Annotated in this window: 150 protein-coding genes, 1 tRNA gene and 1 pseudogene (1 of these 152 cut by a window edge); 74 read left to right on the top strand and 78 right to left on the bottom strand. The window is 68.7% G+C overall.

Features of this window, described 5'->3' with window-relative positions:
* Positions 1–573 precede the first annotated feature (573 nt).
* Positions 574–777 (bottom strand): hypothetical protein, encoded by a 204-nt coding sequence (locus NO900_RS03415; RefSeq protein WP_256407803.1) that lies wholly within the window; start codon positions 775–777, stop codon positions 574–576.
* A gap of 99 nt (positions 778–876) precedes the next feature.
* Positions 877–1,863, bottom strand: a complete 987-nt coding sequence (gene larE / locus NO900_RS03410) for an ATP-dependent sacrificial sulfur transferase LarE (protein WP_256407802.1) — start codon at positions 1,861–1,863, stop codon at positions 877–879.
* A gap of 195 nt (positions 1,864–2,058) precedes the next feature.
* Here larE and NO900_RS03405 point away from each other — a divergent pair, with 195 nt between their 5' ends.
* Entirely contained in the window at positions 2,059–4,089 is a 2,031-nt protein-coding gene (locus tag NO900_RS03405) for a MutS-related protein (RefSeq protein WP_256407801.1), read from the top strand.
* On the opposite strand, the gene NO900_RS03400 is transcribed toward NO900_RS03405, so the two are convergent.
* The 3 genes from NO900_RS03400 to tatC (NO900_RS03390) all read right to left on the bottom strand — a co-directional run bounded on the left by NO900_RS03400 (position 4,062) and on the right by tatC (NO900_RS03390) (position 10,003).
* Positions 4,062–4,604 (bottom strand): hypothetical protein, encoded by a 543-nt coding sequence (locus NO900_RS03400; RefSeq protein WP_256407800.1) that lies wholly within the window; start codon positions 4,602–4,604, stop codon positions 4,062–4,064. The two genes, NO900_RS03405 and NO900_RS03400, sit on opposite strands and share 28 nt — an antisense overlap.
* Before the next feature lie 101 nt (positions 4,605–4,705).
* The gene (gene uvrA, locus NO900_RS03395) at positions 4,706–7,657 is read right to left on the bottom strand and encodes an excinuclease ABC subunit UvrA (RefSeq protein WP_256407799.1); all 2,952 of its coding nucleotides are present in this window, start codon (positions 7,655–7,657) and stop codon (positions 4,706–4,708) included.
* Between the two features lie 93 nt (positions 7,658–7,750).
* Positions 7,751–10,003 carry a twin-arginine translocase subunit TatC gene (gene tatC / locus NO900_RS03390; protein ID WP_256407798.1) on the bottom strand — a complete coding sequence of 751 codons (2,253 nt, stop codon included), beginning with the start codon at positions 10,001–10,003 and terminating at the stop codon, positions 7,751–7,753.
* Positions 10,004–10,125: 122 nt separating this feature from the next.
* On the opposite strand from tatC (NO900_RS03390), the gene tatC (NO900_RS03385) reads away from it, so the two are divergent.
* On the top strand, positions 10,126–11,343 hold the full coding sequence (gene tatC / locus NO900_RS03385; RefSeq protein WP_256407797.1) for a twin-arginine translocase subunit TatC: 1,218 nt from the start codon (positions 10,126–10,128) through the stop codon (positions 11,341–11,343).
* Between the two features lie 445 nt (positions 11,344–11,788).
* On the opposite strand, the gene argF is transcribed toward tatC (NO900_RS03385), so the two are convergent.
* The 14 genes from argF to NO900_RS03315 form a co-directional block, all read right to left on the bottom strand.
* Positions 11,789–12,688 carry an ornithine carbamoyltransferase gene (gene argF, locus NO900_RS03380; protein ID WP_256407796.1) on the bottom strand — a complete coding sequence of 300 codons (900 nt, stop codon included), beginning with the start codon at positions 12,686–12,688 and terminating at the stop codon, positions 11,789–11,791.
* Positions 12,689–12,751: 63 nt separating this feature from the next.
* A complete protein-coding gene (locus tag NO900_RS03375; protein ID WP_256407795.1) occupies positions 12,752–13,969 on the bottom strand; it encodes a [LysW]-lysine hydrolase in 1,218 nt (405 codons plus the stop codon).
* Positions 13,969–15,096 (bottom strand): aspartate aminotransferase family protein, encoded by a 1,128-nt coding sequence (locus NO900_RS03370; protein ID WP_256407794.1) that lies wholly within the window; start codon positions 15,094–15,096, stop codon positions 13,969–13,971. The genes NO900_RS03375 and NO900_RS03370 overlap by 1 nt, the downstream gene beginning before the upstream one ends.
* On the bottom strand, positions 15,093–16,007 hold the full coding sequence (locus tag NO900_RS03365) for an acetylglutamate/acetylaminoadipate kinase (protein WP_256407793.1): 915 nt from the start codon (positions 16,005–16,007) through the stop codon (positions 15,093–15,095). Before NO900_RS03365 ends, NO900_RS03370 begins: the two co-directional genes overlap by 4 nt.
* A complete protein-coding gene (argC, locus tag NO900_RS03360; RefSeq protein ID WP_256407792.1) occupies positions 16,004–17,092 on the bottom strand; it encodes an N-acetyl-gamma-glutamyl-phosphate reductase in 1,089 nt (362 codons plus the stop codon). Before argC ends, NO900_RS03365 begins: the two co-directional genes overlap by 4 nt.
* Positions 17,089–17,988, bottom strand: a complete 900-nt coding sequence (lysX, locus tag NO900_RS03355) for a lysine biosynthesis protein LysX (RefSeq protein WP_256407791.1) — start codon at positions 17,986–17,988, stop codon at positions 17,089–17,091. Before lysX ends, argC begins: the two co-directional genes overlap by 4 nt.
* Before the next feature lie 41 nt (positions 17,989–18,029).
* Positions 18,030–18,218 (bottom strand): lysine biosynthesis protein LysW, encoded by a 189-nt coding sequence (gene lysW, locus NO900_RS03350; protein WP_123113496.1) that lies wholly within the window; start codon positions 18,216–18,218, stop codon positions 18,030–18,032.
* Positions 18,219–18,471: 253 nt separating this feature from the next.
* Positions 18,472–19,944: an argininosuccinate lyase gene (gene argH / locus NO900_RS03345; protein ID WP_256407790.1), complete on the bottom strand. Its 1,473-nt coding sequence runs from the start codon at positions 19,942–19,944 to the stop codon at positions 18,472–18,474.
* On the bottom strand, positions 19,945–21,174 hold the full coding sequence (locus tag NO900_RS03340) for an argininosuccinate synthase (protein ID WP_256407789.1): 1,230 nt from the start codon (positions 21,172–21,174) through the stop codon (positions 19,945–19,947).
* A gap of 666 nt (positions 21,175–21,840) precedes the next feature.
* On the bottom strand, positions 21,841–23,178 hold the full coding sequence (gene hemL / locus NO900_RS03335) for a glutamate-1-semialdehyde 2,1-aminomutase (protein WP_256407788.1): 1,338 nt from the start codon (positions 23,176–23,178) through the stop codon (positions 21,841–21,843).
* Positions 23,179–23,365: 187 nt separating this feature from the next.
* Positions 23,366–25,081: an ammonium transporter gene (locus NO900_RS03330; protein WP_256407787.1), complete on the bottom strand. Its 1,716-nt coding sequence runs from the start codon at positions 25,079–25,081 to the stop codon at positions 23,366–23,368.
* Between the two features lie 509 nt (positions 25,082–25,590).
* A complete protein-coding gene (gene radA / locus NO900_RS03325; protein WP_256407786.1) occupies positions 25,591–26,622 on the bottom strand; it encodes a DNA repair and recombination protein RadA in 1,032 nt (343 codons plus the stop codon).
* Positions 26,623–26,803: 181 nt separating this feature from the next.
* Complete coding sequence (trpY, locus tag NO900_RS03320) at positions 26,804–27,304, bottom strand: TrpY family transcription regulator (RefSeq protein WP_256407785.1); 501 nt, start codon at positions 27,302–27,304, stop codon at positions 26,804–26,806.
* 120 nt (positions 27,305–27,424) lie between these two features.
* Positions 27,425–27,904 carry a histidine kinase gene (locus tag NO900_RS03315; RefSeq protein WP_256407784.1) on the bottom strand — a complete coding sequence of 160 codons (480 nt, stop codon included), beginning with the start codon at positions 27,902–27,904 and terminating at the stop codon, positions 27,425–27,427.
* A gap of 187 nt (positions 27,905–28,091) precedes the next feature.
* Between NO900_RS03315 and NO900_RS03310 the strand changes: the two genes are divergently transcribed.
* Entirely contained in the window at positions 28,092–30,317 is a 2,226-nt protein-coding gene (locus NO900_RS03310; protein WP_256407783.1) for an ATP-dependent DNA helicase, read from the top strand.
* 3 nt (positions 30,318–30,320) lie between these two features.
* Here NO900_RS03310 and NO900_RS03305 read toward each other — a convergent pair whose 3' ends face one another.
* Both NO900_RS03305 and NO900_RS03300 read right to left on the bottom strand, forming a co-directional pair.
* Positions 30,321–30,680 (bottom strand): DUF7473 family protein, encoded by a 360-nt coding sequence (locus tag NO900_RS03305; protein ID WP_256407782.1) that lies wholly within the window; start codon positions 30,678–30,680, stop codon positions 30,321–30,323.
* 60 nt (positions 30,681–30,740) lie between these two features.
* Complete coding sequence (locus NO900_RS03300; protein WP_256407781.1) at positions 30,741–31,298, bottom strand: TATA-box-binding protein; 558 nt, start codon at positions 31,296–31,298, stop codon at positions 30,741–30,743.
* A 54-nt stretch (positions 31,299–31,352) separates the two neighbouring features.
* On the opposite strand from NO900_RS03300, the gene NO900_RS03295 reads away from it, so the two are divergent.
* The 3 genes from NO900_RS03295 to rpiA all read left to right on the top strand — a co-directional run bounded on the left by NO900_RS03295 (position 31,353) and on the right by rpiA (position 34,544).
* A complete protein-coding gene (locus tag NO900_RS03295) occupies positions 31,353–32,483 on the top strand; it encodes a THUMP domain-containing protein (RefSeq protein WP_303654645.1) in 1,131 nt (376 codons plus the stop codon).
* A gap of 168 nt (positions 32,484–32,651) precedes the next feature.
* Positions 32,652–33,779 carry an ORC1-type DNA replication protein gene (locus NO900_RS03290; protein WP_256407779.1) on the top strand — a complete coding sequence of 376 codons (1,128 nt, stop codon included), beginning with the start codon at positions 32,652–32,654 and terminating at the stop codon, positions 33,777–33,779.
* 39 nt (positions 33,780–33,818) lie between these two features.
* Complete coding sequence (gene rpiA, locus NO900_RS03285; RefSeq protein ID WP_256407778.1) at positions 33,819–34,544, top strand: ribose-5-phosphate isomerase RpiA; 726 nt, start codon at positions 33,819–33,821, stop codon at positions 34,542–34,544.
* 92 nt (positions 34,545–34,636) lie between these two features.
* On the opposite strand, the gene NO900_RS03280 is transcribed toward rpiA, so the two are convergent.
* On the bottom strand, positions 34,637–34,804 hold the full coding sequence (locus tag NO900_RS03280; RefSeq protein ID WP_004047560.1) for a DUF1931 family protein: 168 nt from the start codon (positions 34,802–34,804) through the stop codon (positions 34,637–34,639).
* A 234-nt stretch (positions 34,805–35,038) separates the two neighbouring features.
* On the opposite strand from NO900_RS03280, the gene larB reads away from it, so the two are divergent.
* From larB to NO900_RS03265, 3 genes are all read left to right on the top strand, one after another.
* A complete protein-coding gene (gene larB, locus NO900_RS03275) occupies positions 35,039–35,824 on the top strand; it encodes a nickel pincer cofactor biosynthesis protein LarB (protein WP_256407777.1) in 786 nt (261 codons plus the stop codon).
* A gap of 137 nt (positions 35,825–35,961) precedes the next feature.
* Entirely contained in the window at positions 35,962–36,114 is a 153-nt protein-coding gene (locus NO900_RS03270) for a DUF7563 family protein (RefSeq protein ID WP_176329378.1), read from the top strand.
* A 117-nt stretch (positions 36,115–36,231) separates the two neighbouring features.
* On the top strand, positions 36,232–36,504 hold the full coding sequence (locus NO900_RS03265) for a GIY-YIG nuclease family protein (RefSeq protein WP_256407776.1): 273 nt from the start codon (positions 36,232–36,234) through the stop codon (positions 36,502–36,504).
* 16 nt (positions 36,505–36,520) lie between these two features.
* Here NO900_RS03265 and hisG read toward each other — a convergent pair whose 3' ends face one another.
* Complete coding sequence (gene hisG / locus NO900_RS03260; RefSeq protein WP_256407775.1) at positions 36,521–37,411, bottom strand: ATP phosphoribosyltransferase; 891 nt, start codon at positions 37,409–37,411, stop codon at positions 36,521–36,523.
* Between the two features lie 160 nt (positions 37,412–37,571).
* Here hisG and NO900_RS03255 point away from each other — a divergent pair, with 160 nt between their 5' ends.
* From NO900_RS03255 to NO900_RS03240, 4 genes are all read left to right on the top strand, one after another.
* Positions 37,572–39,527, top strand: a complete 1,956-nt coding sequence (locus tag NO900_RS03255) for a hypothetical protein (RefSeq protein ID WP_256407774.1) — start codon at positions 37,572–37,574, stop codon at positions 39,525–39,527.
* A 239-nt stretch (positions 39,528–39,766) separates the two neighbouring features.
* The gene (uvrB, locus tag NO900_RS03250) at positions 39,767–41,821 is read left to right on the top strand and encodes an excinuclease ABC subunit UvrB (RefSeq protein ID WP_256407773.1); all 2,055 of its coding nucleotides are present in this window, start codon (positions 39,767–39,769) and stop codon (positions 41,819–41,821) included.
* Positions 41,822–41,889: 68 nt separating this feature from the next.
* On the top strand, positions 41,890–42,420 hold the full coding sequence (locus tag NO900_RS03245; protein WP_256407772.1) for a hypothetical protein: 531 nt from the start codon (positions 41,890–41,892) through the stop codon (positions 42,418–42,420).
* An 81-nt stretch (positions 42,421–42,501) separates the two neighbouring features.
* Positions 42,502–43,095 carry a hypothetical protein gene (locus tag NO900_RS03240; RefSeq protein WP_256407771.1) on the top strand — a complete coding sequence of 198 codons (594 nt, stop codon included), beginning with the start codon at positions 42,502–42,504 and terminating at the stop codon, positions 43,093–43,095.
* A gap of 49 nt (positions 43,096–43,144) precedes the next feature.
* Here NO900_RS03240 and NO900_RS03235 read toward each other — a convergent pair whose 3' ends face one another.
* A complete protein-coding gene (locus tag NO900_RS03235; RefSeq protein WP_256407769.1) occupies positions 43,145–44,374 on the bottom strand; it encodes an SPFH domain-containing protein in 1,230 nt (409 codons plus the stop codon).
* Between the two features lie 243 nt (positions 44,375–44,617).
* On the opposite strand from NO900_RS03235, the gene NO900_RS03230 reads away from it, so the two are divergent.
* The 4 genes from NO900_RS03230 (at position 44,618) to NO900_RS03215 (ending at position 50,487) form a co-directional block, all read left to right on the top strand.
* On the top strand, positions 44,618–46,531 hold the full coding sequence (locus NO900_RS03230; RefSeq protein WP_379791540.1) for a methyl-accepting chemotaxis protein: 1,914 nt from the start codon (positions 44,618–44,620) through the stop codon (positions 46,529–46,531).
* A 279-nt stretch (positions 46,532–46,810) separates the two neighbouring features.
* Entirely contained in the window at positions 46,811–48,457 is a 1,647-nt protein-coding gene (locus NO900_RS03225; protein WP_256407768.1) for an ATP-binding protein, read from the top strand.
* A gap of 153 nt (positions 48,458–48,610) precedes the next feature.
* Positions 48,611–48,970, top strand: coding sequence for an Ig-like domain-containing protein (locus NO900_RS03220; RefSeq protein ID WP_256407767.1), 360 nt, complete (start codon positions 48,611–48,613; stop codon positions 48,968–48,970).
* 212 nt (positions 48,971–49,182) lie between these two features.
* Positions 49,183–50,487, top strand: a complete 1,305-nt coding sequence (locus NO900_RS03215; RefSeq protein ID WP_256407766.1) for an O-acetylhomoserine aminocarboxypropyltransferase/cysteine synthase family protein — start codon at positions 49,183–49,185, stop codon at positions 50,485–50,487.
* A gap of 40 nt (positions 50,488–50,527) precedes the next feature.
* Here NO900_RS03215 and NO900_RS03210 read toward each other — a convergent pair whose 3' ends face one another.
* The 4 genes from NO900_RS03210 to NO900_RS03195 form a co-directional block, all read right to left on the bottom strand.
* Positions 50,528–51,358 (bottom strand): ABC transporter permease subunit, encoded by an 831-nt coding sequence (locus tag NO900_RS03210; protein WP_256407765.1) that lies wholly within the window; start codon positions 51,356–51,358, stop codon positions 50,528–50,530.
* Positions 51,355–52,353: an ABC transporter ATP-binding protein gene (locus NO900_RS03205; RefSeq protein ID WP_256407764.1), complete on the bottom strand. Its 999-nt coding sequence runs from the start codon at positions 52,351–52,353 to the stop codon at positions 51,355–51,357. Before NO900_RS03205 ends, NO900_RS03210 begins: the two co-directional genes overlap by 4 nt.
* A 76-nt stretch (positions 52,354–52,429) precedes the next feature.
* On the bottom strand, positions 52,430–54,604 hold the full coding sequence (ligA, locus tag NO900_RS03200) for an NAD-dependent DNA ligase LigA (protein ID WP_256407763.1): 2,175 nt from the start codon (positions 54,602–54,604) through the stop codon (positions 52,430–52,432).
* A gap of 509 nt (positions 54,605–55,113) precedes the next feature.
* The gene (locus NO900_RS03195) at positions 55,114–56,310 is read right to left on the bottom strand and encodes a metal-dependent hydrolase family protein (RefSeq protein ID WP_256407762.1); all 1,197 of its coding nucleotides are present in this window, start codon (positions 56,308–56,310) and stop codon (positions 55,114–55,116) included.
* A gap of 116 nt (positions 56,311–56,426) precedes the next feature.
* Between NO900_RS03195 and NO900_RS03190 the strand changes: the two are divergent.
* Positions 56,427–58,115, top strand: a pseudogene (locus NO900_RS03190) (YegP family protein).
* 38 nt (positions 58,116–58,153) lie between these two features.
* On the opposite strand, the gene NO900_RS03185 reads toward NO900_RS03190, so the two are convergent.
* Positions 58,154–58,426, bottom strand: coding sequence for a glutaredoxin family protein (locus tag NO900_RS03185; RefSeq protein ID WP_256407761.1), 273 nt, complete (start codon positions 58,424–58,426; stop codon positions 58,154–58,156).
* 43 nt (positions 58,427–58,469) lie between these two features.
* On the bottom strand, positions 58,470–59,651 hold the full coding sequence (locus NO900_RS03180; RefSeq protein WP_256407760.1) for a CBS domain-containing protein: 1,182 nt from the start codon (positions 59,649–59,651) through the stop codon (positions 58,470–58,472).
* Between the two features lie 134 nt (positions 59,652–59,785).
* On the opposite strand from NO900_RS03180, the gene NO900_RS03175 reads away from it, so the two are divergent.
* Positions 59,786–60,184 (top strand): cupin domain-containing protein, encoded by a 399-nt coding sequence (locus tag NO900_RS03175; protein WP_256407759.1) that lies wholly within the window; start codon positions 59,786–59,788, stop codon positions 60,182–60,184.
* 60 nt (positions 60,185–60,244) lie between these two features.
* On the opposite strand, the gene NO900_RS03170 is transcribed toward NO900_RS03175, so the two are convergent.
* Both NO900_RS03170 and NO900_RS03165 read right to left on the bottom strand, forming a co-directional pair.
* A complete protein-coding gene (locus tag NO900_RS03170; RefSeq protein ID WP_256407758.1) occupies positions 60,245–61,048 on the bottom strand; it encodes a M14 family metallopeptidase in 804 nt (267 codons plus the stop codon).
* A 39-nt stretch (positions 61,049–61,087) separates the two neighbouring features.
* Positions 61,088–61,630, bottom strand: coding sequence for a DUF309 domain-containing protein (locus NO900_RS03165; RefSeq protein ID WP_256407757.1), 543 nt, complete (start codon positions 61,628–61,630; stop codon positions 61,088–61,090).
* An 84-nt stretch (positions 61,631–61,714) separates the two neighbouring features.
* Between NO900_RS03165 and NO900_RS03160 the strand changes: the two genes are divergently transcribed.
* The 11 genes from NO900_RS03160 (at position 61,715) to NO900_RS03110 (ending at position 70,410) form a co-directional block, all read left to right on the top strand.
* Positions 61,715–62,632 (top strand): EamA family transporter, encoded by a 918-nt coding sequence (locus tag NO900_RS03160; protein ID WP_256407756.1) that lies wholly within the window; start codon positions 61,715–61,717, stop codon positions 62,630–62,632.
* A gap of 257 nt (positions 62,633–62,889) precedes the next feature.
* A complete protein-coding gene (locus NO900_RS03155) occupies positions 62,890–64,041 on the top strand; it encodes a tyrosine-type recombinase/integrase (RefSeq protein ID WP_256407755.1) in 1,152 nt (383 codons plus the stop codon).
* 94 nt (positions 64,042–64,135) lie between these two features.
* The gene (locus NO900_RS03150; RefSeq protein ID WP_256407754.1) at positions 64,136–64,981 is read left to right on the top strand and encodes a hypothetical protein; all 846 of its coding nucleotides are present in this window, start codon (positions 64,136–64,138) and stop codon (positions 64,979–64,981) included.
* Positions 64,982–65,472: 491 nt separating this feature from the next.
* The gene (locus NO900_RS03145; protein WP_256407753.1) at positions 65,473–65,604 is read left to right on the top strand and encodes a hypothetical protein; all 132 of its coding nucleotides are present in this window, start codon (positions 65,473–65,475) and stop codon (positions 65,602–65,604) included.
* Positions 65,605–65,748: 144 nt separating this feature from the next.
* Entirely contained in the window at positions 65,749–67,665 is a 1,917-nt protein-coding gene (locus NO900_RS03140) for a helix-turn-helix domain-containing protein (RefSeq protein ID WP_256407752.1), read from the top strand.
* 632 nt (positions 67,666–68,297) lie between these two features.
* Complete coding sequence (locus NO900_RS03135; RefSeq protein WP_256407751.1) at positions 68,298–68,792, top strand: hypothetical protein; 495 nt, start codon at positions 68,298–68,300, stop codon at positions 68,790–68,792.
* A gap of 166 nt (positions 68,793–68,958) precedes the next feature.
* Positions 68,959–69,339, top strand: a complete 381-nt coding sequence (locus NO900_RS03130; RefSeq protein ID WP_256407750.1) for an SWIM zinc finger family protein — start codon at positions 68,959–68,961, stop codon at positions 69,337–69,339.
* Positions 69,336–69,740 (top strand): DUF6166 domain-containing protein, encoded by a 405-nt coding sequence (locus NO900_RS03125; RefSeq protein WP_256407749.1) that lies wholly within the window; start codon positions 69,336–69,338, stop codon positions 69,738–69,740. The genes NO900_RS03130 and NO900_RS03125 overlap by 4 nt, the downstream gene beginning before the upstream one ends.
* Positions 69,733–69,894: a hypothetical protein gene (locus tag NO900_RS03120; protein WP_256407748.1), complete on the top strand. Its 162-nt coding sequence runs from the start codon at positions 69,733–69,735 to the stop codon at positions 69,892–69,894. Before NO900_RS03125 ends, NO900_RS03120 begins: the two co-directional genes overlap by 8 nt.
* Entirely contained in the window at positions 69,891–70,193 is a 303-nt protein-coding gene (locus NO900_RS03115) for a hypothetical protein (protein WP_256407747.1), read from the top strand. Before NO900_RS03120 ends, NO900_RS03115 begins: the two co-directional genes overlap by 4 nt.
* Positions 70,180–70,410, top strand: coding sequence for a DUF8139 family protein (locus tag NO900_RS03110; protein ID WP_256407746.1), 231 nt, complete (start codon positions 70,180–70,182; stop codon positions 70,408–70,410). Before NO900_RS03115 ends, NO900_RS03110 begins: the two co-directional genes overlap by 14 nt.
* A gap of 166 nt (positions 70,411–70,576) precedes the next feature.
* Here NO900_RS03110 and NO900_RS03105 read toward each other — a convergent pair whose 3' ends face one another.
* A complete protein-coding gene (locus NO900_RS03105; RefSeq protein ID WP_256407745.1) occupies positions 70,577–70,807 on the bottom strand; it encodes a PadR family transcriptional regulator in 231 nt (76 codons plus the stop codon).
* A 94-nt stretch (positions 70,808–70,901) separates the two neighbouring features.
* Between NO900_RS03105 and NO900_RS03100 the strand changes: the two genes are divergently transcribed.
* From NO900_RS03100 to NO900_RS03070, 7 genes are all read left to right on the top strand, one after another.
* A complete protein-coding gene (locus tag NO900_RS03100; RefSeq protein ID WP_256407744.1) occupies positions 70,902–72,014 on the top strand; it encodes a PDDEXK family nuclease in 1,113 nt (370 codons plus the stop codon).
* Positions 72,011–72,133, top strand: a complete 123-nt coding sequence (locus NO900_RS03095; protein ID WP_256407743.1) for a hypothetical protein — start codon at positions 72,011–72,013, stop codon at positions 72,131–72,133. The genes NO900_RS03100 and NO900_RS03095 overlap by 4 nt, the downstream gene beginning before the upstream one ends.
* Before the next feature lie 62 nt (positions 72,134–72,195).
* Entirely contained in the window at positions 72,196–76,110 is a 3,915-nt protein-coding gene (locus NO900_RS03090) for an Eco57I restriction-modification methylase domain-containing protein (RefSeq protein WP_256407742.1), read from the top strand.
* A gap of 508 nt (positions 76,111–76,618) precedes the next feature.
* Positions 76,619–77,611 carry a DUF7983 family protein gene (locus NO900_RS03085; protein ID WP_256407741.1) on the top strand — a complete coding sequence of 331 codons (993 nt, stop codon included), beginning with the start codon at positions 76,619–76,621 and terminating at the stop codon, positions 77,609–77,611.
* Positions 77,608–77,958, top strand: coding sequence for a calcium-binding protein (locus NO900_RS03080; protein WP_256407740.1), 351 nt, complete (start codon positions 77,608–77,610; stop codon positions 77,956–77,958). The genes NO900_RS03085 and NO900_RS03080 overlap by 4 nt, the downstream gene beginning before the upstream one ends.
* A 126-nt stretch (positions 77,959–78,084) precedes the next feature.
* Positions 78,085–78,645 (top strand): hypothetical protein, encoded by a 561-nt coding sequence (locus NO900_RS03075; RefSeq protein WP_256407739.1) that lies wholly within the window; start codon positions 78,085–78,087, stop codon positions 78,643–78,645.
* Positions 78,646–78,964: 319 nt separating this feature from the next.
* Positions 78,965–79,048 (top strand) — tRNA-Leu (locus NO900_RS03070).
* Between the two features lie 679 nt (positions 79,049–79,727).
* On the opposite strand, the gene NO900_RS03065 is transcribed toward NO900_RS03070, so the two are convergent.
* Entirely contained in the window at positions 79,728–80,108 is a 381-nt protein-coding gene (locus NO900_RS03065; RefSeq protein ID WP_256407738.1) for a hypothetical protein, read from the bottom strand.
* 186 nt (positions 80,109–80,294) lie between these two features.
* Between NO900_RS03065 and NO900_RS03060 the strand changes: the two genes are divergently transcribed.
* From NO900_RS03060 to NO900_RS03030, 7 genes are all read left to right on the top strand, one after another.
* Positions 80,295–81,623, top strand: coding sequence for an outer membrane protein assembly factor BamB family protein (locus NO900_RS03060; protein ID WP_256407737.1), 1,329 nt, complete (start codon positions 80,295–80,297; stop codon positions 81,621–81,623).
* A 116-nt stretch (positions 81,624–81,739) separates the two neighbouring features.
* Positions 81,740–83,395 (top strand): CTP synthase, encoded by a 1,656-nt coding sequence (pyrG, locus tag NO900_RS03055; protein ID WP_256407736.1) that lies wholly within the window; start codon positions 81,740–81,742, stop codon positions 83,393–83,395.
* Entirely contained in the window at positions 83,396–84,313 is a 918-nt protein-coding gene (gene guaA / locus NO900_RS03050; RefSeq protein ID WP_256407735.1) for a glutamine-hydrolyzing GMP synthase, read from the top strand. It abuts the gene before it with no gap.
* Positions 84,313–84,735, top strand: coding sequence for a DUF7126 family protein (locus NO900_RS03045; RefSeq protein WP_256407734.1), 423 nt, complete (start codon positions 84,313–84,315; stop codon positions 84,733–84,735). Before guaA ends, NO900_RS03045 begins: the two co-directional genes overlap by 1 nt.
* Positions 84,736–84,840: 105 nt before the next feature.
* The gene (locus NO900_RS03040) at positions 84,841–86,148 is read left to right on the top strand and encodes an acetamidase/formamidase family protein (RefSeq protein ID WP_256407733.1); all 1,308 of its coding nucleotides are present in this window, start codon (positions 84,841–84,843) and stop codon (positions 86,146–86,148) included.
* Positions 86,149–86,250: 102 nt separating this feature from the next.
* Complete coding sequence (lhgO, locus tag NO900_RS03035; protein WP_256407732.1) at positions 86,251–87,459, top strand: L-2-hydroxyglutarate oxidase; 1,209 nt, start codon at positions 86,251–86,253, stop codon at positions 87,457–87,459.
* A gap of 198 nt (positions 87,460–87,657) precedes the next feature.
* Positions 87,658–89,130, top strand: a complete 1,473-nt coding sequence (locus tag NO900_RS03030) for an acetyl-CoA hydrolase/transferase C-terminal domain-containing protein (protein ID WP_256407731.1) — start codon at positions 87,658–87,660, stop codon at positions 89,128–89,130.
* 85 nt (positions 89,131–89,215) lie between these two features.
* On the opposite strand, the gene NO900_RS03025 is transcribed toward NO900_RS03030, so the two are convergent.
* The 8 genes from NO900_RS03025 to NO900_RS02990 form a co-directional block, all read right to left on the bottom strand.
* Positions 89,216–89,458 (bottom strand): hypothetical protein, encoded by a 243-nt coding sequence (locus NO900_RS03025; protein WP_256407730.1) that lies wholly within the window; start codon positions 89,456–89,458, stop codon positions 89,216–89,218.
* The gene (locus tag NO900_RS03020) at positions 89,455–91,446 is read right to left on the bottom strand and encodes a TRAP transporter permease (protein ID WP_256407729.1); all 1,992 of its coding nucleotides are present in this window, start codon (positions 91,444–91,446) and stop codon (positions 89,455–89,457) included. Before NO900_RS03020 ends, NO900_RS03025 begins: the two co-directional genes overlap by 4 nt.
* A gap of 83 nt (positions 91,447–91,529) precedes the next feature.
* Positions 91,530–92,678 carry a TAXI family TRAP transporter solute-binding subunit gene (locus tag NO900_RS03015; protein ID WP_256407728.1) on the bottom strand — a complete coding sequence of 383 codons (1,149 nt, stop codon included), beginning with the start codon at positions 92,676–92,678 and terminating at the stop codon, positions 91,530–91,532.
* Between the two features lie 111 nt (positions 92,679–92,789).
* A complete protein-coding gene (locus NO900_RS03010; protein ID WP_256407727.1) occupies positions 92,790–93,221 on the bottom strand; it encodes a universal stress protein in 432 nt (143 codons plus the stop codon).
* Positions 93,222–93,282: 61 nt separating this feature from the next.
* Positions 93,283–94,104, bottom strand: a complete 822-nt coding sequence (locus tag NO900_RS03005) for a fumarylacetoacetate hydrolase family protein (RefSeq protein WP_256407726.1) — start codon at positions 94,102–94,104, stop codon at positions 93,283–93,285.
* 57 nt (positions 94,105–94,161) lie between these two features.
* Positions 94,162–94,509 carry a cupin domain-containing protein gene (locus tag NO900_RS03000; protein WP_256407725.1) on the bottom strand — a complete coding sequence of 116 codons (348 nt, stop codon included), beginning with the start codon at positions 94,507–94,509 and terminating at the stop codon, positions 94,162–94,164.
* Positions 94,506–95,294, bottom strand: a complete 789-nt coding sequence (locus NO900_RS02995) for an SDR family oxidoreductase (RefSeq protein ID WP_256407724.1) — start codon at positions 95,292–95,294, stop codon at positions 94,506–94,508. The genes NO900_RS03000 and NO900_RS02995 overlap by 4 nt, the downstream gene beginning before the upstream one ends.
* A 63-nt stretch (positions 95,295–95,357) precedes the next feature.
* Entirely contained in the window at positions 95,358–96,692 is a 1,335-nt protein-coding gene (locus NO900_RS02990) for a nickel pincer cofactor-dependent isomerase, group 22 (RefSeq protein WP_256407723.1), read from the bottom strand.
* A 126-nt stretch (positions 96,693–96,818) separates the two neighbouring features.
* Here NO900_RS02990 and NO900_RS02985 point away from each other — a divergent pair, with 126 nt between their 5' ends.
* From NO900_RS02985 to NO900_RS02970, 4 genes are all read left to right on the top strand, one after another.
* Positions 96,819–97,928, top strand: coding sequence for a mandelate racemase/muconate lactonizing enzyme family protein (locus NO900_RS02985; RefSeq protein ID WP_256407722.1), 1,110 nt, complete (start codon positions 96,819–96,821; stop codon positions 97,926–97,928).
* Positions 97,929–97,956: 28 nt separating this feature from the next.
* Complete coding sequence (locus tag NO900_RS02980; RefSeq protein ID WP_256407721.1) at positions 97,957–99,174, top strand: mandelate racemase/muconate lactonizing enzyme family protein; 1,218 nt, start codon at positions 97,957–97,959, stop codon at positions 99,172–99,174.
* Between the two features lie 81 nt (positions 99,175–99,255).
* Positions 99,256–100,119, top strand: coding sequence for a dihydrodipicolinate synthase family protein (locus NO900_RS02975; RefSeq protein WP_256407720.1), 864 nt, complete (start codon positions 99,256–99,258; stop codon positions 100,117–100,119).
* 112 nt (positions 100,120–100,231) lie between these two features.
* Positions 100,232–101,404: an acyl-CoA dehydrogenase family protein gene (locus NO900_RS02970; RefSeq protein WP_256407719.1), complete on the top strand. Its 1,173-nt coding sequence runs from the start codon at positions 100,232–100,234 to the stop codon at positions 101,402–101,404.
* Between the two features lie 33 nt (positions 101,405–101,437).
* On the opposite strand, the gene NO900_RS02965 is transcribed toward NO900_RS02970, so the two are convergent.
* The 3 genes from NO900_RS02965 to htpX form a co-directional block, all read right to left on the bottom strand.
* Positions 101,438–102,397: a D-2-hydroxyacid dehydrogenase gene (locus NO900_RS02965; RefSeq protein ID WP_256407718.1), complete on the bottom strand. Its 960-nt coding sequence runs from the start codon at positions 102,395–102,397 to the stop codon at positions 101,438–101,440.
* An 84-nt stretch (positions 102,398–102,481) separates the two neighbouring features.
* The gene (locus NO900_RS02960; protein WP_256407717.1) at positions 102,482–103,744 is read right to left on the bottom strand and encodes an MFS transporter; all 1,263 of its coding nucleotides are present in this window, start codon (positions 103,742–103,744) and stop codon (positions 102,482–102,484) included.
* 99 nt (positions 103,745–103,843) lie between these two features.
* Entirely contained in the window at positions 103,844–104,713 is an 870-nt protein-coding gene (gene htpX, locus NO900_RS02955) for a zinc metalloprotease HtpX (protein ID WP_256407716.1), read from the bottom strand.
* Between the two features lie 115 nt (positions 104,714–104,828).
* On the opposite strand from htpX, the gene NO900_RS02950 reads away from it, so the two are divergent.
* Complete coding sequence (locus NO900_RS02950; RefSeq protein ID WP_256407715.1) at positions 104,829–105,764, top strand: NAD-dependent epimerase/dehydratase family protein; 936 nt, start codon at positions 104,829–104,831, stop codon at positions 105,762–105,764.
* Between the two features lie 369 nt (positions 105,765–106,133).
* On the opposite strand, the gene flaJ is transcribed toward NO900_RS02950, so the two are convergent.
* From flaJ to cheY, 9 genes are all read right to left on the bottom strand, one after another.
* A complete protein-coding gene (flaJ, locus tag NO900_RS02945) occupies positions 106,134–107,870 on the bottom strand; it encodes an archaellar assembly protein FlaJ (RefSeq protein WP_256407714.1) in 1,737 nt (578 codons plus the stop codon).
* A 29-nt stretch (positions 107,871–107,899) separates the two neighbouring features.
* The gene (locus NO900_RS02940; protein WP_256407713.1) at positions 107,900–109,573 is read right to left on the bottom strand and encodes a type II/IV secretion system ATPase subunit; all 1,674 of its coding nucleotides are present in this window, start codon (positions 109,571–109,573) and stop codon (positions 107,900–107,902) included.
* 76 nt (positions 109,574–109,649) lie between these two features.
* Entirely contained in the window at positions 109,650–110,402 is a 753-nt protein-coding gene (arlH, locus tag NO900_RS02935; protein ID WP_256407712.1) for an archaellum protein ArlH, read from the bottom strand.
* A gap of 1 nt (position 110,403) precedes the next feature.
* A complete protein-coding gene (gene arlG / locus NO900_RS02930; protein ID WP_256407711.1) occupies positions 110,404–110,898 on the bottom strand; it encodes an archaellum stator protein ArlG in 495 nt (164 codons plus the stop codon).
* The gene (gene arlF, locus NO900_RS02925; protein ID WP_256407710.1) at positions 110,899–111,372 is read right to left on the bottom strand and encodes an archaellum stator protein ArlF; all 474 of its coding nucleotides are present in this window, start codon (positions 111,370–111,372) and stop codon (positions 110,899–110,901) included.
* On the bottom strand, positions 111,362–113,185 hold the full coding sequence (locus NO900_RS02920) for a FlaD/FlaE family flagellar protein (RefSeq protein ID WP_256407708.1): 1,824 nt from the start codon (positions 113,183–113,185) through the stop codon (positions 111,362–111,364). The genes arlF and NO900_RS02920 overlap by 11 nt, the downstream gene beginning before the upstream one ends.
* Positions 113,186–113,302: 117 nt before the next feature.
* Positions 113,303–113,869, bottom strand: a complete 567-nt coding sequence (locus NO900_RS02915) for a chemotaxis protein CheD (RefSeq protein WP_379791559.1) — start codon at positions 113,867–113,869, stop codon at positions 113,303–113,305.
* The gene (locus NO900_RS02910) at positions 113,866–115,095 is read right to left on the bottom strand and encodes a chemotaxis protein CheC (protein WP_256407707.1); all 1,230 of its coding nucleotides are present in this window, start codon (positions 115,093–115,095) and stop codon (positions 113,866–113,868) included. Before NO900_RS02910 ends, NO900_RS02915 begins: the two co-directional genes overlap by 4 nt.
* Positions 115,095–115,451 (bottom strand): chemotaxis protein CheY, encoded by a 357-nt coding sequence (gene cheY / locus NO900_RS02905; RefSeq protein WP_092566902.1) that lies wholly within the window; start codon positions 115,449–115,451, stop codon positions 115,095–115,097. The genes NO900_RS02910 and cheY overlap by 1 nt, the downstream gene beginning before the upstream one ends.
* Positions 115,452–115,716: 265 nt before the next feature.
* On the opposite strand from cheY, the gene NO900_RS02900 reads away from it, so the two are divergent.
* Entirely contained in the window at positions 115,717–116,184 is a 468-nt protein-coding gene (locus NO900_RS02900) for a zinc ribbon domain-containing protein (protein WP_256407706.1), read from the top strand.
* A gap of 720 nt (positions 116,185–116,904) precedes the next feature.
* On the opposite strand, the gene NO900_RS02895 is transcribed toward NO900_RS02900, so the two are convergent.
* The 6 genes from NO900_RS02895 to NO900_RS02870 form a co-directional block, all read right to left on the bottom strand.
* On the bottom strand, positions 116,905–117,561 hold the full coding sequence (locus tag NO900_RS02895; protein ID WP_256407704.1) for a DUF7500 family protein: 657 nt from the start codon (positions 117,559–117,561) through the stop codon (positions 116,905–116,907).
* A 72-nt stretch (positions 117,562–117,633) separates the two neighbouring features.
* Entirely contained in the window at positions 117,634–118,278 is a 645-nt protein-coding gene (locus tag NO900_RS02890) for an archaellin/type IV pilin N-terminal domain-containing protein (protein WP_256407703.1), read from the bottom strand.
* Positions 118,279–118,851 carry an archaellin/type IV pilin N-terminal domain-containing protein gene (locus tag NO900_RS02885; protein WP_256407702.1) on the bottom strand — a complete coding sequence of 191 codons (573 nt, stop codon included), beginning with the start codon at positions 118,849–118,851 and terminating at the stop codon, positions 118,279–118,281.
* Between the two features lie 2 nt (positions 118,852–118,853).
* A complete protein-coding gene (locus NO900_RS02880; protein WP_256407701.1) occupies positions 118,854–119,438 on the bottom strand; it encodes an archaellin/type IV pilin N-terminal domain-containing protein in 585 nt (194 codons plus the stop codon).
* Positions 119,439–119,440: 2 nt separating this feature from the next.
* Positions 119,441–120,019 carry an archaellin/type IV pilin N-terminal domain-containing protein gene (locus tag NO900_RS02875; protein WP_256407700.1) on the bottom strand — a complete coding sequence of 193 codons (579 nt, stop codon included), beginning with the start codon at positions 120,017–120,019 and terminating at the stop codon, positions 119,441–119,443.
* Between the two features lie 370 nt (positions 120,020–120,389).
* Positions 120,390–120,728: a hypothetical protein gene (locus NO900_RS02870; RefSeq protein ID WP_256407699.1), complete on the bottom strand. Its 339-nt coding sequence runs from the start codon at positions 120,726–120,728 to the stop codon at positions 120,390–120,392.
* A gap of 187 nt (positions 120,729–120,915) precedes the next feature.
* Between NO900_RS02870 and NO900_RS02865 the strand changes: the two genes are divergently transcribed.
* Positions 120,916–121,251, top strand: a complete 336-nt coding sequence (locus tag NO900_RS02865) for a helix-turn-helix domain-containing protein (RefSeq protein WP_256407698.1) — start codon at positions 120,916–120,918, stop codon at positions 121,249–121,251.
* 371 nt (positions 121,252–121,622) lie between these two features.
* Positions 121,623–122,897: an RNA-guided endonuclease InsQ/TnpB family protein gene (locus NO900_RS02860; protein WP_256407697.1), complete on the top strand. Its 1,275-nt coding sequence runs from the start codon at positions 121,623–121,625 to the stop codon at positions 122,895–122,897.
* Between the two features lie 11 nt (positions 122,898–122,908).
* Here the strand turns inward: NO900_RS02860 and NO900_RS02855 are convergent, their stop codons facing one another.
* Positions 122,909–123,640, bottom strand: coding sequence for an RAD55 family ATPase (locus tag NO900_RS02855; RefSeq protein ID WP_256407696.1), 732 nt, complete (start codon positions 123,638–123,640; stop codon positions 122,909–122,911).
* A gap of 145 nt (positions 123,641–123,785) precedes the next feature.
* On the opposite strand from NO900_RS02855, the gene NO900_RS02850 reads away from it, so the two are divergent.
* A complete protein-coding gene (locus NO900_RS02850; protein WP_256407695.1) occupies positions 123,786–124,349 on the top strand; it encodes a HalX domain-containing protein in 564 nt (187 codons plus the stop codon).
* A 77-nt stretch (positions 124,350–124,426) separates the two neighbouring features.
* Here the strand turns inward: NO900_RS02850 and NO900_RS02845 are convergent, their stop codons facing one another.
* Entirely contained in the window at positions 124,427–125,674 is a 1,248-nt protein-coding gene (locus tag NO900_RS02845; protein WP_256407694.1) for an RNA-guided endonuclease InsQ/TnpB family protein, read from the bottom strand.
* Positions 125,675–126,017: 343 nt separating this feature from the next.
* Between NO900_RS02845 and NO900_RS02840 the strand changes: the two genes are divergently transcribed.
* Both NO900_RS02840 and NO900_RS02835 read left to right on the top strand, forming a co-directional pair.
* Positions 126,018–126,944, top strand: a complete 927-nt coding sequence (locus tag NO900_RS02840) for a spondin domain-containing protein (protein ID WP_256407693.1) — start codon at positions 126,018–126,020, stop codon at positions 126,942–126,944.
* A gap of 3 nt (positions 126,945–126,947) precedes the next feature.
* On the top strand, positions 126,948–128,471 hold the full coding sequence (locus tag NO900_RS02835) for a molybdopterin-dependent oxidoreductase (RefSeq protein ID WP_256407692.1): 1,524 nt from the start codon (positions 126,948–126,950) through the stop codon (positions 128,469–128,471).
* A gap of 198 nt (positions 128,472–128,669) precedes the next feature.
* Here NO900_RS02835 and NO900_RS02830 read toward each other — a convergent pair whose 3' ends face one another.
* The gene (locus tag NO900_RS02830) at positions 128,670–129,893 is read right to left on the bottom strand and encodes an RNA-guided endonuclease InsQ/TnpB family protein (RefSeq protein WP_256407691.1); all 1,224 of its coding nucleotides are present in this window, start codon (positions 129,891–129,893) and stop codon (positions 128,670–128,672) included.
* A 126-nt stretch (positions 129,894–130,019) separates the two neighbouring features.
* Between NO900_RS02830 and NO900_RS17520 the strand changes: the two genes are divergently transcribed.
* Positions 130,020–130,292, top strand: a complete 273-nt coding sequence (locus NO900_RS17520; RefSeq protein ID WP_321169209.1) for an ArsR/SmtB family transcription factor — start codon at positions 130,020–130,022, stop codon at positions 130,290–130,292.
* Positions 130,289–130,588, top strand: a complete 300-nt coding sequence (locus NO900_RS02815) for a DUF8036 family membrane protein (RefSeq protein ID WP_256407689.1) — start codon at positions 130,289–130,291, stop codon at positions 130,586–130,588. The genes NO900_RS17520 and NO900_RS02815 overlap by 4 nt, the downstream gene beginning before the upstream one ends.
* 40 nt (positions 130,589–130,628) lie before the next feature.
* Here the strand turns inward: NO900_RS02815 and recJ are convergent, their stop codons facing one another.
* Complete coding sequence (gene recJ, locus NO900_RS02810) at positions 130,629–132,050, bottom strand: RecJ family nuclease (protein WP_256407688.1); 1,422 nt, start codon at positions 132,048–132,050, stop codon at positions 130,629–130,631.
* A gap of 157 nt (positions 132,051–132,207) precedes the next feature.
* Here recJ and NO900_RS02805 point away from each other — a divergent pair, with 157 nt between their 5' ends.
* The 3 genes from NO900_RS02805 (at position 132,208) to NO900_RS02795 (ending at position 136,912) form a co-directional block, all read left to right on the top strand.
* Positions 132,208–133,500, top strand: coding sequence for an O-acetylhomoserine aminocarboxypropyltransferase/cysteine synthase family protein (locus NO900_RS02805; protein ID WP_256407687.1), 1,293 nt, complete (start codon positions 132,208–132,210; stop codon positions 133,498–133,500).
* 1 nt (position 133,501) lies between these two features.
* Positions 133,502–134,785, top strand: coding sequence for a homoserine O-acetyltransferase MetX (metX, locus tag NO900_RS02800; protein ID WP_256407686.1), 1,284 nt, complete (start codon positions 133,502–133,504; stop codon positions 134,783–134,785).
* A 474-nt stretch (positions 134,786–135,259) separates the two neighbouring features.
* Positions 135,260–136,912 carry a long-chain fatty acid--CoA ligase gene (locus NO900_RS02795; protein ID WP_256407685.1) on the top strand — a complete coding sequence of 551 codons (1,653 nt, stop codon included), beginning with the start codon at positions 135,260–135,262 and terminating at the stop codon, positions 136,910–136,912.
* Between the two features lie 27 nt (positions 136,913–136,939).
* Here the strand turns inward: NO900_RS02795 and NO900_RS02790 are convergent, their stop codons facing one another.
* Positions 136,940–137,386 carry a DUF5807 family protein gene (locus NO900_RS02790; protein ID WP_256407684.1) on the bottom strand — a complete coding sequence of 149 codons (447 nt, stop codon included), beginning with the start codon at positions 137,384–137,386 and terminating at the stop codon, positions 136,940–136,942.
* Positions 137,387–137,697: 311 nt separating this feature from the next.
* On the opposite strand from NO900_RS02790, the gene NO900_RS02785 reads away from it, so the two are divergent.
* On the top strand, positions 137,698–140,136 hold the full coding sequence (locus NO900_RS02785; RefSeq protein ID WP_256407683.1) for a DEAD/DEAH box helicase: 2,439 nt from the start codon (positions 137,698–137,700) through the stop codon (positions 140,134–140,136).
* Between the two features lie 34 nt (positions 140,137–140,170).
* Here the strand turns inward: NO900_RS02785 and NO900_RS02780 are convergent, their stop codons facing one another.
* Together NO900_RS02780 and NO900_RS02775 are read right to left on the bottom strand one after the other, a co-directional pair.
* A complete protein-coding gene (locus NO900_RS02780) occupies positions 140,171–141,259 on the bottom strand; it encodes a molybdopterin-dependent oxidoreductase (protein ID WP_256407682.1) in 1,089 nt (362 codons plus the stop codon).
* A 60-nt stretch (positions 141,260–141,319) separates the two neighbouring features.
* Positions 141,320–142,147, bottom strand: coding sequence for an MBL fold metallo-hydrolase (locus NO900_RS02775; protein ID WP_256407681.1), 828 nt, complete (start codon positions 142,145–142,147; stop codon positions 141,320–141,322).
* A 215-nt stretch (positions 142,148–142,362) separates the two neighbouring features.
* Here NO900_RS02775 and NO900_RS02770 point away from each other — a divergent pair, with 215 nt between their 5' ends.
* Both NO900_RS02770 and NO900_RS02765 read left to right on the top strand, forming a co-directional pair.
* Complete coding sequence (locus tag NO900_RS02770; RefSeq protein WP_256407680.1) at positions 142,363–143,595, top strand: RNA-guided endonuclease InsQ/TnpB family protein; 1,233 nt, start codon at positions 142,363–142,365, stop codon at positions 143,593–143,595.
* A gap of 42 nt (positions 143,596–143,637) precedes the next feature.
* A complete protein-coding gene (locus tag NO900_RS02765; RefSeq protein WP_256407679.1) occupies positions 143,638–144,666 on the top strand; it encodes a succinylglutamate desuccinylase/aspartoacylase family protein in 1,029 nt (342 codons plus the stop codon).
* A gap of 36 nt (positions 144,667–144,702) precedes the next feature.
* Here NO900_RS02765 and NO900_RS02760 read toward each other — a convergent pair whose 3' ends face one another.
* From NO900_RS02760 to NO900_RS02750, 3 genes are all read right to left on the bottom strand, one after another.
* Complete coding sequence (locus tag NO900_RS02760; protein ID WP_256407678.1) at positions 144,703–145,200, bottom strand: Tfx family DNA-binding protein; 498 nt, start codon at positions 145,198–145,200, stop codon at positions 144,703–144,705.
* Between the two features lie 136 nt (positions 145,201–145,336).
* On the bottom strand, positions 145,337–145,816 hold the full coding sequence (locus tag NO900_RS02755) for a TRAM domain-containing protein (RefSeq protein WP_256407677.1): 480 nt from the start codon (positions 145,814–145,816) through the stop codon (positions 145,337–145,339).
* Between the two features lie 131 nt (positions 145,817–145,947).
* Positions 145,948–146,295 (bottom strand): hypothetical protein, encoded by a 348-nt coding sequence (locus NO900_RS02750; protein WP_256407676.1) that lies wholly within the window; start codon positions 146,293–146,295, stop codon positions 145,948–145,950.
* 97 nt (positions 146,296–146,392) lie between these two features.
* On the opposite strand from NO900_RS02750, the gene NO900_RS02745 reads away from it, so the two are divergent.
* From NO900_RS02745 to NO900_RS02735, 3 genes are all read left to right on the top strand, one after another.
* Positions 146,393–146,620 carry a hypothetical protein gene (locus tag NO900_RS02745; RefSeq protein ID WP_256407675.1) on the top strand — a complete coding sequence of 76 codons (228 nt, stop codon included), beginning with the start codon at positions 146,393–146,395 and terminating at the stop codon, positions 146,618–146,620.
* A complete protein-coding gene (locus NO900_RS02740; RefSeq protein ID WP_256407674.1) occupies positions 146,617–147,459 on the top strand; it encodes a beta-keto acid cleavage family enzyme in 843 nt (280 codons plus the stop codon). Before NO900_RS02745 ends, NO900_RS02740 begins: the two co-directional genes overlap by 4 nt.
* 604 nt (positions 147,460–148,063) lie before the next feature.
* Positions 148,064–148,492 carry an RDD family protein gene (locus NO900_RS02735; protein ID WP_256407673.1) on the top strand — a complete coding sequence of 143 codons (429 nt, stop codon included), beginning with the start codon at positions 148,064–148,066 and terminating at the stop codon, positions 148,490–148,492.
* Positions 148,493–148,656: 164 nt separating this feature from the next.
* On the opposite strand, the gene NO900_RS02730 is transcribed toward NO900_RS02735, so the two are convergent.
* On the bottom strand, positions 148,657–150,555 hold the full coding sequence (locus NO900_RS02730) for an ATP-binding protein (RefSeq protein ID WP_256407672.1): 1,899 nt from the start codon (positions 150,553–150,555) through the stop codon (positions 148,657–148,659).
* Positions 150,556–150,695: 140 nt separating this feature from the next.
* Between NO900_RS02730 and NO900_RS02725 the strand changes: the two genes are divergently transcribed.
* A complete protein-coding gene (locus tag NO900_RS02725) occupies positions 150,696–150,926 on the top strand; it encodes a DUF7987 family protein (protein WP_256407671.1) in 231 nt (76 codons plus the stop codon).
* A 214-nt stretch (positions 150,927–151,140) separates the two neighbouring features.
* On the opposite strand, the gene NO900_RS02720 is transcribed toward NO900_RS02725, so the two are convergent.
* Complete coding sequence (locus NO900_RS02720; RefSeq protein ID WP_303654643.1) at positions 151,141–151,491, bottom strand: DUF8022 family protein; 351 nt, start codon at positions 151,489–151,491, stop codon at positions 151,141–151,143.
* Positions 151,491–153,035: an acyl-CoA carboxylase subunit beta gene (locus tag NO900_RS02715; protein WP_256407670.1), complete on the bottom strand. Its 1,545-nt coding sequence runs from the start codon at positions 153,033–153,035 to the stop codon at positions 151,491–151,493. Before NO900_RS02715 ends, NO900_RS02720 begins: the two co-directional genes overlap by 1 nt.
* A gap of 350 nt (positions 153,036–153,385) precedes the next feature.
* Between NO900_RS02715 and NO900_RS02710 the strand changes: the two genes are divergently transcribed.
* The 3 genes from NO900_RS02710 to rpl12p are packed head-to-tail and all read left to right on the top strand — an operon-like array spanning position 153,386 to position 155,424.
* Positions 153,386–154,024, top strand: a complete 639-nt coding sequence (locus tag NO900_RS02710) for a 50S ribosomal protein L1 (RefSeq protein WP_256407815.1) — start codon at positions 153,386–153,388, stop codon at positions 154,022–154,024.
* A complete protein-coding gene (locus NO900_RS02705; protein ID WP_256407669.1) occupies positions 154,021–155,061 on the top strand; it encodes a 50S ribosomal protein L10 in 1,041 nt (346 codons plus the stop codon). The genes NO900_RS02710 and NO900_RS02705 overlap by 4 nt, the downstream gene beginning before the upstream one ends.
* A gap of 18 nt (positions 155,062–155,079) precedes the next feature.
* On the top strand, positions 155,080–155,424 hold the full coding sequence (gene rpl12p, locus NO900_RS02700; RefSeq protein ID WP_256407668.1) for a 50S ribosomal protein P1: 345 nt from the start codon (positions 155,080–155,082) through the stop codon (positions 155,422–155,424).
* 129 nt (positions 155,425–155,553) lie between these two features.
* On the opposite strand, the gene NO900_RS02695 is transcribed toward rpl12p, so the two are convergent.
* Together NO900_RS02695 and NO900_RS02690 are read right to left on the bottom strand one after the other, a co-directional pair.
* The gene (locus NO900_RS02695) at positions 155,554–155,823 is read right to left on the bottom strand and encodes a hypothetical protein (RefSeq protein WP_256407667.1); all 270 of its coding nucleotides are present in this window, start codon (positions 155,821–155,823) and stop codon (positions 155,554–155,556) included.
* Between the two features lie 69 nt (positions 155,824–155,892).
* Positions 155,893–156,363 (bottom strand): hypothetical protein, encoded by a 471-nt coding sequence (locus NO900_RS02690; RefSeq protein WP_256407666.1) that lies wholly within the window; start codon positions 156,361–156,363, stop codon positions 155,893–155,895.
* A 410-nt stretch (positions 156,364–156,773) separates the two neighbouring features.
* On the opposite strand from NO900_RS02690, the gene NO900_RS02685 reads away from it, so the two are divergent.
* Positions 156,774–158,474 carry an ATP-binding protein gene (locus NO900_RS02685; RefSeq protein ID WP_256407665.1) on the top strand — a complete coding sequence of 567 codons (1,701 nt, stop codon included), beginning with the start codon at positions 156,774–156,776 and terminating at the stop codon, positions 158,472–158,474.
* A 27-nt stretch (positions 158,475–158,501) separates the two neighbouring features.
* Here the strand turns inward: NO900_RS02685 and NO900_RS02680 are convergent, their stop codons facing one another.
* Positions 158,502–158,735, bottom strand: a complete 234-nt coding sequence (locus NO900_RS02680; RefSeq protein ID WP_256407664.1) for a hypothetical protein — start codon at positions 158,733–158,735, stop codon at positions 158,502–158,504.
* Between the two features lie 218 nt (positions 158,736–158,953).
* Here NO900_RS02680 and NO900_RS02675 point away from each other — a divergent pair, with 218 nt between their 5' ends.
* Positions 158,954–159,448, top strand: coding sequence for a hypothetical protein (locus NO900_RS02675; protein WP_256407663.1), 495 nt, complete (start codon positions 158,954–158,956; stop codon positions 159,446–159,448).
* 72 nt (positions 159,449–159,520) lie between these two features.
* Here NO900_RS02675 and NO900_RS02670 read toward each other — a convergent pair whose 3' ends face one another.
* Positions 159,521–160,090, bottom strand: coding sequence for a hypothetical protein (locus NO900_RS02670; protein WP_256407662.1), 570 nt, complete (start codon positions 160,088–160,090; stop codon positions 159,521–159,523).
* Between the two features lie 453 nt (positions 160,091–160,543).
* Complete coding sequence (locus NO900_RS02665) at positions 160,544–161,683, bottom strand: hypothetical protein (protein WP_256407661.1); 1,140 nt, start codon at positions 161,681–161,683, stop codon at positions 160,544–160,546.
* Positions 161,684–161,931: 248 nt separating this feature from the next.
* Here NO900_RS02665 and NO900_RS02660 point away from each other — a divergent pair, with 248 nt between their 5' ends.
* Both NO900_RS02660 and NO900_RS02655 read left to right on the top strand, forming a co-directional pair.
* Entirely contained in the window at positions 161,932–163,470 is a 1,539-nt protein-coding gene (locus NO900_RS02660; RefSeq protein ID WP_256407660.1) for a bacterio-opsin activator domain-containing protein, read from the top strand.
* A gap of 159 nt (positions 163,471–163,629) precedes the next feature.
* A protein-coding gene (locus tag NO900_RS02655; protein WP_256407659.1) for a winged helix-turn-helix domain-containing protein crosses the window boundary here: on the top strand, positions 163,630–163,768 show its 5' portion. Its footprint extends 206 nt past the window's final position; only the first 139 of its 345 coding nucleotides appear in the window; it begins with the start codon at positions 163,630–163,632; its stop codon lies beyond the right edge, outside the window.

Raw genomic sequence — 163,768 nt, 5'->3', positions numbered from 1 at the left:
CTTTGAGCAACCGGCACAACCTCCCCGATGAAGCGGGAGATTTGTGTCATAGGCAACCGAATCTTCCCGCTTCAACTCCTTTGATTTAGTGGCCTACCTCGCTGCTGTATGGCGATTCAACACAGCCTTTTTAACCGGCCCGCGGACCGTCGACTGTCGCCCCAATTTATAACCACCCCTAGATGACGGCGGCGATCGCTCGGAACTCAGGGTTGCGGTGGCGCGTGCCGACGAGCGGCCACCGGCCGCGAGTCGCACGCGCGAGGGACGCCGCGAGCGAAGCGAGCGGCGAGGCTGGGGAGGTGTGAGGCTGCGGTGCTGTGCGGGGCGGGACTCAAAGGGGCAGCCGCGAGGGCGAAGCACGGCGACGCAAGCACTGCAAGGAGCGAGCGTAGCGAGCGACTGAAGCGCGCAGCGAGCCGCGCGAGCCCTCGCGGCTGGGGCTTTGGAGATGTTCTCTGCCGATCCATAGTCATCGCTCACGTATAGCTGAGCGGCTGGGGCTTTGGAGATGTTCACCGACGATCCGCAGCTGTCTGCTTATAAACGAGCAACCCCGTGTTCCCGTCTCGCTTATTCCCCGTCGGCGTTCGCGAGGAACTCCACGTCGCCGGCGATGACGGCGCTCGCGATGACCCCGCAGCCGATCAGCAGCGCGACGACGAGCGTCGTCAGCGCCACCGAGAGCGCGCTCCCGCCGATCGCGACCCCGACGAACGCGCCGACCGCGCCGCCGACGCCGCCGGCGATGACCGCGAGCGTCTGTGCCTCGCTCATAGCTGTCGGTTTCCCAACACCGGTAATAAGCGTTCGCGTCGGGGTCTCACGGGTGATAACGCGAGCGACCCCTCACCTCGAACCGAACTCGTCGCCCCCTCAGCGCGGATACCGCCGCCCGAGGTTCGGGTCGCTCCCGCCGTCGTTACGGTCGATGTCGCCCTCTTCGTCGCCGTCGTTACGGTCGCCGTCGCCCTCTCCGTCGCCGTCGCTCTCGCGGCCGCCGTCGTCCCCCTCTCCGCCGCCCGGACTCACGCTCCCGGTCCGGTAGCCGGCCATGTCGAGGGTGACGTAGTCGAACCCCAGATCGGTGAGGTGCTCGTGGACCGCGTCGGCGAACGCCGGGTCCAGCGCGCGCTCCAGCTCGTCCGGCGCGATCTCGACGCGCGCGAGCCCGTCGTGGTCGCGGACGCGGAACCCCTCGAACCCCCACTCGCGGAGCACGCGCTCGGCCTTCTCCACGCGGGTCAGCCGCGCCTCCGTCACCTCCAGTCCGGTCGGGATCCGCGAGGAGAGGCAGGCCATCGACGGCTTGTCGGCGACCGAGAGGTCGTACGCCTCGGCGATCTCGCGCACCTCCGCCTTCGAGATCCCGGCGTCCAGCAGCGGCGAGACCACGTCCAGTTCCTCGACCGCGCGCAGCCCGGGGCGGTGGCCCTCGCCGGGGTCGTCGGCGTTCGTCCCGTCGCAGACGGTGCCGATCCCGAGCTCCTCGGCCGTCTCGTACATCCGGCCGAGCCGCATCGTCCGGCAGTGGTAACACCGGTCGCCGTCGTTGGCGACGAACTCCGGGTCGTCGAGCTCGGAGAAGGCGACCGTCTCGTGGCGGATCCCGATCTCGCCGGCGACCCGTTTCGCGTCGTCGAGCTCCGCGGCCGGCAGCGTCTCGCTCCGCGCCGTGCACGCGACCGCGTCGTCGCCGAGGGCCTCGCGCGCGAGCGCGGCGACGACCGCGGAGTCGACGCCGCCCGAGAAGGCGACGAGGACCCCGTCGCGCTCGGCGAGCGCGTCCCGCGCGGCGGCCGCCTTCGCCGCCGTCTCCGGGTCGAGACCGTCCCCGTCGGCGGCGAGGGTGTGGTGGCTCATGGCCCCGGTTCGGCGGCGGCGGGAAAAAGCGCGTCGCCCGCGACCGAGGACTCGTCGGCCGCAACGGGAAGCGCGCCGGCCGCGACGGCGGACGCGTCGGCCGGGACCCGAGGCCCGGTCGCCGTCCGAAACCCGCCGCGGCGGCGGGATCGCGACCCCCATGCTTTTGCGCGTCGCCGCGATAGCCGCGAGTAGATGGAGCTGGAGGCGATCCCCGGCGTCGGAGCGAAGACGGCCGCCGCGCTGCGCGAGCTCGACGACCCGGTCGGGACCGTCGAGTCGGGCGACGTCGCCGCCATCGCCCGCGCGCCCGGCGTCAACGAGGCCCGCGCGGCCCGCATCGCCCGCGGCGCGATCCGCCGGCGACACGGCGACGACGGCCGGGTGCTGGCGACCGACCGCGCCCGCGAGGTGTACCGGGAGGCGATCGACCTGCTGCGCGAGCGCACGGTCACCGACTACGCCGCCAAGCGCCTGGAGACGTTCTACCCGAGCGCCTCGGCCTCGCGGATCGCGGAGGCGCAGTCGTTCGTCGAGTCGGCGGTCGAGCGCGACCCGGACCCTGCGGTCCTAGAGGCGCTCGCCGGGGTCGAGCCGCTGTCCGACCCGCCGACGGTCCGGGTGCGCGACCGCTGCCTCGCGACCGCCGACGCCGAGACGCTCGCGCGGGCCGAGTCGGCGGTCCCCGAGCTCTCGGTCGAGACGGTCGAGGACGCCCGCGACGTCTCCGAGCTCGCCCGGTCGTACGCGACCGTGATCGTGCTCGATGAGGCGTTCGCCGGGCTCGACGTCGAGGGGGACGTCCACGTCCGGCCGGACGCCCTCGACGAGCCGGCGGAGACCGTCCCGGAGCGACTGCTCTCCTTCTTCGCCGCGAACCGCGAGCGGCTGGAGGCGGCCGCGGCGGTCCACGAGGCGGCCGCGTCGGCGGGCGACCCCGTCGCCGGCGGCGAGCCCGCGGCGGACCCCGACGCCCTCCGCGACGCCCTCGCGCGGCTCGACGACGACGGGACGATCGTCGGGGACGCGGAGCTGGAGCGGCTGACCGCCGCCGTCGACGACCTCGACGCCGCCGTGTCGACCGCGGAGTCGGTCGCCGACGACCGCCTCCGGGAGGCGATCCGCGAGCGCGACGTGACGATCGAGGGGACCGACTTCCTCTCCCTCGTCGAGCAGGGCGCCCGCGTCGACTCGCTCCTAGACCGCGAGCTCGCCGACGAGTACGACGAGGCGCTGGCCCGCGCCCGCGAGCACCTCGCCGACGCGCTCCGCTTGGAGCCCGAGGAGGCGGAGCTCGCCGACCGCGTCTTCGGCGGCGACCCCTCGTTTCCGGTCGATCACGACGAGAGCGCCGTCTCGCGGCTCCGAACGGAGCTCTCCGCGGCCCGCGACCGACGGGCGGCGACGCTGAAGGCCGAGCTCGCGAGCGACCTCGGCGACCTGCGCGAGCCCGTCGAGGACCTCGTCCGCGACGCCCTCGAACTCGACGTGGAGCTCGCCGTCGCGCGGTTCGCCCGCGACTTCGACTGCGTCATGCCCGAGGTGGTCGACCCGGGCGCGGCGGGTGGACCGGACGCGAAGGCCGAGAAGGGCTTCCGGATCGAGGGCGGCCGCTCGCCGCTCCTCAACGTCGACTTCGCCGACGCCGAGCCCGTCGACTACGCCGTGTCGGGCGCGACGCTCCTCTCCGGGGTCAACTCCGGCGGCAAGACCTCGACGCTCGACCTCGTGGCGCTCGTCGTTGTCCTCGCGCAGATGGGGATGCCCGTGCCGGCCGCGTCCGCGACGGTCGAGCGCTTCGAGGAGGTCCACTACTACGCGAAGTCGCAGGGGACCCTCGACGCGGGCGCCTTCGAGGCGACGCTGCGCGACTTCGGCGACCTCGTCGAGGGGGCCGACGGCCGGCTCGTCCTCGTCGACGAGCTGGAGTCGATCACGGAGCCCGGCGCCTCCGCGAAGATCATCGCGGGCATCCTGGAGGCGCTCGACGGCCAGGACGCCACCGCCGTCTTCGTCTCCCACCTCGCCCGCGAGATCCGCGACGCCGCCGACTTTGACGTCGCCGTCGACGGGATCGAGGCCGAGGGGCTCGTCGACGGCGAGCTTCGGGTGAACCGGTCGCCGCGGAAGGGCCACCTCGCGCGGTCGACGCCGGAGCTCATCGTGGAGAAGCTCGCGGACGACCGCGACACCGAGTTCTACGGCGACCTGCTGGAGAAGTTCTGAGCCGCGAGCGCGGTCGCCGCCGACCCCTCCGGCTCGTCGGGCCACACGAGCCGCCACTCGCCGCCGTCGGTCGCGACCAGCCACCGGAGCTCGAACTCGCCGCCCTCGACCCCGTCGTCCGCGACGACCGCCGAGACGACGGCGTTCTCCGCCGCGATCGATTCCACCTCCCCCTCGTCGAGCGAGGCGGCGAGGAAGCCGGAGATCGCCCGGATCCGGTCGGCCGAGACGTCCTCGGTCGCGACCGTCGCGCCCGCGAGCTCCTGTCTGACGGTGCTGTCGAACGCCATCGGAACGTCCTCGGCGAGGCGCGCGAGCGGTGACGCGCCGTGCGCGAGCGCCGCCACGTCGTCCGCGAACGCCTCGCTGTCCTCGCTCGCGCTCGCCCGTCGGTAGTACTCCTCGACGACCGCCACGGAGCCGTCCGGGCCGTCGTCGCCGCCGATGGAGGAGCAGCCGGCCGCGAACGCGAGGACCGATACGCCGCCCGCAGAGAGGAACGCTCGGCGTTCCATAGGGGCGTGCCAAGGACTACCAAAACAAAACCCCTTCGCCGGCGTTCCGACGGAGAGAGCCGGAGACGGCGTCGAACTCACTCCCGGCTCGGTCGCCCGGATCAGTCGTCGTCCGCGGCCGCGGGCTTCCGGCGGTCGTCGCGGGGCCCCGCGATGTCGACGTCGGGGAGCAGGTCGCGCAGGTACTGCCCGGTGTGCGAGTCGTCGTTCCGCGCCACCGCCTCGGGGGTCCCGCTCGCGACGAGCTCGCCGCCGCCCTCGCCGCCCTCGGGCCCGAGGTCGATGATCCGGTCGGCGTTCTTCACCAGGTCGAGCTCGTGCTCGATGACGACGACCGTGTTGCCGCCGTCGACGAGGCGGTGGAGCACGTCGATGAGCTTGCGCTCGTCCTCCTTGTGAAGCCCCGTCGTCGGCTCGTCGAGCAGGTAGAGGGTGTCGCCGGTCGCCTTCTTTCCCAGCTCCTCGGCGAGCTTCACGCGCTGCGCCTCGCCGCCCGAGAGGGTGGTGGAGGGCTGGCCGAGCTCCATGTAGCCGAGCCCGACGTCCTTGAGGAGCTTCAGGCGGCGCCGGAGCCCCTGGTGGCTCTCGAAGAAGTCGTACGCCTCGTCGACGCTCATGTCGAGCACGTCGGAGATGGTCGCGCCCTTGTACTCCACGTCGAGCGTCTCGTCGTTGTAGCGCGCGCCGCCGCACTGCTCGCAGGGGACGTACACGTCCGAGAGGAAGTTCATCTCGATCTTCACGGTCCCCTGGCCGCCGCACTCCTCGCAGCGCCCGCCCTTCACGTTGAACGAGAAGCGGCCCTTCTCGTAGCCGCGGCGCTTCGCGAGCTTCGTCTCCGCGAACAGCTCGCGGACGTAGTCGAACACGTCGGTGTACGTCGCGGGGTTCGAGCGCGGCGTCCGGCCGATCGGCGACTGGTCGATGAGCCGCACCGTCTCGATCCCGTCGATCCCCTCGATCGCGTCGTGCTCCCCGGGGTCGACCGAGGTGTTGTCGTTCATCTCGCGGGCGAGCCCCTTGTACAGGATGTCGTGGACCAGCGTCGACTTCCCGGAGCCGGAGACGCCCGTGACGGTCGTCAGCGTCCCGAGCGGAATCGACACGTCGACGTCCTTGAGGTTGTGCTGGCGGGCGCCCCGCACCGTCAGCTTCCCCTCCGGCTCGCGGCGCTCCCCCGGGACGGGGATCTCCTTCCGGCCCGCGAGGTAGTCGGCGGTGACCGACTCGTCGGCGTCGACGATGTCGTCGAAGTCGCCCTGCGCGACGACCTCGCCGCCGCGCTTGCCGGGACCGGGCCCCATGTCGATGATCTCGTCGGCGCGGCGCATCGTCTCCTCGTCGTGCTCGACGACGAGGAGGGTGTTACCCAGATCGCGGAGCCCGGTGAGCGTGTCGAGCAGGCGGTCGTTGTCGCGCTGGTGGAGCCCGATCGACGGCTCGTCGAGGACGTACAGCACGCCGACGAGCCCGGAGCCGACCTGCGTCGCGAGGCGGATGCGCTGGCTCTCCCCGCCGGAGAGCGTCGACGCCTCGCGGTCGAGCGTGAGGTACTCCAGCCCGACCTCCTCCATGAAGCCGAGCCGCGCGCGGATCTCCTTGAGGATCTCCTCGGCGATCTTCGTGTCGCGCTCGCCGAGCCGCGCCTCCATCCCCTCGAAGTGCGCGCGGGCGTCGGCGATCGACATCCGGTTCACCTCGGTGATCGGCGTCCCGTCGACGAGGACGTGCCGCGACTGCTCCTTCAGGCGGGTGCCCTCGCACTCCGGGCACGTCGTCACGGCCATGAACTCCTCGATGTGGTCGCGGGCGCGCTCGGAGTCGGTCTCGACGTGACGGCGTTCCAGGTTCGGGATGACGCCCTCGAAGCGCTCGGTCTTCTCGCGCGTGCCGTTCTTCGTGGTCCACTCGAAGTGGACGCGGTCGTCGGTGCCGTAGAGGAACTGCCGCCGGACCGACTCGTCCAGCTCCTCGAAGGGCGTCGAGAGCGAGACGCCGAAGTGCTCGGCGACGTTGTCGAGCTGGCGGGAGTAGTAGGTGCGGTCGTAGCTCCACGGCTCGAACACGTGTTTCAGCGGCTTCGAGGGGTCCTCGACGACGAGGTCCTCGTCGACCTCCTTCGTCGAGCCGATCCCCTCGCACTCGGAACAGGCGCCGTAGGGGCTGTTGAAGGAGAACGAGCGCGTCTCGACCTCGGAGAACTGGAAGTCTGAGTTGGGGTTGCCGAGCTCCTCGGAGAACTCGACGATCAGCCGGTCGTCGCCCTCGGCGTCCTCGGCGAGCGACCCGGTCGAGCGCGTGTTGGAGGCGAACGGGACGTCCTCCGGCGGGTCCGGGACGATCAGCTTGAGCGCGCCGCCGGCCTCCTCTAGGGCGGTCTCCACGGAGTCGGTGATCCGCGAGCGGGCGTCGGGCGAGACGGTGACGCGGTCGACGATCACGTCGATCGTGTGGTCGTAGTTCTGGTCGAGCTCGGGGTCGTCCAGGGTCAGGTCGACCGGTTCCCCGTCGACCTCGACGCGGGCGTACCCGTCCGAGACCAGCTCCTCGAACAGCTCCTCGAAGGCCCCCTTCTGGTCGCGGACGACCGGCGCGGCGATCTTCGCGCGGGTCCCCTCCGGGAGTTCGAGGATCTGGCTCACCATGTCCTGCGCGGACTGCTCGCCGACCTCCTCGCCGGTGACGGGGTCGTACTGGGTGCCGATCCGGGCGTACAGCAGCCGGAGGTAGTCGTGCAGCTCGGTGACGGTCCCCACGGTCGAGCGGGGGTTGTTCGCGGCGTTCTTCTGGTCGATGGAGATCGCGGGCGAGAGCCCCTCGACCGACTCCACCTGCGGCTTGTCCATCTGTCCGAGGAAGTTGCGGGCGTACGCCGACAGCGACTCGATGTACCGGCGCTGCCCCTCGGCGTACACCGTGTCGAACGCGAGCGACGACTTCCCCGACCCGGAGAGCCCGGTGACGACGGTGAACTCCTCGCGCGGGATCCGGACGTCGAGGTCCTTGAGGTTGTGTTCCTCGGCGCCGCGGACCTCGATGTAGTCCTTGCTCATTTCGTCCGCTCTTAGCGTGCGCGCGCGGGAATACTCGTCGGTCGCGGCGGTCTCACGCGAGGGATCGCGACGACCGTTCGGCGACCGTGTCCCTCACCGATCCACGACCTTCGAGGGCGGCGAGAGGTTCCGGCGCCCGCCGACGGTGACGAGGAACAGGAGCCCGACGCCGACCCCGTACGCCGCCATCAGCGGGAGCGTCGCGAGGAACATCGTGATCACGTCGGCCGGGGTGAACACCGCCGCGAACAGCATGATCCCGACGGTGACCTCGCGCCAGCGGTTCCGGAAGACCCGGTACGGGACGCCGGCGTCGTTCAGCAGGACCATCGCGATCGGGATGTCGGCGAGGAAGCCGATCCCGATCGTCGTGTAGACGACGAGCCAGAGGAAGTCGCTCACCTGGTAGGTGATCACCATGTCCGCGAGCCGCGCGTCGGTGACGAGCCAGCCGATGAGCCCCGGCGCGATGTACGCGTACCCGAGCGCGAAGCCGCCGATCAGCCCGCCGAGCAGCGCGCCCGCCCAGAGGTACACCTTGTATATCCGGCCGGCGACGAAGCCGCGATCGCGGAGGGCGGGCCACGCGTAGTAGAGCGCGACCGGGAACACCGCGACGATCCCGAGCAGGATCGAGAACTTCACCATGAAGATCAGCGCCTCGACCGGGTGGAGCGTGATGATGTTGATCCCGCCCTCGATCTCGGCCGGGACGCGCCGTTCGAGGTCGCTCCGCACCGTCGCCAGCCCGCCGAGGTACAGCCACGTGAACGCGGCCGCCATCACGCCGCCGAACACCACGAGCAGGATGAACGACTTCGAGCGCAGCGAGTCGAAGATGAACTTGAGGTCCGTGTAGTAGCCGCCGATGTCGTCCTCGGCCGCCTCCTCCTCGCCGTCGGTGAGCTCGGAGAGGAACGTCGAGCTCGCGCGGGAGGTCCGGTCCTGCACCGCGCCCACCAGTCCGCCCTGGTCGCCGCCTGCGCCGCCCCCACTCCCCGCGCCGCCGGCCCCGCCCGACCCGGTCGCGTCCGCGTCGTCGCTCCCGTCGCCGCCGGCGCCGTCGTCTCCCCCCTCGTGCGCCTCGTCGAAGCGGTCGAGGATCGCCTGCGCCTTCTCCGGATCGTCGTCGTCGATGGCGGCCTGCGCGAGCGCGAGCGACTCCTCCTCGTCCATCGCTTCGAAGGCGGCGTCGGGGGCGGCCCGGACGCCCGCGGCGTCGAGCTCGCCCACGTCGATTGCGGCCGGGTCGCCGTACCGGTACCCCGCGCTCGTCGTGTCGAGGTCGGCGTAGACGGCCCACAGCGTCGCGACGACGACGAAGACCAGCGCCCAGAGGGCGACGTAGATCCCGGCGCCGGTCGCGGGGTCGACGCCGAGTCCCGCGCCCGGTTCGAGGAACCGCCAGTCGCTCCCGGCCGCTCGGAGGAGGTCGTTGAGGAGCGTCCGCCCGCCGTACTCGTAGAAGGCGTAGACCAGGCCGCCGCCGAGGACGGCCGCGCCGCCGACGACGTTCCAGTGGTTCCGCGCCGCGCCGAGCACGTCGATGCGGTCGGAGCTCCGCTGGGCCGTCACGACGAGCTTCGCGAGGTAGAGGCTGAAGCCGTAGAGGGCGATCAGCGGGAACGCCCACATCAGCTGCGTGAACGGGTCCGGCGGCGAGAACACCGCGCCGAAGACGAAGATGGCGACGACGGCGTAGCGCCACTTGTCGCGGAACGTCTCGTACTGGACGATCCCGGAGTACGAGAGCCCGGTGATGAGGAGCGGCATCTGGCCGGCGAGCCCGAACGACAGCGAGAGGAAGACGATGAACTCCGTCCACATCACGATGGAGTAGGTGGGCTGGATCCCGGCCTCCAGCCCGAAGCCGGCCAGGAAGGAGAACATGATCGGGAAGAAGGCGTAGACGCCGTAGCCGACGCCGACGCCGAACAGCCCGCCGCCGAGGAGCCCGATCCCCGCGAGCTTCCAGCGCGGGATCGGCGACTGCGGCCACATCCCCCGGGCGCGGAGCTCGCCGCGGGAGACGTAGATCAGCGGCGGGATCGCGGTGATCGCGCCGACGATCAGCCCGATCTTCGCCTGCAGGAGGATCACCTCGAACGGGGTGGTGGCGATGACGTCGGTCTCGGCGGCGACCGCGGGGGACATGTTCGACTCCGTGACGGCCCTGAGCCGGTCCCAGATGTACACGCGGAGCGCCCAGAACGTCGCGAGGAAGCCCAGCAGGAAGACGACGAACACCTTCTGGAGGTCCTTCTGGATCGACCGGAGGAACGCCTTCGCCGACTCGCGGCCCGCCGCGAGCGACTGCTGGGTGTCCTCGTCGAGGGCACTCGCCATACGGGAGAGGAAGTCCGTCCCCGTTATCAACCTTTTCGACCCGCCGCGCGCGCCGCGAGCCCCGATCCGGCTCGGCGCTATCCGAAAAGGCCTATAGTCGCCCGGTCTCGATGGTGAACCGAATGGACGACTCGGACCGGTCGCGCGACGGGCAATCACCCCCCGAGGAGGACTCTGTCTCCGACGACGCCGCTCCCGACGGCGACGGCGACGCGGACGACGAGTCCACCGAAGACGGGGACTCGTCCGTCGAGTCCGAAGTCTCTCCGGAGGTCACGCCCGAGATCGACGGCGCCGCGGATCGCTCTCGCGACGCGAGCGAAGCGGGCAACGCGGACGACGCGGGCGACGCGGACGAAGCGGGTGACGCCGGCGACGCTGCCGCCGACTCCACCAGCGACGCCGCCGCCGACTCCAGCGCCGACGACGACGGAGCGACCGACCCCGACGACGAGACCGGCGACGCGAGCGACGTCTTCGACGTCCACGACCCCGACGACGCGCAGAGCCTCGGCGACGGCGGAACGCCGGCGACGCCGGGGGACGCGGCCGCCGCCGGAACGGTCGAGGACGCGACGGTCGTCGACGACGGCGCCGACGACTCCTTCGAGGGGTTGGAGGCGCCGGAGTCGGACGAGGAGATGCCGCTGGCGGCCCACATCGAGGAGATGATGCGGCGGCTCGCCGTCGTCTTCCTCTTCGGCGGGCTCGCGACGCTCGTCGTCGTCACCGAGTCGACGGAGCTCATCAACTACTTCTGGAGCTACCACATCCCCGCGCCGATGGAGAACCGCCCGCGGCTGTACGGCCCCCTCGAACTCCCGCTCACGCGGCTGAAGGTCGCCGGGCTCGCGGGCGTCGTCGTCGGGCTCCCGGCGTTCGTCTACCAGACCTACCGGTTCATGAAGCCCGGCCTCTACGAGAACGAGCGACGCTACTACCTCGCGGCGGTCCCGACGAGCCTCATCTTAGGCGGGATCGGCATCGCGTTCGCGCACTTCCTCGTGTTGCCCGCGATCTTCTCGTACTTCACCACCTACACCTCCGACGCCGCGACGATCGCCTTCGGACTCGCGGAGACGTTCAACCTCATCGTCATCATGCTGGCGTTCATGGCGATCGTCTTCCAGATCCCGCTGTTCATTATGCTCGCGATCATGATGAACCTCGTCACCCGCCAGTGGCTGGAGGCGAAGCGGCTGCTGTTCTGGGGGGCGTTCCTCGGGATCGCGTTCCTGTTCAGCCCCGACCCGACCGGGATGGCGCCGATCATCGTGACGCTCACCATGATCGCGTTGTACGAGGGGACGCTGGCGATACTGCGCTGGACCGGGAACTAGATCGCTGTTCGGGGCCTTATACCGGATCTGTCGCCACAGCGAACTCCACCGATGATCTGACCGTTTGTATATAAATAGCTAATAACGGATCAGCGGTAGGCGCCCTCAAAGGGGCAGTCGCGAGGACTTGCGCGACTCGCTGCGCGCTTCAGTCGCTCGCTGCGCTCGCTCCTTCCAGTGCTTGCGTCGTCGTGCTTCGTCCTCGCGACTGCCCTTTTGAGTCCCACCCGACCGCAACCGCACCGCGCCTCACGCCTCCCCAGCCTCGTCACCGGACGTAGTCCGGTTGCAAGCGAGAGCTTCGCTCTCGCCCTGTCGCTGGCGGCTGCCGCCGCCAGCGACTCCCTCGCGCGTCCGGTTCGCGGCCTGTCGGCCGCTCACCGGCACGCGCCACCGCATATCTACTTATAAATGGGTCCGCACCCGGTCGGTTCCCGCTCCGCGCTCACTCCCCGCCGAGCAGCTCGACGAGCAGCGCGTTCTGCGCGTGCATCCGGTTTTCGGCCTGGTCCCAGACGAGAGCGCGGTCGGACTCCAACACGCCGTCGGTGACCTCCTCGCCGCGGTGCGCCGGCAGGCAGTGCATCACCTTGGCGTCGGTGCCGGCGAGCAGGTCGGCGTTCACCTGGAACCCGTCGAAGGCGGCGAGCTTCTCGTCGCGCTGGTCCTCCTGGCCCATCGAGATCCACACGTCGGTGTAGACGACGTCCGCGTCGCCGACGACCGCCTCGGGGTCTGTCGTGGGTTCCACGTCCGCGCCGAACTCGGCGGCGCGGTCGAAGACGGCCGGGTCCATCCCGTACTCCGCGGGCGTGGCGACCGCGATGTCGATGCCGGCCATCGCCGCGCCGACGACGAACGACTGCCCGACGTTGTTGCCGTCGCCGACCCACGCCACCGTGGCGTCCTCGCCGACCGTCTCGCGGATGGTGAGCAGGTCGGCGAGCGTCTGGCACGGGTGCGCCTCGTCGGTGAGCCCGTTGATCACGGGGCAGTCGGCGTGCTCGGCGAGCGTCTCCACGTCCTCGTGGTCGAACAGCCGGGCCATCACCCCGTCGACGTAGCGGCCGAGCACGCGCGCGGTGTCGCGCAGTGGCTCGCCGTGCCCGAGCTGGATGTCGTCGGGACCGAGGAACATCGCGTGGCCGCCGAGGCGGGTCATCCCCGTCTCGAAGGAGACGCGGGTGCGCGTCGACGGTTTCTCGAAGATCATCCCGAGCGTCGCGTCCGGCAGTCGGGGGTCGGTCTCGCCCGCCTTCATCGCGGCGGCGCGGTCGAGCAGGGCGTCCAGTTCGGCGGGCGTCACGTCGTCGATGTCGAGGAAGTCGTCGGTGGCGAGTGGCATCGTGTGTGGTGTGTGCGGGTGCGGTGTGAGAACGGTCGTGGTCGGTGGTCGAGCGTCGGTACGCTACAGTCGCTCGCGGCAGACGTCGGTCAGGACGGTCACGGCGCGGTCGAGCTCGGAGAGCGGGAGCCGCTCGTCCGGCGCGTGGTCCAGGTCGGAGTTCCCGGGGCCGTAGGTGACCATCGGGCAGTCCCACGCGGCCGCGAAGAGGTTCATGTCGCTCGTCCCCGTCTTCCGGAGCAGGCGCACGTCGCCGCCGGTGCCCCGGATCGCGACGCGGAACGCCCGCGCGAGGTCCGTGCGAGGGCTCTCCATCACGGGCGGCATCGGGTCGCCCCAGTGGACCGAGCCGGTCGACAGCTCCGCCTCCGCGAGTTCGTGGATCTCGTCGACCGGGCGAGAGGGCGGGATCCGCAGTTGGACGCTCATCGTCGTCTCGACCGCGAGCCCGTCGTCGCTCAGGCCGCCGTCGATCGAGATCGGTTTGGTCGTCACCTGGTCGAACACCGCGGTCTCCGAGTCGTCGGGCGTGAACGTCTCCTCGACGCCGTGCCACCAGTCGATCGCGTGTTGGATCGCGTTCGGCTCCGGCCGAGAGGAGTGGCCCGATTCGCTGGTGTTCACGTACGTTCCCTCCAGCAGGCCGCGGTAGCCGAGGGTGATCCCGCGCCACCCCGACGGCTCGCCGTTGATCACCGCCTCGGGCGCGTCGCGGTCGTCGATGAGGTGCCGCGCGCCGGCGGAGTCGACCTCCTCGCGGACGACGCCGGCGAAGGAGACGCCCGTCTTCACCGCCGCGACCGCCATCGCGACCAGCGGGCCGGTGGCGTCGACCGCCCCGCGGCCCCACAGCACGGGCTCGCCGGGCTCGCCGACGCGGACGTCGGACGCGTCCGGCAGTTCGCCCTCCGGCGGCGCCGGCCGCACCTCGACCGGGATGTCGCCCGGGACCGTGTCGACGTGCGAGGTGAGGAGGACGGCGTCGTCCGCGGGCGCGCGGACGTTCCCGCCCCCGTCGATCCACGCCTCTCGGCCGTTGGCCTCGAAGAAGTCGACGAGGCGCTCGGCGGCCCGCTCCTCCTCGCCGGACGGCGACGGGATCGACACCATGTCGTACAGCAGCTTCCGGGCCGGCGTGTCGCAGTCCGCCGGGTAGCCGCCGCCGGCGACGACGTCGGTACCGGCCGGCGACGACCCCGCCGCCGCCTCCGTCTCGCCGTCCGCCTCGGGTTCCGACTCCCCGCCCGCCTCGGCCTCCTCGCGCTCCTTTCCGGCCGCCATCACCCGATCACCTCCGCGAGGGCGTCGACGACGGCGTCGGCGTGCTCGCGCTCGATCGTCAGCGGCGGGAGCAGGCGCACCACCGTGCGGCCCGCCGGCAGCGCGAGGATCCGGTGGTCGATGGCGAGGTCGCGCAGCAGCCGGTTCGACCCGCGCTTCACCTCGATGCCGATCATCAGCCCGTCGCCGCGCACGTCGCGGACGTCGTCGCCGAGGCGCTCCTCGATCTGCCCGCGGAGGTACGCGCCGACCTCGGCGGCGTGCTCGGGGAGCCCCTCGCGCTCGATGACGTCGAGGGTGGCGCCCGCGGCCGCGGAGACGACTGGGCCGCCCGAGAACGTCGAGCCGTGGTTGCCGGCGTCCTCGGCGATCCAGTCGCGGCACAGCGTGGCGCCGATCGGGAGCCCGCTGCCGAGCCCCTTCGCGGTCGTGAGGACGTCGGGCACCACGTCGTGTCTGTCGGCCGCCCACAGCGAGCCCGTGCGGCCGAGTCCGGTCTGGATCTCGTCGAGGATCATCGCCGCGCCGGACGTCGCCGTCGCGATGCGGACCGTCTGCAGGTACTTCGTGTCGGCGGGGTTGATCCCGCCCTCGCCCTGCAGCGGCTCCAGAATGACCGCGGCGGTCTCGTCGTCGACCGCCTCGCGCATCGCCTCGGCGTCGCCGTACTCGACGAACTCCACGCCGCCGGCGAGCGGCTCGAATCCCTGCTTGTACTTCTGCTTCCAGGTGGTCGCGAGCGCGCCCATCGTCCGGCCGTGGAACCCCTGAGTCGTCGCGATGATCTTCTCGCGGCCCGTGGCGTGCCGGGCGAACTTCAGCGCGGCCTCGTTGGCCTCGGTGCCGGAGTTACAGAGCCAGACGTTGTCGACGTCGACGGGGCCGACCTCGGCGAGCCGCTCGTACAGCGCCGTCCGCGCGGCGTGCGGGTACGACGCCTGCACGTACATCAGCTCCTCCAGCTGGGTCGTCGCGGCGTCGACGACCTCGGGGTGGCAGTGACCCACCGGCGTGCAGGCGTAGCTCGCGCCGAAGTCGAGGTACTCGGTGCCGTTCGTATCGGTGACGTGGACGCCGTCGCCCGAGGCGATCTCGATCGGCTTCTCCGAGAAGACGAAGCCGCTCACGCGGTCTCACCCCCCGTTTCGGCCGCCGAGCCCTCTCCCGCCTCGTCGTCCGCGTCGCCGCCGAGCGCCGACCGCTCGACCGTCGTCCCCCCGCCGCCGAGCGCGGCGACGATCGGGTCGCGGACGTTGGCGTCGGCGACGACGACGCGCCCGGACCCGGCCGAGAGCGCCTCCCTCGCGGCCATCACCTTCTTGCCCATGAACCCCTCGGCGGCGTCCTCGACCGCCGCGAGTTCCTCGGGCGTCGCCGCCGACTCGATCAGCGTGTCGGGGTCGTCCGGATCCGCGTAGACGCCGGTCACGTCGGTGAGGAGGACGAGGTCGGCGCCGAGCGCGCCGGCGACCGCGGCGGCCGCCCGGTCCGCGTCGGCGTTGACGGGGGTGACGCCGCCGTCGCTCTCTTTCCCCTCCATCGGGGGCGAGACGACGGGCGTGTAGCCGTCGGCGAGCAGCCCCGAGAGGAGGTCGGCGTTCACCGACTCGATCCGGCCGGAGTGCTCGCCGCGGCGGATCTTCCGCTTGCCGTCTTCGACCACGCGGACCGCCGACTTGCGGGGCCCCGAGAGGAGCCCGCCGTCGACGCCCGAGAGGCCGACCGCGTCGACGCCGGCCTCGCGGAACCGCGCCGTCAGCTCCGTGTTGAGCTTGCCGGCCATCGCCATCGTGAACGCCTCCATCGTCTCCGCGTCGGTGAACCGCCCGGTGACGCCGGAGGCGGACTCGACGTACTCCGGCTCCATGCCGAGCCGCTCGATCGTCTCGTCGACGACCGTCGAGCCGCCGTGGACGACGACGACCGGGCGCCCGTTGGCGGCGAGGTGGGCGACGTCGCCGACCGCGCCGGCCGGGTCGACCGCCTTCGCGCCGCCGATCTTGACGACGACCGGGGGTTCGCTCTCGGTCTCGCTCATGGCGACCCCACCGGGTGCAGCCCGTCGAACTCCAGGCCGGCGGTCTCCGGCAGTCCCAAGGCGACGTTCGCCGCGTGGACCGCCTGTCCCGCCGACCCCTTGGTCATGTTGTCGATCGCGGAGAAGACGACGACGCGCCGGTTGCCGGGGTCGAGCTCGAAGCCGACCTCGCCGTGGTTCGTCCCGGCGACCGACTTCGGCTCGGGGTAGCGGTAGACGCCGCCCCCGCCCGAGACGATCCGCATGAACGGCTCGTCGGCGTACGCGTCGCGGTACGCCGTCCACAGGTCGCCCTTCGAGACCGGCCCGTCGGGGAAGACGTGGCAGGTCGCGCTCGCGCCGCGCACCATGTCGACCGCGTGGACGGTGAACGAGACCGAGAGCCCGAGGTACGCCTCGATCTCCGCCTCGTGGCGGTGCCCGGTCGGGGCGTACGGGCGCACGACGCCCGAGCGCTCCGGGTGCGAGGAGGCCGCGCCGCCGCCGGCGCCGCCCTCCGAGGAGCCGACCTTCACGTCGACGACGACCTCGCCCGCGTCGGGGCCGAGCGCGCCGGCGTCGACCAGGGGTTTCAGCCCGAGGATCGTCGCCGTCGCGTTGCAGCCGCCGCCGGCGATCAGGTCGGCGCCGGGGAGGTTCTCGCGGTTGATCTCGGGGAGCGCGTACTCCGCGCGCTCCAGGTACTCCGGCGACTCGTGGCCGTCGTACCACTCGTCGTAGGCGTCCGCCTCGGGCAGCCGGAAGTCCGCCGAGAGGTCGACGACGGTGTCAGCGACCTCGAAGTACTCGTCGATCCGCCCCATCGAGACGCCGTGGGGCGTCGCCGAGAAGAGCACGTCGACCGACTCCAGGTCGTCCGGGTCGGAGAAGCGCAGGTCGAGCCCGCGCAGGTTCGGGTGCGACCGGCCGACGGTCATGTTGTCGGCCGACCGCGACGTGGCCTGTACCACGTCGAACGCGGGGTGACCGGCGAGGATCCGCAGCAGCTCGCCGCCGGTGAAGCCGGTGCCGCCGACGACGCTCGCGGTGTACGTCTCGGCGGGCGCCGCGTCGCCCGCGGCGGCCGCGCCGGACTCCGCCGTCACGCGCTCACCTCCGTGGCGTCGTCGGCGCCGTCGGCCGCCGCGGCCGCCTTCGCCTCCAGCCAGTCGACGACCGCCGCGGGGACGTCGACGTCAGCGGCCGCGTCGAGCGCCTTGAACTCGACCGTGTGGTTCACCTCGTGGACGGTGTACTCGCCGGAGTCGGTTCCGCCCACTTCCATCAGGTCGACGCCGAGCATCCCGCCGCCGACCGCGTCTGAGGCGCGCTCGACCAGTTCGAGGGCGCGGTCGTCGAGGTCGAACGACTCCGTCTCGCCGCCCTTCGCGGCGTTCGTGAGCCAGTGGTCCGACGAGCGCGTCATCGCGGCGATCGGCTCCCCGTCGACCGCCAGCGCGCGGATGTCGCGGCCGGGCTTGTCGACGAACTCCTGGACGTAGAACACCTTGTGCTCGTAGTGGCCGAGCGTCTCCTTGTGCTCCAAGATCGCCTCGGCCGCGTCCCGGGTGTCGATCTTCGCCATCAGCCGCCCCCACGACCCGACGACCGGCTTGAGCACGCAGGGGTAGCCGAACGACTCGATCGCCTCCAGCGCGGCCTCCTTCGTGAACGCGACCTCGGTCGCCGGGGTCGGGACGTCCGCCTCGGCGAGCGCGAGCGAGTTCTTCGCCTTGTCGGCGCAGACGTCGCCCGTCTCCGGGGAGTTGACGACGGGCACGCCGTAGCTGTCGAGGAACCGCGTCGCGTACAGCGACCGGCTCGTCGACAGGCAGCGGTCGACGACGATGTCGAGGTCCGCGACGTTCGCCGTCGTCGACTCCAGCCCGAACCGCTCCTTGCGGACGTCGATCTTCTCGACCTCGTGGTCCCGGTCGCGGAGCTCGTTGAGCAGGAGCTTCTCGTCCTTCCGGATCCGGGAGTAGAGGATCCCTACGCGCATGTCGACCACTCGGGAGTCGCGGCCGCGGCGGTCGTCGACATCTACTCGCCCCAGTCCTCCTCGAGCTCGGGCGCCTCCTCCAGCGTGACGGGGTCCAGCGAGATGACCTCGAGCTCGGTCCCGGTGACCGGGCTGTCGATGATCTCGCCGACCTCGACGTCGGCCGGAAGCTCGATCTCCTCGCCCGTGATCGGGTCCTCTGCCAGCAGCGTGTCGGTGTCGCTCGTCATCGTAGGAGACAGTCGACCGCGGACGGGCATAAAGGCTTCGAACTTATTAGATAGTTTACATAACACGGATCGGCCGCTAACGGAAGCGAATCGGCGAGATCGAGCCGTTTCGAGATCGGATATCAGATCCCGGTAGTAACTGTGTCCCCCTTACGGGGACGGTCGTCGGCGCCGATCGGGTCGGCGGTCCGACCGACGTCGCCGGCCGGACCGCCACCGATCGAGCCAGGGGGCGCCCGGCGGTCGTCGCGGCTCAGACATAGCGATCGACCTCCGCGTTTAGGGCCTCGCTCGCGTCGGCGAGCGCGTCGCGCTCGGCCGCCAGCGCGTCGTCGTCCTCACCGATCCCGGCCTCGGCGGCGGCGAGCCCGTCGGCGACCGCCGCGGGAGCCGGCCCGCCGGCGGAGTCCCGGCTCGCGACGCTGGCGGCCGGATCGAGCGCCGACTCCACGTCCTCGCGGCTCACGTGCGTCGAGAGGGGCTCGCCGGTCACGTTCCGAGCGGCCTCGTCAACTTTTGCGGCCGCCGCGGCCGGCGAGTCGCCGTCGGCGACCTCCTCAGCGGCCGTCGCGACGATCTCGTGGGCCGTCCGGAAGGGCATCCCGCTCATCGCGAGCAGGTCGGCGACGCCGGTCGCCGTCGAGAAGCCGTCGCCCGCGGCGTCCGCGAGCGCGGCCTCGTCCCAGTCGGCGGTCGCGACCGCGCCCGCGGCGACCGCGGTCGCCTCCCGCACGTCGTCGGCGACCTCGAACACGCTCGCGTGGGCGCGCTGGAGATCGCGGTTGTAGGCGCGCGGGAGCCCCTTGAGCAGGCTCAGCGTCCCCGTCGCCTCGCCGATCGCGTCGCCGGCGACGCCGCGGGTCAGCTCCAGCGTGTCGGGGTTCTTCTTCTGGGGCATGATCGAGGAGGTGGAGGCGTACGCGTCCGACAGCTCCACGAACCCCTTGTTCGAGAAGAGGACGAGGTCCTCCGCGAGCCCCGACAGCGTCGTCGCGAGCGTCGCGCACGCGGTCGCGCCCTCCGCGAGGAAGTCGCGCGCCGACGCCGCGTCGGTCGCGTTCCGGACCGTCCCGTCGAACCCGAGCAGCTCGGCGGTGCGGTCGCGGTCGATATCGAAGGGCGTCCCCGCGAACGCGGCCGCGCCGAGCGGCGACCGGTTGACCCGCTCGTACGCGTCGAGCAGGCGCGCGGTGTCGCGGGCGACCCCGCCCTCGTACGACAGCAGGTAGTGCGCGACCGTCGTCGGCTGGGCCGGCTGGAGGTGCGTGTAGCCGGGCATCACCGTCTCCGCGTGCTCGCTCGCGACCTCGACGAGCGCCTCGCGGAGCGCCAGGGTGGCCTCCGCGGCCGCGAGCAGGTCCTCGCGCAGCCGGTACCGGATACAGGTCGCCACCTCGTCGTTGCGCGAGCGGGCGGTGTGCATCCGCCCGCCGTCCGGCCCGATCCGGTCGATGACGGCCGTCTCGATCGCCTCGTGGACGTCCTCGCCGTCGGGGAGCGCGCCGTGGCCGGCGGCCTCCACGTCGTCGAGCGCGCCGAGGATCTCGCCGGCGACCGCGCCGTCGACGATCCCCTGCTCCGCGAGCATCACCACGTGCGCGCGGTCGACCGCGAGGTCGGCCTCGAAGATGGCCGCGTCGGCCGCGAGGCTCGACAGGAACTCGCGGGCGGGACCGCCGCTGAATCGGTCGCGCCGGACGGCGGTGCCGGGATCGTCGTCGGTCATCTACTCGTCCGTCCCGTCGTCTCCCGACCCGTCGGTCGCGAGCTCGGGCCGCTCCACGCCCGCGGCCACGTCGTTGGCGAGGCGCTCCTGGAGCCCGTGGTACTTCGCGACGCCGGTGGCGTCCTCCTGCGCGATGCCGGCCACGTCCTCGGTGTTGAACGAGGCCATCTCCTCGGAGTACACCGCGTACTCGGAGTCGCGGGCGACGACGCGGCAGTTGCCGCCGGAGACCTTCACCGTCGCCGTCCCGGTCACCACGTCCTGCGTCTCGTCGACGAAGGCGTCGAGCGCGTCGACGACGGGGGCGAAGACGAGCCCCTGGTACGCCTTCTCGGACCACTCCTGCTCGATCCCCTGCTTGAACGAGCGCTCGTTCTTGGTTAAGACGAGGTCTTCCAGGGCCCGGTGGGCCGTCAACAGGACGGTCGCGGCCGGGTGCTCGTAGTTCTCGCGCACCTTCAGCCCGAGCATCCGGTCCTCCATCACGTCGGTGCGGCCGATCCCGTAGCTCCCGGCGTACTCGTTGAGGTGCTGGATCAGCGGGACCGGGTCCATCGCCTCGCCGTCGACCGCGACCGGGACGCCCTCCTCGAAGGCGACCTCGATGGTGGTCTCGCCCTCCGGCTCGGCGGTCCACTCGTAGATGTCCTCCGGCGGCTCGTAGTTCGGGTCCTCCAGCTTCCCGCCCTCGACGGCGCGCGACCAGATGTTCTCGTCGATGGACCAGACGCCGCCGTCGCCGGCCTCGACGGGCAGGTCCTTCTCCGCGGCGTACTCGATCTCCCACTCGCGGGTGAGTCCGAGCTCGCGGACGGGGGCGATCACTTCGAGGTCGGAGCCGCGCCAGACGGCCTCGAACCGGAGCTGGTCGTTCCCCTTCCCGGTACAGCCGTGCGCGATGGCGTCACAGCCCTCCGCCTCGGCGACGCCCAGGATGGCCTCGGCGATCACCGGGCGCGCGAGCGCGGTCCCGAGCGGGTAGCCCTGGTACGTCGCGTTCGTCTTCACCGCGTCGAAACACAGCTCCGCGAACTCTTCCTTCGCGTCGACGACGTGGAGGTCGAGCCCCAGCGCCTCGGCGGTCTCCTCGGCCTCGTCGAACTCCTCTGTCGGCTGCCCGACGTCGACGTTGACGCCGATGACCTCGTCGTAGCCGTACTCCTCTTTCAACAGCGGGACGCAGACGGTCGTGTCGAGCCCCCCACTGAACGCGAGTGCAACGGTTGCCATTAGGGGAGTACACTGGGCTCACGCCCTTAAATTCACCGATTTAATTACCGGAAGAAATTGACGGACTCGGCGCTGTCCGACGACGTAGCTGTCACTCTCCGAGACGAAACGGCGCGAACGCGACGAGGGATGAAGATTACTGGCCCGAGGGGGCCCGTCGTCGCGCCGCGCCGGAAGCCGGTCGCGGCGGTCGGACGCCTCGTCGCGGTCGCGGGGCTCGTCGGCCTCGGACGAGGGCGGCGTCGGGACGAGCCTCCGCGATCATTACCAGTACGTAGTTTCGTTCCGGGATAAAAACGTTCCGCAACTGACCCGCGAATACGTACTGCTTCCGCTTCTGACGCTATCTCTCGTACCTGTTCGATACCGGGAGTAGGTGTATCGATACGGTTGAGTGATTTTTTATATGTGAGAGAGTAGTGTCGCTGTCGGCTGTTTATGAGTGACTGATGACGCTATGGTGAACACCTCCAAAGCCCCAGCCTTGTCGCTGGCGGCTGGCGCCGCCAGCGACTCCCTCGCACGCGCTCCTCGCGGCCGCCAGTGGCGGCCACTCGGAGGCGCGCGCCACCGCACATCTCTCTATTAGTGATTGCCGCTGCCACTCAGTGTTATTTAAATACAGTCTTGCCACCAGCGATCTGCAATACTTACTCCCGTTATCGGTCAGATCGCTTCCCGGTACGCCTCCAGCGTCCGCTCGACGTCCTCCTCCGTGTGCGCGTAGGAGGTGAACTGGCACTCGAACTGGTTCGCGGTGAGGAACACCCCCTGCTCTTTCATCTCCTGCCAGAACACGCGCTCCCAGCGGTCGGTCGCGGCGTCGGCGACGTCCGCGCCCGTCTTCGGACACGAGTCGTACCGGGCGCAGTCGGGGTCCTGCCGGCAGCCCCCGGGACAGCAGGCCTCGGGTTCGTCGGGCGCCTCGCGGGTGAACACCGTCTTGAACATCGAGTCGGTGCCGACGACGGTGTACTCGGGCGCGCGCTCCGCGCAGATCTCGGCGATTCCCTCGCGGAGCTTTCGGCCGAGCCGGTTGACGTGCTCGTACACGTCGTTCTCGGCCGCGTACTCCAGGGTCGCCTTCCCGGCGGCCATCGTCACCGGATGCCCCGAGAAGGTGCCGGACTGGAACACGTCGCCCGCGGGCGTGAACCCCTCGATCACGTCGGCGCGCCCGCCGATCGCGCCGACCGGGAACCCGCCGCCGATGATCTTGCCGAACGTCGTTACGTCCGGCGTGACGCCGAACTTCGACTGCGCGCAGCCGAGGCCGCCGACGCGGAACCCCGTGATCACCTCGTCGAAGATCAGGAGGGCGCCGTGGTCGTCGCACAGCTCGCGGAGCGTCTCGTGGTAGCCGTCGACCGGCGCCACGATCCCCATGTTCGCGAGGATCGGCTCGACGAGGACCGCGGCGATCTCGTCGCCGTGCTCCGCGAACACCGCCTTCGCGGCCTCCGGGTCGTTGAACGGGATCGGGAGCGTATGCTGCGCGAACTCCTCGGGAATGCCCGCCGTCGACGGGCGCGCGTCCCCCGGCGACCCCTCGACGAGCGTCGACTCCTGCGCGCCGTGGTAGCCGCCCTGCATCACGACGATCTTGTCGCGGTCGGTGTGACCGCGCGCGAGCCGCACCGCCGAGACGGTCGCCTCGGTCCCCGAGTTGACGAACCGGATCGACTCGACGCTCGGGACGTGCCGCGCCACGAACTCGGCGTGCTCGACCTCGACCTCCGTCGGCGCGCCGTACATCGGTCCCTCGGCGACGTGCGACTGGACCGCCGCCTCCACCGGGTCCGGCAGGTCGTGGCCGTACAGCAGCGGCCCGTACCCCATCACCCAGTCGACGTACCGGTTCCCGTCGGCGTCGATCACGTGGCCGCCGTCCCCGCGCTCGATGAAGAAGGGATGCGGCATCGTCGCCCGGACCGAGGAGTTGACCCCGCCCGGCATCACCGACAGCGCGCGGTCGTACAGCCCGCGGGAGCGCTCGTGGTTCATACCGACGGGTTGGGGCGGCGGGATGAAAGTAGTTGCCGACCCGGCGGTGAGACCGGTTACGGACCGCCGGGGCCTCCGTCGATCGGCGCCGCGGCCCGGCGGTACGGCGCCTCGAAACCCGGTCGAAAAAGCGAGTCGGAGTCGGTCGTCGGTCCGGTTCCCTCGAAGTCCGCGCGTCGCCGCCGGCTTACACCGCCTCCGGCCCGGTGGTGCCGGTGCGGACCTGCAGCGCGTCCTCGACCGGCATGACGAACACCTTGCCGTCGCCGGGCTCGCCGGTCTTGGCGGCCTCGGCGATCGCCTCCGCGACCTCGTCGGCCGGGATGTCGGCGACGACGACCTCCACCTTCACCTTCTGGTGGAGGTCGACCGTGAACTCCTCGCCGCGCCACTGGCCCTTCTTCGCGGGCTGCGAGCCGCGACCGGAGACGTTCGTCACGGTGAGCGAGGGGGCGTTGACCTCCGCGAGCGCCTGCTTGATGGCCCCGAGCTTGTCGGGGCGGACGACCGCGGTGACCATCTTGATCTGCGACCCCGCCTCCTCGCCGCCGTCGGCGCGCGGGGAGTCGTCGGTGGTGTCGACCACGGCCGGACCGCCGTCGGTCGCGACGCGGTCGCCGCCGAACTCGGGGTAGGTCTCGACGCCGTGCTCGGAGATGTCGAGGCCCTCCTGCTCGTGTTCGGGCGTGACGCGGGCCTCACCGCTCAGCTTGAGGACGTACCAGACGACCGCGGTCGCGGTGAGCGTCCAGCCGCCGATGATGACGACGCCGGTCAGCTGGGCGACGAAGTGGGCGCCGACGCCGGCGCTCAGTTCGCCGGGCGCGGCGACGAACGGGAACAGCAGCGTCCCGAGCACGCCCGCGCTGCCGTGGACCGGGAACACCGCGCAGACGTCGTCGATCTTGAGCGTGTCCGAGACGAACTCGAAGACGAGCGGGAGCTGGCCGCCGGCCAGGAGGCCGACGACCAGCGCGCCCCACCACGCCGTGGTGTCGGGGATCGCGGTGATGCCGACGAGCCCGGCGAGCAGGCCGTTGGCGACGTACAGCGTGTCGACCTTCCCGGTGCGGAGCCACACGACGAGGGCGGCGCCGATCCCGCCGGCCGCCATCGCGATCGTCGTCCCCATCGCGACCAGGTTGAGCGTCAGGGTGTTGAACATCCCGCCGCTGACCACGGAGGCCGTCCCGACGTTGAAGCCGTACCAGCCGAACGCGAGGATGAGCGTCCCGAGGACGGCGAACGTCAGCGAGTGGCCGGGGATGACGTTCGTCGAGCCGTCATCGGCGTAGCGATCCATCCGCGGGCCGAGCACGGCCGCCGCGGTGAGCCCCGCGATACCGCCCATGCCGTGGACGATCATGCCGCCGGCGAAGTCGTGGAACGCGGTGCCGGTCAGCTGCGCGACGAGGCCGTCGCCGGAGGCCGACCAGGTGAACGCGATGACCATCGGGTAGATGACCGCGGCCAGCAGGAACGTGTAGGTGACGTACGCACGGAGCTTCGCGCGGCCGGCGACCGCGCCGGAGACGATGGTCGCGGCCGTCATGGCGAACACCGCGCCGTAGAGCCAGTTGACGTACGGGCCGACCGTCCCGGCGTCGACGGCGAGTTCACCGCCGGAGAACAGCGTCCCCGCGACGGACGCGACGCCCGCCGATCCGTTCATCAGGCTCGTGAACGCCGTCCCGATCAGGAAGAACACCGTCACCCCGACGCTCCACGTCAGGAGGTTCTTCGTCAGCTGGTTCGCGACGTTCTTCGAGCGGACCTGCCCGGCTTCGAGCATGGCGAAGCCCGCGTGCATGAAGAAGATGAGGAACGTCACGACGAGGATCCACGTCCCGTTCATCGCGTCCGCGAACGTGCTCGGGTCGACCGTCGCGAGTACGTCGGTCATCACGATTCGACCACCTCAATTGAACGTACGTCTTCCGAACCGCACCGTTCGTTCGTGTTCATGTGTTGAATCACGTTTCGACAAGGAGAAATGGGAGTATATAAACGTTCGACTTGGGTTTCACAAAAAATCAACTTGATAATACGGCGGATGTCAGATATAAGGACGGATGGATGGTGTATAAGGACGTATTCCGGACGAGCTTCTGGCAATCTTTGCGATCGAATCGGACGGACGTATTATCGCTGATCTGTCAACAAGCGCCGAATCGGCCGATATCGGGGGGCGCGTCGCCGGGCGCGGCCGCCGCTGGCGATTTTTGCCGCGCCGCGTTCGGGGAGCATCCGTCGCACCGGCGTCAATCGGCCGAAATCGGGCGTTTCGGCCGTTCCGAGAGAAAGTTTACGTTCGTCAACCGGATCGGCGGCCGGGCTCCCGATCCGGGCGTCGGATCGCCGGATCGAGTCCCGATCGGACGCCGACGGTGCGGATCGCGGGTCGTTTCCCGGTTATTCCGGCTTCAGCCCCTCGCCCTGCACGCGCATCACGGCCTCGCCGTCGGCGAGGTTCGGCGCGTCGACGAGCCGGACGATCCGCTTGTCGCCCTTCGACTTCCGGAGGTAGATCCGGAAGGTGGAGGCGTGCCCGAGGATGTTGCCGCCGATGGCCTGCGTCGGGTCGCCGAAGTAGGAGTCGGGGTTCGACGCGACCTGGTTGGTGACGAGGATGGCGGTGTTGTACAGGTCGCCGAGCCGCATCAGGTCGTGGAGGTGCTTGTTGAGCTTCTGCTGTCGCTCCGCCAGCTCGCCCCGGCCGACGTACTCCGCGCGGAAGTGGGCCGTCAGCGAGTCGACGCAGACGATCCGGATAGGCCACTCCGTCTCCTCGTGCTCGCCGGCGAGCTCCTTCGCCTTCTCGGCCAGCAGGATCTGGTGGTTGGAGTTGAACGCCTTCGCGACGTGGATCTGGTCGAGGAACGCCTCGACGAGCGCTTCCAGCGCCTCCTCGTCGCTCGGCGTGCCCTCGATCTCGCGCCGCTCCATCTCGTCGGCGAGGATCTCGTCGTCGAGCCCGCGGACCATGTCGTCGATCCGCTCCGGCCGGAACGTGTCCTCAGAGTCGACGAAGATACAGCCGCCCTCCAGCCCGCCGTTCTCCTTCGAGAGCTGGACGTTGACGGCCATCTGGTGGGTCACCTGCGACTTCCCGGACCCGAACTCGCCGTACACCTCGGTGATCGACTGCGTCTCGATGCCGCCCCCGAGCAGGTCGTCGACCTCGTCGATCTGCCAGGAGAGCTTCCCGATCTCCTCGCGGCGTTCGAGCACGGTCGCGCCCGTCTCGAAGCCGCCGACGTCGGCGGCCTCCCGGGCGGCGTTGATGATGTCGCTGGCGGACGACTCGCCGATGTCCGCGGTGTTCGACATCTCGCCGGGGCTGGCGACGGCGATCGACTGGTAGCTCTCGAACCCGTTCTCGACGAGCTTGTCCGCGGTCGCTGGGCCGACTCCGGGGAGGTCCTCGAGTTCGTCTTCAGGCATGTACACGACCCTTGTTCGCCATCCCGTATAAAGACTGGTTTACACCCGAGTGAAAGTGAAATCCGCGACGGCGACGCGCTCGGTTCCGCGTCGGCTTCCCCCGCGAGGCTCCCCGCCGGAACGGATCGTCGACCGACGGGGGGAACCGGTCGCCGCCGCGTCGCGACCGCCGTCCCGGTCGTCAGAACCCCACGCGGCGGACGTATCCGAGCTCGCGGATCTCGACGAGCAGCTCGCCGGGCAGCTCCGCGTCGGTGATCACGTACAGCTTCGGATCGTCCGTGAACTCGGGGTCCTCGCTCAACACCTGTCGGATCGAGACGTCGTGGTCGGCGAGGATGCCGGTCACCTCGGCGACGATCCCGGCCTCGTCGGCGGCGGCGACCTCGATGGTGAGGACCGTGAGGTTGAGGACCGGCGCCAGGTCCATCAGGCTCGGCACCGACGAGATGTTGGTGAAGATGCGCTTCAGCTCGGGGTCGTCCAGGATCGCGTCCGTCGTCGAGTCGACCACGCGCCGGTCGACGTCGAGCTCGCGCGCGATCCCGGTGTACGGGATCTCGATGCCGCCGGAGACGACGCGGCCCTCCTCGTTGACGGAGAAGCCGCGCTCTAAGAACAGCCGGATGACGGCCTGCTGGCTCGGTGACCCCTCGAACTTCTCGAGGATCTCGTCGAACATTCGTTACTACGGCCGGTAACGGCGCGTCGGTATAAATCAGGGTGCGTCCCGGTCGGGAGCGTCTCCCCGGTATCGAGTCGCGTCCGCCGAGGACCCGGCGGGCGGAACGCCCGGCCGGCGTCAGTCGGTCAGTCCGGCGTACGCCCCGCCGAGCACGGCCCCGTACGCGAGGTGACCGATCGCGCTCATCGCGCTGACGTTGGGGAGCGGCGGGTTCGCCGGCGAGCCGACCGCGGAGAGCCAGACCGGCATCACAATCACCGCGAGCGCGACCCAGACGACGAGCCCGTACGCCGCGCCGGCGCCGAGCGACGCGCCCGCGCCCTCGCCGATCGAGGGGTTCAGTCCGACGAGCGCGGCGAAGCCGACGCCGAGCACCGCGCCGTGAGACATGTGGATCGCCCAGCCGACGAACGGCGCCGCCGGCGGCGCGAGCCCGTACATCGACGGGATCACCACCTCCAGCAGCGGGGCGGGGATCACGTACGTCATCAGGAGTCCGAAGACGGCGCTCCCGGCGAGCCCGCCGGCGACGCCCGCCTTCCAGTCGCCCGTTCCGGTCGATACGTCGCCCGTCGCTGTCGCGGTTTCGGTCGCCATGACGCCTCGATACTCGGCGAAGAAGCGGTAATATATGCTGGTTACGTGCGTTCACGGCGCACGCTCCCCGAACGTATATGTCCCCGCTGAACCAAATCCGTTCGGTCCGCTCCGTCTCGTGGCGGCGCCGAACCACTTCCGCCGCGGCACCCCACCCCTTTTAGCCGGTGGCGACGAACTCCGGCCCGTGTCAGAGTCGCCGCATCTGCGGTTCTTCCCGTACGAGGAGCCGTATCCGAACCAGCGCGAGGCGATGGACAGGATCGCCAACGCGCTGGACCGGGGCCAGGACGTGCTGTTCGAGGGCGCCCCGGGGACGGGGAAGACCCTCTCCGCGCTCGTGCCCGCCCTGGAGCACGCCCGCGAGCACGACCGCACGGTCGTGATCACGACCAACGTTCACCAACAGATGCGGCAGTTCGTCGAGGACGCTCGCGCGATAACCCGCGAAGAGCCCGTCCGCGCGGTCGTCTTCAAGGGGAAGTCGTCGATGTGTCACATCGACGTCGACTACCAGGAGTGCCAGACCCTCCGGGACACCACCCGCGAGATGGTGGAGACGGAGAACGAGGTCCGCGAGCTGGAGGCGCGCCAGCGCGAGCTGCTCGCCGAGAGCCGCGAGGGCGACGCGAGCGCCGCCGAGGCCCGCGAGGCGGTCATGGACGAGCTCGACGAGCTGGAAGCGGAAATCGACGAGTACGAGACCGCGAACGTCTGCGCGCACTACCGGAACAACCTCGTCGAGGACACCGACGAGTTCTTCGGGTGGCTGTTCGAGGACGTCCGCACCCCCGAGGACGTGTACGCGTACGCGGACGAGCGCGAGCTCTGCGGCTACGAGCTGCTCAAGGAGGGGATGGAGGGGGTCGACCTGGTCGTCTGTAACTACCACCACCTGCTCGACCCGAACATCCGCGAGCAGTTCTTCCGGTGGATCGACCGCGACCCCGCCGAGATAATCACCGTCTTCGACGAGGCCCACAACGTCGACGACGCCGCCCGTGACCACGCCACTCGCACCCTCACGGAGACCACCCTCGACGCCGCGTTAGAGGAGCTCGCCGACAGCGACGACTCCCGCGCCGAGGCCGCCGAGAACGTCGTCGGCGCGTTCCGCGACGCCCTGGTCGAGACGTACGACGACGCGCTCGGGTTCGGGGGGCGCGAGTCCGTCGGCGAGAGCTGGGAGGACCTCTCCGTCGCCAACGACGACCGGCGCGACGACCTCACGCTCGCGTTCCTCCGCAACTACGAGGGGCGGGGGATCGACGCGGAGACGGAGCTCGCGGTCCAGCTCGGCCAGGCCCTAGACGAGGAGTACGAGCGCCGCTACCGCGACGGCGAGACGACGACCCGGGCCGAGTGTCAGACCCTGCAGGTCGCCCGGTTCGTCTCGACGTGGATGGAGGAGGGGACCGAGCTCGGCCAGTACCCGGTGGTCTCCGTGCGCCGCGACGCCGCCGCCGACGAGGTGTACGGCCGCGCGGAGCTGTACACCTGCATCCCGCGTCGGGTGACCGAGGAGCTGTTCGGCGAGGTCGCCGCCTCGGTGCTGATGAGCGCCACGCTCCGCCCCTTCGACGTCACGGAGGACGTGCTCGGGCTGGAGAACGCCGCGTCGCTCGCGTACGAGATGGCCTACCCCGAGGCGAACCGCCGGACGTTCGCGGTCGACACGCCGCCGCTGTTCGCCTCCGAGCGCAACGACCCGGAGACGCAGGAGACGGTGTCGTCGGTGCTGCGCGACGCGGTCCGGTTCACCCCGGGCAACACGCTCGCCTTCTTCCCCTCGTACGCCGAGGCCGAGCGCTACCACGAGCGGCTCGGCGGCTCGGCGGGGACCGGCGCCGGAGCCGACGTCGGCGCGGGCGGCGGGCCGGCAGGCGCCGACCTCGGCTCCCTCTACCTCGACGGCCCCGGCGAGGACGAGGAGGACCTGCGCCGGCGGTTCGTCGAGAGCGACGACGCGACCCTCTTCACCTCCCTGTGGGGCACGCTCGCGGAGGGGGTGAGCTTCGACGCCGACGACGCGCGGACGGTGGTGGTCGTCGGCGTCCCGTACCCGCACCTCTCCGACCGGACGGAGGCGGTCCAAGACGCCTATAACCGGGCGTTCGCCGACCGCGACCGCGCCCGCGACCCGGGCTGGGCGTACGCCGTCGAGATCCCGACGATCCGCAAGACGCGGCAGGCGCTCGGGCGCGTGGTCCGCGGCCCCGACGACTTCGGCGTCCGGGTCCTCGCCGACCGCCGGTACACGACGGCCGACATGGGGAAGTACTCGGTCCGGAGCGCGTTCCCGCCGGAGGAGCGCGAGGAGCTGCTCGACGTCGACCCGGAGAAGCTGAAGTTCGCGATGCTGAACTTCTACGGCGACCACGACGCGTACGACGGGGCGCCGCCGGAGCCGTGACTCCTACCCCGGCATCGTCGCGAGCAGCGCCGTGACGCCGAACAGCACGATGCTGAGCAGCGTCGTGATCACGGCGTGGATCACGGTCATCGCGGCGACGATCCGGCGGGGCTGGTCGTAGCTCCACGCGAACATCGCGCCGTCGACGAGCAGCGCCGCGGGGAGGAGCAGCGCCTCGGAGACGGCGAACGCCCCGCCGACGACGCCGATCACCGCCGGGAGCGGACCGACGTAGAGCGCGCGGCGCGGGTCGACGTCGCCGAGGACGTTCCGGGCGGCGAGGTGCGCGGTCACGGAGAGGAACAGCGCGAACAGCAGGGTGGTCCCCAGCACCGTGATCGGCGTCACCGTCTGTAGGAGCATACCCGGGCTACGGGGCGACGGGTAAAAGTGGTCGCGGGATCGACCGGCGCGAGACCGCCGTCAGGCGAGCAGCCCGAGGCCGTCCAGCTCCTCGACGATCACGTCGACGGCGGCCGCGGCGTCGTCCGGGCTCGTTCCCCCCGTGACGACGAGCTTCCCGCTGCCGAACAGCAGCGCGACGACGTCCGGCTCGTCGAGCCGGTAGACGAGCCCGGGGAACTGCTCCGGCTCGTACTCGATGTGTTCGAGCCCGAGCCCGATCGCGATCGCGTTGAGGTTGAGGCTCTCGCCGAGGTCGGCGGACGTGACGATGTTCTGGACCGTGATCTCCGGGTCGCCGACCGGGATGTCGAGCGCGCGGAGCTCGTCGAACACGACGGCGAGGCTCTCGTGGACGGCGTCGATGGAGTTCGCGCCCGTGCACACGATCTTCCCGGACCGGAAGATCAGCGCGGCCGATTTCGGGTCCGTGGTGCGGTAGACGAGCCCGGGGAACTGCTCGGGGTCGTAGTCGGCGCCTTCCAGGTCCATCGCGACGCTCTGGAGGTCGAGCTCCTGCCCGATCCCCGTCGAGGCAACGACGTTCTCTATCGTGATCGTCTCCTTCGGATCGGCCATCACTACCACCACAATCGGTTGAAATATTTAAAAAGGTGCGTGGTCGGAACCGCTATGCTCTTGCGAGCGGCTCCCCGACTCCGGGGCGTGTACTGGCTGGAACTCGCCGGGGAGACGGACGCGTTCGCGGCCCGCGAGGCCGCGACCGCCGCGACCGGCGTGGAGCTGCTCGCGCCCGGGGTCGCGAGCGCCGGGAGCGTCGGGCCGAACCGAACCGAATCGGGGGCGGCCGACGGCGCGCGCGTCGGAGGCGGCGCCCCGGACGACGGCGCCGCAATCCGTCGGCTCGCCTACACCCGCGCCGCCCACGAGGCGGTCGCGCGCACCGACGCCGACCTCGACGCCGCCGTCGCCGCGCTGGAGGCGGCGCCCCTCGACCGCTCGGGCGCGGTCGCGGTGCGGGCCCGCAACGTCCGGAACACCGCGGGCGTCTCGACGACCGACGCCGAGCGCGCCCTCGGGGGCGTCCTCGTCGACCGCGGCTTCGAGGTCGACCTCGACGACCCCGACCACGTGCTGCGCGCGCTGTTCGCCGCCGGCGAGCGCGCCGCCCACGAGGCGGTCCCCGGCGCCGACGGCGGTGACGCGTCGGTCTGCGCGCTCGGCTGGGTCGCGGTAGAGGCCGCCCGCGACTTCGCCCCGAAGCCGACCGACCGCCCGTTCTTCCAGCCCGGGAGCATGGCGCCGGCCGACGCCCGCGCGTACGTCAACCTCGCCGGCGCCGCGCCCGGCCGGACCCTGCTCGACCCGATGTGCGGCACCGGCGGGCTCCCGCTCGAAGCCGGGCTCGTCGGGAGCGACGCGGTCGCCTGCGACGCCCAGCGCAAGATGGTCCGCGGGACCCGGGAGAACCTCCGCGAGTACGTGGGCGGAGGTTCCGAGTCCCCCGACTGGCACGTCGCTCGCGGCGACGCCACCGCCCTCCCGCTCCGGGACGACGCGGTCGACGGGATCGCCTTCGACGCCCCGTACGGCCGCCAGTCGAAGGTCGCCACCCACGACCTCACCGACCTCGTCTCGGGCGCGCTCGCCGAGGCCGCTCGGGTCGCGCCCCGCGCCGTCGTCGTCGCCGACCGCGACTGGCGCGGGCCGGCACGCGCGGCGGGCTGGACGGTCGACGCTGCCTTCGAGCGCCGGGTTCACCGGTCGCTCACCCGCCACGTGCTGGTGCTCGACCGGGCGTGACGGCCGTCCCTCTCGGGGCGCGATCGGTCCGAGGCCGCCGCGATCGCACCGTCCCGAGAGTGAACGTCCGGTCGGCGAGAACCGACGGTTGAGGGTCGCAGTCGACAAGTTTCAGTTTCACCGACCCCGCGGGCAACGGTTAAGTGGACGGCCTGTCGTGATGTTCACATGACCGGGGACGCCGGCGGCGACATGCTCTCGTGGGACGAGTCGGTGTTCCGCGACGAGTCGGTGTTCGAGATCGACCACGTCCCCGAGACGTTCCGCCACCGCGAGAGCCAGCTGGAGAACCTCAAATACGCGCTCCGGCCCGCGGTGCGCGGCTCCCGCCCGCTCAACACGATGGTGCGCGGCCCCCCCGGCACCGGGAAGACCACCGCGGTCCAGAAGCTGTTCGGCGAGCTCGGTGCCCGCACCGACGTCCGCACGGTCCGCGTCAACTGCCAGGTCGACTCGACGCGGTACGCCGTCTTCTCGCGGCTGTTCGAGGGGATCTTCGACTACGAACCCCCCTCCTCCGGGATCTCCTTCAAGAAGCTGTTCGGGCAGATCACCGACCGGCTCGTCGAGGAGGACGACGTGCTCGTCGTCGCCCTCGACGACGTGAACTACCTCTTCTACGAGAACGAGGCCTCCGACACCCTCTACTCCCTCCTGCGTGCCCACGAGGCGCACTCGGGCGCGAAGATCGGCGTCATCGTCGTCTCCTCCGACCTGGGGCTCGACGTGATCGACGACCTCGACACCCGGGTACAGTCGGTGTTCCGGCCCGAGGAGGTGTACTTCCCCGTCTACGACGCCACCGAGATCTACGACATCCTCTTCGAGCGCGCGAAGCGCGGCTTCCACGACGGCGTCATCGGCGACGCCGAGCTGGAGCGCGTCGCCGACCTCACCGCCGAGAGCGGCGACCTCCGGGTCGGGATCGACCTGCTCCGCCGCGCCGGGCTGAACGCGGAGATGCGCGCCTCGAAGACCATCGCCGAGGAGGACGTGGAGTCGGCGTACGAGAAGTCCAAGCACGTCCACCTCTCGCGGTCGCTCCGCGGGCTCTCGGAGTCCGAGCGCGCCCTCGTCCGCGTGCTCGCGGAGAACGACGGCGAGCGCGCCGGCGCGGTGTACGAGGCGTTCCACGAGGAGACCGACCTCGGCTACACCCGCTACTCCGAGATCATCAACAAGCTCGACCAGCTCGGCGTGATCGACGCCGAGTACGCCGACGTGGAGGGCCGCGGCCGCTCCCGCGAGCTCTCCCTCGCGTACGACGCGGAGGCGGTGTTGGACCGGCTGGAGTAGCCCGACGCCTTTTCAACGGCTCCGCACGCAGTCGACCCCATGAAGACGAGCGGCGGCAGCGACGCGGCGAAGCGACGCGCCGGCGAGTCGGCCGCGGCGGCGGTCGACGACGGCGAGGTGGTCGGGCTCGGGACGGGGTCGACCGCGGCTCACGCGATCCGGCGGCTCGGCGATCGGGTCGACGCCGGGCTGGAGGTCCGCGGCGTCCCGACCTCCTTCGCGAGCCGCGAGCTCGCCGCCGACCGCGGGATCCCCCTGCTCGACCTCGACGAGGCGGTGGGCCCCGACGCGCCCGGGGTCGACCTCGCGATCGACGGGGCGGACCAGGTCGCGGTCGGTCGCGGCGGCGAACCGACCGCGGGCCCACTCATCAAGGGCGGCGGCGCCGCCCACGCCCGCGAGAAGCTGGTCGACGCCGCGGCCGACCGCCTCCTCGTCGTCGCCGACCCCTCGAAGGAGGCGCCGGTCCTCGACCGCCCGGTCCCCGTCGAGTCGCTCCCCGCCGGCCGGACCGCGGTCGCCGAGGCGGTCCGGACGGCCGGCGGCGAGCCGACGCTCCGCCGCGCCGAGTGCAAGGACGGTCCGGTCGTCACCGACAACGGGAACCTGGTGCTCGACTGCGCGTTCGGCGAGATCGCGGAGCCGTCCGCGCTCGCGGCGACCCTCTCGGCGACGCCGGGCGTCGTCGAGCACGGGCTCTTCGTCGACCTCGCCGACGAGGTGCACGTCGGCACGGAGTCCGGAGTTCGGGTGCTCACGCGCTGACCGCGGGAGGGAGACGCCCGGTCGACGCGCCGGACGCGCCGCTCGCCGGTCGACGCGCGGTCAAAAAATCGGGGTCGGGAGTCGCGTCCGCCTTAGAGGTCGCGCGGCTGGACCGTCTTCCGGTCGTTGGCCTCGGCGCGGCGCGCGGCGTCTTCGAGCAGCTCGTCCACTTCGTCGTCCAGCGCGTCGTAGAAGTCCGAAGCGACGTTCTTGTCGTCCAGGGCTTCCTTGACGGCCGCTTTGACAATAAGGTCTGCCATGCAGACGGTGATATCCGTCGACAGTTAATAAGAGTTCCTGAATTCGCCCGCGAGGGGCTTCCTGCGGGCCGTTCGCGAGGGGTTCCTGAAACGATCCCTTATAAACTTTGTGAGAACGCCGGGGATCGGGGGGTCGGAGCCGGGCCCGCGAGCTCGCGGGTCGACCCCCGAACGGGCTCTCCCCGCGCGGCCCGGACCGATAGGTTCGACCGCTTCCGGCTCCGACGGACGGTCATGCGCGACACGCTGGAGGCGCTCCACGCCGGCGAGATCGGGGTCGCGGAGGCCGAATCGCGGCTCGCGGGCTACGCCACGACGGCGGCCGGTCGGTTCGACGCCGCCCGCGAGCACCGGCGCGGGATCCCCGAGGCGGTCCTCGCGGAGGGGAAGACGCCGGCCGAGGTCGCGGCCCTGGCGACGACCGCGGTCGAGACGACCGGCCGCGCGCTCGTGACCCGGGCCGACGCCGCGGACGCGGACGCGGTCCGGACGGCGACGGCGGACCTCGATCTCGGGACCGCGGGCGACCCCGATCCGACGGTCGACCGCGACGAGCGGGCCGGGACCGTCGTCGTCCGCGCCGCCGACTTCGACCCGCCCGCCCTCGACGCGACGGTCGCGGTCGTCGCGGCGGGCACCGCCGACGCGGCGGTCGCGGGCGAGGCGGCGGTCGTCGCCCGCGAGACCGGGGCGACCGTCGACCGCGTCGACGACGTGGGCGTCGCGAACCTCGACCGGATCTTGGACCAGCGCGACCGGGTCCGCGAGGCCGACGTCGTCGTGGTCGCGGCGGGCCGCGAGGGGGCGCTCCCGACCGTCGTCGCCGGGCTCGTCGCGGCGCCGGTGATCGCGCTTCCGGTGTCGACGGGATACGGCGTCGGCGGCGAGGGCGTCGCCGCGCTCCACGGGGCGCTCCAGTCCTGTTCGGTGCTCACGACGGTGAACGTCGACGCGGGCTTCGTCGCCGGCGCGCAGGCGGGGCTGATCGCCCGCGCGGTCGACGCGGCGCGGCGCGACTGACCGCCGGCCTCGGACCCGCGTCGGCACCCGTCTCTCGGTGGGCCTTTATACGTGGTTTTCCGGAATCTGGCGGGGGTGAGAAAGGGTATTTGTTCGTCGAACCCCTACGCGTTTTCGCCGGTGAACACCGGTACCGAATGCCACGCTGTGACCACTGCGGGTCGCACGTCTCGGACCGTTTCGCACGCGTCTTCACGGACGAGTACGGCGACCTGAACGCCTGTCCGGACTGTTCCGCGAACGCCGGGATCGCCGAGGTCTCCCGGGAGCGCGCCCGCACCGGAGACTGACTCGGCCGATCCCGTCGCACCGGCGCGACGGACCGGGTCCGCGCCCCCGACCCGTCCGGCGCTCCCGACCGCGCCGAGACCGTCAGCTATTCGTCGCGCCCGCGCCGACCGGGCGCCGTGTCGACGCCGAGTTCGGACGCGCCGCACCACGTCTACGTGATCGAGTGCGCCGACGGGACGCTCTACACCGGCTACACCACCGACGTGGAGCGCCGCGTCGCCGAGCACGACGCCGGCGAGGGCGCGAAGTACACCAGGGGGCGGACTCCCGTGACGCTCCGGCACGCCGAGTCGTTCGACTCGAAGTCCGCGGCGATGTCGCGGGAACACGAGATCAAGTCGCTCACACGCGCGGAGAAGGAGGCGCTGATCGACGCCGAGGACGACTGAGGAGACGGAATACCGGCTACTCGACCAACCGCTCGATCTCGGTGACGAGGATCCCGCTCGCCCCGACGGCCTTCAGCTCCGAGATGGTCGCGAACACGTCGCGCTCCTCGACGACGGCGTGGACCGCCACCGTCCCGTTCCCGTTCTCGTCGGCCTCCACGTCCATCACCGTCGGGCCGCCGAGCCCGGGGATCACGTCTTTCACGTCGTCGAGCCGTTCTTTGGGGGCGTTCATCATCAGGTAGCGTCGGCCGTCGGCCGCGAGCACGGACTCGAAGGCGGTCAGCACCTGTTCGACCTTCGCGTCGTCGACGACATCGGGGCGCGCGAACAGCCGCACGGAGGAGGCGAGCACCTCGTCGATCACGGCGAGGCGGTTCACCTTCAGCGTCGTCCCCGTCGAGGTGATGTCGACGATGGCGTCGGCCATGTCGACGTGGGGGGTCAGCTCGGTCGCGCCCGTGACGGTGACCACGTCGGCGTCGACCCCGACCCGGTCGAGGTAGTCGCGCGTGACGTTCGGGAACTCGGTGGCGACCGTCCCCCCGGCCAGGTCTCCGACGGTCCCGACCGCGCCGTCCTCCGGCGCCGCGAGGACGAGCCGACAGGAGCCGTACCCCAGGTCGAGCAGGTCGACGAGGTCCCCCTCGCTCGCCGCGCTCGCGGCGTCGGCGACGCCGCCGGACTCCGCGGCCTGATCGAGGCCCGTGATCCCGAGGTCGGCCGCGCCGTCCCGGACGTACTCGGGGATGTCGGCCGCCCGCGCGAACAGCACCGTCACGTCGGGGTCGACGGTGTCGGCGTACAGCTGGCGGTCGGCGGTCTCCTCGACGTGGAGCCCCGCGCGCTCCAACAGCGAGAGCGTCGGGTCGTGCAGGCGGCCCTTGTTGGGGACGGCGATGCGCATACATCACGGGTCGCGGGGGGAGGGGGAAACGTTTTCGTCCGATGGCTCGGTCGCTGTGAACCCGGTACCGACGGCGGATCCGGGTACCGGACGAACCGCGTGCGAGTTAGCGCGATAATATACTCTATCTTATATACTTATAAAACATTATGAATATCGTATGAGTACAAAACCCACCGACGCGAGACGCCGAACCGGAGGCCGTACCGACGGGCTCGGACCGACGAGACGGGCGGTTCTCGCCGCCGGCGGGGTAGTCGCGCTCGGCGGGCTCGCGGGATGTTCCGACCTCGACGGGCTGGTGGACCGCGCCGGCGAGCAGGTGCTCGGGACGACGGTCTCCACGCCGGCGGCGTTTTACGCCGGACGGCCGCCGGTAGACGAGCGAGCGGGTAGCACCACCGACGACGGAAGCAGCGGCCAGACGCAGGTCCTCCGCACCGGCCCGATCGATATCGCGTATGTGCCGGCGACAGCTCGGGCCGACTCCCGGGAAATCGAACTCGAAGGATTTTCGGTCAGCGGGACGACGAAAGCTCAGGACTACAACTCCTCGCGTTCGAACAAATACTCGTCGGTGGTCGGTCCCGACGACGACATCGTCGACGACGACGATGACGCGGACGGCATTCTGGAGGTCGAACTCGGGCTGCTGGGCCACGTCGTGACCGCACGGGACGCCGTGGAGCGACGCGCCCCGGACGAAGCGAAACGCGCCCTCGATGCGTTCATCGACGACACCGAGACTGCCCTCAGACCGAAACTCGACAAGTGCGGGACCGGCGTCTGTGAGACCGTCCGTGAGAACTCGGACATTCGGGCGCAGGGCGTTCGGATCGCACGTCGAGCCGTCGACGACGAGAACTGGGCCGTGGCGGTGCGAGAACTCGCGGGCGTCGAGGAGATCGTCCTCGGAGACATCGAGCGGCTCGACGACGTCCTCGTCGAACGGCGCCCCGGGCGACCGCGGGTCATCGACAGTATCGAGTACCTGCGAGGCACGCCGACCGTCGGCGAGCGCTTCGCCGTCTGCCTGCCCGACGCCAGTCTGCCGGGCGACCTCGGCTCGCTCGCCGGGGAACTCACGCCGGGACGCGTGCTCAGCTACTTCGCCGCGTCGCACGAGGAGGGCGGACGACACACGCCGTTCCACAATAAATACCGTCCGCAGTTCGGGATCGAATACGACGACGACGGCTGTATCCAGATCGACGGTCCCGTGTCGCTCCACCGGGACCTCGCCTGTCAGACGATTCTCTCGGCCGAACTCGACACGTACCGCACCGAGAACCGGGGTATCGTCGGCTACAGCACCGAGGGCGGCGCCGTCGTGAGCGGCGCGCCGGCGTCGGCCGACGCCGACGGGAAGTGCGTCTTCGTCGCGTCCGACGGCACCCTCCGCGAGCCCGAGACGCTCGACTCGTGGGGCGAGATCATCCTGGGCGAGGACAGGGATATGGTGATGCCGGGAGACGGCGACGTGTCGGTGAGCCCGACGCTCGTCTGTCCCGTGGCCGTGACGCCGGCAGACTGCCCGTGTCCGCTGCCCGGGCTGTTCTACGTCCGGCGGATCGTCCGCGACGATCAGCTCGTCTTCGCCGGCGGGTGGATCCTCGACGAGGGCGCGCTGTACGAGGATTCGGTGACCCTCCTGTTCGACGAGGGGCCGACCGAGATCGCGAGCGTAACCCCCGACGACATCGCGAGCGACGACTTCGACGACCGCATCGTCGAGGGATTTTCTCGCGACCGGAGCCGATACGGGTCAGCGATCGGTAGCGCTCGGGTACAGGGAACCGAGATGAACAAGGCGGAACTGATCGAGGCGATGGCGTCGCACGCGTTGACACAGACCGATAAGGGGCGGAAGGGACTCAACGCCGTGAACGTCAAGATACTCGGCAGACAGGGAGACGATGACGGCGACGAGGGGCCGACCTACGCGAGCGCAACCGCCGTAGACGCCCCGCTCGTCCATCTGGCCGGAGACGGAGCGCTATCGGTGGAAGAGAAACTCGCATCAACGGGCAGGATCGAGACGGGAGTGATAAACTCGGGCGAGGAAGTCGATATCTTGGGTATGGGTTCCGAGAAACTGAGCCTCATTCGCGCATAGCACGCGAGGAATCTCCGACGACGACGAGAATCGAGCCCATGCGAGCGCGACCGCCGTAGACGCTCCGCTCGTCCATCTGACCGGAACCGGAGAGCGATCGCCGAACGAGAATGTCGGGTTGTTGTCGCGAGGGATCGATACGAAAGACATTCGCAGAGGGATGTGACCGCTCGCACGGGACCACGTCGCCGCCGGTCCCCCGGGCCGCTCAAGTGTCTCCGTCGCCAACAACGCCTATCGTGAGCGACGCCGACTCCCCCCTCTCGGAGGACCGCCCGACCGTCGACCGCCCCCTCCGCGTCGACGCCCCGTTCGAGCCCGCGGGCGACCAGCCCGAGGCGATCGAGGAGCTGGTCGAGGGGTTCGAGTCGGGCGCCGACAAGCAGACCCTCCTCGGCGTCACCGGCTCCGGGAAGACGAACACCGTCTCGTGGGTCGCCGAGGCGCTCGACCAGCCGACCCTCGTCTTGGCCCACAACAAGACGCTCGCGGCCCAGCTGTACGAGGAGTTCCGCGAGCTGTTCCCGGACAACGCGGTGGAGTACTTCGTCTCCTACTACGACTACTACCAGCCGGAGGCGTACGTCGAGCAGACCGACACGTTCATCGACAAGGAGATGTCGATCAACGAGGAGATCGACCGCCTCCGCCACTCCGCGACGCGGTCGCTCCTGACGCGCGACGACGTGATCGTTGTCGCCTCCGTCTCGGCCATCTACGGGCTCGGCGACCCGGGGAACTACCGGGACATGGCCCTGCGGCTGGAGGTCGGCGAGGAGATCGGCCGCGAGGAGCTGCTCGCCGACCTCGTCGACCTGAACTACGAGCGCAACGACGTCGACTTCACGCAGGGCACCTTCCGCGTCCGGGGCGACACCGTCGAGGTCTACCCGATGTACGGGCGGTACGCGGTCCGGGTCGAGCTGTGGGGCGACGAGATCGACCGGATGATCAAGGTCGACCCGATGAAGGGGGAGGTCGTCTCGGAGGAGCCGGCGGTGATGCTCCACCCGGCGGAGCACTACTCGATCCCGGACGACAAGCTGGAGCAGGCGATCGCGGAGATCGAGGAGCTGATGGAGAAGCGGGTCAGCTACTTCGAGCGGCAGGGCGACCTCGTCGCCGCCCAGCGGATCGAGGAGCGCACCACCTTCGACATCGAGATGCTGCGGGAGGCGGGCTACTGCTCGGGGATCGAGAACTACTCGGTCCACATGGACGACCGCGAGTCGGGCGACGCGCCGTACACCCTGCTCGACTACTTCCCGGACGACTTCCTCACGGTGGTCGACGAGTCACACCAGACGATCCCCCAGATCAAGGGCCAGTACGAGGGCGACAAGTCGCGGAAGGACTCGCTCGTCGAGAACGGGTTCCGCCTCCCGACCGCCTACGACAACCGCCCCCTCACCTTCGAGGAGTTCGAGGAGAAGACGGACCGGACCCTCTACGTGTCGGCGACGCCGGGCGACTACGAGCGCGAGACCTCCGACCGGATCGTCGAGCAGATCGTCCGTCCCACCCACCTCGTCGACCCGAAGGTGGAGGTGACGGAGGCGACCGGACAGGTCGAGGACCTCCTCGACCGCGTCGACGAGCGGATCGAGCGCGACGAGCGCGTGCTCGTCACCACGCTCACCAAGCGGATGGCCGAGGACCTCACGGAGTACTTCGAGGAGGCCGGGGTCGACGTGGCGTACATGCACGACGAGACGGACACCCTCGAACGCCACGAGATCATCCGCGACCTCCGCCTCGGCAACATCGACGTGCTCGTCGGGATCAACCTCCTGCGGGAGGGGCTCGACATCCCGGAGGTGAGCCTCGTCGCCATCCTCGACGCCGACCAGGAGGGATTCCTCCGCTCCACCACGACCCTCGTCCAGACGATGGGCCGGGCCGCCCGCAACGTCAACGGCGAGGTCGTCCTCTACGCCGACGAGGTGACCGACTCGATGGAGGCGGCGATCGAGGAGACACAGCGCCGCCGCGAGATCCAGCTGGAGTACAACGAGGAACACGGCTACGAGGCGACCACCATCGACAAGCCGGTGGGCGAGACGAACCTCCCCGGATCGAAGACCGACACCTCGTCGGTCAGCGTCGGCGACGTGGAGAGCGAGGACGAGGCGAAAGCGCAGATCGAGGCGCTCGAAGCGCGCATGGACGAGGCCGCGAGCAACCTGGAGTTCGAGCTGGCGGCGGACATCCGCGACCGGATCGCGGAGCTCCGGCGCGCCTTCGAGCTCGACGCGGGCGACGAGGGCGTCCCCGCGCCGATGGTCGACGAGTAGCGCCTCCGATTCTCACCGCGCGTCACTGCGACGACGGGGTTTTACGCCGGTGCGTCGCAATCGCGACCGTGTACCGTCGCGGGATCGTCGCCGGCGCGCTCGCGCTCGCCACCGCCGGGTGCGTCGATCGCCTCCACGACGTCGCCGCCGCGACCCCCGCCGACCTCGCCGTCCGGAGCCGGTACGTCGACGGCAACCCGCTGGTCGACGGCCGCAGCGTCCTCGCCCGTCCGGAAGGGCTGTCGACCCACGCGACCTCCTTCCGCTCGGCCGCCGCGGCCCGCGGCGCGCTCAAGGCGAACGCCGCCGCGTCCCGGGAGTTCGTCGGTCGCACCGACTTCGCCGACGGCGGCGGCGACGCGGTCCTCGTGATCGCCCAGCGGCTCACGGCGCCCGCGGTCAGGCTCCGCCTCGGGGGAGTCAGCCGCATCGGCGACCGCTCCCTCCGGATCGCGGTCGATCGGGGCGGCGTCCGCGGGGAGATCGAGACCGACGACCCGGTCGTGAAGACGCTCCTGCTCCGGCTCTCGGACGAGCGCGGCCCCCCGGAGCGCGTGATCGTCGCCGTCGGCGGCGAGCGAGCCGGTATCACGGTGTGACGAGCGCATGACGGGCCGGCCGACCGTCGACGCCCGCCCGGTCCCGCGATCGTTTTGTGTCCGGGCGGTGTCCGATCGCCCATGCCAACGCTCCGCAGTCGCCTCCTCGGACCGGTCCTCATCCTTCTCGGCGTCGCCGCGCTCGGCTACGCGGGGACGTTCGCACCGGCCGTCGTCCCCTCGCCGTCGGCCGACGGGGTCGCGTCCGCGGTGGTCTCGCCGCTCTCGCTCCTGGCGACGCCCCCGCTCCTCGCGGCCGGTTCGGTCCTGCTCGTCGGCGGCGCGGCCGCCGCGGCCGGCGCAGACCGCTCGGCCCGCCCCGCGCTGGTCGCGCCGGTCTTCGGCGCGGGCGCCGCGCTCGCGTTCGGCGTCGGCCTCGTCGTCGATCCCGGGTCCGTCCCCGCGACGGCGACGACCCCGGCGGCCTACGACGCCCTCGCCTCCGGCCCGCCGGCACGGATCGCCGCCGGAGCCGTCGTCGGCGGCGCCGTGGCCCCGGTGGTTCAGGCGACGGTCGCCGAGGACACCCCGGCGCTCCTCGCCGGGTCGGTCCTGCTGCTCGCGGCGCTCGTGGTCGGGGCGTCCGAGCCCCCGTCGCTCGTCACCGGCGGCGTCGGCGGCGCCGCCGCCGTCGGGCTCCTCTGGGCGGTCGACCCCGAGCGCTGGCGGCCCTGAGTCGGGTCCGCCGTCGCCTCCCGCCGCGTCCGTCGCGTCGCCGCGCCGATCAGTCGCTCGGTCGCTCGCTCTCCGTCTCCAGTTCGATGTCGCGGTCGGCCTCGCGGGTCCCGTCCCCCTGCCGATCGAGGTCGACGTCGCGGGCCGCGTCCGCGTCCCGGGTCTCGTCGGTCCGGAGGTCGCTGTCGGCCACGGTGTCGAGCTGTTCCAAGGCGCTCTCGATGTCCTCCAGCCCGAGCAGCTTCTCCGTCTCCTCGTCGAACTCCTTCCCCTCCAACCCCTCCATCTGTTGCACGTCCGAGCCGGACAGCGCCTTCCCGTAGCGCCCCACCAGACTCGTGAGTTCCTGCGGGAGGACGAACGTCGTGGACTCGCCTTTCCCGATCTCTTCGAGGGTCTCCATGCCGCGCTCGATGATGGCGCGCTCGCCCATCGATTCCGCGGAGCGCGCGCGCAGCACCGTCGAGATCGCGTCCCCCTGCGCCTCGAGGATCTGGCTCTGCTTCTCGCCCTGCGCGCGGATGATGTTCGACTGCTTGTCGCCCTCCGCCTGCTCGATCGCCGAGCGGCGTTCCCCCTGCGCTTCGAGGATCATCGCGCGGCGGCGGCGCTCGGCGCCGGTCTGCTGCTCCATCGCGCGCTGGACCTCCTGCGACGGGCTGACCTCGCGGACCTCGACCGCCTCGACGCGGATCCCCCACTCGTCCGTCGGCTCGTCTAACTCCTCGTTGATGCGGTCGTTGATCTGGTCGCGCCGGGAGAGCGTGTCGTCGAGCTCCATGTCGCCGAGGACGGCCCGGAGCGTGGTCTGTGCGAGGTTCGAGACGGCGTTCTTGTAGTCGTCGACCTCTAAGAACGCCTTCTTCGCGTCCATCACCTTGATGTAGACGACCGCGTCGGCCGTCACCGGCGAGTTGTCCCGCGTGATCGCCGACTGGCTCGGCACGTCGATCGTCTGGGTCCGCATGTCGAACGCGTACGTCCGCGAGACGAACGGCGGGATGAGGTGGACGCCGGGCTCCAACAGCTTCCGGAACTCGCCGAACACCGTGAGCGCCTCCTTGTCGTAGGCGTCGACGATCTCCACCGCGCTGACGACCGTGACCGCCGCCAGCAACACCGCGAGCGCGCCGACGCCGAAGACGAGGCTCTGACTGAGGAGGGCGAGGCCGACGAGCAGCGCGGCGCCGAGCGCCGTGTACTGCCAGACGGCGTCCGGGATGCCGCCGACCGCGTCCTCGAATTCGAGGGTGTCGTCGCGCGGACCTTGAGTTCCCATAACCCGGGTTACGCTTCGACGCTGTTAACGGTTCGCACGAGCCGTCCCGTACGTCGCGTCCGGCCGGGCCGTCGACGGTGCCGGGTGAATCGCTACCGGACGAGCGCTGTGACCGCCCCTCGCGTCACGGTTCGTCGCACTCCGACTCGAACACCTCGACGTCCGACACTCGCCGCCCCGATTATTAGATGTGCAAACGGGCGCGAAAGCGCTTTTACAGGAAGCGATCGACGGCGAGTCGATATGGCTGCATACGGCGTGGACGACGGCGCGGCAGGGGGCGGTGACGACACCGGCGGATCGCTCCGGGAGGTTCTCCGATACGTCCCGGACGGCACGTCGATCCCCGCCGAAATGTGGGACCGGCGCCACCGCAACATCCTCGTCACGATCGCGGTACAGGTCCCGCTTCTGTTCGGCCTCGGGCTGTACCAGGGCACGCTCCCGGTCTTCGAGGCCGAAATTCCGGCGATCCCGACGTGGATGCTCCTGGCGATGGCCGGCGGCGTCGGCGTGCCCGCGGTCGTCGCGGCGCTCCCGTGGCTCGGCCGGCGCCAGCGGACGACCGCCGCGGCGTTCAGCGGGATGACGATCTCGATGGCCCTGGTGAAGTTCTCCGGCGGATACATCGAGGCTCACTTCCACTTCTTCGTCTTCGTCGCGGTGCTGGCGCTCTACGAGGACTGGCTCCCGTTCGCGGTCGGGATGGGGTACGTCGCGGTCGGCCACGGGACGTTCAGCCTGATCGATTCGAGCCTCGTCTACAACCACGCCGCCGCGATCCAGAACCCGATCGCGTGGGGCGGCGTCCACGCCGGGTTCATCACGCTGCTCGCGGCGACGCTGATGGTGAACTGGTACTCGATCGAGAAGTCGCGCGAGGAGGCCGAGGCGAAGCTCGCGTTGGCGGAGGCCAAACAGGAGGAAGTCGAGGACGCCGAGGCGGCCAAGGCGACCGCCGAGGAACGGAAACGGGAGGTGGAGTCGCTCAACGCCCACTTGGAGTCGAAGGCCGACGACTACAGCGCGGCGATGAACCGCGCGGCGGAGGGCGACCTCACGGTCCGGCTCGACGCCGACAGCGAGAGCGAGGCGATGGAGCGGATCGGGACCGCGTTCAACGAGATGTTGGACGAGATCGGCGCGACGATGGGTCGGGTTCAGTCGTTCGCCGACGACGTCTCGCGGGCGAGCGAGACCGTTCGCGAGGGCACCGCCGACGCGGAGGCGATGAGCGAGGACGTCACGGAGTCGGTCGAGGAGATCGCCGCCGACGCCGACGAGCAGCGCGAGATGCTGACCGAGGTGTCGGGCGAAATGTCGAACCTCTCGGCGACGATCGAGGAGGTCGCGTCGTCGACGGAGACGGTCGCGGAGGCGGCCGAGGAGACGTCGGACGTGGCCGAGGCCGGGAAGCGGTCGGCCGAAGGGGCGATGGACCGGGTCGAGGACTCACAGGAGGCGACGGAAACGACGGTCGCGAAGGTCCGGTCGCTCGACGAGCGGATGAGCGACATCGGCGAGATCGTCGATCTGATCGCCGACATCGCGGAGCAGACCAACATCCTCGCGCTGAACGCGAACATCGAGGCCGCACGCACCGGGTCGGGCGACGGGGCGGCCGGGGGCGACGGGTTCGCCGTGGTCGCCGACGAGGTGAAACAGCTGGCCGAGGAGACCCAGGACGCGGCCAAAGAGATCGAGGAGCTCATCGCGGCGACGCAGTCGGAGACGACCGAAACGGTCGAAACGGTGCGCGAGGCCGAACGGCACATGTCCGACAGCGCGACCGCCGTCCGAGACGCGGTGGAGGCGTTCGGGTCGGTCGCGACCCACGCGGCCGACACCGACGACGGGATTCAGGAGATCAGCCACGCGACCGACGAGCAGGCGGCCAGCACCGAGGAGGCGGTCACGATGGTCGAGGAAGTCGAGGGCATCAGCCGGTCGACGGCCACCGAAGCGAACGACGTCGTCGACACGGCGGCGGAGCAGCACGCGGCGATGAGCGCCGTGACGGAGGAGGCGGGCGCGCTCTCGTCGGAGGCCGACCGACTCCAGGACCTCCTCGACGGGTTCACCGTCGAGCGGAGCGGCGGGGCGAGCCCCGCCGCGACGGGCGGTCACGACCGCGCCGTCGGCGACGGGGGACTTTAGCGGTTCTCCCGCGGCCGCACGCTCCGGATAAGCTCGACACGCGAACCGCTCCCTTTCCCGGTTCGCGATCCGCTCGTTCCACGCGACGGCGAATAGGACCCCTCCGCACAACTCGCCACGAGAAGCGGTCTCGGTTCGTCGCTCACGACTCCGAGAAAAGGCGGGGTCGCACACGGAACAGTTCAGTCAAGAATTATGTGACAGCGAGTAGTATACGCGGATAATTCCCCGCGAGCCCGTCTCATGCTCCCTCAATTCGGTAGCGTACTCTTCTGGCACGTGCTCGGATTCGGCCTCTCGTGTGTCCTCAGCCTCGGGAGCGCCGTCTGGACGTACCGCCGACGAGACCGATACGCCGCGCGGGCGCTGTTCGCGTTCCTCGCCGTCACCGTCGCGTGGAACGCGACCGTCCTGCTCAGGATCGTCGGTCCGCTCTCGCTCGCCTGGGAGCTCCATCTCGTCGAGCAGTTCTTTCAGGTGCTGATGACGCTGGTCTGGCTCTACTTCGCCGCCGTGTACGTGGGCTATCGCGACGCGCTCGCTCGACCGCTGGTCGCGTACCCGCTCGGCGCCGTCGCCGCGGGGATGCTCGCCGTGGAGTCGTTCCCGCCCGTCGCGGCCGTCACGAACACCGACCCGACGACGGTCGAGGACCCGTTCACGTTCGTCACGTGGACCGATACCGAGCTCGCTGGGGTCGTCGAACTGCTCGCGTTGGCGGCGTTCGCCGTCGGCTCCGGGCTGATCCTGTACAAGCTGTTGACCACGAACTACGTCCAGGCGTGGCAGGTCGCGCTCGTGTTCCTCGCCACGTCCGGAGCGGTCTTGGTCGAGGTGTTCGAGTCGGCGATCCCGCACGCCGTGTCCGGCGTCGACTACCCCGCGCTGGCCGTGACGGTCGTGGGCGTCTCGTACGTGGTCGGCCTGTACCGGTACGACCTCTTCGGATACACGCCGGTCGACACGTCCGACGTGATCGACGGGATCACTGCCCCGGTGATCGTGTTGAACCCGGAACGGCGGGTCGTGGACTTCAACGCACCGGCGAGCGCGACGTTCGACGGCCTCGCTTCCGGCCGGAAGGCCGACGCGGCGCTCCCCGAGGCCGTCGTCGACGCCGTGCCGCTGGACGACCCCGAGACGAGCCGGACCGAGGTCACGCTCGCCCGGGACGGCGAGGACCGGATCTATCGGCTGTACGCCGCGTCGCTCGACTCGTTCGGGGACAGTCGGGGGCTCGCGATCACGGCCCGCGATCTGACGACCCGGCGGCGGCAACAGGAGAACCTCGACCTGCTCAACCAGATCCTCACCCGCGCGCTCAGACACAACATCCGCAACAAGGTCGACGTCGTGAAGGCGAACAACCGGGCGTTGGTCGATCGGCTCGACGGCGAGGCGCGGGACCGAGCGCACGACGCCGCCGCCGCGGCCGACGACCTCCTCTCGGTCAGCGCGAAGAGCCGCGTGATGAAAGAGATCGTCGAGCATCGCGGACGGACGACGTCGGTCGAGCTGACGGGGCTCATCGCCGATATCGTCGACGAGTACGACCGGGCGTACCCGGATACGTCCTTCGTCACCGACTGTCCCGCGTCGTGCTCGGTCACCGTGACGCCGGACGTCTCACACGCGCTCGAAAACCTCGTCGAAAACGCCGCCGAGCACAACCCCCGCGACGACGCCGCGGTCCGGGTCGCGCTCGAAGCGACCGCCGACGGCGCGGTGATCACGGTCGAGGACAACGGCCGCGGCATCCCGGAGAGCGAGCTGGCGGTGCTCGAACGCGGGTCCGAGGACGTGCTCAACCACGGGAGCGGCATCGGCCTCTGGATCGTCACCATGGTGGTCGACGAGATCGACGGGACGATCGAGTACGACGCCGGCGACGACGGAACCGAGATCACGCTTCGAATCGAGGACTGATCCCCGCCCGTTCGCCCGCGGCGTCGCCGGTCGCGAGACGGACCGATCGGCCGCCACCGGCCCTCGACTCTCACCCGCATCGGGAGGGACGGTCGTTTCCGAGTCGGAAACCGGGCTGTAGTATATATGAGTTAACGAGCCGTTATCCCACACATGCAAGTCCTTCAGACGAAGAGCGAACCCCCCGCCTCGGACCGACCCGATCGCCGGACGCCGAGCTCCGAGAGCCTCTCGGTCCGGAACTACGACGCCGCGACGGTCAACACGCTCTCCGTGAGGCTCGTCGACTCGCGCGACGAGGTCGTCGTCGACCGCTCCGTGAGCGTCGAGCCGTCGGAGACCGCGAGCGTGCGGCTCCCGGTCGACCGCGCGACGTACCGCGTGGAGGCGACGTTGGATGAAGATGCGAGCGACAGCGCCGAGTGCCTGGTCGGCGATACCCCCGAGGAGCGCGCGGTGGTCGAATGCGGGAACGGAGTCGTCACCGTCACCGCGGGCCGTCACACGCGCTAGGGTCGAGACGGGCGTCACGGTTGGTCGGTGATATCGGTCGAACCGACGCCGTCCTCGACGGCGACGAGCGACCGGCGCGCCGCCGGCGTCTCGGAGGGACTGGCCGACATCTCGGAGGGATCTGCCCCCACCAGAAACCGGCGTCTCCGAGAAACCGGTAACGCCCGACCGCTCCGACCGTTTTTAAATATAAGGCGCGCGCACGTCGATCCATGCCATCCGACGAGGACGACGCGGACCGCGAGTTCAGCACCCGAAGCGTCCACGCGGGGTCGAACCCGGACCCGGCGACCGGCGCCCGCGCGACGCCCATCTACCAGACGACCTCCTACGAGTTCGAGGACGCCGACCACGCCGCCCGGCTGTTCGCGTTAGAGGAGGCGGGCAACGTCTACTCCCGGATCATGAACCCGACGAACGCCGCCTTGGAGGAGCGGATCGCCTCCCTCGAAAACGGCGTGGGCGCGGTCGCCACGTCGTCGGGGATGGCGTCGCTCGACCTAGCGACGTTCATGCTCGCGTCGGCCGGCGACAACGTCGTCTCCTCGTCGGCGCTGTACGGCGGTACCTACACCTACCTCACGCACTCCGTCGAGCGCCGCGGGGTCTCGACGCGGTTCGTCGACCCGCTCGACTACGAGGGGTACGCGGAGGCCATCGACGGGGACACGGCGTACGTCCACCTCGAAACGATCGGGAACCCGGCCCTCGTCACGCCGGACATCGAGCGGATCGCCGACATCGCCCACGAGCGCGGCGTCCCGCTGTTCGTCGACAACACGTTCGCGACGCCGTACCTCTGCCGGCCGCTCGACCACGGCGCGGACCTCGTCTGGGAGTCGACGACGAAGTGGCTCACCGGCAACGGCACCACCGTCGGCGGCGTCCTCGTCGACGGCGGCTCCTTCCCGTGGGGCGAGTACCCCGAGAAGTTCCCGGAGATCGCACAGGACAACCCGGCGTACCACGGGATCAACTTCGTCGACGAGTTCGGTGACGCGGCGTTCACGTTCGCGGCGGTGACCCGCGGGCTCCGCGACCTCGGCGACCAGCAGTCGCCGTTCGACGCGTGGAACACGCTCCAGCAGACGGAGTCGCTCCCGCTCCGGATGGAGCGCCACTGCGAGAACGCCGGGATCGTCGCCGAGTACCTCGACGACCACGACGACGTGGCGTGGGTGAACTACCCCGGGCTGGAGAGCCACGAGACCCACGCGGAGGCGACGGAGTACCTGGAGGGCGGCTACGGCGGGATGATCACCTTCGGACTGGAGGGCGGCTACGAGGCCGCGAAGGGCACCGTCGAGAACGCCGACCTCGCGTCGCTGCTCGCGAACGTCGGCGACGCGAAGACGCTCGTCATCCACCCGGCGTCGACGACCCACCAGCAGCTGACCGAGGCGGAACAGGAGGCGGCCGGCGTCACCGGCGACATGGTCCGGCTCTCGGTCGGCATCGAGGACCCCGCCGACATCGTCGCCGACCTCGAAGCGGCGATCGAGCGCGCGACGGCGTAGGTCGTCGGGGTGAGGCCCCGGTCGTCGCCGCCGTCCCCTCCTACAGGTCGTCGGCGTCGAACTTCCAGAGCCCGACCAGCGGCGGCGCGACCGTCCAGAACACGAGCATCGACGCCGCGGAGATCTGCCGGTTCACGTTCTCGCCGGCGAACAGCCGCTCGGCGAGGAACGCGTTCGACAGGATCTCGACGCCGGTCGTCGGGTTTGACACGCGGAGGAACGTCCGGACCTGCTCCGTCGACACCGGCAGGGGGTCGACGATCCCGCCCGCGGCGCCGAGGAACTGCCCGGTGACGGCGCTCCACAGCAGCACGAACAGGACGTAGACCGAGACGCCGCCGATCAGCGCGCGGCGCTGCGTCGACGCGGCGGCCGAGCAGCCGACCGCGATCGCGACGAAGACGACCCCGAGCACCGCGGCGAAGACGGTGAACCCGAAGTACGAGCCGGCGTTGAACGCCGCCAGCCCTCCGGTCTGCGCGAGCACGGCCAGCACGGCGGCGGGCAGCAGGAAGCCGGCGAACACCGCGACGGACAGCGCGACGCCGCGCCCGACGACCTTCCCGAAGACGACGTCGGCCCGCGAGTGCGGCAGCGAGAGGAGCAGCTTCAGGGAGCCGGACTCGCGCTCGCCGCTCACGGCGTTGTAGCCGATCACGACGGCGACGAGCGGGACGAGCGTCGTCACGAGGAACGGTCTCACGAAGAATCGCAGGAGGAGCTCCGTCGCGAACTGCTCGCCCTGTCCCGTCGGCCTGATGACGAACGCGAAGACGGCGACGAGCAGCGAGAACAGCGCCACGAGGGCGATCATCCCGCGCGAGCGCACCGCGTCCTGGAAGTCCTTCTCCGCGATGGCGGCGAGGCTCATCGGTCCACCTCCTCGTCGGCGGTGTCGTCACCGGGCGGATCCGAACCCGATTCGTCCCCGTCGGCCGTCGGCGTGTCACCCTCCGTGTACGCCAGGAAGAGGTCCTCCAGCGACGCCTCGCGCGTGTGGAAGTCGTCGACGGCGACCCCGGCGTCCTCCAGCGCGGCGATGACGCGGGTCTTCGCGCCGTCGGCGCAGCTCACGACGAGCGCGTCGCCGTCGCGGTCGACGCGGCTGACGCCGTCGACGGCGCGCACGGCCGCGACGGCCGCGTCGTCCGCGCCGTTCGCCCCGGTCGCGTCGCCGACCGCGATCTCCAGCGTCTCCTCGCCGCCGACGGCCTCGCGGAGCCCCTCCACGGAGTCCTCGGCGACGAGCTCGCCGTCGCGCAGGATGCCGACCCGGTCGCAGACGGCGTCGACCTGTTCGAGGATGTGCGAGGAGAAGAAGACGGTCGCGCCGCGGTCGGCCTCGCGCTCGACGATCTCCCGCATCTCCTTCGCGCCCGCGGGGTCGAGCCCGGAGGAGGGCTCGTCGAGGACGAGCAGGTCGGGCTCGCCGGCGAGCGCCATCGCCAGGGCGAGCCGCTGGCGCATCCCCTTCGAGTAGCCGCCGGCCTTGCGGTCGGCGTCGTCGAGGAGGCCGACGCGCTCCAAGAGGTCGTCCGGATCGTCGTCGGCCTCCTTCGACCGGACCGCGAACTCGACGTGCTTCCGGCCGGAGAGCCGGTCGTACACCGAGAACCCGTCCGGGAGCACCCCCGTCCGCCGTCGGATCGCGACCCCGTCGCCCGTGGCGTCCCGCCCGAGCACGCGCACCGTCCCCGCGGTCGGGCGGACGAGGTCGAGCAGCATGTCGATCGTCGTCGACTTGCCGGCGCCGTTCGGGCCGAGGAACCCGTACACCTCGCCCTCCGCCACGGTGAGGTCGAGGTCGCGGACGGCCGTGACGTCGCCGAACTCCTTCCGCACGCCGCGCAGCTCGATGGCGGTCATACCCCTCCGTTCCCGCGTCTCCGGATAAAGGGTTGCGGGTCGCGCCGACCCCGACGGACGGCGTTGGGGGCGCTCTCTACTCCTCGGGGGGCCACGCCACGCCGCGCTCCGCGAGGAGGTCGGCGAACTCGTCCTCGTCGAGCACCGGAACGCCCTCGTCCTCGGCGTCGTCCCGCTTCGACCGCCCGGGGTTCTCGCCGGCGACGAGGTAGTCGGTGTTGCCCGACACGCTCGACGTGGCGTCCGCGCCGTGCGCCTCCACGTGCGCCTGCGCCTCGCTCCGCGTCGTCGACAGCGACCCGGTGAAGACGAACGTGAGCCCGTCGAGCGCGTCGCCGGACTCGACCTCGACCGACTCGGGCTCGACGCCGCGCTCGCGGAGCCCTTCGATGGCTGCCCGGTTCTCCTCGTTGTCGAGGAACGTCCGGATCGAGTCGGCCACCTCGGGACCGACGTCGTCGACCGCTCGGAGCGCCTCCTCGTCGGCGTCGAGGATCGCGTCGAGGTCGCCGAACTCCGCCGCGAGCGCGCGGGCGGTCGTCGCCCCCACGTCGGGGATCCCGAGCCCGGCGAGGAAGGCGTCGAGCGGCGGCTCCCGCGTCGCCTCCAGCTCGGCGACGAGGTTCTCGGCGCTCGTCTCGCCCCACCCCTCCAGCGCGGCGAGCTCCTCGACCGTCAGGTCGTAGAGGTCCGGCAGCGACTCCACGAGCCCGGCCTCGCGGAGCTGCTCGACGCGCTCGGGACCCAGCCCCTCGACGTCGAGCGCGTCCCGCCGCGCCCAGTGTTCGACCGCCCGCTCCAGCTGCGCCGGGCAGCCGAGCCCGCCGGTACAGAACGCGAGCGGGCCGTCGCGCTCGACGGGAGCGTCGCAGACGGGGCACCGCTCGGGGAATTCGTAGGCGCCCTCGGAGCGCTTCTCGACGACCTCGGGGACGTACGGGATCACGTCGCCGGCGCGGTAGATCCGCACGCGGTCGCCGACGTTCACGCCCAGCGCCTCGATCTCGGCGGGGTTGTGCAGCGTCGCCCGCGACACCGTGACCCCGCCGACGTCGACGGGGTCGAGCTCGGCGACGGGCGTGAGCCGCCCGGTGCGGCCCACCTGGACCGTGACGCCCTCGACGGTCGTCGTCGCGGTCCGGGGCGGGAACTTGTGGGCGAACGCCCAGCGCGGCGCCCGCGACGTCGACCCGAGCGCCTCGCGGTGCGCCCGGTCGTCGACCGCGATCACGACGCCGTCGATCTCGTAGTTCAGGTCGTCGCGCTCGGCCATGAGGCGGTCGCGGTAGTCGATCGCCGCCTCGACGTCGCCGACGCGTTCCACCCGGTCGGTCCGGCGGAGCCCGAAGGCGTCGAACGCGTCGAACTCGGCCCAGTGGGCGTCCGGGCGCCGCGGGGCGTCGGACTCGTCACCGCCCTCGTCTCCGGCCGCCCGCTCCTCGCCGGTCTCCCACGCCAACACGTCGAAGAAGAAGACGTCGAGCGGGCGCTCGGCGACGACCGCGGGGTCGAGCTGGCGGAGCGTCCCGGCCGCGGCGTTGCGGGGGTTCGCGAACGGCTCCTCGCCGCGCTCGACCAGCTCCTCGTTGTACGCCTCGAAGGCGTCGCGGGGCATGTAGACCTCGCCGCGGACCGCCAGCGTCGCCGGCGGGTCGCCCCGGAGCCGCCCCGGGACCGACCGGATCGTCCGCACCTGTTCCGTGACGTCGTCGCCCTCGGTCCCGTCGCCGCGGGTGGCGGCCCGCGCGTAGACGCCGTCCTCGTACACGACTTCGACGGAGAGCCCGTCGAACTTCGGCTCGCAGACGTACGCGACGTCGTCGGGGTCGAACCCCTCGTCGTCGAGCCCGCTCCGGACCCGCTCGTCGAACTCCCGGACCGCGTCGGCGTCGGTCGCGTTGTCGATGGAGCGCATCGGCGCGACGTGCTCGACGGTCTCCAGCTCGTCGAGCGGCTCGCCGCCGACGCGACGGGTCGGGGAGCCCTCCGTCGGGAGGTCGAACGCGTCCTCCAGCGCCTCCAGTCGGGCGAACAGCCGGTCGTACGTCTCGTCCGGGATCAGGGGGTCCGCCTCCACGTAGTACCGGTGGTCGTGCTCCCGGACCGCCGCCCGGAGCAGCGACGCCTGCTCGGCGGCCTCGCCCTCCGAGAGCTCCTCGACCGGCTCGAAGTCGGTCGGCGGCGCCTCGACGTAGGGGTTCTCGTCCGGGTCCGCGTGCCGGGGCGACGACCCGGATTGCGCGCTCGTCATCGGGCGATCCTTGCGGCGGCTCGGGTTAATAATACAGGTTCGGCTTCCGTTCGGACTTCGCGGTGAAGGCCTCAGGAGTCCCGGCCGCTCGCTTATAAATACCTGATTGCGGATCGGCGGTGAAGGCTGTCAAAGCCCCAGCCGCTCGTTTATAAGCAGATAATGATGGATCAGCAGTGAACATCTCCAAAGCCCCAGCCGCGAGGACTCGCGCGGCTTGTTGCGCGCTTCAGTCGCTCGTTTCACTCGCTCCTTCCAGTGCTTACTGCGCCGGGCTTCGTCCTCGCGGCTGCCCCTTTGAATCCCACCCGACCGCAACGGCCCCGCACCTCGCACCTCCCCAGCCTCGTCGCGGGGGGGCGGAGCCGCCCCCCCCCCCCACCCCCCCCCCCCCCCCCCCCCCCCCCCGCTGGGGGGGGGGGGGTTTTCCCCCCCCGCGACTCCCTCGCGCGAGCGACTCGCGGCCTCCGGCCGCTCGTCGGCACGCGCCGACCGAGAAAGATTCTCTTTTACACCATCCGCTCGCCGCGAGCGAACACCGCCTCCGGCTCCCGCCACGCCTCGACGTCCTCTGTCGGGTCGGCGTCGAGGACGAGGAGGTCGGCGCGGTACCCCTCTTCGATCACCCCCACGTCGTCGAGCCCGAGCAGGTCGGCGGCGTCGACGGTGGCGGCCTCCAGCGCCGCTTCGGGCGAGAGACCGTAGTCGACCATGTGCGCGAGTTCCTGCGGGACGTCCGCGAAGAAATTGAACGGCGTGCCGGCGTCGGTGCCCATCGCGATCGGCACGCCGGCGTCGAGCGCGTGGTCCCAGGCGTCGTCGAAGCGGTCGGCGGCGTCCTCGGCCTTCGCGACGGCGTCCTCGGGGATCCCGGCCTCGACGCCGTTGTCGACGATGCCGCGGAGCGCGCTCGCGGTCGGGACCCAGTAGACCCCCCGGTCGGCCATCATCTCGGCGGCCTCGCGGTCCATGAAGGTGCCGTGCTCGACGCTCGAAATGCCGGCCTCGACCGCGTTCTTGATCCCCGCCTCGCCGTGGGCGTGGGCCGCGGTCGGCGTGTCCGTCGGCGCGGCCGCGTCGGTGAACGCGTCGAGTTCCTCGGGCGTCAGCTCGGGGGCGCCGGTCACCGCGCCCTCGGTGAGGACGCCGCCGGTCGCCATGCACTTGAGCACGTCCGCGCCCGCCTTCAGCTGCTCGCGGGCCGCCTTCCGGACCTCGGCCGGCCCGTCGGCCTCGCGCCCGAACCAGTTGCCGTGGCCGCCGGTCATGATCACGTTCCGACCGCAGGCGAGGACGCGGGGACCGTCGATGTCGCCGGCCGCGACGGCCTCGCCCGCGTCGAGCGCGAGGGTCCCCCGGCTCCCGAGGTCGCGGACCGTCGTGACCCCTGCCTCGACCGCCGCTTCGAGGTTGCTCGCGGCCCGGTAGCTCGCGGCGTAGTCGCTGTCGGCGACCGCCGTCGAGACGTCCGGGCGCCCGTCCATCATGAGGTGGACGTGCGCGTCGATCAGCCCCGGCGCGACGATCTTCCCGTCGGCGTCGACCTCGGTGACCGCGTCGCTCCCGTCGCCGTCGCCGATCCCCGCGACCGCCTCGTCGACGCGCTCCGCGTCGCCGACCGCGACGATCTCGCCGCCCGCGACCGCCACGTCGGCCTCGCGACTTCCCGCCGCGTCGACGACTCGCCCGCCTCTGAGCGCGTACATGCCCGTACGAGGGACCGTTCGACGGGTAAACGCTCGGGTCGCGGTAGCCCGGCGGAGCGCCAGAGGACCGCCGCCGCGACCCCTATTTATAACCGGATGGCCGGAGAGGCCTTCGTATGGGAACGACTGACAAACGGGATCGGAACGGCGGCCTGTACGAACGGCGAATCGGCACGCCGCGGACGACCGACGAGGTGAACGGCTACTGGCTGTTCGGGTTCGGCGTGCTGCTCGGCCTGGCCGGGGTGGCGGTGTTCTTCCTCACCGAATCGGCGACGGCCGCCCGCGGCATCGGGTACGCGCTCGCGGCGCTCGCGCCCCCGTTCGTCATGCTCGGGGCCGTGATCCGCTTCCCGCTGCGGCGGACCGGGACGTTTCTCGGCTACCTCGGCACGGCGGTGAGCGTCCTCGGCGTCGTCTGGTTCGTGAACATCTTCCCGGACGGCTGGTTCACCGCGTCCGGCGACCCGACCGTGATCGCGCTGTACGGCGTCGGACTGCTCCTCGTCGGGCTCGCGGGGACGGTCGTCCCGCTGCTCTCCGACCCGGTGTACGAGGACTACGAGCGGATGCGGGGCGAGGCGGCCGCGGCGACCGCCGAGCGCGACGAGACGAGCGCCGACTTGGAGGCGGCCCGGGAGGAGTTGGCGTCCACGGAGGACGAACTGGCCGCGACCCGCGAGGAGCTGGCCGCCGCCGAGGAGCGCGCGGACGAGCTCGACGCCGACGTCGCGGCCGCGCGCGACGAGATAGCGTCGCTCCGCGAGAGCAAGGCCCGGTTCGAGCTGTTCGAGGACGCGAGCGGGAGGCCGCGCTGGCGGCTCCGCCACCGCAACGGCAACGTCATCGCGACCGCCGGCCAGGGGTACAGCAGCCGCGGGAAGGCCCAGCAGGGGCTCCACAGCGTCCGGCGGAACGCGCGCGGCGCCGGGCTCCTCCGGATCGAGACCGCGGTCGAGGAGGCCGAGCCCGTCGCCGACGACGACGGGCCGGAGCCAGAGGACGCCGCGGAGCCGGCGGTGGCGGTCCCGAGCGACGACGAGCCGGAGAGCGCGGCGACGTTCGAGCTGTTCGAGGACGCGGCCGAGGAGTGGCGCTGGCGGCTCCGCCACGACAACGGCAACGTCGTCGGCGACTCCGGGGAGGGGTACGCCTCGAAGTCGAACGCGAAGCGCGCGCTCGCGACGGTCCGCGACCACGTCGCCGCCGCGGACTACCTCCGCGTCGATCCGACCGCCTTCGAGCTGTTCCGCGACGCGGCCGGGAAGTGACGCTGGCGGCTGGTCCACGAGAACGGGAACGTGCTCGCCGACTCCGGCCAGGGGTACTCGTCGCGCTCGAAGGCCCGCCAGGGGCTCGACAGCGTCCGGTCGAACGCCGCCGACGCCGCCGTCGCCGACCTCGACGCCGACGAGGCGGCCGACGCCGCGGGCGACGCGAACGCGACCTTCGAGTTGTACGCGGACGAGGGCGGCGACTACCGCTGGCGGCTCCGCCACCGCAACGGCAACGTCATCGCCGACTCGGGCGAGGGGTACGCCTCGAAGTCGAACGCGACGGACGCGATCGAGCGCGTCCGCGCCCACGTCCCGGACGCGGACGTGCTGGAGGTCGGCGACGCGGCCTTCGAGGTCTACGAGGACGCGGCCGAGGAGTGGCGCTGGCGGCTCCGCCACCGCAACGGCAACGTGCTCGCCGACTCCGGGGAGGGGTACGCCTCCCGGTCGAACGCGGTCGAGGCCGTCACGAAGGTGAAGGCGAACGCCCCCGGCGCGGAGACCGAGACGGTCGACGCCGCCGAGTAAGGAGTCGAGCGGCCAGTCCCGTTTTTTCAAACCGCGGATTACGACGCCGCGAGCAGCTTCAGCCGCAGCTCGCGCTCGTCGACCTCGTACTTGAACGCCGGGTGGCCGTCGATCAGCACGTAGGGGACGCGCTCCCCGTACTCCTCGGCGAGCTCGGGGTCCTCGTCGACGTCGACCATGTCGAGGTCGATCGCCACGTCGAGCCCGGCAGCGGTCTCCTCGATGGTCTCGCGGGCGGCGTCACAGAGGGCGCAGTCCTCGCGGGTGTACACCGTGACCGGGACCGTCGACGCCGCGTCCGACTCGCTCATGCTCGGTCGTTCGGCCGGCGGCGAGGAGTCGCTTTCGGTCGCTTCAGAACACGTCGGGGTCGTCGCCGATCTGCCGCCGCCCGCTGATGACGCTCGGCGTGCCGCCCGTCTGGATGATGTTGAACGCGGTCATCAGGTCGGAGCGGGAGATGATCCCGACGAGCCGCTCCTGGCGGTCGACGACGGGCAGCCGGCCGACGCCGTTCTCCTGCATCGTCTGGAGCGCGGTCATCGCGTCCGTTTCCGGGCCGACCGCGACCACGTTCGTCGCCATCACGTCGTCGACGCGGTAGGCGTCGCGCTCGACCTCCCGGACCGACCGCGCGTCCTCCAGCGTCACCATCCCGACGAGGTCGTCGCCGCGGAGCACGGGATAGCCCGTGTGGCGCTCCTCGAACATCCGGCTCATCAGCTCGGCGACCGAGGTGTCCTCGCTGACGGTGTGGAGGTCCTCGCGGCCGGTCATCACGTCGCCGACGGTGACGTCCTCGAAGGCGGCCTTCAGGGTGGTCTGCTGGGCCTCGCCGGAGGCGGCGATGTAGATGAAGAAGGCGAGCACGATCAGCAGCAGCTGGAAGCCGAGCAGCCCGACGATCCCCATCACGAAGGCGAACGCCTTCCCGACCGCGGCGGCGCGCTGGGTCGCCTGCGCGTGCGGCTGGTTCCGCGCCAGCAGCGCCCGGAGGACCCGCCCGCCGTCCATCGGGAACGCCGGGAGCATGTTGAAGACGGCCAGCACCACGTTCAGCAGCGCGAGGTAGCCGAAGACGAACAGCACGGCGTTCGACCCGACCGGCGCGAGGGCGAACACGGCGTAACACGCGACGCCGACCGCGACGCTGACGATCGGCCCCGCGACCGCGATCCAGAACTCGTGTTTCCAGTCCTCGGGGAACTCGGCGAAGCTGGCGAGCCCGCCGAGCAGCCACAGCGTGATCGACTCGATCTCGTAGCCGTACCGCATGGCGACGACCGAGTGGCCGAACTCGTGGAGGAGGACGCCGACGAACAGCCCCACGGCCGCCGCCAGCCCGAGGACCCACGGCGTGAGCCCGCCGGCGAGCGCGGCCGGGTCGATCCCGGCGCCGAGCGCGTCGTTCATCACCTCGGCGATCATCCCGACCTGCGAGCCGATGAGGTAGGCGAACAGCGGCAACACGATCAGGAACGTCCAGTTGAGCCTGACCGGGATCCCCAGCGCCGTCCCGATCTTGAGTCCTCGCATGTCCCCGCGTTGGTCGGGTGTGGGGTTAAACGTCCGGGGGCGAGGGACCGGAACGCATGACGGCCGCTCCGACCGACGGACCCCGACCGCGTCCCGCCGTCGTTTATAAGCCTCCTCGCCGCCGATCGGTCGGTATGGAGGATTCCACCACCGACGAGGCGACGACCGCCGCGGACGCGGTCCTGAAGCGCGCCGACGAGGTCGGCTACGAGGCGGTCGACGCCGCCGACGGGCTCCGGAAGGGCGTGCTCGTCGACGAGGCGGACGGCGCCCCGCACTTCGCGATGCGGCGGTTCGAGCTCGCGCCCGGCGCCGCGGTCCCCCGCCACACGAACGCGGTCGAGCACGAGCAGTACGTACTCGCCGGCGAGTACGTCGTGGGGATCGGCGACGAGGAGCGCGTCGTCGCCCCCGGCGACGCGCTCCTCATCCCGGCGGGCGTCGAGCACTGGTACCGGAACGACGGCGAGGAGACGGGCGCGTTCGTCTGCGTGGTCCCGAACGGCGACGACGAGATCGAACTCGTCGAGTAGGCGCCTCGTCCCGTCCGATCGCGGTTCGATCGCCCGGCGGTCGCTCGGCCGCCGGCGCGCTCACTCGATCGTCCCGACCCGGTCGGCGACGTAGCCGAACTGGTCGCGGTAGCCGTACGACGACAGCAACACGGGATAGAAGGGCTCGTCGGCGCGGAGCTGCTCGTCGCCGGCGGCCGCGAACGCCTCGCCGACCTCGACGCGCTCGAAGTTGCGCGCGAACACCTCGTACGTCTCTGCCTCCGGCTTCGGGATCCGGTCGCGGAGGCGGAACACCTCGACCGCGTCGCGGCCGCCCGCGTCGACGGCGCCGTCGGCGCCCGGGGCCGGGAGCGCGCCGGTCGCGGCCAGGAACGCCCGCGTCAGCCAGTAGGCGTTGTCGGCGGCCCCGTCGGAGCCCTGCAGGCCGGCCTCCACCTCCAGCGTGTGGGGGTGCTCGATGAGCCGGCCCTCGGTGAACGCGTCGGTCTGGATCACCACGTCGACCGGGAGGTGGGGCGCGACCGCGCGGGCGACCTCGTCCATCGAGTCGATCACCGCGAACGGCTCGGCCGAGGACTGCGTCGAGTGGATCGAGAGGGTGGTACAGTCCCCGATCTCGTCGAGGAGCTCGGCGGCGAGCCGCTCCTCGTGGGCGTCGGCGTCGGGGTCGCCGGGGAACGCCCGGTTGAGGTCGGCGTCGAGGTAGCGCACCCCGGCGTCGAGCGCCGCCTCGTTGGCGACGATCAGCCGCACCGGGCGCTCGACGTCGGGGTCGCTGTCGAGGAGCCGTCGGACCGCGCGGGCGCCGCAGGGCTCGTCGCCGTGGATCGCGCCGACGACCGCGACCTCCGGCTCGCCCTCGCCCAGGTCGTACACGTCCATACCCGTGACACGCGCTCGGCGGGTAAGTCGCGTTCGGATTTACTGCGCCCCGTCGATCCGCTCGGCGTACTCGTAGTCGGCCGGGTACGCCTCCGGGCGCGCGCCGTCGAGGGCGATCCGCCACCCGTCGATCGCCGCGGGGTCGTCGAGCGCGGCCCGCAGGGTCTCGCGCACCTCGCCCACGTCGACCCCGTAGAAGTCGTCCGGGACGCCCCGGAGGTACTCCAGCGCGGTCTCGAACAGCGACCGCATCCCCTCGTCGCTCTCGAAGTCGACCCGCTTGTACGCGCCGGCGGCGACCTGTACCATCCCGTGGAGGAAGGCGCTCTCCGTCGTCCCGCTCCCGTAGTTGTACCACTCGTCCTCGAAGCAGTCGTGCGACTCGTGGTACTCGCCCGCGTTGAACAGCCGCACCCCGTGCTCGGTCGCCCGCCGGAGCGTGGCGTGCTCCCAGTGCCCGCCGGCGAGCCGGGCGTCGTCGGGGGCCGAACCGCCTTCCCCCTCGCCCTCGCCGGCGGCGTGCCACCCGGTCGGGTTCCCGAGCGGCGGGGCGACGCCGGGGTCCCGGGTGTGTTCGTCCATGCGGGTGCGTCTCGGGGCCAGCGACCTAACCGTTTCGCGACCGGATCGAACGCTTCTTTCCGCGACCGGGCGTCGGGCCGATCGATGGATCTCGGTCTCCTCTCCGCGATCGGGGCCGCGGTCGTCTGGGGAACCTACGTCTTCGCGCTCAAGCGCTCCTTCTCCGGCTACCCGCCGGCGGGGCTCACGGTGCTCATCAACGCGTCGGCGATCGCCTGGTTCCTCCCGGTGACCGTCGCGACGAACGACCTCGGCGCGGGGGCGCTCGCGAGCGACCCGCTCGGCGCGCCCGGGGCGATCGCGCGGTCGCTGGCGGCGGTCAACCCCGCGGCGGCGGCCGTCGTCGCCGGCACCGCGGCGGCGACCGCGGCCGCGTTCGTGCTCTTCCTGCGGGCGATCGAGGACGGCGACGTCTCCTACGTCGCGCCGATCAACAAGGTGGTCCCGATGTTCGTGCTCCCGCTGGAGGTGCTGCTGCTCGGGCAGGTGCTCGCGCCGGTCCAGGTCGCCGGGGTCGTCGTCACCACGGCGGCCGTCTACGTCGCGAACTACGAGCCGGGGAGCCTGCTCGCGCCCCTGGCGAGCGCGGCCCGCTCCCGGCCCGCCCAGCTCGCCTTAGTGAGCGCGGCGTGCTACGCGGTCGCCGACCTCGGGAAGCGCGTGGCGCTCCAGGAGCTCGCGATCCCCGGCACGCTGTGGGTGCCCCTGCTCCTCGCCGGGGCCGGGCTCATCCTGCTCCCCGCCGCGGTCCGGACCCCGCCGGCCGTCTCCCGAGGCGACGCGCCGAAGTTCGTCGCGGCCGGGGCGCTCGTCGCGCTCGGCGAGCACCTGACGACCGTCGCGTTCGCGTCGCTCCCCGCGAGCGTCGCCTCGCCCGTGATCAACACGCAGGCGATCGTCGCCGTCGTGCTCGGCGGGGTCCTCCTCGGCGAGCGCTACTTCCGCGTCCGCCTCGTCGCCGCCCTCCTCGCCGTCGTCGGCGTCGCGATGATCGCGCTGTGAGCGGCCGCGGCCGCGCACGGCTGGACCGTGGACCTCGGCGAGTCGCCGTCTGGCGGGTTCGAGGCGCGGCTGGTCGGCGCCGAACCGACGGGATAAAGACCTGCGGAACCGAACGCCGGGTCGCGTGCGAGGGTAGCCAAGCCCGGAAACGGCGGCGGACTCAAGAAGAGCCACTCTAAGCGCCGCTAAGCCAGTAATCCACTCTCGCAAATTCCCGTTCCGTCCCTCGGTTTTGATGGACTCGTGACCTACCAACCATGCAAAACGAGTCCGACGACGATTTGAGTCCATTCGAGCAACGCACCGTAGAGATAACCTTCCCGCTCGTCCCGAAGGCCGCCTCGCGGATGCTCGACTCCAAACAGGAGTTCGACTACCGAGAGCGCCGAGAGGAGTTCGCCAAGTGGCTCCTCCTCGAAGGCAAAGACACGCGAGACATCGAGGGATACTCGCAGGCGACGGCCAAGCGGACGATGTATCGCGTCAGCTACTTCGAACGCGCCGTCTGGGAGAAAAAAGACGAGTACGTGCCCGTAATGACCATCGAGCACGCTAATCAGTACATCGAGGGACTGGCGTACTCCGACAAGAGCCAGTCACACAAGCACCATACGCTCCACGCGCTGAAACGCTACTTCAAGTGGCGTCACCACGAGTTCGGAGAGCCGGAGTGGGAGCCGGACAGGGCTTTCACCGTCTCGAACTCGCAGAAGCCCCAAGACTTCTTCAAGGAAGACGAACGCCGCAAGCTACGCCAAACTGCGCTGGAGTACGGAACGATTCCCTCCTACAAGACTGTCCAAACCGACGAGGAACGCCGAGAGCGCCTCAAACCACTGGTAGCGGAGTATCACGAGAAAGATGTCGACGATGTTGGCACCGACGACTGGGCGGACATCCCATCGTGGAAGGTCACCTCACTCGTCTGGACCAGCCTTGATGCCGGTCTACGTCCGGTCGAAGTAGGGAACGCTCGAACCGGATGGGTGGACAGTGACAACGCCGTCCTCCGCATCCCGAAAGACGAGTCAGCGAAAAACGAGGCCAACTGGGAGGTGTCTCTCCGCCGGAAAACAGCGAAGGCACTCAACCGCTGGATTCAGGAACGAGAGCACTATCCCGAGTACGATGGCACAGACGCACTCTGGCTTACGCAAAAGAAGAAGCCGTACGACTCCAAGCAACTCGGGAGGCTTCTCCGAAAACTCTGTGACATCGCTGGGATTGACACTGCTCGTCGTGACGTTAGTTGGTACTCTATCCGTCACTCAGTCGGGACGTACATGACTCGGGAAGAAGACCTCGCGGCTACGCAAGCTCAACTCCGGCATCTGCGTCCAGAGACCACGATGAAATACGATGCTGCGCCAGTGAGTGACCGGCGAGATGCACTCGACAGGATGGGGTGATTGTAGACGGAAAGAGTAGTTTCAGCCGCCTCAGAAGTCCATAACTCCCATCAAACCCTATTTTTAATCGGGTTCTCAGGCCCCCAGAAGACCGATGAGTGGCAACAACGACCAGTACCGGTTCGGCGATGACGGCGAACTCGAAGAACCGGACGACGACGAGAACGACGAGGAACAGTTAGTCGACGACTGGGGGAACGAACGGCCTTGGTACCTCACCCGTGGCCGCTACCGCCGCGACATCGTTACCAGCCTACTGCAAAAAGGGGTGAGGCGTAGCGCAGAGGAAGAAACAGCATGGGCCGCGTGGGAGTTGGCCCGGTCCGGGCTGACAGAGTACGTCTTCGAGCGGTTGAACCTGTTCGTCATCGAAGACCTGCGAGCGGGTCACGAGGTCGCGCTCTTGATTGAGCGGTACGAGGAACTGGCGACGGAACGTTGGGACCCCGACTCGTGGCGCGGTCGCATCTGTACCATTCACGCGGCGCTTGCAGCCGCCCGAGCACCATCCTCGCGCGAGAGTACGTATGCCAATGGGGCGTTCGACTCCGTGGCACAAGACCGCGTCAGGGCTGACCAAGAAGAGGACCACGAGACGGTGTTCGACCCGGTTGTATCCGAAGCAGAACTCGACCCAGACGGCAGAATCGGCAGGGTCGTCGCAGACCGCCACTCCTACCCGGGGTCGGCGAGGGGGAGGGATTGGCATCATTTCAGGATTCATGGCTCACGAACGGGACCGAACGAGGATACCGAGGTCGGTGACAGATGGCGACGACAGGTGCTTCGAGCAGAGCAGTACGGCTACCGTGAGGACCAAATCGAGTTCACAGACAAAGAGATAGACCACGCGACGGAACCGACAGACGCCGACGACCCCTGGCGGTGCGACCTCGATGACGACGATGCGGGACTCGACCAGTTCAACGACGAGGCGTGACGAAGCCACCGCCTACCCCCTGACGAGGCTCCTCTTTCCGGAGGCGTCACACCTCCCCACCCCTCCTGGGTTCACTCTCTACACGGGACCTGTGTTGCAGACGGTGCTGGAGTTGTGTCGCGCTCTGATTTTCCCGCTGATAGCATCCGACCGGAGTCTTGCGATTTGAATCTCGATACGTGCCACGCAGACCACGACCCATCACCGGTGAATCTGTCAGACCAACCTGTCTGATGACTCTACCAGTACGACTTAAATAGCTCAGTCTGGTCGTGTCTCGCGGTTATTTATATTTTAATTAGTCACAAGAATAATTGATGAATCTGTCAGAGAGACGGGGTTCGGAGGCCGCAGAGCAGACTTACAGGTCGTATCTACTACAGGTCTCGCCACACTGGGACGGATGCGCCTACCTATGACGGCCTCGATAGAAAGAGGCGACCCGGAAAAACTGGTATAAAGGGAGTAGCCCGTCTTATTAATACAGAATCATGGACATAACGACCGTCAGCTTGGACAAGAGCACGCGGGACGCGCTCGCCTCGCTCAAAGAGCAGGAGTCCCACCCCCACTACGACGCGACGGTGTCATGGCTCATCGAGGAGGTGGAGAGCAGTAACTAACGGGTGGGAAGTGCCGAGCAAAAGGGGCCTGCTCGGCAATGGAAGCCGTCGGATGGGCCGGGCCTTCCGTGTAATCATTGTACGCGGTCGGGCTTGGTTGTTTCGCTCCGGCGGGTGCCCACCTTAGACGGTCCCGTAGGACACATGAACGAGAATCCCTCAACGACGAAGGAATCACTACCGCCTGAGGTTCCCGAGCGTCATACGATAACCGTCAGCGATGACCGTGACGATGTCGCGGAGTACCTCAGTAAGCAAGTTGCCGAGCGTCTTATTCGATACTCCGAAGCATGGTCGCAGGATACCCCCTTCGTCGTTCACGTTAAAACGATTCAAGGCACCGGGAAGACGCTCGGTGGGATGGAGACCTCAGCCCATCATATCAACCCGACTGCGCTTTTCGGACCGCGACACACGGATATCAAAGAGGATGCGGCCATCAAGCCCTTCGAGGGAATCTTCAGGATTCATTTCGAGGGAAAAGACCAGGTGTGTGACCACCCGGACTATCAGGGTCGTCACGCCAATGTACATCCCGATGTAAGTTCCGAGTGGTGCGATGGATGTGAGTATCGGGAGGACTGTCAATACTGGGAGAGCTATCGTCGAATCAGAGGGCAGGGGGCCCAAAACTTCACCGCCGTCCACCAGCATCTCCTCTACCTCCCGAAAGTGCTCGACGAGTGGAAGGGTATCAACAGTGTGCTTATCGACGAGTCGCCCTGGGACACAATCGTCGAGCAGACCGAGACGTTCTCACCGGAGGCCATTAGCGTTTCTCGAAGGACCGTTCACGCACTGTTAAGCCGCGACACTCCTCCCGTAGAGGAGCGCCTACTAACGAAGGTAGATGAAGCGTTGTCGCAGTTGAAGTCCGCGATGAAAGACGGTACTTCGCGGGACGAGTTCGACGCATGGAAAATCGCGTACGAGGCGTGCCGGGATGAGGACGTGGTCAACACGCTCACTCGTGAACTCAGCAAGGTCCACGCCGACCGAGACGATTCGAGCCACACCGAAGTCGTCCGGAAACTTTTCGGGGCCATCCCCCACGTCAAACAGGCGTGGGAACACGTCGAGCAAGCGGACGAGCACCTTCCCGTTGAGAACCCCCCTGAGTCGTTCTGGCACATCACCGACGACGGGTATCTCCGGATTCGATGGATGCGGACACAAACGCTCCGTGAAGTCGCCCGCGAGAAACCAGTATTCGTGCTGGCCACCGAGATGGAAACCGAGGTAGTCGAAGCGATATTCGACCTTCCGGTGGTTACGATATCCGACGACTACGCGCCCCCCGTGGACGTTCTTCAGTTGAAGACTCGCTCCGCAGGTGTCACTCAACTTCGCAAGAGGGGACGGCTGTGGGAGAACCTGTTGGAGCTGACCAGCCTGGCTATCCAGCGCGAACGCCTCGCTGGGGTCAAAACGTTTGTCGCAGTAAAAAAGGACCTCAAGGACGACGTACGCCAGTTCCTGGAAGACGAGGGATACACGGAGGGCGAGGACTTCGAAGTCGGCCACTATTTCGGACTGACGGGGAGTAACCGATTCGAGGATTGTGATTCCGTCGTGTTGTTCGGGATGGCTCGCCTCCGGAACGAGGACGCAATAGCAAAGGCTCTCCTGGCTGGTCTCGATAAGGAGGCGTTCCAGAACGAGAAGAGCGTGGGAGAGCTTAGAGACGCGCTCCATCGGATTCGGCCCTCACGAAAGGATGGCGTCCGGGCATACATCCTGACGAGGAAGGTGAATTTCGAGGATGAGTTCACTGGAGACTACGAGCCGCTGAGTGTACCGGACTTGCGAAATGAGTTGAACCAAGCCATCGCTCGTGAACGGGAGGCGAAGGAGATTCGGGAGACCCTGCTGGAGTTCGTTAAGAACCGGGAGACTCCTCCCACAGCGAGCGACTTCAAGGACGAGTTTGGGAGGGAGTACTCGAAGGTCAAGCGCCACCGGGAGAAACTGGTAGAAGCAGGACGGCTTGAGGTACGGAAGGAATCGGAGGGACGAGGACGACCAGCAGAGAGATACTTCGTTTCTGAGCCCTCAAACTAATTAATTCGACGAAATTGGATTCCCCCATGTTACAACAGTATAATGGGGAAAGGAGTATTTGCTCGAATTAAATGCTTTCAGACGTTCTAAACAAACTTTTGAGAGTAAGCGTCCTCTCCGAGTGTTGGGAATCGTTACCGGTTAGGCCGGAGCGGGCTTCCGATGACAATTACTGGTGAGCATTAGACCGGAGCGTACTGCTATCAGCGACGAAATATGAAGTACCGTAGTAACGCTTTCTCCGCAGAATTAGCTGGTTAAAGATATTTTATACTTCTATCCCTTCTACTACTACATAGGGAACCCACAGAGCAACAGCTATCGGACATAGTCCGGAGCAAGAACCGGTGGTAGGAGCACCGGTCTGTGGCTTCCCTGGGAGCCAAGGAAGCAATGTCAGATACGAGTTCCAGAGTGGAAACGCTGTCGAACAGACATCCGGATGCGGAGCGAGTCGGCCCGCATCTGGTAATCGACAAGACGGAGTGGGTGCCCGGCAAGCATCCCGACCCTCACCGACGACGCGAGGGTCAGACGGAGTACTGCGAACGCTACGTCAAGTGCCTTCGGTGTCGGGTAGAGGTCCTGCGTGAGCGCGACCTCCCCGAGACGTGCGAACCGGAGGGCCAGCGATGAAGCTGAAGGATGCCCAGGTCGACTGGCGCGAAGATGTGGGCAACGACCCTCGGCTGGAGGTGCTCGTCGACGAGATACCGGACCGTTCCGAGCTCCGGTTCGAGCACGAGGACGGTATCTGGTGTGGCATCAAGGACGGTTTCGTGTCCTACTTCGCCTGGAGTGGTGACGGCAACGATGGTGGCTACAGCGGTCGGTCGTTCGAGGTCACTACGGTCGACGGCGAGCAGGTCACGCTCAAAGGCCCGTGGAGTTCCCGCGCTGGGTGCGTGAATAAGCGGCAGTTCGGTCCGGTCGTGGACGTGCGACTGACGACCGACCCCAGCGTCCTCGAACAGGGCTACACGTTCAAGAGCGGAACCCTGACGCTCTCGGCGGCGAAGCAGGCCATTGACCTCGCGGATGCGGACGCCCACTTCGAGCGCGTCGTCAAGTTCGATTCCGACGAGCCGTACTGGGTTCCCGTTCGGGACAGCGGAGGTGACGCGTGATGGCGACGTGTCGGGAACTCGGGTGTAACCGCGAGGCCACCCACACAGTCGTCGTCAACGCGCCGGGTCGCGGGTATGCGGAGGACCCCTGCTGTACTGAGCACGCCGAGAGGGCACGTGGTCGGGTCTACGTTCGAGACGTGCGACAGCGAGGGGGTGAAGCCTGATGTCCTCAGAATCGGTCCAGCCCGACATCGAGCCGCGAACCCTCCGGGCCGCGACCGAACACATGACGGTCATCGAGGAGGCGGATGCGCTGTTCTCAGTCACGACGCAAAGTGGCTCCGAGTACACCGTCGACCTCCGCGAGCCAGCGTGTACGTGCCCGGACTTCGAGTATCGAGACGGTGTCGACGAGTGCAAGCACATTCGGCGTGTCCGTATCGAAGTGGGTCAGGTCGACACCGACGCGCTTGAAGCCCGGCTCGCGGAGACGGCTGACGACTTCGACGCGAACGCCGCCAACCTCGAACAGCAGGCCCAGGAACTTGCCCGGACCGCCGACGAACTTCGTGACGCACTGGACCGGCTGGAGGAGGTGGCATGATGTCGCGTCAACCCCTGGGTTCGACCGGTGGAAACACCCGTCCACGACCCTCGGACGAAGGGGAACAGTCCGGGATTTCGACGGAACACGTCTACCAAGGAAGCCGGGACCCGACCGCACCAGTCGGCCAGGAGTGTACAGTCACGGTCGATGGTGAACCGCTGGACTGTCGGTATGACCTCCTTTCAGCATCTCCGAGTGGCTTCGAGTGGGGATATGGTGGAAGCGGTCCTGCAACCCTGGCGATAGCGATACTCGCACACGCCTTCGACGACGACTTCGCCACGACCCACTACCAGCAATTCAAGCGCGAAGTCATAGCGAATCTCCCCGAGGACAGGTGGACACTCAGAACGTCAGACCTCGATGCGTGGCGTCGGGAGGTGGTCAGTGATGCTTAACCGGTACTTCCGCCTGATGCGGTGGTGGCTCAGGCGCTGGTATCCTGTGTTCCGGTGGTTCGGACGAGTCACCGGTCAAGAGGAGTACGTCGAGCGGGCTATCGACGTGACGGAGGACAACTTCGAGCGGATTCTGGAGGGCGACGACGAATGAGCCGTCCTGACCCTGCGGCGGCGATGAACGGTGTCGGTACTGGCCACATTTGCGATAGGTGCTCCGCTCGCATCCAGCACGGGGACAAGGCTGGGATGTACGTGACCTGGTACGACGAAGGCGGCTGGACACCCAGACGCACTTGGTGTCTCGACTGCTGTCCCGAGGAGGTCGACCCCGCCACCGACGACGCCGACGAAGCAGTTCTCCTCGGCGTGTTCTTCGCGCACCGGTTAGTGTCGGTAACCGTCAGAGACAGGAGCCTACCCCGTCAGGAGGCAAACGATGAGACGGTTTGAGCCGGGCGACTGGGTGAGGGTCGACATCCCTGACACCGAGGACCCCGACTTCGACCAGTTCCACGGTCGGCATGGCGAGGTCGTGGACGTGCTGGAGGATGATGCGGGTCAGGAGACGGGCGACGAGCGTGACGCGCACCTGTTCACCGTGGAGTTCGAGGACGGGTCGACGCACGGCTTTCGCTGGCGGGACCTTCGCCCAGCACCGGAGGGGTGAGTCCCGTGCCCATCGCTCGGAAGGTCGAAGAAGCGTGTCCCCAGTGCGGCGACGATAGTGACGTATGGATGTTCGAGAAACCCGAGGGGTCAGTCACGAAGGAGTGCTATACCTGCGAGACGTGCGGGTGTGAGTGGTCAGAAATCGTCGACTGCTGACCACCTTCTTATTCACCGAGCGCGTCAAGCAACTGTTCTCCGTTCTCGGTTAGACGGTAGTACTTCGTGTCGTCTTCGACTCGGTCAACCTCAATCATTCCAGCCTCGCGGAGTTCATCCAGATGGACGTAGACAGTCCCGCGATTCAGGCCCAGTTCACGTTGTAGTTCGTAGCCATAACTGGGCTCCTCGCGGAGAGTCAAGAGGATGTTCAGCTTTGCCTCGCCGATTAGACTCACGTCGGGAAATCCGGCACAGCGACCCATCAACGCCGTATTGGAAACTTCCAAGACTTGGAAAAATCCAATATACTATGGCCCCGTTGAAGCCGCCATGCGCCTTTTCGAGTTCGACCGCGACCGGGACGAACCGCGCACGCTGGAGCTGGACCGCGAAGCAGTCGAGACCGAATGGCAACTGGAGTCATGGCTCCACGCCAACCCCGAAGTCATCCTGAACGAGCCACTGCTGATTTTTGGTCGGCAGTACAGTCTCAGTACCGGCCTCCCTGACCTGCTCGCGCTCGACCAGTGGGGCAACGTCGTCGTGGTTGAACTCAAGAAAGGCCAGAGCGGCTCCGGGAGTGCCAGCGAGGAGACGATTCTCAGCCAGCCCCAGAATTACGCCTCCGACCTCAGCAACTACGAGTACGCGGACCTGGAGGACATCTACCGCGAGTACAAAGCCAACGTCCGGGACGAGTGGGAGGTCAGCGAGTCGGCGGTTGTCGAGGACACGCTCAAGGAAGCCCACGAGACCGCGCTCGGTGGTGATGTCGAGGAGTCCGAGTTCAACACCCACCAACGAATGGTCATCCTCGCCGAGGAAATCACCTCGCGCACCGAGAACAACGCCCGGTACCTGCTTGAGCAGGGGTTGGCCGTCCAGTGCGTTGCAGTGCAGCGATTCGAGACAGACGATGAACGGGAGTTTCTGGTAGCTTCGACGGTCGTCGATTATCCCCTGTCGAGGGTTCAGCCCGAGGACAGCAAGGTCGACTACTCCCACCTGATTCGAAACGTTCGTGACCGGGTTTTTGCCGAAGTCTCGGATGTAACGCGCCACGAGAGGCCGGGAGATATGAGCGGGGCAGCGTCCCGGCGGCTCGGCTTCCATTCACAGCATCCGGAGCATCCTGATTCGGTTCTCTATCGATTCACGCCGCGTATGGTGGAACAGGGACGGGCTACCGTGAGTATCGGCCTCTTTGGGTCGGATACCGACGAGAAGGACCAGGTTCGGGAGGTCGTCGCGGCACACGCTGGCGAACTGGAGGGCTACAAAACGAGCGACGAACACCGCCCGAACAGTAATCTGGTGTACCTGGAGTTTGAGATGCTGGACCGCGAGCCAGACGAGGAGTTCGTTGAAGCCGTGGCTGAGGAGATGACCCGCCTGATACAGCACTACCATCCGTTACTCGTCGAGGAGGTCGGTTCCGAGTGATTGGGTTCATTATCGGCTTCGTGCTCACGATACTGGTGATACTGGGACTGGTGATGTTCGGGCAAGCGATGGTAGGCGACCCGAACGATGTCGTGCCGGAGGAAGAGGATGGCACGTAGCTACGCCATGTACGTCAGCCATTCACTTGCTTTTTTGATGGGTGGCTGAGTTAGCGGGCACAATGGCAGATTCTACGGCACTCTACGAGTCTCTCCATCGCATCGCCGAACGGACAGACGATGATATGAGCGAGCGCGATGTCGAGAATCTGTTTCTGGAGACCGGATTCTACGATGCACTCGGGTACGAGGGAACCGGAACCGACCTCCGCAGTGAGTTTACGCTCCCCGATGACCGCCGTCCAGATTACATCACGCTCGACTCGAACGAGGCAGTAACGGCTGTCTACGAGTTCAAGACGACTGGCCGGTCTCTCCCCGACCACGAATCGCAGTTGTTCCACTACATGGAGCATCTCCGTTCAGAGTACGGGATGCTAACGAACGGAGAGGAACTCCGGCTCTACCGGCGAGACCAGGACGCGCCGATGCTCACGGTTGCTCTTGACGCTGTGACCGAGAGCCATGCCCGCGACCTCGTGAGCGCCCTCGAAAAGCGGGAGTTCGACCTGACAGACCCCGAGGACGTGAACCAGTTCCTTGCCGACTTGGAGCCCATCCCGCTGGACGAGCAGGCAGAACTCGGCCAAGAACACTTCTTCGACACCTTCCGATTAGAGGACGGCAGTCCGTTCGCTGACCTCGTCACTGGGATGATGGATGTGCTGCACGAACTCCGCGACGAGCAGGACGCCAAGTTCGTGAAGGGTGCCTACGATTTCTGGGAGGCAACCTACGCCGACGAGCCCGATGAAGTCCCCAACTCGTGGGACCCGTTCATCAACGGCAAGCAGTCGCTCCGGGACTTCATGTTCTGTCTGGAGAGTGGTCACGCCCTGCTCGCCCGGCTCCTCTTGGCGAAGGCCACTGAGGACCACGACTTTTTCGCTGGCACTGGCTACGAGGGGATGGACGACTACTTCCGGGGCTTGCAGGGCTTCGGCGACACCATCAACCTCGACGCCTTCCCCGTCGCGGCGGACAACCTCATCGACGACATGCAAGAGCAGTTGGTCGAGGGGCTGTTCCAGGACGACATCTTCATCTGGTGGACTGATGGCTACGCTGAACAACTCTCACGCGGGCACGAGACCGGTGCAAACCAGTTCGAGGATGTCGCCCGAGGAACGGGCGACGTGGAGCGGGTAAGTGAGGCCACGCGAAACCGCTTCAGCCGCGCCGTCGCGGAGGTGTTCTTCAACGTCCTACGGTTCGACTTCGAGGACGTGGAGGGCGACCTGCTGGGGGACCTCTACCAGCGATACTTCGACCCGGAGACGCGCAAGGCACTGGGTGAGTTCTACACGCCTCAGCCCGTCATCGACTACATTATGGACGGTGTCGAGTACGAGCGTGGTGTCTCAAACGAGCGGCTCATCGACCCGTCGTGCGGGTCCGGCACGTTCCTCGTGGAAGCCGTCGAGCGATATATCGAGGACGTAGAGACATTTGAAGACGACCCGGACTGGGAGGAACACCTGCGGGACCTCTGTACCCGCCCGCGCATCGTCGGACTGGACATCCACCCGTTCGCGGTGCTGATGGCCCAGATTCGGTTCGTGGTCGCTATCCTCCCAGCCTACCGCGAGGCCAAGACCCAGAACCCGGGATTCACGCTTCGGCGGCTCCCAATCTACCGGACGGACACGCTCCGGAATGAGCGGGAGCTGACCGGCGCGGACCTCGGCGACGACGGCACCCGGCAGATGACCTTCGACGCGATGACCGAGGACGACCAGGACGTGCGGATTCCCGTGCCGCTTCCGGTCGAGGTAGACGAGGAGGAGGCCGCAGAGACGGAGGACGGGTTCCTGGTGCGTCGGGTGCGGATGCCGCTGTTCGACACCATCCAGTTGGAGACGGGGGTGAGCAACTTCGACGAGTACTTTGCGGCTCTGCAAGGCGTGTTGGACACTGTTAAGGACCACATGGCGCTGGCTGAGGAGTTCGGAGGCGACTTCGATTGGACCTACCAGAGCGGGCTGGAAGAGCGGATAAATGCCCACACGTCACAGGAGTACTCCGGCGTCGAGGAGTTCTTCGCGCCCTACGTCGACGACATGTTGGAGAACGTTCGGTACCTTCAGGAGGAGCACAACGACGGGCGGCTATTCAAGATGTTCGAGGACACCGTGCTCGCGCTCGTCGTGAAGAATTACATGACCTACGATTACGTCGTGGGGAATCCGCCCTATGTCCGTACCCAGAATCTCCCAGATAGGCAGAAAGAGATGCTGGACCGGCTGTATGATTCCACAACGGGGAACTACGACATTTACTGTCCGTTCTACGAGCGGGGCCTCGACTGGCTCCGTGAAGGAACCGGAAAACTCGGATTCATCACCCCGAACCAGTTCATGGTAACTGACTACGGCGAGGGTCTGCGGCGTGTCCTGCTTGAGGAGGCGCGCATCGAGGAGGTCTATGATTTCCGTGACTCCGGCGTGTTTGAAGACGCGAAGAACTACCCTGCTATCGTTATGCTGGAAGACGAGCCGGACTCCGATGAGCGTGAAGCGAACGAAATCCGGTGTGTCAGAGTCAAGGCTGATACGAAAGCGCCTACGAACCGCGACCTCGATACGGCGGTCATCGAGGCCGTCCGCGAGCATCGCGGTGAGCCGGGATACGAGGACGAACTGATTAACGTGTTCGACTATCCGCAGGGGGACTTGGATGACGGGTATTGGTCGTTGATGCCGCCCGAGGAGTTGAAAATCATCCACAAGATGGAGTCCGCAAGTGATGCGACCGTAGGCGACGTTACGGACTCTGTGTTCGCTGGAACTCAAACCAGTGCCAACAACGTGTTTCTGGTGACACCCGTTGATGCCGACCGTGTCTCTGCTGACGATACTGGCGATACAGTGACAGTGGTGCCGAAAGGTGAGTCCCGTGAGTACGAAATCGAGACGGATGCGCTCCGCCCGTGGTTACAGGGTCGTGACATTAATCGCTGGCGTGGGGATTGGTCAGGCGAGCACGCTATCGTGCCGTATGTTCTTGAGGAGGATGACGACGGCAATCTTACGTCGAACCTCATCGAACAAGAGCGGTTGGAGAGTGAGTTACCGCTGACGTGGGAGTACCTGACCGAGCATCGAGACACCTTAGAGAGTCGAGAAGGTGGCCGATTCGAGGGTCGTGACGACTGGTACGGGTTCGGATACCCCAAGAGTATGACTCGGTTTGAAGACCCGAAGCTCATCTGTTCTGAAATCGCGGCAGAAGCGACGTTCATGCTGGATGACGTTGGGACGTGGTATTTCAAGGCCGCTTACGGTGTCCAGCTTGAAGATAAGTTCAAAGACCGGACAGATACGTTCGCTGGGCTGTTGAACTCTAACGCGCTGGACTTCTATCTCAAGCACTACACGACGCTGAAAGTCGATGGGTACTACAAATACACTACAAACTATCTGACTCCCCTCCCGATTGCCTGGGGTGACGACAGCGACCGTGCCGAGATATGTAATCACATATCAGAGATTACGACGGCGTTAGATACGGAAAGCAAGACCGAACGGTTTCCGGAGGCGTACCTCGGAGAGTTTGATGGCGAACTCGATTACATCAACTACGAATGGCAGACCCGCCGTTATCCGGTGAACGCCGAGGTGCAGGGTGACGTAGATGGGAACTTTACAGTCCAGGCTGGCCGGTCCGATATCATCAACGACCCAGCGATGTACGCAGACGACCGCGAATCCCGGAAGCGCCGCGCTGAGTACGTTCATGCGGCTGTTGATGGACGTAATGTTAAGAGCGGTGAGACAACTACTATCCCCATTCCACGTAGCGACAGTGGTGTTGAGACACTGCTGGAAGCCCTGCGTTCAGACGAGGCAACTGTGACTGAAACCAATCTTGAAGAGTTAGAAGAGAAGGTGAATGAAATGATATACCGTATGTTCGGTATTACAGCTGAAGAACAGGACGTGATTGAGGAGTACTTAGAGACGTTTCGGGTGTACTGAGACTATCGAACACTCGGCTGATAACCCGGTTTCTCGTCTCGGTCGAGGTTCTTCGCCTACCGTGACGTAGTTATCCTGTGGTTTTAGCTGTGTCATGAGCAGAGATTGTTACCCACTACGGTACGACTGTTGAGTGCTACCAGTTTAGATAACCATAGGTAATTCTGACCTCCTGAAGGCGACTCTGCTATCAGAAACGCCAGACACCGCGCCGTTGACCCGGGTCCCGAAACCGGCACGGGTCTACACGTCGGAGTCGGCAACCCGGAGCCGTACTTGACGGCGCTGGTAGCAGGGTCGGTCTGCATAATCTCTACTCTCAGACGCTAAAACGAATTAATTCGAGCGAATCAGCATTTCTCTATTATATTGTGTTAAGACGCCGGACCCGTATCCCTCGAATTAAATCGGTAAAGGGACTGTATTGCCTGATTAGGGGCACATCCGTTCGCTTCGGTAGTCCTGACTCGGAGCAAGGTTTAGCGTGCTTCCCCCGCGAACACGACGTATGCCTTTCAGTGTCACCTGGCACACGCTCTTGGACGAACTCGACGACCTCCCCGAGGGGTCGACACTCATCACGCCGCTATCGAATGACCGCTTTCGCGTCAACGACGTACAAGAACAACGGGTCATCATCGAGTTTCTCGACCGCGACATCGACGAAACGCGTCCACTTCAGCGCGACCAGTTCGAAACGCTATACCGGCATATAACCGACGAGCCGGGGGGTTTCGAGCTTGACCGCCTGCCGCCCGACGGTGACCCGTATCCCGCCGTGCTGAGTCTTCATCCGCGCTTCGAGGTCGACGAAGACGCCGGGGTCATCACCAAAACCGAGGGACCAACCTCGACGCAACTGCTCGACGGTGAGCCAGACACCGACGAGGAACGAACCGAACCCGAGGGGCTGGACGTGTATGCGGACGCTCTCCTACTCATCGACGCGCTTGAACGCCACGACGTGGCCGACCTCCCCGAGATGGAGACGGACGCGCTGGTGAATCTCTACACCCTGCTCTCGGACGTACAGCGGGACGCCAACGACCTCCGCAAGGACGTGGCTGACGTACTGTTGAATCGCCTCCACCACGACCGTCCGGTAAGTGGGCCGTTCGGCTCCGTCCAGCGCACGACACGGCGGAACCGCTCGCTCAAGGACGACGAGGAAGTGCTGGCGGTCCTCGAAGACGCGGGTATCGACCGCGAGCGCGTGCTGGGAGTCGACCGCGACAAAGTAGACGACGCACTCGACGTGACGGAACTCTCCGAAAGCGACGTGTACGACATCGAGGAGAGTGAGTACGTCCGCAAGGCGGAGGTTGACGAGGAACGCAAGGAGACGCGCCTCCAAGGTCTCAAAGACCAACTCGCGGCCACCGAAGGCGAGGAAGCCGAGGAACTCCGCGACGAGATAGAAGAGCTTGAGAGTCGCATCGAGGAGTTGACCGAGTTCAAATCGGGGGCGTCGTTCCACACGCGGGCTGGCGGTGAGCCATGACCGAGCGAGACGAGGAACGCGAGGAGCGCATCGAGATGCGAGTCATCGTCGATGCCTACACCGTCGAGGAGCAAGCCTACGGCTGGCACGCCTACCTGGACGACTTGATTGACTTCCCCTTCGAGGCGCGGTGTACCACCGAACGGGAGGAATCACCGCTGAAGGAAGGTGAGACAGTACGCGTCGTCGGAATGTCGTCGACGGAGCCGACGCTCAGCCAGCAGTACGTAACCGTCGAGTGGATGGACCGCGAACTCGGCGTTCCACTGGAGCAACTGGAACCCGTGAATGTCGATGACGACACGAAGCAAGCCATCGAGGACTGGTATTACTGGCTCGAACGTTGACTGGGATGCCGGTTTCTCGCCCGGCCCGTGTAACTACGTTCCGTGAGACTGATGGGATTCACCGGAGCCGACCTGCCGTCAACTCCGTCGAAACCGTTGTGACCGCGTAGGCCCTGGTTTCATCTAATGCCGGTCAGCGTCGAGGTGACGCCGCGTTACGTCCGCCGTGCTCGACAAATCAGTCAGGAGCGGATGGGCTCGTTCGAGGATAATGATGAGTGGTATAGTGACGCGGGCGAACAGGGGTGGGGACATGAAGCTCACAAGCGCCACTTCATCGGTGCTCTGGGAGAAATGGCGTTTGCCATCTACTACGACCTTCAGGTCGACACAGAAACGTTCTCTCGGACAGACGGTGGTTCAGACTTCCGGGTTCGGTTTGCTGAGCGGGACGCCTCCGATGAAACGGTAGAAGTCGATGTCAAGTGCTCACCGGCTGAGAATCCCGACCTGATTGTGGAGACGGATAGCGTCGATGCTGACTACTACGTACAGTGTCGTCTTCCGCATGGACCCCCAGAGAACGACGAGCGAACCACTGTCGAGATGTTGGGCGGAGCGACCAAGGAGATGCTACTCAACCGAGAGCCACGGAGGTCACTGAAGTATGGGCACTACAACTACCACGTCGGTCCAGAGTATCTCCTGGAGTTACCCCCACCCGGTGCTGTTCAACCGATAGAGTAGTCGCGCAGGACTGCTCGACGCTGTACTGATTCACCCCTCAAAACGTCGATTTTGCAGGTCCGTCATTTTCGTTCGACCCCGCTCAACCCTCAAAATGTCCGGTCGAAATCCGTCCCCGACGGCACCGGGTTGGGACCCTGCTGAGGCCCCAAAACGTCAGTCTCACTTGGTCCGTGGACGTGGAATCTTTATTACAGCATGACCCAAAACGTCGGTCGCGGGTCCGTCAAAACCTGACGGTGGAACGAGGACATATCGCCTCCGTATGGCGATTCAATCCGAAAGGGCTTACACAGACAACCATCAAGAAAACACGCGTGCGAGGGTAGCCAAGCCTGGAAACGGCGGCGGACTCAAGATCCGCTCCTGTAGAGGTCCGTGGGTTCAAATCCCTCCCCTCGCATGAGCGCGTCACAGCGCGCGAATGCACAAGCGGGAGGATTCGAATCAGGGAGCGCCTCCGGCGCGACCGTGGTTCAAATCCCTCCCCTCCCCTCGCATCGCCGGGGTCCACCCCCCGTGATGCGGGAAGACGCTCTCGGAGCGCTCTTCCCTCGCAAAACTTCATCCGAAACCCGAACAGTGACGGCTAGGAAGCCGGATGATACACGATGCGGTGGCGCGCGCCTCCGAGCGGCCGCCGGTGGCGGCCGCGAAGGAGCGCGTGCGAGGGAGTCGGTCGTCCGAAGCAACGCGGAAGACGACCGACGAGGCTGGGGAGGCGTGAGGCTTCGGTTGTGGTGCGGTCGGGTGAGACTCAAAGGGGCAGTCGCGAGGGCGACTTAGGCGACGAAAGCACCGCAAGGAGCGAGCAGCGCGAGCGACTGAGGAGCGCAGCGAGCGTAAGTCGCCCTCGCGGCTGGGGCTTTGGAGGGTTTCACCGGTAATCCGGTGTCAATCGCGTCTGGCCGAGCGGCTGGGGCTTTGGAGGGTTTCACCGGTAATCCGGTGTCAATCGCGTCTGGCCGAGCGGCTGGGGCTTTGGAGGGTTTCACCGTCGGTCCGTGCTCATCTATCTATAACCAAGCGGTCGTGATCTCGGAGCCGTTCACTGCCGATCCGCAACCGTCTACTCAGACATCCTATACCCGCTCCGAAAGCGCGAGTCCGGCGAAGGCGACGACGGCCAACCGGACGCCGACGCCGACGGCGGAGCCGACCCCGGCGACCGCGTTCACGAGGACGGGCCTCGGATCGAGGACGAACAGCAGCGCGGCGCTCGCGCCGAGGTACGCGACCGCGGCGACGACGCCCGTCGCGAGCACGGTCGCTCCGTCGCCCTCGGTCGAGCCCCGTCGCCCGACCGCGACGGTGACGCCGAGCAGGAGGCCGTAGATCAGGACGAACGAGACGAACCGTCCGCCGACCGCGTACAGCGCGACGCTCTCCGGCGACGGGTTCGGTATCGACGACCCGACGATCAGGGGCGGGAGGCGATGCGTCACGGCGACCGCGACCGCCACGACCGCGGCGACCGCGGGCGGGACCGGGACCAGTTCATACCGACCGAGCGGTGCGGCCGCGACCCACGAGTGCCTTTCGCTCCGGGCGCGCTCTCCCGCCCCCTCGTCGCCGCACCGCCCCCCGTCGCCGCACCGCCGCGCCGCCGAGCGACACGGCTTTTTACCCTCACCCGCGAATCGCTACCCATGACCGAACGAACGCGTCGCGACTGGCTCCGGATCGCCGGCGGCGTCGGCGTCGCGGGGCTCGCCGGATGCAGCTCGCTCGGAGACGACCGGTCGACCGACGGGACCGACTCGCCCGACGGCGACGTCGAGTCCGACTTCGAGGGCGTCGACCTCCCGCTGGCCCTCGACGACCGCCCGCAGTCGCCGGACGGCCTCGCGACCCAGTTCCGGCAGGGGCTCCGGAACCACGGCCACATCGACGCGACGATCCCCGAGGCCGTCGAGGTGGCGTGGAGCGTGCCGGCGAACCGCGGCGACCACACCGCCTCGAAGGGGAGTCCGATACGGGCGCCGTCGGGCGACGTCCTCCTCGCCGACGACACGGGCCGGATCCAGTCGATCGCGTCCGACGGGACCGTGACCTGGTCGACCTCGATCTCCGACGACGACCGCGGGAGCCACGGCACCCCCGCGGTCGCCGACGGCACGGCCTACGTGGGGACCTACGACGGCGTCGTCTCCGCGGTCTCTGTCGCGGACGGCGAGGTCCTGTGGCAGACCGAGGTCGGCGACGCGGCGGCCGCCAGCCCGACCTACCACGAGGGCCGGCTGTACGTCGCCGTCGAGTACGCGACGCCGAGCGGGACCGTCGTGATCATGGACGCCGAGAGCGGCGAGGTGGAGTGGCGCGACGACCGGCCGACCGACCACCCGCACTCGACGGTCGCCGTCGACCTGGAGCGCGACCGCTTCCTCTTCGGCTCGAACGACGGCCACGTCTACGCGTGGTCGCTCTCCGACCGCGAGCGGGCGTGGACGTTCGACACCGGCGGCGACGTCAAGGCCCCGATCGCGGTCTGCCGCGGGATCGCGGTCGTCCCGTCGTGGGCCGGCACCGTCACCGCCGTCGACGTCGCGGACGGCACGGGGCTCTGGGAGTTCGAGACCGACGAGAGCGTCTCGCCGACGGACGACCCCGACCCGGGCCGGACGGGCGGGGTCATGTGCGCGCCCGCCGTCCACGACGGGACGGTCTACGTCGGGAGCCACGACAGCAGCGCCTACGCGATCGACCTGGCGACCGGCGAGGAGCTGTGGTCGACCCCGACGGGCGGGTGGATCACGGGGAGCGTGACCGCGACGAACGACCACGTGCTCGTCGGCTCGTACGACGCGAACCTCTACGCGCTCGACCGGGCGGACGGCTCGGTGACCTGGTCCGTCGAGGGTCGGGGCGACGTGAGCAGCGCGCCGCTCGTCGCCGACGGCGCGATATACTACGCCGAGCGCGCCCCGGAGGAGTCGGACGAGGCCGGGCTGTGCTACAAGCTCGTCGCGGCCGACTGACGCGGCCGGCTCGGCGCTCGGGTCCCCGGGCTGCCGACCCCCGCGAGAACGTCACGAACGTCCAGTCGAAACGGTGGGTCCGAAACGGTTTTGCCGGCCCCTGACGGACGGTCGATATGCCAACGGATCCCGACACAGGGTACGACCCGTCGCTGGGTCGGAAGTTCGTGTTCGTCACCGGCGGCGTCATGTCCGGGCTGGGGAAGGGGATCACCGCCGCCAGCACCGGGCGGCTCCTCGCGAACGCGGGCTTCGACGTCACCGCGGTGAAGGTCGACCCCTATCTCAACGTCGACGCCGGGACGATGAACCCCTACGAGCACGGCGAGGTGTACGTGCTCAAGGACGGCGGCGAGGTCGACCTCGACCTGGGCAACTACGAGCGCTTCCTCGGGACCGACATGACGTTCGACCACAACGTCACCACGGGGAAGACGTACCAGCACGTCATCGAGCGCGAGCGCGCCGGCGACTACCTCGGCAAGACCGTCCAGATCATCCCCCACGTCACCGACGACATCAAGCGACGGATCCGCGAGGCGGCCGAGGGCTCCGACGTCTGTCTCGTCGAGATCGGCGGGACGGTCGGCGACATCGAGTCGATGCCGTTCCTCGAAGCCCTGCGCCAGTTCGCCCACGAGGAGGACGACGAGGACATCCTCTTCACCCACGTCACCCTCGTCCCCTACTCGAAGAACGGCGAGCAGAAGACGAAGCCGACCCAGCACTCGGTGAAGGAGCTGCGGTCGATCGGCCTCCAGCCCGACGTCCTCGTCGGGCGCTGCGAGGACCGGCTGGACCCCGCGACGAAGGAGAAGATCGCCCTCTTCTGTGACGTGCCCACCGACGCCGTCTTCTCGAACCCCGACGTCGAGGACATCTACCACGTCCCGCTGATGGTGGAAGACGAGGGGTTGGACGAGTACGTGATGGAGCGGCTCGGCCTCGCCGACGAGGCGCTCCCGAAGGCGGAGCGCTCGACCGAGTGGCGCGAGCTGGTCACCCGCGACCGGGACCGCGAGCTCGACGTCGCCCTCGTCGGCAAGTACGCCCTCGAAGACGCCTACATGTCGATCCACGAGGCGCTGAAACACGCCGGGATCCAGACCGGCACCGAGGTGAACGTCCTGTGGGTCGACGCCGACGAGACCCGCGAGGAGCACGAGGCGCGGCTCGCGTCGGCGGACGCGGTCGTCGTCCCCGGCGGCTTCGGCTCCCGCGGCACGGACGGGAAGATCGAGGCGGTCCGGTACGCCCGCGAGAACGACGTGCCCTTCCTCGGGCTCTGTCTCGGCTTCCAGATGGCGGTCGTCGAACACGCGCGCAACGTCCTCGGCCTCGACGGGGCACACTCCGCCGAGATCGACCCCGACACGCCACACCCCGTCATCGATCTCCTCCCCGACCAGTACGAGACGGAGGACATGGGCGGGACGATGCGGCTCGGCGCCCACGAGACCGACATCGAGCCCGGCACGCTCGCGGCGCGGGTGTACGACGCCGACGCCTGCACGGAGCGCCACCGCCACCGCTACGAGGTGAACCCCGAGTACATCGACGCGCTGGAGGCCGACGGGCTGACCTTCTCCGGGCGCGCCGACAACCGGATGGAGATCCTCGAACGCCCGGACCACCCGTTCTTCTTCGGGACGCAGGCGCATCCCGAGTTCCGCTCGCGCCCCGACCGCGCGAGCCCGCCGTTCGTCGCGCTCGTGGAGGCGGCGCTGGGATCGACGGACACAACCGAGCGGAACGCGGACGTGAGGCTATAGATGGTCGAGACGGAGGCGTTCATCGACGAGGCGATAGCGGAGATCCGGGCGGCGATCGGCGACGCGAACGCCGTGATCGCCCTGTCGGGCGGCGTCGACTCCTCGGTCGCGGCGACGCTCGCGTACGAGGCGGTCGGCGACCAGCTCACCCCCGTCTACGTCGACACGGGGCTGATGCGCAAAGGGGAGACCGAGGAGATCCGCGACACGTTCTCGTTCATGGAGTCGCTGCGGGTGATCGAGGCGCAGGACCGCTTCTTCGACCGACTGGCGGGCGTCACCGACCCCGAGGAGAAGCGCCACGTCATCGGCGAGGGGTTCATCGACGAGTTCGAGACGGTCGCGCGCGACGTCGACGCCGACTACCTCGTGCAGGGGACGATCTACCCCGACCGCATCGAGTCGGAGGGGAACATCAAGTCGCACCACAACGTCGGCGGGCTCCCCGAGGTCGTCGACTTCGAGGGGATCGTCGAGCCCGTGCGCGACCTCTACAAGGACGAGGTCCGCGAGGTCGCCCGCGAGCTCGGCCTCGAAGCGATCATCTCCGAGCGCATGCCGTTCCCCGGCCCCGGGCTCGCCGTCCGCATCGTCGGCGAGGTGACGCCCGAGAAGGCCGACGTCGCCCGCGAGGCGACGCACGTCGTCGAGGAGGAACTGGTGGAGTACGACCCGTGGCAGGCGTTCGCCGCGGTCCTCGGGAAGGCGACGGGCGTCAAGGGCGACAACCGCGTCCACGGCTGGGTCGTCGCCGTGCGCTCGGTCGAGAGCCGCGACGGGATGACCGCCCGCGCACAGGAGCTCGACTGGAGCACGCTCCAGCGGATCCAGAGTCGGATCACCGGCGAGAACGAGGACGTCGCCCGCGTCGTCTACGACGTGACCCACAAGCCGCCCGCGACGATCGAGTACGAGTGATGGCGGGCCAGTCACTCCCCCGCCCCGACGGCGGTCGCACCGAGGGCGACCGCGCCGCCGAGCCCGCCACCGACGGGGGCGCGCTCGCCGTCGTCGCCGGCCCCGACGAGCACGGCCTCGGCGAGGAGCTCGCCGCGCTCGGCGTCGCGGTCCGCCGGATCGACGGGCTCGTCACCGCCGACGCGCTCGCCGACGCTGGCATCGCCGAGGCCGCCTACTTCGTCCTCACCGACGTCGAGGAGGCGACCGGGATCCCGATCGCCAAGGAGCTGAACCCGGACGCCCTCGCCGTCACGTACGCCGAGCGGTCGCTGCCGGAGTTCGTCGCCGGCGTCGCCGACCTCGCGGTCGACCCCGCCCTGATGGACGCCGCGACGGTCGCCGAGGAGCTGGTCGACGGCGCCGCCGACCGCGCGGCGTAGCCGGCCTGACCGGTCGCGTTCGCCCGGTCTGAGACCGGTCGCACGCTCACCGCTCCTTCCGCGAGCAGTAGCGTTATTTCGGTCTCGCACGTAGGATGATATGGTATGTCACAGCAGGAAGTGAGCGAGGAGCTGTACGTCGATCAGTACACGCTCGGGCTGGTGGGGCCCGACCAGGAGTGGGCCGGAACCGTCGCCGACGGCGGGACGATACGGACGTACACGCCGCCGGGGTGTTGGGGGCCGATGGTCACCCCCTCGTTCCGGGGCGGCCACGAGGTGACGCGGCCGATCCGCGTCGAGGGCGCCGAGGTCGGCGACGCCGTCGCGATCCGCATCCGCGACGTGGAGGTGACGAGCATGGCGACGAGCACGGGGTCGATGGCCGAGCGCGAGGAGGCGTTCCGCGACGACCCGTTCGTCGACCACCGCTGTCCCGAGTGCGGGACGACGTGGCCCGACTCGGTCGTCGAGGGGACCGGCGAGGACGCGATCCGCTGTGCCGAGTGCGGCGCCAACGCCTCCTCGTTCGGCTTCGAGTACGGTTACACCGTCGCGTTCGACCACGAGAACGCGGTCGGCGTCACGCTCGACAAGGAGGGCGCCCACGAGCTCGCGACCGACGCCGACGAGGTGATGGACATCCCCGAGAACTCCCGCCAACACCCGATCCTCCTCTACGAGCCCGACGGGATGCCCGGCACGCTCGGTCGCCTCCGGCCCTTTATCGGCAACATCGGGACGACGCCGCCCGTGACGATGCCCGACTCGCACAACGCGGGCGACTTCGGCCAGAGCCTGATCGGCGCCGACCACGACTACGGGGTCGAGACGGAGGCGGACCTCGAACAACGCACCGACGGCCACATGGACATCCCGGAGGTCCGGCCGGGCGCCACCCTGATCTGCCCCGTCGCCGTCGACGGCGCGGGGATCTACGTCGGCGACCTCCACGCGAACCAGGGGGACGGCGAGCTCTCGCTCCACACCACCGACGTGAGCGGCACCGTCACCATGGACGTCGAGGTGATCGAGGGGCTCGACCTCGACGGCCCCGTCCTGCTCCCGAACGAGGCGGACCTCCCGTTCATCAGCGCGCCGTACACCGAGGCGGAGCGCGAGGCCGGCCGCGAGCTCGGCGCCGAACACGGCGTCGAGACCGAGACGGAGATGGCGCCGATCCAGGTGGTCGGCTCCGGCGCCACCGTCAACGACGCCACCCAGAACGCCTTCGACCGCGCGACGAAGCTGCTGGACATGAGCGAGGGCGAGGTCCGGGGGCGCTGCACGTTCACCGGCGGCGTCCAGATCGGGCGGCTCCCGGGCGTCGTCCAGCTCGACATGCTGGCGCCCCTCGATGTCCTCGAAGCGCGCGGCCTCGACGACCTGGTCCGCGAGCAGTACGACCTGTAGCGTCGTCGGCGGGTCGCCGGCGGGTCGCCCGTCTCCGACGCCGCCCTCGCCTGCCCCGAACGGCACCTATATCACACCGCTCCCGGATCCGTCGGACGACCAATGATGCGCCACGACGTCGCCATCGTCGGCGGCGGCTGCGTCGGACTGTCGGTCGCCAAACACCTCGCCGAGCGCACCGACCTCGACGTCGCCGTCTTGGAGAAGGAGCACCACCTCGCCTCCCACCAGAGCGGCCGGAACTCCGGCGTGCTCCACCCGGGGTTCAACTACCCGCCGGGCTCGAAGAAGGCGCGGTTCGCCACGGAGGGGACCGCCCGCATGAAGGCGTACTGCGAGGAGCACGACGTCCCCTGCGAGGAGCTGGGCGTCCTCGTCGTCGCGACGGACGACGAGGAGGCGGCGCGGCTTGACGACCTCGCCGAGCAGGCCGAGGCCAACGGCGTCGCCTACGAGCGGCTCGACTCCCGCGAGGCGATCCGCGCGCACGAGCCGCACGCGGAGGGTCAGGCGGCGTTCCGCGCCCCGGAGGCCGCCTCCGTCGACTCGGAGCAGTACGTCTACGCGCTCGCCCGCGAGGCCCGCGACCTCGGGGTCACGATCTACACCGGCTACGAGGTCTCCCGGATCGAGGAGGCGGCCGAGGGGTACCGGCTCGCGACGAGCAACGGTCGGTTCGAGGTCCCGTACCTCGTCAACGCCGCGGGGCTCCACGCCGACACGCTGGCCCACCAGGTCGGCGTCGGCGAGGAGTACCAGGTGGTCCCGTTCCGCGGCGAGTACTACGAGGTGCGGCCCGAGCGCGCCGACCTCTGCGAGACGATGATCTACCCGACGCCGAACCCCGAGCTCCCCTTCCTCGGCGTCCACTACACCCGCCGCACCGACGGGAAGGTGATCGTCGGCCCGAACGCGGTGCTCGCGTTCGGCCGCGAGGCGTACGACAACACCGACGTGAACCCCCGCGAGCTGCTGGAGACGCTCACCTACGGCGGCTTCCGGCGCCTGCTCGCCTCGCCGCTGATGCTTTCGGTCGCGTGGGCGGAGCTGAACAAGTCGTACCGCAAGGAGAAGTTCGCGACGGCGTCACAGAAGCTCGTGCCCGACGTGCGCGCCGAGGACCTTCAGAAGAGCTACGCCGGGATCCGCGCCCAGCTCGTGAGCGAGGACGGCGACCTGGTGAAAGAGCCGCTGTTCGTCGAGCGCGAGGACGCCGTCCACGTCCTCAACGCCGTCTCCCCCGGGCTCACCTCCTCGCTGCCGTTCGGCGAGCACATCGCGGAGCGGCTCGCGGCGAAGGTGACGGTTTAAGTCCCGGCCGTCCGACGTTGCGACCGCCACTCGCCGGGCGCCGCCGTCGGGCTCACCGCTCCCGCGCGGCGCGTCCCTCGCGTTCGACACCATGACACCCCACGCGTTCACCCCGACTCGCGGCGGCCGCATTCGGGCCGCCACCGACGGTCGCACCGCCCCGAGCCAGCGCCCGACGTCGCCGCCGCGAGGGCGCCGATGAGCCGCGGGCCCGACCGGCGGCCGGTCGAGGACCGGCTCCGCGGCGACCTCCCGATCGTCGACGCGGAGACCGCCGCCGCCGCGCTCGACGCCGACGCGACGGTGCTCACGAGCGGCTTCGGCAGCGTCGGCTACCCGAAGGCGATCCCGCTGGCGCTGGCGTCGTCGCCCCGCGACCTGTCGCTCACGCTCGTCGCCAGCGGGAAGGTCGGCGACGAGATCGACGTCGAGCTGGTCGGCTCCGGGGGGGTCGAGCGCCGCTTCTCCTACCAGTCGTCGCGGGTCGCCCGCGAGAAGACCGACGCCCGCGAGGTCGCCTTCAGCGACCGCAACGCCTCCTCGATCGGCGACGAGGTCCAGTACGGCGGGCTCGTCGACCCCGACGTGGCGGTCGTCGAGGCGGTCGCGGTCGGCGAGGGCTGGTTCGTCCCGTCCACGTCGCTCGGGCAGGTCCCCGCGTTCGTCGAGGCCGCCGACGAGCTGTACGTCGAGCTGAACCGCCACCAGCCGCTCGAACTCCAGGCGCTCCACGACGTGTACCGGCCGGACGCGCCGCCGGACCGCGAGCCGATCCCCCTCACCGACCCCGGCGAGCGCATCGGGACCGCACACGTCGCGTTCGACCCCGCGAAGCTCGCCGGGGTCGTCGAGACGGAGCGGCCCGACTCGACGTACACCTTCCGGGACCCGACCGACGACGACCTCGCGATCGCCGCCAACCTGGGTGAGTTCCTCCGGGGGGAACTGGAGCGCTCCCCGGTCTTCGACGACGCCGTCCACCTCCAGTTCGGCGTCGGCTCGCTCGGCAACGCGCTGATGGGCGAGCTGCAGGCGCTCGACTTCGGCGACCGCGACGTGGTGTACTTCGGCGAGCTCATCCAGGACGGCCTCTTCGACATGCTCGACGCCGGGGGACTGGAAGCCGCGAGCGCGACGTCGCTCGCGCTCACCGACGAGGGCCAGGAGCGCCTCTTCGACGACGTCGAGCGCTACGCCGAGGACGTGGTGCTCCGGCCGGCCGACGTCTCGAACCACCCGGGACTCATCGACCAGTTCGGCGTGATCGGCGTGAACAGCGCGATCGAGGTCGACCTCTACGGGAACGTCAACTCCACGCACGTCCGCGGCGAGCGCATGATAAACGGCGTCGGCGGCTCGGCCGACTTCAACCGGAACTCCCTGATCACGGTGTGCGCGCTCCCCTCGACGCTGAACGACGGCGCCGTCTCGCGGGTCGTCCCGCAGACGTTCCACGTCGACCACACCGAGCACGACGTCGACGTCTTCGTCACCGAGCAGGGCGTCGCCGACGTGCGCGGGCTCTCGCCGGTCGAGCGCGCGGAGCTGATAATCGAGCGCTGCGCGCACCCCGAGTTCGCGCCGGAGCTGCGGTCGTACCTCGACGACGTCTGCGAGCGCGAGTACCACATCCCGCAGGACGTCGAGCGCGCGGCGGAGTGGTTCGAGTGAGCTCGGCCCCACCGGTTTCCGCGGTCGCGTCCGCAGTGAGCAGCGCCGCGAGCGAGCGGGGGAGCGTCGACCGGTCGGCCGGCGGCTACAGGCTGACGCCGCCGCCGGCGAAGTAGAGTAGCACCCACCAGCCGTACCCGACGGCCAGCGCGATCGCCGTCAGTATCTCCAAGGCCGTGACGTAGGTGTCGCTGTGGGTTCTGCGGAACTCCTGAATCAGCTCGATGCGGCGCCAGACCGGCAGCAGCGGATCCGGAATCACCTCTGCGAGGCCGCCCACGTCGGACGTGTCGACCTGGTCTTCGGGCGCCTCTCTGCTCGGGCTCATTGTTTCACCTCTCTGGTGAACGGGTTCTTGAGCCCGCGGACCATCACCTTCTCAGCGAGGAAGACGGCGGTGAAGACGACGATGCCCGCGACCTTCGCGAGCACCATCGGGTACGTCATGACGAGCACGCCGAGCACCGCGAGCGCGCTCCGGGTGAGGATCACGCGCCCGACGGACATCTCGAACGGGTAGTTCAGCCCGTAGATGATGGAGATGGCGCCCATCACGACCAGGAGACCGGTGAAGAGCGTGTTGAGGCCCGGGGACATCGAGATCAGGGCGGGGTTGTAGACGAACGCGACGGGGAGGACGAACAGCGGCGCGGCGATTTTCAGCGCCGCTCCGCAGGTCCGCCAGAAGTTCGCCTCCGCGATGCCCGCCGCGACGACGGCCGCCGTCGCCACCGGCGGCGTGATGCCCGCCAAGATGGCCGCGTAGAACATCGTGTAATGAGCGGTGATCTCCGCGACGCCGAACTCGGAGACGAACGTGGGGACGATGAGGATAGCCACGATGACGTAGGCGGCCACCGTCGGCATCCCGACGCCCATCACGATGGCGACGGCCATCCCGAGCAACACCGCGAACAGCAGGACGCCGCCGGAGAGGTTGATCATCAACAGCGCGATCTTCGCGGGCACGCCGGTCGTCGAGAACAGGTTCACGACGCCGCTGATGACCACGAGGATGATGGCGATGGGCGCGAGGATGATGGCGCCTCGCCGGAAGCCGTGAATCGTGTTCTTGATCTGCGTGACGAACTCCGAGACCGGCGAGACGTCCGACCCGTCGACGAGCCGCTGGAGCGGCGGCATCAGAACGCCCGTGAGCATCATCGCGAACACGGTGTACATCGCCGACGTCATCACCGTGTACTGGGCGAAGCCGAGGTAGTAGATCAGGACGCCGAACGGGATGCCGAATCGGAGCGCCTCGGCGACCTTCTCGTTGCGCGAGAGCGTCTCGTCGAAGAACTCCGAGAACTCCATGTCCTGGTCGCTGGAGTCGCTGATCGCGGTGTAGTGGACCGCGATGGCGATCGACGCGACCAGGATCGCCGCGGGAACCAGCCCCGCGACGACGATGTTGAGGTACGCCACGCCGAGGTACGACGCCATCACGAACGCGGAGGCGCCCATGACCGGCGGGAGCACCTGTCCCGCGGTCGAGGCGACGGCCTCGATGCCGGCCGCGCGGTGGCCGGACATCCCGCTCTCTTGCATCGTCGGAATCGTGAACGACCCCGTCATGGCGGCGTTAGCCGTGTACGAGCCGTTGATAGAGCCGATGACCGCCGAGGAGAGCACGGCCGTCTGTGCCACGCCCGAGCGGATGCGGCCGGCCGCGACGATGGCGAGCCGGAGGATCAGGTCGAACGCGCCGTACGCGAACAGCAGCCCGGCGTACAGGAGGAACGGCGCGATCCAGGACGCGGTCAGCTGCGTGAGCGAGCCGTAGAACCCGTACAGGTCCGTGACCGTCGCCTGGAGGAGGGTCAGCTGGTTCATTCCGGCGTGCCCGAGGACGCCCGGAACGGTGTCGCCGAACATCGCGTACAGCATCACGCCGATGACGAGCCCGAGGAACAGGTTCCCGAACTCGCGCCAGGTGAGATACAGCAGCGAGATGATGATGAGCCGCGCGAGCATGTACTCGTGCTCGCTGGCGAACCCCTGACGGAGGAGATACACCATCTCGAAGTTCAAGAAGAAGTAGAACGACGCCGTGATGAGCACGCCGGCCGACGGCAGCAACACTAATGCGTCTATCCGGCTGCCTTCTTCAAGCGATTCGCGGGTCTCGTTGAGGGCGTACACCGTCATGATGCCGCCGACGAACAGCACGCCGTACCTGACCGTCGACCACTGCTGGGTTGACGCCCACCAGAGGACGACCGTCCAGAACAGGACGGCCGTGAGCGTGACGCTGACGTCGAGACCTCGTATCCATCCCGCGGGACCGGTCTGCCGTTCGGATTGTGTAGCCATGTTTGGGTATCGGTTTGTTTGTCGTAAAATATTAATATTAGTTGGATCCCGGTTCGCCGGTCAGAACGACGCCTCGGGAGGGGTTACGCCGTGTCGCCCTCTTGGAGGCTGTCGTCCCAGGCGTCGTTGTCCCTGTAGTACTGGACGGCACCGGGGTGGACCGGGATGCGCTCCTGCGCGTAGCCGAGCATCTCCTCGGCGGAGTCGTAGTTGTTGAACTGCTCTTCACCGTTGTTGACGACGTCGTTGTGCTCGTGAACGACGCGGCAGAGCTCGTAGACGGCGTCCGGGTTGGCCTCGGGGTTGAACGTGTAGTTGACCTCGAGGTCCCAGGTGAACACCTCGTCGGTGCCGATGTCCGTGCCCGCGATCTGCCAGTCGCTGTAGGACGTCCGGGTCGTGCCGGCGCCGGCGTACGACTCCGCGGACTCGATGAGCGCGTCCGTCGGCTCGACGTAGGTGAGATCGACGCGGGAGGCCATCTCCTGAACGAAGCCGGTGTACCGAACACCGGGTGCGCCGTACGCGATGGACGCGTCGATGGTGCCCTCCTCCATCGCGCCGGGCGCGTCGCCGACGCCCATGTTCTGGATGTTCATCTGGTCGTACACGTCCGCGGTCGGGTCTTGCGACCAGACGTCGAGGGTCGTCGCGCGCGTCGAGTACCCCGGCTCGGCGGGGTAGACGTTCGCGCCGGCGAGGTCGTCGAACGTCTCGATGTCCGTGTCGGCGCGGGCGACGACGTAGATGCTGTACGGGAACGCGCCGAACCCGTACTGTGGAATTCGGGACACCGACTGCTCGGAGAACCGGCCGCGGTCGTCGAGCGCCTTGTTGAGGGAGTTGTTGTCGGTGATGCCGGCGTTGAACTGGTTCTGCGCCATCCGATAGATGGTCCCGATGTAGCCCGGACTCTCGATGGTCGAGTAGTCGAGAATGTCGCTCTCCTGGCTCACCGCGCGCTCGACCGCGAGGCCGACGTCCTGTGTCCCCCCGGCCGATGTCCCCACGCGCAGCGAGAGGTTCTGGCTTCCGTCGTCGCCGTCCTCGCCGTCGGAGCCGTCGTCGCCGTCCATTCCGTCGCCGCCGTCGCCGCCGTCGGAGCCGTCCGATCCGTCGGAGCCGTCGGATCCGTCGCCGCCGTCGCCGCCGCTACAGCCGGCGAGTCCGGCGATACCTACCGCGCCCGTACCGTACAGGAACCTGCGTCGATTAACTGAGTTATCTGCCATGCTCAATCCTGACATTGCGGTCGATGATTAACAAGGTATCTGTTTGTTTCAGTTTAAACCGAAGGAATACTCCACCTCGTGAAAACCGTCGAACACGTTGCGTGCGTCGGTCTACTCTTCGAGGATCACCGTCACGGGTCGGTCGGCCGCGAGCAGCACCGACTGGGTCGTGCTCCCGAACAGCATCTTCCCGGTCGGGCTCCGACGGCGACCGCTCATCGTGATATTGTCGACGTCGAGCTCGGCCGCGACCTCGATGATCGTCTCCGCGGGGTCGTCGCCGTGCTCGCGCCGCCTGGTCGTCTCCACGCCGGCCTCGGTCAGTCGGTCTTCGACCGCGTCGACGCTCTCGGGGTAGTTCTCCTCGTTCCACACGTCCTCGGAGTCGACGCGCCCGCCCTCGCCGCTGACCTCGAACCCCTCGTAGACGTTGAGGATCACCGCCTCGACCTCGTCGGCGGCGTTCGGCAGCGAGGCGACGGCGTCCGCCGCGGCCAGCACGTGGTCGACGTCTCCGCCGACGGGGAGCAGTACGCGGTACATACCGGCACCTAACCGAACAACGGGTAATAAAGATGCCTGCCGGCGCCGGGAGCCGAGCCCCCTACCGGGTCACGGGCGCCTCGGCGGTCCCGATCGACTCGACGACCGCTCGCACCTCGTCGCCGGGGTCGATGGGCGCTGCGCCGGGCGTCCCCGTGCTGAACAGGTCGCCGGGTTCCAAGGTCATCACGTCGGCGTGGAACGAGACGATCTCCGCCGGCGGGAACAGCATGTTCCGGACCTCGTTCTCGGCCCGCACCTCGCCGTTGACCTCGGTCCGCACCGAGAGCGGTTCGAGGTCGAGCGGCCCCTCGGGCACCGCGAGCGCGGCGCCCGGCACGAGGAACGTGTCGTAGCTCTTCGCCCGCGTGAGGAAGCGCGGGTTCCGCTGGAGCACGTCCTCGGCCGTCATGTCGATCACGGGGAGGAACCCCGCGACCACGCTATCCACGTCGGCCTCGTCGACGCCGCGGCACGTCCGCCCCATCACGACGGCCAGCTCCGCCTCGGCGGTCACCCGCTCGCTCTGCGAGACCGGCGGCAGGCGGATCGGCCCGCCCGGCCCCGTCAGGACCGACGACGGCTTCATGAAGCTCGCCGGCTCCTCCGGACGCCGCTCGTCGAGGTCGCCCGCGTGCGCCTCGTAGTTCAGCCCGATCCCCCACAGCTTCCCGAACGATTCGAGGGGCGCGCCGAACGACAGGTCCGCGGCCGGCACGGGGTCGGCGGTCGCGTCGGCGACGTCGCCCAGGTCGCCCGCGGCCGCCCGGGGCAGCGCGTCGCGGACGGCGTCCAGGTCGGGTTCGACCGCGCCGAGGGGGACGTACCCCTCGTCGCCGCCGAGCAGTGGGTCGCCGGTCGCCGTGCGCGCGAGGTACTTCATCGCTCGCTCGCCCCGCGTTCCGCGCTCGCTCCGCGTCCCGCGTTCGCTCCGGTCATCTCACTCCTCGCGGTCCGTCCAGAAGTCGAACGAGCGCCCGGGCGCGAACACGTCGAGCCCGACCGCGCGCTCGTCGCCGGTGTTCTCCACCCGGTGGGTCTCGTCGGACTCCAGGAGCACGGAGTCGTTCTTCTCCAGCGTGACCTCGCCGTCCTCGGTCGCGACCGTGAGCTCGCCCTGCAGGCAGAGGCACACCTGCTCGTTCTCGTGGTCGTGCATCGGCGAGCTGTGGCCCGGCGGCTTCTCGAACCACTCGAAGGAGAACCGATCGCTGCCCGCCATCGACACGCGCCGCCACCCCTCCTCGGGCTCGTACGTCTCCGCCTCGTCGAACGCGACCGGCCTCATAGGTTCGCTCCGGTCGAGCCCCCGTCGATCGGGAGGGCCGTCCCGTTGATGTACCCCGACTTCGGCGACGAGAGGTACGCGACGGTGTCGCCGAGCTCCATCGGGTCGCCGATGCGCTCCAGCGGATTCTGCGCCCAGTCGTCGAGCCCCTCGTCGTAGGAGTCGTAGTCGCCGCGCTCGACGGCGGCCTCGACGAGGTCGCGGATCCGGCTCGTCTCGTGGGGGCCGGGCAGGACGGCGTTCGCGCGTACCTCCGGCGCGAACTCCTTCGAGAGCGTCTTCTCCAGCCCGATGACGCCCATCCGGACGGCGTTCGACAGCACGAGGCTGTCGATGGCCTCCTTCACGCTCCGCGAGGTGATGTTGACGATCGTGCCGCCGTCGCCCTCCTTGAGGTGGGGGTACGACTCCCGCGCCAGCCGGACGACGCTCATCACGAGCAGGTCGTAGGCGTGCTGCCAGTCCTCGTCGTCGGTGTCGAGGAAGGCGCCCGAGGGCGGGCCGCCCGCGCTCGTCACGAGGTGGTCGATCGTCCCGAACTCGTCGACCGTCGCCTCGACTAGGGCCGCGACCTCGTCGGCGTCGGTCAGGTCGGCGGGCTGCGCGACGACCTCGCCCGTCGCGACCGCCTCGACCTCCTCTTTCGCGGCCGCGAGTCGCTCCTCGTCGCGGCCGTTGATGACGACGTCCGCGCCCTCTCGGGCCAGCGCCTTCGCCGATGCCTTGCCGAGTCCGCTGGACGACGCCGTGACGAGGGCCGCGTTCCCGTCGATCTGTAGGTCCATGTCTCACCCATCCCCAGTGCGGCGTGAAAACGTTTCCCTACAGGCAAGGGGACGGCCCCGTCCTCAGGCGTCCGGATCGCTCGCGTCCGGACCGTCCGCCGATTCCGTCTCGAACCCGGCCGTCCCGTCCTCGAACCCGACCGCCTCGCGGCCGACGACCGTCGCCGCCTCGGGGAGGTCGTCGACGACGGCGTCGGAGACGCGGAGCTCCCCGAGGTCCTGCGTGTTCCGGATCCAGACGATCCGGACGGTCTCGGGGTCGTAGCCGCCGAGCGCCGCCAGCGCGGTCCGGAGCGCGAACTCGTCGTCGGGCGCCACCACCGGGAGCTTCGACTTCGCGAGCGACCCGCTCGTGAGCGCGTTCGCGTACGTCTTCTTCAGGTCCAGCTGGTCGACCGCGCTCTTCCGGGTGAGGTCGGCGAGCCCGATCCCGTTGCCGTTCCCCTTCGTCGCCTCGGTCAGCCCTCGGACGTAGATGAGGTCGATATCGGGGGTCTCGGGGTCGGGCGCGTTGAGGACGCGGTAGCGACCGATGACGTTCGTGTCCATCCCGGCGCCCGAGACCTCCTTGCCGATCTCGTCGACGACGAGGAGGTCGACGTCGTCGACCGGGAGCGTCGGCATCTCGTCGTAGGCGCGCTCCAACAGCTCCGGCTCGCGGTCGAGGAACGACCCCGCGGGGACGGACTCCAGGTGGCCGATCTCCTCCTCGAAGTTCTCGACCAAGGCGATCCCGCCGACCAGCGCGGTCTCGCGCTCGATCACGTCGAGCGCGGCCGTCAGCGCCTCGACGTACCCCTCGGCGATCGCCGTCGAGTGGAACGACTTCGCGCCGCGCTGCTTGCCGAGCCCGACGACGGTCATCTTCGCGAGCCCGCTCTCGACCGGCCCGGTGAAGTTGGTGTGGGCCTTCACGCGGTTGATCACGAGGACGGCGTCGGCCGCGAGCGCCGCCTCCGAGAAGTACACCGGGAGGTCGGCGTCGCCCACCGGGACCGTCGCCAGCTCCGCGGCCGCCATTCGGGCGTCGATCGGCGCGCCGACCGTCGCCTCCGTGATCCCGAGCGCCTCCAACACCTCGCGCTGCCCCTCGGGGGTCGCGCCGCCGTGGCTGCCCATCGCCGGCACCACCACGGGGTCGAGGCCGCGCTCGGCGACCCGGTCGACGACCGCCGCCGCGACCTCGTCGATCCGGTCGATCCCGCGGCTACCGACCCCGACGGCCACGGTCGCGCCCGCGGGGAGGCCGCCGAGGTCGAGGCCGTCGAGCGCCTCGCGCGCCGCCCCGACGGGGTCGTCGAGGCGCTCGGTCGCCGGCTCGTACCGCACTCGCGCGAACCCCGGGAGCGGCTGCGAGTCGATGAGCCCGTCGACGTCGGATCGGTCGGGGAACTCCATGTGGGGGCCCTCGCGCCGCCGACACAAAAGCTGCCGGTGGCCGGGCGCGTCGGGACCGGTGTCGCCGCGGTCGAGAGCATTGCCGATACAGCGGCCTACTTGTAGCCGTATCACGCCGCACCACCCATGGAGATCACCGAGGTCGAGTCGTTCCCGATCAAGCTGCCGCTGGAGTCGCCCGTCTCCTTCTCCAACCGGACGCTCACCTATCGGGACCACGCGATCACGTACGTGCGGACGGACACCGGCCACGAGGGGGTCGGCTACTCGCTGGGGTACGAGGGGGCCGGTCTCATCGCCGACGCGGTCGAGTCGCTGCTCGAACCGATCCTGGTCGGCGAGGACCCCCGCGACACCGAGCGCCTGTGGCACGAGATGTACGAGGGGAACGTCCAGATCGGCCGGACCGGGCTCTTCTTGCGCGCCATCTCCACCGTCGACATCGCGCTCTGGGACGTGAAGGCGAAGGCCGCGGGGATGCCGCTCCACAAGCTGCTCGGCGGGCACTCCGAGTCGGTCCCGTCGTACGCCAGCGGCGGCTACTACCGCGACGACAAGGGCCACGAGGCGCTCCGCGGCGAGATGCGGCGCTACCTCGACGAGGGCCACGACGTCGTGAAGATGAAGGTCGGACGCCTCTCGGCCGCGGAGGAGGCCGAGCGCGTCGCGGCCGTGCGCGACGAGATCGGCGACGACCGGACCCTCCTGCTCGACGCCAACGGCGTCTGGGAGTCGACCACGGAGGCGCTCCGCAACTGCCGCGAGTTCGCGCCGTACGACCCGTACTTCATCGAAGAACCCGTGATGATCGACCGCGTCGACACGATGGCCGAGGTGAACGACGGGATCGACTACCCCGTCGCCACCGGCGAGCTGGAGGGGACGCGGCACAGCTTCGCCCGACTCGCGGACACCGGCGCGGCGACGATCCTCCAGCCCGACGTCACCGTCTGCGGCGGGGTCACGGAGTGGCTGAAGATCGCGAACCACGCCTCGGCGTACGACGTCCCGATCGCGCCCCACTACAACTGGAACATCCACGCCTCCCTGCTCGGCGCCATCGAGAACGGCCTCTGGGTGGAGTACTTCTACCGGGACATGGACGTGAAGGCGTTCGACGACGTCGTCGCGGACCCCGTGAAACCCGGCGACGACGGCACCATCGAACTCCCCGACCGCCCCGGCCACGGCGTCCCGCTCGACAAAGACGCGCTGGAGCGGTTCAGAGACGACTGACCACGACGAATACCATTCAACGACACACATGCGAGACTACTCAGACCAGATCGACACCCGCGACCCGGACCGAGACGTACAGATCACCGGCCTCGACGCCTGCGTCGTCGAGGGGAACTTCGAGTGGAACCTGATCAGAGTGGAGACCGACGCCGGCGTCACCGGGATCGGCGAGGCGTACCGCGGCGGCGGCGTCCCGGAGCTCGTCGAGTACACGAACCGGTTCCTCGTCGGCGAGAACCCGCTCGACGTCGAGCGGCTGGTGCGGTACATCTTCCAGGAGATGTCGGGCCACGGCGGCACGACCGGGAAGGTCGTCACCGCGGCCTCCGGCATCGAGATCGCGCTGCTGGACGCGGCCGGGAAGATCCTCGGGCTCCCCGTCTACCAGCTGCTCGGGTCGAAGTACCGCGACGAGGTCCGGCTCTACTGCGACTGCCACGCCGGCGAGGCGTACGCGGTCGAGGACGGGGCGACCGCCTACGCCGACGCCGAGGCGTACTCCCCGGAGGCGTACGCCGCCGAGGCCGCCCGCGTCACCGACATGGGATTCGACGCGCTGAAGTTCGACCTCGACCTCCCCGCCGACAACGAGAACGACCCGTACAACGGGCGCCTGACGAACGCGGCGATCCGGGAGAAGCGGGAGATCGTCGCGGCGGTGCGCGACGAGATCGGCTACGACGTCGACCTCGCGTTCGACTGCCACTGGGACTACTCCGTCGAGAGCGCGAAGCGGCTCGCCCACGAGCTGGAGGCGTTCGACCTGATGTGGTTGGAGGACCTCATCCCGCCGGAGAACACCGACGCGCAGAAGGAGGTGACGAGGGCGACCCGGACGCCGGTGGCGACCGGCGAGAACCGGTTCCGCGTCTTCGAGCTGTCGGACCTGATCTACGAGCACGGCGTCGACGTGGTCACCCCCGACCCGACGACGGTCGGCGGGCTCACGGAGACGATGCGGATCGCCGACCGCGCCGAGGAGAACTACATGCCGATGTCCCCGCACAACGTCTGTAGCCCGGTGGGGACGATGGCCTGCGTCCACCTCGGCGCGGCCACGCCGAACTTCGACCTGCTGGAGTACCACGCGCTGGAGGTCGACTGGTGGGACGACCTGCTGGCGCGCGACGAGCCGCTGATCGAGGACGGTCGCATCGCGGTCCCCGAGGCGCCCGGGCTCGGGATCGAGCTCGACGAGTCGGTCGTCGAGGCGCACCTGCTCGACGGGACGACCGGGTTCTGACCGGCCGGGGCTCCCGGGTCCTCGATCGACCGCCCGCGCTCCGTCCTGTGAATATATACGTCCGGTCTGCGAGGCGTGCGTATGGACGGGATCGCACCCCCGCTCGTCACGCCGTTCGACGAGGACGGCGACGTCGATCACGAGCGGCTCCGCGAACTGGTCGCATGGGTCGAAGACCGGGGCGTCGATTTCATCGCGCCCTGCGGGTCCAACAGCGAGGCCGAACTGATGACGGCGGCCGAGCGCGCGGCCGTGGTCGAGACGGTCGCCGACGCGGCCTCGGTTCCCGTGGTCGCTGGAACCGGAAGTCCGGGGCTGAAGGAGACGCTTCAGGCGACGGAGAGCGCCGCGTCGGTCGGCGCCGACGCCGCGCTGGTCGTCACGCCGTTCTACTACTCGTTCGACCAGTCCGAACTGGAGGCGTACTTCACCGAGGTGGCGGACGCGTCACCGATCCCGATCTACCTCTACTCGGTCCCGGCGTACACCGACACGGTGATCGAGCCCGAAACGGTCGGGCGGATCGCGACCCACCCGAACGTCGCCGGGATGAAGGACTCGCAGGCGGACATCGCGGAGTTCGTCCGGACCCGCAGACGCGTCGAGGACGCGGCGTTCGACCTGTTGATCGGTAGCGCGAGCGTCCTCTCGCAGGCGCTCGACGCCGGCGGCACCGGCGGGATCAACGCCCTCGCGAACCTCTATCCGGAGCACCTCGCGGACGTCTACGAGACCCACCGGGACGACCCGGCGGCGGCGCGGGCGCTGAACGCGAGGCTCGTCGAGCTCAACACGGCCGTCACCGCGACGTACGGAATTCCCGGACTCAAGTGGGCGATGCGCTACCGCGGCGCGCCGGCCGGGCACAGTCGAACCCCCCACAGCCCCCCGTCCGACGACGCGCGCGACCACCTCGAAGCGCTCGTCGACGACTTACGGACGTGAGGCCCCGCGCGTTCTCGGCCGCGATCGGGTGGACCGCCCGGGCGCTTCGGGTCGAGGACGGGTGCCCCTCGATAACGATCACGATTATTATCGACCCCGTTCAAGCGCCCGTATGCTCGACTACTTCGACATGGAGTCGACCCTGACCGAGGAGGAGCGCCTGCTCGTCGACTCCGCCCGCTCGTTCATCGACGGCGAGGTCGACGACGTGGGCGACCACTGGATCGACGGGACGTTCCCCACGGATCTCATCCCGAAGATGGGCGAGATGGGGTTCTACGCGCCGAACCTCGACGGGTACGGCCTGCCGAACGTCAGCGAGCGGGCCTACGGCCTGCTGATGCGCGAGCTGGAGGCGTGCGACTCCGGGCTCCGGTCGATGGCGAGCGTGCAGGGCGCGCTGGTGATGTACCCGATCCACGCGTTCGGCAGCGACGAACAGAAGGAGGAGTGGCTGCCGAAGCTCGGCGCCGGCGAGGCGGTCGGCTGCTTCGGGCTCACCGAGCCGGAGCACGGGTCGAACCCCTCCGCGATGGAGACGCGCGCCGAGGCCGCCGGCGGGCGCGCGGGCGACGGCTACGTGCTGAACGGCTCGAAGACGTGGATCACGAACTCCCCGATCGCGGACGTCGCCGTCGTCTGGGCGAAGGACCGCACCGAGGACGGGGACCCCGTGCGCGGCTTCCTCGTCGAGACCGACCGCGACGGCGTCACGACGAACGAGATCGACGAGAAGCTCAGCCTGCGCGCGTCGATCACGGGCGAGATCGGCCTCCGGGACGTCCGCGTTCCCGCCGAGAACCGCCTCCCCGGCGTCGAGGGCATGAAGGGGCCGCTGTCGTGTCTGACCCAGGCCCGCTACGGCATCGCGTGGGGCGCGGTCGGGGCGGCGGCGGACTGCTTCGAGGTCGCCCGCGAGTACGCCACCGACCGCGAGCAGTTCGGCAGGCCGATCGGCGGCTTCCAGCTGCAACAGGAGAAGCTCGCCGAGATGGCGACGCAGATCACGCTCGCGCAGCTGCTCGCCCACCGGCTCGCCGACCTCAAGGAGGCGGGCGAGATGCGGCCGCAACACGTCTCCATGGCCAAGCGCAACAACGTCCGCACCGCCCGCGACCAGTCGCGGATCGCCCGCGAGATGCTCGGCGGCAACGGGATCACGGCCGACTACTCGCCGATGCGTCACATGGCGAACATGGAGACGGTGTACACCTACGAGGGCACCCACGACATCCACTCGCTGATCCTCGGCGAGGACCTCACCGGGCTGCAGGCGTTTCAGTAGCGCGGCTCGCTCCGTCTCCTCGGCGACGACCCCTCAGGCCACCTGATTCCGCAGCCCCTCGTACTCGCCGGTCTCGTCGATCCGTTCGAGGTTCTCGACGAGGACCTCCGCGCGCCGCTCCCAGTACCTCGGCGTGTGGCCCGCGACGTGGGGGGTCAGGAAGACGTTCTCGAACCCCCACAGGTCGTGGTCGCTCGGGAGCGGCTCCGGGTCGGTGACGTCGAGCGCGGCCCCGTGGAGCGCGTTCGACCGGAGCGCGTCCGTCAGCGCGGGCGTGTCGACCACGCCCCCGCGAGCGACGTTGACGACGATCGCGTCCGTCGGCAGCGCGTCGAGCTCGGCCTCGCCGACGAGCCCCTCGGTCGCCTCCGTCAGCGGGCACGCGAGGACGAGCACGTCGGTCCGCGGCAGCACCTCGGCGAGGTCGCCGTAGCCGACCACCTCGTCGGTCGGACCGCCCTTTTCGGGCGAGTGGCGGGCGCCGATCGCCTCGACGTCGAACCCCTCGAACCGCTCGACGACCGCCTCGCCGATGGACCCCAGCCCGACGACGGTGACGGTACTGCCGGCGAGCTCGGTGAACGACTGGAAGCGGCGCCACTCCCGGCGCTCCTGGCGGCGGCGCCCCTCGTCGAGCCGCCGCGCGAACGTCAGCACCCAGCCGAGCACGTGCTCGGCGACGTTCGGGCCGTGGACCCCGGAGGCGTTCGTCACCGCGACGCCGCGCTCGGCCAGCGCGTCCAGCGGGAGGTGGTCGACGCCGGCGGCGTTACACGCGAACAGCCGGAGGTTCGCTGCGGCTTCGACCGCCTCGGCGTCGATCCGCTTGCCGGCGACGACGGTCGCCTCCCGCAGGGAGCGCTCGCGCTCGGCGGGCGTCGCCGCGAGGCGAACCTCGCGGTCGGGGAGTCGCCGTCGGAGTATCTCCGCGTAGTCGGCGGCCGGGATCCCGTGCGCGTCGTGGTCGAGCACCGCGACGTCGATGGCGGACATGCTCGACGCGTCGCGGTCGGTCGACAAAGTACCCGGGGATGGCGGGCATCGACCTGAGAGGCCGCGCGGTGGACGGGGGCCGCCTTACTTCCCCATCCGGATCGGCGGCGACGCGCTCATCAGGAGGAGGCAGGCGACCCCGACGCCCCCGCCGAGGAGCCCGGTGCCGACCCCGACGGCGCGGACCGCCGCCTCGAACCCGAGCGGGCGGGTCGCGAGCGCGACGGCGACGCCCATGATCACCGGAGTCGCCGTCGCCGCCGCGCGCCCGCTCCCCTCGCCGAGGCTGACGAGCCCGCCGCGCAGCTCCGCGGGCGGGAGCGTGGTGATGACGCTCCGGTAGATCGAGAGCACGAGCCCGAACCCGATCCCCATGAACGCGACGCCGACGGCGGCGACCGCGAGCGACGGGGCGAGGAACGTTAACGCGAGCCCCGCGCCCATCGAGAGGTTCGTGGCGACGAGCGGGTAGAGCCGGTCGTCGAAGACGTCCGCGATCCGGCCGGCCTGCGTCGCCGCGAGCGCGTACGTGAGGCTCGCGATCGCCGCGAGCGCCCCCGCCGCCGCCGGCGTCCCGCCGAGCACGTCGACGACGAGGATCGAGTTGTACGTGAGGAAGCCGAACCACGCCACGTTCGCGCTCCCGCGCGCGACGACCATCGTCCACGCCCGGCGGTGCGCGACCAGCGCGCGCATCTCGCCGAGCTGCGCCCGGAGCCCCGCCGACGACTCCCCGCCTCCCGCCTCGCCCCTCGCCTCGTCGAGCGGCTCCTCGAAGTACAGGTAGACGACGGCGGCGATCGGGAAGGCGACGGCGTACAGCAGGAACGGGTACTGCCACGCCATCCCGACGAGGACGCCCGCGGCCAGCGGGAACGCCGTCTGCGAGAGCCCCGAGCCCGTGAACCGGAGCCCCTGCGCGGTCGCCTCCTTCGTTCCCGCGTACAGGTCGCCGAGGCTGGTGATGATGATCGGCGTGAGCGCGGCGAAGCCGATCCCCTGGAGCGCGCGCAGGGCGAGCGCCGCGGCGAAGGTGGAGACGAGGGCGATCGCGGTGCCGGTGAGCCCGAACCAGACGAGCCCGAAGAGCAGCACCGGGCGCCGGCCGTACCGGTCGGAGACGACGCCCGCGATCGGGATGACGACGATGGACGGCGCCGTGAACGCCGACATCATGAGTCCGATGTTCGCCGTCGACGCCCCCAGCGGCTCGACGAGCGAGCCGAGCACCGGCGAGAGGAGCGCGGTGCCGAGCGGCGGGAGCACGTTGATGAGGAGGAGCAGCTGGAAGGGCCGCTCCCTGACGATCCCGGAGTCGGCTCCCGCTATCGACGGTAGCGATACCACGGCTGGCCGCAGGCGGTCGACCGAAGTAAAGCTACGCGTCGAGGCAGTCCGTCGCGTCTCGGCGCGGTCGTGCGTCCGGCGACGAGGGGTCGGCCGCGATCAGGCGGTCTCCATCTCGCGTTCCAGCTCGCGGAGCCGCTCGATGCGGTTCTCGGTCGACGGGTGCGTCGAGGCGATCTTGCCGACGAAGCCGGCCTTGATCGGGATGATGAAGAACGCGTTCATCTCCGCCTCCTCGCGCAGGTCCTCCTCCGGGACGCGGTCCATCCGCCCGTCGATCGTCATCAGCGCGGACGCGAGCGCTCCGGGCTTCCCCGTGATGAGCGCGGCGCCGCGGTCGGCGGAGTACTCGCGGTACCGCGAGAGCGCCCGGATCAGGAGGAACGAGATCACCCACACCAGGAGCGACACGAGGATCGCGACGATGACGGGCGCGCCCTGGCGGTTGTCGCCGCTGAACAGCCACCCCCACCGCACGATGAAGAAGGCGATGGTGGAGAGGAACGACGCGATGGTCATCACCATCACGTCGCGGTTCTTCACGTGCGCGAGCTCGTGGGCGAGCACGCCGTCGAGCTCGTCCTCGTCGAGCGACCGGAGCAGTCCGGTCGTCACCGCGACGGTCGCGTTCTTCTTGTTCCGACCGGTCGCGAAGGCGTTCGGCACCTGCGTGTCGGCGACGGCGACCGTCGGCTTCGGGAGGTCCGCCTGCTGGCTCAGGCGCTCGATCCGCCGGTGGAGGTCCGGGTACTCGTCGGCGCTCACCTCGCGGGCGCCCATGCTCCGCAGGGCGAGCTTGTCGCTGAAGAAGTACTGGGCGAGCGAGAACCCGCCGAGCATGATCAGCGGGAACAGGAAGTTCCCGAAGTACGTGGTCAGCACCCCGACGAACACGACGTAGAGGGCGAAGAGGAGGAACATCGTGAACGCCATCCGTCCACGTAATCCCCAGTCGGTCTTCCATTCCATACCCGAGTTTTACCGTTCGCCGGATTAAAGCCTGCCGGGGCACCGAGAGCGTCGTCGAGAGCGCGCGGTCGCCCGACGACGGTGCGCTTTTGCACCGCCGCGGCCACCCCCACGCATGGAGACCGTCCTCGTCACCGGCGGCCGCGGCGCCTCCGGGCGCTGGGTCGTCGACCGACTCGCCGGCGACTACGAGGTCGTCGTCGTCGACTACGAGCACCCGGGCCTCGACGCCGACCCGGCCACGAACGTCTCGTTCCGCGCCGCCGACCTCGCCGACCGCGGCGAGGCGCTCGACGTCGTCCACGCGGTCGACCCCGACGCCGTCGTCCACTGGGCGGCGATCCCGGTCGCGGGCACCCACCCCGACGGGAGAGTGTTCGAGACGAACGTGCACGCCGCGAAGAACGTCCTCGACGCCGCCGGCCGCGCCGACGCCCGGATCGTTCAGGCGTCGAGCGACGGCGCCTACGGCTTCTTCTTCGCGGAGCCGACCCCGTTCCCGGACGAGCTGCCGATCACCGAGGCCCATCCGCTCCGCCCGGAGGACCCCTACGGGCTCTCGAAGGTGACGGCGGAGGCAGCCGCGGGCGCGGTCGCGCGTCGCGAGGGCGTCCCCGCGGTTTCGATCCGACCCTCGTGGATCCAGTACCCCGGCGCGTACGCCTGCCGGAGCGACGACTACGTCGACGACCTCGCCGCCGGCGCCGGCAACTTCTGGTCGTACGTCGACGCCCGCGACGTCGCCGACCTCGTCGCCGCCGCGCTCGCGGGGACCGCGGGGTCGGACCCCGCCGTAGTGCCCGGGACCCACGAGGCCGTCAACTGCGTCGCGGCCGACAACGCGCTCGGTCGCCCCCTGCTCGACCTCCTGCGCGAGTCGTACGGCGAGGTCCCGGACGACTGCGCGGTCGACCCGAGCGCGGTCGCCGAGGGCGACGACCGGGGCGCCTACGCCATCGAGAAGGCCGAGCGGCTGTTCGGGTGGAAACCGAGCCGGTCGTGGCGCGGGGCGGCCGACGAGGACGTTCCCGAGCCGGTCCTGCTCGAATGACTGTCTCGCGGTGGCGCGCGCCTGCGAGTGGCCGCCCCCGGCGGCCACGAGGAGCGCGTGCGAGGGAGTCGGTGGTCCGGAGCGAAGCGGAGGACCACCGACGAGGCTGGGGAGGCGTGAGGTGCGGTCGCTGTGCGGGGTGGGACTCAAAGGGGCAGCCGGGAGGTCGAAGCACGGCGACGCGAGGACCGCAGGAGTGAGTGAAACGAGCGACGAGGACCGCAGCGAGCCGCGCGAGTCCTCCCGGCTGGGGCTTTGGCGGTATCCCCCGGAGAGTCGTCAGTCACGTACAGCCGAGCGGCTGGGACTTTGCGACCGCTCCGGACGCGAGAGCGCTATTCACAAGCGACCGATCGACCGACATATTGCTTAAATCGACAGGATCGCGTTCACCAGCGTCCGGGTCCCGATCGCCGTCACCGCGCCGAGCCACGTCAGCAGGACGAAGTGGATGTACCCGTTCGCGGGGTTCCCGCCGTCGATCCGCCGGATCATCTGCGAGGAGAGGGCGGCGTTGAACAGCACCACGGTGAGCAGCAGGTACTCGATCAGCGGGATGTCGTACGCGCCGGGGTAGACGATCTGCCCGATGTCCATCTGTTGGAGTCCGAAGTCGGCCGTCAGGTCCGCCAGGATCGCGACGATCTCCAGCCCGATGAAGAAAGCGAACGTCGCCGCCGCCGTGATCCCGTACAGCAGCCCGATGAACGTCACCGCCGCCTGCCGCCGCTGCTCGCGCAGCTGGTTCACGGCGTTCATGTTCTTCGAGATCAGCTCGCCGAGCATCTTCGGGTCCCCGCCCATCCGCCGGCCGACGAGGTACATCTCGGAGAACTTCTGGATGAGGTACGACCGCGTGTCGTACGTGAACGCCTCCCAGGCCCCCTCGGTGCTGATCCGCATGTTGAGCCGGCGGTAGAGCCGCTCGATGGCGGGCGAGAGGTCGCCGAAGTTCTTGTCGCGCAGCGTGGTCAACACGTCTGTCGTCGTCGACTGCTTGGCGCTCTCGGTCGCGCCGAGCGCCCGGACGAACGAGGGGAACTCGCCGTCCCGCGCCGTGATCTGCTGTTCCTCTTTCCGGAGGACGATGCCAGGAATGAACAGCGGCGAGACGGGGACCGCGAGGTATAACGGGAGCCGGACGTCGTCGATGAAGAAGAGCAGCCCGGGGAGCCCGGGACCGTAGCCGAACATGCCGGCCGCGGTGATCCCGATGAGCACGAACGAGAGCCCGCCGCCGACCCCCAGCGACGCCCACAGCTTCAGGTCGCCCGGCGCGCGCTCGTCCGGGTGGAACCAGATCGGGTCGTACGGCGAGGTCGCCCGGATCATCGCGTAGAAGCCGAGCTGGACGAAGACGAACAGGACGATGACGGCCGCCACCGTCGCCGTCGGGTTGTTCCCGGTGAGGATCGGGAGGACGATGGCGAAGACGAGGGCAAACGTCATCGAGAGGATCATCGACATGTACAGGTCCTTCATCACCTCCAGGTTCGCCAGCGAGGACTCGTACACCGTCTCGTACTTCGCGAGCATGACGTCCTGCTCGGAGACGAGGAACTCCTCTAACGACTGGCCCGCTCCCATCGTGTAGCCGAGCCGGTCGAAGAAGTCGGCCATCGCGTCGGAGGGGACCTCCTCGGCCCGCCGGCGACACGCGTCGTCGAGGCTCTGGTTCCAGGTGTCGACGAGGTGGACGACGCGGCCGATCTCCTCGGCCGCGGCCCCGTACTCCTCCTCTGTCGCGAGCGTCCGGAACACCTCCATGCGGTCGATGTTCGTCGTCGACAGCACGGTCATATGCGTCATCACGAGGTGGAGCTGGTTGTCGATCTGGTTCTCTAGGCCGGAGAGGTAGATCTTCGGGTAGATGACGGCCGCCACCAAGACGAGCCCGCCGAACATCGGGACCGGGACCCGCGCCGCGAACGGCAGCGGGAGGACGAACAGGCCGACGACGCTCGCGGCGAACACGAGGACCGCCGGGACCAACACGAGCCCGACGTACTTCCGCTTCGAGATGTCGAGCTTGTCGTACGACTCCACGACGGCCGAGGTCAGCTCGGCCGCGGTCGCGAGCCCGTTGCCGACCTCTTTCACCGCCATGTTACCGCGTGTCCCCCGTCATCGTCCGATCACCTGACGTTCCGGTGCATGTCGAAGGGGAGCCCCTCGACGCCGTCGCGCTGGAAAGAGTTGATCGCGTCGTTCACCTCGTGGTAGCCTAAGATCCCCTCCTGGATCATCCGCTCGATGAGCTCCGCGCGGAACTCCAGGTCGTCGTAGATGTCGCGGGTGTCGGCGTACCCGAGCAGCGTCGCGATCTGCTCTTCGAGCACGTAGGAGTTGTTCATCCCCTGGAAGACGATCTCGTCTTCGACGGGGTCCCAGCTGAACACCTCGCGGGTGACGACCCCCTCCATCTCCTTGGAGTACCCCTCGATCTCCTGGACGCTCGTCACCCGCCGGAGCACGTCGTCGCCCTGCTTCACCCGGTTCTGGAACAGCGCCACGTCGGCGTTGTCCATGAACGTCTCCGGGACGTTGATCGGCTCGGACGTGAACCGCTGGATCATCGAGACGATGTCGGACGCGTGGAACGTCAGCATGACGGGGTGGCCGGTCTGGGCGGCCTGGAACGCCATCCGCCCCTCGGCGCCCCGGACCTCGCCCACGATGATGTAGTCGGGCCGCGACCGCAGCGCGGCGGCGACTAGGTCGAACATGTCGACGTCGGAGGAGCCCTCGCCGCCGCCCTCCCGAGTGAGCAGCTGCTGCCAGGTGCTGTGGGGCGGGACCACCTCGGCGGTGTCCTCCGCGGTGTAGATCTTCGAGTCGTCCGGGATGTACGAGAGGATCGCGTTCAGCGTCGTCGTCTTCCCGGACGCGGTCTCCCCGACGACGAACACGGTCTGCTCGTTCTCCAGGCAGAGCCAGAGGTACGCCGCGAGCTGCGGCGAGAGCGTCCCCCAGTTGGTGATCTGGTTGATCGACAGCGGCACTTCCTCGCCCTGCCGGATCGTGAGCGAGGAGCCCTTCAGCGACACGTCGTCGGAGTAGATGATGTTGATACGCGACCCGTCCGGCAGCGTGGAGTCGACGATGGGGTCGGAGTCGGAGAGGGGGTCGCCGATCCGCTCGCCCATGTTGCGGAGCCAGCTGTCGAACTCCTGGGGCGTGCCGAAGTCGACGGTCGTCTCCAACATGCCGAACGTCCCGTGGTCGACGTGACACTCCTTCGGGCCGATAACGTGGATGTCCTCGTTGGCCGGGTCGCGCATCACCGGTTCGAGCGGCCCGAGCCCGACGATGTCGCGGTTGAGCCGGTAGCGGATGTTCTCGTACGTCTCCTCCGTGACGGAGAGCCGGCCGAAGTTCCGGAGCTTCGAGAGTCCCCGGCGCCAGCCGGTCGCCCCCTCGTCGACGTGGGTCACCTCCTCTAACAGCTCCTCGATGAGGTCGTCGTACTCCGTCTCCGAGTCGGGCGCGCTGTGCTGGCCGCTGACCGTGAGTAGCCGGCTCTTGACCTGTTTGAGGATCTCGGCCTGGGGCCCGGACACCTCCGGCTCGATGGCGTAGTACTTCGTGTCCTGCCCGAGGTCGCCGTAGATGTGGCTGTAGATCGGCCCGCCGACGGGGTAGATGACGTTCGGGCGGTTCGACTCGTACTCGGACTTCGGCTCCTCGATGAACTGTGGGAACTCCCCGGTAATCTGTTTGAACTCCCGGAGGTGCTCCCGGAGGTGGGGCCGCCGCATGGCCGCCTTCCGGAGCTCTTCCGATGGTTTCGCGGTGCCGTGTTCGGTCATGATCTACTCCGTGCCTCCCGCCGGACCGGTCGCGTCCCGGCCGCCGGGACGGCGCTGCGTCGGCTCGGCCATCGGCTCAGGCGACGCTCCGGCTCTCGATGACGATCCCGGTGCCCGACCGGACCGAGAACCCGATCGTGTCGCCGACCTGTTCGCCCATCCCCGCGAAGCGCTTCACGTTGATCTGCCGGCGGATGTCGTTGCCGACCTCGATCATCTCCAGTTCGAGGAACACGTCGGCGATCGACCGGAACGGCCCGATCGCGTCGTCGTCGACCGCCGAGGGGTCGACGGTGAGCACGACGACTTTCCCCTGCGAGATGATCTCGCGGAAGAAGGAGATGATCTCCAAGGCGGCCTGCCGCTCCTCGTTCTTCCGGACGAGCGCCTCGAACGTCGGGTCGTTCCGGAAGATGGCGTCGAACGTGTCGAGGAAGATCACGTCGGAGTTCCACATCGCCTCCGCGTCCATCAGCCGCTTGAGCAGCTCCTTGCGCTCGCCGTCGCCGTCGGAGAACGCGCCGCCCGAGTCGAAGTCGGCGTGGAGGAAGAGCAGCTCCTCGTTTAAGAGCGGCTTCACCATGTCGTACTCCAGCGAGTGCATCTGGTCGATGAACCCGCGGACGGTGAGCTCCGTCGACATCAGCGTGACGGACGCCCCCTCCTCGACGAGCCCGTAGGCGAACCGCTGGGAGATGGCGCTCTTCCCGGCCCCGTAGTCGCCCTCCATGAGGACGATGCTCCCGCGGGGGATCCCCCCGCCGAGCTCCTTGTTCAGCCGGTCGCGCTCGCCCAGTCCGATCGAGAGCAGGTTGTCGGCGCGGGGCATCTCAGCTCCCCTCCGTCCGGAACTGGAACAGCTCCTCGTCGCCGTTCACCGTGAGGTACACCCGGTGGTCCGTGCCCGGGTCGAGCGTCCCCCCCGTCCCGTCCACCTGGCTGACGTCGATCGTGAGCCGCAGCACGTCCCCGCGGTCCCACGCCGCGCCGTCGCCGGCAGAGACGAGCTCGCCGTCGGTCGCGTCCGGCGGGACGTAGGCGCCGTCGAAGACGACGTCGAGGCCGGAGCCGTCGGGGTTGAGCCGCTGCGTCCCGGTGTTCTTTATCAACAGCGTCACGTTCTCGCTGCTCTCGTTGTACACCCCGGCGCTCGCGTCGGAGATGACCGTCACGTCGGTCCGGAGCTGTTCGGTCGCGTCGATCCCGGCGTCCTCGACGGCCGCGCTCACCCGGTCGACGCCGGTCGTGACCGTGCCGACGACGCCGGCGGCGATCACGAGGCTCGCGATGAACAGGATGAGGTGCGAGACGGGGACGCTGGCCATCTACGCGCTCACCTCCGCGGCGTCGCGGACGCCGGACTCGACCACGAGGACGACGCGAGTGGGGTCGCTCCCGGTCGCGATCGCGGTGTCGACGGCCGTCGTGTCGACCGTCACCGTCAGCGTCTCGCCGCCGAGCCAGAGCTCGGTGTCGGCGTCGCCGTCGACGGTCGTGTCCGCGTTCGCCCCGCCGACGTCGACGTACTCGTTGCCGACGACGAGCGTCGCGTCGCTCGCGACCAGCCCGACCGAGCCGTCGTTGACGGCGTCGATCGTGAGGGTCTCGGCCCCGCCGTCGTACGTCGCGTTCGTCACGGCGAAGTCGGTGTTCTGCCGCTCCAGCGAGCGCTCCTGGATCCCCTGTTGCGCGTCGGTGACGCGGTCGAAGCCGTTGGCCGCGACGGGGTAGAAGGCGGTGAACGCGAAGAACAGGCCCGCGACGATGATAGCCGTCGACGCGGAGACGCTAACGCCCATCGCCCCACCCTCCGTCGGCCGGGTCGGCGCGGTCGGAACGCGGGTCCGGGTCGTTCATGGGTCGCGTGGAGCCGCTGTTCCGATTGCGTTTCTCAGAGTCGCCGCCCCGGTTCGCCTGCTCTTCGTCGCGTCTCAAACCCCTGTTACGCCCCGACCGCTCGTTTCGCCGTCGCGCGTCGCTGTGGCCGTTTGCCCGGGGCTCTGTGGAGCCGTCGGCGCGACGACCGTTGCGCTCGTCGCGTCGCCGGCCGTCGCGGTCCTCGCGTCGGCTGCGCGGCTGATTGTGGCCGCGGCCACCGACTGGTGGTGGCTCACCGCCGACCAGCGAGCCGCCGGCGAGGTCGTCCCACCGGTCGAGCAGGAGTCCGTGACCACCAACCCCGTTAAGCTGGGTCACGTACCGGAGACTGCGTGTGTGGTGTTCCCGGTTCAGTCGGTTGGTTCCTGGCCGGTCGACGAGGTTGCGGTCGATCGTGCCGAACCCGGAGAGGAAGTCGCGGAGCCGCGCCGCGGCCTCGGGGCCGACCCACTCAATCCGTTCGTAGTAGTTGATCGCACGGACCGCGTCGGTGACGTTGCTCGCGGAGACGAGAAATTCCAGCCACTCCATCACCAGAAGATCGCCGACGTAGTCGCCGGGGAGCTCCGTGAGGTACGGCTTTTCTCGATTCCCCGAGAGGTCATTTTCCCTGACGTACTCGAAGCCGTCGCCGTTCGCCTCGGCCGGGTCGCCGCCGGGGCGCGGGCCGCGCGTGCGGTCCGCCGCCGGCTCCGGTTCGGGCTCAGGCTCATGGCCCTCCGCCCCGGCGTCGGCGTCGTCCGCGGCTCCCCCGCCGAAGTTGTCCGTCCCCTCGTCGAACGACTCGACGCCGTCGTCGAAGGGGTCCGTCTCGTCGCCGAGGTCGTCGTCGAACGAGTCGTCCCCGTCGTCGAACGGGTCCTCGTCCGCGGGAGCCCCGGCGTCGCCGTTGTCCCCCGCCTCGTCGGCCCAGTCGGCTTCCCCGGCGTCGTACTCCTCTTTCAGTTCGCTGAAGCTCTTTCCATCGTCGTTCATATCGTCTCCCTCGTCCGCCGCCGCGGTCTCGGACGTGGCGTCGGCGGCGTCGCCGTCGTCCGTGTGATTGTCGTCCAGTTCCCCGTCCAGCTCGCTGAACTCGTCGTCCCCGTCGTCGAACTCGTCGTCGAGCATCTCGTCGTCGAAGAAGCCGTCGGCGTCGGCGTTCGCGACATCCTCGTCAAGATCGTCGGCGTCGTCTTCCTCGCCCTCATCGTTGAAGAGCCCGAACGACCCCTCGCCCCCGCCGCCGACGCTGTCGAAACCGCTGTCTTCATCGACAAAGGGATTGATCCCGCGGGTGACCATCTCATAGATGTCGAGCAGGTTCCGAACATCCTCCCCGATGTCGTCGATTGCAGTTGAGATCTCCTCGTTTTCCGACCGCACTGTGGACACCGTTGAGGAAAGCGAGGCGACCTCGTTTTCTAAGTCATCGAGCCGGTTTTCGAGCTCGTCGGTGTCGGCGCCGGCAGCAGCGACGCTGCCACCGTCGTCGAAGTCGTCCATCCCGTCGAAGTCGTCGAAGCCGTCCCCCATCCCACCGCCGCTGCCGCCGCCGTCCCCCATTTCACCACCGAAGGGATCACTGTCGCCCATCCCGCCGCCGAACGGATCATCGCCACCCATCCCTCCGGAGTCGTCATCGGAGCCGTCGTCGTCGAGGAAGCGGTCGAGGACGCTCGCACCGACGAGCCCCAGCGTGGCGACTGCCCAGGCGGCCGTTGGAGCTCCCAACACCGGTAGTTCGAGGCCCATTACCGAGTACGACCCGCAGAACACACTTCAATTCACCCCTCAAAATATCAGCAGTGAGAAGAGGGCTCGCTCCCAGGCGGCGGGCGCCCCACTCGCGGCACCGCGACGCCGCCCCGCTCAGAGGGTGCGCTCGAACCCGTCGGCTGCTCGGACGACCAGCCCGCCGTCCCGCCCGAACCGGACGGTGCGTCCGACGTCGTCGCCGACGTCGCTGGCGACGACGGGGACGCCCGCCGAGGCGAGACACCGCTCGGCCCGCTCGACGTTCCGGGGGCCGACGGCGTCGGTGAGATCGAGCATCTCGGCGCCGCCGGCGACGCGCGCCTCCAGCCGGTCGGGCGCCGCCCCGGCCGCGACGAGGTCGTCGACGAGCGCGTCGATGCCGGCGTCGACGTACTTCCCTCGGCGGGCGGCGGCCGTCCGCCCCTCGTCGCTCGTCGGTAACATCGCGTGGAGGAGCCCGCGGACGCCCGCCCGCTCGTCGCCGAGCGCGACCGCGACGCAGGAGCCGAGCCCGCTCGTCGTCAGCGTCTCCCCGTCGGTCGCGACGGCCAGCTCGCCGACGCCGACCTTGATTTGACGCTCGGCGGCGTCGCCCCCTCCGACCCCGCTCGCCTCGCGATACCCGTCGCCGTCGTCGCGGTTCCGCGACCCGCGGCCGCGGGACGACGAAGGGTGGCTCACGTCTCCGAGAGACGGTCGAGTGCCCGCGCCAGTTCGCGCTCGTCCGGGAGCGCGTACACGTCGCACCGCGCCTGGACGCCCTCCGTCTGGATCGCGGCGTCGATCACGAAGCCGTAGTCCTGCCGCCGGCTCAGCTTGGCGACCAGCGGGCTGATCGTCGCCGAGCCGATGTCGTGGACGAACTCCGGCGGCGAGTGGCTGATCGAGGTGCCGAGCACGTTCGCCCAGCCGTCGATGAACCCGCTCGTCATCACGTTGCCGAGCTCGCAGAGCGCGTTCTCCGCCATCCCGCCCAGCGGCTCGTCCGGCTCGCTCGGGAGCATCGACGCCGCGATCGCTGCGGCCGACTCCTCCTCGAACAAAATCGCGAGGTAGCCGCTCGGCTCCCCCTGGAGCTCGAAGACAGTCCCGGCGTGCGGCTCGACGCCGACCTCCGCGGGCACGTCGGCGAGGGGGACGAACCGCAGCCGACTCACGTCGACGGTCGCGTCGAGTCCGGTCATCATCGCGATGTTGTCGGCGGCGTTCGCCGACCCCCGCTTCGCCAGCGACGCGAACGTCGACAGCGACTCGTACGGGACGGCGGTGCTGCCGCCCGCGTCGCCCCCGCCGCCCGCCGCGCCGTCCGCGGCCGCCTCCGCGCCCGCCTCCGCGCCCGCGGTCGCGGCCGGCGCCGTCTTCCCGACGACGAGGTCGCGGAACGGTCCGGAGTCGGGCAGCATGTATATCGAGAAGTCGAGGTCGGTCGTCGTCGCGTCCAGCCGGCTCTCGAAGAGGAAGACCCCGTCGCCGGCGAGCGCCCCGTCCGGGAGGACGGCGGCGCCGTCGGCCTCAAAGTAGCGCGGCGGCGTCATGTCGATCGCCTTCCCGAGGTAGTTCGCCCAGCCGTCGAGGAAGCCGCCGAGCGCGATGTTGCCGACCTCGGTCACCGCGCTGCGCTCCACCGACGCGCCGCCGGGCAGCAGCGAGAGCAGCGCGCCGACGTTGGCGGCGTCGAACGCGAGCACCGCCTCGCCGTCGAGCCCGCCGTCGAGCCCGACGCTCACGCCGATCGACTCGCGGCCCGCGAACGCCTCGGCGAGGTCCTCGCCGCTGGCGACGCTCGCGCCCGTGACCTCCACCGCGAGGTCGGTCCCCGTGAGATCGGCGAGCGCGCCGGCGGCCTGCTCGGCCCCGCGCTCCGCCAGCCGGTTGCACGCGCCGAGCGCCCGGACGTCGACCCGCATTATACCGCCGATCCGATGGCGTCGAGCACGTTCGGCTTCTGGAACGGCTTCGTGATGTACCCCTCCGCGCCGGCCTTGATCGCGGCCTTCATCTTCTCCTCTTGGCCGACGCTGGTACACATGATCACCGTCGCCCCCGGGTTCTCTTCGAGGATCTCCGTCGTCGCCTCGATCCCGTCGCGGATCGGCATGACGATGTCCATCATCACGAGGTCGGGACCGTGCTCCTCGTACATGTTGACCGCCTCCACGCCGTTTTCGGCCTCGCCGACGATCTCGAACTCCCCTTCCAGAATCTCCCGGAGGAGGTTCCGCATGAACTCCGAGTCGTCCGCGATGAGCACGCGCGTTGCCATGGTTGTCTCGAAGGCGGGCCAGCGGTCACTTAACCGCTCCCCCGCGGTTCTCAACGCTGAGAACGGTCCGGTCGCGACACCGAGACGCGAACGGGACACCGCGAGGGCGGCCGACGGCGCCGACGCCCGCTTCAGATTATCGCTTTGGAGAACTCGGGGCGGTCGCCGCGACTCAATTCGGGCCGAATCGCCCGACTGCGGCGGTGTTCGATCGCTGACCGAGCCCCGAAGAGTTAAGCCCGACCGCGGTCCGCTTTCGATGAGGATGAAGACCTGTCCCCGGTGCGAGTCGTCGATCGACGACGAAGCCCGCTACTGCGTCGACTGTGGCGCTCCTCAGACCGAGGCGGCCGCCGAGGAGCTTGACGAGTACGTCCAGCGACAGGCCCAGCAGATCACCGGCGACTCGGGCGCCGGCCGGGACGGGAGCGGATTCGGCGAGAGCGCCGACGCGGCCGACGGCGACGGCTTTCTCTCGACCGAGGAGCTCACCGACAGAGAACAGCTCTGGCGGCGCGGCTGCTACGTCGCCGGGTACGGGACCGTGGTCGTCGCGCTTACGCTCGTCCCGCAGATCGGTGCGTTCCCCCTGTTACTTGGTGGGATCGTGATCCTTCCGCCGGTTCGTCGCCTGACAGCAGGGCCGCTCGGGAGCCCGCTGAAACGTGAGGTGATGGCCGGACTGTACGTGGTGCTCGTTCTAGTCGGCGTGGCGCTGCTCCAGTTCTTATAGCTGACAGAAGACAGGAGTACTGAGCGCTTGTCACTTCTGGAAGTTCCATTCGTCTTAGCTCGCAAACACCCTGCCAGATTCACCTGCCCAACTAGAATGTAGGGCAAATCAGCGTGTCGTTGCGGCCAAATCGACTTGTTTCAATGATTTGTCCCCCCGCAACATCTCCCCGTGAAACCAGTGAAACTCACGGTGAGTAGGGTATTACCGACCACACCGCGTTGTGAGGTGGCTATGCTCGACACCGTTCGTGTGTTTGGCTCTCGAAATCGCCAGCCAGCAGCGCTGTTTCGAATGCCTACGTCCCATTCTCAACTGACGACCAACGAACCCCGATAGGTGTCTGATACGTGGGCTGAGATGAGAGATCGTCGCTACCACCCCCGGTCTGTCCGGGCTGATCGGCAGAATCACGATACTCATGTCAAATTTTGGTACTAACTTTACTGTCTGGACCCACTATCTCTGGTGACCCGTGAGTTAGAGCTGCCGCAAGTACGGGGCAGACGTCGCCTACCCCTCGTTTGTGACATCGCAGCTGTGTCGCTCCGACGGTTGCGTCTCTGTGGCACCCGCATTTGGTCTCCGTTTCACTCCTTATTAGCGGGTATATTGCGGGGGGAAGCTCCTTGAAACACAGCAACTTGGCCACGCTGTCTTAGCCCGATTTACTGCGCGGCGACTGATTTGCCTTCCTGAAAATCCAGTTGTGAGGACTCGCTACTCAATCCGGAATCCGTCTGCCCCCTCTGCAGCACGTACAAGGTCACTGATGCTGTCACTCGCCGTGAGCCCGTGGTTCGTAGCGAACTCCTTGATGACCGTTGGCGGAAGATCTACCGCCGTCTCGCTCGCGACGAGCAAGAGCCCGAGTGCCTCTGGCGTCGGTGAATCCGGACCTGTATTGGACGCGAACCATGTCACAAGTGAGTCGAACGTCGCCGTCACGTCATTCGAGACCATCCGCTGGCGACTGGTGTCGCCGTCGGCGTGGAGCGTTGCGTCAATCCCGTAGCTAAATCCATCGCCATCGAAGGAGTTTGCCAGCCACCGGCTCACCGCCTGCCGGTCGACCTCGGGGAAACCGCGGTCGGCCTGCGGGGGACCGGCGCCACCACTGCCCGTCGCGCTCCTCTGACTGCCCCCTGAATCCGGGGATCGGCGCTCCGCCGGGCTCTCCGGGTCGGCGGACGTGAATCCCTCTTCCCCCGGACGCTGGTCCGGCTGCGCTCGGCGGATGTTGGGGCGCCCGCTCGTCCCGACGACGTACCGGCTCTCCCCGATCTCGACGACGGTCTCGTCGTCGGTGAAGTCGAGCTCGTCGGGGTCGGCCGGCGGGGCGTCCGGGTCGCCCACCGGTGTGTCGCGGTCGCTCATGACACATATGTGAAGACGTAAGAAAATAGGTGTTCCGGGCGGTTCAACCTAAACTGTAGCTGTGCGCTGAGGCTACAGTCGGACACCCTCGCCGGAAACAAGCACGTCGGGCACGCGAACTGTCGCAGTAGTCTGTCCGCCGCTAGGTGACGTGATTGTTATGTCAGCCTCAGCGCCTCCAGTGAGGGGAAAGTCGCTGACTCCGGAACCTGTACCGGCACCGCTACCGGCATTGGTCCCTAAATCAAGTGCTTTGCTCTGGGTACCGCTGAGAATGTATATTCGTGCCGTTTCTCCGGTGCTAGTGAGTTCAGTCTTTTGATTATCAACAATCACCGGATCTAAACTAGAGCTGTCTTGACTAGGATCTGCTGCTGTTATACTGAATGTCTTAGAGTCACCACTCCCAATCCATTCTAGTGTTGCACTCGTAATATCGATTGGGTCTGAGCCTGGCGCAAGACTCACATCAATAGCGATAGCATTAATCTGCGGACCGCTCTCAACCTCACTGACAACCGACTCAACTTTGAGATTATTAGACACCTGTTCGGTGCTTTCTTGACCTGTTGCTTCTGCTTGTGTCTGAAGGAAGCCGGCGGTATTGATCAGGACACCAGCAGCAATCGCTGCCACCAGCACCATCGCGATGAACACGATGAGCGTCCCAATTCCAACCTGTCCGCGCTCCTCTTTATTCAGTAGTGATTCGAACATTTACAGATCCTCCGGGTTGCTGGCCGGGTCACTGACCCGAAGTGTCTCGAACGTCTGTGCGCCGGACGCCGTCGTAAGCGTTATATCGGCTTCTTCTCCGGCTGACAGCGTTCCAGCGTTGTCAAATCCATCAGAACCGTCGAGACTGAGCTCTACTTCGACTCGATCGCTTTGACTTTCGAGAATTCCGTTAGCACCGCCGGATATCTCTCTGAACGCAATGTCGTTGTCGTTGTCGTCGAGTTGGGTCGTGACCACACCGCTGGGTCCGACGTACTGGATCTCTACCTGTGAAAGGTCGACCGGGTCAGATCCTGCCGACTTCTTGATAACCAGATTTACTGTAGTAAGCGGCGGACCACCAGTGCCGGTCGCTGACACGATGTCGACGTTGTTCGTCACCTGTGCAGTGCTTTCTTCGCCCGTTGCCTCTGCTTGCGTTTGGAGGAATCCGGCGGTGTTGATCAGAACACCGGCGGCGATTGCCGCCACCAGCACCATCGCGATGAACACGATGAGGGTCCCGATGCCTACCTGGCCGTGTTCCTCTTCGTTAGTTAGTTTCTCGAACATTGTTACAGTTTAACAGACTGTCCTGACTGTAATGGATCAGGCGCCGTGTACACCTCAAACGTCTGTCCCCCGGACGGAGACGTGATCGTCACTTCGAGCGTCTCCCCAGCCTCAAGTGCTGACGGGCTACCAACAGCCTCGGTAACATCAATCGTATTTGAGTTACCTGCCCCAAGATTAAGCGGGATCGTTTCTCTTTCTGATGAGTCAGTCAAGTCTGTATTCGAAGCAAGACTATTCAAGTTCGTCGTTGCAACACCGTCAGGTCCGACAACTTGTATTGCAACATCCTCACCCAGAGTTATTGGATCGCTGCCTGGAGAAAGGCCGACACGAAGATCGATCTGTTGGATGCCATCTCCATTGATATTACTCTGCGCTGCAGTAGCAGTGTACACCTGAAGGCTATTAGTCACCTGTGCAGTGCTTTCTTCACCCGTTGCCTCTGCTTGCGTCTGGAGGAAGCCGGCGGTGTTGATCAGGACGCCGGCGGCGATCGCCGCCACCAGCACCATCGCGATGAACACGATGAGGGTCCCAATCCCCACTTGCCCGCGTTCCTTCCCGTTAATGATCGTTTTGAACATTGTTATAGGCTGACTGACCGGCTATCCAGCAGGGGGTCGGGTGCTGTGTACACTTCGAACGTTTGTCCGCCGGAGGAGGTTGTGATCGTCACCTCAAGCGTCTCGCCAGCGGCAAGTCCGTCACCAGTCGCAGCTGTTGCATCAACACCACTACCGCTGTCGGTAGCCGTGGACCCAAGCACTAGATTAACCGTCTGCCTGTCAGTTGAGTCTATTAATGTTGTGGAACCGCTTGCCATGCTTGCCGTCGCCACGCCGGCTGGGCCAACAACTTGGATTTCCGCATTTTGGAGATCAAGCCGGTTACTTCCAGGACCGAGACCAACCTGAAGATTGATCTGTGCGATTGCTGTACTATTGATTTCACCTTGTGGCACCGCAGCCGTGTACACCTGAAGATTATCGGTCACCTGTGCGGTGCTTTCTTGACCCGTTGCCTCTGCCTGTGTTTGAAGGAAGCCGGCGGTGTTGATCAGGACGCCGGCAGCGATCGCCGCCACCAGCACCATCGCGATGAACACGATGAGGGTCCCGATCCCCACTTGCCCGCGCTCTTCCTCGTCCAGTCTGGTTTCGAACATTGGTTGTGTTATGTCGGCCCCCGGCCTGCCCGGCGGGCGTTATCGATATGAAGTGAAATTTCCCTATTAAAGACTCCGTGCCGATTATTTGACCTGATAAACGACTGCAGTCATGCGATTATCGTATTAATTTCATAGCGATAATTTCCATAATCATCAACGACATCCCGATCTGGTTATCGAATCCGATATCCGGGATGCGGTAAGCGTGCGCCCGGATCTCGGGCGATCCGCGTTCGACCTCGAACCGGATCGCGCGGGTGCAGTAGCTACTCGATTCCGTCCGTATTCGCGGTGGGACGATGTGAGAAGGGATCCGCGCCGTCGACGCCGCGCGCTCCCGTGCCGCGCTTCGCCGCGCCGCGGGTCGCTACCGGTCTTGAATCCGCGCGAGCTCCGACTCCGGGATCACCAGCTCCCGCGTGCCCGGCTCGTAGACGGCAAGGCTCCCGGCGACGAGCGCCATCGACGCCGCCAGCAGCCCGGTGTTGATCAGTAGCAGCGCCTGCGCGTTCGCGAACGATGTCCGGAAGGCGGCGGCCGGCGTGGCGACGGCCGCGACGACGACGAGCCCGAACCCGACGGCCAGGTACGCCATCGCGGTGCGGCCGGAGGACCGATACGCCGCGACCGCGAACGCCGCGAGCGTCGCGCTCGCGCCCGCCAACACGGTGGTCGTCACGAGATACAACCCCTCGATGAGCTCCATACCCGCCCTGCTCGGAGTCGACACATAAACCCACGGTGGCGGCTATCACCGGCGATAACACCTCGTCTCCCGCTGGCGGCGTCGCGAAGCGGCGCTCGCCGTCCGTCACCCCGTTCCCTTGCGTGCCCACGGCGCTCACGCCCACCGGTATCCTTTTACCCTGTAAAAATCAACAGCGATAACGTGAATGGCGGGGGATGACCTGATCACGGTGCTCGGGAACAAGTACAACACGGACATCCTGACGGCGACCGGCGACGCGATGTCCGCGCAGGACCTGAGCGACGAGCTCGACGTCCCGATCGCGACGTGTTACCGCCGGATCAACGAGCTGGAGGAGGCCGACCTCCTCGAACTCCACGACCGGCCGCTCTCGGACGAGCACCGCCGCGTGAAGGTGTACCGCCGGAAGGTCGACGGCGTCGAGGTCGACTTCCGCGACGGGCTCACGGTGGAGGTCGAGGAGCGCTCCGCGGTGAAGAACCGGCTCGACGACGTGTGGCGCGACCTCTCGTCGAAGTAGTCCCGTTCCGCGACGGTCTCCCTCCCGCCGGTACCCGACCCGTCAGCATAATACAAGATGCGCTCTTCCGTAGGAGATTGTTGATACAGTTCCCTCGAAGGTGGTGGTGATGGGAAATGACTGGTAGACCACTCAGATAGATGATTCTTATCTAGATTGCCTGATACCAGAATCGCAAGACGGCACTACATCAACAATGTCCTACACATGAGCGTACAAGGAGGATCCTCCAACCTCAAGGAGTGAGCGAAGCGAGCGAGTATGTCGGAGAAGAAACCGACCCGGCACTACACCAGCCACGTTCGATGGTTAACCCACTCCTCTCCGAATCGTTACTAACATAAAAACAAAAGTACATATCTGAAGTACGGATGGAGGTCCGCCGCACCGTCCCTGTCAAGATTAATGTGGCCGACAGCGACGCCAACCTCCTCCATGAGACCATCTCCGAGTTTCTGTGGGCCGCCAACTACGTCGTCGACCACGCGTGGCAAGGCGAGTATAAAACGACGAGCAAAGCCCAACTTCAACGTGAAACCTACGACGATGTGCGGGCTGAGACACGGTTACAAGCGAATCTCGTCCAGAACGCTCGCAACAAGGCTGCCGACGCCGTCCAGAGCGTCGTCGCCCGCTGGAAACAGGGTGACTACGCAGGGAAGCCGCACTTCACTGCCTCAACTCTCGTCTACGACAAGCGGTGTGCGACGTTTAACGACGACCACGCGACGCTCGCAACCGTCGACGGCCGCATCACCGCCGAGTACATCCTTCCGGACGATGACCGCGAGACGCCCCACTCGGAGTACCTGTTCAACGACGATTACGATGTAACGGGTGCGGAACTCCACTACCGAGACGGCGAGTTCTACCTTCACGTCCGCACAAAGGCGGACGTAGAGTCCGAGACTGCCGATGAAGGTGACGCCGAGCACAGCACAGTCCTCGGCGTTGACCTCGGCATCGAAAACGTCGCCGTCACCTCGACGGGCACGTTCTGGAACGGGTCGGAGTTGACCCACTGGCACCGCGAGTTCGAAAAGCGGCGTGGGTCGCTCCACCAGCGTGGGACGCGAGCTGCCCACGAAACTATCCGGTCTGTCGGACGTACCGAGACGGGCCGGTACGATCACTTTCTCCACACCGTCTCGAAGGAACTCGTCGCAGAAGCCGTTGAGCACGACTGTAACGTGATCGCGTTCGAGAACCTGACGGGAATTCGTGAGCGGATGCCGAACGCCAAGAAGTTCCACGTGTGGGCGTTCCGGCGCCTGTTCGAGTACGTCGAGTACAAAGCTGAAGTCGTCGGCATCTCGGTCGAGCAGGTGAGTCCCGCCTACACCTCCCAGCGATGTTCGAAGTGTGGGACGACACTCCGAGAGAACCGCAAGACGCAAGAACGGTTCTGTTGCCAGAAGTGTGGTTACGAAGTGAACGCCGACTACAACGCGGCGAAGAATATCGGTCTGAAGCATCTCCGCTCGGCGCAAACGTCGTCAAGCGGAGGCGCACCCGTAAACGTGCGCTTGAATCGCGGGATGTTGAATGTGAACGGCGATTACGAGCCTGCCAGCGATGGCCAGAACAGGAGTCCACGCGAAAGCCCCACCCTCAACGAAGCGAACGGTAACGCCGTGAGCGAGTAGGGCGGGGTAGTTTACAACGACGGCTGATTCTCGGAGCCGCCCATCATCGAGAACCCGCCGGCCCGCTCGTGGACGGTGATCCCGCCCTCGCCGATCTCCATCGGGAAGATGTCGGTGTCGATGTCCTGTTTCCGCATCTTCGCCACCCAGACGTAGCGGTTCACGCCCGAGTCCGTCGGCGTCTGGATGAAGTAGATGTTCCCGTCCGTGAGGAAGTTCTCCAGCCCGACCTCCGTGTCCGGGAACACCGCGCCCTGCTCGTTGATGAGCAGCGAGGTCAGCCCGTTCGCCTTGAGGATGTCGGAGAACTTCAGGAGGTACGTCCGCTTCTCCTGTTCGGCGTCGAAGAAGAGCTGGAACATCGACAGCGAGTCGAGCACCAGCCGGTCGAAGTCGCCGTCCTCGATCGTGTCGAGCAGGCGGTCGACCGCCGTCGAGAAGTCAGTCTCGCGGAGCATCTCCCGCTTGTCTAAGATTACGATGTCGCCGTCGTCGACGGCGTCGCCGAACCCGTCGAGACCGATCGACTCCGCGGCGCCGCGGATGTCCGCCTCGTCCTCCTCGAACGAGACGTACACCCCGCGCTCGCCGTGTTCCGTGACGCCGTGGTGGAGGTACTGAATTCCGAAGATGCTCTTGCCGGTCCCGGGGTTCCCGGAGACGAGCACCGTCGACCGCTCCGTGATGCCGCCGGTGAGGATCGAGTCGAGCCCCTCGACCCCGGTGGAGACGAGTTCTGACATTCGTCCCACCATTGGCGACGGGAGTATATAAAAGACGATCCGACGCGACCGGCCGAATCGACGGCGACAGCTTTATTTCTCGACACGCCGCCCGTTCGTGTATGCCCGGTGAAGTGTCCCCCGTCGACTCCGGCGGTGATCGGCGGTGAGCGACCCCTCGGTCCTCGTCGTGGAGGACGAGCCCGACATCGCCGCGCTGTACGCCGGCTTCCTCGAAGAGCGGTACGACGTCGACCGGGCCGAGACCGCCGCGGAGGCGATCGACCGGATCGACGAGACCGTCGACGTGGTGCTTCTCGACCGTCGGCTCCCGGACGGGAGCGGCGACGACGTGCTCGAACACATCCGCGAGGCCGGCTACGACTGCCGGGTCGCGATGGTCACCGCGGTCGAGCCCGACTTCGACATCATCGATATGGGGTTCGACCTGTACCTCACCAAGCCCGTCGGCCGCTCGAAGCTGCTGGCGGCGATCGACACCCTTCTCACCCGCAGCGAGTACGACGACCTCGTTCAGGAGGCGGCGGCCCTCGCGAGCAAGCGCGCGGTGCTCAACGCCCAGAAGCCGGCCGCACAGCGCGAGGGGAACGAGGCGTACGCCGAGCTCGTCGAGCGGCTCGAAACGCTCGACGCCGACATCGACGAGCTCGGCGAGTCGCTCTCCGCCGACGATTACCGCGCGATGTTCCGCGACCTCGGCGAGGCGTAAACTACCCTACCCTACTTCGCTCACCCCATACGGGGTTCGCTTGTTGAGGGTAGGGATTTGATGTGGACTCCCGGCAATCAGTCGCCAGCAAGAGGCTGGTGACTCTCGCCGTTCAACGTCCCACCATTCACACGCACGTCTACTGGTGCGTCTCCGCTCCCCGACTTGGGCGAGGAACGGAGTTTGTGTTGTCGCTTCCGAGCGTACCGCACGCCAATATTCTTTGCAGCGTTGTAATCCGCGTTCACCTCGTACCCGCATTTCTGGCACTGGAAGTGTTCGCCGTGGCGGTTGCCGTCGTGCGTAAACCCACAGTCTGTTCGAGAACAGCGTTGGGATGTGTGGGTCGGCTCGACCTGCTCTACGGAGACCCCCTGTTCAGGGGCTTTGTAGGAGACGTATTCAAACAGGCGTCGGAACGCCCAGACGTGGTGCCACTTCGCGTGTGGAAGCCGATCTCGAATGTCGCTCAACTCCTCAAACGCGATTACGTCGCAGTCGTGTTCGACGGCTTCCGAGACGAGTTCGTTGGCGATCGTGTGGATGTACTGTTTGCGCCAGGCGTCCTCTCGCTTTCCAAGGCGAAGAAGCGCCTTGTGTGCGGCCTGCGTGCCGCGTTGTTGCATCTCGCCACGCCGCTTCTCGAACTCACGACACCAGTGGTCGTAGTCGTCCCCCTGCCAAAACGTGCCGGTTGAGGACACAGCAAGGCTGTTGACGCCGAGGTCGATACCGAGGACCGTTTGGTCGGAGTGCCCGGTATCTTCCGAAACCCCATCGTCACCGTCTGTCCGCCGCGTTGATATGTTGAGGTAGAACTCGTCAGTGGCCGCGTCGTACCGAAGCGTACTCTCGCGGAACTCGTAGTTCTCGGAGAGTACGTACCGCTCGTAGGGCGTCGGACTGTCTGCCGGGAGAACGAACGACGGTTCGACTCGGCCCTCAACAGTTGCCAGCGACACCGTGTTGCGGTAGAAGGTGGCGCTCCGTGTGTCGTAGTCCATCGTTTCAGCGGTGAACGTCGGTTGAGAGACGCGCTGTCGTTTTTTCCACCGTTCGACACACGCTTTGACGGCTTCGACAGCGCGTTTGATAGCGGCTTGGACAAGTTGGGCCTGTAGGTCTGTCTCCTCTCGAAGGTCGGCGTAAAGCGCGTCACGAACCTCTCGCTTGTTGGTTTTACACTCCGTGTGGGAGGTGTCGGACCAACAGTAGTCGGCGGTTCGGTTCGCGCAGTACAGGTATTGCTCGGCGGTTCGGTGGAGTGCGTCGCGTTGCTCGTCGGAAACGGCGAGTTTCACGACGGCGGTTCGACGCACGCCCATAGTTTCAGAGGATACCCAACGGTACTTATATGCTTGGGAGTCGGTCGGTCGCAGTGTGGCGGTTGTGTCGTCCCATGTCGGTTTCCTTTCCGGGCTACTCGCTCACTCCGTTCGCCCCTTGAGGTCGGGGGCTCCACCTCGAAAATGCTGACCCGGCGTCGCGCACGCCCTACTGACTCTTCCGTCCGATCGCTCTCGAGCTCCTCGCGGTGCCCCCCGTCGCTGATCTCGACGACAGCGGCCGGACTCCGGAGGAAGTTTGAACGGATCTCGCCCCGACTCCGCACCGATGTTGTCCGATAGTTGAAAAATCTATATCCACGTCATCGCCCTCGTCGGGGACATGACGGACCGAGACACGCGGCGACGGTTCCTGGCGACGAGCGGCGGACTGGCGACGCTGGCGCTCGCCGGCTGCCTCGGCGGGGGCGGGGGCGACGGCGACGACACCGGTAACGGCGGGATGAACGGCGACGGGGAGATGAACGGCGGCGGAGACGACACGGACGGCGGCGGGATGGACGGCGACGGGACGGACGGCGACGGGACGGACGAGGAGAGCGACGGGATGACGGAATCCGCCACGGTCCGCGTTCGGATCGAGAACGTCGCGCCCGCGGACTTCTATCCCGCCGACGCGTCGACCGACGGCGCCGTCTGGGTCACGCCGGGCGCGTACGCCGTGCACGCGGGCGAGAACCCGATATACGAGCTCGGCGAGCCGGCGTCGATCGGGCTCGAAGCGCTGGCCGAGGCCGGACCGCCGACGGGGTTCGAGGGGGAGGACGGGCTCGTCGACGAGCTCGAGGCGTCGACGGGCGTCCGCGATTCGGGGGCGTACGTCCCCGCGGACACGGTCGCGGACCCGAACGACCCGACGGGAGAGGTCCCGGGCGCTCCGCCGATCGCGCCCGGCGGCGCCTTCGAGTTCGAGGCCGCGGTCGCGCCCGGTCAGCGCCTCTCGTTCGCCTCGATGTTCGTCCCGTCGAACGACGTCTTCGTGTCGACGGGCGAGGCGGGGGTCGCGCTCTGGCCCCCGGACGGCGAGCCGGTCGACGGCGACGTCACCGACGCGGTGGCGCTGTTCGACGCGGGGACCGAGCCGAACGCGGAACCGCCCGGCTTCGGTCCCGACCAGGCGCCCGCGCAGGACGATCCCGCACAGGGCGCGGACGAGGGGGGTACCGTGCGGCGGCTGAGCGACGTCGACGACGGCCACGACTACCCGGCCGCCGAGGACGTGGTTCAAGTGACTGTAACCCCGAGATAACCTATGAGAGACGTTACCGAGCAACGGAACTCGCTGCTCGCGGCGGCGGCCGGGACGGCCGCGGTCGCCGGCTCGTACCTCGTCACGGGCTGGACGCCGTCCTTCGTCGTCCGCCCCGTCGACCAGGCCATCGTCAACCTGACGCCCGGGCCGATCGTGACCTTCATGATCGAGACCGTCGGTGACGCGGGTCACCTGATCCACATCGCCATGGCGTTCGCCGTCGTGATCGGGCTGTTCGGTGCGGTCGCGTTCGCCGGCCTCAGGCTTTCCGCGCGCACCGATCGGTCGCTGGCCGGCGCCGCGGCGACGGGCCTCGTCTCGTGGCTGCTCGCCGCCGCTCTGGCCGGAGGCCCGACGCAGGCGGTGGGCGCGGCGATCCCCGCGGCGGCGGTCGTCGCGGTCGGCGGGCTCCCCCCGCAGGCACCCGATCCGGCGTCCGGAGGCGACTCCCCCGTCGCGGAGCCGGCGGCGGGCGCCGTGGACGCGGTGCGGCGACGGACGCTCGGCGCCGTCGCGGGGGCGCTCGGGTTCGCCGCGGCGACGGTCGTCGGCCGGCGGTCGCTCGGGAGCGACGACGGGACGCTCGCCGACGCCCCGCGGTCCGAGGGCGCGGCCGAGCGGCTTCGGGAGCTCGAATCGGCCTCGCTGGCGGTCGAGAGCGACGAGCTCCTCGGGATGGCGAGCCCGATCGGCGAGTTCTACAACGTCGACATCGCGGAGTTCGACCCGGAGGTCGCCGCGACCGAGTGGTCGCTGACGTTCACCGGCGAGACCGGTGCCGAACGGACGGTCACGTTCGACGAGCTGATCGACCGCCCGGTCGAGCACCGCGCGGTGACGCTCCGGTGCGTCGGCGAGGACCTGAACGGGCGGAAGCTGGACAACGCCGTCTGGACGGGGACCCCGATCCGCCCGCTGCTCGAGTCCGTCGACCCGCAGGGGGACTGCGACTGCGCGATGCTGCGCGGCGAGGACGGCTACTACGTCCAGTTCCCGGTCGACGTGCTCGCCGAGGGGTTCCTCGCGTGGGGGATGAACGGGAAGGAGCTCCCGACGGGCCACGGCCACCCGGTCCGGGTCCTGATCCCGGGCCACTGGGGCGAGACGAACGTGAAGTGGCTCTCGGAGATCGAGCTGCTGAACGTCGAGGAAGACGGCTACTGGGAGGAGCGCGGCTGGGAGGGGACCGGCGAGGTGAAGACGGTCGCCAAGCTCTGGGACGAGGGGATCACGGAGCTCGACGACGGCCGGATCGAACTCGCCGGCCACGCGTACGCCGGAACGCGCGGGATCGAGCGGGTCGAGGTCTCGACCGACGGCGGCGGCTCGTGGAGCGACGCCGCCCTCTCCGACCCCCTCCCGGACGCCGACGTCTGGCGGCAGTGGCGCCACGTCTTCGACCCCGACGGGACGCACGAGGTCGTCGTCCGCGCGGTCGACGGCGAGGGGAACCGCCAGATCCGAGAGCGCTCCGACCCGTCGCCGACCGGGTCGTCAGGCTGGGTCCGCCGAACGGTCGGCTGACGCGTCGACCGCCGCGGGACTGCTCCCGGAGCGTCGTCCCGCGACGCTCACCGAACCACCGTCCCGCAACGCTCACCGGACCACCGTCCGGGTCGAAACGACTTTCATCACGTACCGGACACACCAGTACGTCAGATAGAGAAGGCCCTATCACCTACACCCGGCGTAAACGCCGGGGTTTGTCAGTGAACTCCCGGTCTACCCGCGTGATACGGTGGGCGTGAAATCGCCGCTCCCATTCACTGTTCCTGACTTCAGGGCAAGGTGATTGGTTGCCCCTCCGGAACCAGACTTACGCCGATTCCGGAGATACCGCGCTGCTATGTTTCGCGCTGCGTTGTAGTCGCTGTGTAGCTCTTTGCCGCACTTCTGACACACAAACTCATCGCCGTCGCGGTTATCCTCATGTGTGAACCCACACTCGGAATGACTACACTGCTGGCTTGTGTAGGCTGGATTCACCACTTCAACAGTGATTCCTTCAGCCTTCGCCTTGTAGGTTATCTTCCGCGATAGCTCTCGAAACGCCCACTGCTGGAACTTTGAGAGATCCGACATCCGCTCTCGGATATTCTCTAAGTCTTCCAGTACAATCGTCTCACACCCGTTGGCGACAGCCTCAGTAACTACCTCTTTCGACACATGGTGTAGATAGTTCTCGCTCCAATTGGCGAAGCGATCACCAATCGACTGGATTGTGAGATGGGCTGATCGCGTTCCGGTCTGTTGTAGGTTGCCGCGTCGGCGTTCGTATTCGCGGCGTTTGTGGTTCAATAGGTCTGCGTTACCGATGAACGCACCAGAGCTGGTCACAGCGAGATACCCGTCCACGTTGCGATCTACGCCAAGGACTGTTCGGCCCTCGGCTTCTTCCTGCGTGTCGTCACGTTCCTGCTTGACTGAGACGTGGAGGTAGTAGGTATCTGTCTGCTGGTCGTATCGAAGCTTCGCCCCCTGTTTGCCCCATTCGTCTGATTCCATGTACTCAGCCTGAATGGAATCGTCTGGATAGACGTATTCGGCTTTCACACGACCACTGCCGTAGGCGGCAAGCGTACAATACCCATCAAAATAGCTGATTGCACTGGTATTGTAAACGGTCGTGTTCGACGTGAACACCGGCTTGGAAACTTTCTCACCCTCTTTCATGCGCTCAACGACGCCACGAAGTGCATCGGCAGCATGGTTGACCGCAGCAACACAGAGGTCAGAGTGCAATCCGGTTTCATTTCGGATGTCGTCGTAGAGGTATGGTTGAAGCTGGGAGCGAGAGGTAATCACGTACCCGTCGTTGTTGCCCTCCCATCCTCGATCAGCGAACCGCTGGGCGGCGTTCCTGAAGGTATCCATTGTTTCCTTCAGGTCGTCCCGGCGGTCGTTGGGAACGGAGAGTTTCACGACAGCGGTACGTTGAAGCTCCATCTATACATCACATGTGGTGCTATGTATTTATATGAATTGGGAAGTTGATTAGCATAGTGTTTTGCGGTTGGGTGTTGCTCACGGCGCGATTCCCGCCCGCCCTGAACGGCAGGACTCCCTCGCTGTATTAGGTGGTACCTGTTCGTCGCGAGCCGCGGTGGCGCCAACAGGGTCCGGATCGTCCGGGAACTCCGCGCCCGCCCCCGGAACGCGAACGAACTCGCCGAGGAACTGGACGTCGACTACAACACGATCACACACCACCTCGAGATGCTGCAAGACCACGACGTCGTCGAGCCGAGCGACCACGACTACGGGAAGCTCTACTTCCTCACCGACCGCTTCGAGCGCCACGCGGACGCGTTCGAGGAGATCACGTCGGAGGTGGACGCCGGATGAACCCCGCGACGCCGACCGGGGTCGCCGTCCTGATCGCGGGCGTCAACAGCGCGATGCTGGCGGTGTTGGCCGCGGTGTGGCTCGACAACTACCGCGAGTTCGGGTCGACGCTCCTCCTGGGGCTGTTGGGGTTCAGCGCGGTCCTGCTGGTCGAGAACCTGGTCTCGGTGGCCTTCTTCCTCAGCAACATGCGGACGCTGTACGCGATGGACCCGCTGGTCGGTCGGGTCGTGCTCGGAATGAGCGTGCTCGAACTGCTCGCCGTCTCGCTGCTGACCTACGCGACGCTGCGGTGACCGGAGCGGTCCGACCCTCCGGGGCGGCGGCCGGACCGACTCACGCGAGCTGTTCGCCGACCAGCCGGTCCGCCTCGGCGAGGAACGCGTCGCGCTCGCCGATCGGGATCGTCGCGCCCGCGGCCACGTCGTGGCCGCCGCCGTCGCCGCCGACGGCCCGACTCGCCTCGCGCATCACCGCCGAGAGGTCGAGCCCGCGTCGCACGAGGGCGTGTGACCCCCGCGAGGACACCTTCAGCTCCGCGGCGCTCTCCTCCGCGAACGCGATCACCGGCTTCGAGCGGTCGAGGGCCGGCGACCCGATCGCCATCCCGGCGACGATGCCGACGATCGTCTCGCGGATGCGCGAGCCGGCGTCGAACCACTGGAGGTGCTCCTCGTCGGTGACGCCCTCGTTTTTTACCCACTGGAGCCCCTCGGAGAGGTTCCGTCGGTGGGTCCGGAGCAGGCGCCGCGCCTCGGCGAGCGCGTCGCCGCGGTCGCCGAGACACACCGCGAGCCCCACGTCGGCCCGCTCGTACCGGGCGGTGGCGTTGAGGAGGGTGGAGAACTCGCTGACGTCCCGCAGCTCGGTCCCGGGCTCCTCGTCGACGAGGGTGTAGGAGGTCCCGACGAGCGCTTCGATCCGGTCGGCGGGGACGCCGGAGGCGACGGCGCGGCGCATCAGCGCCGACGCGAGCACCTGGCGCTCCTCGCCGTCGAGGTCGACCCAGCGCCGCCACTCCCCGTCGCGCTTCACGTCGACGTCGAGGTCGGTCAGAAACGAGATCGCCCCCGCCTCGTCGTTCGAGATCCCCGGGATCGTCACGTCGGAGGCGTACTCCAGCAGCTTCGGGAGCGGGCGGGTCTGTCTCCCGTACAGGTCCAGGTCGGTGCGCGTCTCGACGACGCCGGCGTCCACGCCGTCGGCGACGACCGCCTCGTTGGCGCCGGCGAGCCCGCCGTCGGAGTCCTGCATGTCGCCGACGGCGCCGACGACCGCCAGTCCGGCCAGGTCGCGGTTGTCGCCGTCCGGCCCCTCCAGCGCCCGGGCGAGCACGTAGCTGGCGCCCGCGCCCGACAGCTCGCTCGCGCCGTCGAGCCCCTCCAGCAGGGGGTTGAGGTGGAACTCCGTGTCGCGGTCGGCCGGTTGGTGGTGGTCCGCGATGACGGGGACGAAGTCGCCGCGGGCCTCGTGCTCGGCGATGACGTCGAGCTGGCCGGAGCCGAAGTCGGTGAACAGCACCACGTCGAACTCGCGGGCGGCGATCCCCGCGACCGACTCGGCGTCGAGCTGCTTCTCGAAGACGACCTCGTGGTCGATCCCCGCCCGCCCGAGGGCCGTCGAGGCGATCGCGCCGCTGGTGAGCCCGTCGGCGTCGATGTGGGACGCGAGCAGCACGCGGTCCGCGGCGCGGAGCCGGTCGGCGCAGGCGCTCGCGCGTCCGGCGAGCTCCGGCACGGGTGGGTCGGCGACTGCCATTACCCCTCGTTGGCTCGCGATCGGGGATAAACTCACGCTTCGCCGGGTCGGTGGGAGACGGCCGGACTCGCGTCGCTCCCGCCGCGCCGACACAGGCGGAGGCATCACTTGCCGTAACTGATGGTTATAGATATCTTGAGATATATGCACTAGACACATGACACGTGGGTTCAACACCCGGAGTCTCCACGCCGGCGCCGAGGCCGACCCGGCGACCGGGTCGCGCGCGACCCCGATCCACCAGACGACCTCGTTCGTCTTCGACGACGCGGACACGGCGGCGGAGATGTACGCGCTCCGGGCGGAGGGCCACATCTACTCCCGGCTCTCCAACCCGACCGTGGGCGCCCTCGAAGACCGGCTCGCGGACCTCTCCGGCGGTTCGGACGCGGTCGCGACCGGCTCGGGGATGGCCGCCTTCGACGCGATAACGACCGTGCTCGCGAGCGCGGGCGACAACGTCGTCGCCAGCGCCGAGATGTACGGCGGTACGGCCGCGTACCTCACGAGCATCGCGGACCGCCGCGGGGTCGAGGCCCGCCTCGTCGACACGCTCGACTACGAGGCGTACGCGGACGCGATCGACGAGGACACCGCGTTCGTCCACGTGGAGACGATCGCGAACCCCTCGCTGGTCACGCCCGACTTCGAGCGGCTCGCCGAGATCGCCCACGAGCACGCCGTCCCGCTCGTCGTCGACAACACGTTCGCGACGCCGTACCTCTGTCGGCCGTTCGAGCACGGCGCCGACATCACCTGGGAGTCGACGACGAAGTGGATCACGGGCAACGGGACGACCGTCGGCGGCGTCGTCGTCGACGGCGGGCGGTTCCCGTGGGACCACCCCGACGCCGACTACGACGAGCTCGACGGCGAGTCGCCCGCCTTCCCCATCGACTTCGTCGAGCGGTTCGGCGACGCGGCGTTCGCGAACGTCGCCCGCCAGCGCGGGGTGCGCCCGACCGGCGGCCAGCAGTCCCCCTTCGACGCGTGGCAGACGATCCAGGGGCTCAACACCCTCCCGCTCCGGATGGAGCGCCACTGCGAGAACGCCCGGACCGTCGCCGAGTTCCTCCGCGACGACGACCGGGTCGACTGGGTGGCGTACCCCGGCTTCGAGGACCACCAGAGCCACGGCAACGCCGCCGAGTACCTCGACGGCTTCGGGGGGATGGTCACGTTCGGCGTCGACGGCGGCTACGAGGCCGCCAAGACGTTCTGCGAGTCGGTCGACCTGACGAGCTTCCTCGCGAACATCGGCGACGCGAAGACGCTCGTCATCCACCCGGCCTCGACCACCCACGCGCAGATGGACGAGACCCAGCAGCGGCTCGCCGGCGTCCACCCGGAGATGCTCCGGCTCTCCGTCGGGATCGAGGACGCCGACGACGTGATCGCCGACCTCGACCGCGGGCTGGCGGCGGGCGAGCGCGCCGCCGGAGGAGAGTGAGATGAGCACGACGCCCTCGGAGGCGGGGACCGTCTCGCTCGGCGAGTTCGTCTTCGAGTGCGGCCAGTCGGTCCCCGACCTGGAGGTCGCCTACGAGACGCACGGCGAGTTCGACGGCGACAACGTCGTGCTCGTCTGCCACGCGCTCACCGGGAGCCAGAACGTCGCGCGCTCGCCCTCGCCCGAACGGGACGCCGGACAGGCCGGGCAGGCCCGCGCCTGGTGGGACGACATCGTCGGCCCGGGGAAGGCGATCGACACGACGGAGTACTTCGTCGTCTGCGCGAACGTCCCCGGCTCCTGTTACGGCACGACCGGCCCGGCGAGCGAGCGCCCCGCCGACCTCGACCTCCCCGACGAGCCCGACCACGACCGGTGGGGGACCGCCTTCCCGCCGGTGCAGGTTGAGGACTGGGCGCGCGCCCAGCGGCGCCTGCTCGACCAGCTCGGCGTGGGGCGGCTGCGCGCCGTCGTCGGCGGCAGCGTCGGCGGCATGAACGTCTTGGAGTGGGCGAAGCGCTACCCGGACGACGTCGACCGGATCGTCCCCATCGCGACCGCCGGACGGCTCGACGCCCAGTGCCTCGCGCTCGACGCGGTCGCCCGCCGCGCGATCCGCGCGGACCCCCACTGGAACGGCGGGCACTACTACGGTGAGGACCGCCCCGCGCCCCGCGAGGGGCTCGCCCTGGCCCGCCAGATCGGCCACATCATGTACCTCTCGAAGGCGTCGATGGAGCGCAAGTTCGGCCGGCGCTCCGCGGGCCGCGACTCGCTGACGCGCGAGGAGGGCGACCTCGGGCTGCCGCCGGAGCCGACGGCGGCCTTCTTCCCGTACCGGGAGGTGGAGTCGTACCTCGACTACCAGGCCGAGGGGTTCAGCGAGCGCTTCGACGCGAACAGTTACCTCTACCTCACGCGCGCGATGGACGAGTACGACCTCTCCGCGGGCCACGGCACCGACGCCGACGCGCTCGCCGCCTTCGAGGGCGAGGCGCTCCTGCTGAGCTTCACCGCCGACTGGCACTTCACCGTCGAGCAGTCGGCGTCGCTCGCGACCGCCTTCCGCGAGCGCGACGTCCCCGTCGCCCACCACGTGATCGACTCCGACCACGGCCACGACGCGTTCCTCGTCGAGCCCGAACACGTCGGCCCGCCGCTCCGCGACTTCCTCGCCGAGGGGGTCGAGGGGCGGGCCGTCTCCGACGACGGCGGCGCGGGCGAGGAGTCCGCGCGGCCCGAGTCGGACCACGCGCCGGTGCACGCGAGCCTCTTCCGTGGATAGCGGACTCTTTTAATTACTATCGTGCGGTCGGCGCGCGCCTCCGAGCGCCCACAGGGCGCGAGGAGCGCCGCGCGAGGGAGTCGGGCGGCCGGAGCAACGCGGAGGCCGCCCGACGAGGCTGGGGAGGTGTGAGGTTGCGGTGCTGTGCGGGCGGGTGGGACTCGAAGGGGCAGCCGCGAGGACGGTGCAGGGGACGCAAGCACCGCAACGAGGGAGCGAACGAAGTGAGCGACAGAGTGAGGAGCGCAGCGAGCGTGCACCGTCCTCGCGGCTGGGGATTTGGGAGCGTTCGCCCATGGTCTCACAGCAGATACGCCGAAGCGAGCGGCTGGGGATTTGGGAGCGTTCACCCACGATCTATCAATAACCGGTTATAAACGAGCGCCCGAGCTCCGGACGCGTTCCTCACGCCGCCGATCCCTCACTATCAATCATGCGAATGTTCATAGTTCTCGAATCCGTGGTGTGTGAGGTATGCCAGGTGGACACGCGCAGACGCTCCGACCGTTCCTGTGGCGCGCCGAACGACTGTACCCCGACACCGAGATCGTCTCCCGGACGCACGAGGGACGGACGCGACACACCTACGCCGAGTACGCCGATCGCACGGCGCGGCTCGCGAACGCCCTGGACGAGCACGGGATCGAGCGGGGCGACCGGGTCGCGACGTTCTGCTGGAACCACACCCGGCACTTCGAGACGTACTTCGGCGTCCCGAGCAGCGGCGCGCAGCTCCACACGATCAACCCGCTCCTGCCGGACGAGCACGTCCGGTACATCGTCGACGACGCGGACGACGAGATCGTCTTCGTCGACCCGTCGCTCGCGGGGAAACTCGCGGGCGCGGCCGAGGGCGCCGAGGAGTTCGCCGACGTGGACTTCGTCGTCATGGGCTCGACCGAGATCGACGCGCTCGACGCCACGCCGTACGAGGAGTTCGTCGCGGACCAGCCGACCGAGTACGACTGGCCCGACCTCGACGGGGACCGGCCCGCCGGCCTCTGTTACACCTCGGGGACGACGGGGAAGCCGAAGGGCGTCGAGTACACGCAGTCGATGCTGTGGAGCCACACGATGGCCTCGCAGACGCCGCAGGGGATCCCGATGGAGGACTCCGACGTGGTGATGCCGGTCGTCCCCATGTTCCACGTCAACGCGTGGGGGATGCCGTTCACCGCGACCGCGGCGGGCGCGAAGCACGTCTACCCCGGCCCGTCGCCGGACCCGGCCGACCTCGCGGCGCTGATCGAGGAGGAGGGCGTGACGGTCTCGGCGGGCGTCCCGACGGTGTGGCTCGGCCTCCGCGAGTACATCGAGGGGGGCAACGAGGTCGACCTCTCGACGCTCGACACCGTGATCGTCGGCGGCGCGGCCGCCCCGCGGTCGCTGATCGAGTGGTACGACGACCGGGGCGTCGAGCTGCTCCACGCGTGGGGGATGACGGAGCTGTCGCCGATCGGCACCGTCTCGCACCTCACGAGCGACCTGCGCGACGCCGACTACGAGACGCGGGTCGACAAGCGGTCGAAGCAGGGGCTCGTCGTCCCCGGCCTTGAGTTCGAGGTCATCGACGAGGACGGCGAGGCGGTCCCCTGGAACGGCGAGGAGTTCGGCGAGCTGCGGATCCGCGGCCCGTGGGTCACGAAGGAGTACTTCGCGCGCCCCGAGGCCAGCGAGGCGGAGTTCGTCGACGGCTGGCTGAAGACCGGCGACGTGGTCACCGTCGACGAGGACGGCTACCTCGAGCTCGTCGACCGGACGAAGGACGTGATCAAGTCGGGCGGCGAGTGGATCTCCAGCGTCGAGTTAGAGAACGCGATCATGGCGTACGACGGCGTGAGCGAGGCGACCGTCGTCGGCGTCCCCCACGAGCGCTGGCAGGAGCGGCCGGTCGCGTTCGTCGTCGCGGCGGACGGCGTCGACCGCGAGGCCTTAGTCGAGGAGATCGAGGCCGGCCTCCGCGAGGAGTACCCGAAGTGGTGGGTGCCGGACGCGGTGGAGTTCATCGACGAGGTCCCGAAGACCGCCACCGGGAAGTTCTCGAAGAAGGACCTCCGGGAGCGGTACGCCGACCGGTCGCTCGTCGAGGGGTCGGTGCCGGAGGAGGACGCGCCCGAGGGGAAGTAAGGCCGGCTCCGCCGCGTTTTCCACGCTTCAATCGTCGCGGTCGCCGACGATCCACTTGTGCGAGTAGCTCTCGCCGCACGCGCAGCGGGCGTACGCGTGGACCACGTCGCCCTCGGCGTAGAGCCCGCCGACCTCCTCGTTCTGCGCCTCCGCGAACGCGAAGACGAAGCTGACGGCGTGGCCGTCGGGGTCCCCGCCCGCGTCGTCCGCGAACGGACACTCCCCGCCGTCGAGCGAGCGGGCGATCTCGCCTTCGGCGCCCATCGCCGTCTTCGCGAACTCCATCGCGCCCATCCCCGTGCCGGCCTCGAACGCCGACCGGCCGGTCTCGCCGTCGAGGATCAGCCGGACGCCGCCGTCCGTCTCGGTCCCGACGTTCCGGAGCCGGGAGTCGTCGTCGAGGTACGCGTCGTTCAGGTAGAAGACGACGTCGTCGAGCCGCTCGCCGGCGAGGAACGCGTCGAGTTTGCTCATACCGGTCGGACGCGCGTGAACCCTAAAAGGCGTGCGAGTCGCGGTCGGATCCCCCGGATCCCGGTGCTCGCGACCCCCGACCGGCGCCGAACCGATGACAGATCGTGTGGAATCGGAGAAACTGTTAAGACGTACCACGGAGATCCGTCCCCTGATGAGCGCGCAGACACCATCCGGAGACCGGCTCGCGGAGTGGGCGGAGCTGGTCGACGAGGACGTGCCCGAGGAGCACCGAGAGGAGCGTTCCGCCGAGCGATAACTTTCACCCCGCTTCGCGAAGGCTTTAGGCCGACGGCGGCGAAGCCCCGCCGATGGCGACAGAGGCCGCCGGCATCGACAGACCCCTGCTCGTCGACGACTTCCTCCAGGAGCGCCGCTACCAGCTCCAGCTCGCGGAGTCCGCGGCCCGCGACCACACCCTCGTCTGCCTCCCGACCGGCCTCGGCAAGACCACGGTCAGCCTGCTCGTCACCGCCGAGCGCCTCCGCGAGGTCGGCGGGAGGGCGCTCTTTTTAGCCCCCACCAAACCCCTCGTCCAGCAGCACGCCGACTTCTACCGCGAGGCGCTGCAGATTCCGGACGACGAGATCGTCGTCTTCACCGGCGACGTGAAGCCGGACGACCGCGCGGCGCTCTGGGACGACGCCCGGATCGTGATCGCGACCCCGCAGGTCGTCGAGAACGACCTCGTCGGCAACCGGATCTCGCTGCGCGACGTGACCCACCTCACCTTCGACGAGTGCCACCGCGCGACCGGCGACTACGCGTACGTCTACATCGCCGAGCGCTACCACGCCGACGCGGCCGACCCGCTCGTCACCGGGATGTCGGCCTCGCCCGGCGGCGACACCGAGGAGATCGAGACGGTCTGCGAGAACCTCGGGCTCTCGAACGTGGAGGTGATGACCGAGGAGGACGCCGACGTCGACGAGTACACCCACGACACCGACGTCCAGTGGGAGCAGGTGACGCTCCCCGACGAGGTCCTGGAGATCCGCGACGCGCTCAACGAGGTGATCACCGACCGGTTGGAGAAGCTCAAGTCGCTCGGCGTGACGAACACGACGAACCCCGACCTCTCGCAGAAGGACCTGAACAAGATGCGGGGGAAGCTGAAGAAAATGATGGACAACGACCAGTCGGACGGGTACAAGGGAATGTCCACCCACGCCGAGGTGATGAAGCTCCGGCGCGCGACCGAGCTGGTCGAGACGCAGTCGGTCGAGTCCGTCCGGCGGTACTTCGAGCGCCAGCGCGAGGCCGCCCGCTCGTCGGGCGCCTCGAAGGCGAGCCAGCGCATGGTCGCCGACCCCAAGGTGCGCGAGGCGATGCGGAAGGCGGAGTCGTTCGACGGGCTCCACCCGAAGTTCTCGAAGGCGCGGATCCTCCTCGCCGAGACCCTCGGCATCAACGAGGGCGAGCGAGCCATCCTCTTCACCGAGTCCCGCGACACCGCCGAGGCGCTCGTGGAGTTCCTCTCCGCCAGCTTCGACGTCCGAAAGTTCGTCGGCCAGGGCGACAAGGAGGGCTCCGACGGGATGAGCCAGACGGAGCAGCAGGAGACGCTCGACGAGTTCAAGGCGGGCGAGTTCGAGGTGCTCGTCTCCACCTCCGTCGCGGAGGAGGGGCTCGACGTCCCCGAGGTCGACCTCGTCTGCTTCTACGAGCCGGTCCCGACCGCGATCCGCTCGATCCAGCGCAAGGGCCGGACCGGTCGGCAGGCCGAGGGGAAGGTGGTCGTCCTCATGGCCGAGGACACCCGCGACGAGGCGTTCTTCTGGATCTCGCGGCGCCGCGAGAAGGAGATGGCCAGCCAGCTCGCCGAGCTGAAGGAGGCCACCGACGACATCGAGGAGACGGTCGGCGACGACGGGCAGGCCGGCCTCGACGCGTTCAGTGGGGGATCCGGGACCGAGGGCGACGCGAACGTCGACGCCGGCCCGGCTGAGAACGCCGACAGCGACGACGATGGCGACGACGCCGCCGGCGGCGACGACGCCGGCCTCACCAACTTCGCCGAGGAAGCGCGGGCCGGCGAGGAGAGCGCCGACGAGGAAACGGAAGCCGACGACGGCGTCGTCGCCACTGCCGGCGTCGACGAGGGCGTCGAGGTCGTCGTCGACCAGCGCGAGCTCGACTCCTCCATCGCGAAGGACCTCTCGACGCGCGACGGGCTCGTCACCCGGCTTGAGACGCTCGCGGTCGGCGACTACGTGCTCTCCGACCGCGTCGCCGTCGAGCGCAAGTCGGCGGCCGACTTCGTCGACTCGATGCTCGACGCCGACCGGTCGATGTTCGAGCAGGTCGGCGAGCTCTCGCGGGCGTACGCCCGCCCGGTGATGGTCGTCGAGGGGACGAACCTCTACGGCCAGCGCGACATCGACCCCAACGCGATCCGGGGCGCGCTCGCGTCGCTCGCGGTCGACTTCGACGTGAGCGTGCTCCGCACCGAGGGCGAGGACGACACCACCGAACTGCTCGCGACGATCGCCAAGCGGGAGCAGGAGACGCGCGACCGCGAGGTGAGCGTCCACGGCGAGAAGACGACGAAGACCCGCGCGGAACAGCAGGAGTACGTCGTCTCCGCCATCGCCGATATCGGCCCCGTCACGGCCCGGACCCTGCTGGAGCACTTCGGCACCGTCGAGGCCGTGATGACCGCGCCCGAGGACGACCTCCTGGAGGTCGAGGGCGTGGGGCCGGTGACCGCGGAGCGCATCCGCGAGGTCGTCGGCAACGAGTACGAGTAGTCGGGCGCTCCGGGGCCGTGAACGCGACTGCCGCTCAGTCGAACCCGCTCACCAGCGTCACCACCCACTGCCCGAGGTCGTACTCCGACCGGACCTCGACGCGCGTCACCCACTTCACCCACTGGAATCCCCGCCGGTCGGGCGCGACGAGCCGCGCCGGCGCGCCGTGGCCGTGGCTCAGGCGCTCGCCGCCGACGTGCGTCGCGAGCAGCGCCTCCTCGGCCTCCTCGATCGGGAGACTCCAGCGGTAGCCCGTGACCGACGTGAACCGGACGTAGGCCGCGTCGTCATCGATTTCACCGGCCCCGTCCAGCAGGTCGCCGACGCGGATCCCGCCCCACTCCTGGACCGTGTACCAGCCGCTCGTACAGTCGAGCAGCGCCTCGGTCTCGTGGCCCGCCGCCAGCTCGTCGGCGTCGAGTTCGACCGGGTCGCTCACGAGCCCGTCGACCGTCAGCCGGTACGCGTCTCGGTCGATCGGGTCCGGGTCGTCGGCGACCCACGAGGTGATCGGAAACGCCCCGTTCCCGTCGCCCTCGCGGGGCTGAGAGCCGGTGAATCGCCGGTCCGCGCCGGCGGTGTCGAGCAGGTCGTTGAGCCCCTGCTGGAGCCGGTACGTCGCGCCGCCGGCCGCCAGCAGCGCGAAGTAGCGGACCGCGGTCCGACGGCGCTCGAAGTCGACCCGGCGCGGGAGCCGGAACCGGGTCGTCGCGTGCGCGGCCACGAGCGGGAGCAGGAGCAGTCCGAAGCCGACGTGGACCGAGAGGAGCGTCCAGTAGGAGAGCCGCACGTCGAGCCCGAACACCCAGACGATTCCGGTCGAGAGCGCGCCGAGCGCGGCGACGAGCGTCAGGACCGACAGGGCCGTCGACCGCCGCCACAGGGTCGGGTCGGTGAGACGGCGCCGGACGCGCGCGAGCTTCCACGCGAGCAGGGCGACGATCGAGAGCCCGAGCGCGCGGTGGAGCCAGAAGATCGGCCACCCCTCCGGGACGCCGACGGTGAACGAGACGAGCCCGGTGCCGACCTCGGCGGTCACGAACGCGAACAGCGACCAGTCGACCGCGCGGGGCGGGGGCTCCAGGCGGTCGAGCGCGGTCCGGAGCCGGTCCGTCGCAGCCATCTACGCGTGGTACGTGCTACCGAGACAAAAGGCTACAGCTCGCGGGGGCCGCCGCCCTCGCTACAGCTCGTACGTCTCGCCGTCGACCGCGAGCGGCTCCGCGAACGCCTCGTCCGGCGGGTAGTAGTGCGCGACGTGGACGAGCCGGGTCCGGGCGGCGCCCAGCTCGTCGGCGAGCGCGAGCGCCCCCTCCCGGGTCATGTGCTTCGTCCCGAAGGTGCGGGGGACGCCGTCGGGCCCCTCGTGGCGCCCGCCGATCGGGTGGTGCCCGCAGAGCGCCGCGGGGACGATGGCGTCGGCCAGCAGGAGGTCGGCGCCGGCGAGCGCCTCGCGGGAGCGCTCGGGCACGTCGTAGCTCGTGTCGCCCGTGAGCGCGAGCGTCCCGCCGGTCTCCGGGTCCTCGACGACGACGCCGTAACAGAGGAGGGGCGGGTGGTCGACGGGGACGAACCGGACCTCGAAGCCGCACGTCTCGAACGGCTCGAACGGCTCGCGGGCGTGCACCCCGATCCGGTCCTCCAGGTAGTCGTACTTGTCGCGGATCGTCTCGGCGACGCTCTCGTCGGTGGCGGGGTCGGTCTCGTTCGGTGCGTGGACCGGGAGCCCGTCGACCAGCCGGTAGACGTTGCCGAGGCCGTCGAGGTGGTCGAAGTGGATGTGCGTCACGAGCCCGGCGTCGGGCAGCGACACGTCGTTATCGAGGAACTGGCTCCGGAAGTCGGGGCTGAAGTCGACGAGCAGCGACTCGCCGGTGCGCTCGTTGGCGACGTGGACGGAGAACCGCGAGCGCGACACCCCGCGCTCGCGCGCCGCGGCGCAGGTGTCGCAGTCGCAGCCGACCGTCGGCGTCCCGGTCGTGTCGCCGGTGCCGAGGAGCGTGACCCGCATCTCGCTTCCGTCTCGACGACCCACCGACTTAGCGTCCGCGGTCGACCCGGCGGAGGGGGCGACTGCGATCGACCCGGCGGAGCAGCGCCGGCGTCACCTCCCGCCTCGATTTATCGGGAAACAAGGCGAATACCCTGAGGCTTGACCTCGAGGATGAGGCCGACAACTCGTGATACAAACCATTAAGTCGACATATCAATACTCAGGAGACAGCGATGGAATACAGTCACCGCTACCACGCCTACCCGACAGAAGAAGTAGCGGAAGGACTGCAACGCCATCTCAACGTTCATCGCCAACTCTACAATCACGTCCGATGGGACTACACGAACAGTCCCGAAGACGACAAACCGAGTGAGTACGACCAAAACAACAAACTCCCTGAGTGGAAGCGCAAATGGTCTGTGTTCGCGGAATTGCACTCGAAGGCCGCGCAAGCTACAGTCGCACGTTTCCACCGTAATCTCTCGAACCTTCGCAAAAAGAAAGAGAAGGGTTACAACGTTGGTCGGCTCAAACGGCAATCACCAACCGACTACCGGAGCGTGACGTACAATCAGTCCGGCTTCGACCTCGATGAAAAGAGGGGCCGCGAAAGGTATGCTTACGTCCGCTTCAGTAAAATCGGGTGGGTGAAAATCCGTTACCACCGCCCGATTCCCGATAACGCCACCGTCAAGGAGGTCACGTTCAAGAAGGAGACGACTGGCGAGTGGTTCGTCTCTTTTGGTCTCGAAACCAACGAGGCCGACCTGCCTGAGAAATCGGATGTGGAATCTCTTGGCGCGGCCAACAGTGTGGGTATCGACCTGGGCATCCTCAATTACATCCACACATCAGACGGGACGACTGTGGACTGGCTTGACCTCGAAGACAAGTATGAGCGTCTTCGCCGCGAACAACGCAAGTTGTCTCGCAGGGAGAAAGGGTCAAACAACTACGAGAAACAACGCTATGAAGTGGCAAAAATCAAGCGCCATATTCGTCGGAAGGTACTTGACTACCAGCACAAACTCACGATGTGGCTCGTCCGTGAGTACGACGCTGTGTTCGTTGAGGACTTGGACGTAAAGGGAATGCTTGAGAAGTCGCACAACGCCCGGAACAAGCAGGATGCGGCGTGGCGGCAGTTCATTACACTGCTTGAATACAAGGCTGAGTTGTACGGTACTCACGTCGTTCAAGTCGAAGCCCGAGGAACAACAAAAGAGTGCGCTCGGTGTGGTGTGGAAACATCGAAACCTATCTGGGTTCGGGAACACTCCTGTCCGTCGTGTGGTTTCGAGTGTGACCGTGATGCGAACGCAGCGATGAACGTCCTGCAACGCGGATTTTCTGAGTTAGGGCTGGGATGGCCCGAAGATACGCCTGTGGAGACTGCGCTCCCTACGGACATCCATTCGGTGTCTGCAAAGCGCGTCGTGGAAACAGGAAGCCTCCGGGCTTGACCCCGAGGCAATTCATAAGCGCGTCAGGGCCGACCCTCCGGTATGCACGACGCCAGCGAACTCGTCCTCGCGCGGCTCCCCTCGGGCGTCCCGGTCCGGACGACCGTCCACGTCTACGGCGAGGGGCGCCTCACGGCGGGGCCGGACGGCCCCGAGCTCGATATCCCGGCCGACGGCGGCCCCGTGGTCTACGCGCAGGCCGCCCAACACGGCCGCGAGGTGAACGGGACCGCGGTCCTCCGGCGGCTCCATGAGCGGCTGACCGGCGGGGACCCGACGACCGCGGACGCGAACGACCTCGACGGCACCCTCGTGACCGTCCCCGTCGCCGACCCGCTCACGTTCGACCGGGTCTCGTACACGACGCCGGAGTCGCTCGACGCGACCCGGTCGAACATGAACCGCTGCTGGCCCGGCGACGACGAGGGGACGCTCCACGAGCGCATGGCGGCCCGGCTCTGGGCGTTCGCGGGCGCGGCGGACGCGATCGTCGACCTCCACACCGGGTCGCTGGCGATGCTCACCCACGCCGTCTACATGCGCGGCGACGAGGCGTGCCGGTCGCTCGCGGAGGCGTTCGGGACCGACCTCCTGCTCGCGGAGGCCGCGGGCGACGAGGCGGACGCCGAGTGGAGCGAGCGCGGCTTCGCGGGCAAGCTCCGCGTCGTCGCCACCAGAGAGGGGATCCCGACGGTCACGCCGGAGCTCGCGCACAGCCGCGAGGTCGTCCCCGAGGCCGTCGAGGTCGGACTAAAAGGGGCCCTCGGTGTCCTCCGTCGGGAGGGGCTGCTCCCCGGCGAGCCCGAGCCGTGGGACGGCACCGTCGCGCGGAACCACCTCGGGCGCGTGAACGCCGCCGAGTCGGGGCTGTTCACGCCGGCGCGCGACCTCGACGTCGGCGACGACGTGGTCGAGGGGGAGCGGCTCGGCGTCGTTCACGACCCGGCGACGTTCGAGCCGCTGCAGACCGCGACGGCCGACCGCGACGGGGTCGTCTACTCGGTCGCCCGCGAGGCGACGGTCACCGCGGGCGCGACGCTCGTCGGCGTCGCGGAGCGGCTGGCGGAGTAGGAGCCGGATCGCGGGGCGTCGACCGGCCGGCGCGGCTCAGGGCTGTCGCACGCGGATCTGCCCGTTCGCGTCGACCGTGACGAACAGGCGGCTGCGCACCTCGCGGCCGTGGACCGCGTCGCCGGCGCGGTCGCCGATCGTCTTCATCAGGTCCGGCGCGGTCTGGTTCACCTTCACGCCCGCCTCGTCGCAGGCGTCGTAGACGCGCTTCGGGGCGTCGTACAGGTCCGTGCCGGCCTCGATCTCCACGCGGACCGGCGCGGCGAGCGCCTCCGCGAACGCGACCGTCTCCCGGGCCCGCTCGACGTTGTCGCGGGCGCTCGCCTCGACGCTGGAGACGTTCGCGCGCGACGTGCCGAGCCGCTCGGCGATGTCGGACTGCCGGAGCCCCCGCTCGCGCAGCGCGAGCACCTCCGCCTGTCGGTCGGTGAGGACGCTCTCGTCGGCGTCGAACCCGGCCCGTTCCAGCAGCGCGGCGGCGTCGACGTCCCCGACGTCGTCGACCGCGTCGGACGGACCGTCGTCTGCGACCATACTCCCGACGAGGGGACGCTCGGTCAAAAAACGGCGGTTTCGGCGACCCGGGCCGAAGGGTTCGGTCGGCCGGCCCGAAACCGGTCGATCGGCGGCGTCCGGACTGTCCGTGGGGCGGGGCCACCCCGGGACGCGCTCACTTGCCCCAGAAGTTCTCGCGGCTGCCGAGCCGTTCGCGGTCCGGGCGGTCGCGGCGTCGGTCGCCCTCGTCGTCCGCCTCGGCGTCGTCGCCCTCGGCGCCCGCTTCGGCGTCGTCCTCGTCGCCCTCCTCGTCCGGGTCCTCGGGGAGGCGCTCGACGACGTCCTGTGCGGTCGCGTGGCTCGACTTCACGCGGTGGATCCGCACCTCCGCGCGCGCCGGCGGGAGGAGCCCGTCGACGAGGACGATGAAGCCGTCGTCGGTGCGGCCGACGCCCGCGCCGCTCTCGTGGATGTCGTCGACCTCGACGACGACCTCCTCGCCGGGCTGGACCGGCTGCTGTTTCAGCTCGTAGATGGGCATGTCGTAGTGGTTACACCACTCCGCGCCGCCCTTGTTGCCGTAGTGTTGACACCCCATCCCCTCGATTCGTTCGTCGAAACTGGGGCAGTCGTCGGCGAGTGGACAGTCCGCCATACCGTAGGAGAGACCGGCCGCCGTTGTAAACGTTTTCGACTGGCGGGGGTGGAAAATCCGGTGTCTCGGCGCCTCATCCGGCTGAACGGCGGCCGTTCCGTTACGCCGTCACCGCTCGGGAGCGGACCGGCTCACAGGAACTCGCGGACCTCCGAGTACCACATGTCGTGGTGGTCGACCGCGCCGACCGCGTCGGCCACGTCGACCGCGATCGCGTGCCAGCAGCGCTCGGAGGGGTCCTCGGCGTCGAGGTTGTACGTCGCGTCCGCGCAGGTGCACTCGCCCTCCTCGACGACGTACTCGTCGTCGTGGCCGACGACGACGGTGAAATCGCGGTAGCGCTTCACGCGGCCCTCCCCGACCGCCTCGATCGCGCGCTGCCCGCGGTCGCCGTGCTCGTCGACGATCGCGGCGGCGATCGGGCCGGTGAGCTCCCCGGCCTCCGCGATCGCCGCCCGCCAGTCGTCGACCGGCTCCATGCGGCCACGTTCTCGGGCGTTCGGTTAAACAGCGTCGGTCAGATCGGGAGCGTCCCTCGACGCGTGGTTTCAAGCCGCCGGCCCGCCTCTCCTCGCCATGGCCGAGACGTGTCCGCACCTGGCGTACCGCGAGAAGGGCGACGGGAGGTCGTTCGACACCGCCCGCGCGTTCTGCACCGTGACGGAGTCGTTCGTCCAGCCGATGCGCGCCGACGTCTGTAACGCGCGGTACGGGCTCGACCCCGCGACGGACTGCGAGTTCTACGTCGAGCCGGAACCGACCGAAGGCGAGGGCGAGGGCGAGACCCCCGACGCCGACCGATGACCTACTCCGACTACCTCGACGGGAAGCCCGCGATCGTCACCGCGGCGCTCACCGGCGGCGTCCACGGCAAGGAGGCGCACCCGGGCCTCCCGGAGACCCCCGAGGAGATCGCGTCGGCCGCGGCCGCCTGCGAGGAGGCCGGCGCCAGCGTGCTCCATCTCCACGCGCGCCGCGAGAACGGGGAGCGCGCCTTCTCGGCCGAGCGGTTTCAGGCGGTCACTGACGCGGTCCGAGAAGCCACCGACGACGCCGTCCTCCAACACTCGACCGGCGGGACCGCGGCCCCGGACGACCTCCGACACGAGCCGCTCCGGACCGACCCCCCGCCCGAGATGGCGTCGCTCGACATGGGGCCGCTCAACCGCTACGACCGGCTCACCTCGGAGAACACGCGCGAACTCGTCTCGTCGCTCCACGACGAGATGAGAGACCGGGGGATCAAGCCCGAGCTGGAGGTGTTCAACGACGGCCACCTCAACGAGTCGCTGGCGATCCTCGACGAGCTCGACGAGCCGCCGTACCTCAACTTCCTGTTCGGCGGCGGGACCACGTCGCCGCCGCACCCCCGGAACCTGATCAACCGCGTCGAAGCGCTGCCTGCGGGCGTGGAGTTCAACGTGATCGGGTTCGGGCCCCACCAGCTCCCGATGACGACCCAGTCGCTGCTGCTCGGCGGGCACGTCCGCGTCGGCTTAGAGGACAACCGGTACTACGAGAAGGGCGAGCTGGCGACGAACGAGGAACTGGTGGCGCGCGCGGCGCGGCTCGCCGAGGAGCTGGGGCGGCCCGTGGCGACGCCCGAGCAGACGCGGGAGCTGTTGGGACTGCGGGGGCGATAACGGGAGTGCGCGTCGGGACCTTCGACAGCGAGATGATACTTAAACGGAGCGAGCGACGGCGACGACTGTTTATAAACGATCAACGCGGGGCGGTGGCGTGCGCCTCCGGGTGGCCGCCGAAGGCGGCCGCGAGGCGCACGCGCGAGGGACGCCGCGAGCGACGTGGGCGACCGAAGGGAGTCCCGAGCGAGCGGCGAGGCTGGGGAGGTGTGAGGCGCGGTTGCGGTGCTGTAAGGGGTCGGACTCAAAGGGGCAGCCGCGAGGCGGGGGCAGGCGACGTAAGCACCGCAGGGCGGGAGCGAGTGAAACGAGCGACCGACCGAGGAGCGCAGCGAGCGTGCGCCCGCCTCGCAGCTGGGGCTTTGGAGGTATTCACCGACGATCCGGGATCAACCGCGTACAGCCGAGCGGCTGGGGCTTTGGCGGCGTTCTCCGTCACTCCGCTGCCAGCAAGCACGTACAACTGAGGGGCTGGGAATTTAGCGGTGTTCGTCGTCGATCTTCGACCGAAACGGCCGGTCGACGAAGCGTTCGAACGATTCCATATCTCCGCCTCTGAAACACCTATCTGGGATTAATAAGCGGTGAGAGACGGAAATGGAACATGGAAAAGCATCCGCAACCGCAACGGGGGACGAACGGAGCCGTGATCTGGCACCGGGTCGGAGCATTCCTTATCGACTCGATCCTCATGGGGCTACTCTGGGTTCCCGTTATACTCGCCGGGGCGACCCCCGGCGATATCGGTCTCCTCGCGCTGACGTTCACGGGGCTGGCTGCAACACTCGTCTACGGGTTTCTACTTGAGGGGCTGTACGGCTACACGCCGGGGAAATACCTGCTCGGATTGGTCGTCGTCAAGTCCGACGGTTCGAACTGTACGATTGGCGCGTCAGTACTACGGAACCTGTTGTGGATCGTCGACGCACTCCCGACGTTCAACCTCGTCGCAATGGTGTCGATATTGCTTACTGACGACAATCAGCGGGTCGGCGACCTCGTTGCAGATACGGTCGTCGTCAAGCAACAGTGATCGGAGCGGATCATCTCTGTTCGCCCCGTACCGACCGGCGAAGGGGCGGAGTGCGTCACTGACTGCGCGTTTCAACGACGCCTCATGAACGGTTAAGCCCCGGATCTGCTCACCCCAGAATCGTCGACCAGTTATAAACAACCGCGTCCGGAAACCGCTCGATCCTACTCCAGCACGATCAGCACGTCGCCCATGTCGACGCTGTCGCCCTCGCCGACGTGGACGCTCGCGACGGTGCCGCCGCGCTCGGCGACCACGTCGTTCTCCATCTTCATCGCTTCGAGGACGCAGACCACGTCGCCGGCGGCGACCTCGTCGCCCTCGGCGACGTCGACCGAGAGGATCGTCCCCTGCATCTCGGCCTCGATGGCCTCGCCGCCCTCCGCGACGTCGACGCCGTCGTCGCCGCCGTCGTCGGACGTCGCCTGCGGCGGGCGCTGCTGACCGCCCCCGCCGCCCCCGCCGGCGCCCTCCGGCACCCGGATCGCGGGCGCGCCGCGCTCCTCTAACTCGACGTCGAAGCGCTTCCCGTTCACCTCGACGGTGAACTCGCGCTCGGTCACCTCCTCGCCCTCGTCGTCGCCGTCGCCCGACGACGATTCGGTCCCCCACTTCGCCTGCGCCTCGGCGACCAGCTCCCGGTCGAGCTCCTCGTCGAGGTACTTCGTGGTGTGCGTCCCGTCGACGAAGCGCTCGTCGTCGAGCATGAGGCGGTGGAACGGGACGATCGTGACGACGCCCGTCAGGTCGTACTCCGCGAGCGCGCGCTTCGAGCGCGCGAGACACTCCTCGCGGTCCGGGGCCCACACGATCAGCTTCGCGATCATCGAGTCGTAGTCGGTGACTAAGTCGTCGCCCTGCCGGAGCGCGTCGTCGACGCGCACGCCGATCCCGCCCGGCGGGTCGTACGTCTCCAGCGACCCCTCGTTGGCGGGCTGGAACTCCTCGGCGGCGTTCTCGGCGTTGATCCGGAACTCGATCGCGTGCCCCTCCAGCTCGACGTCGTCCTGCGAGACGGAGAGGCCCTCGCCGGCCGCGACCCGGAGCTGCTCCTTGACGATGTCGATCCCCGTCAGCTCCTCGGTGACGGTGTGTTCGACCTGGATCCGCGTGTTCACTTCGAGGAAGTAGAACGGGGTGTCCGGCCCGAGCGGCTCCGACGGGTCGCGCTCCACGTCCTCCTCGACGAGGAACTCCACGGTGCCGGCGTTGGTGTAGTCGGCGGCGGCGACGCCGCGGCGGGCGGCCGCGCCGATCCGCTCGCGCAGCTCGTCCGAGAGCGCCGGCGAGGGTCCCTCCTCGATCACCTTCTGGTGCCGGCGCTGGAGCGAGCAGTCGCGCTCGCCGAGGTGGACCACGTCGCTCTCGGTCACCGAGCCGTCGGCGTCGCCGTCGGCCGCCGCTGCCGGGTCGTCCGCGACGATCTGCACCTCGACGTGGCGGGGGGTCTCCAGGTAGCGTTCGAGGTAGACGGAGTCGTTCGAGAAGTACGCCTCCCCCTCGCGCTTCGCCGATTCGAGCGCCTCCGCGGCCTCGTCCGCGCTCTCGACGACCTTCATCCCGCGGCCGCCGCCGCCGCCCTCGGCCTTGATCGCGACGGGGTAGCCGTGCTCGTCGCCGAACTCGGTGACCGCCTCCGCGTCGGTGACGGGCTCCGTCGTCCCGGGGACGATCGGCACGTCGGCGTCGTCCATCACCCGGCGGGCGTGGGTCTTCTCGCCGAGCCGCTCCATCGCGTCGCTGGCGGGGCCGACCCACGTGATCCCGTCGGCGGCCTCGACGCGCGCCGCGAAGTCGGCGTTCTCCGCGAGGAAGCCGTAGCCCGGGTGGATCGCGTCGGCGTCGGCCTTCCGCGCGGCGTCGACGACCGCCTCGCCGTCGAGGTAGGAGTCGGCCGCGCGGGCCGGGCCGACGTTGTACGCCTCGTCCGCGTACCGGACGTGGCCGCCGTGCTTGTCGGCGTCGCTGTAGACGGCGACGGTGTCGACGCCCAGCTCCGCACAGGCGCGCATCACCCGGACCGCGATCTCCCCGCGGTTCGCGACGAGAACCTTGTCGAACATTCTTACACCAACGTTCCAGCATAACCCACCTCATTCTATCGGTCCGCGACGACGACCGGTGACGACGATCGTCGTACTCTCCCGGCGCCGACCGCGACTCCCCGAGACGGTTAAGGGGCTGCCCGGTCCCATGTCCCGACATGCTCTCGCCCGGAAACCCCTACGTGTTGCCGTCGACGCTGGTCGCGGCGGCCGCGTACCTCGCCGCGACGCTCCTGACGGACGCCTCGGTCCTCGTCCGGATCGGGCTCCTCGTCCTCCTCGCCGGCGTCGTCCCCGTCGTCCTCAACCGGATCCTCGGCGGATCGGCCGAGACCGCGGCGGAGGACGCCGCGACCGAGGAGGGCGTCGAGGAGCCGCCCGAGGCGTGACGGCCGACCACAGATATATAAGCTATCGAACGTATCTTCCGACGCACCCCGTGAGGGGTTAGCACGGCGAGACGCCGGATCGCGCCTCGCCGCGGGAGGCGTTTCGCCGAGGCGGCGTCTCGCCGGGGGAATGCACGCGCTCGGACGCTCCCGCGTCCGGGAGCGGGCGTTCGGAACCGAGCCAGCGGCGGCGCCGTCGCGGCCCGCCGGCCCCTCAGAAGCGGTCGGCGCGGCCGGCCGCGGCCCACGGGTCGGTCGGCGCGCCCTCCGGGACGCGGACCGGTCGGCCGGTGAGCCGGTCGACCCGGCCGGCGAACGCCCACCGCTCGCCCGCCCACCCCTCGTCCGCGTCGCCGTCCGCGGCGGCGGCCGCCGCGGCCAGCTCCCCGTCGCGGACGTGCGCCGCGACCGCGGCGGCGATGGCGGCGGCCTCGGCGTCGCCGGCGTCGTCGGGAATCGTCAGCCCGTCGAGGACGGCGCCGGTCGGATCGCCGGGCTCGCCCCCGGTGGCGTCCGCGTCCGGGTCGATCGGGCCGGCGTCGGCCTCGGTCGAGTCGGTCGCCATCAGATGGGGATGTTGCCGTGTTTCTTCTCGGGCGCGTCCGAGCGCTTCCCCGTCAGCATCTGGAGGTCGTCGATCAGCCGGGCGCGCGTCTCCGCGGGCTCGATGACGTCGTCGATGAACCCGCGGTCGGCGGCCGTGTACGGGTTCGCGAACTCCTCGCGATACTCGTCGATGAGCTCCTGTCTCCGCGCGTCGGGGTCGTCGGCCTCGGCCAGCTCCTCGCGGTAGAGGACGTTGACGGCGCCCTTCGGCCCCATCACCGCGATCTCCGCGGTCGGCCAGGCGTAGTTGACGTCGCCGCCGATGTGCTTCGACGACATCACGCAGTAGGCCCCGCCGTACGCCTTCCGGGTGATCACGGTCAGGAGCGGCACGGTCGCCTCCGAGAAGGCGTACAGCAGCTTCGCGCCGTGGCGGATGATCCCGTTGTGCTCCTGGTCGGTGCCGGGCATGAACCCGGGCACGTCCTCGAAGGTGAGGATGGGAATGTTGAAGGCGTCACAGAAGCGGACGAACCGCGCGCCCTTCTGGCTCGCCTCGATGTCGAGCGTGCCGGCGTTCACGCGGGGGTTGTTGGCGACGATCCCGATCGAGTGGCCGTCGAGGCGGGCGAAGCCGACGACGACGTTCTTCGCGAAGTTCTCCTGCACCTCGAAGAAGGAGCCCTCGTCGACGACGCTGCCGATCACGTCCTTCATGTCGTACGGCTTCCGGGGCGCGTTCGGGACGATGTCGGCCAGCTCCTCGTCGGCGCGCTCCGGGTCGTCCCACGGCTCGACGCGGGGCGGGTCCTCGACGTTGTTGGCGGGGAGGTACGAGAGCAGCCGCGCGATGTCGTCTAAGGCGTCCTCCTCGCTCTCCTCGGCGAAGTGGGCGACGCCCGAGGTCGACGAGTGGGTGACCGCGCCGCCGAGCTCCTCGAAGCTCACCTCCTCGCCCGTGACGGTCTCGATGACGTCCGGGCCGGTGATGAACATGTGGGAGGTGTCCTTCACCATGAACGTGAAGTCCGTGATCGCGGGCGAGTACACCGCGCCGCCGGCACAGGGCCCCATGATCGCCGAGATCTGTGGGATCACGCCCGAGGCCTCCGTGTTGCGTCGGAAGATCTCCGCGAAGCCGCCGAGCGAGGCCACGCCCTCTTGGATCCGGGCGCCCGCGGAGTCGTTGAGGCCGACGACGGGCGCGCCCACGTCCATCGCCTTGTCCATCACCTTGCACACCTTCTCGGCGAACACCTCGCCGAGCGACCCGCCGAAGACGGTGAAGTCGTGCGCGAAGACGAACGTCTTCCGGCCGTTGACCTCGCCGTAGCCGGTGACGACCCCGTCGCCCGGGATCTGCTGTTCCTCCATCCCGAACTTGTGGTTGCGGTGGGTCCGAAACCGGTCGAACTCGTGGAACGTCCCGTCGTCGAGGAAGTAGTCGATCCGCTCGCGCGCGGTCATCTTCCCCTTCTCGTGTTGCGACTGGATCCGTTCCTCGCCCCCGCCCTCGGCCGCGCGCTCGCGGCGCTCGCGGAGGTCCTCGATACGGTCGTCCATCGTCACGCCGGACCACCCTGAGTCATTACCTCGTGGGTCGGCGACCGGCATCAAAAGGGTTCCCCTATCCGACGTTTCCGACTTCGACGGGCGTCGAATCCGGGGCCGCGGCGGCGACGGCGAGGCGGCGCAACGGCGAGGCGGCGCAACGGCGAGGCGGCGCAACGGCGAGGCGGCGAAGGGCGGCACCGCGGTCGACGGTGCGACCACCGCGGAGCGGCCCTGTCGCCGGTTCGCACGGGGACGAGCGGTTCGACGCTTTTAAACCTCCGATGGACCTCTCTCCGGTGAGACAGGCTTCGCCTGTTTCACTGACCCGTAGGAGCGACCTGCGTACTACGGAGGTGAAAATGGCAGACACAATACAAGAGGCCGTAACTCTCGCACTCGACGATGCGCCCGAGCGGAACTTCCGCGAGACCGTGGACATCGCGATCAACCTGCGAGACCTCGACCTCAACGATCCGTCGAACCGCATCGACGAGTCCGTCGTGCTGCCGGCTGGAACGGGGCAGGAGACACAGATCGTCGTCTTCGCGGAGGGCGAAACCGCCGTCCGCGCAGAGGAGGTCGCTGACGAAGTGCTCGACAGCGACGACCTCGAAGACCTCGGAGACGACGACGACCGCGCAAAGGACCTGGCCGGCGAGACCGACTTCTTCGTCGCGGAGGCCGGCCTGATGCAGGACATCGGTCGGTACCTCGGTACCGTCCTCGGTCCGCGCGGGAAGATGCCTACCCCACTGCAGCCGGACGACGACGTCGTCGACACAGTCAACCGGATGAAGAACACGGTGCAGCTCCGGTCGCGCGACCGGCGCACGTTCCACACCCGCGTCGGCGCCGAGGACATGGGCGCCGAGGCGATCTCGGACAACATCGACGTCATCATCCGGCGGCTCGAAGCGAGCCTCGAGAAGGGGCCGCTCAACATCGACGGGATCTACGTGAAGACCACGATGGGTCCCGCCAGGGAGGTGCCCGTATGAGCTCGGTCCGCAAGACCGAGACGATCCCGCAGTGGAAGCAGGACGAGGTCGACGAGCTCGTCGAGTTCATCGACTCGTTCAACTCCGTCGGGATCGTCGGCGTCGGCGGCATTCCGAGCCGACAGCTCCAGGCCATGCGCCGCGAGCTGCACGGCTCGGCCGACGTCCGCGTGAGCCGGAACACGCTCACCACCCGCGCCCTGGAGGAGGTCGGCGGCGGCGTCGAGGAGCTGACCCGGTACGTCTCGGGTCAGGTCGCGCTCATCGGGACGAACGACAACCCGTTCGGCCTCTTCAAGCAGCTGGAAGCCTCGAAGACGCCCGCCCCGATCAACGCGGGCGAGGTCGCCCCCAACGATGTCGTCATCCCCGAGGGCGACACCGGGGTCGACCCCGGACCGTTCGTGGGCGAGCTCCAGACGGTCGGCGCGGCCGCGCGCATTCAGGACGGCTCGATCATGGTCACCGAGGACTCGAAGGTCCTCAGCGAGGGCGAGGTCGTCGACGACGACCTCGCGAACGTCCTGACCGAGCTCGGCATCGAGCCGAAGGAGGTCGGGCTCGACCTCAAGGGCGTCTACTCGGAGGGCGTCCTGTTCGAGCCGGACGAGCTCGCGATCGACGTCGACGAGTACGCGGCGGACGTCCGCTCGGCGGCCGCCGCCGCGCGGAACCTCTCGATCAACGCCGCGTACCCGACGGCCGCCACGGTCGGCAGCCTTCTCGCGAAGGCCTCCGGCGAGGCGAAGTCCGTCGGGCTGTTCGCGGAGATCGAGAGCCCGGACGTCGTGCCCGACCTCATCGGGAAGGCCGACGCCCAGCTCCGCGCGCTCGCGGCCCAGATCGACGACGAGGAGGCGCTTCCCGAGGAGCTGCAGGGCGTCGAAGCCGCCCCGGCTCCGGCGACGGACGACGAGGAGGAACAGGCGGAGGAAGAAGACGACACGGACGACGCCGAGGCGGCCGACGACGCTGACGACGCCGACGAGGACGACGGCGGCGACGGCGGCGAGGGCCTCGGCGCGATGTTCGGCTAACACTACGAGGACACACCAATGGAATACGTTTACGCTGCGCTCATCCTGAACGAGACCGGCGAAGAGATCAACGAAGACAACGTCACCGGCGTGCTGGAAGCCGCCGGCGTCGACGTCGAGGAATCCCGCGTCAAGGCGCTCGTCGCCGCGCTGGAAGACGTCGACATCGAGGAGGCCGTCGAGACGGCCGCCGCGGCCCCCGCCGCCGGCGCCGCCTCGGGCGGCTCCGCCGACGCCGCGGCCGCCGACGAGGCGGACGACGACGGGGACGAGGCCGACGAGGCCGAGGAGGCCGCCGACGAGGCGGACGACGACGAGGACGAGGGCGACGGCGGCGAGGGCCTCGGCGAGCTGTTCGGCTGACGCCGGTAGAGCGCCGAGACCCCGACCGCACCGGTTCAGTTTTCACCGTTTTTTCGCTCGGAGAGCGACCGCGCTCCCGATCGCGACGCCGACGCAGACACGGACCGGTCGCCGGAGCGCCCTCAGCGGTCAGTCGTCCGAGGCCCCGCGGCGCTCGCTCCCGGTCCGGTGGTATCGCTCGGCCGGCGACCGCGCGCCCACGTACACCCGCACGTCGGAGAACAGCAGGAGCAGCCCCAGCACCGTCCACGCGCTCCCGACGACCAGCGCCCATCCCCACCCGTCGAAGACGCCGAGCGTGAACTGGAACGCCCACACGGCGACGGCCACCGCGAGGACGGCGACGCCGAACGCCGCGCTCGCCTCACTCGCCTCGCTCGCCCGCGATTCGACGCTCATTGCTCGGATCCGTCGACGACCGATAATAAACGCACGCCGCCAGTTATCAGGGGAGAGAACGCGGGCGACTCAGCCGTCCGTTTCGAGGCTGTCGGACGGGTCGACCGCGGTCGCGACCTCGTCGCCGTGCGTCGCGACGAGCCCGGCCGCCACGAGGCCGCCGTACGCGGCGATCGCGAGCCAGCCGTAGCCGACGACCGTCAGTCCGGCCGCGCCCATCCCGCCGAGCACCCATCCGAACGACACGCACGCCCACGCGGCGAGCGCGACGGCGTAGAGGTCGAGCGGCGCCCCGGTGACCGCCGTCTCCTCGAACTCCTCGATCCGGTCGTCGGTCGCGTCGGGCTCGATCACCTCCTCCGGCCGCGCGGCCATCCCGGCCGCGACGAGGGTCCCGATCGCCGCCACGGCGAGCCACGCGTACCCCACGACGGGGATCGCGACCGAGATTACGTCGACCGCCCACAGCCCCGTGAAGCCCGCGACGATCACCGCGACCGCGCAGTACCCCCGAAAGCCCTGTGTTATCAAGTGTCTCATTTCAACCGTGATAAATTTGTACTGATATAAATAAGTACCGGGCGGAGTGACGCGGCGTCCGGGCACTCCGTCCGGCGTATCGCCCGCCGGTACGCGCCGGCCGCGTCTCGGAACGCGCAACACGGGCGGGGGATTCACGGCGACCCCGCCGATAGCGGACGCGTGATGCCCGCCGTCGACCGACCGTCCGGTCCCGCGGACCGCCGGCGTCGCGAGTCCCGGCCCGTCGTCGCCGGTCGAGACGCGCGCCGTCGCGAGTCCCGGTCCGTCGTCGCCGGTCGAGACGCGCGCCGTCGCGACCCCGCGCCCCGTCGCGACGGATTCGACACGAATTTCCATCCTCCGAGTCGTGGCCGACCACGTAGATCGATCCGACCCTCCCGGACCCGCCTCGGACCCGCTCTCAGACCATGGTGATCGCCTCCCTCCTCGCCTCGCTGGCCGTCGACGCCGTCGCCGTCGCGCTGTTGGCGTGGGTGACGTGGCGGGTCGCGAGCGACCGGTCGCCGCCGAACGCGGACGCCTTCGCCGCGCTGTCGGGCGCGCTGCTCCTGTGGGCGGTCCTGTCGCTGCTGTCCGAGTTCCCCCACGCGTGGTCCGTGGGCGCGAACCTCGCGGGGCTCGGACAGCTCGTCCCGGCGGTGTTCGTCCCCGGGATCTGGCTCGTCTACGTGCTCGGCTACGCCGGCCGCGGGACGGGACTGTCCCGCCCGCGGATCGCGGTGTTCGTCCTCCTCGCGCTCCCGCTCGTCGGCGCGGTCGCCGCCCTCGACGGCGACCCGTCGGCGGGGGAGGTCCGGCGGTCGCTCGCGTCGCTCGTCGGGACGGAGCTGTTCCAGCTCTCGGCCGTCTACGTCTACGCGGCGGTCGTCTTCCTCAGGTACGGCTGGAGCCACGACCGGATCTCGACGGGCCAGCTGGCGGCGCTGCTCGGCGCCGTGTCGGCGCCGTACGTCGTCGGCGGGTGGCGCAGCGGCGACGTCGTCGTGGACGGCGTGACGGGCGGCCTCTTCCTCTCCGGGGCGCTGCTGTTCGTCTCGCTGCGACGGTACCCGGTGTTGACCGTCTTCCCCAAGGCGGACTACGTCGCCCGCTCCCGCGTCGTCGAGGCGCTGCAAGAGGCCGTGATCGTCGTCGACTGGGCGGACGACGTCCTCGACGCGAACGCCGCGGCCGAGGAACTCTTCGGGCGGTCGAGCCGGGCGATGATCGGGGAGCCGATCTCGTCGGTCGCCGAGGGGATCGGCGTCGCCTCGCTCTCCCCGGGCGCGACCGACTTCGCGACCCTCCGGACGACGAAGGGACGCCGGGAGTTCCGGATCACGGTCTCCGGCGTCTCGGACGGCGACGCCGACCCGGACGAGGACCCGGTCGCCAGGGCGGTCGTGCTCCGCGACGTGACCGACCGCCGCACCCGCGAGCAGCGGCTCTCCGTCCTCAACCGCGTGCTCAGGCACAACGTCCGGAACGAGCTCGACGTGATCCTGGCGCACGCCGAGCGGATCGAAGACGAGAGCCGTCGGGCGCCGATCCGGGACAGCGCGGCGGAGCTGGCGTCGGTGAGCCGGAAGGCCCGCGAGGCCGAGGCGGTGATGACCCACAGCGGCGACTCCCCGTCGACGATCGACCTCGCGGCCGTCGCCCGGGAGGTCGTCGCGGACGCACGCCGGGAGTATCCGGAGAGCAGCATCTCGGTGGACGCGCCGGACGACGTGCGGTTCGTCTCCCATCGCACGATCGTCCGCCGACTCGTCACCGAGCTCGTCGAGAACGCGGTCGTCCACTCGGAGGCCCCCGCGCGGGCCGAGGTGACGGTCGACGCGACCGCCGACGGAACGCCCCTGCTGCGCGTCAGCGACGACGGGCCGGGGATCTCGGACCGGGAACGCGACCTCCTTGCCGACGCGGGCGAAACGCAGCTGGAGCACGGGCTCGGCGTCGGCCTCTGGTTCGTCAACTGGGCGACCAGCCAGCTCGGCGCCGAGCTCGAGTTCGACTGCGACGACCGGGGCACCACCGTGACCGTCCGGTTCCACGGTGCCCATCGGTCCGGCGACGCGCGGGCCGAACCCCGCGAATCCGAGACGGTCGAAACGGCCTCCGGCGGTTGATTCCCTCTCGCCTCTCGCCCGAGACGCTCAGTCCGCCGAGTCCGGGCCCACCCGTTCGAACGCCGAGAAAAAGAGGAGCGCGAGCGCCGTGAACACGACCACACTCCCGACCACGCGAGCGGTGCTCGGTATCAGCGTCGCGTAGCCGCGAACCGCGACGGCAATATCGCCGAGCGTCGCAACGCCGAGCCCGAGCAGAAGCACGACGACTAGGAGGAGGCGCCGAACCGATTCGAGCAGTTCGTTCGTTTCGGAGGGCATCGATACTCGCTCGGCCGATGTCGCTATTAATCCCTCCGAAGCCGAGAACGGCCGACTATCCCGTCGCCGCATATCGACCGGTTCGGACTCCGTTTCGTGAAACCGATATCGTCGTTCCACGGGCCTCGTCCGCCGTCTCTCCCGCGGAGTTTCACGCCCCGAGACGACGCGCCCACGTTTAGGTGGTGTCGGGCGATACGACGGCACGTCCTCCGGTCATGAGTCAGCACACGAGTTCGACGCCCGACGCCGTCACGAGGCGCCGAGCCGTCGCGGCCGTCGGGAGCGCCGTCCTCGCGTCCGCCGCCGGCTGTTCGACGGTCCTCGACGCGGTCGGCAGCCGAGTCTTGGAGGAGGTGAACGTCCTCAATCAGCTCACCCACGAGGTCAGCGGGTCGATCGAAGTGACGGACCCGGCGGGCGAGACCGTCCTCGACGACTCGTTCGACGTGCCCTCGACCGAGTCGGACGGCGAGAGCAACGTCGTCGCGTACGCGGACGTCTGGACCGCCCCGGGAACGTATCGGATCGAGATGGAGCTCACGGACACCGTGGTCGGCGGCGTTTCGCGGGTGGACCGGCGGGTGGCCATCGACGACACCGAAGCGGAGCTGGTCGCCCTCTCCGTCGGCTCCGGCGACGAGAGCGAGCCGATCGCCGTCCGGGTCGGCGAGTCGTTCTCCGACCTCGGGCGGCCGAACGCCACCGGCTAGCCGGCCGCGAGCGCGCCGCTCCGGGGCGACGGCAGCGTCGGCGTTGCGGACGCCGAGCGACCTCTCGTCCCCCTATATCAGCTCGAAGGCGGACGTCGCGAGCTCGCCCGTCGCGCGCAACAGCACCAGCGTCGGCAGCGCGACCCCGCCGGCTCCGACGGCGAGGAGGATCGGCGACGGGACCCTCCCGATCGAGGCGACGGACGCGAGCGACGCGACCAGCCCGACCAGGAACGTCCCGGCGGCGATCGCCTCCGCGGTTCGAGCCGCGCCGTACAGCGTCGCCGACACGCCGGCGTCGTCGCCGCCGAACGGCGCGCCGCGGTATCGGACTTCGAGGGACGCGCGGACGAGCAAGAGGCCCGCCAGGAGGGTCAGGAGGCCGAGACAGACCGCGGCGACGATCAGCCCGCCGGTGAGTATCGACGTCTCCCCGCCGATCGCGGTGAGCGCGCCGAAGGCGACGACCGGGAGCGCCACCGCTCCGGCGACCGCCGCCGTCGCGGCGACTCCGGCCTCGACGTAGGTCCCGTTCGACGAGAGCCAGGCGTCGGCCCGACCCGCGTACGAGCCTTCTCGGGGGCGCGACTCGGCGCGCGCGGCCCCCCGCTCGGAGCTCCCTTCCGGGGCGTCGCTCGTCATACGCGCTCATCTCGCACCACGTGTATATCCCTTGTCCGGCGTCTCGCGGACGGAAAGACGCCGTGGGGACGCGCTCGGCTCGGAGAGCGGTCGCCGCCTCGGCGGTCGCTTTCCTCGAACGATCATCCCGGCTCGAACGAGCCCCCGTCTCGAACGGCCCCGGTGTTTCGAGCCCCGAAACGGTGTTGTACCGTTCATATGGCAGTCGGCGTAACGGGGAGGTGCCGCCGGTCGGAGGCGGCCGACGACCAAGTATCCGACCGCCGAGCGCGTCCCGTCTCTCCCCCGTCCGACGGGATCGCGCGCCCCTGTCACGACGCTCCGCCGATCGATTCCCCGCCGGACGTCGGCCCTCCTCTCACCCGGCGGCGTCGTCCCTCCGCGCGGAACCCGCCCGAGACCGACCGCTCGGCGAGGCGAGCACATGCGACCCGTCCCGCGTCGAACCCGACCTCAGGCGACGGGTATCTCGATCCGGTCGCCGACGCGAACCCCGAACAGTGACGCCTGCGACGCGAACGGGTCGGTCCCCGCGTCGACGTCGACCGTCACGGTCCGCCCGCGTCGAGCGACGGTCGCGTCCGAGAGGGCGGCGTCCCCGTCCCGTGCGGCGCGCGCTATCGCCCTCGCGGTCTCGCCGTCGAGCCGTCGCGGGTCCGCGACCGCGCCGTACCGCAGCCCGACGCCCGGTCCGCCGGCGTCGCCGCGGCGGGTTCGGTCCGCGTCCGCGGTCGGGTCCGCGCCGTCGCTCCGGGGCCCGCCGTCGGTCACCCGGAGGGACGCCCCGAGGGCGTCGGAGGCCTCGACCGCGGCGCGGAGCGCCGTCGGCGCGTCCGCGAGCGCGCGGCGCAAGCGACCGCGGGTCTCCGGGCCGAGGTCGACGCACAGCGCGGCGTCGCCGCCGAGCAGCGACGGGAGCGGTCCGTAGCTCGCGGTCGCCGCCCCCGGCCGTCCCCGACCGTCGACTCCGGCGTCGCGGTGCGCCGCGGCGGCGTCGGCGGTCGGACCGCGCGCGACGACCAGTTCGCCCGGCCCAACCGCGACCGCTACCCCGGCGCTCTCGGACCCGAAGCGGGCGAACTCGGAACCGGGACCGGCCTCCCGAGCGAACGCGGGGTCCGCGTCGAGCTCCGCGCCGAGCCCGTCCGGATCGACGTCGCCGACGGCGACCGCACACCCTTCGGGTCCGTCCGCGGCGAGCGCGACGCTCCCCGCCACCGCCCGGAAGTCGCCGAGCGAGACGCTCTCGTACCGGCCGAGCAGCCGGCGGACGCGCTTCCCGATCCCGCTCGGCAGGCCGGTCGCCGTCAGCACCGACGGGTCCGCCCGCGCGGTCGCGACGGTGTCGACGTCGGCCGACGCCGTCGCGGCGGGGTCGTAGCTCCCGGCGGCGACCGCCGACCGCGGCCCGTTCGGGCCCGCACCGCTCCCGCGCTCGTCGCCGTTCGAGGCGGCCCCGCCGGCGCTCGCGTCCGCCGCGAACGCGGTGTCCGGCGGGGCCTCGGCGGTGAGGTCGTCGATCGCTCCGCTCGCTCCGAGTCCGGTCGCGGCAAGCGCGGCTAGGCGCTTCGCGAACGCTCGCTTGGAGGGCATCACCCTACCCGACCCCCCGGCGGCTAATAATACTACTGGCGACGGCGCCGCTGGCCGCTCCCCGCGACCGCGTCCCCCGGAGTTCGGTCCGCTCCCTCGGTGCCGCTCCGCTCGCCGGGACGCCGAGACGACGCCCGACCGTGGACAGGGGTTAAATCGGACGAGCGCTCAACTGGGACCCGATGGAACGCCCCGCGGCGAACGGCGAGGTCCCCCGAGTGAACGACGAGGCCCCCGAGTGAACGACGATGGATCACCGACTTGAGGAGGCGCCGATCGGCGTTATCACCGTCCGAGACGGGATCGTGCGCGCGTGCAACGAGCCCGCGACCGAGATCCTCTCGGCCGACGCCCCCGACGGCGAACCGATCGCCGACGCGTTCCCCCGGTCGGTCGAGCGGTCGCTCCCGCGGGCGTTCGACGGCCCGTCGGTGTCGGACGTCTCGTTCGAGGAGTATTACCCGTCGATCGACCGATGGCTGTCGGTGTCGGTCGTCCCCGGCGACGACGCCGCGACCGTCTACGTGCGCGACGTCACCGCGGAGAAGGACCGCGAGCGGACGGTCGAACGGCTCCGCGCGGAGGTCGAGCGGGCGGAGATGCTCGACGCCCTGATCGCCGACGTGCTCGAAGGGCTCGTCGGCGCCACGTCCCAGGAGGCGATCGCGGAGACGATCCGGGACCGGCTGGGGACGTCCGACCAGTACCGGTTCGCGTGGACCGGCGAGTACGTCGTTGACGGCGACGAACTGGTCGTCGGCGGCGTCGCGGGCGACCCCGGGGAGACGTTCCCGGCGGTCCGCGAGGCGGTCGAGGCGGGGGACGCCGTCCCGGAACGCGAGGCCGTCGAGCGGGGGCGCCCGACGCTGGTTCGGTCGCTGAGCGAGGACGCGTCGGTGCCGGAGGCGGTGCGCGCCGCCGGGTTCGCGGACGGGGTCCAGTCGGTGTTCGCGCTCCCGCTGGTGTACGGCTCCAGCGTCTACGGCGTCGTCGGGGTCTACGCGGGGACCGAGGCGGCGTTCAGCGACCACGTGCAGTCGAGCTTCGAGACGCTCGGCGAGCTGGCCGGCTACGCGATCAACGCCACGCAGAACCGGAAGCTCCTGCTCTCCGACGCGGTCACAGAGGTCACGTTCGAGCTCGACGCGAGCTCCCCGCTGGTGCGGCTGAGCGACCGCCGCGACGCGGCGCTGGCGCTGGACGGGACCGTGACCGCCGACGACGCCGGCCTGACGTGCTTCCTGACGGTGTCCGGGGCCGACCCGGAGGCCGTCGTCGAGGCCGTCGAAGGGGTGGACGCCGCGCGGGACGGCCGGGTCGTCCGACGGACGGACGCGGAGCACGGCCGGGTCCAGGTGACGCTCGGCGAGGCGGCCCCGCTCGTCTCGGCGGTCGACCGCGGTGCCACGGTCCGGACGGCGACGTTCGACGCCGGCGAGGGCCGGCTGGTCGTCGAGCTGTCCCCGGACGCCAACGTCCGCCGACTCGCGGGCGTGCTCGGCGGCGACGGGCCCGCTCCCGTGCTCGCGCGGCGGGACAGCACCCGGTCGCCGACGACGACGCGTGCGTTCCGGACCGAGCTCGACGAGCGGCTCACCGACCGGCAGGCGACGGCCCTCCGGACCGCCTACCTCGCGGACTACTTCAGGTCGCCGCGGGGGAGCACCGCCGAGGAGGTCGCGGCGTCGCTCGGGATCACCGGATCGACCCTGCTCCATCACCTGCGCGCGAGCCAGCGAAAGCTGCTGGCGGCGTTCTACGACGAACGCGACGAGGGCGAGTCGTAGCGCTCCTCGCCCCCGACCGCCCTCCCGCGGCGGCGTCTGCGTCGACGCGCGGACGCCGCGTCGCGGCGGCGAGAGTCTGCATAGTTAGACTCCCGTCCGCCGTGCGACTCTGCATACTGAGCATCCCCTCCCAAGGGGGTTCCGCCGAGTGGGATCCACATGGCAGTGCGACAGCAGTCGCGTCACGAGCGTGCGGAGGAACCGGCCAGCCAGCTGTCGGCGGAAGAGCTCCTCGACCTGTTCGGCGACGAGTACACGCGGCGGGTGTTCGAGGCCGTCTCGGAGCGACCCCGCGGCG

The sequence above is a fragment of the Halorubrum rutilum genome (assembly GCF_024494565.1).
The sequence above is the reverse complement of the archived record's forward strand: the minus strand, read 5'-3'. Positions and strand labels throughout refer to the sequence as shown.

Bases quoted from the DNA above. Each gene is read 5' to 3' on its own strand.
- NO900_RS03415 (WP_256407803.1), bottom strand. From the start codon at position 777: ATGAGCGAGGCACAGACGCTCGCGGTCATCGCCGGCGGCGTCGGCGGC.
- larE (WP_256407802.1), bottom strand. From the start codon at position 1,863: ATGAGCCACCACACCCTCGCCGCCGACGGGGACGGTCTCGACCCGGAG.
- NO900_RS03405 (WP_256407801.1), top strand. From the start codon at position 2,059: ATGGAGCTGGAGGCGATCCCCGGCGTCGGAGCGAAGACGGCCGCCGCG.
- NO900_RS03400 (WP_256407800.1), bottom strand. From the start codon at position 4,604: ATGGAACGCCGAGCGTTCCTCTCTGCGGGCGGCGTATCGGTCCTCGCG.
- uvrA (WP_256407799.1), bottom strand. From the start codon at position 7,657: ATGAGCAAGGACTACATCGAGGTCCGCGGCGCCGAGGAACACAACCTC.
- tatC (WP_256407798.1), bottom strand. From the start codon at position 10,003: ATGGCGAGTGCCCTCGACGAGGACACCCAGCAGTCGCTCGCGGCGGGC.
- tatC (WP_256407797.1), top strand. From the start codon at position 10,126: ATGGACGACTCGGACCGGTCGCGCGACGGGCAATCACCCCCCGAGGAG.
- argF (WP_256407796.1), bottom strand. From the start codon at position 12,688: ATGCCACTCGCCACCGACGACTTCCTCGACATCGACGACGTGACGCCC.
- NO900_RS03375 (WP_256407795.1), bottom strand. From the start codon at position 13,969: ATGGCGGCCGGAAAGGAGCGCGAGGAGGCCGAGGCGGGCGGGGAGTCG.
- NO900_RS03365 (WP_256407793.1), bottom strand. From the start codon at position 16,007: ATGAGCGAGACCGAGAGCGAACCCCCGGTCGTCGTCAAGATCGGCGGC.
- lysX (WP_256407791.1), bottom strand. From the start codon at position 17,988: ATGCGCGTAGGGATCCTCTACTCCCGGATCCGGAAGGACGAGAAGCTC.
- lysW (WP_123113496.1), bottom strand. From the start codon at position 18,218: ATGACGAGCGACACCGACACGCTGCTGGCAGAGGACCCGATCACGGGC.
- argH (WP_256407790.1), bottom strand. From the start codon at position 19,944: ATGACCGACGACGATCCCGGCACCGCCGTCCGGCGCGACCGATTCAGC.
- NO900_RS03340 (WP_256407789.1), bottom strand. From the start codon at position 21,174: ATGGCAACCGTTGCACTCGCGTTCAGTGGGGGGCTCGACACGACCGTC.
- hemL (WP_256407788.1), bottom strand. From the start codon at position 23,178: ATGAACCACGAGCGCTCCCGCGGGCTGTACGACCGCGCGCTGTCGGTG.
- NO900_RS03330 (WP_256407787.1), bottom strand. From the start codon at position 25,081: ATGACCGACGTACTCGCGACGGTCGACCCGAGCACGTTCGCGGACGCG.
- radA (WP_256407786.1), bottom strand. From the start codon at position 26,622: ATGCCTGAAGACGAACTCGAGGACCTCCCCGGAGTCGGCCCAGCGACC.
- trpY (WP_256407785.1), bottom strand. From the start codon at position 27,304: ATGTTCGACGAGATCCTCGAGAAGTTCGAGGGGTCACCGAGCCAGCAG.
- NO900_RS03315 (WP_256407784.1), bottom strand. From the start codon at position 27,904: ATGGCGACCGAAACCGCGACAGCGACGGGCGACGTATCGACCGGAACG.
- NO900_RS03305 (WP_256407782.1), bottom strand. From the start codon at position 30,680: ATGCTCCTACAGACGGTGACGCCGATCACGGTGCTGGGGACCACCCTG.
- NO900_RS03300 (WP_256407781.1), bottom strand. From the start codon at position 31,298: ATGGCCGATCCGAAGGAGACGATCACGATAGAGAACGTCGTTGCCTCG.
- NO900_RS03295 (WP_303654645.1), top strand. From the start codon at position 31,353: ATGCTCTTGCGAGCGGCTCCCCGACTCCGGGGCGTGTACTGGCTGGAA.
- NO900_RS03290 (WP_256407779.1), top strand. From the start codon at position 32,652: ATGACCGGGGACGCCGGCGGCGACATGCTCTCGTGGGACGAGTCGGTG.
- rpiA (WP_256407778.1), top strand. From the start codon at position 33,819: ATGAAGACGAGCGGCGGCAGCGACGCGGCGAAGCGACGCGCCGGCGAG.
- NO900_RS03280 (WP_004047560.1), bottom strand. From the start codon at position 34,804: ATGGCAGACCTTATTGTCAAAGCGGCCGTCAAGGAAGCCCTGGACGAC.
- larB (WP_256407777.1), top strand. From the start codon at position 35,039: ATGCGCGACACGCTGGAGGCGCTCCACGCCGGCGAGATCGGGGTCGCG.
- NO900_RS03270 (WP_176329378.1), top strand. From the start codon at position 35,962: ATGCCACGCTGTGACCACTGCGGGTCGCACGTCTCGGACCGTTTCGCA.
- hisG (WP_256407775.1), bottom strand. From the start codon at position 37,411: ATGCGCATCGCCGTCCCCAACAAGGGCCGCCTGCACGACCCGACGCTC.
- NO900_RS03255 (WP_256407774.1), top strand. From the start codon at position 37,572: ATGAGTACAAAACCCACCGACGCGAGACGCCGAACCGGAGGCCGTACC.
- NO900_RS03240 (WP_256407771.1), top strand. From the start codon at position 42,502: ATGCCAACGCTCCGCAGTCGCCTCCTCGGACCGGTCCTCATCCTTCTC.
- NO900_RS03235 (WP_256407769.1), bottom strand. From the start codon at position 44,374: ATGGGAACTCAAGGTCCGCGCGACGACACCCTCGAATTCGAGGACGCG.
- NO900_RS03230 (WP_379791540.1), top strand. From the start codon at position 44,618: ATGGCTGCATACGGCGTGGACGACGGCGCGGCAGGGGGCGGTGACGAC.
- NO900_RS03220 (WP_256407767.1), top strand. From the start codon at position 48,611: ATGCAAGTCCTTCAGACGAAGAGCGAACCCCCCGCCTCGGACCGACCC.
- NO900_RS03215 (WP_256407766.1), top strand. From the start codon at position 49,183: ATGCCATCCGACGAGGACGACGCGGACCGCGAGTTCAGCACCCGAAGC.
- NO900_RS03210 (WP_256407765.1), bottom strand. From the start codon at position 51,358: ATGAGCCTCGCCGCCATCGCGGAGAAGGACTTCCAGGACGCGGTGCGC.
- NO900_RS03205 (WP_256407764.1), bottom strand. From the start codon at position 52,353: ATGACCGCCATCGAGCTGCGCGGCGTGCGGAAGGAGTTCGGCGACGTC.
- ligA (WP_256407763.1), bottom strand. From the start codon at position 54,604: ATGACGAGCGCGCAATCCGGGTCGTCGCCCCGGCACGCGGACCCGGAC.
- NO900_RS03195 (WP_256407762.1), bottom strand. From the start codon at position 56,310: ATGTACGCGCTCAGAGGCGGGCGAGTCGTCGACGCGGCGGGAAGTCGC.
- NO900_RS03185 (WP_256407761.1), bottom strand. From the start codon at position 58,426: ATGAGCGAGTCGGACGCGGCGTCGACGGTCCCGGTCACGGTGTACACC.
- NO900_RS03180 (WP_256407760.1), bottom strand. From the start codon at position 59,651: ATGCGAGGACTCAAGATCGGGACGGCGCTGGGGATCCCGGTCAGGCTC.
- NO900_RS03175 (WP_256407759.1), top strand. From the start codon at position 59,786: ATGGAGGATTCCACCACCGACGAGGCGACGACCGCCGCGGACGCGGTC.
- NO900_RS03170 (WP_256407758.1), bottom strand. From the start codon at position 61,048: ATGGACGTGTACGACCTGGGCGAGGGCGAGCCGGAGGTCGCGGTCGTC.
- NO900_RS03165 (WP_256407757.1), bottom strand. From the start codon at position 61,630: ATGGACGAACACACCCGGGACCCCGGCGTCGCCCCGCCGCTCGGGAAC.
- NO900_RS03160 (WP_256407756.1), top strand. From the start codon at position 61,715: ATGGATCTCGGTCTCCTCTCCGCGATCGGGGCCGCGGTCGTCTGGGGA.
- NO900_RS03155 (WP_256407755.1), top strand. From the start codon at position 62,890: ATGCAAAACGAGTCCGACGACGATTTGAGTCCATTCGAGCAACGCACC.
- NO900_RS03150 (WP_256407754.1), top strand. From the start codon at position 64,136: ATGAGTGGCAACAACGACCAGTACCGGTTCGGCGATGACGGCGAACTC.
- NO900_RS03145 (WP_256407753.1), top strand. From the start codon at position 65,473: ATGGACATAACGACCGTCAGCTTGGACAAGAGCACGCGGGACGCGCTC.
- NO900_RS03140 (WP_256407752.1), top strand. From the start codon at position 65,749: ATGAACGAGAATCCCTCAACGACGAAGGAATCACTACCGCCTGAGGTT.
- NO900_RS03135 (WP_256407751.1), top strand. From the start codon at position 68,298: ATGAAGCTGAAGGATGCCCAGGTCGACTGGCGCGAAGATGTGGGCAAC.
- NO900_RS03130 (WP_256407750.1), top strand. From the start codon at position 68,959: ATGTCCTCAGAATCGGTCCAGCCCGACATCGAGCCGCGAACCCTCCGG.
- NO900_RS03125 (WP_256407749.1), top strand. From the start codon at position 69,336: ATGATGTCGCGTCAACCCCTGGGTTCGACCGGTGGAAACACCCGTCCA.
- NO900_RS03120 (WP_256407748.1), top strand. From the start codon at position 69,733: ATGCTTAACCGGTACTTCCGCCTGATGCGGTGGTGGCTCAGGCGCTGG.
- NO900_RS03115 (WP_256407747.1), top strand. From the start codon at position 69,891: ATGAGCCGTCCTGACCCTGCGGCGGCGATGAACGGTGTCGGTACTGGC.
- NO900_RS03110 (WP_256407746.1), top strand. From the start codon at position 70,180: ATGAGACGGTTTGAGCCGGGCGACTGGGTGAGGGTCGACATCCCTGAC.
- NO900_RS03100 (WP_256407744.1), top strand. From the start codon at position 70,902: ATGCGCCTTTTCGAGTTCGACCGCGACCGGGACGAACCGCGCACGCTG.
- NO900_RS03090 (WP_256407742.1), top strand. From the start codon at position 72,196: ATGGCAGATTCTACGGCACTCTACGAGTCTCTCCATCGCATCGCCGAA.
- NO900_RS03085 (WP_256407741.1), top strand. From the start codon at position 76,619: ATGCCTTTCAGTGTCACCTGGCACACGCTCTTGGACGAACTCGACGAC.
- NO900_RS03080 (WP_256407740.1), top strand. From the start codon at position 77,608: ATGACCGAGCGAGACGAGGAACGCGAGGAGCGCATCGAGATGCGAGTC.
- NO900_RS03075 (WP_256407739.1), top strand. From the start codon at position 78,085: ATGCCGGTCAGCGTCGAGGTGACGCCGCGTTACGTCCGCCGTGCTCGA.
- NO900_RS03060 (WP_256407737.1), top strand. From the start codon at position 80,295: ATGACCGAACGAACGCGTCGCGACTGGCTCCGGATCGCCGGCGGCGTC.
- pyrG (WP_256407736.1), top strand. From the start codon at position 81,740: ATGCCAACGGATCCCGACACAGGGTACGACCCGTCGCTGGGTCGGAAG.
- guaA (WP_256407735.1), top strand. From the start codon at position 83,396: ATGGTCGAGACGGAGGCGTTCATCGACGAGGCGATAGCGGAGATCCGG.
- NO900_RS03045 (WP_256407734.1), top strand. From the start codon at position 84,313: ATGGCGGGCCAGTCACTCCCCCGCCCCGACGGCGGTCGCACCGAGGGC.
- NO900_RS03040 (WP_256407733.1), top strand. From the start codon at position 84,841: ATGTCACAGCAGGAAGTGAGCGAGGAGCTGTACGTCGATCAGTACACG.
- lhgO (WP_256407732.1), top strand. From the start codon at position 86,251: ATGATGCGCCACGACGTCGCCATCGTCGGCGGCGGCTGCGTCGGACTG.
- NO900_RS03030 (WP_256407731.1), top strand. From the start codon at position 87,658: ATGAGCCGCGGGCCCGACCGGCGGCCGGTCGAGGACCGGCTCCGCGGC.
- NO900_RS03025 (WP_256407730.1), bottom strand. From the start codon at position 89,458: ATGAGCCCGAGCAGAGAGGCGCCCGAAGACCAGGTCGACACGTCCGAC.
- NO900_RS03020 (WP_256407729.1), bottom strand. From the start codon at position 91,446: ATGGCTACACAATCCGAACGGCAGACCGGTCCCGCGGGATGGATACGA.
- NO900_RS03015 (WP_256407728.1), bottom strand. From the start codon at position 92,678: ATGGCAGATAACTCAGTTAATCGACGCAGGTTCCTGTACGGTACGGGC.
- NO900_RS03010 (WP_256407727.1), bottom strand. From the start codon at position 93,221: ATGTACCGCGTACTGCTCCCCGTCGGCGGAGACGTCGACCACGTGCTG.
- NO900_RS03005 (WP_256407726.1), bottom strand. From the start codon at position 94,104: ATGAAGTACCTCGCGCGCACGGCGACCGGCGACCCACTGCTCGGCGGC.
- NO900_RS03000 (WP_256407725.1), bottom strand. From the start codon at position 94,509: ATGAGGCCGGTCGCGTTCGACGAGGCGGAGACGTACGAGCCCGAGGAG.
- NO900_RS02995 (WP_256407724.1), bottom strand. From the start codon at position 95,294: ATGGACCTACAGATCGACGGGAACGCGGCCCTCGTCACGGCGTCGTCC.
- NO900_RS02990 (WP_256407723.1), bottom strand. From the start codon at position 96,692: ATGGAGTTCCCCGACCGATCCGACGTCGACGGGCTCATCGACTCGCAG.
- NO900_RS02985 (WP_256407722.1), top strand. From the start codon at position 96,819: ATGGAGATCACCGAGGTCGAGTCGTTCCCGATCAAGCTGCCGCTGGAG.
- NO900_RS02980 (WP_256407721.1), top strand. From the start codon at position 97,957: ATGCGAGACTACTCAGACCAGATCGACACCCGCGACCCGGACCGAGAC.
- NO900_RS02975 (WP_256407720.1), top strand. From the start codon at position 99,256: ATGGACGGGATCGCACCCCCGCTCGTCACGCCGTTCGACGAGGACGGC.
- NO900_RS02970 (WP_256407719.1), top strand. From the start codon at position 100,232: ATGCTCGACTACTTCGACATGGAGTCGACCCTGACCGAGGAGGAGCGC.
- NO900_RS02965 (WP_256407718.1), bottom strand. From the start codon at position 102,397: ATGTCCGCCATCGACGTCGCGGTGCTCGACCACGACGCGCACGGGATC.
- htpX (WP_256407716.1), bottom strand. From the start codon at position 104,713: ATGGAATGGAAGACCGACTGGGGATTACGTGGACGGATGGCGTTCACG.
- NO900_RS02950 (WP_256407715.1), top strand. From the start codon at position 104,829: ATGGAGACCGTCCTCGTCACCGGCGGCCGCGGCGCCTCCGGGCGCTGG.
- flaJ (WP_256407714.1), bottom strand. From the start codon at position 107,870: ATGGCGGTGAAAGAGGTCGGCAACGGGCTCGCGACCGCGGCCGAGCTG.
- NO900_RS02940 (WP_256407713.1), bottom strand. From the start codon at position 109,573: ATGACCGAACACGGCACCGCGAAACCATCGGAAGAGCTCCGGAAGGCG.
- arlH (WP_256407712.1), bottom strand. From the start codon at position 110,402: ATGCCCCGCGCCGACAACCTGCTCTCGATCGGACTGGGCGAGCGCGAC.
- arlG (WP_256407711.1), bottom strand. From the start codon at position 110,898: ATGGCCAGCGTCCCCGTCTCGCACCTCATCCTGTTCATCGCGAGCCTC.
- arlF (WP_256407710.1), bottom strand. From the start codon at position 111,372: ATGGGCGTTAGCGTCTCCGCGTCGACGGCTATCATCGTCGCGGGCCTG.
- NO900_RS02920 (WP_256407708.1), bottom strand. From the start codon at position 113,185: ATGGGCCTCGAACTACCGGTGTTGGGAGCTCCAACGGCCGCCTGGGCA.
- NO900_RS02910 (WP_256407707.1), bottom strand. From the start codon at position 115,095: ATGCGGGTCGACGTCCGGGCGCTCGGCGCGTGCAACCGGCTGGCGGAG.
- cheY (WP_092566902.1), bottom strand. From the start codon at position 115,451: ATGGCAACGCGCGTGCTCATCGCGGACGACTCGGAGTTCATGCGGAAC.
- NO900_RS02900 (WP_256407706.1), top strand. From the start codon at position 115,717: ATGAAGACCTGTCCCCGGTGCGAGTCGTCGATCGACGACGAAGCCCGC.
- NO900_RS02895 (WP_256407704.1), bottom strand. From the start codon at position 117,561: ATGAGCGACCGCGACACACCGGTGGGCGACCCGGACGCCCCGCCGGCC.
- NO900_RS02890 (WP_256407703.1), bottom strand. From the start codon at position 118,278: ATGTTCGAATCACTACTGAATAAAGAGGAGCGCGGACAGGTTGGAATT.
- NO900_RS02885 (WP_256407702.1), bottom strand. From the start codon at position 118,851: ATGTTCGAGAAACTAACTAACGAAGAGGAACACGGCCAGGTAGGCATC.
- NO900_RS02880 (WP_256407701.1), bottom strand. From the start codon at position 119,438: ATGTTCAAAACGATCATTAACGGGAAGGAACGCGGGCAAGTGGGGATT.
- NO900_RS02875 (WP_256407700.1), bottom strand. From the start codon at position 120,019: ATGTTCGAAACCAGACTGGACGAGGAAGAGCGCGGGCAAGTGGGGATC.
- NO900_RS02870 (WP_256407699.1), bottom strand. From the start codon at position 120,728: ATGGAGCTCATCGAGGGGTTGTATCTCGTGACGACCACCGTGTTGGCG.
- NO900_RS02865 (WP_256407698.1), top strand. From the start codon at position 120,916: ATGGCGGGGGATGACCTGATCACGGTGCTCGGGAACAAGTACAACACG.
- NO900_RS02860 (WP_256407697.1), top strand. From the start codon at position 121,623: ATGGAGGTCCGCCGCACCGTCCCTGTCAAGATTAATGTGGCCGACAGC.
- NO900_RS02855 (WP_256407696.1), bottom strand. From the start codon at position 123,640: ATGTCAGAACTCGTCTCCACCGGGGTCGAGGGGCTCGACTCGATCCTC.
- NO900_RS02845 (WP_256407694.1), bottom strand. From the start codon at position 125,674: ATGGGCGTGCGTCGAACCGCCGTCGTGAAACTCGCCGTTTCCGACGAG.
- NO900_RS02840 (WP_256407693.1), top strand. From the start codon at position 126,018: ATGACGGACCGAGACACGCGGCGACGGTTCCTGGCGACGAGCGGCGGA.
- NO900_RS02835 (WP_256407692.1), top strand. From the start codon at position 126,948: ATGAGAGACGTTACCGAGCAACGGAACTCGCTGCTCGCGGCGGCGGCC.
- NO900_RS02830 (WP_256407691.1), bottom strand. From the start codon at position 129,893: ATGGAGCTTCAACGTACCGCTGTCGTGAAACTCTCCGTTCCCAACGAC.
- NO900_RS02815 (WP_256407689.1), top strand. From the start codon at position 130,289: ATGAACCCCGCGACGCCGACCGGGGTCGCCGTCCTGATCGCGGGCGTC.
- recJ (WP_256407688.1), bottom strand. From the start codon at position 132,050: ATGGCAGTCGCCGACCCACCCGTGCCGGAGCTCGCCGGACGCGCGAGC.
- NO900_RS02805 (WP_256407687.1), top strand. From the start codon at position 132,208: ATGACACGTGGGTTCAACACCCGGAGTCTCCACGCCGGCGCCGAGGCC.
- metX (WP_256407686.1), top strand. From the start codon at position 133,502: ATGAGCACGACGCCCTCGGAGGCGGGGACCGTCTCGCTCGGCGAGTTC.
- NO900_RS02795 (WP_256407685.1), top strand. From the start codon at position 135,260: ATGCCAGGTGGACACGCGCAGACGCTCCGACCGTTCCTGTGGCGCGCC.
- NO900_RS02790 (WP_256407684.1), bottom strand. From the start codon at position 137,386: ATGAGCAAACTCGACGCGTTCCTCGCCGGCGAGCGGCTCGACGACGTC.
- NO900_RS02785 (WP_256407683.1), top strand. From the start codon at position 137,698: ATGGCGACAGAGGCCGCCGGCATCGACAGACCCCTGCTCGTCGACGAC.
- NO900_RS02780 (WP_256407682.1), bottom strand. From the start codon at position 141,259: ATGGCTGCGACGGACCGGCTCCGGACCGCGCTCGACCGCCTGGAGCCC.
- NO900_RS02775 (WP_256407681.1), bottom strand. From the start codon at position 142,147: ATGCGGGTCACGCTCCTCGGCACCGGCGACACGACCGGGACGCCGACG.
- NO900_RS02770 (WP_256407680.1), top strand. From the start codon at position 142,363: ATGGAATACAGTCACCGCTACCACGCCTACCCGACAGAAGAAGTAGCG.
- NO900_RS02765 (WP_256407679.1), top strand. From the start codon at position 143,638: ATGCACGACGCCAGCGAACTCGTCCTCGCGCGGCTCCCCTCGGGCGTC.
- NO900_RS02760 (WP_256407678.1), bottom strand. From the start codon at position 145,200: ATGGTCGCAGACGACGGTCCGTCCGACGCGGTCGACGACGTCGGGGAC.
- NO900_RS02755 (WP_256407677.1), bottom strand. From the start codon at position 145,816: ATGGCGGACTGTCCACTCGCCGACGACTGCCCCAGTTTCGACGAACGA.
- NO900_RS02750 (WP_256407676.1), bottom strand. From the start codon at position 146,295: ATGGAGCCGGTCGACGACTGGCGGGCGGCGATCGCGGAGGCCGGGGAG.
- NO900_RS02745 (WP_256407675.1), top strand. From the start codon at position 146,393: ATGGCCGAGACGTGTCCGCACCTGGCGTACCGCGAGAAGGGCGACGGG.
- NO900_RS02740 (WP_256407674.1), top strand. From the start codon at position 146,617: ATGACCTACTCCGACTACCTCGACGGGAAGCCCGCGATCGTCACCGCG.
- NO900_RS02735 (WP_256407673.1), top strand. From the start codon at position 148,064: ATGGAAAAGCATCCGCAACCGCAACGGGGGACGAACGGAGCCGTGATC.
- NO900_RS02730 (WP_256407672.1), bottom strand. From the start codon at position 150,555: ATGTTCGACAAGGTTCTCGTCGCGAACCGCGGGGAGATCGCGGTCCGG.
- NO900_RS02725 (WP_256407671.1), top strand. From the start codon at position 150,696: ATGCTCTCGCCCGGAAACCCCTACGTGTTGCCGTCGACGCTGGTCGCG.
- NO900_RS02720 (WP_303654643.1), bottom strand. From the start codon at position 151,491: ATGGCGACCGACTCGACCGAGGCCGACGCCGGCCCGATCGACCCGGAC.
- NO900_RS02715 (WP_256407670.1), bottom strand. From the start codon at position 153,035: ATGGACGACCGTATCGAGGACCTCCGCGAGCGCCGCGAGCGCGCGGCC.
- NO900_RS02710 (WP_256407815.1), top strand. From the start codon at position 153,386: ATGGCAGACACAATACAAGAGGCCGTAACTCTCGCACTCGACGATGCG.
- NO900_RS02705 (WP_256407669.1), top strand. From the start codon at position 154,021: ATGAGCTCGGTCCGCAAGACCGAGACGATCCCGCAGTGGAAGCAGGAC.
- rpl12p (WP_256407668.1), top strand. From the start codon at position 155,080: ATGGAATACGTTTACGCTGCGCTCATCCTGAACGAGACCGGCGAAGAG.
- NO900_RS02695 (WP_256407667.1), bottom strand. From the start codon at position 155,823: ATGAGCGTCGAATCGCGGGCGAGCGAGGCGAGTGAGGCGAGCGCGGCG.
- NO900_RS02690 (WP_256407666.1), bottom strand. From the start codon at position 156,363: ATGAGACACTTGATAACACAGGGCTTTCGGGGGTACTGCGCGGTCGCG.
- NO900_RS02685 (WP_256407665.1), top strand. From the start codon at position 156,774: ATGGTGATCGCCTCCCTCCTCGCCTCGCTGGCCGTCGACGCCGTCGCC.
- NO900_RS02680 (WP_256407664.1), bottom strand. From the start codon at position 158,735: ATGCCCTCCGAAACGAACGAACTGCTCGAATCGGTTCGGCGCCTCCTC.
- NO900_RS02675 (WP_256407663.1), top strand. From the start codon at position 158,954: ATGAGTCAGCACACGAGTTCGACGCCCGACGCCGTCACGAGGCGCCGA.
- NO900_RS02670 (WP_256407662.1), bottom strand. From the start codon at position 160,090: ATGACGAGCGACGCCCCGGAAGGGAGCTCCGAGCGGGGGGCCGCGCGC.
- NO900_RS02665 (WP_256407661.1), bottom strand. From the start codon at position 161,683: ATGCCCTCCAAGCGAGCGTTCGCGAAGCGCCTAGCCGCGCTTGCCGCG.
- NO900_RS02660 (WP_256407660.1), top strand. From the start codon at position 161,932: ATGGATCACCGACTTGAGGAGGCGCCGATCGGCGTTATCACCGTCCGA.